The sequence below is a fragment of the Mesorhizobium sp. M1403 genome, from assembly GCF_040317695.1.
In the GTDB taxonomy this organism is placed as follows: Bacteria; Pseudomonadota; Alphaproteobacteria; order Rhizobiales; family Rhizobiaceae; genus Mesorhizobium.
This window is the reverse complement of sequence record NZ_JAMYKY010000005.1, coordinates 57,672-285,341: the sequence shown is the minus strand read 5'-3', so window position 1 is coordinate 285,341 and position 227,670 is coordinate 57,672. Positions and strand designations below refer to the sequence as shown.

General features: G+C 63.4%; 204 protein-coding genes, 1 tRNA gene, 1 other RNA gene and 2 pseudogenes (2 of these 208 running past the window's edge). 89 read left to right on the top strand and 119 right to left on the bottom strand.

Annotated features, from left to right (window positions below):
* Both nusA and rimP read right to left on the bottom strand, forming a co-directional pair.
* Positions 1 to 977: the 5' portion of a transcription termination factor NusA gene (nusA, locus tag NKH01_RS12650; RefSeq protein ID WP_023719563.1), read on the bottom strand. The gene continues 619 nt to the left of window position 1, outside the view; only the first 977 of its 1,596 coding nucleotides appear in the window; the start codon lies at positions 975 to 977; its stop codon lies beyond the left edge, outside the window.
* A 46-nt stretch (positions 978 to 1,023) separates the two neighbouring features.
* The gene (gene rimP / locus NKH01_RS12645) at positions 1,024 to 1,656 is read right to left on the bottom strand and encodes a ribosome maturation factor RimP (RefSeq protein WP_023719564.1); all 633 of its coding nucleotides are present in this window, start codon (positions 1,654 to 1,656) and stop codon (positions 1,024 to 1,026) included.
* A 283-nt stretch (positions 1,657 to 1,939) separates the two neighbouring features.
* On the opposite strand from rimP, the gene NKH01_RS12640 reads away from it, so the two are divergent.
* Positions 1,940 to 2,104 (top strand): hypothetical protein, encoded by a 165-nt coding sequence (locus NKH01_RS12640; protein ID WP_023719565.1) that lies wholly within the window; start codon positions 1,940 to 1,942, stop codon positions 2,102 to 2,104.
* Positions 2,105 to 2,150: 46 nt separating this feature from the next.
* On the opposite strand, the gene trmB is transcribed toward NKH01_RS12640, so the two are convergent.
* From trmB to NKH01_RS12550, 18 genes are all read right to left on the bottom strand, one after another.
* Positions 2,151 to 2,852 carry a tRNA (guanine(46)-N(7))-methyltransferase TrmB gene (trmB, locus tag NKH01_RS12635; protein WP_352493771.1) on the bottom strand — a complete coding sequence of 234 codons (702 nt, stop codon included), beginning with the start codon at positions 2,850 to 2,852 and terminating at the stop codon, positions 2,151 to 2,153.
* 11 nt (positions 2,853 to 2,863) lie between these two features.
* The gene (gene metK / locus NKH01_RS12630) at positions 2,864 to 4,153 is read right to left on the bottom strand and encodes a methionine adenosyltransferase (protein ID WP_352908610.1); all 1,290 of its coding nucleotides are present in this window, start codon (positions 4,151 to 4,153) and stop codon (positions 2,864 to 2,866) included.
* Positions 4,154 to 4,453: 300 nt separating this feature from the next.
* On the bottom strand, positions 4,454 to 4,873 hold the full coding sequence (locus tag NKH01_RS12625; RefSeq protein WP_352493770.1) for a helix-turn-helix domain-containing protein: 420 nt from the start codon (positions 4,871 to 4,873) through the stop codon (positions 4,454 to 4,456).
* A gap of 137 nt (positions 4,874 to 5,010) precedes the next feature.
* Complete coding sequence (lnt, locus tag NKH01_RS12620) at positions 5,011 to 6,597, bottom strand: apolipoprotein N-acyltransferase (RefSeq protein WP_352483239.1); 1,587 nt, start codon at positions 6,595 to 6,597, stop codon at positions 5,011 to 5,013.
* A 93-nt stretch (positions 6,598 to 6,690) separates the two neighbouring features.
* On the bottom strand, positions 6,691 to 7,161 hold the full coding sequence (locus tag NKH01_RS12615) for a VOC family protein (protein WP_352846975.1): 471 nt from the start codon (positions 7,159 to 7,161) through the stop codon (positions 6,691 to 6,693).
* Positions 7,162 to 7,178: 17 nt separating this feature from the next.
* Entirely contained in the window at positions 7,179 to 8,252 is a 1,074-nt protein-coding gene (locus NKH01_RS12610; protein WP_352483241.1) for a hemolysin family protein, read from the bottom strand.
* A 28-nt stretch (positions 8,253 to 8,280) separates the two neighbouring features.
* Entirely contained in the window at positions 8,281 to 8,778 is a 498-nt protein-coding gene (gene ybeY / locus NKH01_RS12605; protein ID WP_353020354.1) for an rRNA maturation RNase YbeY, read from the bottom strand.
* A 17-nt stretch (positions 8,779 to 8,795) separates the two neighbouring features.
* Positions 8,796 to 9,788: a PhoH family protein gene (locus tag NKH01_RS12600; protein WP_023719573.1), complete on the bottom strand. Its 993-nt coding sequence runs from the start codon at positions 9,786 to 9,788 to the stop codon at positions 8,796 to 8,798.
* Positions 9,789 to 9,871: 83 nt separating this feature from the next.
* The gene (gene miaB / locus NKH01_RS12595) at positions 9,872 to 11,281 is read right to left on the bottom strand and encodes a tRNA (N6-isopentenyl adenosine(37)-C2)-methylthiotransferase MiaB (protein WP_352549156.1); all 1,410 of its coding nucleotides are present in this window, start codon (positions 11,279 to 11,281) and stop codon (positions 9,872 to 9,874) included.
* A gap of 63 nt (positions 11,282 to 11,344) precedes the next feature.
* Positions 11,345 to 12,145, bottom strand: coding sequence for a lyso-ornithine lipid O-acyltransferase (olsA, locus tag NKH01_RS12590; RefSeq protein WP_353020353.1), 801 nt, complete (start codon positions 12,143 to 12,145; stop codon positions 11,345 to 11,347).
* Positions 12,146 to 12,166: 21 nt separating this feature from the next.
* Positions 12,167 to 12,661, bottom strand: a complete 495-nt coding sequence (gene rimI, locus NKH01_RS12585) for a ribosomal protein S18-alanine N-acetyltransferase (protein ID WP_353020352.1) — start codon at positions 12,659 to 12,661, stop codon at positions 12,167 to 12,169.
* On the bottom strand, positions 12,661 to 13,338 hold the full coding sequence (tsaB, locus tag NKH01_RS12580) for a tRNA (adenosine(37)-N6)-threonylcarbamoyltransferase complex dimerization subunit type 1 TsaB (RefSeq protein WP_023719577.1): 678 nt from the start codon (positions 13,336 to 13,338) through the stop codon (positions 12,661 to 12,663). The genes rimI and tsaB overlap by 1 nt, the downstream gene beginning before the upstream one ends.
* A 160-nt stretch (positions 13,339 to 13,498) precedes the next feature.
* Positions 13,499 to 14,605 carry a DUF1513 domain-containing protein gene (locus tag NKH01_RS12575; RefSeq protein WP_023719578.1) on the bottom strand — a complete coding sequence of 369 codons (1,107 nt, stop codon included), beginning with the start codon at positions 14,603 to 14,605 and terminating at the stop codon, positions 13,499 to 13,501.
* Between the two features lie 2 nt (positions 14,606 to 14,607).
* Positions 14,608 to 15,684 carry an imelysin family protein gene (locus NKH01_RS12570; RefSeq protein ID WP_353020351.1) on the bottom strand — a complete coding sequence of 359 codons (1,077 nt, stop codon included), beginning with the start codon at positions 15,682 to 15,684 and terminating at the stop codon, positions 14,608 to 14,610.
* Positions 15,684 to 17,207, bottom strand: coding sequence for a di-heme oxidoreductase family protein (locus tag NKH01_RS12565; RefSeq protein ID WP_502912618.1), 1,524 nt, complete (start codon positions 17,205 to 17,207; stop codon positions 15,684 to 15,686). Before NKH01_RS12565 ends, NKH01_RS12570 begins: the two co-directional genes overlap by 1 nt.
* A gap of 96 nt (positions 17,208 to 17,303) precedes the next feature.
* A complete protein-coding gene (gene bfr, locus NKH01_RS12560; protein WP_023719581.1) occupies positions 17,304 to 17,789 on the bottom strand; it encodes a bacterioferritin in 486 nt (161 codons plus the stop codon).
* A complete protein-coding gene (locus NKH01_RS12555; RefSeq protein ID WP_254816251.1) occupies positions 17,755 to 18,066 on the bottom strand; it encodes a (2Fe-2S)-binding protein in 312 nt (103 codons plus the stop codon). The genes bfr and NKH01_RS12555 overlap by 35 nt, the downstream gene beginning before the upstream one ends.
* Positions 18,067 to 18,121: 55 nt before the next feature.
* Complete coding sequence (locus NKH01_RS12550; RefSeq protein ID WP_502912617.1) at positions 18,122 to 19,414, bottom strand: imelysin family protein; 1,293 nt, start codon at positions 19,412 to 19,414, stop codon at positions 18,122 to 18,124.
* Positions 19,415 to 19,837: 423 nt separating this feature from the next.
* Between NKH01_RS12550 and NKH01_RS12545 the strand changes: the two genes are divergently transcribed.
* Positions 19,838 to 21,091, top strand: coding sequence for an NAD(P)/FAD-dependent oxidoreductase (locus tag NKH01_RS12545; RefSeq protein ID WP_353020349.1), 1,254 nt, complete (start codon positions 19,838 to 19,840; stop codon positions 21,089 to 21,091).
* Between the two features lies 1 nt (position 21,092).
* Here the strand turns inward: NKH01_RS12545 and NKH01_RS12540 are convergent, their stop codons facing one another.
* From NKH01_RS12540 to ffs, 12 genes are all read right to left on the bottom strand, one after another.
* Positions 21,093 to 22,370 carry a 4-aminobutyrate--2-oxoglutarate transaminase gene (locus NKH01_RS12540; RefSeq protein WP_353020348.1) on the bottom strand — a complete coding sequence of 426 codons (1,278 nt, stop codon included), beginning with the start codon at positions 22,368 to 22,370 and terminating at the stop codon, positions 21,093 to 21,095.
* Between the two features lie 143 nt (positions 22,371 to 22,513).
* Positions 22,514 to 23,263, bottom strand: coding sequence for an ABC transporter ATP-binding protein (locus NKH01_RS12535; RefSeq protein WP_353020347.1), 750 nt, complete (start codon positions 23,261 to 23,263; stop codon positions 22,514 to 22,516).
* The gene (locus NKH01_RS12530; RefSeq protein ID WP_353020345.1) at positions 23,260 to 24,093 is read right to left on the bottom strand and encodes an ABC transporter ATP-binding protein; all 834 of its coding nucleotides are present in this window, start codon (positions 24,091 to 24,093) and stop codon (positions 23,260 to 23,262) included. The genes NKH01_RS12535 and NKH01_RS12530 overlap by 4 nt, the downstream gene beginning before the upstream one ends.
* A complete protein-coding gene (gene nikC, locus NKH01_RS12525; protein WP_353020344.1) occupies positions 24,090 to 25,010 on the bottom strand; it encodes a nickel transporter permease in 921 nt (306 codons plus the stop codon). Before nikC ends, NKH01_RS12530 begins: the two co-directional genes overlap by 4 nt.
* Before the next feature lie 13 nt (positions 25,011 to 25,023).
* The gene (locus tag NKH01_RS12520) at positions 25,024 to 26,091 is read right to left on the bottom strand and encodes an ABC transporter permease (protein WP_352857429.1); all 1,068 of its coding nucleotides are present in this window, start codon (positions 26,089 to 26,091) and stop codon (positions 25,024 to 25,026) included.
* An 18-nt stretch (positions 26,092 to 26,109) separates the two neighbouring features.
* Positions 26,110 to 27,753, bottom strand: a complete 1,644-nt coding sequence (locus NKH01_RS12515; protein WP_353020343.1) for an ABC transporter substrate-binding protein — start codon at positions 27,751 to 27,753, stop codon at positions 26,110 to 26,112.
* Positions 27,754 to 27,954: 201 nt separating this feature from the next.
* Positions 27,955 to 29,232, bottom strand: a complete 1,278-nt coding sequence (locus NKH01_RS12510) for a lytic murein transglycosylase (protein ID WP_353020341.1) — start codon at positions 29,230 to 29,232, stop codon at positions 27,955 to 27,957.
* Positions 29,233 to 29,429: 197 nt separating this feature from the next.
* Entirely contained in the window at positions 29,430 to 30,035 is a 606-nt protein-coding gene (recR, locus tag NKH01_RS12505) for a recombination mediator RecR (RefSeq protein ID WP_352493754.1), read from the bottom strand.
* Between the two features lie 281 nt (positions 30,036 to 30,316).
* Positions 30,317 to 31,270 (bottom strand): cell wall hydrolase, encoded by a 954-nt coding sequence (locus NKH01_RS12500; protein ID WP_023719592.1) that lies wholly within the window; start codon positions 31,268 to 31,270, stop codon positions 30,317 to 30,319.
* A 185-nt stretch (positions 31,271 to 31,455) separates the two neighbouring features.
* A complete protein-coding gene (locus NKH01_RS12495; protein WP_023719593.1) occupies positions 31,456 to 31,779 on the bottom strand; it encodes a YbaB/EbfC family nucleoid-associated protein in 324 nt (107 codons plus the stop codon).
* 32 nt (positions 31,780 to 31,811) lie between these two features.
* A complete protein-coding gene (locus NKH01_RS12490; protein WP_352918010.1) occupies positions 31,812 to 33,638 on the bottom strand; it encodes a DNA polymerase III subunit gamma/tau in 1,827 nt (608 codons plus the stop codon).
* A 104-nt stretch (positions 33,639 to 33,742) separates the two neighbouring features.
* Positions 33,743 to 33,839: signal recognition particle sRNA small type (ffs, locus tag NKH01_RS12485), an RNA gene on the bottom strand.
* Positions 33,840 to 34,196: 357 nt separating this feature from the next.
* Here ffs and NKH01_RS12480 point away from each other — a divergent pair.
* The 3 genes from NKH01_RS12480 to NKH01_RS12470 are packed head-to-tail and all read left to right on the top strand — an operon-like array spanning position 34,197 to position 35,924.
* Positions 34,197 to 34,616 (top strand): HIT family protein, encoded by a 420-nt coding sequence (locus tag NKH01_RS12480; protein ID WP_023676868.1) that lies wholly within the window; start codon positions 34,197 to 34,199, stop codon positions 34,614 to 34,616.
* Between the two features lie 38 nt (positions 34,617 to 34,654).
* Complete coding sequence (gene nudC / locus NKH01_RS12475; protein ID WP_023717835.1) at positions 34,655 to 35,596, top strand: NAD(+) diphosphatase; 942 nt, start codon at positions 34,655 to 34,657, stop codon at positions 35,594 to 35,596.
* Between the two features lie 25 nt (positions 35,597 to 35,621).
* Positions 35,622 to 35,924 (top strand): Dabb family protein, encoded by a 303-nt coding sequence (locus tag NKH01_RS12470; RefSeq protein ID WP_352483257.1) that lies wholly within the window; start codon positions 35,622 to 35,624, stop codon positions 35,922 to 35,924.
* A 25-nt stretch (positions 35,925 to 35,949) separates the two neighbouring features.
* Here the strand turns inward: NKH01_RS12470 and NKH01_RS12465 are convergent, their stop codons facing one another.
* The 9 genes from NKH01_RS12465 to NKH01_RS12425 form a co-directional block, all read right to left on the bottom strand.
* Positions 35,950 to 36,891: a 2-hydroxyacid dehydrogenase gene (locus NKH01_RS12465; protein ID WP_353020339.1), complete on the bottom strand. Its 942-nt coding sequence runs from the start codon at positions 36,889 to 36,891 to the stop codon at positions 35,950 to 35,952.
* A 95-nt stretch (positions 36,892 to 36,986) separates the two neighbouring features.
* Positions 36,987 to 38,615 carry an ABC transporter ATP-binding protein gene (locus NKH01_RS12460; protein ID WP_353020338.1) on the bottom strand — a complete coding sequence of 543 codons (1,629 nt, stop codon included), beginning with the start codon at positions 38,613 to 38,615 and terminating at the stop codon, positions 36,987 to 36,989.
* Entirely contained in the window at positions 38,612 to 38,866 is a 255-nt protein-coding gene (locus NKH01_RS12455; RefSeq protein WP_353020337.1) for a hypothetical protein, read from the bottom strand. The genes NKH01_RS12460 and NKH01_RS12455 overlap by 4 nt, the downstream gene beginning before the upstream one ends.
* Complete coding sequence (locus NKH01_RS12450; protein WP_353020336.1) at positions 38,866 to 39,099, bottom strand: hypothetical protein; 234 nt, start codon at positions 39,097 to 39,099, stop codon at positions 38,866 to 38,868. Before NKH01_RS12450 ends, NKH01_RS12455 begins: the two co-directional genes overlap by 1 nt.
* Before the next feature lie 120 nt (positions 39,100 to 39,219).
* Complete coding sequence (locus NKH01_RS12445) at positions 39,220 to 40,359, bottom strand: ABC transporter permease (RefSeq protein WP_352847003.1); 1,140 nt, start codon at positions 40,357 to 40,359, stop codon at positions 39,220 to 39,222.
* Entirely contained in the window at positions 40,359 to 41,453 is a 1,095-nt protein-coding gene (locus tag NKH01_RS12440) for a microcin C ABC transporter permease YejB (RefSeq protein WP_352483261.1), read from the bottom strand. The genes NKH01_RS12445 and NKH01_RS12440 overlap by 1 nt, the downstream gene beginning before the upstream one ends.
* Positions 41,454 to 41,483: 30 nt before the next feature.
* On the bottom strand, positions 41,484 to 43,352 hold the full coding sequence (locus NKH01_RS12435; protein WP_353020335.1) for an extracellular solute-binding protein: 1,869 nt from the start codon (positions 43,350 to 43,352) through the stop codon (positions 41,484 to 41,486).
* The gene (locus tag NKH01_RS12430; RefSeq protein ID WP_352483263.1) at positions 43,352 to 45,235 is read right to left on the bottom strand and encodes an extracellular solute-binding protein; all 1,884 of its coding nucleotides are present in this window, start codon (positions 45,233 to 45,235) and stop codon (positions 43,352 to 43,354) included. Before NKH01_RS12430 ends, NKH01_RS12435 begins: the two co-directional genes overlap by 1 nt.
* Positions 45,236 to 45,407: 172 nt before the next feature.
* A complete protein-coding gene (locus NKH01_RS12425; protein ID WP_352483264.1) occupies positions 45,408 to 46,061 on the bottom strand; it encodes a c-type cytochrome in 654 nt (217 codons plus the stop codon).
* 192 nt (positions 46,062 to 46,253) lie between these two features.
* Here NKH01_RS12425 and NKH01_RS12420 point away from each other — a divergent pair, with 192 nt between their 5' ends.
* Positions 46,254 to 46,982 (top strand): 3-deoxy-manno-octulosonate cytidylyltransferase, encoded by a 729-nt coding sequence (locus tag NKH01_RS12420; protein WP_352493745.1) that lies wholly within the window; start codon positions 46,254 to 46,256, stop codon positions 46,980 to 46,982.
* A gap of 33 nt (positions 46,983 to 47,015) precedes the next feature.
* Positions 47,016 to 47,879, top strand: a complete 864-nt coding sequence (locus tag NKH01_RS12415; protein WP_352548789.1) for a prephenate dehydratase — start codon at positions 47,016 to 47,018, stop codon at positions 47,877 to 47,879.
* Positions 47,880 to 47,886: 7 nt separating this feature from the next.
* On the opposite strand, the gene NKH01_RS12410 is transcribed toward NKH01_RS12415, so the two are convergent.
* Positions 47,887 to 48,243 (bottom strand): hypothetical protein, encoded by a 357-nt coding sequence (locus NKH01_RS12410; RefSeq protein ID WP_353020333.1) that lies wholly within the window; start codon positions 48,241 to 48,243, stop codon positions 47,887 to 47,889.
* Between the two features lie 55 nt (positions 48,244 to 48,298).
* Positions 48,299 to 49,243 carry a methyltransferase domain-containing protein gene (locus NKH01_RS12405; RefSeq protein ID WP_353020332.1) on the bottom strand — a complete coding sequence of 315 codons (945 nt, stop codon included), beginning with the start codon at positions 49,241 to 49,243 and terminating at the stop codon, positions 48,299 to 48,301.
* 108 nt (positions 49,244 to 49,351) lie between these two features.
* On the opposite strand from NKH01_RS12405, the gene NKH01_RS12400 reads away from it, so the two are divergent.
* Positions 49,352 to 50,362, top strand: coding sequence for a ligase-associated DNA damage response exonuclease (locus NKH01_RS12400; protein ID WP_352857398.1), 1,011 nt, complete (start codon positions 49,352 to 49,354; stop codon positions 50,360 to 50,362).
* 226 nt (positions 50,363 to 50,588) lie between these two features.
* Positions 50,589 to 52,190, top strand: coding sequence for a cisplatin damage response ATP-dependent DNA ligase (locus NKH01_RS12395; protein WP_352548794.1), 1,602 nt, complete (start codon positions 50,589 to 50,591; stop codon positions 52,188 to 52,190).
* Position 52,191: 1 nt separating this feature from the next.
* On the opposite strand, the gene NKH01_RS12390 is transcribed toward NKH01_RS12395, so the two are convergent.
* Positions 52,192 to 53,349, bottom strand: a complete 1,158-nt coding sequence (locus tag NKH01_RS12390; RefSeq protein ID WP_353020331.1) for a hypothetical protein — start codon at positions 53,347 to 53,349, stop codon at positions 52,192 to 52,194.
* Between the two features lie 383 nt (positions 53,350 to 53,732).
* On the opposite strand from NKH01_RS12390, the gene NKH01_RS12385 reads away from it, so the two are divergent.
* Positions 53,733 to 53,808, top strand: a tRNA-Thr gene (locus NKH01_RS12385).
* A gap of 35 nt (positions 53,809 to 53,843) precedes the next feature.
* Here NKH01_RS12385 and NKH01_RS12380 read toward each other — a convergent pair.
* The 7 genes from NKH01_RS12380 to NKH01_RS12350 all read right to left on the bottom strand — a co-directional run bounded on the left by NKH01_RS12380 (position 53,844) and on the right by NKH01_RS12350 (position 64,915).
* On the bottom strand, positions 53,844 to 54,470 hold the full coding sequence (locus NKH01_RS12380) for a LysE family translocator (RefSeq protein WP_352815788.1): 627 nt from the start codon (positions 54,468 to 54,470) through the stop codon (positions 53,844 to 53,846).
* Positions 54,471 to 54,771: 301 nt separating this feature from the next.
* On the bottom strand, positions 54,772 to 57,456 hold the full coding sequence (locus NKH01_RS12375) for an ATP-binding protein (RefSeq protein WP_353020330.1): 2,685 nt from the start codon (positions 57,454 to 57,456) through the stop codon (positions 54,772 to 54,774).
* A gap of 527 nt (positions 57,457 to 57,983) precedes the next feature.
* Positions 57,984 to 59,573 carry an indolepyruvate oxidoreductase subunit beta family protein gene (locus NKH01_RS12370; RefSeq protein WP_353020328.1) on the bottom strand — a complete coding sequence of 530 codons (1,590 nt, stop codon included), beginning with the start codon at positions 59,571 to 59,573 and terminating at the stop codon, positions 57,984 to 57,986.
* On the bottom strand, positions 59,566 to 61,719 hold the full coding sequence (locus NKH01_RS12365) for a thiamine pyrophosphate-dependent enzyme (protein ID WP_353020327.1): 2,154 nt from the start codon (positions 61,717 to 61,719) through the stop codon (positions 59,566 to 59,568). The genes NKH01_RS12370 and NKH01_RS12365 overlap by 8 nt, the downstream gene beginning before the upstream one ends.
* Before the next feature lie 45 nt (positions 61,720 to 61,764).
* A complete protein-coding gene (locus tag NKH01_RS12360) occupies positions 61,765 to 62,241 on the bottom strand; it encodes a MarR family winged helix-turn-helix transcriptional regulator (protein WP_023717860.1) in 477 nt (158 codons plus the stop codon).
* Positions 62,241 to 63,812, bottom strand: a complete 1,572-nt coding sequence (locus tag NKH01_RS12355) for a phytoene desaturase family protein (RefSeq protein WP_352917996.1) — start codon at positions 63,810 to 63,812, stop codon at positions 62,241 to 62,243. Before NKH01_RS12355 ends, NKH01_RS12360 begins: the two co-directional genes overlap by 1 nt.
* Before the next feature lie 311 nt (positions 63,813 to 64,123).
* On the bottom strand, positions 64,124 to 64,915 hold the full coding sequence (locus tag NKH01_RS12350; protein ID WP_352815801.1) for a cyclase family protein: 792 nt from the start codon (positions 64,913 to 64,915) through the stop codon (positions 64,124 to 64,126).
* Positions 64,916 to 65,037: 122 nt separating this feature from the next.
* On the opposite strand from NKH01_RS12350, the gene NKH01_RS12345 reads away from it, so the two are divergent.
* The 16 genes from NKH01_RS12345 to NKH01_RS12270 all read left to right on the top strand — a co-directional run bounded on the left by NKH01_RS12345 (position 65,038) and on the right by NKH01_RS12270 (position 81,963).
* Positions 65,038 to 66,612 (top strand): phytoene desaturase family protein, encoded by a 1,575-nt coding sequence (locus tag NKH01_RS12345; protein ID WP_353020325.1) that lies wholly within the window; start codon positions 65,038 to 65,040, stop codon positions 66,610 to 66,612.
* A 108-nt stretch (positions 66,613 to 66,720) separates the two neighbouring features.
* The gene (locus tag NKH01_RS12340; protein WP_352590795.1) at positions 66,721 to 68,247 is read left to right on the top strand and encodes an ABC transporter substrate-binding protein; all 1,527 of its coding nucleotides are present in this window, start codon (positions 66,721 to 66,723) and stop codon (positions 68,245 to 68,247) included.
* 70 nt (positions 68,248 to 68,317) lie between these two features.
* Positions 68,318 to 69,325, top strand: a complete 1,008-nt coding sequence (locus NKH01_RS12335) for an ABC transporter permease (protein ID WP_023717865.1) — start codon at positions 68,318 to 68,320, stop codon at positions 69,323 to 69,325.
* A complete protein-coding gene (locus NKH01_RS12330; RefSeq protein ID WP_352895777.1) occupies positions 69,318 to 70,166 on the top strand; it encodes an ABC transporter permease in 849 nt (282 codons plus the stop codon). The genes NKH01_RS12335 and NKH01_RS12330 overlap by 8 nt, the downstream gene beginning before the upstream one ends.
* Positions 70,163 to 71,053 (top strand): ABC transporter ATP-binding protein, encoded by an 891-nt coding sequence (locus NKH01_RS12325; RefSeq protein WP_352590791.1) that lies wholly within the window; start codon positions 70,163 to 70,165, stop codon positions 71,051 to 71,053. Before NKH01_RS12330 ends, NKH01_RS12325 begins: the two co-directional genes overlap by 4 nt.
* Complete coding sequence (locus NKH01_RS12320) at positions 71,046 to 71,876, top strand: ATP-binding cassette domain-containing protein (RefSeq protein ID WP_352847044.1); 831 nt, start codon at positions 71,046 to 71,048, stop codon at positions 71,874 to 71,876. Before NKH01_RS12325 ends, NKH01_RS12320 begins: the two co-directional genes overlap by 8 nt.
* Positions 71,877 to 71,956: 80 nt before the next feature.
* Positions 71,957 to 72,556, top strand: coding sequence for a VOC family protein (locus NKH01_RS12315; RefSeq protein WP_353020323.1), 600 nt, complete (start codon positions 71,957 to 71,959; stop codon positions 72,554 to 72,556).
* A 142-nt stretch (positions 72,557 to 72,698) separates the two neighbouring features.
* The gene (locus NKH01_RS12310) at positions 72,699 to 74,993 is read left to right on the top strand and encodes a bifunctional salicylyl-CoA 5-hydroxylase/oxidoreductase (protein WP_353020321.1); all 2,295 of its coding nucleotides are present in this window, start codon (positions 72,699 to 72,701) and stop codon (positions 74,991 to 74,993) included.
* Positions 74,990 to 75,763, top strand: a complete 774-nt coding sequence (locus NKH01_RS12305) for an SDR family NAD(P)-dependent oxidoreductase (RefSeq protein WP_023717869.1) — start codon at positions 74,990 to 74,992, stop codon at positions 75,761 to 75,763. The genes NKH01_RS12310 and NKH01_RS12305 overlap by 4 nt, the downstream gene beginning before the upstream one ends.
* Entirely contained in the window at positions 75,757 to 76,236 is a 480-nt protein-coding gene (locus NKH01_RS12300; protein WP_023717870.1) for a MarR family winged helix-turn-helix transcriptional regulator, read from the top strand. Before NKH01_RS12305 ends, NKH01_RS12300 begins: the two co-directional genes overlap by 7 nt.
* Positions 76,224 to 77,036, top strand: coding sequence for an enoyl-CoA hydratase family protein (locus NKH01_RS12295; RefSeq protein WP_023717871.1), 813 nt, complete (start codon positions 76,224 to 76,226; stop codon positions 77,034 to 77,036). The genes NKH01_RS12300 and NKH01_RS12295 overlap by 13 nt, the downstream gene beginning before the upstream one ends.
* A gap of 231 nt (positions 77,037 to 77,267) precedes the next feature.
* A complete protein-coding gene (locus tag NKH01_RS12290; protein ID WP_353020320.1) occupies positions 77,268 to 78,416 on the top strand; it encodes an acyl-CoA dehydrogenase family protein in 1,149 nt (382 codons plus the stop codon).
* 75 nt (positions 78,417 to 78,491) lie between these two features.
* Positions 78,492 to 78,887 carry a RidA family protein gene (locus tag NKH01_RS12285; RefSeq protein WP_352483286.1) on the top strand — a complete coding sequence of 132 codons (396 nt, stop codon included), beginning with the start codon at positions 78,492 to 78,494 and terminating at the stop codon, positions 78,885 to 78,887.
* A gap of 177 nt (positions 78,888 to 79,064) precedes the next feature.
* The gene (locus NKH01_RS12280) at positions 79,065 to 79,856 is read left to right on the top strand and encodes an ABC transporter substrate-binding protein (RefSeq protein WP_023717874.1); all 792 of its coding nucleotides are present in this window, start codon (positions 79,065 to 79,067) and stop codon (positions 79,854 to 79,856) included.
* A gap of 109 nt (positions 79,857 to 79,965) precedes the next feature.
* Complete coding sequence (locus NKH01_RS12275) at positions 79,966 to 80,640, top strand: amino acid ABC transporter permease (protein WP_023717875.1); 675 nt, start codon at positions 79,966 to 79,968, stop codon at positions 80,638 to 80,640.
* Positions 80,641 to 80,670: 30 nt separating this feature from the next.
* The gene (locus NKH01_RS12270; RefSeq protein ID WP_023717876.1) at positions 80,671 to 81,963 is read left to right on the top strand and encodes a cysteine desulfurase-like protein; all 1,293 of its coding nucleotides are present in this window, start codon (positions 80,671 to 80,673) and stop codon (positions 81,961 to 81,963) included.
* On the opposite strand, the gene NKH01_RS12265 is transcribed toward NKH01_RS12270, so the two are convergent.
* Positions 81,894 to 82,766 (bottom strand): NAD(P)H-dependent oxidoreductase, encoded by an 873-nt coding sequence (locus NKH01_RS12265; RefSeq protein WP_352716797.1) that lies wholly within the window; start codon positions 82,764 to 82,766, stop codon positions 81,894 to 81,896. The two genes, NKH01_RS12270 and NKH01_RS12265, sit on opposite strands and share 70 nt — an antisense overlap.
* Before the next feature lie 93 nt (positions 82,767 to 82,859).
* Between NKH01_RS12265 and NKH01_RS12260 the strand changes: the two genes are divergently transcribed.
* A complete protein-coding gene (locus NKH01_RS12260) occupies positions 82,860 to 83,780 on the top strand; it encodes a LysR family transcriptional regulator (protein ID WP_023717878.1) in 921 nt (306 codons plus the stop codon).
* Between the two features lie 22 nt (positions 83,781 to 83,802).
* On the opposite strand, the gene NKH01_RS12255 is transcribed toward NKH01_RS12260, so the two are convergent.
* Genes NKH01_RS12255 through NKH01_RS12235 form a run of 5 tightly spaced genes read right to left on the bottom strand, consistent with a single transcriptional unit; the run spans position 83,803 to position 89,087 of the window.
* Positions 83,803 to 84,633: a dipeptide ABC transporter ATP-binding protein gene (locus NKH01_RS12255; protein WP_352483289.1), complete on the bottom strand. Its 831-nt coding sequence runs from the start codon at positions 84,631 to 84,633 to the stop codon at positions 83,803 to 83,805.
* Entirely contained in the window at positions 84,630 to 85,505 is an 876-nt protein-coding gene (locus NKH01_RS12250) for an ABC transporter ATP-binding protein (protein ID WP_352493740.1), read from the bottom strand. The genes NKH01_RS12255 and NKH01_RS12250 overlap by 4 nt, the downstream gene beginning before the upstream one ends.
* A gap of 4 nt (positions 85,506 to 85,509) precedes the next feature.
* Positions 85,510 to 86,427, bottom strand: a complete 918-nt coding sequence (locus tag NKH01_RS12245) for an ABC transporter permease subunit (RefSeq protein WP_023717881.1) — start codon at positions 86,425 to 86,427, stop codon at positions 85,510 to 85,512.
* Between the two features lies 1 nt (position 86,428).
* Positions 86,429 to 87,436: an ABC transporter permease subunit gene (locus NKH01_RS12240; protein WP_352483291.1), complete on the bottom strand. Its 1,008-nt coding sequence runs from the start codon at positions 87,434 to 87,436 to the stop codon at positions 86,429 to 86,431.
* Between the two features lie 58 nt (positions 87,437 to 87,494).
* Positions 87,495 to 89,087 (bottom strand): ABC transporter substrate-binding protein, encoded by a 1,593-nt coding sequence (locus tag NKH01_RS12235; RefSeq protein ID WP_023717882.1) that lies wholly within the window; start codon positions 89,085 to 89,087, stop codon positions 87,495 to 87,497.
* A 478-nt stretch (positions 89,088 to 89,565) separates the two neighbouring features.
* Between NKH01_RS12235 and NKH01_RS12230 the strand changes: the two genes are divergently transcribed.
* Complete coding sequence (locus NKH01_RS12230; RefSeq protein WP_353020319.1) at positions 89,566 to 91,527, top strand: long-chain fatty acid--CoA ligase; 1,962 nt, start codon at positions 89,566 to 89,568, stop codon at positions 91,525 to 91,527.
* Positions 91,528 to 91,612: 85 nt separating this feature from the next.
* Positions 91,613 to 92,269, top strand: coding sequence for a class I SAM-dependent methyltransferase (locus NKH01_RS12225; protein ID WP_353020318.1), 657 nt, complete (start codon positions 91,613 to 91,615; stop codon positions 92,267 to 92,269).
* Here NKH01_RS12225 and NKH01_RS12220 read toward each other — a convergent pair.
* From NKH01_RS12220 to NKH01_RS12210, 3 genes are all read right to left on the bottom strand, one after another.
* Positions 92,253 to 92,975 carry an HAD family hydrolase gene (locus tag NKH01_RS12220; RefSeq protein ID WP_023717885.1) on the bottom strand — a complete coding sequence of 241 codons (723 nt, stop codon included), beginning with the start codon at positions 92,973 to 92,975 and terminating at the stop codon, positions 92,253 to 92,255. The two genes, NKH01_RS12225 and NKH01_RS12220, sit on opposite strands and share 17 nt — an antisense overlap.
* A gap of 5 nt (positions 92,976 to 92,980) precedes the next feature.
* Positions 92,981 to 94,624: a glucose-6-phosphate isomerase gene (gene pgi / locus NKH01_RS12215; RefSeq protein ID WP_352640528.1), complete on the bottom strand. Its 1,644-nt coding sequence runs from the start codon at positions 94,622 to 94,624 to the stop codon at positions 92,981 to 92,983.
* A gap of 94 nt (positions 94,625 to 94,718) precedes the next feature.
* Complete coding sequence (locus tag NKH01_RS12210; protein ID WP_353020316.1) at positions 94,719 to 94,865, bottom strand: hypothetical protein; 147 nt, start codon at positions 94,863 to 94,865, stop codon at positions 94,719 to 94,721.
* A 15-nt stretch (positions 94,866 to 94,880) separates the two neighbouring features.
* On the opposite strand from NKH01_RS12210, the gene pdxR reads away from it, so the two are divergent.
* Complete coding sequence (gene pdxR, locus NKH01_RS12205; protein ID WP_353020315.1) at positions 94,881 to 96,374, top strand: MocR-like pyridoxine biosynthesis transcription factor PdxR; 1,494 nt, start codon at positions 94,881 to 94,883, stop codon at positions 96,372 to 96,374.
* A gap of 194 nt (positions 96,375 to 96,568) precedes the next feature.
* The gene (locus tag NKH01_RS12200) at positions 96,569 to 98,158 is read left to right on the top strand and encodes a trimethylamine methyltransferase family protein (RefSeq protein ID WP_023717889.1); all 1,590 of its coding nucleotides are present in this window, start codon (positions 96,569 to 96,571) and stop codon (positions 98,156 to 98,158) included.
* A 3-nt stretch (positions 98,159 to 98,161) separates the two neighbouring features.
* Here the strand turns inward: NKH01_RS12200 and chrA are convergent, their stop codons facing one another.
* The 4 genes from chrA to NKH01_RS12180 form a co-directional block, all read right to left on the bottom strand.
* Positions 98,162 to 99,550 (bottom strand): chromate efflux transporter, encoded by a 1,389-nt coding sequence (gene chrA, locus NKH01_RS12195; protein WP_352483297.1) that lies wholly within the window; start codon positions 99,548 to 99,550, stop codon positions 98,162 to 98,164.
* Entirely contained in the window at positions 99,547 to 100,386 is an 840-nt protein-coding gene (locus tag NKH01_RS12190) for a chromate resistance protein ChrB domain-containing protein (protein WP_023717891.1), read from the bottom strand. The genes chrA and NKH01_RS12190 overlap by 4 nt, the downstream gene beginning before the upstream one ends.
* 264 nt (positions 100,387 to 100,650) lie before the next feature.
* Positions 100,651 to 102,456, bottom strand: a complete 1,806-nt coding sequence (locus NKH01_RS12185) for an IlvD/Edd family dehydratase (RefSeq protein ID WP_353020314.1) — start codon at positions 102,454 to 102,456, stop codon at positions 100,651 to 100,653.
* 235 nt (positions 102,457 to 102,691) lie between these two features.
* Entirely contained in the window at positions 102,692 to 103,864 is a 1,173-nt protein-coding gene (locus tag NKH01_RS12180; protein WP_245278539.1) for an Mrp/NBP35 family ATP-binding protein, read from the bottom strand.
* 195 nt (positions 103,865 to 104,059) lie between these two features.
* Between NKH01_RS12180 and NKH01_RS12175 the strand changes: the two genes are divergently transcribed.
* Complete coding sequence (locus NKH01_RS12175) at positions 104,060 to 104,437, top strand: VOC family protein (protein WP_352493735.1); 378 nt, start codon at positions 104,060 to 104,062, stop codon at positions 104,435 to 104,437.
* A 43-nt stretch (positions 104,438 to 104,480) separates the two neighbouring features.
* Here NKH01_RS12175 and NKH01_RS12170 read toward each other — a convergent pair whose 3' ends face one another.
* Together NKH01_RS12170 and NKH01_RS12165 are read right to left on the bottom strand one after the other, a co-directional pair.
* Positions 104,481 to 105,485 carry an inorganic phosphate transporter gene (locus NKH01_RS12170; RefSeq protein WP_352493734.1) on the bottom strand — a complete coding sequence of 335 codons (1,005 nt, stop codon included), beginning with the start codon at positions 105,483 to 105,485 and terminating at the stop codon, positions 104,481 to 104,483.
* A complete protein-coding gene (locus NKH01_RS12165) occupies positions 105,485 to 106,126 on the bottom strand; it encodes a DUF47 domain-containing protein (RefSeq protein ID WP_023717896.1) in 642 nt (213 codons plus the stop codon). The genes NKH01_RS12170 and NKH01_RS12165 overlap by 1 nt, the downstream gene beginning before the upstream one ends.
* Positions 106,127 to 106,320: 194 nt before the next feature.
* On the opposite strand from NKH01_RS12165, the gene NKH01_RS12160 reads away from it, so the two are divergent.
* The 6 genes from NKH01_RS12160 (at position 106,321) to NKH01_RS12135 (ending at position 113,620) form a co-directional block, all read left to right on the top strand.
* Positions 106,321 to 107,220, top strand: a complete 900-nt coding sequence (locus NKH01_RS12160) for a LysR family transcriptional regulator (RefSeq protein WP_353020313.1) — start codon at positions 106,321 to 106,323, stop codon at positions 107,218 to 107,220.
* A gap of 133 nt (positions 107,221 to 107,353) precedes the next feature.
* A complete protein-coding gene (locus NKH01_RS12155) occupies positions 107,354 to 107,833 on the top strand; it encodes a formate dehydrogenase subunit gamma (RefSeq protein WP_353020312.1) in 480 nt (159 codons plus the stop codon).
* Positions 107,830 to 109,386: a formate dehydrogenase beta subunit gene (locus NKH01_RS12150; RefSeq protein WP_352815822.1), complete on the top strand. Its 1,557-nt coding sequence runs from the start codon at positions 107,830 to 107,832 to the stop codon at positions 109,384 to 109,386. Before NKH01_RS12155 ends, NKH01_RS12150 begins: the two co-directional genes overlap by 4 nt.
* Positions 109,387 to 109,398: 12 nt before the next feature.
* Positions 109,399 to 112,311 carry a formate dehydrogenase subunit alpha gene (gene fdhF, locus NKH01_RS12145; RefSeq protein ID WP_352483303.1) on the top strand — a complete coding sequence of 971 codons (2,913 nt, stop codon included), beginning with the start codon at positions 109,399 to 109,401 and terminating at the stop codon, positions 112,309 to 112,311.
* A gap of 183 nt (positions 112,312 to 112,494) precedes the next feature.
* Entirely contained in the window at positions 112,495 to 113,322 is an 828-nt protein-coding gene (gene fdhD / locus NKH01_RS12140; protein ID WP_023717901.1) for a formate dehydrogenase accessory sulfurtransferase FdhD, read from the top strand.
* A complete protein-coding gene (locus NKH01_RS12135) occupies positions 113,312 to 113,620 on the top strand; it encodes a formate dehydrogenase subunit delta (RefSeq protein ID WP_352483304.1) in 309 nt (102 codons plus the stop codon). Before fdhD ends, NKH01_RS12135 begins: the two co-directional genes overlap by 11 nt.
* A 61-nt stretch (positions 113,621 to 113,681) precedes the next feature.
* Here NKH01_RS12135 and NKH01_RS12130 read toward each other — a convergent pair whose 3' ends face one another.
* The 3 genes from NKH01_RS12130 to NKH01_RS12120 all read right to left on the bottom strand — a co-directional run bounded on the left by NKH01_RS12130 (position 113,682) and on the right by NKH01_RS12120 (position 114,852).
* Positions 113,682 to 113,906 (bottom strand): hypothetical protein, encoded by a 225-nt coding sequence (locus tag NKH01_RS12130; protein ID WP_353020311.1) that lies wholly within the window; start codon positions 113,904 to 113,906, stop codon positions 113,682 to 113,684.
* Between the two features lie 71 nt (positions 113,907 to 113,977).
* Positions 113,978 to 114,478 (bottom strand): MmcB family DNA repair protein, encoded by a 501-nt coding sequence (locus NKH01_RS12125; RefSeq protein ID WP_352493730.1) that lies wholly within the window; start codon positions 114,476 to 114,478, stop codon positions 113,978 to 113,980.
* Between the two features lie 74 nt (positions 114,479 to 114,552).
* Entirely contained in the window at positions 114,553 to 114,852 is a 300-nt protein-coding gene (locus NKH01_RS12120) for a DUF1330 domain-containing protein (protein WP_023717905.1), read from the bottom strand.
* Positions 114,853 to 115,005: 153 nt separating this feature from the next.
* Here NKH01_RS12120 and NKH01_RS12115 point away from each other — a divergent pair, with 153 nt between their 5' ends.
* From NKH01_RS12115 to NKH01_RS12105, 3 genes are all read left to right on the top strand, one after another.
* A complete protein-coding gene (locus NKH01_RS12115; protein WP_023717906.1) occupies positions 115,006 to 115,332 on the top strand; it encodes a GYD domain-containing protein in 327 nt (108 codons plus the stop codon).
* 160 nt (positions 115,333 to 115,492) lie between these two features.
* Positions 115,493 to 115,621 carry a hypothetical protein gene (locus tag NKH01_RS12110; RefSeq protein ID WP_352483307.1) on the top strand — a complete coding sequence of 43 codons (129 nt, stop codon included), beginning with the start codon at positions 115,493 to 115,495 and terminating at the stop codon, positions 115,619 to 115,621.
* Positions 115,622 to 115,747 (top strand): hypothetical protein, encoded by a 126-nt coding sequence (locus NKH01_RS12105; RefSeq protein WP_352467528.1) that lies wholly within the window; start codon positions 115,622 to 115,624, stop codon positions 115,745 to 115,747.
* Positions 115,748 to 115,802: 55 nt separating this feature from the next.
* On the opposite strand, the pseudogene NKH01_RS12100 reads toward NKH01_RS12105, so the two are convergent.
* Positions 115,803 to 115,886 (bottom strand): annotated as a pseudogene (locus tag NKH01_RS12100) (MerR family DNA-binding transcriptional regulator); the annotation flags it as partial.
* Between the two features lie 223 nt (positions 115,887 to 116,109).
* Between NKH01_RS12100 and NKH01_RS12095 the strand changes: the two are divergent.
* Positions 116,110 to 116,727, top strand: coding sequence for a L,D-transpeptidase (locus tag NKH01_RS12095; RefSeq protein WP_023717909.1), 618 nt, complete (start codon positions 116,110 to 116,112; stop codon positions 116,725 to 116,727).
* 168 nt (positions 116,728 to 116,895) lie between these two features.
* Here NKH01_RS12095 and NKH01_RS12090 read toward each other — a convergent pair whose 3' ends face one another.
* The 5 genes from NKH01_RS12090 to NKH01_RS12070 all read right to left on the bottom strand — a co-directional run bounded on the left by NKH01_RS12090 (position 116,896) and on the right by NKH01_RS12070 (position 124,247).
* Positions 116,896 to 117,465: a NifU family protein gene (locus NKH01_RS12090; RefSeq protein WP_023717910.1), complete on the bottom strand. Its 570-nt coding sequence runs from the start codon at positions 117,463 to 117,465 to the stop codon at positions 116,896 to 116,898.
* Positions 117,466 to 117,743: 278 nt separating this feature from the next.
* A complete protein-coding gene (locus NKH01_RS12085; RefSeq protein WP_023717912.1) occupies positions 117,744 to 118,235 on the bottom strand; it encodes a universal stress protein in 492 nt (163 codons plus the stop codon).
* A 192-nt stretch (positions 118,236 to 118,427) separates the two neighbouring features.
* Positions 118,428 to 119,510 (bottom strand): tryptophan--tRNA ligase, encoded by a 1,083-nt coding sequence (trpS, locus tag NKH01_RS12080; protein ID WP_352483309.1) that lies wholly within the window; start codon positions 119,508 to 119,510, stop codon positions 118,428 to 118,430.
* A gap of 293 nt (positions 119,511 to 119,803) precedes the next feature.
* Positions 119,804 to 121,402: a murein biosynthesis integral membrane protein MurJ gene (murJ, locus tag NKH01_RS12075; protein ID WP_352483310.1), complete on the bottom strand. Its 1,599-nt coding sequence runs from the start codon at positions 121,400 to 121,402 to the stop codon at positions 119,804 to 119,806.
* Positions 121,403 to 121,448: 46 nt separating this feature from the next.
* A complete protein-coding gene (locus NKH01_RS12070; RefSeq protein WP_353020308.1) occupies positions 121,449 to 124,247 on the bottom strand; it encodes a [protein-PII] uridylyltransferase in 2,799 nt (932 codons plus the stop codon).
* 227 nt (positions 124,248 to 124,474) lie between these two features.
* Here NKH01_RS12070 and NKH01_RS12065 point away from each other — a divergent pair, with 227 nt between their 5' ends.
* The 3 genes from NKH01_RS12065 (at position 124,475) to NKH01_RS12055 (ending at position 128,364) form a co-directional block, all read left to right on the top strand.
* On the top strand, positions 124,475 to 126,979 hold the full coding sequence (locus NKH01_RS12065) for a heavy metal translocating P-type ATPase (protein WP_353020307.1): 2,505 nt from the start codon (positions 124,475 to 124,477) through the stop codon (positions 126,977 to 126,979).
* A gap of 43 nt (positions 126,980 to 127,022) precedes the next feature.
* Positions 127,023 to 127,409: a CopM family metallochaperone gene (gene copM / locus NKH01_RS12060; protein WP_353020306.1), complete on the top strand. Its 387-nt coding sequence runs from the start codon at positions 127,023 to 127,025 to the stop codon at positions 127,407 to 127,409.
* Between the two features lie 109 nt (positions 127,410 to 127,518).
* A complete protein-coding gene (locus tag NKH01_RS12055; RefSeq protein ID WP_353020304.1) occupies positions 127,519 to 128,364 on the top strand; it encodes an aldo/keto reductase in 846 nt (281 codons plus the stop codon).
* Positions 128,365 to 128,588: 224 nt separating this feature from the next.
* Here the strand turns inward: NKH01_RS12055 and mutS are convergent, their stop codons facing one another.
* Positions 128,589 to 131,300 carry a DNA mismatch repair protein MutS gene (mutS, locus tag NKH01_RS12050; protein ID WP_353020303.1) on the bottom strand — a complete coding sequence of 904 codons (2,712 nt, stop codon included), beginning with the start codon at positions 131,298 to 131,300 and terminating at the stop codon, positions 128,589 to 128,591.
* Positions 131,301 to 131,440: 140 nt separating this feature from the next.
* On the opposite strand from mutS, the gene NKH01_RS12045 reads away from it, so the two are divergent.
* Complete coding sequence (locus NKH01_RS12045; RefSeq protein WP_023717919.1) at positions 131,441 to 133,720, top strand: NADP-dependent malic enzyme; 2,280 nt, start codon at positions 131,441 to 131,443, stop codon at positions 133,718 to 133,720.
* 183 nt (positions 133,721 to 133,903) lie between these two features.
* Here NKH01_RS12045 and NKH01_RS12040 read toward each other — a convergent pair whose 3' ends face one another.
* Positions 133,904 to 134,896 (bottom strand): adenosine kinase, encoded by a 993-nt coding sequence (locus NKH01_RS12040; RefSeq protein ID WP_353020301.1) that lies wholly within the window; start codon positions 134,894 to 134,896, stop codon positions 133,904 to 133,906.
* A 218-nt stretch (positions 134,897 to 135,114) separates the two neighbouring features.
* On the opposite strand from NKH01_RS12040, the gene NKH01_RS12035 reads away from it, so the two are divergent.
* Both NKH01_RS12035 and NKH01_RS12030 read left to right on the top strand, forming a co-directional pair.
* A complete protein-coding gene (locus NKH01_RS12035; protein WP_502912616.1) occupies positions 135,115 to 136,005 on the top strand; it encodes a DMT family transporter in 891 nt (296 codons plus the stop codon).
* A 79-nt stretch (positions 136,006 to 136,084) separates the two neighbouring features.
* Positions 136,085 to 136,780 carry a sulfate transporter family protein gene (locus tag NKH01_RS12030; protein WP_352908645.1) on the top strand — a complete coding sequence of 232 codons (696 nt, stop codon included), beginning with the start codon at positions 136,085 to 136,087 and terminating at the stop codon, positions 136,778 to 136,780.
* Here the strand turns inward: NKH01_RS12030 and NKH01_RS12025 are convergent.
* The 4 genes from NKH01_RS12025 to NKH01_RS12010 all read right to left on the bottom strand — a co-directional run bounded on the left by NKH01_RS12025 (position 136,777) and on the right by NKH01_RS12010 (position 140,011).
* On the bottom strand, positions 136,777 to 137,775 hold the full coding sequence (locus NKH01_RS12025; protein WP_353020298.1) for a proline racemase family protein: 999 nt from the start codon (positions 137,773 to 137,775) through the stop codon (positions 136,777 to 136,779). The two genes, NKH01_RS12030 and NKH01_RS12025, sit on opposite strands and share 4 nt — an antisense overlap.
* A 14-nt stretch (positions 137,776 to 137,789) precedes the next feature.
* Positions 137,790 to 138,593 (bottom strand): isocitrate lyase/PEP mutase family protein, encoded by an 804-nt coding sequence (locus NKH01_RS12020; protein ID WP_353020297.1) that lies wholly within the window; start codon positions 138,591 to 138,593, stop codon positions 137,790 to 137,792.
* A gap of 77 nt (positions 138,594 to 138,670) precedes the next feature.
* Positions 138,671 to 139,525, bottom strand: coding sequence for a hypothetical protein (locus NKH01_RS12015; protein ID WP_353020296.1), 855 nt, complete (start codon positions 139,523 to 139,525; stop codon positions 138,671 to 138,673).
* A gap of 75 nt (positions 139,526 to 139,600) precedes the next feature.
* Complete coding sequence (locus NKH01_RS12010) at positions 139,601 to 140,011, bottom strand: SRPBCC family protein (RefSeq protein WP_352484931.1); 411 nt, start codon at positions 140,009 to 140,011, stop codon at positions 139,601 to 139,603.
* A gap of 81 nt (positions 140,012 to 140,092) precedes the next feature.
* Between NKH01_RS12010 and NKH01_RS12005 the strand changes: the two genes are divergently transcribed.
* On the top strand, positions 140,093 to 140,677 hold the full coding sequence (locus tag NKH01_RS12005) for a TetR/AcrR family transcriptional regulator (protein ID WP_353020295.1): 585 nt from the start codon (positions 140,093 to 140,095) through the stop codon (positions 140,675 to 140,677).
* Positions 140,678 to 140,708: 31 nt separating this feature from the next.
* On the opposite strand, the gene NKH01_RS12000 is transcribed toward NKH01_RS12005, so the two are convergent.
* The 3 genes from NKH01_RS12000 to NKH01_RS11990 form a co-directional block, all read right to left on the bottom strand.
* Positions 140,709 to 141,365: an HAD family hydrolase gene (locus NKH01_RS12000; RefSeq protein WP_352484934.1), complete on the bottom strand. Its 657-nt coding sequence runs from the start codon at positions 141,363 to 141,365 to the stop codon at positions 140,709 to 140,711.
* A 13-nt stretch (positions 141,366 to 141,378) separates the two neighbouring features.
* Complete coding sequence (gene dut / locus NKH01_RS11995; protein WP_023717930.1) at positions 141,379 to 141,864, bottom strand: dUTP diphosphatase; 486 nt, start codon at positions 141,862 to 141,864, stop codon at positions 141,379 to 141,381.
* Positions 141,865 to 141,948: 84 nt separating this feature from the next.
* Positions 141,949 to 142,419, bottom strand: a complete 471-nt coding sequence (locus NKH01_RS11990; protein WP_023717931.1) for an Lrp/AsnC family transcriptional regulator — start codon at positions 142,417 to 142,419, stop codon at positions 141,949 to 141,951.
* Positions 142,420 to 142,534: 115 nt separating this feature from the next.
* On the opposite strand from NKH01_RS11990, the gene NKH01_RS11985 reads away from it, so the two are divergent.
* The 3 genes from NKH01_RS11985 (at position 142,535) to NKH01_RS11975 (ending at position 145,086) form a co-directional block, all read left to right on the top strand.
* Entirely contained in the window at positions 142,535 to 142,750 is a 216-nt protein-coding gene (locus tag NKH01_RS11985; protein WP_023717932.1) for a DUF6356 family protein, read from the top strand.
* Positions 142,751 to 142,755: 5 nt separating this feature from the next.
* On the top strand, positions 142,756 to 143,556 hold the full coding sequence (locus NKH01_RS11980) for a class II glutamine amidotransferase (protein WP_352484936.1): 801 nt from the start codon (positions 142,756 to 142,758) through the stop codon (positions 143,554 to 143,556).
* A 156-nt stretch (positions 143,557 to 143,712) separates the two neighbouring features.
* Entirely contained in the window at positions 143,713 to 145,086 is a 1,374-nt protein-coding gene (locus NKH01_RS11975) for an amidase (protein ID WP_353020294.1), read from the top strand.
* Here NKH01_RS11975 and NKH01_RS11970 read toward each other — a convergent pair.
* Complete coding sequence (locus NKH01_RS11970; RefSeq protein WP_353020293.1) at positions 145,080 to 146,156, bottom strand: NAD(P)/FAD-dependent oxidoreductase; 1,077 nt, start codon at positions 146,154 to 146,156, stop codon at positions 145,080 to 145,082. The genes NKH01_RS11975 and NKH01_RS11970 overlap by 7 nt on opposite strands.
* Positions 146,157 to 146,273: 117 nt before the next feature.
* Here NKH01_RS11970 and NKH01_RS11965 point away from each other — a divergent pair, with 117 nt between their 5' ends.
* The 3 genes from NKH01_RS11965 (at position 146,274) to NKH01_RS11955 (ending at position 149,483) form a co-directional block, all read left to right on the top strand.
* The gene (locus NKH01_RS11965; RefSeq protein ID WP_353020292.1) at positions 146,274 to 146,864 is read left to right on the top strand and encodes a TetR/AcrR family transcriptional regulator; all 591 of its coding nucleotides are present in this window, start codon (positions 146,274 to 146,276) and stop codon (positions 146,862 to 146,864) included.
* A 4-nt stretch (positions 146,865 to 146,868) separates the two neighbouring features.
* Entirely contained in the window at positions 146,869 to 147,795 is a 927-nt protein-coding gene (locus NKH01_RS11960; protein ID WP_353020291.1) for a haloalkane dehalogenase, read from the top strand.
* A gap of 95 nt (positions 147,796 to 147,890) precedes the next feature.
* Positions 147,891 to 149,483 (top strand): peptide chain release factor 3, encoded by a 1,593-nt coding sequence (locus tag NKH01_RS11955; RefSeq protein WP_352484942.1) that lies wholly within the window; start codon positions 147,891 to 147,893, stop codon positions 149,481 to 149,483.
* Positions 149,484 to 149,665: 182 nt separating this feature from the next.
* Here NKH01_RS11955 and NKH01_RS11950 read toward each other — a convergent pair whose 3' ends face one another.
* Positions 149,666 to 150,139: a VOC family protein gene (locus NKH01_RS11950; protein ID WP_023717939.1), complete on the bottom strand. Its 474-nt coding sequence runs from the start codon at positions 150,137 to 150,139 to the stop codon at positions 149,666 to 149,668.
* A gap of 282 nt (positions 150,140 to 150,421) precedes the next feature.
* Between NKH01_RS11950 and ilvD the strand changes: the two genes are divergently transcribed.
* From ilvD to NKH01_RS11935, 3 genes are all read left to right on the top strand, one after another.
* The gene (gene ilvD, locus NKH01_RS11945; RefSeq protein WP_352483996.1) at positions 150,422 to 152,266 is read left to right on the top strand and encodes a dihydroxy-acid dehydratase; all 1,845 of its coding nucleotides are present in this window, start codon (positions 150,422 to 150,424) and stop codon (positions 152,264 to 152,266) included.
* Between the two features lie 28 nt (positions 152,267 to 152,294).
* Positions 152,295 to 153,569: an amidohydrolase family protein gene (locus NKH01_RS11940; protein ID WP_352495764.1), complete on the top strand. Its 1,275-nt coding sequence runs from the start codon at positions 152,295 to 152,297 to the stop codon at positions 153,567 to 153,569.
* Positions 153,570 to 153,683: 114 nt separating this feature from the next.
* Positions 153,684 to 154,604, top strand: a complete 921-nt coding sequence (locus NKH01_RS11935) for a DMT family transporter (RefSeq protein ID WP_353020290.1) — start codon at positions 153,684 to 153,686, stop codon at positions 154,602 to 154,604.
* On the opposite strand, the gene NKH01_RS11930 is transcribed toward NKH01_RS11935, so the two are convergent.
* Complete coding sequence (locus NKH01_RS11930; protein WP_353020289.1) at positions 154,601 to 155,503, bottom strand: phosphotransferase; 903 nt, start codon at positions 155,501 to 155,503, stop codon at positions 154,601 to 154,603. The genes NKH01_RS11935 and NKH01_RS11930 overlap by 4 nt on opposite strands.
* 104 nt (positions 155,504 to 155,607) lie before the next feature.
* On the opposite strand from NKH01_RS11930, the gene NKH01_RS11925 reads away from it, so the two are divergent.
* Positions 155,608 to 156,240 (top strand): class I SAM-dependent DNA methyltransferase, encoded by a 633-nt coding sequence (locus NKH01_RS11925; protein WP_023717942.1) that lies wholly within the window; start codon positions 155,608 to 155,610, stop codon positions 156,238 to 156,240.
* Positions 156,241 to 156,258: 18 nt separating this feature from the next.
* Here the strand turns inward: NKH01_RS11925 and NKH01_RS11920 are convergent, their stop codons facing one another.
* On the bottom strand, positions 156,259 to 158,712 hold the full coding sequence (locus tag NKH01_RS11920) for a GcvT family protein (protein WP_353020288.1): 2,454 nt from the start codon (positions 158,710 to 158,712) through the stop codon (positions 156,259 to 156,261).
* The gene (locus NKH01_RS11915; protein WP_352495768.1) at positions 158,709 to 159,593 is read right to left on the bottom strand and encodes a phosphotransferase; all 885 of its coding nucleotides are present in this window, start codon (positions 159,591 to 159,593) and stop codon (positions 158,709 to 158,711) included. Before NKH01_RS11915 ends, NKH01_RS11920 begins: the two co-directional genes overlap by 4 nt.
* 435 nt (positions 159,594 to 160,028) lie before the next feature.
* On the opposite strand from NKH01_RS11915, the gene NKH01_RS11910 reads away from it, so the two are divergent.
* From NKH01_RS11910 to NKH01_RS11880, 7 genes are all read left to right on the top strand, one after another.
* Positions 160,029 to 160,805 (top strand): DeoR/GlpR family DNA-binding transcription regulator, encoded by a 777-nt coding sequence (locus tag NKH01_RS11910; protein ID WP_353020382.1) that lies wholly within the window; start codon positions 160,029 to 160,031, stop codon positions 160,803 to 160,805.
* Between the two features lie 66 nt (positions 160,806 to 160,871).
* On the top strand, positions 160,872 to 161,798 hold the full coding sequence (locus NKH01_RS11905; RefSeq protein ID WP_023717947.1) for a LysR family transcriptional regulator: 927 nt from the start codon (positions 160,872 to 160,874) through the stop codon (positions 161,796 to 161,798).
* Positions 161,799 to 161,996: 198 nt separating this feature from the next.
* On the top strand, positions 161,997 to 163,151 hold the full coding sequence (locus NKH01_RS11900) for an ABC transporter substrate-binding protein (RefSeq protein ID WP_023717948.1): 1,155 nt from the start codon (positions 161,997 to 161,999) through the stop codon (positions 163,149 to 163,151).
* Between the two features lie 182 nt (positions 163,152 to 163,333).
* Positions 163,334 to 164,332, top strand: coding sequence for an ABC transporter ATP-binding protein (locus NKH01_RS11895; RefSeq protein WP_352495758.1), 999 nt, complete (start codon positions 163,334 to 163,336; stop codon positions 164,330 to 164,332).
* A 14-nt stretch (positions 164,333 to 164,346) separates the two neighbouring features.
* On the top strand, positions 164,347 to 165,297 hold the full coding sequence (locus NKH01_RS11890; protein ID WP_023717950.1) for an ABC transporter permease: 951 nt from the start codon (positions 164,347 to 164,349) through the stop codon (positions 165,295 to 165,297).
* Positions 165,287 to 166,102, top strand: coding sequence for an ABC transporter permease (locus tag NKH01_RS11885; protein ID WP_023717951.1), 816 nt, complete (start codon positions 165,287 to 165,289; stop codon positions 166,100 to 166,102). The genes NKH01_RS11890 and NKH01_RS11885 overlap by 11 nt, the downstream gene beginning before the upstream one ends.
* Positions 166,103 to 166,127: 25 nt before the next feature.
* The gene (locus NKH01_RS11880; RefSeq protein ID WP_352495756.1) at positions 166,128 to 167,555 is read left to right on the top strand and encodes a gamma-aminobutyraldehyde dehydrogenase; all 1,428 of its coding nucleotides are present in this window, start codon (positions 166,128 to 166,130) and stop codon (positions 167,553 to 167,555) included.
* A 49-nt stretch (positions 167,556 to 167,604) separates the two neighbouring features.
* On the opposite strand, the gene nhaA is transcribed toward NKH01_RS11880, so the two are convergent.
* The 5 genes from nhaA to NKH01_RS11855 all read right to left on the bottom strand — a co-directional run bounded on the left by nhaA (position 167,605) and on the right by NKH01_RS11855 (position 174,482).
* A complete protein-coding gene (nhaA, locus tag NKH01_RS11875; RefSeq protein WP_353020287.1) occupies positions 167,605 to 168,798 on the bottom strand; it encodes a Na+/H+ antiporter NhaA in 1,194 nt (397 codons plus the stop codon).
* A 91-nt stretch (positions 168,799 to 168,889) separates the two neighbouring features.
* The gene (locus tag NKH01_RS11870; protein WP_023676342.1) at positions 168,890 to 169,453 is read right to left on the bottom strand and encodes an ActR/PrrA/RegA family redox response regulator transcription factor; all 564 of its coding nucleotides are present in this window, start codon (positions 169,451 to 169,453) and stop codon (positions 168,890 to 168,892) included.
* A 63-nt stretch (positions 169,454 to 169,516) separates the two neighbouring features.
* On the bottom strand, positions 169,517 to 170,842 hold the full coding sequence (locus tag NKH01_RS11865) for an ActS/PrrB/RegB family redox-sensitive histidine kinase (protein WP_353020286.1): 1,326 nt from the start codon (positions 170,840 to 170,842) through the stop codon (positions 169,517 to 169,519).
* 91 nt (positions 170,843 to 170,933) lie between these two features.
* Positions 170,934 to 173,516 (bottom strand): ATP-dependent helicase HrpB, encoded by a 2,583-nt coding sequence (gene hrpB, locus NKH01_RS11860; protein WP_353020285.1) that lies wholly within the window; start codon positions 173,514 to 173,516, stop codon positions 170,934 to 170,936.
* Positions 173,517 to 173,591: 75 nt separating this feature from the next.
* Entirely contained in the window at positions 173,592 to 174,482 is an 891-nt protein-coding gene (locus NKH01_RS11855; protein ID WP_352483984.1) for a DMT family transporter, read from the bottom strand.
* A 27-nt stretch (positions 174,483 to 174,509) separates the two neighbouring features.
* On the opposite strand from NKH01_RS11855, the gene NKH01_RS11850 reads away from it, so the two are divergent.
* From NKH01_RS11850 to dhaK, 14 genes are all read left to right on the top strand, one after another.
* Entirely contained in the window at positions 174,510 to 175,199 is a 690-nt protein-coding gene (locus NKH01_RS11850) for a PIG-L deacetylase family protein (RefSeq protein WP_352917975.1), read from the top strand.
* Positions 175,200 to 175,409: 210 nt separating this feature from the next.
* Positions 175,410 to 176,741 carry an ABC transporter substrate-binding protein gene (locus tag NKH01_RS11845; RefSeq protein ID WP_353020284.1) on the top strand — a complete coding sequence of 444 codons (1,332 nt, stop codon included), beginning with the start codon at positions 175,410 to 175,412 and terminating at the stop codon, positions 176,739 to 176,741.
* A gap of 122 nt (positions 176,742 to 176,863) precedes the next feature.
* A complete protein-coding gene (locus NKH01_RS11840; RefSeq protein WP_352640735.1) occupies positions 176,864 to 177,811 on the top strand; it encodes a carbohydrate ABC transporter permease in 948 nt (315 codons plus the stop codon).
* A complete protein-coding gene (locus NKH01_RS11835; RefSeq protein ID WP_023717959.1) occupies positions 177,808 to 178,758 on the top strand; it encodes a carbohydrate ABC transporter permease in 951 nt (316 codons plus the stop codon). The genes NKH01_RS11840 and NKH01_RS11835 overlap by 4 nt, the downstream gene beginning before the upstream one ends.
* The gene (locus NKH01_RS11830; RefSeq protein WP_353020282.1) at positions 178,755 to 178,955 is read left to right on the top strand and encodes a hypothetical protein; all 201 of its coding nucleotides are present in this window, start codon (positions 178,755 to 178,757) and stop codon (positions 178,953 to 178,955) included. The genes NKH01_RS11835 and NKH01_RS11830 overlap by 4 nt, the downstream gene beginning before the upstream one ends.
* Before the next feature lie 3 nt (positions 178,956 to 178,958).
* Positions 178,959 to 180,071, top strand: a complete 1,113-nt coding sequence (locus NKH01_RS11825) for an ABC transporter ATP-binding protein (protein WP_023717961.1) — start codon at positions 178,959 to 178,961, stop codon at positions 180,069 to 180,071.
* Positions 180,064 to 181,077: an ABC transporter ATP-binding protein gene (locus NKH01_RS11820; protein ID WP_353020281.1), complete on the top strand. Its 1,014-nt coding sequence runs from the start codon at positions 180,064 to 180,066 to the stop codon at positions 181,075 to 181,077. The genes NKH01_RS11825 and NKH01_RS11820 overlap by 8 nt, the downstream gene beginning before the upstream one ends.
* 67 nt (positions 181,078 to 181,144) lie before the next feature.
* The gene (locus NKH01_RS11815) at positions 181,145 to 182,788 is read left to right on the top strand and encodes a dihydroxyacetone kinase subunit DhaK (protein ID WP_353020280.1); all 1,644 of its coding nucleotides are present in this window, start codon (positions 181,145 to 181,147) and stop codon (positions 182,786 to 182,788) included.
* Between the two features lie 81 nt (positions 182,789 to 182,869).
* The gene (dhaL, locus tag NKH01_RS11810; RefSeq protein WP_353020278.1) at positions 182,870 to 183,472 is read left to right on the top strand and encodes a dihydroxyacetone kinase subunit DhaL; all 603 of its coding nucleotides are present in this window, start codon (positions 182,870 to 182,872) and stop codon (positions 183,470 to 183,472) included.
* Positions 183,469 to 183,858, top strand: a complete 390-nt coding sequence (dhaM, locus tag NKH01_RS11805) for a dihydroxyacetone kinase phosphoryl donor subunit DhaM (RefSeq protein WP_006325214.1) — start codon at positions 183,469 to 183,471, stop codon at positions 183,856 to 183,858. Before dhaL ends, dhaM begins: the two co-directional genes overlap by 4 nt.
* Before the next feature lie 22 nt (positions 183,859 to 183,880).
* The gene (locus tag NKH01_RS11800; protein ID WP_353020277.1) at positions 183,881 to 184,183 is read left to right on the top strand and encodes an HPr family phosphocarrier protein; all 303 of its coding nucleotides are present in this window, start codon (positions 183,881 to 183,883) and stop codon (positions 184,181 to 184,183) included.
* On the top strand, positions 184,167 to 185,768 hold the full coding sequence (gene ptsP / locus NKH01_RS11795) for a phosphoenolpyruvate--protein phosphotransferase (protein ID WP_353020276.1): 1,602 nt from the start codon (positions 184,167 to 184,169) through the stop codon (positions 185,766 to 185,768). The genes NKH01_RS11800 and ptsP overlap by 17 nt, the downstream gene beginning before the upstream one ends.
* A gap of 9 nt (positions 185,769 to 185,777) precedes the next feature.
* On the top strand, positions 185,778 to 186,200 hold the full coding sequence (locus NKH01_RS11790) for a hypothetical protein (RefSeq protein WP_292659375.1): 423 nt from the start codon (positions 185,778 to 185,780) through the stop codon (positions 186,198 to 186,200).
* A gap of 26 nt (positions 186,201 to 186,226) precedes the next feature.
* Positions 186,227 to 187,213 (top strand): dihydroxyacetone kinase subunit DhaK, encoded by a 987-nt coding sequence (gene dhaK / locus NKH01_RS11785; protein WP_352495748.1) that lies wholly within the window; start codon positions 186,227 to 186,229, stop codon positions 187,211 to 187,213.
* A 282-nt stretch (positions 187,214 to 187,495) separates the two neighbouring features.
* On the opposite strand, the gene NKH01_RS11780 is transcribed toward dhaK, so the two are convergent.
* Positions 187,496 to 188,293 carry a DUF2259 domain-containing protein gene (locus tag NKH01_RS11780; RefSeq protein WP_353020275.1) on the bottom strand — a complete coding sequence of 266 codons (798 nt, stop codon included), beginning with the start codon at positions 188,291 to 188,293 and terminating at the stop codon, positions 187,496 to 187,498.
* A 171-nt stretch (positions 188,294 to 188,464) separates the two neighbouring features.
* Here NKH01_RS11780 and NKH01_RS11775 point away from each other — a divergent pair, with 171 nt between their 5' ends.
* Complete coding sequence (locus NKH01_RS11775; protein ID WP_353020273.1) at positions 188,465 to 190,372, top strand: propionyl-CoA synthetase; 1,908 nt, start codon at positions 188,465 to 188,467, stop codon at positions 190,370 to 190,372.
* A gap of 128 nt (positions 190,373 to 190,500) precedes the next feature.
* On the top strand, positions 190,501 to 191,265 hold the full coding sequence (locus NKH01_RS11770; RefSeq protein WP_352495745.1) for a metallophosphoesterase family protein: 765 nt from the start codon (positions 190,501 to 190,503) through the stop codon (positions 191,263 to 191,265).
* Between the two features lie 103 nt (positions 191,266 to 191,368).
* Here NKH01_RS11770 and NKH01_RS11765 read toward each other — a convergent pair whose 3' ends face one another.
* The gene (locus tag NKH01_RS11765; protein ID WP_023717974.1) at positions 191,369 to 191,536 is read right to left on the bottom strand and encodes a Thivi_2564 family membrane protein; all 168 of its coding nucleotides are present in this window, start codon (positions 191,534 to 191,536) and stop codon (positions 191,369 to 191,371) included.
* A 209-nt stretch (positions 191,537 to 191,745) separates the two neighbouring features.
* Between NKH01_RS11765 and NKH01_RS11760 the strand changes: the two genes are divergently transcribed.
* Positions 191,746 to 192,198 carry a BA14K family protein gene (locus NKH01_RS11760; protein ID WP_353020271.1) on the top strand — a complete coding sequence of 151 codons (453 nt, stop codon included), beginning with the start codon at positions 191,746 to 191,748 and terminating at the stop codon, positions 192,196 to 192,198.
* Positions 192,199 to 192,308: 110 nt separating this feature from the next.
* Here NKH01_RS11760 and NKH01_RS11755 read toward each other — a convergent pair whose 3' ends face one another.
* Together NKH01_RS11755 and NKH01_RS11750 are read right to left on the bottom strand one after the other, a co-directional pair.
* On the bottom strand, positions 192,309 to 192,497 hold the full coding sequence (locus NKH01_RS11755) for a hypothetical protein (protein ID WP_352495744.1): 189 nt from the start codon (positions 192,495 to 192,497) through the stop codon (positions 192,309 to 192,311).
* Between the two features lie 164 nt (positions 192,498 to 192,661).
* Entirely contained in the window at positions 192,662 to 193,732 is a 1,071-nt protein-coding gene (locus NKH01_RS11750; RefSeq protein WP_352640702.1) for a sensor histidine kinase, read from the bottom strand.
* 166 nt (positions 193,733 to 193,898) lie between these two features.
* On the opposite strand from NKH01_RS11750, the gene NKH01_RS11745 reads away from it, so the two are divergent.
* Entirely contained in the window at positions 193,899 to 195,179 is a 1,281-nt protein-coding gene (locus NKH01_RS11745; RefSeq protein WP_353020270.1) for a glucoamylase family protein, read from the top strand.
* Between the two features lie 65 nt (positions 195,180 to 195,244).
* Here the strand turns inward: NKH01_RS11745 and NKH01_RS11740 are convergent, their stop codons facing one another.
* The 6 genes from NKH01_RS11740 to NKH01_RS11715 all read right to left on the bottom strand — a co-directional run bounded on the left by NKH01_RS11740 (position 195,245) and on the right by NKH01_RS11715 (position 202,856).
* Positions 195,245 to 197,665 (bottom strand): polysaccharide biosynthesis tyrosine autokinase, encoded by a 2,421-nt coding sequence (locus NKH01_RS11740; RefSeq protein WP_353020269.1) that lies wholly within the window; start codon positions 197,663 to 197,665, stop codon positions 195,245 to 195,247.
* 149 nt (positions 197,666 to 197,814) lie between these two features.
* Positions 197,815 to 198,711, bottom strand: a complete 897-nt coding sequence (galU, locus tag NKH01_RS11735) for a UTP--glucose-1-phosphate uridylyltransferase GalU (RefSeq protein WP_352817040.1) — start codon at positions 198,709 to 198,711, stop codon at positions 197,815 to 197,817.
* A gap of 76 nt (positions 198,712 to 198,787) precedes the next feature.
* Positions 198,788 to 199,738: a glycosyltransferase family 2 protein gene (locus NKH01_RS11730; protein WP_353020267.1), complete on the bottom strand. Its 951-nt coding sequence runs from the start codon at positions 199,736 to 199,738 to the stop codon at positions 198,788 to 198,790.
* Positions 199,728 to 200,678: a glycosyltransferase family 2 protein gene (locus NKH01_RS11725; RefSeq protein WP_353020266.1), complete on the bottom strand. Its 951-nt coding sequence runs from the start codon at positions 200,676 to 200,678 to the stop codon at positions 199,728 to 199,730. The genes NKH01_RS11730 and NKH01_RS11725 overlap by 11 nt, the downstream gene beginning before the upstream one ends.
* Positions 200,679 to 200,682: 4 nt before the next feature.
* A complete protein-coding gene (locus NKH01_RS11720; RefSeq protein WP_353020265.1) occupies positions 200,683 to 201,672 on the bottom strand; it encodes a glycosyltransferase family 2 protein in 990 nt (329 codons plus the stop codon).
* A gap of 11 nt (positions 201,673 to 201,683) precedes the next feature.
* Positions 201,684 to 202,856, bottom strand: coding sequence for a glycosyltransferase family protein (locus NKH01_RS11715; RefSeq protein WP_353020264.1), 1,173 nt, complete (start codon positions 202,854 to 202,856; stop codon positions 201,684 to 201,686).
* Positions 202,857 to 203,148: 292 nt separating this feature from the next.
* Between NKH01_RS11715 and NKH01_RS11710 the strand changes: the two are divergent.
* Positions 203,149 to 204,201, top strand: a pseudogene (locus tag NKH01_RS11710) (polysaccharide pyruvyl transferase family protein); the annotation flags it as partial.
* Between the two features lie 222 nt (positions 204,202 to 204,423).
* On the opposite strand, the gene NKH01_RS11705 reads toward NKH01_RS11710, so the two are convergent.
* The 8 genes from NKH01_RS11705 to NKH01_RS11670 all read right to left on the bottom strand — a co-directional run bounded on the left by NKH01_RS11705 (position 204,424) and on the right by NKH01_RS11670 (position 213,122).
* A complete protein-coding gene (locus tag NKH01_RS11705; protein WP_023717984.1) occupies positions 204,424 to 205,887 on the bottom strand; it encodes a lipopolysaccharide biosynthesis protein in 1,464 nt (487 codons plus the stop codon).
* A complete protein-coding gene (locus NKH01_RS11700; RefSeq protein ID WP_352860130.1) occupies positions 205,884 to 207,170 on the bottom strand; it encodes a glycosyltransferase in 1,287 nt (428 codons plus the stop codon). Before NKH01_RS11700 ends, NKH01_RS11705 begins: the two co-directional genes overlap by 4 nt.
* A 70-nt stretch (positions 207,171 to 207,240) precedes the next feature.
* Positions 207,241 to 208,320, bottom strand: a complete 1,080-nt coding sequence (locus NKH01_RS11695; protein WP_023717986.1) for a glycosyltransferase — start codon at positions 208,318 to 208,320, stop codon at positions 207,241 to 207,243.
* A gap of 31 nt (positions 208,321 to 208,351) precedes the next feature.
* The gene (locus NKH01_RS11690) at positions 208,352 to 209,683 is read right to left on the bottom strand and encodes a UDP-glucose dehydrogenase family protein (protein ID WP_023717987.1); all 1,332 of its coding nucleotides are present in this window, start codon (positions 209,681 to 209,683) and stop codon (positions 208,352 to 208,354) included.
* 85 nt (positions 209,684 to 209,768) lie between these two features.
* A complete protein-coding gene (gene exoK / locus NKH01_RS11685; protein WP_352483971.1) occupies positions 209,769 to 210,635 on the bottom strand; it encodes an endo-1,3-1,4-beta-glycanase ExoK in 867 nt (288 codons plus the stop codon).
* A gap of 136 nt (positions 210,636 to 210,771) precedes the next feature.
* A complete protein-coding gene (locus tag NKH01_RS11680) occupies positions 210,772 to 211,173 on the bottom strand; it encodes a hypothetical protein (RefSeq protein WP_023717989.1) in 402 nt (133 codons plus the stop codon).
* Positions 211,174 to 211,429: 256 nt separating this feature from the next.
* On the bottom strand, positions 211,430 to 212,452 hold the full coding sequence (locus tag NKH01_RS11675) for a glycosyltransferase family 2 protein (protein WP_352591597.1): 1,023 nt from the start codon (positions 212,450 to 212,452) through the stop codon (positions 211,430 to 211,432).
* 397 nt (positions 212,453 to 212,849) lie between these two features.
* The gene (locus NKH01_RS11670) at positions 212,850 to 213,122 is read right to left on the bottom strand and encodes an exopolysaccharide production repressor protein (protein WP_353020263.1); all 273 of its coding nucleotides are present in this window, start codon (positions 213,120 to 213,122) and stop codon (positions 212,850 to 212,852) included.
* Between the two features lie 605 nt (positions 213,123 to 213,727).
* On the opposite strand from NKH01_RS11670, the gene NKH01_RS11665 reads away from it, so the two are divergent.
* Both NKH01_RS11665 and NKH01_RS11660 read left to right on the top strand, forming a co-directional pair.
* Complete coding sequence (locus NKH01_RS11665) at positions 213,728 to 214,405, top strand: sugar transferase (protein WP_023717993.1); 678 nt, start codon at positions 213,728 to 213,730, stop codon at positions 214,403 to 214,405.
* Between the two features lie 178 nt (positions 214,406 to 214,583).
* A complete protein-coding gene (locus tag NKH01_RS11660; protein ID WP_084642532.1) occupies positions 214,584 to 215,807 on the top strand; it encodes a polysaccharide biosynthesis/export family protein in 1,224 nt (407 codons plus the stop codon).
* 124 nt (positions 215,808 to 215,931) lie between these two features.
* Here the strand turns inward: NKH01_RS11660 and NKH01_RS11655 are convergent, their stop codons facing one another.
* On the bottom strand, positions 215,932 to 217,203 hold the full coding sequence (locus NKH01_RS11655) for an O-antigen ligase family protein (protein ID WP_352847830.1): 1,272 nt from the start codon (positions 217,201 to 217,203) through the stop codon (positions 215,932 to 215,934).
* A 330-nt stretch (positions 217,204 to 217,533) separates the two neighbouring features.
* On the opposite strand from NKH01_RS11655, the gene NKH01_RS11650 reads away from it, so the two are divergent.
* Positions 217,534 to 218,286: an SDR family NAD(P)-dependent oxidoreductase gene (locus NKH01_RS11650; protein ID WP_352847828.1), complete on the top strand. Its 753-nt coding sequence runs from the start codon at positions 217,534 to 217,536 to the stop codon at positions 218,284 to 218,286.
* A 40-nt stretch (positions 218,287 to 218,326) separates the two neighbouring features.
* On the opposite strand, the gene NKH01_RS11645 is transcribed toward NKH01_RS11650, so the two are convergent.
* Together NKH01_RS11645 and NKH01_RS11640 are read right to left on the bottom strand one after the other, a co-directional pair.
* Positions 218,327 to 218,908 carry a DUF1349 domain-containing protein gene (locus NKH01_RS11645; protein ID WP_352847826.1) on the bottom strand — a complete coding sequence of 194 codons (582 nt, stop codon included), beginning with the start codon at positions 218,906 to 218,908 and terminating at the stop codon, positions 218,327 to 218,329.
* 46 nt (positions 218,909 to 218,954) lie between these two features.
* Positions 218,955 to 220,391, bottom strand: a complete 1,437-nt coding sequence (locus NKH01_RS11640) for an aldehyde dehydrogenase family protein (protein ID WP_353020380.1) — start codon at positions 220,389 to 220,391, stop codon at positions 218,955 to 218,957.
* Between the two features lie 177 nt (positions 220,392 to 220,568).
* On the opposite strand from NKH01_RS11640, the gene NKH01_RS11635 reads away from it, so the two are divergent.
* Complete coding sequence (locus tag NKH01_RS11635) at positions 220,569 to 221,600, top strand: hydroxyacid dehydrogenase (protein WP_353020261.1); 1,032 nt, start codon at positions 220,569 to 220,571, stop codon at positions 221,598 to 221,600.
* Positions 221,601 to 221,627: 27 nt separating this feature from the next.
* Here the strand turns inward: NKH01_RS11635 and NKH01_RS11630 are convergent, their stop codons facing one another.
* From NKH01_RS11630 to nirB, 4 genes are all read right to left on the bottom strand, one after another.
* Entirely contained in the window at positions 221,628 to 222,113 is a 486-nt protein-coding gene (locus NKH01_RS11630) for a hypothetical protein (RefSeq protein ID WP_353020260.1), read from the bottom strand.
* A 104-nt stretch (positions 222,114 to 222,217) separates the two neighbouring features.
* Entirely contained in the window at positions 222,218 to 225,049 is a 2,832-nt protein-coding gene (locus NKH01_RS11625) for a nitrate reductase (RefSeq protein ID WP_353020259.1), read from the bottom strand.
* Between the two features lie 3 nt (positions 225,050 to 225,052).
* Positions 225,053 to 225,382, bottom strand: coding sequence for a nitrite reductase small subunit NirD (nirD, locus tag NKH01_RS11620; RefSeq protein ID WP_352483963.1), 330 nt, complete (start codon positions 225,380 to 225,382; stop codon positions 225,053 to 225,055).
* Between the two features lie 66 nt (positions 225,383 to 225,448).
* On the bottom strand, positions 225,449 to 227,670 hold the 3' portion of the coding sequence (gene nirB / locus NKH01_RS11615; protein ID WP_023718002.1) for a nitrite reductase large subunit NirB. It continues 229 nt past the right edge of the window; 2,222 of the gene's 2,451 nt are visible here — the last part of the coding sequence; its start codon lies beyond the right edge, outside the window; it ends in the stop codon at positions 225,449 to 225,451.

Genomic DNA, 227,670 nt, shown 5'->3' with positions numbered 1-227,670 from the left:
CCGCGGCGACCGATGGCCAGCGACAGCTGGTCGTCGGGGACGACGACCTCGATGCGCTCGGCATCCTCGTCGAGCACGACCTTGGCGACTTCCGCCGGCTGCAATGCATTGACGATGAAGGACGCGGCCGAGGGCGACCACGGAATGATGTCGATCTTCTCGCCCTGCAATTCGCCGACGACCGCCTGGACGCGGCTGCCGCGCATGCCGACGCAGGCACCGACCGGATCGATGGAGCTGTCACGGGAGATGACAGCGATCTTGGCGCGCGAACCCGGATCGCGGGCGACCGACTTGATCTCGATGATACCGTCGTAGATTTCCGGCACTTCCATGGTGAACAGTTTCGCCATGAACTGCGGATGGGTGCGCGACAGGAATATCTGCGGGCCGCGTTGTTCGCGGCGCACGTCATAGACGTAGGCGCGGACGCGATCGCCATATTTATAGTTTTCGCGCGGGATCAGCTCGTCCCGGCGGATAATCGCCTCGCCGCGGCCGAGATCGACGATGACGTTGCCGTATTCGACACGCTTGACGGTGCCGTTGACGATCTCGCCGATACGGTCCTTGTACTCGTCATATTGCCGGTCGCGCTCGGCCTCGCGCACCTTCTGCACGATGACCTGCTTGGCCGACTGGGCGGCGATGCGGCCGAAATCCATCGGCGGCAGCTGTTCGGCGATGAAATCGCCGAGCTGGGCGTCCGGATTGCGCTCGCGCGCCGAGGAAATGGCAATCTGCGTCGCGTAGTCGTCGACCTTCTCGACCACTTCCATCAGCCGCTGCAGCTTCATCTCGCCGGTATTCGGATTGATATCGGCCCGGATATTGGTTTCCTGGCCGTAGCGCGAGCGCGCGGCCTTCTGGATCGCATCGGCCATAGCGGCGATGACGATCGACTTGTCGATCGACTTTTCACGCGCGACCGCATCGGCGATCTGCAGCAGTTCAAGCCTGTTGGCGCTTACAACCATCTTCTTTCTCCCGAGCTTGTTGCCGACCTTACGGCCGGCAGCCCAATCACATTTCCTGTTCGGTTTCGTCTTCCGCACCCTCTGGTGCGTCTTCGGGTTCGCCGCGGCGTTTTCTGGCTTCCTTGCGCGCCCGGTTATCCTTCGACAGCGCATCGCGGATAAGATCATCGGTCAGAACCAGCCGCGCTTCGGCAATCGCATCGTAGGGAACACGCACCGTCGGCTCCTCGCCGTAAGCGGCCTTGTCGCGCTCGATCAGCACACCGTCCGCGTCGCTTTCGGCGATCTTGCCCTTGAAGCGCTTGCGGTCGGCGACGAGAACCGACGTTTCCATCTTCACCAGATGGCCGGTCCAGGCTGCAAAGTCCGATTTGCGGACCAGCGGCCTGTCGATGCCCGGCGACGACACTTCGAGATGATAAGCCTTCTCGATCGGATCATCGACATCGAGCGCCGGCGATACTGCCCGGCTGACCTCTTCACAATCCTCGACAGTCATCGTGCCGTCCTCGCGCTCGGCCATGATCTGCAGCGTCAGCCCGTTCTGGCCCGACAGATGCACACGTACCAAGCGGAAACCGATGGCGCGCAGTACCGGCTGAACGATCAGCGCGATGCGCGCATCGATGCCGCTTTCGCGGATGATGCGGTCGTCGCCTTCGCTTGCCGTCACTGTCATTCGGTCCCTGTCGTTCGATTCCTGCTTGGCCGGCAGGTAATAAAAAAGAGCGGGACCGGGTGGACCCACTCTTCGTCATACTGACCAAGAATTTGAAGCTGATATAGACGATCGTGGCCGTCGTTTCAAGCCCGTCGTGCATGACGGCAAGGCTCCGAGTCCGCAGCGCTGCGCCAAATGCATGGCGCCCATGCAGTAATCCTCCTTTGAGCACCGGCAACGCACGACTATCTATGTTGCATTGCACAATTGGAGCGCTCACTACGCTCGGAAGGATCCGATCATGAACAATCGTGGATTTTTTTCAGCCATAGGCGACTTTTTTAGCGTGTTTGGCAGCGCCGTAGCAGCGTCGCGTGCTGTGGAAAACGGTCGCAAGCCGCGTGCGAATGATCTGCGCAATCTGGGCATGGAGCCGGCAGCCTTCGATAAAATCCGCCGCTTCTAAGCCAAGTGAACAGGAGAGCCTTCGGCCGCTCAGCTCGGACTTCCTGCTATTTCCGCACAAAGGTGAGATAGGCGGGCCGTCGGCCCTCGCGAATGGCCTTGGCCTCATAGCGCGTCCCCGGCCAGCCATCATAGGGCCGACGCCAGTCGGCTGCTTCGTTTGCCTGCCACGTGAAGGCGCCATGCGCCCGGCAATGCAGCAGCGTCCAGTTCACATAGCTGTCGATGTCTGACGCAAAGTGGAACTTTCCGCCGTGCTTCAAGACGCGCGCGAAGCGGTCGAGATTGACCGGGCTGACGAAGCGCCGCTTCCAGTGCTTCTTCTTCGGCCACGGATCCGGGTAGAGAAGGTCGATGCCGTCAAGCGAAGCCTGCGGCAGCCAGTCAAGCAGGCGTGTGGCGTCGTCGTCATAGACGCGCAGATTAGCAAGCGGCCGCTCCCGGACCGCCATCATCATCTTGGCCATGCCGTTGACGAAAGGCTCGACGCCGATAAAGCCGGTCGCCTGGCTGGCCGTGGCACGGTGCAGAAGATGTTCGCCGCCGCCAAAACCGATTTCGAGCTGGACAGCGGAAACTTCGGCTTCGAAAAGGCTGCGCAGATCGGCTGGCGGTTCAACCGTCAGATCGAGCCTGTAGGCGGCGAAGCCGCTCTCCAGCGCCGCCGCCTGCTGCGGTCGGATGGTCTTGCCGCGCCGGCGACCGAAAAACGCCTCGGTCGCACGGCTTGGCCGGTCCTTCGGGTCCATAGGCGCCGTTGTTAGGCGGCGACTGCTTCGGCGACCGGTTCGGCGAGAGCGTCCTTGAGCGCCTTGGCGAGATCGGTCTTCTCCCAGGAGAAGGATCCGTCGCGGCCGGCCTTGCGGCCAAAATGGCCGTAGGACGACGTCTTGGCATAGATCGGCTTGTTGAGATCGAGGTGGCGGCGGATGCCGGACGGCGATAGGTCCATCACAGTGCGCAGTGCACGCTCGAGCTTTGCCTCGTCGACCTTGCCGGTGCCGTGGAGGTCGACGTAGATCGACAGCGGCTGGGCGACACCGATCGCATAGGAAAGCTGGATAGTGCAGCGATCGGCAAGCTTCGCGGCAACCACGTTCTTGGCGAGATAGCGCGCCGCATAGGCGGCCGAGCGGTCGACCTTGGTGGTGTCCTTGCCGGAGAAGGCGCCGCCGCCATGGGGCGCAGCCCCACCATAGGTGTCGACGATGATCTTGCGGCCGGTCAGGCCGGCGTCGCCGTCAGGTCCGCCGATGACGAACTTGCCAGTCGGGTTGATGTACCAATTGCAATTGTCGGCGATCTTCAGGTCGCCTAGTGCTTCGCGGATATAGGGCTCGACGACGTTGCGCACCTTCTTCGAATCCCACGTCTCATCGAGATGTTGGGTCGACAGCACGATCTGCGTCACTTCCGCCGCTTTGCCGTCGACATAGCGGACTGTCACCTGGCTCTTGGCATCCGGCCCGAGCCTGCCGGCATCACCGCTGCCCTCATGGCGCGCAGCGGCCAGCAATTCGAGGATCTTGTGGCTGTAATAGATCGGCGCCGGCATCAGGTCCGGCGTTTCGCGGCAGGCATAGCCAAACATGATGCCCTGATCGCCGGCTCCTTCCTCGCCTTGCCGGTCGGAAGCGTTGTCGACGCCTTGGCCGATATCCGGCGATTGGCCGTGCAGCAGGACCTCGATCTTGGCCGTCTTCCAGTGGAAGCCGGCCTGCTCGTAGCCGATTTCGCGGATTGCCTTGCGTGCGACCGACTTGAACTTGGCCGGGTTGACAATCGGATGGCCGGCCGCATCCTTCAGGATGTTGCCCTCCTTGTCCTTCTTGAGCAGCGTCTCGGGGACGCGCACTTCACCGGCGATGACAACGCGATTGGTCGTCGCGAGCGTCTCGCAGGCGACGCGGACTTTCCACGGGTCCATGCCGGTCTTTCTGGCCTCGCGGTAGACGAGATCGACAATCTCGTCGGAGATACGATCGCAGACCTTGTCGGGATGGCCCTCGGCAACGGATTCCGAGGTGAAGAAATAATTGTGCCGCGTCACGGGTGTCCCCTCTTGAAAAAATATCGGCAGGCCGCCGATTTTGGCGCGCCAGTTGTTAACGGTGCCGGGCGCCGCTCGTCAAGTCGTGCAGCCGTTCTAGCATGAATTTTGACGTTATTATCTTTGCGTCCAGAAGACGGCGGCAGGGCGCACTACCCTCATCTCTTGCACTCACAGGCTGAAGAGAACGGTTTCGTGGAAGCATGTCGAGCAAAATCGATCCGCGCGTCGGCGCATCTGCGGAATGCACATCCCACGGTGCACTCGGCCACGAGAAATTGCATGCCCGGCTACGGCCAGTCAATCGACCTCGTCGGCGGAGAGCGACTTCACAAGCTCGATGATCTTGCGACGCACTTTCACGTCGGCGATCTTGACGAAGGCGCGGTTCAGCTGGAGGCCTTCCGGGCTGCCGCAGAATTCGACGGCGGAGGTCATCGACGCATCCTCGGCAAATCCACGGTTGCCCACGGCCTCCTGACCGGGCGCATCCTCGAAAAAGAAGGCGACGGGAACGCCGAGTATCGAGGCGATTGCCTGCAAACGACTGGCGCCGACGCGATTGGTGCCTTTTTCGTACTTTTGGATCTGCTGGAACGTTATGCCGAGGTTTTCGCCCAGTTTTTCCTGACTCATTCCCAGCATATTGCGGCGAAGCCGGATGCGGCTTCCGACGTGGATGTCGATCGGATTCGGCTTTTTCTTGTTTTCTTCTGTCATTTTTTCCTCGCCGAATTTTTCCGGCTTTTTCTATTTTGCTGCCCAAACGACGCCGCGGCCCGTGCCCCAACAGAACGACCTTATCGACTTCGAGAATTTTCAGGCGCTTACAGTATGAGTTTCTAATGTGTCGGCTGTCAATTCGCCCGTAGCCTTTGCCTTACGTTCAAAATGCATGCCGCAACGGCAAGCAAAAACATGATCAGCATTCCGTTAATGCGTCGTTGGCCGGAGGAAACGATGGCTTGGTTGGAGATCGGCACACGCACATCGATGGCGCCGCGTGCGTCGATAGCCAGCGCGTCGACGATGCGACCGCGCGGGTCGACAACGGCCGAAATGCCGTTATTGGCCGCGCGCAACAGGGGCACCCCATTCTCCACCGCCCGGATCTGCGCCTGCCTGAAGTGCTGGTACGGCCCTGGCGTGTCGCCGAACCAGGCGTCATTGGTGACGTTCACAATAAGCTCGGCTGACGTAGCGTCAACCGCGACCAGATCGGGAAAGATGACCTCATAGCAAATAAACGGCAGCGCCCGGATGCCGCCGGGCAGCGTGATCGGGTGCCGCTCATTGCCGGCCGCGAAGGTCATTGGGCCGGCGACAAGCTGCTCAAGCCCGAAGCGGCCGAGCAGATCGGCGAAAGGCAGGTATTCACCAAACGGTACCAGATGAACCTTGTCGACGGCATCGACGATTTCGCCCCTTTCGTCGATCGCCACGACCGAGTTGTAGTAACGGCTTCCGGTCGCCGAGCCGCCTTCCTCGCGAACGACGCCGGCGACCAGCATCTGGCCATCGCCGAGCATCTCTCCGATGGCAGGCAAGGCATCCGGACGTTCGGTGAACAGAAACGGCACGGAGGTCTCCGGCCACAGGATCAATTGCGGCCTGTCATGGCCGGGTTCCGGCGCTTTGGCCGAAAGCCCCATCATGGTGGCGAAGATGCGGTCACGCACCGAGGCATCCCATTTTTCCGTGAGGTCGACGGCAGGCTGCACGATACGGACGTCGAGGCTGCGGGCGGCCGGCTTTTCGGGGGCGGCGAGCCTGATATAGCCGAAGCCGGCATGGGCAACGACCAGAACGACAAGCAATGCCACGCCGAGGCGAAGATGCCGGCGCGCCGCAAGCAGGGCCGGCAGTGCAAAGACGAAGACTGCAAGCGCATTCATGCCGATCATGCCGGTCACCGACACGCTCTGCATCAGCAAAGGCACCGGCATCGCCGCATAGCCAACGGCATTCCAGGGAAAGCCGGTGAACAGGAAGCCGCGCAACCATTCCGCCAGCGCAAAGCCGAAGGCGAGCGCGGCGATGCGGCCGATGTCATTGCTCCACAACAGCCGGGCAACCACGGCGGCGAAGCCATAGAAGAAGGCCAGCGCGAGGGGGATGCCAACCACCGCGAACGGCAAGGCCCAGGCGAAGCTGTCGGCCTCGACCAGAAGCGCCGAGCCAACCCACCACAGACCGGCAAGAAAGTAGCCGAAACCGAACCACCAGCCGATGGCGAAAGCCGGCAGCAAGCGTCGCAGAAAACCGTCCGAGGCTTCGCCGGTCGCGCCATCGAGAAGCCACACCAGCAGCGGGAACGAAACGAAACAGACGGCGAAGAAATCGTAAGGCGCCTGAGCGAGAACCGCCAGCGCGCCGGCAAGAAACGCCACCAGCGCGCGCCGCCAGCCCCAAAGCAGAATTATCCGGCCGGCCTGGCGCTCCATCTATGCTTCCGAGTCGTGCGAATCAGGAAGCAAGATTTATCAGGCCGCGGCCTTGGCTCCAAACCGGATAAGAGCGAACAAGTCCGCTCATAGCTATCGATGCCAGCCTTCGATCTTCAGTCCGCCCAGCCGCTCAGCCTCTTCGCGTGGGACGGAGCGGACAGTCTGGGAAAAGGTCCAGACATGGCCTTCAGGATCGCGCGCCCTGTACTGCCGTTCACCGTAGAACTGGTCGGCAGGCTCCTCGACGATCTCGGCTCCCGCCGCCCTTGCACGATCACAGTGGGCATCTATCCCGTCCTTGAGGCGCGCATAGACCGACTGCGTGTTCTTGCCTGCAACTGAAGCCGGGCTGGCTATATGGTCGGCCCATTCGGAATCGATGATGATATAGCCGTCGCCGAACCGCATCTCGGAATGGACGAGCCTGCCATCGGTATCGCTGACCACCATGCTCGGCTCGAAGCCGAAAGCCTTTTCAAGCCATGTCAATGCGGCCCGCGGATCCTGGTAGAAGACGCCGGAGCCCAGTGTCGAGTGCTTGAACGGGTCCTCAATCGGCATCGGGCGAGCCGCGTCCTTCAAGCCTGCTCGGTGCGGGCGGCGCGGCGGCGGCGCTCGCCCTTCAGGGTTTCGACTATGCGCACGCGCTTGACGCGGCGTGGGTCGGCGTCGAGCACATGGAACTCGAAGCCGGGTATGGCCTGCACCACTTCGCCGCGCGCCGGCACCCGGCCAAGCGTGTTGAAGATCATGCCGCCGATCGTGTCGACATATTCGCCGTGCTCGCCGGCGGCGAAATCCTCGCCGATCATCTTGGCGACATCGTCGATCTCGGCCTTGCCGTCGACGATGAAGACGCCTTCGCCGGCCTGGGTGATCATCGGCTCGTCGTCGTCGTGCTCGTCCTCGATGTCGCCGACCACCATCTCGACGATATCCTCGAGCGAGACGAGACCGTCGGTGCCGCCATATTCGTCGATGACCAGCGCCATCTGGGTCCGTGTCGTCTGCATCCGCCCCATCAGGTCGGAGGCGAGCATCGACGGCGGCACGAACAGCACCGGTCGGATCAGGTTGAGATCGCCGATGGTGCGCGCCAGATCGACCTGGGCGAGATCGAGAACCGTTGCGACCGCGGTTTTCCTGGTCGTCCTGCCCTTTCGGACGCGGGCGACCTTGGTGATGTGCGCCAGCACGTCGCGGATATGGACCATGCCGCGCGGGTCGTCGAGCGTCTCCGAATAGACCGGCATGCGGGAATGGCCGGACTGTTCGAAGAGCCCCAGAAGATCACCCAGCTTCGTGGTGATCTCGACCGCCTCGATGTCGGCGCGCGGCACCATGACGTCCTCGACGCGCACTTCGCGCAGACGCAGGATATTGTTGAGCATGGCGCGTTCGCCGGGCGAGAAGGATTCCGCATCGCTCGCCGTTTCGGCAAGCGCACCGGCAATCTCCTCGCGCAGGCTGGTGCCGTTGCGGTGCCTGAAAAGCCCGAGCACGCGATCGAACAGGGAAGGACCGGCAGGCGATGCCTCGCTGGCGAAGCTGCCGGTCGTGGTACTCGGACTCGAGCCCTCTTCCGTCGTTTCGGAAGGCTTGATCGCACTGCCGGCATCGGGGCGGGCGGCAGTCTCTGGTTTGTCGTTCATCATCGTCCGGTCAATTGATCTTTTGTAATTACGTGTAGGGATCGTGAATGGCAAGCCTCGCAAGTGCTGCGCGCTCTGTCGCTTCCATCAGTTCCGCTTCGGCGTCGGTTTCGTGATCGTAGCCCAGCAAATGCAGCAGGCCATGGATAACGAGATGGGAGATATGGTCCTCGACCGGCTTGTCTTCCAGTGCCGCCTCGCGCGCGACCGTCTCGGCGGCCAGCACGATGTCGCCGAGCATCGGCGGCAGCGGCCCGCCCCGGGCAAACGGAAAAGCCGGAAAAGACAGGACGTTGGTCGGCTTGTCCTTGCCGCGCCAGCCGGCATTGAGCGTGCGGATATGGGCATCGTCGGAAAAGAGGATGCTGAGCTCGGAACGCCCGTCCGCACCGGTTTCGGCAAAGGCGGCCGAGACGGCATGGTCGACCAGCCGCGTCAGCGTCGTCTCGGCGGGCCAATCTCCGGCCTCGATCGCGATATCGATCTCGACGGGAAGCGGCCCCCCCGCCTTTTGCTCCTCAGCCATGCGGCCGCATAATCATATCAGCCTTCGACACCCAAGCCCCTGGCCAGCTTGCCGTCGCGGTCGTAGGCCTTGACGATCTCGGCGACCAGCGGATGCCTGACGACGTCGCCTTCGTTGAAGCGGACCGTCACCATGCCGGTGACGCCGTCGAGGATTCTCAGCGCCTCGACCAGGCCGGACTTGGTGTTTGGCGGCAGATCGATCTGGGTCGGATCGCCGGTGACGATCATGCGCGAGTTCTCGCCGAGCCGGGTCAGGAACATCTTCATCTGCATGGGCGTGGTGTTCTGCGCCTCGTCGAGGATGACGGCAGCGTGCGCCAGCGTACGGCCGCGCATGAACGCCAGCGGCGCGATCTCGATGACCTCGGCGGCAATCGCCCGCTCGACCTTGTCGGCCGGCATCATGTCGTAGAGCGCGTCATAGAGCGGCCGCAGATAAGGATCGACCTTCTCCTTCATGTCACCCGGCAGAAAGCCAAGCCGTTCGCCGGCCTCGACCGCGGGGCGCGACAGCACGATGCGTTCGACCATGCCGCGTTCGAGCAGCATTGCCGCATGCGCCACCGCCAGATAGGTCTTTCCGGTGCCGGCCGGGCCGATGCCGAAGACGAGTTCCGACCGCTCCAGCGCGCGCATATAGGCGTCCTGGTTCAGCGAGCGGGCATAGATCGTCTTCTTGCGCGTCGATATCTGGGCGGCAGACACCTTGCCCTTGCGCTCCAGTGTCGGCAGCGTCAGTTGGTCGTCGGCGGCGATCGCCATGCGCACAGCGCCGTCGACATCGGACTGGCCGATATCGGTGCCTTTCTGCAGAATTCCGTAAAGATTGTCCAAGGCGCGGCGTGCCTGCTCGGCCGCCGAGGAAGAGCCTTTGATGGTCAATTGATTGCCGCGCGAGCGGATGTCGACGCCGAGCTTCTGCTCGAGTCTGGCCAGATTCTCGTCGAATTGGCCGTAAAGGGCGCTGGCAAGCTTGTTGTTGTCGAAAGTCAGTACGATGTGCGCCATATCCGAGGCCCCCGAGGGTAGGTTCTGGGGCAGGTTCTTCACTTCAGCAGCGCTCAACCGTCTCTCCTCATCTGCCGAGACCTTCAGGCCAATTCGGCGAACAGGCTGTTGTAGCCCGTCTTCGTGATTCGTACCTGGATAATGTCACCGATTTCGCCGGCCATTTCATCAACAATAACCGGCTGCAGCCAGGGCGAGCGGCCAACCTTCTGACCGGCCTGGCGGCCCGGCTTTTCGATCAGCGTGTCGATGGTCCTGCCGATCAGGCTTGCGCCGAAATCCTGCTGCTGTTTCAGCAGTAGCGCCTGCAGCCGCTGCAGGCGCTCGTCCTTGACGGCCTCCGGCACGTGATCACTCATCTCGGCGCCCGGCGTGCCGGGGCGCAGCGAATATTTGAACGAAAAGGCCGAGGCATAGTTGACGTCTTGGACCAACTGCATGGTCGCCTCGAAATCGGCTTCCGTCTCGCCGGGAAAGCCGACGATAAAATCGCCCGACAGCGCAATGTCGTTCCGTGCGGCACGGATGCGGTCGATCAACGTCAGATAGTCCTTGGCCATATGTCTGCGGTTCATCGCCTTGAGTATGCGGTCGGAGCCGGATTGCACCGGTAAATGTAGATAGGGCATCAGCGTAGGCAAATCACGATGGGCGGCGATCAATTCATCGTCCATGTCGCGCGGATGACTGGTTGTGTAGCGCAGACGCGCCAGGCCCGGAATCTCGGCCAGCCTGAACAGCAGCCGGCCAAGGCCCCATTCTGCGCCGTTTTCACCTCTTCCATGCCAGGCATTGACGTTCTGGCCGAGCAGCGTCACCTCGCGCACGCCGGCATCCGCCAGGCGCTCGGCCTCGGCGACGATCTGTGCCACCGGCCGCGAGACTTCCGAGCCGCGTGTGTAGGGCACGACACAGAAGGTGCAGAACTTGTCGCAGCCTTCCTGAACGGTCAAGAACGCCGTCACGCCGCGCCTGATCAGTTCGGCGCGCTTCGGCTGCGGCAGATGCTCGAACTTGTCCTCGACGGCATAGTCGGTCTCGACGATCTTTTCGCCGCTCCGCGCCCTCGCCAGCACACCGGGCAGCCGGTGGTAGGTCTGCGGGCCGATGACCAGATCGACGGCCGGCGAGCGGCGGATGATCTCGGCACCCTCGGCCTGCGCCACGCAGCCGGCGACGCCGACCAGCATTTCGCGCCCGGCCTTAGCACGTTCCGCCTTCAACTCACGGATGCGCCCAAGTTCCGAATAGACTTTTTCCGCCGCTTTCTCGCGGATGTGGCAGGTGTTGAGCAGCACCAGATCGGCCTCGCCGATAGCGTCTGTCGCGGCATAGCCGTCGGCCGCCAGCGCATCGGTCATGCGCTGCGAATCGTAGACGTTCATCTGGCAGCCATAGGTCTTGACGAAGACCTTTCTGGTCGCGGCAGGCAGAACGACTAGGTTTTCGGCGGCAGCGCCGATGTCGTCGCGTTCTATCGTGTTCAATTCCATTTCGCGGCTTCTAGCGCCTTTCCCTGACAAAAAACAGACGAATCTGGCCGGAACCTGCGCGGCTTACCGGCTTGGGCGCGGTTCGGCGAGAGCCGCCTGTACCATCTCGCGCACCTGGCGTTCCATCTGCTTTGCCGTTTCCTTGCGGCTGGAGCCCTTGGAGAAAGCAATCGCCTCGCCAAAATGCACCTCGACGTCGAGGGCGCCCTCGGCCATCAGCACCTTCAGATGCGGCATCAGCTCTTCATCGCCGATCCAGGCGGCAACCGGCCGATGCCGGCGGCCGAGCGGCACGCCATGCAGGCGCGTATAGACGATCGCCACCGGCTGGATGAAGACCTGTTCGGCCGCCCCTTCCGCAATCGCCATTGTAGCGGCGCCGAACAGCGTACTCTTGAACGGCAGGATCGTGTTGCCGTCGCCGGTCGAGCCTTCGGCAAACAGCACCATGGCGTCGCCCTTGGCCATGCGGCCGGCGATCTCGCTCGCCTGGTCGCCCGACGAACGTTTGCGCTCACGTTCGATGAAGACAGTGCGCTGCAGCTTCGACAGCATGCCGATCAACGGCCAGCCGGCCATGTCGGCCCTGGCGATGAACGTCACGTCGACCATCGACCCCAGTACCATGATGTCGGTCCAGGAGATGTGGTTGGCGGCAATCAGCAATGGGCGCTGGCCGGACAGCGCCCCCTTGACATGGATGCGCAGCCCCAGCGCCCTGACGATCATCCTGTGCCAGATCTTCAGGATGAAGGTCTCGCGCCAGAGCCCGGTCCTCATCGACAGGACCTGCAGCGGCACAAGCACCAATGAGCCGACGACAACCAGCCCCAGCGCCAGGAAAATCCTGATTTTTCCGATCATCCGCACCACCCCGGCGTTTGGCTAGCGAAGATCGCGGCGCATGACAAGCGCGCCGGTCGGGCCGTGTTCCGGCGATTTGTAATAGTTGGCGCGCTTGCCGACCTCGCGGAAGCCAAGCCGCCGATAGAGCGCGATCGCAGCGACGTTGGTCTCGTCGACCTCGAGGAAAAGTGCCTCGGCGCGCTGTGCGTGCAATTCGCGCAGCACCGCATCCATCAATTGCCAGCCGAGCCCCCGGCGCCGATGCGAGCGTGCCACCGCGACCGTCAGGACCTCCCCCTCGCCGGCCGCCAGCCGCGCCAGCACGAAGCCGACCGGCGGCTTGGCGCCCTGTCCGGTCTCGCGCGCGGCATAGCCGAACACGGTGTCCTGCTCGAGCAGTGCGGCGAATTCGTCGTCGGTCCACGGCCGCGCGAAATCCTCGCGATGCAGCACCGACATGGCCGCGCTGTCGGTAATTGTCAGCGGCTCGAGCGCATAGTCCCTGCGGCGCGGCTGGAGGAACGGAATGCGCATCAGTTTTTTTGCCTCGATAAAACAAAGCCGGCCTGCGGCTTGGCGTCGGCGCCGCGCAGATAGAGCGGTTTCGGCTTTTCGCCCTCGCCCTTGGCTGCGGCCCGATGGGCATAGACGGCGATGTCGGCGGTGGCCGCCGTCCCGCCGAGATCGAAGCTGCGCCCGGCCGCCGCGGCAATTTGGGTTGCCGCCGTGCCCGCCAGAACCGGAGAGATGTCGGTCGCCATGGCTGCGGCTTGCGAGAGCGTGGTCACAGCCGGACCATAGATCAGAACCGACCTCTCATCGTAAAGCGCCGCATGGATCTCCTCGCGGCCTGCATCGAGCGCGGCGAGCACGGCGCGGCGGGGAAATATCGCTGCGGCCTCTGCGGCCAACGCCTCCAGAGTCGTCACGCCGATCGCGGGGATTTTCAGCGCCAGCGCAAGGCCGCGCGCCGCCGAGACGCCGACGCGCAGACCGGTGAAGGAGCCCGGACCGGTCGCAACGGCAATGGCGCCGAGGCCGGTAAAGTCCGTTCCGGCCGCCTTCAACGCCCCTTCGATGACACCCATCAGATGCTCGGCATGACCCTTGCCGAGATCGAGCACCGAACGGCCGAGTTCTTTCCCGGCCGCCGCGTCGTAGACGCAGGCGGCGCAGAGATTGGCGGCACAGTCGATGGCAAGCAACTTCATGAAGCGCCCGGTTGAGACAGTTTCGAAAGCAGCCTCCCTCTGCCCGCCAGGGCTGATCCCCGCAAGGGGAATATCCACAAATCTTCAGGCGACTTGCTTGGAGTGTGGGTCCAAGAAGGTAAGTTTCGACGAACGCAACTGCCACAAACCGTTGCCAGGATTAGCCGATCTGCTCGATACGCAGCACGTGATTGTCCCAGACATAGTCCGGCTCGGAACGGATCGTGCCACCGCCCTCGACAATTTCGCCGGCGCCCGTCGTCGCCATGAAGCTTTTCCCATCGGGCGCCACGCCACAGACCTCGACCAGCGCCTTGGTAGCGACGATGCGGCTGCTGGCGGTGTCGATCACGGCAAGCGAATTCCCCTCAGGCGAAGACACGGCGATGGTGCCAGCGGCAGGGTTGGCGGCGACCGAGCCGATATAGTTCCTGAAGCCGGAGAGCACGTCTTGCGACATGTCGAGCAATTGCAAGTCCTTGCCGCGCGGCGCGCGGCCGACCAGCGGGGGACGATCGGTACCCGGCCCCCTGTATTGACAGCCGAACCAGACGGTGCCGGACCGGTCGGCATCCATATGGCGGATCGACAGTTGGTGCAGCGCCGGCGGCAATTCGTGCTTTTCGGTGAGATCGCCGGTAAGGCGGTCGACCAGAACATAGGACGGCTTCATCGTTGCGATATTGAGCTCTGCGCGGCCATAATCCGGATGCGTCTCGATCCCGCCATTAGCCACAGCAATCGTCCTGCCATTGGAAAGCAGCAAAAGCTCGTGTGGGCCCATGCCGTAGGTCGGGAACTCGCCGATGCGCTTGAATTTCGCATGCGCGTCATAGACGCCGACCACGCCGGCGGCATTGTCGAAATCGTTCTCGGTGGCGTAGAGCAGCGTGCCGTCGGCCGAGAACACGCCATGGCCGAAGAAATGTCGGCCGGCAACGCTGGCAATGGTCTGCGGTTCATCGCGGCCGGTATGGTCGAAGACGACAGCAAAGGTGCCCGGCTGCCTGGCAAACACCACCGACCGCTTCGACACCGGGTCGAAAGTAACGTCGTGGCCCCGATCGGGCAGATCGATCGTGTGCAACAACTTGCCGGCCTCGGACAGGACGGCCGCGCCATAGCTGCCGTCGCGCTTGACGAAAGCGGTGGCGAAGACCGCGTCGGCGTCGAGTGTCTTTGCCCAGGCCGACGGCGCCATCGCCGCTACGAAACCAGCGCCTGCGGCCCTCAGGAAATCGCGCCGATCGATCAGCGGCGTCCTCATGATCAGTCGCCGTCCAGTGACGAGAACCCGGCGGTCAGGCCAAATTCGGCGGTCAGCCTGGTTCCGATCAGGGTCGTCAGGCTGGATGTCACCAGCGAGAAATAATCGAGCTTGCGGCGCAGCGCCGGATCGGCAAGTGCCTTGTCGATCGGACCCCTGATCGCCTTGGCCGCCTCGATCCCGTTGGTGAGCTGGATGTGAACCGATTCCGCCATCCAGCGCGCATCGGGCGGCAGCGCGTCGCCAAGCTGCGAGGCCTGGAACAGCGCGTCCATGCCCGCCAGGTTCCCGGTCAGCGAGCGGGCGGTGTTTTGCGAGCGCCAATAGATCGCCTGTTTCGGTTTGTCGGCCTCCGGCTTGGCGCCCAGGAAGCCTTTCAGGCGCACGTCGCGCACCATTTCCAGCTCGTTGATGAAGACGCCGACCAGTTCGGTCACCGCTTCGGTGCCGCCGTGATAGAGCGCGTTCTGCGGACCCGGATTGGCCCAGAGCGCGGCAAAACCGTCGGGCTTGGTCCAGGCATCGCTGACCTCGCCGGCGATTGCCTCGATATTGCCGGCAATGGCCGCACCGTAGGCACAGCGATAGGCGGCGTCCCTGCCGGCCAATTGATCGGCGCCGTCACCATGGAGCACGAATTCCAGTGCGCCGAGCCCTTGCATGGCGACGCTCTTTGTCGCCAGCTGGGCCGGATCGGCGGCTGTCGGATCCTTGCCGGCAAGTGCTGCCTGCACCTGCTTCAGGCCGATGCTCTTGCGGTCCGGCCAAAACAGCATGCGCTCAAGCCGGTTGTTTTCGGAGATCGGCCCGAAACGGATGATTTCCACCACCGACCAGGCATCCACGACACCCGAGAATTCGGCGCGTGCCGCATCGAGATTGTCTTGCGAGGGCGCCTGGCAAAGCGCGTGCATGATCTTCGCCAAGCTGTCCGCATGGTCATGCAGCCTGGCATAGGCCGGGCGGACGAAGCCGTCGGTCGCCCGCTGGATCACATCCGAAGCCTTCACCGCCGCGGATGCTGGCAGCGCACCGGTGAGGACCAGCAGAGCGAGCGCAAGCGCAAGACGCTTCGGCATCAGAGCGACTCCAGAAATTTGATCAGCGCATCGCGATCGGCCGCATCAGCGGCGGCAAAGCGGTCACGCGCCTTCTGGCCCTCGCCGCCATGCCACAGGATCGCCTCGGCCAGGCTGCGCGCGCGCCCGTCATGCAGGAAGAAGGTGTTGCCGCTGACGGTCTGGGTGAGCCCGATGCCCCACAGCGGCGGCGTGCGCCATTCGCTTCCCGTGGCCTCGCCCACCGCCTGCCCGTCGGCAAGGCCTGGTCCCATGTCGTGCAGCAGGAAATCGGAATACGGCCAGATCAGCTGGAAGGCCTGCGCCTTATTCGGGGTGCCGCGACGGGTGACGAATTTCGGCGTATGGCAGGAGATGCAGCCCATATCGTAGAACAGTTTTTTGCCGGCGAGCACGTCCGGTCTGTCGAGACCGCGCCGGGCCGGCACGGCAAGGTTTTGCGAATAGAAGGTAACGAGGTCCATGACCGGCGGCGGCGCTTCGACCGGACCGAGGCGCTCCTGCACACCGTTAGGCAGGGCAAGGCAGGTCTTTTCTGCGGCGGTGCAATCGCCCCAGTGCTTCGGCACCTCGGGCGTCGAAATGCCGATATCACCGGCAAAAGCATCCGCCGATTGCTGGCGGATCGATGCCGCCTGCGCCTTCCAGCCGAAACGGCCGAGCGTCAGTTCACCGCTGCTGCCGTCACGTATTATGTTGGGCCTGCCGGAAATCCCGTCACCATCGCGGTCGGCCGCATCGGCACGCGCAAGGATGTCGGCAGGAGCGATCTGCTCGACCAGGCCGAGGCCGATCATCGGCGGCGTCATGCGCGGCGACAGCGTGGTGTGCGGGTCGAGCGGCCCGTAGGCGAGGCCCTCGACCGAATAGCTCGGCTTGCGCAGCGACACCGTGCTGCCATCCGCCAATTTCACCTTCTCGTCCTGATAGTCGACATGCATCCTGCCCTCGCCCTGCAGGCCGGGTACCGCCAATTCCTGCAATTGCGTGCCATAGACCGGGTCGGGGAAGTTGAGCACCTTGTGATCGGCGAGCGCGGCTTCCTCCTCCTCGGTACTGGCTTGCCTTGCCAGGCGCAGGAACATCGAGGTGGTGCCACTGTCGCCTTCGGGCGGATGGCCGCGGCCGTCCTTCAGATGACAGTTCTGGCAGGCGCGCTCATTGAACAGCGGACCGAGCCCATCCGAGGCCTGTGTCGAGGATGGCGAGGACACCCAGTTCTTGCGGAAGATGGCGTTGCCGAGCTTGAAGGTGCCCTCTTCCTCGAAGCTGATGTTGGCAGAGGATTGCGAGAAGGCGTCCTTGTTGACGTCCTTCTTCGAGGTGCCGGCGCCGCCCTGCATTAGCTCGAATTGCTCGGGCTTGGAGAAATCGCTGGTCGGCCTGGTAATGGCGATGACGCGCGCCAGATCCTTCGGCGTCAGATCGGTGCGGCTGGTAGCAAGCCCCGCCGGTTGCGGCGCTCCGGCCAGCGCCGAGGCTGTGAGCGTCGCCACCACGGCAAGAAAAGCGCCGCGAACCATTCCGTATCGCGGTTTCTTCTGAGGCGGCAGGCCGCAATGCTTGGCCGGCCGCAAGCGGCGCATGAAATCTAGGGGGCGCCGCATTCCTGCATGTCCTTATTCCGCCTCGTCGGCCGATGCCGCGTTGAGCTGGCCGTATTTTTCCTCGCCGATCGAGGCCAGCAGATCGAGTTGCGTCTCGAGGAAGTCGATGTGACCTTCCTCGTCAGTCAGCAATTCCTCGAACAGCTTCATCGTCACGTAGTCGCCTGCCTCGTTGCAGATCTCGCGCGACCGCTTGTAGGCAGTGCGCGCGTCATATTCGCCGGCAAGATCGGATTCGAGCACTTCCTTGACATTCTGCCCGATGCGCAGCGGCGCCACGGACTGCAGGTTCGGATGGCCCTCGAGGAAAATGATGCGCGCCACGAGCCGGTCGGCATGGTGCATTTCCTCGATCGATTCGGCGCGTTCCTTCTTCGCCAGCTTGGCGTATCCCCAGTCTTCCAGCAGCCGGAAATGCACCCAGTACTGATTGACCGCTCCAAGTTCCAGAAACAGAGCCTCGTTAAGCCGCTCTATGATCTGCTGTTCGCCTTTCATGGGTTCTGCTCCCGTATTGGACGCGCAGGCCTCTGACGCGATCCAGGTGTGAAACAATGTCCACGCCGCTCGCCGCCGAGCGGGTGTGGTAATTTTCGGTGACCCGAATGATCGTTTCGACCACATTTGGGAAGCAGCCGCAACAGCGACCGCGCTTGTGCATGGCATGATAGACCTTCGCCGGCACGATAAGCTGCCAAGGGTCCTCATCCAGCAGTCCGACGATCGTCTGCTCTATCTCCTTTTCGGTGATGATGTTGCAATGGCAGATCAGCATTTGGCGCTCTGGCTGACGGCGCTCATTGCGCCGCGTGGCTGGTGGTTTCGATAGTTTACTGGAACACCTTGTCCGGTGAATCGAGGCTGTCCGATCCCTCGAAGGCTATGGCATTGAGCTTCAGGGTACCGACGGCGCGTTCGATCGACTTGGTCTGATCGACCAGCGCGTCGATCGCCGCCTGCACGGTGGCATTGCCTTCCGTGTTGCCCTCTCCGATCTGCTGGTCATAGGCCTCGCCGGCAAGCGCCCGCGCCTTGATGGCCTCCATCTTGGCGACGGTGACATCCAGTTTGTCCGACAATTCCTTGTCGATCGCCGGATCGGCCGCCTTGACCATGTCGACCACAGACGGCCCCTCGACGACAGTGCCGTCAAGCCGCGTGTAGCTGCCGTGATAGGCGGCGCGGATGCCGACGGCGTCATTGAGATGGGAGTTGTAGGTGTTGTCGGAGAAACAATCGTGCTCCTCTTCTGGATCGTGCAGCAAGAGGCCGAGCTTCATCCGCTCGCCGGCGAGCTCGCCATAGGACAGCGAGCCCATGCCGGTGAAGATGGTCGAAATGGCGGCGTTCGGCTCGCCATCGACAAGGTTCTTGCGGGCGGCGCCGCCTTCCTTCCAGTCGTTGACCATGTCCTTGAGATCGGAAACCAGAAGGTCGCTCGCCGATTTCAGGTACTGCCCGCGACGGTCGCAATTGCCGCCGGTGCAATTGGCAAGATCGTAATCGGTGTAGGGCCGCTCGCCGGCGCCAGGACCGGTGCCGTGCAGGTCCTGGCCCCATAGCAGGAATTCGATGGCGTGATAGCCGGTCGCCACATTGGCCTCGATGCCGCCGGCTTCCTGCAGGGTGCCGGAGAGGAACTCCGGCGTCAGATTGGTAGCGTCGACCTTCTTGCCGTTGATCTCGATCGACTTGTTGGCGATCACATTGGCGGTATAGAGCGCGTTGGCGTCCGACTCGGTGCCGTAGCCCTTGGCGACATAGTCGATCAAGCCCTCGTCGAGCGGCCAGGAGTTCACCTTGCCTTCCCAGTCATCGACGATCGCATTGCCGAAGCGATAGACCTCGGTCTGCTGATAGGGAACGCGCGATGCCTTCCAGGCCTCGCGGGCGGCGTTCAGCGTTTCGGCCGATGGCTTGGCGAGCAGTGCATCGACAGCCTTGTCGAGCGCCTCGGCCGTGATCAGCGAATCCTCGTATTTGGCAAGCGCAATGTCGGAATAGGTCTTGATGACCGCCTTGGCATCGGTTTGCGCCTTGGCCGGCAGCACGAACACCGCCGCCGTGAGCATCGCGGTGGCGCCGATCGCCGCAAGCCTGCCGCCATACCGCGCCGTGATCATCGTTCTCATGACTGTCTCTCCTCGGGAATCAATGAAATGCCGGCGCCGCGGCTGGCAGTTGCCAGCGGGCAAAGAAGGGTCGCGCCATCGCGCGGTTCGCGGAAGAAAGACACCGAAATGCCTCCAATCGAAAGGGTTCAAGGCCCAGACATCAAAGGGATGCGCTGACGCGCGAGCTTCCATAAAACGGCGAAGACGCTGGATGTCAACTGGTGGCGTAGAAAAAATTCAATTGAAACAATAGTTTAGAATTATTCTAAACTAGAACTGTCAACTTTAACACCGATCTATCAGGAATGCCGCCGCATGAAGCGATTGACAGGCGGCCGTTCCGGGTGCGACCCGGATCGGCACTCTTGCGGCGGCACCGGACAATCGCCACCTGGCGGGACGTCCTAGATTTGGATGAGGAATCGGGCTGTTATGAAGAACGGGGTTGTCATTGTCGGTGCGGGTCATGCGGGCGTGCAAGCGGCTGCCAGCCTGCGCGAAGAGGGCTATGACCGGCCGGTGATCCTGATTGGCGACGAAAACGAATTGCCCTACCACAAGCCGCCGCTGTCGAAGACCTTCATCAAGGATCAGCAAGCAAAGCCGCAGCCGTTGCGCGGCGAGGCTTTTTATACCGGCAGCGCCATAGACTACCGGCCAGGCCTCCGGATCGAGCGCATCGATGTAGGCGGCCGCCGGCTGGAGATATCGGGCGGCGGCGTGCTGCCGTTCGAGCGGCTGGTCCTCGCCACCGGCGCGCGGCCGCGCCTGCTGCCGCTGCCGGGTTCGGAGCTTTCCGGCGTTGTGTCGCTGCGCTCGCTCGGCGATGCCCGCCTGATCCGCGAATTGAGCGTGCAAAGCGAGGAGGCCGTCATTCTCGGCGGCGGCTTCATCGGCCTGGAGATTGCCGCGACGCTCACCGCCGCCGGCCGCAAGGTTACGGTGGTCGAGGCGGTCGACCGGCTGCTCGGCCGCGCCGTGGCGCCGGTCATCGCCAGCCATGTGCGCCAGCGGCTGGAAGCGACCGGTGTGCGCATCCTTACCGGCACCACCATCGAACGGCTGGAGGGCGAGAACGGCCGTGTTTCGGCTGCAATCACCTCGTCCGGCGAGAGATTGCCGGCACAGATGGTCGTCATCGGCATTGGCGTCGTGCCGAATGTCGAATTGGCCGAAGCCGCCGGTATTGCCATCGCCAACGGCATCCGCGTCGACCAGCAGATGCGCACGTCGGTGCCGGAAATCCTCGCCATCGGCGACGCCGCCTCCTACCGGCACTGGTTCACCGGCGGCGATGTGCGGCTGGAATCGGTGCAGAACGCCACAGACCAGGCGCGGCTCGCCGCGCGCACCATCATCGGCCATGCCGACAATTACTCGGCGGTGCCGTGGTTCTGGTCCGATATCGGCGACATGAAGCTGCAGATGGTCGGCCTGATTGCGGGCGGCGACAGCCATGTCGTGCTGGGCGACGTGGCCGAAAACAAATTCTCGATCTACCACTACGCCGCAAGCCGGCTGCTCGGCATCGAATCGGTCAACCGGCCCGGCGACCATATGCTTGGCCGCAAGATGCTCGGCGCCGGCTTTTCGCCGTCGCCGCAGATTGTCGCGACCGGGCCCGACGGGCTGAAGGCGGCGCTCGCCGCCTTCCAGCAGGCAGAGCCTGCAAGAGCGGCCGGATAGCTCAGGCGGCGCGAACTTCGCGGATTGAGCTTTCGAGGATGTCGAGCGCTTCGTTCATGACGGCGTCCTGGATGGTGATCGGCGCGAGGAAGCGGATGACGTTGCCGTAGACGCCGCAGGTCAGCAGGATCAGGCCCTTGTCGAGCGCCTTCAGCCGGACCGCATTGGCGAGTTCCGACGACGGCAGCCCCTTCGTCACATCGTTGAACTCGACCGCGTTCATGAAGCCGGGTCCTCGGATATCGACAATCTCAGGCGCTTCGTCGCGGATCGATTGCAGGCGCTGCTTCAGACGGTTGCCCAGCGTGTTGGCGCGGTCGCAGAGCTTCTCCTCATCGATGACGTCGAGCACGGCATGCGCCGCGGCGACGCCGATCGGGCTGCCGCCATAGGTGCCGCCGAGCCCGCCGGGGCTCGGCGCATCCATGATCTCGGCACGCCCGGTGACGGCCGCCAGCGGGAAGCCGCCGGCCAGGCTCTTGGCCATGGTGGTGATGTCGGCCGCCACCTCGTGGTGGTCCATGGCGAACATCTTGCCGGTGCGGGCAAAGCCGGTCTGCACCTCGTCGGCGATCAGCAACATTCCGTGCTGGTCGCAGACCTTGCGCAGTGCGGTCATGAAATCGCGCGGCGCCTCGTAGAAGCCACCCTCGCCCTGCACCGGCTCGACGATGATGGCGGCGACGCGGGCCGGGTCGACATCGGCCTTGAACAGCCGGTCGAGCGCGGCCAGCGAATCGGCGACCGAGACGCCGTGCAGCGCCACCGGGAACGGCGCATGGAAGACATCCGCCGGCATGGCGCCGAAGCCGACTTTGTAGGGCACGACCTTGCCGGTCAGCGCCATGCCCATGAAGGTGCGGCCGTGAAAGCCGCCGGAAAAGGCGATGACCGCCGGCCGGCCGGTGGCGTTGCGGGCGATCTTGATGGCATTCTCGACCGCCTCGGCGCCGGTGGTGACGAAAATCGTCTTCTTGTCGAATTTGCCGGGCAGCATGCCGTTCAGCCGTTCGGCCAGCTTGATATAGCTCTCATAGGGCACGACCTGGTAGCAGGTGTGCGTGAAACGGTCGAGCTGCGCCTTGACCGCTTCGATCACCCTGGGGTGACGGTGGCCGGTGTTGACGACAGCGATACCGGACGAGAAATCGATGTAGCGGCGGCCTTCCACATCCCAGATTTCCGAGTTTTCGGCGCGATCGGCATAGATTTGAGTGGTCATGCCGACGCCGCGCGAAATCGACTGGTTCTTGCGTTCGGAAATGGCTGAATTTGTCATCGTACCCCTCGCCGGGCCGGCGCCCGCTCTCGTTTGATGGCTGTTGAGACTCTTCTGGGCTTATTTCAGGTTTTCCTCAAGTTGGCACCGCCGCCGGGCGATTGGGCCTGCCGGTCCGGCGTCAGCAACCGAACGCCCGTCGCTCATGCCGTTCTGACAAATCCTTCGCTCGCCCTCAGCAGATTGCGCGTGTAATCCTTGCTAACGCGGCGCTCGACGAGGTCGCCGGCGGCGAGGTGCTCGACCGCCTCGCCGTTCTGCATCACCATCAGCCGCTCGCACATATGGGTGATGATGGCGAGGTCGTGGCTGACCATCAGGAAGGTCAGCTTGCGGCGCCGCCGGATCTCCTCCAACAGGTTGAGCACTTCGGCCTGTACGGAAGCGTCGAGCGCCGACGTGGGTTCGTCGAGCAGCAGGATCGAGGGTTCGAGGATCAGGGCGCGGGCAATCGCGACGCGCTGGCGCTGGCCGCCCGACAATTGATGCGAATAGCGGAAGCGAAAGCCGGTCCCCAGGCCGACCTCGTCCAGTGCCCGCTGGATGCGCTTTTCGCCGTCGGCGAAGCCGTGGATGGCGAGCGGCTCCTGCAGCAGGCGGTCGACGGTCTGGCGCGGGTGCAGCGAGCCGTACGGGTCCTGGAACACCATCTGCACCTCGCGATAAAAGGCCTTGTCGCGGCGCGCGCCGAGCGTTTTTCCGTTGACGGCAATGGTGCCTGATGCGGCCGGCGCCAGGCCAGCGATTGCCCTGAGAAGGGTCGACTTGCCGGAGCCGGATTCGCCGACGAGGCCGAACGATTCACCGGATTGCACCTCGAGGCTGACGCCTTTCAGCGCGCGGAAGCGGTCGAACATCACCTCCAGCCTGTCGACGGAAAGGGCTGCCGTCATGCCGCCCACTCCGGCTTGCGGTCGAGCACCGGCAGCGGGTGGCGGTCGGCGCCGATCTTGGGCATGCAGTTGAGCAGGCCGCGCGTATAGGGATGCTGGGCGCGGCCGAGCTCCGAGGCGTTGAGCTGTTCGACCACCTTGCCGGCATACATGACGATGACACGATCGCAGAAGGACGAGACCAGGCGCAGGTCGTGCGAGATGAAGATCAGCCCCATGCCGCGCTCGCTGACCAGCCTGTCGAGGATGCCGAGCACGTCGAGCTGCACGGTGACGTCGAGCGCCGAGGTCGGCTCGTCGGCGATCATCATCTCCGGCCCGGCGATCAGCATCATGGCGATCATGGCGCGCTGGCCCATGCCGCCGGAAACCTCATGCGGATGCAGGTCGAAGACGCGGGCCGGATCGCGGATCTGCACAGCCTCCAGCATGGCAAGCGCGCGCTCGCGGGCTTCGGCCTTGGAGACCTTCTCGTGCGTGCGCAGCGTCTCGACGATCTGGCGGCCGATGCTCATCACCGGGTCGAGCGAATATTTCGGATCCTGCAGGATCATGGCGATACGCTTGCCGCGCAGCGCGCGGCGCTCGCGCGGCGAGGCGGCCAGCAGGTCGATGCCGTCGAAAGCGAGCGTCTTCGCGGTCACCTCGGCCTGCGGCGGGGTGACACCCATGATGGCGCGGCCGGTCTGCGACTTGCCCGAACCGCTCTCGCCGACGATGCCGAGCCGCTCGCGGCCGAGCGAGAAGGAAACGCCGCGCACGGCCTCGATCAGGCCGGTGCGCGTCGGGAAGGTAACGCGCAGGTCGTCGACTTCGAGAAGCGTGCTCATTGGTCACCGCTTCGGGGATCGAGCGCGTCGCGCAAGCCGTCGCCGAGCAGGTTGAAGCCGAGGCTGACGATGAGGATGGCAAAGCCGGGCGCGCCCGCAACCCACCACTGGTCGAGCACGAAGCGGCGGCCGGACGCGATCATCGCGCCCCATTCCGGCAGCGGCGGCTGCGCACCGAGGCCGAGGAAGCCGAGGCCGGCGGCGGTCAGGATGATGCCGGCCATGTCGAGCGTCACCCTGATGATCAGCGAGGAGATGCAGAGCGGCATTATGTGGCGGAGCACGATGCGGAACGGCGAGGCGCCCATCAGTTGCACGGCCTTGATGTAGTCCGAATTGCGCACCGTGAGCGTTTCGGCGCGCGCGATGCGGGCATAGGGCGGCCACGAGGTGATGGCGATGGCGAGCACGGCGTTTTCGATGCCGGGGCCGAGCGCGGCGACGAAGGCCAGCGCCAGGATCAGCTTCGGAAAGGCGAGAAAGATGTCGGTGATGCGCATCAGGATCGCATCGGTCCAGCCGCCGGCGTAACCAGCGACGGTGCCGACCAGCAAGCCGATGGGCGCGGCGATGATGGCAACCAGAACGACGACGTACAGTGTCCAGCGCGAGCCGAAGATGATGCGTGAATAGATATCGCGGCCGAGATCGTCGGTGCCGAACCAATGCGCCGCACTCGGCGCCAGCAGCCGCGAGCCCTTGAGATCGCCGAACGTCGGCGAATAGGGCGCCAGCACATCGGCGAAGGCCGCGACCACCAGCAAGGCAATGATGATGAGCAGGCCGGCAAACGCCAGCCGGTTGGCGGAAAAGCGCCGCCATGCCACATAGGCGCGGCCGAGCCTTGCTTGCACGCGCGACGCCGGCCGCTCGCTGAGCAGCCAGTCGCGGCGGGTTTGAATAGCTTCCGTGCTCATCCTGCCTTGGTCCTCATCCTGCCTTGGTCCTGGGATCAAGCACCCGGTAGAGCAGGTCGGAGAATAGATTGATGGCGATGAAGACCGAGCCGATGATGATGGTGCCGCCGAGCACGGCATTCATGTCGGCGTTCTGCAGCGAGTTGGTGATGTAGAGGCCGATGCCCGGCCACGAAAACACCGTCTCGGTCAGCACCGAGCCTTCGAGCAGCCCGGCATACGACAGAGCGATCACCGTAACCATCGGCACCGCGGCGTTGCGCAGCGCGTGACCCCAGATGATGCGCGTTTCCGACAGGCCCTTGGCTCGTGCCGCGACGATATATTCCTGGGTGAGTTCGTTCAGCATGAAGGAGCGCGTCATGCGGCTGATATAGGCGAGCGAGAAATAACCGAGCAGCGAGGCCGGCAGGATGATGTGGCGGAAGGCATCGGCAAATACGTCCCACTGCCGCTGCCAGAGTGCATCCAGCAGGTAAAAGCCGGTAATCGGCGTGAAGGTGTATTCGTAGACGACATCGAGGCGGCCGGGAAAGGCGACCCATTGCAGCTTGGCGTAGAACAGCACCAGCGCCAGCAACCCCAGCCAGAAGATCGGCACGGAATAGCCGACAAGGCCGATGATCCGCACGACCTGGTCGATGATGCTGCCGCGCCGCACCGCGGCCAGCACGCCAAGCGGCACGCCGATCACCGAACCGATCAATGTTCCCAGCGTCGCCAGTTCGAGCGTCGCGGGAAAGGCGCGGCGGATATCGGTCATCACCGGATTGGTTGTCAGCACCGAGGTGCCGAAATTGCCGTTCAAGGCGTTTTTCACATAGATGTAGAACTGCTCGACCAGCGGCAGGTCGAGGCCCATCTCGCGGCGCGTGCGTTCGACGACATTGGCCGGCGCCCGGTCGCCGAGCACCGCCAGAACGGGGTCGATCGGGATGACACGGCCGATGAAGAAGGTCACCGCGAGCAGACCGAGATAGGTCGTTATCGCGATGACGAGGAACCGGGCGATCGATGAGGCCACGGCAACAGCACGGGCGCCGCCGCGCCCTGCCGTCACTTCGCTTTCAGCCACACTCATACGGCGCGTCCGCCGGCGTCACTCCTTCGAGACGGGGCCGACGAAGTTGGTGTCGAAGCTCGGGCCGAGCGCAAAACCCTTGAGGTTCTTGCGCAGGCCGGCCACTTCCAGCTGCTGGTGGATGATGACGAACGGGCTGGTATCGAGGATCTTCTTCTCGAGATCCTGGTACATTGCGGCGCGCTTGGCCGCGTCCTTCTCGAGCAGGGCGGCTTCGGTCTGCTTGGTCAGGTCCGGGATGTCCCAGGCGTTGCGCCAGGCCAGCGTCTTGGTCTTGCCTTCATCCGAATTGTCCGGGTTGCTGGCAAAGGTCTGCGCATTGGAATTCGGGTCGAAATAGTCCTGGCCCCACTGGCCGATATAGATGTCGTGGTTGCGGGCGCGGTATTTGGTCAGCGTCTGCTTGCCGTCGCCGGGGATGATCTCCAGCTTGATGCCGGCCTGTCCCAGCGTCTGCTGGATCGATTCGGCCATGCCTGTCTCCGGCTGTCTGCTGCGCACGTCCATGGTGACACTGAAGCCGTCGGCGAGGCCGGCCTTGGCAAGCAGTTCCTTGGCCTTGGCGACATCGAATTTGAACGGATTCTCGTCCAACTCGCCGAGCACGCCCTTGGGCAGGAAGGTCTGATGGATCTCGCCGATGCCCTTGAGGATGGTCGAGCTCAATGCATCATAGTCGACAAGATATTTGAAGGCCTGGCGAACCTCGGGCTTGGCGAGGTTCGGATTCTTCTGATTGAGGCTGATGTAAAAGACCGTGCCCTTGGGGGCTGAGGTGGTGGTGAGGTCGGAATTCTTGGCAATCGCGTCGAGGTCGTTCGGCTCGAGATTGCGGGCGACGTCGATATCGCCGGCTTCCAGCGCCAGGCGCTGGCCCGAGCTTTCCTTCATGTTGCGATAGATGACACGGGCAAGCTTGGCCTTCTCGCCGTAGTAATTGTCGTTGCGCTCCATAACAACGGCCTCGTTGGCCCGCCATTCGCGCAACTTGAAGGCGCCGGAGCCGGCATAGCCGGTCTTCAGCCAGGCATTGCCGAAATCATTGTCCCATTTGTAGTCGGCGCTGGGCGTGACCGCGGCGACATGCTCCTTGACCAGCTTGGCGTCGACGACCGAGGCGACAGTCGCCGACAAGCAGTTCAGCACGAAGCTCGGCGCATAGGCCTTGTCGACGGTGAACTGGAACGTCGTATCATCAACAGCCTTGGCCTTCTCGGTGACGTTGCCGCCATCGATGCCGAACTGGCCGATAATAAAGGCCGGGCTCTTGTCGAGCTTGATCGCGCGCTCGAACGAATAGGCGACGTCCGCCGCCGTGATCGGATTGCCGGAAGCGAATTTGAGGCCGGGCTTGAGCTTGAATGTGTAGGTCAGGCCATCGTCGGAGACGCTCCAGCTTTCCGCGAGATCGCCCTTGACCTTGGAGGTGTCGCTGAGGTCGAGGCGCACCAGAAGATCGTAGGTGTTGCCGGTGATTTCGGCGGTCGACAATTCGAATGCCTCGCCCGGATCCATGGAGATGATGTCGTCGATGGCGAAACCTTCGACCAGCGTGTCGGCGGGCGTGACCGCGAAGGCAGGCGCAGCGGCCAGAAGCAGCGCGGACATGGCCGCGCCCGCGAGCAAGAAGCGGGAGCGTAGAGCAAACTTTTCCATCATCATTTTAACTGTTCCCTGTTTTTGTTGACCTGAGTTCCCGGCTCAGGGTTGTGGCATTTTCTTGCCGCGTCGAACGGTGATCCCCGGACCATTGTCTTGGCAATTTTTGTGCAGTTCCGGCTCACCATATCCGGCGGTTTCGAGCGCGGCAACGAGCATTTGCAGAACGGTCGATTGGGCCAGACCGGCGGTGCGAAAACCCGGCTATTTCAGCGCGGTAACCAGGTCGGCGTCGGGAAAGCAGGTAGCGGAACGGCCGTTTCTGGCCTGCCATTTGCCGATCGAGCGGCGCGTCTTGAAGCCGGGCAGGCCGTCGGCGCTGCCGACATCATAACCCTTTGCCTCCAGCGCCCGCTGCAGGGCGGCGATGTCGGAGCGGTAGAGCCCGCCGACCGCGCCCCAATTGCCCGAGAAATTGCTGTCGCCATGGGCGATGCGATCGGCGCCATGGCCGATGAACAGGGCATAGAGATCGCTGGTGTTGTACTGCTTCAGCACGTAGAAATTGGGGGTCACGATGAAGGCCGGGCCGCTGCGCCCGGCCGGCATCAAAAGAAAACCTTCTGCCTTCAGTTCACTCGCCGGGAATGGTTTACCCGACACACGCCTGATACCCATATCAGCCCATTGCGAAATCTTCTTGCCCTGGTCGGGACCTTCGAGCGAGCACGAGACGCTGTCCGGTATCGTCACCTCGAAGCCCCAGCCGCGGCCCCTGACCCAGCCATAATGCACGAGATAATTGGCGATCGACGCCAGTATGTCGGGCCTCGAATTCCAGATGTCGGTGCGGCCGTCGCCATCGAAATCGACGGCATGCTTCAGAAACGACGTCGGCATGAACTGCGGCTGACCGAGCGCACCGGCCCAGGACGATTTTATCGCGCCGACCGGGGCAAGCCCGCGCTCGACGATCTCGAGCGCCGCCAGCAGCTCGGTGCGGAAGAATTCTTTCTTCGTCGACATGAACGCCTTGGTGCCCAGCACCTCGAAGGCGTCGTAGGGCAGCTTTGCCGCACCGAAGCCGCTCTCACGGCCCCAGATCGCCAGCAGCACTTCGCCGGGCACGCCATAGCGCTTCTCGATCGCCGCAAGGGTCCTAGCGTTGGCCGCCTCGCGGGTGCGGCCGCCGGCGGTGACCGCGCGAACTATCTTTTCGGCGAAATAGGCGCCCGGCGAACCGAACTCGGCCTGATGCTGCTTCCGCGGCGTCGTCGCCTCCTCGCCCGGCAGCACCAGGTCGGGCAGCTTGAGGTTCGGCTTGACGCCGTCGAAGGCGGCATCGAAGGTTTTCCTGGAGATGCCTTTGGCATTGGCTTCGGGCCAGAGGTCGTTGCCAAGCCAGGCGCGGAACTGGTCGTCGATTTTTGCCGCGGAGACGGGGGTGGCGAGGAGGAAGGCGGCAAGTGCGGCGAGAAGAAACGCGACGGCTATTTTGTGAAAGCAGCGATCCGTCCCACCCCCCTCTGTCCTGCCGGACATCTCCCCCGCAAGGGGGGAGATTGGCTGTCGCCTCTGCTTCCGCCAATTTTCGACGTTGAAAGATTGGCGGCGAGATTGACGCTGCCGATCTCCCCCCTTGCGGGGGAGATGTCCGGCAGGACAGAGGGGGGTGTGACAGAGTGCCCGCCTTAAAAAATGCGCAGCAGCCATCATCCGCACTCTCCCCGCCACTCGCCTCAAAACGCCGTCCGCGAGCGCAGTGCGGCGGCCAGCGTGCCTTCGTCGAGATAGTCGAGTTCGCCGCCGACCGGAACACCATGCGCCAGCCGCGTCACCTTGATGTCGAAGCCGGAAAGCTGGTCGGTGAGATAGTGCGCGGTGGTTTGGCCCTCGACCGTGGCGTTGACGGCGAGGATCACTTCCTTGACTTCGCCGCCGGCGACGCGATCGACCAGCGAACGGATGTTGAGCTCATCAGGACCAATGCCGTCGAGCGGCGACAGCGTACCGCCGAGCACATGGTAGCGCACGTTCATGGCGGTCGCCCGCTCCAGCGCCCAAAGGTCGGCCACGTCCTCGACGACGATGAGCGTGGTGGGGTCGCGGCGCGGGTCGGTGCAGATCATGCAGGGATCGGACGTGTCGACATTGCCGCAGGTCGAGCAGATGCGCACCTTGTCGACCGCCTCGCCCATCGCGGCTGCGAGCGGCGCCAGCAGCTGTTCCTTCTTCTTGATGAGGTGGAGCGCGGCGCGGCGTGCCGAACGCGGACCGAGCCCTGGCACCTTGGCCAGCAGTTGGATCAGGCGTTCGATCTCGGGACCGGCGATTCGCTTCGACATCGCACCGGTTTAGGATTTTTCAACGGGTTTTGGAACACCACTGAGGCGCGTGCTGTCCAGCGGGCAGAGAGGCAATCGCCCAGGTTTGCGCCGCCCCTCATTGCCCTGCCGGGCATTTCTCCCCGTATAGCGGCGGGGAGAAAGGGCTGACCGCAACCTCGGTCCCTTTTTTTGCGACGCCGGAAATTGGCGAAATCCTTGGCCACAGCGTCCTTCTCCCGTCACTATACGGGGAGAAGATGGCGGCAGCCAGATGAGCGGCGGCGCCGACGTTGACCGTCTCAGTTTTCTTCCAGCGGCCGGGTCTGGCCGGCGATCATCGCGCCGATGGCGTCGGTGTTCTCGGGCGTCGCCTCGAACGACATTGTCGGCTCTGCCGGCGCTGCCTCGAAGGAGGTGACAGGCCGTGCGCTCGCGGTCCCACCGAAACGGGCCGCATCGGGCTCCTGCATTGGTTCTTGCAGCGCCACCAGCACCGGCTTCTCCTGGGTGGGCTTCTCTGGGGCCGCCCTCTCCGGGGTCGCCATCCCGGCAGTCACCCTTGTCTGCTTTGCCGGCTGCGATGCGGCGGCGGTCACATAGGTCGCCTTGGCGAATGTCGGCTTGGCGTCGCGCGCCGGCTCGGCCGAGGCGACAAGTATGGCCTGAGCGGCAGGCGCTTGCGGCTTGGCCTGGGCCACGGCGACCACCGGTTCGTCCGGCAGCGGCTGCCAGTTGCGGCCGCGCTTTTCATAGAAGGCATTGCCGCCGGCGACCATGGTGTAGTGCATGTTCTTGTAGGGGAAGCGCAGGCCGGCGGTGTGGAAGTACATCGTGTTCTTCAGCTTGGCTTTGCGCTCGCCCTTGAGCACCGCCGCGGCGGCTTCCTCGACATCGGGCATCGCCTTCGAATTCATCGGCCGCGTCATGACGCCCGGCGCGAATTGGCCGCGCTCGCCAACGACCTGGCAGATGGTGTTGCCATGCTTGCCGGACCGCAGCCGGTTCATCACCACCGTGCCGACCGCAATCATGCCGTCACGGCTCGACCGGTTGGACTCGAAGAACATTGCCCGCTCCAGGCACTCCTTTTCCTTCGGCGTGGAATTGTAGGAACGCGAGCTCAGGAAACCCGGCGTAATGGCATCGGTCAGGCTGGACATGCCGTGCGAGGCGGTCTGACTGCAAGCGGCCAAAAACAGCGGCGAGATAACGACGCCGAGCCGCAACGGCGTCTTCCATCGGGTAGAGATCAACAGGCGTCCCCTCATTCTGCTGCCAGCCCGCCCCTGGTTGCGGCAAGAATGAGACACTTTCAGGCAAAAAGATGGCTAAAGCGTTATTAAGTGTGGGGAGTTGCCTAATAGACACAGCCGGCGGAAGAGCAAGCACTGGCTGCTGCACTCTTCGGCCACTGTAACGGCATACCGATTGACTAGCCTTAGAAGGGCAGTTTCATTCCCGGCGGGATCGGCAGTCCCGCGGTCAGCGCCTTGGTCTTTTCCTGCATGGTTTGCTCGACCTTGGTCCTGGCGTCGTTGTGGGCAGCGAGAAGCAGATCCTCGAGAATCTCGACCTCGTCCTCCTTGAACAGCGACGGGTCGATCTTCAGCGACTTCATCTCGAATTTGCCGGTCAGCGTCACGCTGACCAGGCCGCCGCCGGCCTGTCCGGTGGCTTCCAGCGTGGCGATCTCATCCTGCATGGCCTGGAACTTGGCCTGCATTTCCTTTGCCTTGCCCATCAGGCCGAGAAGATCTTTCATCGCACGGTCCTTTGCAGTTGGTGCCGGTTGTTTCAGGTTTCGTCGTCGTCTGCCGGCGGCTCGACCGGCACTTCGCCCTCGGCCGCATCGGCCTCCGGCGCGTCGGGAATGCGCACGTCGATGATCTTGGCGCCGGGAAAGCGCGCCAGGATGGCGGCGACCGTCGGATCGCTCTTGGCATCGAGGAAGGCATTTTCGCGCTTTGTCGATTCCATCTCGGCCAAGGTCTGGCCGCCCTCTTCCTTCGACAGCGACACCAACCAGTTGCGGCCGGTCCAGGCGCGCAGCTTGGCGGTCAAATCGTTGAGCAGCATCTTCGGCGCATCGTCGGTCAGGCTGACGTCGATACGGCCGGGCTCGATACGCACCAGGCGCACGCAACGCTTCACCAGCACCTTGAAGGCCATGTCGCGCTGGGCGTCGGCAAGGGCGACAATGTCGGCTAGCGACTTCACCGGCACCGGCGGCGCCTCGACCACCGGCCCCGGCGGAGCAACGAAATTGGTCGGCACCGGCTCGGGCTCGACCAGGCGCATCGACTGCGCGCCGCCATTGGCCGTCGGCATCCGCGCCTGCGCCACGGCACCGGCACTACCGCTTGCAGGCCCATGGTTTGTGGGGCCAGGGCTTGCCGGCGCGCCATTCGCGCGCGGCGCGGCGCCCGGCAGGGAGACGCCGTTCTCAAGCGATTTCAGCGCCTCGTCGAGCGTCGGCAGGTCGGCGGCATGCGCCAACCGGATCAGCACCATCTCGGCGGCGCTGACCGGGCGGTTGGAAGTCTGCACCTCGGGAATGCCTTTCAAAAGCATCTGCCATGTCCGCGACAGCACCTTGACCGACAGCGTCCTGGCGAAATCGGCGCCGCGCCGGCGCTCGTCCTCCGACAGCGAGGCGTCGTCGACGGCAGCCGGTACGAAGCGCAGACGGGTGACCAGATGGTTGAACTCGGCAAGGTCGGTCAGCACCGCGGCAGGATCGGCGCCGGTATCGTACTGGGCACGGAATTCGGCAAGTGCGGCGGCGACGTCGCCTTTCATGACATGTTCGAACAGGTCGACGATGCGGGCACGGTCGGCCAGGCCCAGCATGGCGCGGACCGCTTCGGCGCTGACCGCGCCGCCGCCATGGGCGATCGCCTGGTCGAGGATGGACTGCGCGTCACGCATCGAGCCTTCGGCCGCGCGCGCGATCATCGCCAGCGCATCGTCTTCGACTTCGATGCCCTCCAGACCCGCTATCCTGGCAAGGTCGGCCTTGATCATTGCCGCATCGATGCGCCTGAGGTCGAAACGCTGGCAGCGCGACAGGACGGTGATCGGCACCTTGCGGATTTCGGTGGTGGCGAAGATGAACTTGACGTGCGGCGGCGGCTCTTCCAGCGTCTTCAGCAGGCCGTTGAAGGCCTGGTTGGAAAGCATGTGCACTTCGTCGATGATGTAGACCTTGTAGCGCGCCGATACCGGGGCGTAGCGCACGCGTTCGATGATGTCCCTGATGTCGTCGATGCCGGTATGCGAGGCGGCGTCCATCTCGATGACGTCGACATGGCGGCCTTCCATGATCGCCTGGCAATGCTCGCCGAGCACGGCAAGGTCGACTGAAGGCTGGTCGACGGTCGATGTTTTATAGTTCAGGGCCCGCGCCAGTATGCGCGCGGTCGTCGTCTTGCCGACGCCGCGCACGCCGGTCAGCATCCAGGCCTGGGCGATGCGGCCGGTGGCAAAGGCATTGGTCAAGGTGCGGACCATCGGCTCCTGGCCGATCAGTTCGGAGAAATTCGACGGTCGGTATTTGCGCGCCAGCACGCGATAGGCGGCAGGCTTGTCCGATTTCCCGGCGTCGTTTCCGGCTTCGCTCATTCGCCCGTTAAGCTCCAAGGGCTGCCACTGGAGGCGGCCGATTCCTGCGCATAGTTTCGCCCGCACGGCTTGGCGCCGTCAATGTCGGGGCAAAAGGCGAAGAGGCGGGAGGCTGGAACAATGACCCGTTCCGGGCTCGTTAGGGCTGCTTCCTTCCGGACCTGACCCGGTTGGCGAGTGGACCGTCCACCACCAACCTCCCGGCCTCCATATCGGCAATCCGGCGATGAAATGCAAGTGCGGATGATAGGGGTCGTGCGCGACGGCGAAAGCTGAAACCAAAAACCCGCCTCGGCGGGCGGGTCGTTGGTGCGAATAATCACCATAGCGACATTAGTAGCATAGCTGCCGGCACAAAGCAAGAACAAAATGTGGCTGCGGTCAAAATTGTCGACCTCGGCGGGGCAGCGCCAACCGTATGCAATGCCCTGGTCCTCGGTTCTTCGCGCACAATCAGCGCCACGACGGCCAATGTTGCTTGCTGCCCCTTGCGGCCCCCCGGTAGCCGCTCTAGCGTCGATAAAGTTCAAAAAACGTCAAAATGCGAGGGAAACGCCGATGCTGCCGGGCCTGAAGGCCGGATTCACGCTTGACGCTCAGCTGGAAGCCGACAGCGAACAGCTGATGTGGCTCGGCCTGTGCGAATTGCGCGTCATGAACGACCGCCGCTGGCCGTGGCTGCTGCTGGTGCCGCAGCGGCCGGGCATCGAGGAAATCCACGACATGACGCCGCTCGACCAGGCGATGCTGACCTTCGAGACCAACATGGTGGCGCTGGCGCTGAAGCGGGTGACCGGCTGCACCAAGATCAACACCGGCGCGCTCGGCAACATCGTGCGGCAGTTGCACGTGCATGTTATCGCGCGCTCGGAAGGCGATCCCGGCTGGCCCGGCCCGGTGTGGGGGCACGGCCTGCGCGAGCCCTACCAGCGCTCCGACCTTCGCAAGTTTGCGGAAAAGATCAAGGCAGCGCTATAAGCCTCTCCCGTGTCCACCTTGAACCTTCCCGAGTCCGCATGAGCTTTAGCCTGTTTGACGCGCCCTTGCGCGAGCCGAGCCAGTTCGTCGGCTTCGCCGGCAACATCATCGACCGGCAATCCGAAAACCGCGCCGACGATTCCGTCGAAAAGGCGCTCGCCGATCCGACGACTCGGCTTTTGCTGATGCATGGCGGCCGGCTCTATCTGAAGCTTGCGCAAGACGCATTCGATCCCTGGTTCGGCGTGGCCGAAAGCCGGCCGCTCGAGGCATCGCTCGAAAACGGCGTCCTGCTCGGTTTTTCCGAAAGTGGCCCGGTGCTGGCGGTGCCGGCCGCGGTCGAGCCCGAGCAGCTTCCCGAGACGATCAAGGCGATCGACTATCGCTCGGTCTATATGCAGGGGCTGATCGACGAAGCGGCGGCCGGCGCGCTGGCGCAAGGGGCGGCGCTGCTCGCCTGGCATGCCAGCCATCGCTTCTGCAGCAAATGCGGCACCGAAGCCGAGATGCGGGCCGGCGGCTACAAGCGGCATTGCCCGGCCTGCGGTACGGAGCACTTTCCGCGCACCGACCCGGTGGCGATCATGCTGACGGCGACGCGCGAAAAATGCCTGCTCGGCCGCGGCCGGCATTTCGGGCCCGGCATGTATTCGGCGCTCGCCGGTTTCATCGAGCCGGGCGAGACGATCGAGGCGGCGGTGCGCCGCGAAACGCTGGAGGAAGCCGGCATCCGGCTCGGCCGCGTCGTCTACCACGCCAGCCAGCCCTGGCCGTTTCCCTATTCGCTGATGATCGGCTGCTTCGGCGAACCGCTCAACGACGACATCCACCCCGACCTCAACGAGCTGGAAGACTGCCGCTGGTTCTTTCGCGACGAGGTGCTGTCGATGCTGGCCAGGGAACATCCGGGCGGCCTGGTGACGCCGCCGAAAGGGGCGATCGCCTATAACCTGATCCGCGCCTGGGCCGACAGCGCGTGACACGAAGACATCGCAGGAGCAAAAAATGATCCGTCACACCGTCGTGTTCACGCTAAAACACCCGCCGCACTCGCTTGAGGAAAAAAGGTTCCTCGCCGATGCCAAGAGGATCCTCACGGCGATAAAGGGCGTCACGCATTTCGAGCAGTTGCGGCAGGTCAGCCCCAAGAACGAGTACCGCTTCGGCTTCTCGATGGAGTTCGCCGATCAGCGGGCTTACTCCGGCTACAACGATCATCCCGACCACGTCGCCTTCGTCCGCGACCGCTGGATCCCCGAGGTCGAGGCGTTTATGGAGATCGACTACGTGCCGCTCGGCTGGGGCTGAGACGGGGAAGCGGCGCTCCAAAAAATCAATACCCCGCGTCGCGGTCCACCACATTTTCCAGCGCTTCGCCGCGCTCGAAGGCGTCCATCTGGCGCAGCATGATCGGCGCCAGGTGGACCGGATCGGAAGTTGCCGCCGCATGCGGCGTCACGAACACTTTAGGATGGTTCCATAGTGGGCTGGTCTTCGGCAGCGGCTCGACCTCGAACACGTCGAGGCTGGCTTCCTTCAGCGTGCCGTCGTCCAGCGCGCGCAAAATGTCGGCGTCCTTCTGCAGCCTGCCGCGCCCGACATTGATCAGCACCGAGCCGCCGAGACCGTTGCGCTTGCGTAGCTCCTTCAGTACGCCGTGGTTGACGATGCCGTGCGTCTGCGGCGTCAGCGGCAGAAGCACCACCAGGATGTCGGTAGCGTTGAGGAACGGGATCAGGCCGGCCTCGCCCGCATAAGTCGAGACACCTTGCATCGGCCGATCGCTGCGCGACCAGCCATTGACCGGAAAGCCGAGCGACAACAGCACCGACGCCGCCGCGCGGCCGAGCGTGCCGAGCCCCATAATGCCGACCGAGATGTCGCTGGCCGGCCGCTGCTGCGGTTCGTGCCAGATCTTCTTCTGCTGCTGGGCGCGGTAGAGCATGCCCTGGCGATGGTGGTCGAGCACCCGCCAGACGACGTATTCGGTCATGTACTGGGTCAGGTTGTCGGCCACCACCTTGACGACCGGAACGTCGGGCAAGGTGGGATCGGCGAAGATGTGGTCGACGCCGGCGCCGATCGAGAAGATGGCGCGCAGATTGGGCAGCGACGACAACAGGTTCGGCCGCTGTTTCCACACCACCGCATAGGTGATCGACGGATCGGCGGCGCCATTCGGCTCGAGCACCACTTCGCGCTCCGCCGACAGCAGTTCGCGCCAGCGCAGCGGATGAATACCGGTGAGGGCAAGCAGGATGCGGCCTTTTTCCATTGCGGATTGTTTTTCCTTTTTACCAACAGCGTTCGCGTCCCGACGTGCAAGGGCGCGGCAGCGTTTTGATTTTGTGCATGATCTCTGGCGAAAATCTACTCGCTAACGATGCCGACCGGCGCCGTTTCGATCTTGAAGGCGGCCGAGATCAACGCCTTTGTATAGTCGGTCCGCGGGTTGCCAAAAATCTGTTCGGAAGGTCCGGCTTCGACGATCCTGCCATTGCGCATGACGATGACTTCATTGGCGAGCGCGCGGATGACCCTCAGATCGTGGCTGATGAAGAGATAGGCGAGGTCGTGCTTGGCCTGCAGGCTGCGCAAGAGGTCGACGACCTGCGCCTGCACGCTCATGTCGAGCGCCGAGGTCGGCTCGTCCAGCATGACGAAGCGCGGGTTGAGCACCATGGCGCGCGCGATGGCGACGCGCTGGCGCTGGCCGCCGGAGAATTCGTGCGGATAGCGGTTGCGCGTCGCCGGATCGAGGCCGACTTCCTGCAGCACGTCGACGACACGCTCGTCGCGCGCATCGGGCGACAGTTTCGGCTCGTGGATCTTCAACCCTTCCTCGATGATCTCGGCGACCGACATGCGCGGGCTGAGCGAGCCGAACGGATCCTGGAAGACGATCTGCAGTTCGCGCCGCAGCGGCCGCATTTCGTTGAAGGATAGCTGATCGATGCCGCGTCCGTTGAACTGGATATTCCCGGTCGACGAGATCATCCTGGCCAGCGCCAGGCCGAGCGTCGTCTTGCCTGAGCCGGATTCGCCGACGACGCCAAGCGTCTGACCGGCCCGCACGGTGACGTCGATGCCGTCGACCGCCTTCACATTGTCGACGGTGCGCCGGAAGAAGCCCTTCTTGATCGGAAACCAGACCTTGACGTCGTTGCCGACTATCACTGGCTTGGCGGCCTGGTTGGCCGCCGGCGGCTTGCCCTTCGGCTCGGCGGCAAGCAGATGCCGCGTGTAGGCGTGCTGCGGATTGGCGAATATCTCCTTGGTCGGGCCGGTCTCGACGATCTTGCCTTTGGTCATCACGCAGACCCGGTCGGCGATCTTCCTGACGATGCCGAGATCGTGGGTGATGAACAGCATCGACATGTTCTTGCGGCTTTTCAGGCCGGCGAGCAGTTCGAGGATCTGCGCCTGGACGGTGACGTCGAGCGCCGTCGTCGGCTCGTCGGCGATCAAAAGTTCAGGCTCGTTGGCCAGCGCCATGGCGATCATGACGCGCTGGCGCTGGCCGCCGGAAAGCTGGTGCGGATAGGCGTCGAGCCGTTTCTCCGGTTCGCGGATGCCGACCTCATGCAGAAGTTCCAGCGTGCGCGCCTTGGCGGTGCGATCGCCCAGGCCCTGGTGCAATTTCAGCACCTCGACGATCTGCTGCTCGATCGTGTGCAGCGGGTTGAGCGAGGTCATCGGCTCCTGGAAGATCATGGTGATCTTGTTGCCGCGCACGCGGCGCAAGTCTCTCTCGTCCGTGGCCAGCAGGTCGGCGCCGAGGAACAGGATCTTTCCCGAGGGGTGGCTGGCGGTCGGATAGGGCAGCAGCTTCAGCACCGACAGCGCGGTGACCGACTTGCCGGAGCCGGATTCGCCGACCAGCGCCACCGTCTCGCCCTTGGCGAGGTCGAAGGAAATATGGTCGACGGCGATCGACTGGTTGCCGCCTTGCGTGAAGGCGACGCTGAGGTCTTGTACGGAAAGGAGAGGGGCGGTCATGGCTCAACTTCCGCGACAACCCTGTCCAAGGCGGAAATTTCCGGTCGTATGATCGAAATTTTGGCTACCATTTGAGGGGGGACGAGACGATTTGGTGCGATAGAATAGGTCTCTTTCAATCTCGTGTCCGCGGTCTGCTTTCTGCCGTCGTGCAGTGAAATGAGCTGAAGCAGTTTTTTTGCAAGCGCATCGTTGTTTTCAAAGGCATAGATGAAAATGTTGGTGTCGACATAAAGCCGGACTGCAGCCATCAATCCTCCCACTCATCGCGGAGGGCACGAACACGCGCGACAGCCTCGTCGAGGCTTGTTCCCGGCGCGTTGGCCTGAGCATTCCGCATGAGTTCAAGCAATTGTTCGCGGCCAAGAGGCCTGTTGGCCTCCTCTTCCACTGTCACTTTGACTGAGGCGCTCGGAGCTATGCCCCTTCGCAGTTCATCCGGGAGCTTCGATGCCGGGTAGTGTTCAAGGATGACCCTATTCATAACCCTTTCCTTCCCCGACGTGCGGATTGACGGACTGAACCGACGCCAACACCGTCATGGGTCCGGGTTCGCTCGATATCGGCCGGAATATAACATGCCGAATGCCAGCCCGCATCGCTCTCATCTGAACGTCTTGCGCGGATCGAAGGCATCGCGCGTCGCCTCGCCGACGAAGACCAGCAGCGACAGCATCAGCGAGATGACGACGAAGCCGGAAATGCCGAGCCAGGGGGCATTGAGGTTGCGCTGTGCCTGCTTCAGCAGCTCGCCGAGCGAGGCGGAGCCGGGCGGCAGGCCGAAGCCGAGATAGTCGAGCGAGGTCAGCGTCGAAATCGAGCCGCTAAGCAGGAAGGGCAAGAAGGTCAGAGTCGCCACCATGGCATTGGGCAGCAGATGCCGGAACATGATGGTGATATTGGACACGCCGAGCGCGCGCGCCGCATTGACATATTCGAAATTGCGGGCGCGCAGGAACTCGGCCCTTACCACGCCGACCAGTGCCACCCAGGAAAACAGCAGCATCAATCCGAGCAGGATGAAGAAGCCGGGCGGCAGGATGGCGGCGACGATCAAGAGCAGATACAGCACCGGGATCGCCGACCAGATCTCGATGAAGCGCTGGAACAGAAGGTCGGTCCAGCCGCCGAAATAGCCCTGCAGAGCGCCGGCCGCCACGCCGATCAGCGCCGAGCCGGCAGTCAGGACCAGGCCGAACAGCACCGAGATCCTGAAGCCGTAGATGACGCGCGCCAGCACGTCGCGGGCCTGGTCATCGGTGCCCAGCCAGTTCCAGTTGCCGACGTTGCAGTTGGGGTCTGCCTCGCCTTTCGGATACTGGTTGCAGCGCGTCTTCTTGTCGTAGAGCCAGGATGGCTTGGTCGGTGCTGCTTCGGGAATAGCGTTGTTGACGGTCTGATAGGAGTAGCGCACCGGCGGCCAGATCATCCAGCCATTGGCGTTGATCTCGTCCTGGATGACCGGGTCGCGATAGTCGGTGACCGCATAGAAGCCGCCGAACTTCTCCTCGGGATAGGCAACCAGGACCGGAAACAGGATCTCGCCCTTGTAGGAGGCGATGATTGGCCTGTCGTTGGCGATCAATTCGGAAACCAGCGACAGCACGAACAGGAACAGGAATATCCACAACGACCAGTAGCCGCGCCGGTTGGACTTGAAGTTCTGCAGGCGGCGCTGGTTGAGCGGCGACAGAAAGGGCCGCGCGATCCGTGCCGGCGCCGTTTCGGCTATGGCCTGCGCCATCAGACGTCTCTCCGCTCGAAATCGATGCGCGGATCGACCCAGGTATAGATCAGATCGGACAGCAGTCCGACGAACAGGCCAAGCAGCGAGAAGATATAGAGATTGGCGAAGACGACCGGATAGTCGCGCTGCACCACCGAGTTGAAGCCGAGCAGGCCGAGGCCGTCGAGCGAAAATATGTTCTCGATCAGCAGCGACCCGGTGAAGAACGCCGAGATGAAGGCGCCGGGAAAACCGGCGATGACGATCAGCATTGCGTTGCGGAAGACGTGGCCGTAGAGCACCTGCCGCTCCGACAGGCCCTTGGCGCGGGCGGTGACCACATATTGTTTGCGGATTTCCTCGAGGAAGGAATTCTTGGTCAAAAGCGTCGTCGTGGCGAAGGCCGACAATACCAGCGCGGTCAGCGGCAAGGTCATATGCCAGAAATAGTCGACGATCCTGGCCGGCCACGACAGCTGGTCCCAATTGTCGGAGGTGAGGCCGCGCAGCGGAAACCAGTCCCAGAACGAGCCGCCGGCAAACAGCACCATCAGCAATATGCCGAACAGGAACCCGGGGATGGCGTAGCCGACGATGACGACGCCGCTGGTCCAGACGTCGAAGGTGGAGCCGTCCTTGACCGCCTTGCGGATGCCGAGCGGGATCGAGATCAGGTAGGACAAAAGCGTGATCCACAGCCCGATCGAGATCGACACTGGCATCTTTTCCAGGATCAAGTCGAGCACCGATATGTCGCGAAAGTAGCTGTCGCCGAAATCGAAGCGGAGATAGTTCCACAGCATCATGCCAAAGCGCTCGAGCGGCGGCTTGTCGAAGCCGAACTGCTTCTCCAGCTTCTTGATGAATTCCGGATCGAGCCCTTGCGCGCCGCGGTATTTCGAGCCGACGTCGCCGGCCACATCGAAATTGGCGCCGCCGGCATCACCGCCGCCGCCACCGAGGCGATCGCTGCCGCCCTGGTTGGTCAGCCTGGCAATGACCTGCTCGACCGGCCCGCCAGGCGCGAACTGGATGACGGCGAAGGACACCGCCATGATGCCGAACAAGGTCGGGATCATCAGCAAGATGCGGCGCAGTATATAGGCGCCCATCAGGTTCCCTGCCTCGCCTGTGCGAAAATCTCAGCCTTTGCCAATCTTTGCCGCCTTGTCTTTGTCGAACCACCACGACGTCTCGACCGGAAAGTCGTAATCCGGCTTTTGAGCGGGAATGCCGAACATGTCCCAGAACGCCGCTCGGTGATTCGCCAGGTCATATGTTGGAATCCAGTCTAGCCGTGCGCGCAAGGCCCGATCGAGCGCCTTGAGTGCGGTGACGAGCTCGATCCGGCTCTGTGCCTTGCCGGCTGCCTCGATCAGCGCGTCGATGGCTTTGCTTTCCGTTCCCGGATAGTTGCGCATCCCCGGCGTCTTCGCCATCTGCGAATCGTAGAGTATCTCGAGGCCGTCGGCGGTGGGCGTCGCCCCGATCGACCATCGGAGAAGGTTGAAATCGAAATCGTAGTTGCTTTGCCGCGCTTCAAATTGCGTCGAATCGACCTGCCGGATCGAAGCATCGATGCCGATCGCCTTCATATTCTCGGACCACGGGGCGAAGATGCGAACGAGGCCCTCGTCCTCGGCCAGCATTTCCACCTGCAGTCGCTCGCCTTTGTCGTTGACGACGAATTTGCCCGCTCGCTTCCAGTTGGCTTCGGCAAGCAATCTCGACGCCTCGCGCAGCAGCTTGCGGTCATGGCCAGAACCGTCGGAGACAGGTTGTATCACCGGTTCGCCGAAGGTCTCCGGCGGCAACTCGGCTCGAAACGGCTCCAGCAGTTTCAATTCCTGGGGCGAGGGCAGGCCCTCGGCCTTGTAATCCGATCGTTCGAAGTTCGATTGCGAGCGATCGTAGGAGCCGAAAAACAGCACCCGTTTGGTCCATTCGAAGTCGAAGCAATAGGCGATTGCGCGTCTCACGCGTATGTCGCGGAATTGCGGCCGGCGCTGGTTCAGCGCGACAGCCTGCATGGATGGCGATTTCTCGCCGGGAAATTCCCGTTTGACGACCCTGCCGTCCTTCAGCGCAGGAAAGTCGTAACCGGTCGCCCATACCCGCGCGGTACCTTCCTCGCGAAAATGCGTGTCGCCTTTCTTGAACGCTTCAAACGCTGCCTGGCGATCAAGATAAAAATCGATACGGATGCGGTCGAAATTATTAAGCCCGCGGTTCACGGCCAGATCGCGGCCCCAATAGTCGGCGACGCGTTCATATTCGACAGTCTGCCCGGCCACCACCCGTCCCACCCTGTATGGTCCGGAGCTAAGCGGTGGGGTTAACGTCGAGGCGTCGAAATCATTGGCCGTGTAGAAGGCTTTGGACACGATCGGCATTACGGCGATGGCGAGGATATTCTGCGCGGACTGTTTGCCGTTGAAGGTAAGGTTGACTGTAAGCGGATCGATTGCGACCGCTTCCGTCATATGCCGCAGCGCTTGGGAAAGGTTCGGATGTCCGCGCACTTTGTAGAGGTTCAATGCGAAGGCAACATCCTCAGCGGTCAGCGGCGAGCCGTCATGGAAGCGAGCTTGTGGCCGCAGGCTGAAGCGGTAGCCATTGCGATCCTGCGACAAGGTAACGGATTCGGCAAGCAGGCCGTAGACCGCATCCGGCTCATCGACCGCCCTTGCCATCAAAGTATCGAAGCAGAGCTCGGTGCGCGGCGGCGAATCCCCCTTCAGCACCAGCGAGTTCAACGTGTTGAAAGTCAGGAAGCTCTGATTGAGGGTGGAGTTCGGCGGGGCGAAATTCATCCGGCCGCCTTTGGGCGCGTCCGGGTTGACATAGTCGAAATGAGTGAAATTCGGAGGATATTTGAGATCGCCGAAGGCCGACAACCCGTGCAGTTTCACGCCGGTCGGGATCGCGGCGAAAGCCCGGCCCGGCAGCCATGAAGCTGCCGCGGCGGCACCACCCAGGGCGAGGAAGCCGCGACGAGGCAGCGCCGCCATCAATTGCCACTCTTGTATTTGGCCGCCAGCGCCTTTTCCTTGACCGGATCGACCCACCAGGAATCCGTGTCCACGCCTAAATAGGCAGGCTGCTTTTCAGGCATGCCGAACTTGTTCCAGTAGGCCAGCCAGACCACGGGCCTGTGCCATTGCGGCACGACATAGTAATTCCACAACAGCACCCGGTCGAGCGCATGGGTGGCAGCAACCAGATCGTCGCGGTCGGTGGCGTAGATAACGCGGTCGACCAGCGCGTCGACAATCGGATCCTTAATGCCCATCAGATTGCGTGAGCCAGGTGCGTCGGCGGCTTTTGAGCTCCAGAAGTCGCGTTGCTCGTTGCCGGGCGAATCCGACTGTGGGAAGATCCCCGTCACCATGTCGAAGTCGAAGCTACGGGTGCGGTTCACATATTGACTGGGGTCAACAATGCGAAGTGCGGCATCAATACCGATCTTTCGCAAATTATCGACGTAGGGATTTGCGATGACTTCGTCTGTCGGGTCCCGTCCCAGGATCTCCAGCTTGAATTGCTGGCCCGTTTGGGCATTGACCATTTTGCCGCCCTTGATGACCCAACCAGCCTTGGCGAACAGGTCGACCGCGGACTTCAGGTATTTACGCTCCGCCTGCGGCGTGTCGTAGACCGGCAGTTTGAATTCCTCGGTGAACACTTCAGGCGGCAGCTTGTCACGATATTGCTCGAGAATCTCCAGCTCCTTGCCTTTCGGCAGGCCGCTGGACGCCAGGTTGGTGCCCTGGAAATAGCTGCTCGTGCGGGTGTTAAGACCGAAGAACAGCGTACGATTCATGCTTTCGAAATCGAGCACGTCGGTCAACGCCTCGCGTATGCGTCGATCCTGAAACTGCGGACGTCGCAGATTAAGCGCGAAACCCTGCATCGGCTCGGGCGACTCGGTCTTGAACTCCCTCTTGATGACGTCGCCTTGCTTGATCGCGGGAAAGTTATACGCCGTCGACCAGCGTCTGGAGCTGTTTTCCGCGTTGATGTCCTCAAGCCCACCCTTGGTGAATGCCTGCCAAGCCGCATTCTCATCGAGGATGTAGGTGTACCGCTTCGTGTCGAAATTCTCTCGGCCGATCTTCACCGGCAACTTGGCGGCCCAATAGTCAGGCACGCGCTGCCATACAATTTCCGAACCTGGCTTGAAGCTGGCGATCTTGTAAGCGGCCGAACCCAGCGGCGGCTCCAGCGTCGGCCGGGTGACGTCGCGCTTCTTGCCGTTGGCGTCAGTGCCATCCCACCAGTGCTTGGGCAGTACGACGAGGTCGCCGAGAATCTTGGGCAGTTCGCGATTGCCCTTCTGGCTGAAATGGAACTCGACCTCACGATCGGAGATTGCGACCGCATCGGTAACGTTCTCGAAATAACGGCTGTATTGCGGGCTGTTGGCCTTTAGCACCTGGAACGACCAGATCACGTCGTCGACGGTGATCGGCTGGCCGTCATGCCACTTCGCCCGCGGATCGAGCCGGTAGGTCGCCGAGGAATAATCGGCCGGATATTTATAGGCTTCAGCGACCAGCGAATGGCTGGTGCTGCCTTCGTCGGTCGCCTGCTCCATTAGCGTGTCGTAGAGCAGACCGCCGCCAAAAGGGACGAAGCCAGCGGCGGCAGAACCCTGGACGATGTAGGGATTGAAGCTGTCAAACGTGCCGGGCGCCACCGAATTCAGCGTGCCGCCCTTGGGTGCATCCGGATTGATGTAATCGTAGTGCTGGAAGTTGTCGCCATATTTGGATTCGCCGATCAGCGACGAGGTCGTGCGCCATTCGTCCGCGAGGGCCGCCTGCAGGCCGCCGGCAAAAGCAGCCAGCATAAGCACCGATTTCAGAAGCGTCCGCGCTCGGCCAACCGTCATGCGTTCTCCTCTTCGCGATATAGCGCCGTCACGATAGCGTCTGGGCCCAATCTAGATCATTTGGCGGCGCTGAAAACCGCAACCGAGCGGCTTTGTCGTCGCATATGCATTTTCCTAACGAAAAAGCCGGGCTGAACCCGGCTTTTTCAAGGATTATGTCATTACAGTTTTGTTATTTTGCGGGTGCAGCCGGAGCGGCTGGCGCCGCGCCTTCTGCCGGCTTGGCAGGGGCTGCACCTTCGGCCGGCTTGGCGGGCGCGTTCTCGGCCGAGGCGCCGGGCGCCGGCAGCGGCTTCGGATTGTCCGACAGCGTGCGCAGATAGGCGATGACGTTGGCGCGGTCCTCATCCTTCGGCAGGCCGGCGAAACCCATCGCCGTGCCCTTCACGAACTTCTTCGGCGAGGTGATGAAGTGGTTGAGGTTGTCGTAGGTCCACTTCTCGCTGCCGCCCTTGGAGAACTCCTTCATGCCGGCAGAATAGGCAAAGCCCTCATGCTCGGCGACCGGACGGTCGATGATGTCCCACAGATCGGGGCCTACCTTGTTGGGGCCGCCCTTTTCGCCGGAATGACAGGCCTGGCATTTCTTGAAGACGGCGGCGCCCGCTTCGGCGTTGGCGGTGGTCAGCAGCTCGGCGATCGGCTTGGCCTCCGCGGCGGGAGCGGCCGGGCCGCCTTCGGCAGGCTCGGTCGCCTCGATGGCAAAGCCGGGCTTTTCCGGCGCCGGCGAGGCAAACAGCGCGTCGGACACGATGCCAACGGAAAAGACAATGAACACCGTGCCGAGGAAAGCGGCGAGCAGCTTGTTGACTTCGTTGGAATCCATACGCCCCAGGCTCCCTTTTCCGGCGGACCGATCCGTCCACTCCGTCCGTCGGTATCGTGAACCACCCTGCGAGGCGGTCAAATCGCGCGGAAACTAGGTCTTTTGCTCCGGCGTTGCAACACCTATAAGGGCGCTGCCAGTGAGACCTTTTGCCACTTTTGTCCTCCTCTTTTTCGAGCCCCTGCCCGCCTCATGTCCACCCTCATCCTGATCCCGGCCCGCATGGCCTCGACCCGCCTGCCGGGCAAGCCGCTGGCCAACATCGCCGGCACTCCGATGATCGTCCACGTCGCCCGCCGTGCTGCCGAGGCCGGGCTCGGCCGGGTCGTCGTCGCCACCGATACGCAAGGCGTTGCGGAGGCGGTGCGCGCGCATGGTTTCGAGGCGGTGATGACGCGGGCGGACCACGAAACCGGCTCCGACCGCATCTTCGAAGCGCTGACCATTCTCGACCCTGGCAACAGCGTCGAGACCATCGTCAATGTGCAGGGCGATCTGCCGACCATCGAGCCCCTTGTTATCGGCGCCGCGCTGAAGCCTTTCGAGAACGCAGCGGTCGACATCGCCACGCTCTGCGTCGAGATCGTCCGCGACGAGGAAAAGACCAATCCGAACGTCGTCAAGCTGGTCGGCTCGCCACTCTCGGCGACGCGGCTCAGGGCGCTCTATTTCACCCGCGCCACCGCCCCCTGGGGCGAAGGCCCGCTCTACCATCATATCGGCCTCTATGCCTATCGCCGCGCCGCACTCGAACGCTTCGTTGCGTTGAGGCCGTCGCCGCTGGAGCGCCGCGAGCGGCTGGAGCAGTTGCGGGCGCTCGAGGCCGGCATGCGCATTGATGCGGAGATCGTGCAGTCGGTGCCGCTTGGCGTCGATACGCCGGACGATCTCGAACGCGCCAGGGCACTCCTTTCCAACTAAGAAATTCTTCCCCCAATTCCCGAGACTCTGCGCATGCCTGAAAAGACCAACAAAATATCCTTCCAGGGCGAGCCGGGCGCCAATTCCGACACCGCCTGCCGCAACATGTTCCCGTCGATGGAGCCGTTGCCGTGCCCGACCTTTGAGGACGCCTTCAACGCCGTCGAGACCGGCAAGGCCGATCTGGCGATGATCCCGATCGAAAACACCATTGCCGGCCGCGTCGCCGACATCCATCACCTCTTGCCGGAATCGAAGCTGCACATCATCGGCGAATATTTCCTGCCGATCCACTTCCAGCTCATGGTGCTGCCCGGCGTCAGGCGCGACGAGATCCGGACCGTGCACAGCCACATCCACGCGCTCGGCCAATGCCGCAAATACATCCGCAAGAACGGCTGGAAGGCGACGGTTGCCGGCGACACGGCGGGCGCCGCCAAGATGGTCGCCGCAATGAAGGACCGCACCATGGCCGCGCTGGCGCCGGCGCTGGCCTCGACGCTCTACGGGCTCGACATCATCGAGGAGAATGTCGAGGACACCGACAGCAACGTCACCCGTTTCGTCGTGCTGACCAAGAACAAGCAATGGGCCGAACGCCCCTCGGCCGACGCCAAGATGATGACGACCTTCATCTTCCGCGTCCGCAACGTGCCTGCCGCGCTCTACAAGGCGATGGGCGGCTTCGCCACCAACGGCATCAACATGACCAAGCTGGAAAGCTACCAGCTCGGCGCGTTTACGGCGACGCTGTTCTACGCCGACATAGAGGGCCATCCCGACGATCCGCTGGTGAAGCTGGCACTCGACGAGTTGCGGTTTTTCTCGCGCGAAATGCGCATCCTCGGCGTCTATCCCGCCAGCGCCTCACGCGAGCAATGGAAGGTGGCGGATTAGGATCCGGTCAGGTCAGGCCGAGCTTGTTCTGCCTGGCCGGCTTGCCGCATTCGCGGCGGCTGATCGACCGGTTCATGGCGTCGATCTTGCCGCTTGCCTGGTCGGCGTCACGTTTGGCTTTTGAGCGCATGTCCGGCGTGAACGGGCCGAAGCCCGTCGCCGGGTTGGAGAAGGACGGCTTGGCGTCCACCGGCAAATGATATTGCTGCGCCAGGCCGTTTCGTTGCGCCAGCAATTGGTCGCAAGGCACCTTGTCATATAGCAGCGAGGACTGGACGTCTTCGTCCTGCCGTTCGGACATCGAATTGCCGACGCAGCCGGCCATCGCCAGGCAAGATGCCAAGACCATCATGTTCCAGCGCATGAACGTGCTCCTTGTCTTTCGCAGCTGCCGCCTCTCATGCACAGCGGCAGAAATCTTAGCCAGATTTTACGCTGCCGGAAAGCAAGCTTGCCACCACGGCCAACCCTTCGACCGGTTCGCGGCGATCCTGCCGGATAATCGTTGCCTGCAGCGACAGGACCGAAAAGCCGTTGGCGTCCAGAACCCGCTCTACATAGCTTTGCGAATGCGCATAGCGGCGCGACGGCTGCAAGGCGAAATCGCCGCTGCCAGATAGGTCGCCGCCGGAGAGCGTCTCGACGGAGAACGCAAACAGACCGCCGCCGGCAAGCATTCCGGCAATCTTGGTCACCACCTTGTCGAGTGCGCCGAGATAGATGAACACATCTGCCGCCGTCACCAGATCGGCTTTCGGGCCTGAATAGCAAAAATCCTGCAGGTCCGTCTTGACGAGCAGATCGTAGACGCCTTTGGCGCGCGCCTGCCTCAGCATGCCGGCCGAGATGTCGTAACCCTCCAGCCGATCGGCGATCGGCCGCAGTCTCTGGCCCATGAGGCCGGTGCCGCAGCCGAGATCGAGCACCAGCGAAAACCGGCCCGGCCGTGCTGCCCGGATGGCTCGGTCGAGACATTCGGGCAGACGATAGCCTAGCCTGTCGACCAGCTCACCCTCGAAGCTTCCGGCATAGTGGTCGTACAGCGTCTCGACAAAGGCGCTGGGCGGCGCCTGGGCGGCCGCTGCCTTGCCGATCAATTGCAGCTTGAGCACCGCGCCGAGCCTGTCCGCCGGGTCCAGCCGCAGTGCCGTCGTCCAGGCCTGCGCGGCGAGATCGGGCGCGCCCGCCGCCTCCTGCATCTCACCGAGGCGGAACCAGCCGGCCGGCCATTGCCGCGCCAGTTCGAGCGCGCCGAGCAGCAATTCCGACGCTGCCGCATGATCGCCGGACGCATGGAGCATTTCGGCATAGTCGGCGCGGCGGTCGGCGGTCGGATCGCCGGACGAAGTCTGGAGCGGTTTCATGGCGATCAGGTTCCGCCGGTGTTTTGCGGCCGGCCTGCGCTCTATGCTGGAGTCAGCAGTGACTTACAACAGGCTTCCCGCGCCGGAATTAGCGCCTATCTTGGGGCCATGCGCGCCAGCGACCTGCTTCATCCCCGGCCGGAAGGGCTGTATTGCCCGCCCGGCGATTTCTTCATCGACCCGGTGCGGCCGGTCAACCGGGCGCTGATCACACATGGCCATTCCGACCATGCCCGCTCCGGCCACCGCTCGGTGATGGCGACGCAGCAGACGCTCGACATCATGGGGCTGCGCTACGGCGAAGATTTTGCCGGAACGACGCAAGCCGCCGTGCTCGGCGAGACGATCACGCTCGACGGCGTCACCGTCAGCTTTCACCCGGCTGGCCATGTGCTGGGCTCGGCGCAGATCAAGGTCGCGCATCAGGGCACATGCATCGTCGCGTCCGGCGACTATAAGCGCCAGAAGGACGCGACCTGCGAGCCGTTCGAGCCACTCAAATGCGACGTCTTCATCACCGAGGCGACGTTCGGCCTGCCGGTGTTCCGCCATCCGCCCGATAGCGAAGAGATCGCCCGGTTGCTGAAATCGACCGAGCAGTTTCCCGAACGCACGCATCTGGTCGGCGCCTATGCGCTTGGCAAGGCGCAGCGCGTCATGCGCCTGCTGCGCGATGCCGGCTACGAAAAGCCGATCTACATCCATGGCGCGCTGGCCAAGCTCAGCGAGTATTTCCAGAGCCAGGACATCGATCTCGGCACACTGGAACCGGCGACCGTCGAGAGCGGCGCGAAAAGCGACTTTGCCGGCGCCATCGTCGTCGGCCCGCCATCCGCGTTCGCCGATCGCTGGGCGCGGCGTTTTCCCGATCCGATGTCGTGCTTCGCCTCAGGCTGGATGCGCATCCGCCAGCGCGCCAAACAGGGCGGCGTCGAGCTGCCGCTGATCATCTCCGATCACTCCGACTGGGACGAGCTGACAGCGACGATCAAGGAGACCGGCGCCGAGGAAATCTGGGTGACGCATGGCCGCGAGGAGGCGCTGGTGCGCTGGTGCGAACTCGAAGGCATCGCCGCCAGGCCGCTGCATCTGGTTGGCTATGAGGACGAGGGCGATTGATGGTGGAAATCGCCGGTATGGCGTTCTGTCGCGCCCCCCTCTGGCCTGCCGGCCATCTCCCCCACGAGGGGGGAGATCGGCAGCTTTGGCGCCGCGCTCGTTCCCTCAACGCTGGAGATTGGCGAAACCAGTGGCGACATCCAATCTCCCCCCTCGTGGGGGAGATGTCCGGCAGGACAGAGGGGGGCGCGAAGGATCGCAAGCTTCCCCCCTTGGCGCTCCTCCCATGAACCGCTTCGCCGAGCTTCTCGACCGGCTGGTGCTGACGCCGTCGCGCAACGGCAAGCTGACGCTTTTGACCGATTATTTCCGCAGCGTCGAGGATCCTGACCGCGGGCTGGCGCTGGCGGCCATCACCGGCGATCTGTCCATCGCCGCGGTCAAGCCGGCGATGCTGCGCACGCTGGTCGTCGAGCGCATGGATCCGGTGCTGTTCGGCTATTCCTACGACTATGTCGGCGACCTGGCCGAGACCGTGTCGCTGGTCTGGCCGCAAGCGCCGGTCGACATTGCGAACCACGAGCCGACGCTGGCCGAAGTGGTGGCGAAGCTGCAGGCGGCGAGCCGTTCGGACGGGCCTCAGGTGCTGGCCCGGCTGCTCGACAGCGCCAGCACTTCGGCGCGCTTTGCCATCATAAAGCTGGTCACCGGCGGCCTGCGCATCGGCGTCTCGGCGCGGCTGGCCAAGCAGGCGCTCGCTGATTTCGGCAGGGTCGAAATCGCCGAAATCGAGGAACTCTGGCACGGCCTGACGCCGCCCTATATCGCGCTGTTCGCCTGGCTGGAGGGTAAAGCGGAAAAACCCAGGAAGACGGCGCTGGCGCTGTTCAGGCCGGTGATGCTGTCGAATGCCGTCGGTGACGGCGACCTCGAAAAGCTCGACCCGGCCGACTACGCGGCCGAATGGAAATGGGACGGCATCCGCGTCCAGGCGGTTTGCGAAGGCGGCATTCGCCGGCTCTATTCGCGCACCGGTGACGATGTCTCCGGCGCCTTTCCCGATCTTGCTGAGGCGATGGATTTTTCCGGCGCCCTCGACGGCGAGCTTTTGGTCGGAGACCCCAGGCAGGCGACGGGCACGTTCTCGGACCTGCAGCAGCGGCTGAACCGCAAGAGCGTGTCACCCAAGATCCAGCAGCAATACCCGGCCTTCATGCGCTGCTACGATGCGCTGCAGATCGGCGACGAGGATGTGCGCGGACTTCCCTTCCGCGAACGGCGCGGCCGGCTCGAGGCCTTTGTGAGGACACTCGATCCGAGCCGCTTCGATCTGTCGCCGCTGGTCGAATTCACCAACTGGCAGGCGCTGGAGGAATTGCGCCGCAAGCCGCTGCATCCGGTCATCGAAGGCGTCATGCTGAAGCGCTGGGATTCGCCTTATGTGGCCGGGCGGCCGAAGGGCCCCTGGTTCAAATGGAAGCGCGATCCGCACACGGTCGACGCCGTACTGATGTATGCCCAGCGCGGCCACGGCAAGCGCTCGAGCTTCTATTCCGATTATACATTCGGCGTCTGGTCCGGGCCGGAAGGATCGGAAGAGCTGGTGCCGGTGGGAAAAGCCTATTTCGGCTTCACCGACGAAGAACTGAGGCAGATCGACAAATATGTCCGCGACAACACGATCGAGCGCTTTGGCCCGGTGCGCTCAGTGCGTGCCGACCGCAGACAAGGCCTCGTACTGGAGGTGGCATTCGAAGGGCTCAACCGCTCGACGCGGCACAAATCGGGCGTCGCCATGCGCTTCCCCCGCATTTCACGATTGCGCTGGGACAAGCCGGCGGCCGAAGCCGACCGCATCGAGACGCTGCAGGCGCTGCTCGACAGTTAACTTAAGGAAGGACTGAAACGCGGATCTCGTAGATGTCGACCGACTTGCCCTGCTTGTCGAAGTCGGAATTGATGGCGATGGTGCCGGCAGCGCCCGGACGCTTGTCGGGAAGGCGCACGTCGAACAGATATTCATTGCGCTCGCGACCGACCGCATAGCGCTTGCGGCCACAGTCGCCGAGTTCGCCGAAATTGCAGTCGACGGAAATCTGCGTCTCCTGCCCCTCCTCGGAGCGTGCGATGATGTCGAATGTGGCATGCTTGCCGGCGATCCTCTCCAGCACGCCTTGCCCGACGTCGAAGCTGATGGCCGAGCCGGATGCGCCCGAGCGGATGCGCAGGAAGGAACCGCTTTCGTCCTGGACAACGTCGGCCTTGGCGTCCGACGGCGCATTGACCTGCGTCGGGTCGCCCGGCGAAAACACGTTGATCCAGTCGCGCGCCTGGTCCTCCTCGCCCTGCTTTGGCGGCGAAGCGGTGTCATCCGGCGTGAAATCGTCGCCGTCGACCGTTGGCGGCACTTCCGGCGGCGCCGTGTCGAGTTCGGTTGCCGATTTGAAGACGCCGGTCTGGTTGGCGAAATAAAGGCCGATGCCGGCGGCTGCGAGCAGCGTCACACCGAGGAAGATCGCGGTCAAAGGCAGGCGCCGCCGCCTCGCCCGCCGGTCGTCGCGGTCGGGCGTCACTTCCGCATCGTCGGTTTCGACGTCGGCTTCGGTCGGAGCCGAGGCCCCCATGTCGATCACCGGCACTTCGGCAACAGGTGCATCGGGCATGATGTCGGGGACGACCGGCAGGACGCGCGACCGAGGCGCATCGGATTCGGGCGGCTGCGCCGGACCGTCAACGACGGGCGACGGCACGGGCTCGGCTTCGGTTTCGGTTTCAGCTGGAGGCTCCACCGCCGGTGCTGTCTCCAAACTGTCGGTCGGCGCGGCGACGTCGGGAACCGCCGGCAGGAATTCCGATTCGATTTCGGTGATCTTGGCCTGGACCGCCTTGCGGCGCTTGATGGCGACCTCCACGGTGACGTTTGGATTGGCCTGCAGGGCACGGTCGAGTGCCGCGAAAGCCGATCGATAGACCCGCTCGCGAAACGCCCGGTCGTCGGCATTGCCTTTCTCGAAGGCATTGCGGATCGCTTTTTCGATCGCGTCCAAGCAAATTCCCTCTGCAATTTCACTCACATTGTCATGATCGTTAGCCGCAGGCGACCAATCAATCAACAAGCGAGCGGCCGCATTCTGCCTTGCCGAGGGGTGCAAAGGTCATTTCGGCGGTTTTCGGTAAAGGAATCAACATTTTTCGCTGATTTTCCGGTCACGGCGGCAACGTGGCGGTCGGGGCGGCCGTGCGAAACGGCGTCGCACGGCCTATGGCGGATCGGCGCGGCTGCTGCCCTTGCGCCCGGCCCAGGACCGATACGATTTGCCAAGCCTCGTCCTTGAATTCGCGGCTGCCATCTTGAATTCAACGCTACCATCTTGAATTAAACGCTGGTTGCGTCTATCACCCAGCCCATCCTGGAAGCTCGGCTTCCCGGGCCGCTTTAGCTCAGTTGGTAGAGCACATCATTCGTAATGATGGGGTCGCGTGTTCGAGTCACGCAAGCGGCACCAAACGACCTATCCCGCGCGCCTCCTTCAACCAGCGCTCAGCCGAGTGGAAAGGCCGACGCCGCCGAGACGAGCGCGAGCATTGCCAGCACGACCCCCGCCGCCCGGCAGATGACCCGATGATGCCGCATCGCGGCAGCGCGCACGACCGGACGCGAAAGGGCGACGGCCAGAAATCCGTACCAGCCTATGTCGATGATGGCGACGATGGCCGCGACCATCAGCATCTCGTTCGAATTCCGGATCGGCAGCATCAGCCCCATGAAGGCGACGGCAAAGAAAGTGGCGGTTTCAGGCGAGAGAATGCTGATGAGAAACCCGCCGGCAAACAATCCGGCCTGCCGTCTCTGAGGCTCGTCGCCCGCGGCCGGCGGCGCCGTTCTGGCGATGCGCAGGGCCATCCAGCCAAGGACCGCCGCACCGGCGATCTTGACCGCCGGCACCGACAGCGACCCGGAAAGATGAACGGCGCCAAACGCCACCAGGACCGCCAGCACGGCGGTTCCGGCGCCGATCCCGGCCACGAGCGGAATCGTCCTGCCAAAGCCGTGCAGGGAGGCAAGGCTGCCGGTCGCGAGCCCGATCGGGCCTGGCGTGATCATGATCACCGTATATGCCGCCAGGAATTGCAGCATGGCCGTCGACGGCAGAAGCGAATTTGACATTGCAGCCCTCCCGTTCGTTGCGTCGATCACAGAGCGGCGAGGAATTCCCGTCGCGCCCCAGCCGCCGGACGCCGGCGGCGGTTCCCCGCACCGCCGCCGTTGCCCGCCTTCTCCCCCGGATCGTGAAGGCGTCGTGGTGTTGGGAGGTCCATCCACGCTGCGAGCAGAAACCTACGCGGAGCCGCGGGCATGCAAATCGGTACCGCCACCCATTTTTAGGCGGTCGATTTCCCAGTTTTCGCGGAAATTTTGCTGCGGGAACTACCCAGAGCCTGTTCCATCCCGACAGAATCGGCTGGAATCATGGTCCCGTCTGGTGCGGTTCCAACGGATGGGTGCCCGTCAGGAGCCACGGCTCGCCGCGCAGCCGCAGGAGGATTTCCATACGGTTTGCGGCGTTGAGCTTGCCGAGCAGCGAGGAGACGTGATGCTCGATCGTGCGGGGCGAGCGCGACAAATGTCGCGCGACTTCCTTGTTGCTGATGCCCTGGGCGATCAGGGCGAGCACCTTCTGCTCGTGCTGTGTCAGGCCGAGCGGATGGCGACGGGCCGCCGCATAGGGTCCGCGCTGCACCTTCGGCAGCAGGCCTGACAGGCCCTGACGCTGCGCGAGCTTGCGCGCCAGCGCTGCGGCCGCGGGCGCGTCGATCTCGTCCAGCATCGCCACGGCGCGAGCGAGCGCCGTTCCGGCATCCGCCCCACGAACCTGCATGAGGGCAAGTGCTGCCTCGTAGGGCAGCGAGAAACGCGTCCACTCCGCCGCGGCGGCCTGCGGGTCGCCGACAAGCTCGGCGGACCAGGGCGACGGTATGGGCGCCGATAGCGCCGGCAGCGATCCGGGCATTCCGCATCGACGCCACCAGACCGACAATTCGCCAAGGTCCCTGGGGCGGAAATTGTCGAGGTTCATGGCCGCCAGCTCGGTAAGCTGCGCGTGGCCGGCGCCGATATCCTCGGCAAGCCAGGCCGCCTCCGTCAGCGCCAGGCGAACCGGGACGATACGCTGCGGCTCGCCGGTCGTCTGCCCCTCCGCAAGGGCCCGCTGCAAAAGGTCGACGCCGTCGGTCTCGCCCAGCCTTACGCGGACCGTGCCAAGCACGGTGAGCGCCGGCAAGTGCATCACCATCGGCAGGCGCTCCACATTCATGACGCCCTGAGCGATGGTTGCGGCCTCGCGAAACCGGCCCTGTTCCATGCAAAGCTGCGCCTGCCGGCCGAGCAGGTATTGCGCCGCCGAATCGAGGTCGTGCCTGGTGCAGAATGCGATGCCTTCGGCCAGCAGCCGCTCCGCCAGCTCGAAGTCCTTGGCCACCACCGCGCATTCCGCAAAGTTCGTATAGGCCCGCGCCGCATGGTCGTGGAGCCCGTGCTCGAGCGCCAGGGCAAGGCTTTCCTCCAGCCGCTCACGGCCGCCGGGACGGTCGGCGAACATGAGCGCGGTGCCGACATTGTTGAGGGCGTGAACGCGCGTCTCGACCTCACCCAGCCGATCGGCCAGGCTGATCGCGCGCTCGCCCCATTCGATCGCCTCGTCGAAACGATAGTGCAGCATGTGGAGCTGCGAGCGTGTGCTGTAGGCCATTGCCACTTCGGGACCCGGCGGCAGGCTTTCCACTTCATGCACGGCCTGGTCCGCATACTCTTCCGCCTGCGGACCTTCGCCGCGCCGCCAGTGCAGCCGCGACAGCCAGCGCAAATTGAGCCCTATCTTGTCGACCCGGTCCAGCTGCCGCCAGATAGCGATGGCGCGATGCCGGGCCTCGATGATGGCGTCATAGACAAGCAGCGCCAGGCCGGCCTCGTAGGCCCAGTCCTCGTGCAACTGCGCGGCCAGTTCCGGCGGGGCTTGGTCGACATATCTGAGTGCGGTCGCCAGATGCGAGGCCGCCTCCCGGTGCGCGCCCAGGCGGGCGGCCTGCCTGGCGGCAAGCGGCGCGAGTTCGAGCACGCGTTCGCCATTGTCGGCGCCGCCGGCGTGATGGACGCGGCGCGAAAGCAGAGCGCTTGCCTGCGACGCCGGAACTTCCGAGAGAGCCGCTTCGACCTTGGAATGAAGCAAACGTTGCAGAGAGGGGGAGAGCCGGTCGAGCGTCGCTTCCCTGGCAAGCTCGTGGCGAAATGTCAGCGCGCCCTGATCGTCCCGCCGCAGCAATCCACGGTCGACGCATCGATCCACGAGCGCTTCGGTTTCGTCCCCGAGAAGGGCCCGGATCAGCCACGGCTCAACGCTGCCCGGCATGATGCTCATGACCTCCAGCACGTCGCGCTCTCCAGGCGTCAGGCGCGACAGGCGGGACCACACCGCATCGCGTATGGAATCGGGCACGCGCGCCGATTCGGTCTCGCTGCTGGACAGGAGCTCGGTAACGAAGAAGGGATTGCCCTCAGTAATGCGGTAAAGCCCGTCGGCGGAACGGCCGGCCTGTTCGGCCAGCATCGTAACCGCCTGGGGAGACAGCGGTTTAAGCGTCACGCGGCGTACGGAGGCGGCGGGAAGATCGCCGAGCACGTGGGTCAGCGGGTGATCGGCGTTCAAGTCCTCTCTGCGCATGCTGAGCACCAGCATGGTGCGGAGCAGGGAGACGCGGCGACCGAGATATCTTACGAGGTCGAGCGTCGCATTATCCGCCCAATGCATGTCCTCGAAGATGAGCACGGTCGTGCCCTTGGCGCGCTGCAGCGCGTTCAGCAATGCCGGGAAAAGCCGCTCCGGGGCTGCGGTCTCCTCAAGCAGCGCTGCCACGCGCGGGTCGAGCAAGTGCGCCATGTCCTGGAGAGGGCCCAATGGACGCGGCGTGAAGAGCGCCTCGCACCAGCCCCACAGCACCCGGCAGTCCCGGTCGGCGTTTTCCGCGAATTCGCGCAGCAGAGAGGTCTTGCCTAGGCCCGCCTCGCCATGCACCAGCACGGTCCCGCCATGTCCGGCAGCAGCTCTCTCGGCCGCGGCCAACAAAGCTCCAAGTGGATCCTCTCGCTCAAGCAGCATCAAACCCGCGCCTCCAGAACATTGAAGGTACAACAGTAGGCAATGAGTGCAACACGCTCATTTCACATGACCTCACATGACCGCGGCGATTTGGCAAATCACCCCTCGGAAGCGGGCGTTATTTGTCCCGGAGCCGATATGTTTGCTGCCGCCCTAGGCATGAGGACTACAAAACAGGCAGACAACCAAGGCGGCGGCAAGACCTAGCGAAGCGGGCTGGATAGCCTCACTTCCGTGATGATAGCGTGAAAGAAGCGCGTTCCATCGATCCAGCCCAAAGCCTATCTCATCGTCGGCCGTTCCGGCCTGACGTTCAACAGAGGGAGAAAATCACGAAGAGGAAGACGATGTCCTAAGCGACCTGAGCTATGTCGCCGAAAATTTCGATGATGTGGCAAAGGAAACGATCGTCCTGGTGCTGGAGGCTGCGATCGCCGAGATCATTGGCCTCAGAATTGCCCTGCAGACTGCCGCGTCGAAGGCGACATGGACGCAGACTGAGTTGCAGCCGGGGTTGAACGAGCGCCTCAGCTCGGCGAGGTGTCGCCCAGCGACGCCACGGTTTTCAGCGCGCCGTCGAGCATGTCGCCCTTTTCGTCCTTCAGCGCCGCTTCGCGCAGGCGTCTGATCCAGTCGGCGGCGTCCGGGCGGCCCTTGAGCAGGTCGAGCGCCGACAGCACCCGGTCGAATTTCGACTGCGCGCGGGCATGGGTATCGCTGTAGCCTTTGATCAGCCGGCGGCAGTTGAGGATCTCCGTGCCAAGCGCGTAGTCCTGGCCGACTTGGCCGAGCGCCAGCGCATACCAGCGCTCGAGATGCGCGGTCTCGATCTTGTGGCGCAGCAGGCGGCGGCGCCAGCGGCGCAGGCCGCCGATGAACCACAATGCGGCAAAGCCGGCAAAACTGTCGGTGCGGATGTGGCGGCCGCGATTGATGCGGCGGTCGAGGAAGGCGGCGAGCTTCGGCCGGCTTTCGATGTAGCTGCCGAGCCCGGCCGGCAGCGTGCCGCAGAATTCCTCAATGCGCGGATGGAAATATTCGGTCACCTGCAGGACCGAGCCGTCCTTGACGCCGACCTCGCGGCGTACGCGTCGGTCGCGGCTCGAGCGCGTCTTGAGGTCGGCGACGCGGATCATGTCGTCGTAGCACATCGCATTGGCCAGATGCTTGGCGGCGGCGATCGACAGCGCGTAGTCATGTTCGGCATTGTCCAGGACGACGGCCCGGTCTAGCCGGTCGAGATACTCGCCGCCATAGGCGATGTCCTGATAGTCGACAACCTTTTTCAGACCGCGCATCGCCATGTCGCGGACAGGAGCCGGCAAAGCATCGACCCGGGCGGCCAGGTGCTGCCAGCCTCGCAAGAGACTTTGCGGGCCGCTGACTTTTGTCGCCGCGCCCGAGCCAGTTTCAGCGGCTGCCGGCTGTGCCGTCTTATCGCCCGAAGGCGCACTCGCGATGCCGCGCGCCCGATCGTAGGAGGCGCCGAAGGCGGCGAGGCTGGCCTTCACACCGCGGCCGCCGGCACTGACCGCCTGCTCGTAGCTCTCGCGTGTGAACGGCAAGGCATCGGAGCCGGCCAGCGCGCCGAGCAGGCTGGCCGAGATCATCGAGCCGTTGTCGGCGGCGATCTTCTCCATGTCGAAGGCGATGAAGCGCTTGGCCGCGGCTTCCGCCGTGGCATGCACCTTGGCGGACGAGGCGCGGCCGTCGCCAGGCTCGATCTTTTCCGAGACAGCTGCGATGCGGTGCGACGAGGCGATCAGTGTCGTGCGCTCCGGCGTGACGAAGCCGCGGATGATGGCGCGGCCGGCCTCCATCAGTTCGGCGGCGATCAATATATCGACGTCGCCCTGCGACGGCGACAGCGCGAAGACCGGCAGCCGGCCGCTGTCGCGGCACATCTCGACGTAATAGATGGTGGCGCCGGTGCGCTGGGCGACGCCGGCGACCGAGGTCGATTGCGCGACATAGCCGTTGCGCTCGGCAACGTCGGTGATCCAGTCGGCCAGCACGCCGCCGCCCTGGCCGCCGACCGCCAGCACGGCAAGCTTGATGACGCGCTCGTCGTCCGGCGCGCCGGCCTTGGAACGGGCTGATGGGACAGCGTCAAGCATCGGCGAATGTCAGGCGCCGGCTTTCACGGCGCCGCTGCAAGAGGCCGATCATGGCGCGGCGCGCCGCTTCCAGGAAACGGTCCCGGCGGCTCGGATTGTGCACCACGTCGGCGCGGTAAAAGGACGGGCAGAGCACCGCCGCGTCGGCAACCTCGCCGCAATTGCCACAGCCGACGCAGCTCTCGTCGATATGCGCCACCGGATCGTCGCGCAGCGGGTCGTCCAGCGACTTCACCGATAGCGACGGGCAGCCGGAAAGCCGCATACAGGCGTGATCGCCAGTGCAGATATCCTCGTCGACGCCGAATTTCGGCTTGACCGTCCGCTTACCGCCCTTGATCGCCTTGTCGACCAGAGGCTTTTCGCGGCGCTGCCGGTTGAGCATGCATTCGGACGAGGCGACGATGACTTTTGGGCCCTTTTCGTCCGTCGTCAGCGCTTCGCGCAGCGCGTCTTGCATCTTGGTTACGTCGTAGGTGCGGTCGATGTGGCGCAGCCATTTGACGCCCATCCCCTTCACCGCCTCGGTGATCGGATGCTTGGTCGACTTCGTCTTGTTGCCGGCGCGGGACGACAGGATGTCCTGCCCTCCGGTCGCGGCCGAATAGAAATTGTCGACGATGACGATGACGCCGTCATTCTTGTTGAACACCGCATTGCCGATCGATGAGGTCAGGCCGTTGTGCCAGAAGCCGCCATCGCCGACGAAGGAGATCGAGCGGCGCCTGGCATCGGGCGCATTGAACGCCGAGGCGGAAGCCGGCCCCAATCCGTAGCCCATGGTGGTGGCGCCCAGCTCGAAAGGCGGCATGATCGAGAACAGGTGGCAGCCTATGTCGGAGGCGATGTGGTGCTTGCCCAGTTCCTGCTCGACCAGCTTGGTGGCGGCGAAGATCGGCCGTTCCGGGCAGCCGACGCAGAAGCCGGGCGGACGGCCCGGGACGACATTGATCAGGTCGGCCGTATCGAGCCCGTCGCCGATCTTGTTCGGGGCGCGGACCTCGCTTGGCAGCAGATGCGGGATGGTGGCGCGCAGGAACGATCCGATGCCGTCGAGCATCACCTGGCCGGTGTATTCGCCGGCCATAGGCAGATGTTCCTTGCCGACGAGCTTGGTGCCGCGCCCGGCCTTGTGCAGCATCGCGGCAAAGGCTTGCTCGATGTAATTGGGCTGGCCTTCCTCGACGACGAGGACGGCGTCCTTGCCTTCGCAGAAGGACAGAAACTCGTCATCGACCAGCGGGTAGACGGCGTTCAGCACATAGAGCGGCACGTCGGTGTCGCCATAGGTGTCGGCGAGGCCGAGCCGCTGCAGCGCCCGGATGACGGAATTGTACATGCCGCCCTGCATGACGATGCCGACCGCGCCGTGCTCCGGGCCGAAGAACTCGTTGATCTTGTTGTCGCGGATGAAATCCACCGCCGCCGGCCAGCGTTTCTGCACCTTTTCCTTCTCGTGCAGGAAGGACGCGGGCGGCAGCACGATGCGGCCGGTGTCGCGGCGCGGCGCCTCGAGCGCATCGGCGACCGTCATCGCCGGGCGCTTGTTATCCTTGGCGATGAAATGGCCGTGCACATGGCAGCAGCGGATGCGCACCTGCAGCATGACCGGCGTGTTGGAAACCTCGGACAGCTCGAAGCCGTCCTCTACCGCCTTGACGATCGACGGCAGGTTCGGTCGCGGGTCGAGCAGCCAGACCTGGCTTTTCATGGCGAAGGCGTGGCTGCGCTCCTGCATGATCGACGATCCTTCGCCGTAATCCTCGCCGACGATGATCAGTGCGCCGCCGGTGACGCCGCCGGACGCCAGGTTGGCCAGCGCGTCGGACGCGACATTGGTGCCGACCGTCGACTTGAAGGTCGCCGCGCCGCGGATCGGATAGTGCACCGATGCCGCCAGCATGGCGGTCGCGGTGGCTTCCGAGGCGCTTGCCTCGAAATGCACGCCAAGCTCGCCCAGGATATCCTGCGCGTCGGCCAGCACGTCCATCAAATGGCTGATCGGCGCGCCCTGATAGCCGCCGACATAACCGACGCCGCATTGCAGCAGCGCCTTGGTGATGGCCAGAATGCCCTCGCCGGAAAACTCCTCGCCGGCGCCGAGTCTGAGCTTTTCGACTTCCTTGGCAAAAGACCGTTCGGCCATTTTGGGCTCCTTCCGTTGCCGCCAGGAATCTGGCGGCGCGTAAGATCAGATGTCGTGCTTGCGAATGTTCTTCAGCATCTTTTGCAGCGTCGCGATCAGCGCCGCGTATTCGGCATCGTCGATGTCGTCGAACATCGTCTCGAAAGCGTCGTGCATGGCCGGCCAGGCGCGCGCGAATTCGGCGCGGCCATCGTCGGTCAGGAACACATGGCGGATACGGCTGTCGGTAACCCCCTGCTCGCGCCGCACAAACCCTTGTCCCTCCAGCGTGTCGAGCGTACGGCTCAAGGTCGACTGCTCGATGACGGTATAGACCGACAGATCGTTGACGGTGACGCCATCGGTGACCGACAGGACGGCCAGCGTCCTCACCTGCGGAATGGTCAGGCCCTGCTTGCGGAAATTATCTCGCAAGGTGGCATTGTAGCGGCCCATGATGCGGTTCATCAGATAGGGCGCGAATTGCTGCAGGCCGATCTGGCCCAGTGTCGAGATGCGCTGGCGCACAACCTTCTGTTCCATCACAGCCTCCCCGCCAGGAGGAAGCCGGAGCCGCCACCCAAGCCAGCACCCGGATGGGTCGAGGCGCCGATATGGTAGAGGCCCTTGACGCCGGTATCGTGATTGCGGCTCGTCTTGAACGGCCGCCACAGGAACGACTGGTCGATAGCCGAGGAGCCGCCATAGGGATCGCCGCCGACCAAGTTGATGTTCATCGCTCCCAAATCGGCCGGCGAATAGGCGCGGCGTGCGATGACGCTGTCCTTGAATCCTTCGATATGACTGGCGAGGATCGCTTCGGCGCGGTCGGCATAGGCTTCGCGCAGCGCCTCGGTCCAGCGGCCGTCCGCTGGTGTCTGCAGTTTGCCGGCGGCATCGCCCTTGATATGCCGTGGCGCCTCGGGCAATTGCAGCCACAGGATCGCCTTGCCGTCCGGACAGCGCGACGGGTCGAGCGCATGCGGCTGGCCAACGCAGATGGTCGGCACCTCCGGCAACATACCGCGCACGGCCTCGTTGCAGGCCTTCGACACGCCGTCGAGCCCGGGTGTCAGATGCAGCAGCGCGACCTTGTCCAGGCCCTCGCCGCGCCATGCCGGCGGCTTGTCCAAGGCATAGTGGATCTGGAAATTGCCCTTGCCGTAGAGGTATTTTTGCGCTGCTTCGGCGTCGTCCTTTGCAGCATCCCTGCCGAGCAGCCGGTCGTAAAGCTGGGTCGGCGTGACCGAGCAGATCACGCTCTTCTTGGCGGTCACGATCTCGCCGGAAGCCAGCCGCACGCCGGTTGCACGGCCTCCGCTCTGGACGATGGCCGCGACGTCGGCGCCGGTGCGGATTTCGCCGCCACGTTCCCTGATCAGGGCTTCGAAGGCGGACAGCAGGTTCCTGGCACCGCCCTTGACGATCGGCGCGCCGGCCGCCTCAAGCGCGAAGGCGATGACCTTGGCGATCTGTCCCGAAAACGCATCTTCAGGCCCGAGGCCGGCATGCAGCACCCAGGGCGCCCACAGCGCGCGCATGGTTTCCGACTGGTAGGTGCTTTCCAGCCAGCCGCGCGCCGGCACCAGCGCGTCGCCGACAAAGGCGGCAAGGCCACGCGGGCCGCGCCGCCATGCCTCGCCCGCCAGCAGCTTTGCCGTCGGGTAAGACCACAGGCTGCCGCCGAGCAGCCCGAACAGGAGGCCGGCATTGCGCTCGATCTCGCCGACATCGCTGCCGTGCCGGTCGCCGTCGCCCGCGGCAAGCGCATTGGCCGCCGCGACATTGGCGGCGCGATCGGTGCGCAGGATGGCATGGCTGCCATCCGGACGCAGCACGCCGCTGGGCGTGACGGTGTTGCAAAACTCCAGGCCGTGCCGCGCCAGATCCTTGCCCAGCGCCGCATAGGCCGGCGAGGTGATGAACAGAACGAAGGTCGTCGCCATCACGTCGTGGATGAAGCCGGGCGCGGTGATTTCTTCTGTGCGCATGCAGCCGCCGATGCGGTCGTTGCGCTCGAGCACCAGCACCTTCGCCCCCTTGCCGCCAAGCATCGCGGCGCAGACCAGCGCGTTGATGCCGCTGCCGACGATGATGTGATCAGGAGCGCTCATCGATGCGTGCTCCCGGTGAGCGGAAGGTGGAATTCATTTGCGCGGGTTGGCGTTCCTTCGCGCCCCCCTCTGTCCTGCCGGACATCTCCCCCACTTGGGGGGAGATCGGCTGTCACCGCGGCCTTCGCCACTCTCCAACGTCGCAGGAATGAGCGGGGCGCCGAAACTGCCAATCTCCCCCCAAGTGGGGGAGATGTCCGGCAGGACAGAGGGGGGCGCCGTAGAGCCCCAGCTTTGCAAGGCTGCCGCTCCCAATTCGTCACTACAACGCTGCCTGCGCACATGATCTTCTCCCGAAGACCGCAGCTACCCTATTGCCTTGGCACCAACGCCAACGCGCGGATCGGGCTGCCGGTGCCGTGCTCGATTTTGAGTGGTGCGGCGATCAGGATCGCGCCTTTCGGCGGCAGCCGGTCGAGGTTGCACAGGCTGGCGAGGCCGTAGCGATTGGCCTTGTGCATCAGGCTGTGCGCCGGGAATGGCGGCTCCATGCCGCCGGCCTTGCCGGCATCGGTGCCGATCGTCTCGCTGCCCCAGCCCTTGATGTCCTTGCCGATCAGATACTGGATGGCTTCCGCGGTCGGGCCGGGCGTGTGAGGACCGGTCTCATTGGCGTTGAGGAACTCGGCTTCCGAGCCGTTGCGCTTATACCAGTCGGTGCGCATCACCACCCACTCGCCCGCGTTGATAACGCCATGTTCGGCTTCCCATGCCTTGATGTGATCGACGGCGAGCAGGAAATCGTGATCGGCGGCCGCTTCCTTCGAACAGTCGATGACATTGACGGGTCCGACAAAATTCTGCGCCGGAATGGTGTCGGTGGCGCCGTCCGGATAATCCTTACCGGTGATCCAGTGATTGGGCGCATCAAAATGCGTGCCTGAATGCTCGCCGAGTTTGAGCCAGTTCCACGCCCACCAAGGTCCGTTCTTGTCATAGGCGGAGATGGCGTGGATCTCGATCTTCGGCGTGTCTACCGCCAGTTCCGGCGGCAGCTTGATCAGCGGTGTGTCCGGCCCGAGCGGCGCCGTCAGGTCGACCACCTGGATGGCGCCTGAAAGAAGCTGGCCGGCGACTTCGCCGAGGAGTTGTTGCGTATCCATGGTCTGTGTTCCCTCTTCTTGGATGGCTCTGAAGGCTCGTTGCGGCCCTTAATATCCTACTAGACGAAAACATATGCATCTGCAATTATCTTTAAGCATAAAGGAAATGGGTTGGGTGGGATGTGAGCGAGTTCGACGCCATATTTGTCGGGGCAGGCCACAACAGTCTGGCATGCGCCGCGCATCTGGCGCTCAAAGGCTGGAAAACTGCCGTTTTCGAGCGCGATGCAACGATTGGCGGCGCCGTCCAGACGCGTGAATTCACGCTGCCGGGTTTCCGGCACGATTTCGGCGCGATGAATCTGAGCCTTTTTGCCGGCTCGGCCTTTCACAAGAAATATGCAAATGAATTGAAAACCCACGGGCTGGAATTCGTGCCGGTGGCCGACTGTTTTGCCAGTGCGTTCCCCGACGGCCGCTGGTTCGGTGTCAGCAGCGATCTGGAAACGACCGCTGCACGAATGGCCGCCTTCTCCGCAATCGACGTCGCCACATGGCGCCGCTTGGTTGCGGCATTCCCGGCCGAGGCCGAGCATCTGTTCCGGCTGCTGGGCTCGCCGATGAGCGGTCGAGCGCTCGCCGGCACTGCCTGGAACCTGTGGCGCAAGAAGGGTTTTGCCGGCGCGCTCGATACCGGGCGGCTGCTGCTTTCCTCACCCCGCGCGTGGCTCGAGGAGACTTTCCAGTCGCCGCATGTCAGGGCGACGCTCGCCACCTGGGGCATGCATCTCGACTTCGCCCCCGACATCGCCGGCGGCGCGGTGTTTCCTTACCTCGAATCCATGGCCAACCAGTGCTTCGGCATGGTGCTCGGCAAGGGCGGCGCCGACACCATCATCCGCGCTTTGTCGGGCATGCTCACGGCGGCCGGCGGCAAGATCGTCACTGGGGCTGACGTCGCCGAAATCACGGTGTCCGCCGGCAAGGCGACCGGCGTGCGGCTCGCTTCCGGCGAGATCCACACCGCCACCAGGGCCGTCATCGCCAGTGTCGCGCCCAAGGCGCTGACTGGGAAGCTGTTGCCTGACGGTTCGCGCGACGCCGTTTTCGACACGGCCATGAAAAACTTTCGCCATGCGCCGGGGACGATGATGATCCATCTGGCGCTCGACGATCTGCCGGACTGGCGCGCCGGCGCCGAGCTTCGGCAGTTCGCCTATGTGCATCTGTCGCCGTCGCTTGATGCCATGTCGCGAACCTATCAGCAGGCGATGTCCGGCATGCTGCCGGATGAACCGGTGCTGGTCGTCGGTCAGCCGACCGCGGTCGATCCCTCGCGTGCGCCGGACGGCAAGCATGTGCTGTGGGTGCAGGTGCGCATGCTGCCGGCCGAGATTGTGAGCGATGCGGCGGGCACGATCGCGGCGGCTCACTGGGACGAGGCTAGGGAGCACTACGCCGAGCGCGTCCTCGACATTATCGAGCGCTATGCGCCCGGCCTTCGCCGGAAGATCCTCGGCCGCGCCGTGTTCTCGCCCATCGACCTCGAACGCGAGAACCCCAACCTTGTCGGCGGCGACCAGATCTGCGGCAGCCATCATCTGGCGCAGAATTTCCTGTTCCGGCCGGCGCGCGGCTACGCCGGCTGGAACACGCCGGTCGGCAATCTGCATCTGACCGGGGCGGCAACATGGCCGGGCGCCGGCACTGGTGCGGGCTCGGGCTTCATGCTCGCACAACAACTTGGCGGGAGGTAAAGCCGTAATTTTCAACTAGGGTGAAGGAGGACAAGGCGCGGTTGCCCAAGGAGCCTGAACCCACCGATTGACAACGACACCGCGCATAAAAGCAACAGGGGAACGACCATGACAATCAACAGACGAGAATTGCTCGGATATGGCGCGGCCGCGCTTGGCGCTACGGCGCTCGGCCTGCCGCAAATCGCCAAGGCTGCCGGCGAACTGACCATCGCCTACAATGTCAACCTGCCGTCCTGGGACCCGACCACCGGGCCTTCGGCAGTCAACCCGACCATCCAGGGCCTTTACCAATCGGTGTTCGACCAGTTCATCCCGCAGAAGCCGGACCTTTCCTTCGCGCCCGGCCTGCTCACCGAATGGGGCTGGAACGAAGATCGCAGCAAGATCACGATGACGGTGCGCGAGGGCGTCACCTGGCATGACGGCTCGCCATTTACGGCCGAAGACGTGGTCTGGTCGCTGCAGCGGGCGGGCGATGAAAAGACCGGCAACCCGATCCAGTTCGTCTGGAAGAACGTCAACAATTTCAAGATCGACGGCAACAAGATCACCGGCGATGTCGTGCAATTCGACCCAGTGTATTTCAAATGGATGTCGTTCCTGACCGGCTACATCATGCCGAAGGCCTATTACGAAAAGGTCGGCGCCGAAGGCTTCGAGAAAGCTCCGATCGGCACCGGGCCCTATATGGTCGACAAATTCGAGCGCAACGCCTTCCTGCGTCTCAAGGCCAACCCGAACTACTGGGGCGGCAAGCCGGCCTTCGAAAACGTGACCATCAAGTTCGTCACCGATGCGGCGAGCCGCGTCGCCGAGATCGAGTCCGGTTCCTCGCAGGTTACGCTCGAAATCCCCTATGAGGAATATGACCGCCTGATCGCCAAGGACGGGCTTGCCGGCTCGTGCAAGAACGTTTCCGACATCGGCATGATCTTTTTCAACGACATCGACGTGATGCTGGACAAGAATATCCGCCAGGCGGCGGTGATGGCGGTCGACAAGAAGCTGCTGGTCGACCGGCTGCTGCGCGGCTACGGACAGCCCATCGATACGCTGGAGACGCCGGAATACGCTGCCTACGATCCGTCGATCAAGGTCGAGCACAATCCGGAAAAGGCCAAGGAATTGCTGGCCGCATCCGGCTATTCGCCGGAAAAGCCGGTCAAGTTCACGATCCAGACGACCAAGGGCTTCAAGCCCAAGGATTACGAGATGATCCAGGCGATCGTCGGCATGTGGCGCAAGGTCGGCATCGAGGCGACGATCGAGGTCTACGAAATCGCCAAGCACTACGAGCTGCGCGCCGCCGACAAGCTGGCGCCGGCAGCCTTCTACAATTGGGGCAACGCCATCGGCGACCCCACCACTTCGACCGGCTTTGCCATGTATGGCCCGAGCCCGCATTCGGTGTGGGACAGCCAGGACTTGATCGACATGATCAACCCGCTATGGGGCGAGAAGGACGAGGCCAAGCGCATCGCCGGCTGGAAGGCCGTCGACAAATACATCGCCGAGCAGGCCTATGTGCTGCCGCTGATCCAGTATGCGCAGCCGATCGTGCATGCCAAGGGCGTCAATGTCGTGCAGCATGTGTCGGGCGCGCTGTTGCCGGCGCTGATGAGCCCGGCCTGAGATCGGCCCGGGACTAACGCGCGCCGTCTGCAACGACGGCGCGCCTTTTCCGCCAGGCATACAGGCGACCATGCTGCTGCAAAGATTCCTGATCCGTCTTCTGACGATGGCGATCACGCTGTTCGGCGTGGCCGTCGTCGTCTTTATCGTCATCCGCGTCGCCCCCGGCGATCCGATCGCGATGATGCTGCCGCCCGGCGCCACCGATGCCGACATCGCGCGGCTGCGCGCGCTGTACGGGCTGGACAAGACGATCGTCCAGCAATTCTTCATCTGGCTGTCCGGCGTAGTCAGAGGCGATTTCGGCACGTCGATCTCACTGCGGCAGGATGTGCTGGGGCTGGTCTTCAATCGCCTCCCGGCGACGCTGGAGCTCGCCTCCGTCGCGCTTGTGATGGCGGTGGCGATCGGCGGCACGATGGCGATCCTCGGCGCGCGCGAGCGCGGCACCGCGGTCGAGGCCGGCATCGACATTGCCAGTGGTGCGGCGCTCTCAATTCCCGATTTCCTGTGGGGTCTGGTGCTGATCTTGTTGTTCGGCGTGCTGGTGCCGGTGTTCGACATTTCCGGCCGGGTGTCGCCGCAACTCGACCTGCCCTTCGCCACGCAATTCTATCTGTTCGAAAGCATCGTGCGACTGCGCTTCGACCTGACCAGGGACCTGCTGGCACACATGCTGATGCCGGCGATCGCGCTGGCGCTGCCGCTGGCCGCGATCATCTCGCAGCTGCTGAAACAGTCGCTGAAGGAAGTGCTCGACCTCGACTATGTCGTGCTGGCGCGGGTAAAGGGCTTTTCGGAAACGCAGGTCATCCTGCGCGAGGCGTTGAAGAACGCGGCGCTGCCGACGCTCACTCTGGTCGGCGTGCAGTTTACCTTCCTGATCGGCGGCACGGTCATCGTCGAACGGCTGTTTTCCTATGAAGGTCTCGGCAATATGGCGATCGATGCCGTCATCAATCGCGACCTGCCGCTGATCCAGGGCATCGTGCTGGTCTTCGCGCTGTTGTTCGTGCTGATCAACCTTGCCGTCGACATGATGTACGCGTTGCTCAATCCGAGGCTGCGCCATGGATGAGGCCCGCATTTCAAGACATGGCTCGCGCGCCCGCTTGTGGCTGGCCGGCGGCTGGCTGCTGATTGGGCTGCTGGCCGCAATTTTTGCGCCGCTGGTCGCACCGCAGGACCCGCTGGCGCAGGATCTGATGCTGGAGCGGCTGCCGCCGTTCTGGCTGAGTGGTGCCGAGCCCGGCTACTGGCTCGGCACCGACAGCCTCGGCCGCGATCTCCTGTCACGGCTGATCTTCGGTGCCCGCATCGCCTTCATCGTCGCCTTCGCGGCAGCCCTTGCCGCCTGCCTGGTCGGCTCGACGCTCGGCCTGATCGCCGGCTATTTCGGCGGCTGGGCCGACCGCATCATCTCGCGTATCGTCGATGTCTGGATGGCGTTTCCGCCGGTGCTGTTTGCCATCCTTCTGGTCGCCGTGCTCGGCACCGGCTTGAGCTCGGTCATCATCGCCATCGCCGTCATCGACTGGACGCGCTTCTGCCGGGTGATCCGCGCCGAGACCATGGGTCAGTCGCGCATGGACTATGTCGAGAACGCCCGCATCGCCGGCTATGGCCGCATCGGCATCATGCTGCGCGAGGTGCTGCCCAATGTGGTGCCGTCGATTGTGGCGCTGCTGTCGCTGGAGATGGGCATTGCCGTCATCGTCGAGGCGATCCTGTCTTTCGTCAATCTGTCGATCTCGACAGACGACCCGACCTGGGGCGGCATCATCGCCGAGGGCCGCCTGTCGATCCATCAGGCCTGGTGGGTGCTGGTGTTCCCGCTGGTCACGCTGATCCTGACGGTGCTGTCGTTCAGCCAGTTCGGCGAGGGCCTCAGGGCGCGTTTCGATCCGGTGCTGCGATGAACGCGCCTGCGAAACCCTGCCTGGACATACGCAACCTTAGCGCGGTGCTGCCTAATGGCTTGCGCGTGCTGCGCTCGGTGTCGCTCGCCGTCGAGCCCGGAGAAGTCCGCGCGCTGGTCGGCGAGAGCGGCGCCGGCAAGACAATGATCGGCAAGGCCGTGCTCGGCGTGCTGCCACCGAGCGTGCGCATCGTCGAAGGCGATATGCTGCTCGAAGGCGAGGATCTGGGCCGGCTGGCACCCAAGGCAAGGCGCACCCTGATCGGAGCGCGCACGGCGCTGATCCCGCAAGACCCGCTGACGGCGCTCAATCCGTCACGGCGCATCGGCCCGCAAATGACCGACCGGCTGGTGCGCATCCTCGGCTGGAGCGGTGAGAAGGCCGATGCACGCATCCGCCAATTGCTGGACGAGGTGCAGATCCGCGACCCCGAGCGCGTGCTCAAATGCTATCCGCACGAGCTGTCCGGCGGCATGCGGCAGCGCGTGCTAATCGCCGCGGCGTTTGCAGCCGAACCAAGGCTGATCGTCGCCGACGAGCCGACGACCGCGCTCGACGTGACCGTGCAGAAACAGATCTTGCGGCTGATCGCGCAATTACAGCGCGAGCACGGCACGGCGATCCTGTTCGTTACTCACGATCTCGGTGTGGTTGCCAAGATCAGCCAGAAAGTTTCGGTGCTCTATGCTGGCAAGGTGGTGGAAGAGGCCGATACCGCAGCGCTGTTCGCCGCACCCCAGCACCCTTATACGCTGGCGCTGATGGCGGCGACACCGCGTTACACCGATCCGTTCGCCTCGCTGAAGCCGGTCGACGACAAGGTACTGGCCGGGCTGGCCGCGGAGATCGCCGCCGCCGACCAGGCATGGAGGCGACCGCATGGTTGAGCCGCTGTTTTCCGTGCGCGGGTTGAAGGTTGCGTTGCCCGATATGACGCGCAAACCGCTGATCGGCCGGGCGCCGCTGGCCGAGATCCTGAAAGGCCTGGATTTCGACCTGCCAAGGGGATCGGTGACCGGCATCGTCGGCGAATCCGGCTCCGGCAAATCGACGCTCGGCCGCGCGCTGGTGCGCCTGCTGGAGCCCAGTGCCGGCAACGTCATGTTCGACGGCCGCGACATCACACATCTGCCTGAGGCCGAGCTCCGGCCGCTGCGCCGCAATCTGCAGATGATCTTCCAGGATCCGATGTCGTCGCTCAACCCGCGCCGCACCATCTTCAGCATCATTGCAGCACCCCTCAAACAGAACGGGCTTGGCGACAATCTCAAGGCACGCGTCGCGGAGGCGCTGCAGCGCGTCGGCCTGCCGCAGAGCTTTGCCGGCCGCTACCGTCACGAATTGTCGGGCGGCCAGCGCCAGCGCGTCGGCATTGCCCGCGCACTGGCGCTGTCGCCGAAATTCGTGCTGGCCGACGAAATCGTCTCCGGCCTCGACGTCTCGACCCAGGCGCAGATCCTGACGTTGCTGGAAAAACTCGCCGCCGAAATGGGCCTGACCGTTGCCTTTATCAGCCACGATCTGTCGGTGATCCGGAGGCTCTGCCGGCAAGTGATCGTCATGCGCGAAGGCGCGATCGTCGAAGCCAGCGCGACGGATACTTTGTTCGAGCACCCGCGGCAGGCCTACACGCGCGACCTCCTCGCCGCCATTCCGCTGCCCGAGATCGATGACGCCTGGCTGCTTCCCGCCCCAAAGGCGCCGGCATGAAGCACAATCCTATTCGCACGCCGAAGAGCGGGCCTCGGGCGTGCGCCCGGCAAAATGTCCCGCTATGGAGGATGACTGATATGAAGAATGCGATCCGATATGCGACGCTTGCAGCCACCGTGCTGGGAAGCATCGGCACCACTTGCGCCAGTTCCATACCCGGCATGCGTGGCCACGACCACACCGGCGTCACCGTCCCCGACATGCAGCAGGCGGTCGATTTCTTCACCGAAGTGGTTGGCTGCAAGAAGGCGATGTCGTTCGGCCCGTTCGCCGACGACAAGGGCACATTCATGCAGGATCTGCTGGGCGTCTATCCCAAGGCGGTGATCGAGGAGATCACCCTGGTCCGCTGCGGACACGGGTCGAACATCGAGCTGTTCAAATACACCGCGCCGGACCAGAAGGACCTGACGCCTCGCAACAGCGACATAGGCGGCTTCCATATCGCCTTCTATGTCGACGACATCGCCGCCGCAAAAGCCTATCTTGACGGCAAGGGCGTCAAGACGCGAATGGGACCGCTGCCGGTTACCGAAGGCCCCGCCGCCGGCCAGGCCATCCTTTACTTCCAGGCCCCTTGGGGCTTGCAGTTGGAAGCGATCAGCTATCCCAATGGCATGGCCTATGAAAAGGATGCAGAAACGGTGCTGTGGAGCCCGAAGAACCCGGAAAAATAGCCCGGGAGTCCCTGGCCTGCCGAGCCGACTGCCGGCAAGGCGAGTTATCCGGGGCGGATTGTTTCAATCTTGAAACTTCAAGCTTGAATTAATTTTCCTCAGGCGTAAACTCGACAAACAGAAGCGAAGAGGAGATCGCACGATGAAAGTTGCGGTTCTCGGCGGCGGACCAGCCGGCCTCTACTTTGCCATCTCGATGAAGCTCCGGGATGCGGCGCATGAGGTGACGGTGTTCGAGCGCAACCGTGCCGACGATACGTTCGGCTGGGGCGTCGTGCTGTCGGCCGAAACGCTGGAGAACCTGACCAGGAACGACCCGGTCAGCGCCGTCTGGATCCGCAAGCATTTTGCCTATTGGGACGATATCGCCGTTATCCATGACGGCGTGCGCACGGTCTCGACCGGTCACGGCTTTTGCGGCATCGGCCGCAAGCGGCTGCTCACGCTGCTGCAGCGGCGGGCGCGCGAACTCGGCGTCAAGCTGGTCTTCGAGACCGACATCGCCGATCCCAAGCCATATATGGAGACGCACGATCTGGTCGTCGCCGCCGATGGGCTGAACTCGAAAGCGCGGGGCGCCTTCGTCGACGTGTTCAAGCCCGATATCGATGTCCGCAAATGCAAGTTTGTCTGGCTCGGCACCCGTCAGAAATTCGATGACGCCTTCACCTTCATCTTCGAGAAAACCGAACATGGCTGGGTCTGGGCGCATGGCTACCAGTTCGACAGCGATACCGCGACCTTCATCGTCGAATGCAGCGAGCAGACCTGGCAACGCTTCGGCTTCGGCGCGATGTCTCAGCAGGAATCGATTGCTGTCTGCGAGCGCATCTTTGCCCGCCATCTCGGCGGCCACGCGCTGATGACCAATGCCAATCATATCCGCGGCTCGGCCTGGATCAATTTCCCGCGCGTCTTGTGCGAACGCTGGTCCTACAAGAACCTGGCGCTGATGGGCGACGCGGCGGCGAGCGCGCATTTCTCGATCGGGTCCGGCACCAAGCTGGCGCTGGAAAGCGCGGTGGCGCTGGCCGACTATGTCGAGTCCGAGCCGGACCTCGAGGCAGCCTTCCGCAAATATGAGGACGCCCGCCGCACCGAAGTGCTGAAGCTGCAGTCGGCGGCACGCAATTCGCTCGAATGGTTCGAGGAGGTCGAGCGCTATCTCGGCCTCGATCCGGTGCAGTTCAATTATTCGCTGCTGACGCGTTCGCAGCGCATCAGTCACGAGAATTTGCGGCTGCGCGATGCCGAATGGCTGGCCGGCGCCGAGGAATGGTTCCAACGTCAGGCCGGTGCTGGCGGCAACAGTCTGCGTCGCGCGCCGATGTTTGCGCCGTTCCGGCTGCGCGACATGGCGCTGCAGAACCGTATCGTCGTCTCGCCGATGGCGCAGTACAAGGCGGTCGACGGCTGTCCGACCGACTGGCATTTCGCCCACTATGCCGAACGGGCCAAGGGCGGCGCCGCTCTCCTCTACATCGAGATGACCTGCGTCAGCCCGGAAGGCCGCATCACGCCAGGCTGCCCCGGTTTCTATGCGCCCGAGCATGAGGTCGCCTGGAAGCGGCTGGTCGAGTTCGTTCATGCCGAAACCGAAGCCAAAATCTGTGCGCAGATCGGCCATTCCGGCGCCAAGGGATCGACCCGGCTCGGCTGGCAGGGAACCGACGTGCCGCTGACCTCGGGCAATTGGCCCGTCATGGCGGCATCTTCCGTGCCGTGGTCGCCGCAGAACCAGGTGCCGAAGGCGATGGACCGCGCCGACATGGATACGGTGCGCGAGCAGTTCGTCGCTTCGGCCGAGATGGCGGCGCGCTGCGGCTTCGACATGCTCGAAATCCACGCCGCGCACGGTTATCTCCTGTCCTCCTTCATCACACCCTTGACCAACCGGCGCACCGACTCCTATGGCGGCTCGTTGGAAAACCGCATGCGCTATCCCTTGGAAATCTTTCATGCGGTGCGCGCCGTATGGCCGGCTGAAAAGCCGATCTCGATGCGCATCTCCGCCAATGACTGGCTCGGCATCGAGGGCGTGACGCCGGCCGATTCGGTCGAGATCGCGCGGCAGCTGCATGAAGCCGGAGTCGACATCTGCGACGTGTCGGCCGGCCAGACTTCGGCCGTGGCAAGACCGGTCTATGGCCGCATGTTCCAGACGCCATTTTCCGACCGCATCCGCAACGAAGTCGGCATGGCGACCATGGCGGTCGGCAATATCTACGAGCCGGACCATGTCAACTCGATCCTGATGGCCGGCCGCGCCGACCTCGTCGCACTGGCAAGGCCGCATCTTGCCGATCCCTATTGGACGCTGCATGCGGCGGTCACGCTTGGCGATCGCGGCGTCAAATGGCCGGATCCCTATCTGCCCGGCCGCGACCAACTCTACCGGCTGGCCGAGCGCGAAGCGGCGGCGGGGTTGAAAGTATGAGTTCCGCCGCAGCGATTTCAGGGCGACATGCGCTGGTCACCGGCGGCGGCTCCGGCGTCGGCCGGGCGATCGCGCTGGCGCTGGCCGGCGCAGGCATCGATGTGACCATCTGTGGCCGGCGCGTGGAGCCGCTTGCCGAGGTCGCCGCTCAGAACAAGCGCATCTTCGCCATTGCCGCCGACGTCACCGACGAGGCATCGATGGCGTCGCTCTACGAGGACGCGGAAGCGGCACGCGGACCGTTAGACGTCGTCGTTGCCAATGCCGGCATGTCCGGCAGCGCCTCGGCGCAGCGGACCTCGCTGGCAGACTGGCAGCGCACGCTCGACGTCAACTTGACCGGTGTGTTCCTGACGGTGAAGCCGGCGCTGGCCGGCATGGCCGCGCGCAAGACGGGCCGTATCATCTTCATCGCTTCCACCGCCGGACTGAAAGGCTATCCCTATGTTGCAGCTTATGTCGCAGCCAAGCATGGCGTCGTCGGTCTGATGCGGGCACTCGCCGTCGAGACCGCGAAGTCCGGCGTGACCGTAAATGCGGTGTGCCCGGGTTTCGTCGAAACCGAAATGCTGGAAGGCGCCGTTCGGCGCATCGTCGAAACGACCGGCCGCTCGGCCGAGCAGGCGCGGACAAGCCTTGCCGAGACCAACCCGCAAGGCCGCTTCATCCAGCCAGAGGAAATTGCAGCCGCCGTGCTCTATCTGTGTAGCGACGCCGCCGGGTCGATCACCGGACAAACGATTTCGATCTCCGGAGGTGAGACATGGTAGCCGGTCCCCTGCCCGCCCCGTCCGGACCCGGCAAGGACCGCCTGCGGCTGTGGATACGCTTGCTGCGCGCCTCGCGCACCATCGAGGCCGAGCTGCGCGAACGCTTGCGGCAAGAATTCAACACAACGCTGCCACGCTTCGACGTGATGGCCGCGCTCTACAGGGCGCCCGAGGGCATGCTGATGAGCGACCTGTCGCGCTTCCTGCTAGTGTCCAACGGCAATGTCACGGGCATCATCGACCGGCTGGTCTCGGAAGGGCTGGTGATGCGAGCCCGACGCAATGGCGACCGCCGCACCTCGATGGTACGGCTGACGGAAGAGGGATCGAAGACTTTCGGCGTGATCGCCGCCGCGCATGAAAAATGGGTCGGCGAATTGCTGGGCAATGTGAGCGAGGACGAGGCGCGCCGGCTGACCGGCATGCTGACCTCCTTCCGCAGCAATTGGGAGGGACGGGAATGGCAAAGATAGCCGGCCGCAAGCCGAAGCATTTCCTCTGGCAGGTCGAAGGCAAAATCGCAAAGATCCGGCTTGACCGGCCGGAGCGCAAGAACCCGCTGACCTTCGACAGCTATGCCGAATTGCGCGACACTTTTCGCGATCTCGTCTATGCCGACGACGTCGATGCGGTGGTGTTCCTTCCCAATGGCGGCAATTTCTGCTCGGGCGGCGATGTCCACGAAATCATCGGCCCACTGGTCAAGATGGACATGAAGGCGCTGCTCGCCTTCACTCGCATGACCGGCGATTTCGTCAAGGCGATGCTGAATTGCGGCAAGCCGATTATTGCGGCGGTCGACGGCGTGGCGGTCGGCGCCGGCGCGATTATCGCCATGGCCTCCGACATCCGCATCGCCACGCCACAGGCAAAAACGGCTTTCCTGTTCAGCCGCGTCGGCCTTGCCGGCTGCGACATGGGCGCCTGCGCGATCCTGCCGCGCATCATTGGCCAGGGTCGCGCCGCCGAACTGCTCTATACCGGCCGCACGATGAGCGCCGAGGAAGGCGAGCGCTGGGGCTTCTACAATCGGCTGGTCGATGCCGCAACGCTCGAGGCCGACGCGCTCGACATGGCCGCGCGCATCGTTTCCGGCCCAACCTTCGCCCATGGCATGACCAAGACGCAGCTGAACCAGGAGTGGTCGATGGGCCTCGACCAGGCTATCGAAGCGGAAGCGCAGGCGCAGGCGATCTGCATGCAGACCCGCGATTTCGAACGGGCCTACAAGGCTTTCGTCGCCAAGGAGAAGCCGGTGTTCGAGGGGGATTGAGGATGATCGCTTCCATGGGCACGCTGGCAAGACAGCACCCCCCTCTGGCCTGCCGGCCATCTCCCCCTCAAGGGGGGAGATTGGATGTCAGGCCCGCTTTCGCCAATCTCCAACATCGCCGGGAGAGCAGTGGCAGCGAAGCCGCCAATCTCCCCCCTAGAGGGGGAGATGTCCGGCAGGACAGAGGGGGGCGCCGTGGAGCGCCAGGGCCGGAGAACTGTGGAGGCAGAAATGCCTGACCGTTCCTTCCTCACCTGGCCGTTTTTCGAGGACCATCACCGCGAGTTGGCAGAGCGGCTGGAGGCATGGTGCGCCAAGAACCTGCCGGTCGCGCATGACGATGTCGACGCAGCCTGCCGCGAGCTGGTGGCCAAGCTCGGCCGGGATGGCTGGCTGAAACCGACAGCGCTCGACACCGAAAACCCTGCAGCACTCGACGTGCGCACATTGTGCCTCACGCGCGAAACGCTGGCCCGGCATGACGGGCTGGCCGATTTCGCCTTCGCCATGCAAGGGCTCGGCACCGGCGCGCTCAGCCTGTTCGGCACGCCAGACCAGCAGCACTGGCTGGGGAAGACACGGGCCGGCAAGGCGATTTCGGCTTTCGCACTGTCGGAGGCGCGTTCGGGCTCGGACGTTGCCAATATGGAAATGACGGCCACGCGTGACGGCGATAGCTATATCCTATCCGGCGAAAAAACCTGGATCTCCAACGGCGGTATCGCTGACTTTTATGTTGTCTTTGTCCGTACTGGCGAAGCGCCCGGTGCCAAGGGGCTTTCGGCGTTCATCGTGCCGGCCGAGACAAAGGGCCTGACCATCGCCGAGCGGCTGGAGGTGATCGCGCCGCACCCGCTCGCCCGGCTGTCTTTCGACAATGCCCGCGTTCCAGCCTCGGCGCTGATCGGCAAACCCGGTGATGGTTTTCGCATCGCCTTGTCGGTGCTCGACGTGTTCCGTTCGACGGTCGGGGCAGCTGCGCTCGGCTTTGCCCGGCGCGCGCTGGACGAAAGCATCAAAAGAGTGGCCGAGCGCAGGCTGTTCGGTGCAGCGATGGCCGAGCTGCAGATGGTGCAGGGCCACATCGCCGAGATGGCGCTGGATGTCGATGCCGCCGCCTTGTTGGTCTACCGCGCCGCCTGGACCAAGGACATGGGGACCGCCCGTGTCACCCGCGAAGCGGCGATGGCCAAGCTGTTCGCCACCGACAAGGCGCAGGAGGTGATCGACAGGGCTGTGCAGCTGCATGGCGGCGACGGCGTCCGCAGGGGCCATATCGTCGAAAGACTGTATCGCGAGATCCGGGCACTGCGCATCTACGAGGGAGCGTCGGACGTGCAGAAGGTGGTGATTGCACGGCAAGTGATGGGAGCGGCCTGAGACCGGAGTTTGTGTGGAAGAATTGATTGTCTTTGAGTTTTGAGCGACCGGATTTGAGCATTGGGAGGCTTTGATATGCACACCATCCTGCAGCCGGAAGGCTGGGCGAAACCCGTCGGCTACGCCAATGGCGTCGCCGCGCGTGGGCAGCTTGTCTTCGTCGGCGGGCAGGTCGGCTGGAACGGGCAGGGCCGCTTCGAGACCGACGATCTTGTCGGCCAGGTGAAGCAGACGCTGGCCAATATTGTCGCCGTGCTCGCCGAGGCCGGCGCCAAGCCGCAGCATATCACCTCGATGACCTGGTACTTTACCGACAAGGCGGAATATTTGGCCAATCTCAAGGGGATCGGCGAGGTCTATCGCGAGGTGATCGGCCGGCATTTTCCGGCGATGGCCGCCATGCAGGTGATGGCGTTGGTCGAGGATCGCGCCAAGGTTGAGATCCAGGCCACGGCGGTTATTCCGGACTGATGGCAACACGCGGCAATTTTTTAAGCTTAAAACTTTCGCCTTGAAAAGCGCGGTACTTTGGATAGCATCCGATGTCTTACGACTGCCGTGCCGGGAGGGCTTTCCGGCAGTCCGGTTACTTGGCGTATCAAAACCGTGCGGGGCCAACCCGTCCGATCACAACCAGAGGGAACGAAAATGAACTTCACCCGTCGCAACCTGCTTCTTGTTGCTGCCGCCATCGGCATCGCCGGCGGCCCGGCCTATGCCGAAGGCACGCTGAATGTCGGCGCCTATCCGACCAATCCGCCTTTTGAATACAAGAACGAGAGCGGTACATTCGAGGGTTTCGAAGTCGACATCATCAACGAAGCGGCAAAGCGTATCGGCATGACCACTGACATCGCCGACCTCGGTTTCCAGGCGCTGTTCGCCGCCACCACCTCGAAGCGCATCGACGTCGCCATTTCGTCGATCACCATCACGCCGGAGCGGCTGAAGTCGCAGTCGTTCACGCAACCCTACTATGATTCCGACATGGGCATCGCCGCGAAGGCCGACAGCCCAATCAAGGCCGAGGCCGACCTCAAGGGCAAGATCGTCGGCGTGCTGTCCGGCTCGACCGGCGAAACCTGGGTCAAGGCGCACCAGGAAGCGGACGGGTTCAGTGACGTCAAGGGCTACGACACGCAGCAGAATTTGCTGCTCGATCTCAGCTCCGGCCGCGTCGATGCGGCGGTCAGCGATATTCCGGGCCTGGAATATTCTTTCACCAGGATGAAGGATCTCGCCGTAAAAGAGCGCATCAAGACCGGCGAGCAGTACGGCCTGATGATGACCAAGGACCACCCGTTGCTCGGCAAGCTGAACGACGCGCTGACCGCGATGAAGACGGATGGCACGCTGGCCGCGATCCACAAGAAGTGGTTCGGCAGCGACGCACCGGCCGATTCCTCGACCGTCAAGGAAATGCCTATGCCGAAGGCCTGAGCGGCAGTTCGCGCTTAAATGTCGTGCCGGCTTTCGATGCCGGCACGATTTCGGATTTCGGGCTCGGGCTCGAGCGTCGCGGGACGCCAAACGTTTCGGGAATGCTGCGATGTCGCTGCTGGACACCTTCTTCAACGCCGACGTCATGATCTCCAGCCTGCCGGCACTGCTGCGCGGCTTCCTGAACACGCTGCTGCTCGGAATCATGAGCATCGGCATCGGTATTCCCGTCGGCCTCGCGATCAGCCTGGTGCGGCTCTATGCGCCAAAGCCGCTTCGGCTGCTGGCTGTCGGCTACATCGACATTTTCCGGGCGATGCCGGTGCTGGTCGTGCTGATCCTGATCTACTATGCGCTGCCGTTTCTCGGCATACGCCTGTCGTCTTGGACTTCCGCGGTGATGGCGTTCGCCATCATCATGGCGGCCTATTCGGCCGAGGTGTTCCGCTCCGGCATAGAAAGCATTCCGCGCGGCCAGTTCGAGGCGGCGCAGGCGCTCGGCCTGCCGTTCTTGCTGACCTTGCGCAAGGTAGTGCTGCCGCAGGCGATCCGCGTCGTCATTCCACCGATGACCAGCAACTGCGTTTCGATGTTCAAGGACACCTCGCTCGCCTCCACCGTGGCGCTGCCCGAACTGCTGAAGGAAGCGACCAACGCGCAATCGCTCTATGCCAACCCCTCACCGCTGATTGGCGCCGCGCTGGTCTATCTCATCTTTCTCTGGCCGATGGTCCGTCTCGTCAGCCTCCTTGAACGCCGATTTCAAACCGAAAAGACCCGCTGAATCTGTCAGCGCACTTCGCAGGAGACGACCTTGAACCAGCATCAGATTTCGAAAACGGGCGATGCCGCAGCTTTCCCGGTCGAGACGATCCGCGCCATGTTTCCCGCCTTGCAGCAGGCCGGCGACTTCATCTTCATGGACAATGCCGCCGGCGCGCAGATCCCGCAAAGTGTGCTCGACGCGGTCACCAACCATTTGGTCGCGCATAATGTGCAGCGCGGCGGCCGCTACGGCCGCAGCGTCACCGTCGATCAAGCCGTCGCCGGCGCGCGCGAAAGCGTGGCCTTGCTGATCAACGCCACCAACCCGGCGGAGATCTGTTTCGGCATGAACGCCACTTCGTTCATCCGCCTGGTCAGCCTCGGCATCGGCCAGATGCTTTCTGAGCGACCAAACGGGGAGCGTGACGAGATCGTCATCACCGACATGGATCACGATGCCAATATCGCGACGTGGCTGGCGCTGGCACCCGCCGGCGCCAAGTTCAAATGGTGGCGGATGCGCGAGGACGGCAATCTGCATGTCGACGATTTGCGCCCGCTGGTCTCCGAGCGCACCCGCCTCGTGGCCTGCACGGTGACGGCGCATTCGATCGGCTCGATCGTCGACGTTGCTTCAGTGGCTGGGATCGCGCATGCGGCAGGCGCCGAAGTGTTCCTCGACTGCGTGCATTACGGCCCGCACGGGCTGATCGATGTGCAGGCATGGGACTGCGACTATCTGGTCTGCTCCGGCTACAAGAATTTCTCGCCGCATATGGGCTTCCTGTGGGGCCGCTTCGAAACGCTGAAGCGTCTGCCGACCTTCCGCGAGGACTTCATTCCCGACGAGCCGCCCTATAAGATCGAGGCCGGCACCTTCATCTACGAGAACGTCTCCGGCATGGATGCCGCGGTGCGCTATCTCGAATCGATCGGCCGCAATTTCGCTCCAGCCAATAACCGATCGCGCCGCGACAACATCGTCGCCGGTATGAATGCCATTCGCGATTACGAGCAGGTGCTGGCGCGCGAAATGCTGGCGGTGCTCAAAGATTGCGGCGCGACGATCTACGGCGTGGCCGAAGAGGCACGCCTCCGCGAGCGCGTGCCGACCTTCTGCTTCAACATCGGCACGCTGTCGCCGCAGAGGATCGTCGAGGAGATGGCCGAGATGCAGATCGGCATTCGCGACGGCCACATGTATGCGCCGCGCCTGATGAAGCGGCTCAACCTCAGCATGGACAGCGGCGCCGTCCGCGCCTCGCTGGTGCATTACAATACGATCGAGGAAGTCCGGCGCTTCGGCGAGGCGCTTCGCACCATCATTGCCCGGCTGTCCTGATCGGGCTGGCCGGCGGCGCCGGCGCGATCCTCGTGAAGGGCGAAGGCGGTCGCACCCGGGTTCTCCAAGCCGGGGCGCAACTGCATGCTTGGGATCAGGTAATCGCCGCCATTCTGCTGCCGATAAGGAATGGGCTGGATTGTCTCGAGCGTCCGCATCCTTTCGCGCAGTCGCTCCGCGACAGGCTCGAAATCGGCCTCCCCGAAACGGTCCACCCTGTAGACCACGAACGGCGGAAGCACGTCGTAGCCCGGATAGTATAGAATCCCGTGGTTGATCGGGAACAGCAGGTCGTCGATCGGGCCGTTGACGCCGCGGGCGGAATAATGCTCCTCCCAGCCGCCGGTGGTAACGATTAGCATCGCGCGCTTGCCGGCGAGCGTTCCCTCGCCAAAGCGGTCACCCCACCTCTTATCGCTGTGCTCGCCGACGCCATAGGCGAAGCCGTAGGCATACACCCGATCGACCCAGCCCTTGAGGATCGCCGGCATGGCGTACCACCACAGGGGAAACTGGAGGATCAGGGTGTCGGCCCATAGCAGCTTGTCGATCTCCGCTTTGACGTCATCGGTCAGAGTGCCGCTCGCAAAAGCTTTTTTGGAGGCGCCGGCCGGCAGGAAGCGTGCTTCGGGCGGCCACGACGGAAAGTCGGCACGGTCCACCTCGGATTTCCAGCCATCGGCATAGAGGTCAGACACCCGCACCTCGTGGCCTTGGGTCTCGAGCTCCCTGATGGCGACGTCACGCAGTGCGCCGTTGAGCGAATTCGGTTCAGGATGAGCAAAAACAAGCAGGACTTTCATGGGTCTACTCCGAAGAAGGACGATAGACACCAAAGGTAGCCAGCCATCGGCTAATCCACTATATGTAGGAAATGTATAAGATAATGCCAAATAATGGATAAATCGGACGTCACCCTCGAGCGCATGCGCACCTTCGTTCGCGTCGCCGAGCGCGGCAGCCTCTCGGCGGTGGCGCGCGAGCTCGGAGTTGGTCAGTCGACGGTCACGCGGCATCTGCGGGAGCTCGAGGAGGCCGTCGGCGTGCCCTTGCTCAGCAGGACCACCCGGCGTGTCACGATGACCGATGAAGGCAGCCGTTACTATGCCGACAGCGTCCAGATCCTGCGCCTCGTTGAGCAGGCCGGCGATGAGGCGCGAGGCACGCGCGGCGCATCGGCTGGCACGATCCGGATATCCTGCACGGCGGCGCTCGGCGTCTTGCACGTCAGCCGGCTGATCTTCGCCTTTCAGGACCGTTATCCCGACATCGGCATCGATCTCAGCCTAACCGACGAGCGCATCGACCTTGTGCGGGAGGGCGTCGACATCGCGCTTCGCCTCGGTCCGCTCACCGACAGCTCGATGAAGCTGCGGGCGCTCGGTCAGTCCCGGCGTCTGCTGGTGGCGGCGCCGGCCTATCTGGCGGCCCGGGGCAGACCGGCTGTCCCGCAGGATCTGCCTGGCCATGAAGGCATTCGGATGTCGAACATCGCGGGAAGCGACACGCTCGCCCTGCAGGGGCCGGGCGGCGAGCGCTTTGCGGTGCCCTTTGGCGGCCGATTTCGGGTCGACCATGGGCTTGCTGCGCGCAAAGCCCTTGTCGCCGGACGCGGTATCGCACCCGCCCACCACTGGCTTGTCGACGATCTTCTGGCGGCCGGCCGGCTGGAAATTATCCTGCCGGGCTATTTTCCGCCTCCCGTCCCGCTGAGCATGCTGATCGTTCCGGAGCGTGCGGGCATTGCCCGGGTGCGGCTGCTGGTCGACTTTCTCGCCGAGCAGATCTCCGGCATTCCGGGGATCGAGAAGCGGTAGCCGGCCGGCAAACCTCGCCGGATCAGGCGGCCTTCTTTTTCGCCAATCTTGCCTTGATGCTGGCGACGTCGGCACGCGGCGTCGCCGCGAACAGCGTCCTGGTATAGCTGTGCTTGGGGTCGGCGAAGACCTCGTCGCGCGAGCCGTATTCGACCGCTTCGCCGAAATACATCACCATCACATCGTCGGCGATATAGCGCACCACCGACAGGTCGTGGCTGATGAAAACATAGGTCAGTTGAAACTCATCCTGCAGGTCGGCGAGCAGGTTCAGAACCTGCGCCTGCACCGAAAGATCAAGTGCCGAGACCGGCTCGTCCAGCACCAGGAGGCTGGGGTTGAGCATCAGCGCGCGGGCAATGGCGATGCGCTGGCGCTGGCCGCCCGAAAACATATGCGGGTAGCGATTGTAGTGCTCGGGGCCGAGACCGACCTTTTTCAGCATCTTCATGGCGAGATCGCGCCGCTCGCCGGCCGTGCTGTCGGTGTTGATGAGCAGCGGTTCGCCAAGCACGTCGCCGATCTTCTGGCGTGGATTGAGCGAACCATAGGGGTTCTGGAAGACAATCTGCACCTTGCGGCGCATTTCCTTCGACAGGCCGTCCCTCGCGATGTCTACCTTCTTGCCGTCGATGAAAAGCTCGCCGGAGGTCGCCGGGTCGATCAGGGTGATGATGCGGGCGAGCGTTGACTTGCCGCAGCCGCTCTCGCCGACGATGGCCAGCGTCTTGCCCTTGTCGACGCTGAACGAAACACCCTTGACCGCGTGAACCGTACGGGAGGGGCGGAAAAGCCCGCCGCCGACATGATAGTCGCGCACGATGTTCTTGCCTTCGACTACCGTCACGCTCATGTGGCGGTTCCTCCCGCGGATCGGGCTGCGACTACAGATGGGGCCGGCTCGAACAGCATGTCGGAAACAGTAGGCAACCGGTCGCCGACGGCGTTTTCCGGCAGCGCCGACAGAAGCGCGCGCGTGTAATTGCTCTTGGGGGATTCGAACAGCGACAGCACGTCGGCCTCTTCCATCTTGCGGCCCTTGTATTGGACGATGACACGGTCGGCGGTCTCGGCAACCACCCCCATATTGTGGGTGATCATGATCAGGCCCATGCCGTATTTGGCCTGCAGGCCGACCAGCAGATCGAGGATCTGCTTCTGGATGGTGACGTCGAGGGCCGTGGTTGGCTCGTCGGCGATCAAAAGCTTGGGATTGCAGGCGATGGCGATGGCGATCATGACGCGCTGGCACTGGCCGCCCGACATCTGGTGCGGGAAGGAGCCCAGCCGTTCCTCAGGGTCGGCGATGCCGACCAACTTCATCAGTTCGATGGCGCGTGCCCGGCGCTGGGCGCGGTCCATGCCCATGTGAAAGCGCAGCACCTCCTCAATCTGGAAGCCGACGGTAAAGCACGGGTTGAGGCTGGCGACCGGCTCCTGGAAGATCATCGAGATGTCCTTGCCGACAATCTTGCGCCGCTCGGACGGGCCGAGCTTAAGCAGGTCGATGCCGTCGAAGGCCATGCGGTCCGCCCTCACCGTCGCCGTGTTGGGCAAAAGCCCCATCACTGCCAGCATTGCCACTGATTTTCCGGAACCGGATTCGCCGACGATCGCCAACACCTCGCGCGGTTCGACCGACAGGTCGATGCCTTGTACCGCCATGAATGGTCCAGCGGCGGTGTCGAAGGAAACGGTCAGGTTCTTGATCTCGAGAAGAGGCATTGGATTATGACCTCTTCAGCTTGGGATCGAAGGCATCGCGCAGACCATCGCCGATCAGATTGATGGCAAGCACAGTGATCAGAATGGCAAGGCCGGGGAAGGTCACTACCCAAGGCGCGCGCAGGATGAACTCGCGCGCCGAGGCGAGCATCGTGCCCCATTCCGGCGTCGGCGGCTGCGCACCGACACCGAGGAAGCCGAGCGCCGCAGCCTCGAGAATGGCGTTGGAGAAGGACAGGGTGGCCTGCACGATCAGCGGTGCCAGGCAGTTCGGCAAGATCGTCCTCACCATCAAGCGAAGATGACCGGCACCAGCCACCTTGGCGGAGATGACATATTCGCGGTTCTTTTCGGCCATCACGGCGGCGCGGGTGAGACGCGCAAAATGCGGCTGCAGCACCAGCGCGATCGCCAGCATGGCGTTGAACAGCCCGGGGCCGAGGATCGCCACCAGCACCAGCGCCAGAAGCAGCGACGGGAAGGCCAGGATAATATCCATGATGCGCATGATCAGCGTGTCGACCCAGCCGCGGAAATAGCCGGCGAGCACGCCAAGCACGATGCCGCTGGTGAGCGAGAAGACGACCACCACCAGGCCGATGAACAGCGAGAAACGCGCCCCGAAAATCAACCGCGAAAGCATGTCGCGGCCGACCGCATCGGTGCCGAGCAGGAACATCGATTTGCCGCCTTGCTGCCAGGCAGGGGGCGCCAGCAGCGCATCGCGAAACTGCTCGTCGGGCGAATGCGGCGCGACGAACGGCGCAAAGACCGCCACCAGCACCAACGCCGAAAACACGACAAGGCCGATGACCGCGCCGGTGTTCATCGAGAAGTAGTGCCAGAACTCGGCGAAGGCGCGTTGCCTGCCGCCTGTCGGGATGGAGGCAGCGGTGGCTTCGGCGGCGGATTCGTCGGTCATCTCACTGCACCCGGATGCGCGGATTGATGACGGCGTAGAGCACGTCGACGATCAGGTTCACCGCCATGACGATCAGCGCGATGATCAGCAATCCGCTCTGAACGACGACATAGTCGCGCTTGCCGATGGCGTCGATCATCCATTTGCCGATGCCGGGCCAGGAAAAAATGGTTTCGGTAAGAATGGCGCCCGCCATCAACGTGCCGACCTGCAGTCCGATGGTGGTGACCACCGGAATCAGCGCGTTGCGAAAAGCGTGCAGCCCGATGACACGGCGCGGCGCCAGGCCCTTGGCGCGCGCGGTGCGGACATAGTCCTCGCCCAGCACCTCGAGCATCGCCGAGCGAGTCTGGCGCGCTATGACGGCAAGCGGGATCGTCGCCAGCACGATGGACGGCAGGATCAAATGGCTGACGGCGGATTTGAAAGCGCCGCTCCTGCCGGAGATCAGGCTGTCGATGAGCATGAACCCGGTCGTCGGCCTGAAGAAATACTGCAGGCCGATGCGGCCGGAAACCGGCGTCCAGCCGAGATAACCGGAGAAGAAGATGATGAGCAGCAACCCCCACCAGAAGATCGGCATCGAATAGCCGGTCAGCGCGACACCCATCGTCGCCTGGTCGAACCACGAGCCGCGCTTGACCGCCGCGAAGATACCGGCAGGAATGCCGAGCAGGACGGCGATGATCAACGCCACCGTCGCCAGTTCCAGCGTGGCTGGAAACAGCGCCTGGAATTCGCCGAGCACTGGCCGCTTGGTGGCAATCGATATGCCGAAATCGCCGGTCAGGACCCTGCCGATATATTCCAGGTACTGGATGACATAAGACCGGTTGTAGCCAAACTGCTCGATGAGCTGGGCGTAGCGTTCGGGGCTGACGCCGCGCTCGCCGGCCAGGGCCAGAATGGGATCGCCGGGCAGAAGCCGGACGAAAGCGAACGCCGCCAGCGATATGCCGAACACGGTCGGGATGATCAAAGCGAGCTTGTGGAGGAGATAACGGAGCATCTTGCTTCATAGAACGGCGGCGCAGGAAGTCCAGCGCCGCCGTTCAATTTCTCAGGACTTATTCGGTGACGTCGACGCCGTCAAACCGATGAATGCCGAGCGGGTCCATAACGAAGCCCGACACCTTCTTGTTCATCGGCATGAAGACCTTGGAGTGGGCGATGGTCAGCCACGGAGCCTCACGCTTGAACACCACCTGAGCTTCCTCGTAGATCTTGGTGCGCTCGGCGACGTCCGTCGTCGCCTTGCCTTTTTTCAGCAGGGCTTCGAATTCCTGGTTGCACCAGATCGCATAATTGGACTGGCCGATGGCATCGCAACCGAGCAGGAAAAAGAAGTTGTCCGGATCGCCATTGTCACCGGTCCAGCCCAGTTGGAAGGCGCCGTCGCGATCCTTAGCTTTGCCGCGCTGGCGATACTCCGTCCATTCGTAGCTGACGATCTCCGCCTTGACGCCGACGGCGGCATAGTCGGCCTGGATCAACTCGGCGACGCGCTGGGCGTTCGGGTTGTAGGGGCGGCTGACCGGCATAGCCCAGATCTTCATCGACAGATCCTTGACGCCTGCATCGGCCAGCATCTTCTTGGCCGCCTCCGGATCGTAGGGATCGTCCTTGATGTCCTTGTTATAGGACCACATGGTCGGCGGGATCGGGTTGATGGCCGGCGCGCCGGCGCCCTGATAGACCGCGTCGATGATCGCCTTCTTGTTTACCGCCATGTTGAGGGCCTTGCGGACCTCGACTTTGTCGAAGGGCGGCAGCGTCGTGTTGTAGGCGAGATAGCCGATGTTCAGGCCTTCCTGCTCGTCGACTTTGAGGTTCGCGTCACCCTGCAGCCCGGCAATGTCGGCCGGCGCCGGGTATGACATGATATCGCACTCGCCTGCCTTCAGCTTCTGCGCGCGCACGGCCGGATCGGGCGTGATGGCGAAGATCAGATCGTCGATCTTCTGGCGGCCGCCAAAGTAGCCGTCCCATGCCGCATAGCGTACGACCGCATCGACCTGATAGTCGACAAATTGGAACGGACCAGTGCCGACCGGCTTCTGGGTGAACTGCTGCCTGGTGCCGGCCTTGTCGAGCTGGTCGGCATATTCCTTGGAAACGATCGAAGCGAAATCCATGCCGAGGTCCGGCAGGAAGGCGACTTCAGGCTTGTTCAGCACGAACTTCACCGTCAGATCGTCGACCTTGACGATTTCCTTCAGGAGATCGGGGAAGCCCATGCCGGTGAAATACTCCCAGCCGGTGCCTTCCAGGTAGCTGTACCAGGGGCTTTCTTTCTTCCACTGGCGTTCGAAGGAAAAGATCACGTCGTCGGCGTTGAGGTCGCGCGTGGGCGTGAAATAATCCGTCGTCTGGAATTTCACACCCGGGCGAAGCTTGAAGGTGTATTCGAGACCGTCGTCGGAAACCGTCCAGCTCTCCGCCAGGCCGGGCGAGATGGTGGTCTTGCCATGCTCGAACTCGACCAGGCGCGAATAGATGGTGCGCGACGAAGCGTCGAAGTCGTTGCCGCCGCTCCATGGCGACGGGTCGAAGCCGGCCGGCGATGCCTCCGAGCAATAGACCAGTTGTTTTGCATTGGCCATGCCGCCGAGGACGCTTGCAGCCAGCAACGCGGCTGCAAAAGTCAGTTTCTTTTTCATTGAGCACTCCCTGATGTTCTTCCAAGCCCCTCTATCAGGCTCGCGAAGGCCGCATATAAGCACCGTTTTTCTGGCTTTGGAACTGCTTGTTTGCCTAACCCACGGGAAGCAGAAAAAAATTCCGGCATGCGGCGAATTGTGGAAAAAACGAGCCAAATCCGCAGATCACGACATTATTAGCGACTTCAATTTTTTGTTGATCGGCGATGCCGCCAATTCGGGGAATCGAGCCGTTCGGTTCAAGAGATGCGCGTCCGAAAACCGGTCGCGGCCGAGAGCTTTGATGGCAAGTCTTGCCGCACTGCCAGGTGGGCGAGGCTTGCACGGCCGCTGCTAGTGGCAATACATAGATAGATGGACAGCGTGGTGGATTCCCCAGGCTCCGGACATTGCGGCAAGCGTGGGATACCTTTGTTTGTCAGGGGCGGCGGTGGCACTCAAGCGTGCCGAACAATAAGAATGATTGAGGGAGCGACAGGTGGCGAAACCGGCAAAGACAACAACCGCGGCGAAAGCAAAGGCCGAGGCAATATCGAAAGCGGTCAAGCCAAAAGCGGCCGCCGCCAAGCCGAAGACTACCGCGAAGGCAAGTGCGACGCCGGCGACGAAGATCACGGCTGGAAAGACTGCCAAGCCGGCAGCCGGCAAGGCGGCGCCTGCCGCAAAGTACCCCACCGTCAAGCCGGCGGCGAAGGCAGTGCCAGCGCCCAAACAGGCGGCAGCTTCAGCCAGAAGATTGCCGAAGGCGATCACCTCGCTGACCGCCGGCCTGCCTGAAAAACCGTGGCTCCAGAGTTACCCAAAGATCGTGCCGGCCGAGATCGGCGCCCTGCCCTCCAGCTCGATCGGTGACTTTCTCGTCGCCGCCTGCAAGCAGTTTGCGAACCGGCCGGCCTTCGTCTGCATGGGCAAATCGATCACCTATGCCGATCTCGAGCGACAGTCGGCTGCGTTTGGCGCCTATCTGCAATCAAAGGGGTTGCAGAAGGGTGCACGTGTCGCGCTGATGATGCCGAACGTGCTGCAATATCCGGTGGCGATGATGGCGGTGCTTCGCGCCGGCTATGTCGTGGTGAACATCAATCCGCTCTACACGCCGCGCGAGCTTGAGCACCAGCTCAAGGATTCCGGCGCTCAAGCCATTGTCATCCTCGAAAATTTCGCCTGCACCTTGCAGGCGGTGATCGCCAGGACCGCGGTCAAGCATGTCGTGGTCGCCACGATGGGCGACATGCTCGGCGGGCTCAAGGGAACGATCGTCAACTTCGTCGTGCGCCGCGTCAAGAAGATGGTGCCGGCATGGTCGCTGCCCGGCCATGTCAAATTCAACGCCGCATTGAAGGCCGGCGCCGGCGTGACCTTCAAATCCGCCGAGGTCGTGGCCGGCGACATCGCCTTCCTGCAATATACGGGCGGTACGACCGGCATCTCCAAGGGCGCGATGCTTTTGCACAGCAATGTCTTGGCGAACGTCGCGCAGAACGCGCTCTGGGTCGAAGACGCCTACACGGTCAAGCCGAAACCGGCGCATATGAACTTCCTCTGCGCGCTGCCCCTCTATCATATCTTTGCGCTCACAGTGAACGCGATGATGGGAATGCAGCAGGGCGCGCAGAACGTGCTCATCCCCAATCCCCGCGACATTCCCGGCTTCGTCAAGGAGCTGCAGAAATACCCGATCCACATCTTTCCTGGCCTCAACACGCTGTTCAATGCGCTGCTCAATAATGAGGATTTTCGCAGGCTCGACTTCAAGCCGCTGATCCTGACGCTGGGTGGCGGCATGGCAGTGCAGAAGGGCATCGCAGAGCGCTGGAAGGCGCTGACCGGCTGCCCGATCAGCGAGGCCTACGGACTCTCCGAAACCTCGCCGGGGGCGACCGCCAACAAATTCAGCGACGGAGTCTACACCGGCACGATCGGGCTGCCGCTGCCCTCGACCGAGATCGCCATCCGCGACGACGATGGCAACAATTTGCCGCTCGGCGAGGTCGGCGAAATCTGCATCCGCGGACCGCAGGTGATGGCCGGCTACTGGAACCGGCCGGACGAGACCGCCAAGGTGATGACCGAGGACGGCTTCTTCAAATCGGGCGACATGGGCTTCATGGACGAGCGCGGCTACACCAAGATCGTCGACCGCAAGAAGGACATGATCCTGGTTTCCGGCTTCAACGTCTACCCGAACGAACTCGAGGAGGTGGTGGCGCAGCATCCGGGCGTACTCGAGGTGGCGGCGATCGGCGTGCCGGACGAGCATTCGGGTGAAGTGCCAAAGCTGTTCGTCGTCAAAAAGGACCCGGCACTGACCGCCGAGATGCTGACGGCTTATTGCCGCGAGAACCTGACCGGCTACAAGCGCCCCAGATATATCGAGTTCCGCACCGAACTGCCGAAGACACCGGTCGGCAAGATCCTGCGACGAGCGTTGCGGGGCTAGGCGCAGCTTGAGCGATTGCATCGTCGGCACTAACGCCGTGGATATAGGTTCGCGGCCAGACCCGGCAGAGTTCATCCGGGCGCACATGCGGATCGCCCCCGTGCCCGCGCTTCCCGAAATCCGGCTTTACACCGCCCATCCGGGAAGCGGCCTCAGGCGGCTTCTCGAATGGAACCAACATGGGACCGAAGAAGACGAACCTGAACCGGAGCCACCGTACTGGGCCTATGTCTGGGCCGGCGGCGCGGTGCTTGCCCGCTACATAATCGACCGGCCGGAGACCGTGGCCGGGCGTCGCGTGCTCGACCTCGGCGCCGGTTCGGGCCTCGTCGGCATCGCTGCGGCGAAAGCCGGAGCCAGCACGGTCGTCGCGGCCGAGATCGATCGTAATGGTGTGGTTGCGCTCAGCCTCAATGCGACTGCGAACGGCGTCGCTATCATGATCGTTGGCGACGACATCACCGGCGGTCCGCCGCCACCGGTGGACATCGTGGTGGTCGGCGACCTGTTTTACGCCCGCGATCTTGCCGGCCGGGTCGTTCCCTTCCTCGACCGCTGCCTTGCTGCCGGCATCGCCGTGCTGATCGGCGATCCGGGCCGCGCCTATCTGCCGCGCTCGCGGCTTCGCCTGCTGGCCGAATACGAGGTGCCGGATGTCGGCGAGGACAGGAATGCGGCGATGAAACCGAGCGGCGTGTTCTCGTTCGGACCAGATAACTACGAGTCTAGACCGTCTCGCTGACCCGGGCCGCAAGAAAATCGGGCAGATCGGCCACCGAATCCAGGATGACGTCGGCGATCTGTGACAGCGATTCACGTGTGCCGGTGCCGGACAGCACGCCGATCGCCAGGCCGCAGCCGCCGGCGCGCGCCATCTCCAGATCGTGACGATTGTCGCCGACCATTGCGATCGTCGCCGGCCTGAGCCCTGTCAGATCCGAAAAGGCAAGGATCGTATCCGGCGCCGGTTTTGGATTGGCCACCGCGTCGTAACCATAGGCGGCTTCGAAAAGCTGCGCGACGCCCAGCGTGACCAAGGTCTTTTCCGCGCCGCTGGTCGAGTCGTTGGTGGCGACGCCAAGCCGGTAGGATTTTCTGTGAAGCAGCCCAAGCGTCTCGACCACACCCGGCAGCGCCACGGCCATCGCCGATCCTTGCGCCGAGGTGATGGCATTGAAGCGGGCGACGGCAAGCATCTGGTCCTCGTCGGACAGCCGCGGAAACCACAGTTCGACGACGTCCATGTTGGTCCCGGAGGCAAAGATAGAATCCGGCTTGAAGCGCCTGGTGGCGAAGTCGAAGCCCGCCGCCGCAAGCAGCCTGTCTGCCTTCCAGCGATCGCCTTCGGCCGCATCCATCGCCATGAAGTCGGCGATGCCCAGCCATGTCGCGTTGAAATCCACGAGCGTGCCGTCCTTGTCGAACAATATTCCCTTGATGTCCGCCAAGCTTTTCACTCCGGGCCGCGCAAGCGGTGAATGTATTCCACCAGTCCGGCAGTCGAGGCATCCCGCTTTGCGGCATTCTCCTTGCCTTCAACGACGGGCAGCAGCCCGGTCGCCAGTTCCTTGCCGAGCTCGACGCCCCACTGGTCGAAGGAGTTGATGTTGAACAGCGTGCCTTCGACGAAGACGCGATGTTCGTAAAGCGCAATCAGCCGTCCGAATGTATGTGGGTCGAGCTTCCTGTAGAGGATCGTCACCGAGGGGCGGTCGCCGGAGAAGACGCGGTGCGGAGCAATCCTGTCGACATCGGCGGGCTTCATGCCTTTCGCCAGCATCTGCGCGCGGGCTTCCTCCAGCGTGCGGCCCTTCATGAAGGCTTCCGACTGCGCCAGGCAATTGGCAAGCAGAAGGTCGTGGTGATGCTTCAGTTCCGGCTCGTGGCCGACGGCAGCGGCGAGGAATTCGACCGGAATGAAATCGGTGCCCTGATGCAGAAGCTGGAAGAAGGCGTGCTGGCCGTTGGTGCCGGGCTCGCCCCAGACCAGCGGGCCGGTCGGCGTCGTTACAGCGCCGCCATCCAGGGTGACGCTCTTGCCGTTCGATTCCATGTCGAGCTGCTGCAGATAGGCCGGCAGCCTGGACAGACGCTGATCGTAGGGGATGACGGCGCGAGCCGGATATTTGCAGATCACGCGATGCCACCAGCCGATCAGCCCCATCAGCGCCGGCAGGTTCTTCGCCAGCGGCGCGGTGCGGAAATGCTCGTCCATCTCATGGGCGCCGTCGAGAAAGGCGCGAAAATCCTTCGGGCCTATGGCGATCATCACCGGCAGGCCGATCGCACCCCAGACGGAATAGCGGCCGCCGACCCAGTCCCAGAAGCCGAAGACGCGGTCGGCTGCGATGCCGAATTTGGCGACCAGGTCGAGCGCCGTCGAGACGGCGGCGAAATGCTTGCCGACCGCTTCCTTGCCGAGCGCCTTCTCGACCCATCTGCGTGCCGTCTCGGCATTGGTCATCGTCTCAACCGTGGTGAAGGTCTTGGAGGCGATGATGAACAGGGTGGTTTCGGCGGAAAGACCCTTCAACGTGTCGTGGATATGGGCACCGTCGATATTGGACACGTAATGGGCGCGCGGCCCGTCATGATAGGGCGCCAGCGCCAAGGTCGCCATGGCCGGGCCGAGATCGGAGCCGCCGATGCCGATGTTGACGATGTCGGTGATCTTCTTGCCGGTCGCGCCGGCCGCCTTACCGGAACGCACCGCGTCGGCGAAGGCGCCCATCGCGTCGAGTACGCCGAGGACTTCCGCCTTCACGTCCTGGCCGTCGAGCACGATGCCTTTGCCGGTAAGGTTACGCAGCGCGGTATGCAGCACGGCGCGGCCTTCGGTGACGTTGATCTTCTTGCCAGCAAACATCGCGTCGCGCCGGCCTTCGAGGTCGGCGGCCTCAGCTAGGTTCTCCAGCAACTCCATCGTCCGCGCATCGACCGCGCATTTCGACCAGTCGAGCAGCAGGTCGCCGTCGCTGGCGGAGAATTTCTCGAAGCGCTGCGGATCGGCAGCGAAAGCCTCGCGCATCGAGCCCGATTTGGCCGCACGATGATCGCGCAACAAGTCGAGCTGCTTTTGAAAGGACGATTGATCCACTGCTTCGCTCCGGTCTCTTGAGATGCATCTTATCAGGCCGGATGTTTCCGGCGCGTGTCGTCGCGGCAAACTATCGGGTCGAATTCCATCCGTTTCAATGCGCAGCGATGCCGCAGCGCAGCGTGGGCCGGCGCAAAGGATCACTGGCATAAATCCCAGCGATCAGAAAAATTGATTGGCGCAACACCTTGTGCCACCGGTACATTCGACTGGTCCAGCCAAGTGAAAAAAAGCTGGCCATCGAGGAACATCTCCCATGCCACAGAGAAACGACACGGCCATATGGTCCGGCCTGTTCCGGATTTCGGCGGAATCCGGTCAGACCCTGCAGGCGCAGATCCGTCAGGCGATCGTCGCCGCCATCCTCGACCGGCAGATCGCGGCTTCCATGCCGCTTCCGTCCTGCCGGATTCTCGCCGAAAAACTCGGCGTAGCGCGTGGCACCGTGGTGCTGGCCTTCCAGCAGCTGGTCGACCAGGGCTTCCTGGTGGCGCGCGAGCGCCGCGGCCACTTCGTCAATCCCGAAGTGCTGGCGACGCCGGCCAAACCGCACCAGAAGGCGCCCGACCAAGCCAACGAGATCGACTGGAAGGCCCGCCGGCAGATCGCGGCGAGCGACATGCCACCGCCGGCCAAGCACGACAACTGGATCAAATCGTCCTACCCCTTCGTCTATGGCCAGTTCGACCCGGCGCTGTTCCCGACCGCCGAATGGCGCGAGTGCAACCGCATGGCGCTGGCGGTGCTCGAAATCCGCAACTGGGCGTCCGACATGGTCGACCGCGACGATCCGCTCCTGATCGAGCAGATCCAGGCACGGCTGCTGCCGCGACGCGGCATCTTCGCCAATCCGGACGAGATCATCGTGACGCTGGGGGCGCAGAACGCGCTTTACATGCTGGCGACGCTGTTGATGACGAAAGGCTCCAAGGTGGCGATGGAGGATCCGGGCTATCCCGATGCACGTTCGATCTTCCGGCTGGCCGGCGCCGAGATCCAGCCGGTTCCGGTCGACCACTCCGGCATCGTAACCTCGGCCATTCCCAATGATTCTGGCTTCGTCTTCGTCACGCCCAGCCACCATTGCCCGACCATGGTGCCGCTGTCGGCGGAGCGGCGGCAGGATCTTTTGGCGCGCGCCAACCGCTACAACCAGATCATCATCGAGGACGGATATGACAGCCAGCTCCTGGACGAGGCGCCGCAGCAGGCGCTGAAGAGCCTCGATCGGTCCGGCCGCGTCGTCTACGTCGGCTCGATGTCGAAGACGCTGGCTCCCGGCCTCAGGCTCGGCTACATCGTCGCCTCGGCCGGGCTGATCTCCGAGCTTCGGGCGCTGCGCCGCTTCATGCTGCGCCACCCGCCGGCAAACAACCAGCGCGCCGTCGCATTGTTCCTGTCGCTCGGCCATCACGAGGCGCTGGTGCGGCGGCTGTCGAGCGCCTTCGACGAGAGGCGCAAGCGTCTGGTCCATGCGATTTCCGCCTTCCTGCCGGAGTGGCGCTCGACCGATTCGGCCGGCGGCACGTCGCTCTGGCTCGAGGGACCGCGCGGCACCGACTCGCGTGGGCTGGCGGAGGCCGCGGCCTCGCGCAGCGTCATCATCGAGCCTGGCGACCGCTTCTTCGACCGCACCGAAAAGCCATCGCGTTTCATGCGCTTGGGCATTTCCTCGATCGCGTTGCAGCACATCGAACCCGGCATCCGCGAACTGGCGACGGCAGCTGGACGCAGGCCGGCAGCGGCCTGATCTCCCTTCCCCGACCGGAGCCTGGCGCATGTAGCGCGACTCCGGTTCTTTAGCTCCTTGGCATATGCGACGGGACCGGCTGGCACATAGGCTGTGCCAATGCCGGCGGCATAGTCGGAGTACATAGGGGACGAAGCAGGCAGATGGTGGACCAACCGCCGCGCCCGCTTCGCAGCTAAAGTTGGAGTGCCTTCATGCCGGTGGCCCATGAGAAGCAGGACGTGTCCGCAGACCAGCGTTCGCGACGATCCGGCGGGCGCGAGGCGCGCCGCGCCATGCGAGCAGCACCGCTTGCCGACGACGTCAAGCCGGTGCGTGCCGGCCTCGAAGGCGGAAGCTACAGCCCGCTCAGCGGCAATGATTGCGAACGTATCCACGAGGCCGTGCTTACCCTTCTGGAGACAGTCGGTTTCGCCAACGCCATCCCCTCCTGCATTGAGGCACTGACCAAGGCCGGCGCAACGCTTGGCGAGGACGGCCGCCTGCGCTTTCCTCGCGCTCTGGTGCTCGACACGATCAAGAAAGCGGCGCGGCATTTCACCCTGCACGGCCAGGATCCGAAGCACGACATGGTGATCCAGGGCAAGCGTGTGCATTACGGCACGGCTGGTGCTGCGGTGCATCTTGTCGATGTCGAAAAGCGTGAGTATCGCGAGTCGCTGCTGCAGGACATTTACGATGCGGCGCGCCTGGTCGAGGGGCTCGACAACATCCATTTCTTCCAGCGGCCGATGGTGCCACGCGACATCCCCGACCCGCTCGACATGGATTTCAACACGCTCTACGCCTGCGTCATGGGCACGTCGAAGCATGTCGGCACCTCGTTTACCGTGCGTGAGAACGTCAAGCCGGCGCTCGACATGCTCTATGCCATCGCCGGCGGCGAAGAGAATTTTCGCGCGCGGCCTTTCGTCTCCAATTCGAACTGTTTCGTCGTGCCGCCGATGAAGTTTGCCGAGGACGCCTGCGGCGTGCTCGAAGCCTGTGTCGAGGGCGGCATTCCGATCCTGCTGCTGTCGGCAGGCCAGGCAGGTGCGACGGCACCGGCGGCGATTGCCGGTGCCGTGGTGCAGGCGGTCGCCGAAGTGCTGGTCGGCCTAATCTATGTCAACGCCATCAAGCCGGGCCACCCGGCAATCTTCGGCACCTGGCCGTTCGTCTCGGACCTCCGGACCGGCGCCATGTCGGGCGGTTCGGCCGAGCAGGCGGTGCTGACCGCGGCCTGCGCGCAGATGGCGCAATTTTACGACCTGCCGGGCGGTTCGGCCGCCGGCATGACGGATTCGAAACTGCCTGACATTCAGTCCGGGTACGAAAAGGGCATAACCGACGTGATGGCCGGTCTTGCCGGCCTCAACCTGGTTTACGAATCGGCCGGCATGCACGCCTCGCTGCTCGGCTTTTGCCTTGAGAGCCTGATCATCGACAACGACATGCTCGGCCACTGCCTGCGCTGCGTGCGCGGCATCGAGGTGACGGACGAGTCGCTGTCCATCGACACCATCGCCGATGTCTGCCTGAAGGGCCCGGGCCATTATCTCGGCAACGAGCAGACGCTGCGGCTGATGCAGACCGAATATTTCTATCCGGCCGTCGGCGACCGCTTTTCGCCGAAGGAATGGAATGAGAAAGGCAGGCCCGACATCTTGCAGCGGGCGATCATCGAGAAGAAACGCGTGCTTGCCGAACGCTTCCCGCGCCATGTGCCGAAGCCCGTCGACGACAAATTGCGCGCCCGTTTCGGCGATATGATCAAGCTGCCGCGCGGCAGAATGGGCGGCTGAGCGTTAGCCGCTCGCCGCCAGCAACAAGACGCCGGCCAGCGCCGATCCGGCAAGCGTCGGCAGCATGCCGATTTTCAGCTTCAGAATGGCGATCATCGAGGCACAGGAAAGCAGCGCCGCGCGCCAGTCTATCGATGAAAGCACCGGCACGTCCATTCCAAGCCCGACATTGCGCACTTCGCCGAAGATGACGTGCAAGCCGAACCATAGAGCGAGATTCATGATGACGCCGACGACGGCGGCGGTGATTGCGCCGAGCGCCGCCGACAGCGCCTTGTTGCCGCGCAGCGCTTCGATGTAAGGCGCGCCAAGGAATATCCACAGGAAACATGGGGTAAACGTCGCCCACAGCGTGAACAGCCCGCCAAACAGTCCGGCAAGCAGCGGCGCCAGCGAGCCCGACTGGCGGAAGGCGGCGACGAAGCCGACGAACTGCAAGACCAGGATGAGCGGGCCCGGCGTGGTTTCGGCAAGTCCGAGGCCGTCGACCATTTCACCGGGTGCCAGCCAGCCGAAGTACTCGACCGCTGCCTGCGCCACATAGGCAAGGGCCGCGTAGGCGCCGCCGAAGGTAACGACCGCCATGACACTGAAGAAGCCACCGATTTGCGTCCAGACGCTGGCCGAGCCGGTGACAGCCCAGACCAGCAGAACAGGCCCGAGCCAGATCGGCAGCCAGATCGCCAAGATGCGCGGCGCGTGCCATCGCGTCGGCCTGACGTGGGTCAGTTCACCGCGCTCGAACATCAGATCGACCGCGCCCTTGATGTCGGGAACATCGCCCTTGCCATGCGAAGCGCCGGAAAAAAATGCCGGCGCACTACGGTTGCCGATCCAGCCTGCCAGGCCGGCAAGCAGGACGATCAGCGGAAACGGCACGTTCAACGCGTAGATGGCGATGAAGGCGGCGAGTGCGATCGACACCATGACGGGGTTTTTCAGCGCGCGTCTGCCGATCCGGATCACCGCCTCGATGACAATGGCGAGCACGGTCGCCTTGACCCCGAAAAACAGCGCCGCGACGAGTGGTACATCGCCATAGAGCGCATAGAGGCTGCTCAGGACGAGCATGACAAGCGCGCCCGGCACGACGAAGAGAATGCCGGCAACAAGGCCGCCGACCGTTTTGTGCAGCAACCAGCCGATATAGATGGCAAGTTGCTGGGCCTCGGGGCCAGGCAGCAGCATGCAGTAGTTCAACGCATGCAGGAAACGCTGTTCGCCGATCCAGCGCCGTTCCTCGACCAATTCCTTGTGCATGAGTGCGATCTGCCCGGCCGGGCCGCCAAAGCTGAGCACGCCGATTTTCGCCCAGACTTTCACGGCCTGCCGGAAGCTCGGCACAACCGGCTCTTGGATCTCCGGCGGCTCTTTCGAAAGGACGGCGCTCACGAAGGCTTGCCCGCGCCGAGATTGCCCGTGCCGGCGGCTGGCCAGTTATGCGTCTCCTCGGTGGCATCGCGGCACCAACGGAAGAACGCATCGTAGAGCAGCATGCCGGCCTCGAGCTGTTCCAGGTCGTCGCGAAACATCCGCGACAGGCCAAGCGAGGCGGCCAGGAACCCGGCCGCCTGTGGGACAAGATCGAGGCTCGCAGTATCGGCAGCGCGTATGATCGTGGCGAGGCGATCGAGCGCTTCGGATTTTAGTCCGAACTCCTCGATCATGGTATCGAAGGTGCAGCGTTCGCCGCGGTGGCTCCAGAACACGTTCTCGATGTCGAAAGGCACGGCCTGAAAGCGATCGGCGACGGCCGCCACTTCGGCCGGCTCGACGAAGAGAAAGACCGCGTGAGGATTGATGAAGCGTCGGATCAGCCAGGGGCACGCGATGCGATCGACCTTCGGGCGCGTACGCGTCACCCAAACGGTGCGGCCCTTGGCATCGGCGGGCGGTATCTTGCCGGTGTGAACCAAAAGCCCCTTGGCATCGCGCCATGCCTCAAACCCGCCTTCGAGCGATTCGGCGGCAATGCCCTCGTGCCGCAGCCATGCGGCCACGCCTTGCGAGAGCTTTTTTCCCTGTTGGCAGACGACCGTCACTTGCTGGCCAGTGAATTCGCCAGCCCAGGTGGCGACAGCCTTGAAGTCACGCCGGGTTGAGCCCGGCAACAGGCGCGGATCGGCGTTGTAGTCATCATCGGTGCGGACATCGATGATTGCGGGCGCACCCGGCAGCCCAATCAGACGAGACAGCTGCGATACAGTGATAGCGGTTGTTGACGGCATGGCGTCCACCTCCTTGAAAGAGAAGCTTGGACGCGAACGTTGGGCTGACGCCTCACGGGGTCGTCGCGATGCACCCCTTACGATGATCGTGGATTTGTCACGCCCGCTTGTCAAGCATTCCCGTTCTCGCGGGAGCAATCGCTTTTGACAAATGACCGCGTCCAACTCTGTGGCGGGCATTTCTCCCCGTTAGCGGGCTGTTAACGGGGAGAAATGAGGTGACCGTAACGCTGGCGACCTGACGGCTCGTGCGACGGACCCTGGTCAGTGATTGTCCCTCGGCACGCCGCTTGTATGAGCCACATCCTGGTACTTCACCGCCGGCTTCAGCACCATGCCTTCGGAAAACTGGTCGACCATGCCGCGCTGGATTTCCTGCCACGGCGTCTGGTGCTTCGGATAGTGATAGCCGCCATTGTTCTGCAGCTCGGCGCGGCGCCGCGTGATCTCGTCGTCGCTGACGAGGATGTCGGCGGTACCCTTGCGCAGGTCGATGCGGACGCGATCGCCGGTCTTCAGCAGCGCCAGGCCGCCGCCGATGGCGGCTTCCGGCGAGGCGTTGAGGATCGACGGCGAGCCCGACGTGCCTGACTGACGACCGTCGCCGATACAGGCCAGCGCGTGGATGCCCTTTTTGATCAGATAGGCAGGCGGCTGCATGTTGACGACTTCGGCGCCGCCGGGATAGCCGATCGGGCCGGCGCCGCGCATGAACAGGATGGTGTGCTCGTCTATGCCCTGTGCCGGGTCGTCGATGCGGGCGTGATAATCCTCGGGGCCGTCGAAGACCATGGCGTTGCCCTCGAACGCTTCCGGGTCCTTCGGGTTCGACAGATAGCGTTCGCGGAATTCGGGCGAGATGCCACTGGTCTTCATGATCGCCGAATCGAACAGATTGCCCTTGAGGTTGATGAAGCCGGCATTGGCTTTCAGCGGCTCGGCAACCGTGCGGATGACGTCGAGGTTCTCGTTGACGGCGGCGGTGCAATTGTCGCCGATGGTCTTGCCGTTAGCGGTCATGGCTTCCGGATAGGGCAGCATGCCGCCCTTCATCAGTTCGGCGATCACAGCCGGCACGCCGCCGGCATGGTGATAGTCCTCGCCGAGATATTCGCCGGTCGGCTGCAGATTGACGATGAGCGGAATGTTGAGGCCAACCTTCTGCCAATCGTTGTTGTCGAGCGGCACGCCGAGGTGGCGGGCGATGGCGTTGAGGTGGATCGGCGCATTGGTCGAGCCGCCGATCGCCGAGTTGACGACGATGGCGTTCTCGAAGGCCTTGCGGGTCATGATGTCGGAGGGCTTCAGATCCTCATGCACCATGTCGACGATGCGCTTTCCAGTCTCATAGGCGATCTGGCCGCGTTCGCGATAGGGGGCGGGGATTGCGGCCGAGCCCGGCAATTGCATGCCGAGCGCCTCGGCCAACGAATTCATCGTGGTAGCGGTGCCCATCGTGTTGCAATAGCCGGTCGACGGCGCCGAGGAGGCGACGATGTCCATGAACTCGTCATAGCCGATCTCGCCGGCCGACAGGCGCTGGCGCGATTCCCAGACGATGGTGCCGGAGCCGGTGCGCTTGCCCTTGTGCCAGCCGTTGAGCATCGGGCCGACCGAAAGCGCGATAGCCGGAATGTTGACGGTAGCCGCGGCCATCAGCATGGCCGGCGTCGTCTTGTCGCAGCCGATGGTGAGCACCACGCCGTCGAGCGGATAGCCGTAGAGCACCTCGACCAGGCTGAGATAGGCAAGGTTGCGGTCGAGCGCAGCTGTCGGCCGCTTGCCGGTTTCCTGGATCGGGTGGCAAGGAAACTCGAAAGGAATGCCGCCCATCGAGACGATGCCCTCGCGCACGCGCTTGGCCAGTTCGATGTGATGGCGGTTGCAGGGCGACAGGTCCGAGCCGGTCTGGGCGATGCCGATCAGCGGCTTGCCGGACATCAGTTCGGCCCGCGTCAGCCCGTAATTCAGGTAGCGCTCCAGATAAAGTGCTGTCATGCCCGGATTGTCGGGATTGTCGAACCACTCTTGCGAGCGAAATTTTTTCTTGCTGGTGGGGGCGCCTGCCATCGTGGTCTCCGTATTTGTATGACAAATCGATATGACAACGCGCGGGAGCAGGCAAGGGCACGCGCCATCCGAATCCGCACTTTGGTGCGATAGACACACATCTGCCTCCGCGCCAGAGGGGATCGTGGTTTGTCAGCCCGCTATCCCGGAAAAGTTCGAGCATGTCGTCGCGGACCCCACCCGACCCTTGCGGCCACCTCCCCTCAAGGGGCCGACTTGGGGAGGGACATCCGCATCACTCAAACACGATGCTCGGCACTGCAGCCTCGGCCGCGCCGCGCTCTTCATTGACGCGGTGCCAGACCTTGGCGGCGATGTCGCGATAGATTTTCGCCTCGGCGCTATCGGGCTTGGAGACCACCACCGGCGTGCCGGCATCGGAGCTTTCGCGGATGCCCATCTCGAGCGGCACTTCGCCAAGGAAGGTGACGCCGAGGCGCTCTGCCTCACGGCGCGCGCCGCCATGGCCGAAGATGTCGTAGCGTTTCCCCGTATCGGGGGCGAGAAAATAGCTCATGTTTTCGACGATGCCCAAAAGCGGCACGTCGACCTTTCTGAACATGTTGAGGCCTTTGCGCGCATCGATCAGGGCCAGGTCCTGTGGCGTCGAGACGATGACGGCGCCGGCCAGCGGCACCTGTTGGGCCATGGTCAGCTGGGCGTCGCCGGTGCCGGGCGGCATGTCGACGACGAGCACGTCGAGCGGTCCCCATTCGACCTCGCGCAGCATTTGCGTCAATGCCGACATCACCATCGGCCCGCGCCAGATCATCGGCGTCTCCTCATCGACGAGGAAGCCCATCGACATGACCTTGAGGCCATAGTTCTGCATCGGCTTCAGGATCTTGCCATCGACGGTCTGCGGCCGGCCATGAATGTTGAGCAGGCGTGGCATCGACGGGCCATAAATATCGGCATCGAGCACGCCGACCCGCAACCCGTTGGCGGCAAGGCCAAGAGCGATATTGACGGCGGTGGTCGACTTGCCGACGCCGCCCTTGCCGGAAGCAACAGCGATGATGGCGTCGATGCCTGGTACGCCGCGCTTGCCCTGGCTGTGCGATGCCGGCGCCTGCGGCGCTGGACGAGCAGGTGCGGCCGGCGGAGCGGGCCTCTGAGCCGGTCTTTGCGGAACCGGCGCCTCCATGCCGCCGCCCTTCTTTTCCGCCGTCAGCGCGACCACGGCGCCGGCGACACCGGGGATCGCCTTGACGACACGCTCGGCGGCCGCACGCAGCGGCTCCATCTCCTGGGCACGCGCAGCGGGAACGGTGATCGAGAAGAACACCTTGGCATCGGCAATGAAAATCTCGGAAACCATGCCGAGGTCGACGATATTGCCGGTGAAATCCGGCCCGTTGACCGTCTTCAGGCGTTCGATGACGATTTCCTTGGTGACGGACATCAGATCTTCCTTATGCAAGCTCGCGCCTGAGATAGTGCAGTTTCCGGAGAGAACCAAGTCGTGGAGCAACAGCCGGCCTGGTGTGCCCCGGAAAACGGACCGACGCAGTCGGATTTGCCTGATCGACGGTCGCCAACCATCCGCTACGACCTATCTGAGGGAGCAGCATGAGCACGACATCAAGGGAAGGAGACGATCATGCTCGCAAACAGCAACGCAACGGCCAATCTCGCAGTGAAGGACTTGGCCAAGGCCAGGGCTTTCTACGAAGGGACGCTCGGCCTGAAAGAGGTGCACAATGAAGGTGGCGAACTGATCGTCTATAAAAGCGGCGATACCAGCATCAACGTGTACCGTTCGAATTTCGCTGGGACCAACAAGGCGACGGCTGTGACCTGGACGGTCGGCGACGAGCTCGGCAAAATCGTTGAGGCGTTGAAATCGAAGGGCGTGGCCTTCGAGCATTACGACATGCCCGGCCTGACGCTGGAGGGTGACGTTCATGTCGGTCAGGGCATGAAGGTCGCATGGTTCAAGGATCCGGACGGCAACATCCTGAACCTTGTGGACAGGTAGATACGGCGTTCACGCACCGCCGCCGCGCAGTGCTGCGGTGCTCTCACCTTGCCAGGCCGACCGCGAGGTAGGTGAGGGCCGCAATCACCGCGGTTGCCGGCAGGGTGATAATCCAGGCAACCACGATGTTGCCGGCAATGCCCCAGCGAACGGCTGAGACGCGGCGTGCGGCGCCGACGCCAATGATGGCGCCGGTGATCGTGTGTGTGGTCGATACCGGAATACCGAGCCAGGTGGCGGCGAACAGGGTGATCGCACCGCCGGTCTCGGCGCAGAAACCCTGCATCGGGTTCAGCCGGGTGATCTTCGATCCCATTGTGTGGACGATGCGCCAGCCGCCGAGCAACGTGCCCAGCGCCAGCGCCGACTGACAGGTGATGACGACCCACAGCGGCACGTAAAAATTCGCGCCGAGCATGCCTTGCGAATAAAGCAGCACGGCGATGATGCCCATGGTCTTCTGCGCGTCGTTGCCGCCATGGCCGAGCGAATAGAGCGAGGCGGAAAAGAACTGCATGACGCGGAAGGTGCTGTCGACGGCGAACGGCGTCTGCCGCACGAACAGCCAGGAGACCGCGAGGATCAAGACGAGCGCCAGCAGAAAGCCTGCCGCCGGCGACAGCACGATGGCCGCCGTCGTCTTGCCCAATCCGGCCCAGACGATGGCGCCGGTGCCGGCCTTGGCAACGCCGGCGCCGACCAAACCGCCGATCAGCGCGTGCGAGCTGCTGGACGGGATACCGACGAGCCAGGTGACGATATTCCAGACGATGGCGCCGACAAGTGCTGCGAAGATCACTGCCGGCGTGACGATGCTGGCGTCGATGATGCCGGTTCCCAGCGTCTCCGCCACGTGAAGACCGAAGAACATGAAGGCGATGAAATTGAAGAAAGCCGCCCAGAACACCGCATAATGCGGCCTCAGCACGCGGGTGGAGACGATTGTCGCGATGGAGTTGGCGGCATCGTGCAGGCCGTTGAGGAAATCGAAGAACAGTGCGACGGCGACAAGGCCGACCAGCACCGGAAAGGCTATCGCGGCTTCCACTATACGTTCTCGATGACGATGCCGCTGATTTCGTTGGCGACGTCCTCGAAGCGGTCGACCACCTTTTCCAGCTGGCCGTAGATCTCGCTGCCGATCAGATAGGCCATCGGATCGCTGCGGCCGTGCCGCTTGAACAGGTCCTTCAGGCCCTGTTCGTGCAGGTCGTCGGCCCGGCCTTCGGCGCGCATGACCTCCTCGGCGATGGCGTTGAGGCGCACCGTATGCGCCCCGACCTTGCCGAGCAGTGGGATCGCCTCGGCCACCAACTTGGCGGCCTCGACGATGACGGCCCCCATTTCCTGCATCAGCGGGTCGAATTCCTTCTTTTCGAACAACCTTACCGTCTTGACGGTCTTGTGCATCATGTCGATGGCATCATCCATCGACTGGATCAGGTCCTTGATGTCGCCGCGATCGAAGGGCGTGATGAAGGAGCGGCGCACGGCCAGCAGAACTTCCGCGGTGATCTGATCGGCTTCGTCCTCGAGATCGATGATCGTCTGACACCAGCGGTCGATGTCGTTGCCCTGCAAAAGCTGCTGCAGTGCCTCAGCGCCGCCGACCACAGTGCGGGAATGCCGCTCGAACAGGTCGAAGAAGCGATCTTCGCGCGGCAAAAGCTTGCGGAACCAGCCCAGCATGTTTCGGTCTCCCGTCGTGTCCAGTCCACGACCCCATCCCATCCACATAGCGCCGCGTTCCATCGCGGGAAACAGTAAGCCGGCTGAAAGATGTGGATGCGGGCGATTTGCACAGGCGGCTTGCGGCCGAAGGCGATTTCCCCGACCTTGCGCGCTAAGATCGGACATAGCGTCCGTGACAGGCTCCCGACGGCATGATCGACAAGCTGGAATTCTTCATAGCACTCGCCAGGGAAGAACATTTCGGCCGCGCGGCGGAGGTGTGCGGCGTCACCCAACCGACGCTTTCGGCCGGCATCAAGCAGCTGGAGGGCCAGCTCGGCGTGATGCTGGTGCTGCGCGGCTCGCGCTTCCAGGGGCTGACGCCGGAAGGCAAGCAGGTGCTGGTGTGGGCGCGCCGCATCGTCGGCGATAGCAGGACCATGCGCGAGGAGATGCGGGCGGCACGCCACGGCCTGTCAGGACGCATCCGCATCGCCGCGATCCCGACGGCCCTCGCCATGGTGGCGCGATTGACGACGCCGTTTCGGGCAAAGCATCCCGGCGTCACCTTCTCGGTGCTGTCGCGGACATCGATCGAGGTGCTGTCGCTGCTCGGCAATTTCGACATCGACGCCGGCATCACCTATCTCGACAACGAGCCGCTCGGACGCGTCACCAGCGTGCCGCTCTACGACGAGCGCTACCAGTTGATCACCGCTGTCGGGAACCCCTATTTCGACCGCGACAAAGTGACATGGGCGGAACTCTCCCAGCTGCCGCTCTGCCTGCTGACGCCGGACATGCAGAACCGCCGCATCATCGACCAGCATCTGGCCGAAGCCGGCGTGCAGGTGCGGCCGACACTGGAATCCAACTCGATGATCGTGCTGTTCTCGCATATCCGCACCGGCAAATGGTCGTCCATCATGCCGCTTAACCTTGCGGAAACGTTCGGCTTTTCCGAGCCGATCCGGGCTATCCCGATCGTCGAGCCGGATGCCAGCCACACCGTCGGGCTGGTGGCGGCGCCGCGCGAACCGCACACGCCGCTGGTCTCGGCGCTGTTGGACGAGGCAATGGCGCTGGCGGACGATTTCCGCGCCCACCGCTAGGCTAGACAATGCTGGTGACGGCGAACGATAGAAAATTTCTATCGAGCAACGGATCGGCTTTATTGATTTAGCGGGTTTCCTCTGATTTCCTAAGCACTTAGCGGAAGACAGCCACGACCAGGGAGGGCGCTGCATGACGATGCAGCCTGCAAGTACCGAGATCGCATCGCGCACGTCGGCGATCATCCACGAGCTGAAAGGCCTCGAAGGCTCGCTGTTGCCGATCCTGCACGGCATACAGGAAGAGTTCGGCTATGTGCCGCAGGACGCGCTGCCGGTGATTGCCGAGGCGCTGAACATCTCCAGGGCCGAGGTGCATGGCGTCGTCACCTTCTATCACGATTATCGCAGCCAGCCCGCCGGCCGCCATGTGCTGAAGCTCTGCCAGGCGGAAGCCTGCCAGTCGATGGGCTCGGATGCGATTGCCGCCAAGCTCAAATCAATGCTGGGCATCGGTTTCCACGAGACAACCCGCGACGGTTCGGTGACGCTGGAGCCGGTCTATTGCCTTGGCCTTTGCGCCTGCTCGCCATCGGCGATGCTGGACGGCGAGGTGTTCGGGCGGCTCGACGACGAAAAGCTCAATGAGATCGTTGCCGAGGTGCGCTCATGATCCCGCGCATCTATATTCCTGGCGATTCCGGCGCGCTGGCGCTGGGTGCGGAAAGGGTCGCCAAGGCGGTTCGGGCGGAGTTGGCCGAGCGCGGCATCGAGGCCAAGATCGTGCGCAACGGCTCGCGCGGCGCCTATTTCCTCGAGCCGATGGTCGAAGTGGCGACAGCCACTGGCCGCGTCGCCTATGGGCCGGTGAAGCCATCCGACGTCAAAAGCCTGTTCGACTGCGGCTTCCTCACCGGCGGCCACCACAAGCGCTGGCTTGGCGCGCCGGACAAGATCCCGTTCCTGGCCAGGCAGACGCGGCTGACCTTTGCGCGCTGCGGCGTCACCGATCCGCTGTCGCTCGATCACTACAAGGCGCATGGCGGGCTGAACGGCCTGCAGAATGCAGTGGCGACGACACCGGCCGACATCGTCAAGCAGGTGACCGAATCCGGGCTGCGCGGTCGTGGCGGCGCCGGCTTCCCGACCGGCATCAAATGGAAGACGGTCCTCGATACGTCGGCCGACCGCAAATACATCGTCTGCAATGCCGATGAAGGCGATTCCGGTACGTTCGCCGACCGCATGATCATGGAAGGCGACCCCTTCGTGCTGATCGAAGGCATGGCGATCGCCGGCATCGCCACCGGCGCGACCAAGGGCTTCATCTATATCCGCTCGGAATATCCGCATGCGGTGGCGGTGATGCAGAAGGCCGTCGAGATCGCCCGCAGGGCCGGCGTGCTCGGCGTCAATGTGCTCGGGTCACCCAATTCATTCGACATGGAAGTGCGCGTCGGCGCCGGCGCCTATGTCTGCGGCGAGGAGACCGCCCTGCTCGACAGCCTCGAAGGCAAGCGCGGGCAGGTGCGGGCCAAACCGCCGCTGCCAGCGCATAAGGGCCTGTTCGGCAAGCCGACGGTAATCAACAATGTCATCTCGCTGGCCTCGGTGCCGGTGATCATGGACAAGGGCGCCGCCTTCTACAAGGATTTCGGCATGGGCCGTTCGCGCGGCACCATCCCGATCCAGATTGCCGGCAACGTCAAATATCCTGGTCTCTACGAGGCGGCGTTCGGCATGACGCTGGGTGAGATCGTCGACGATATCGGCGGCGGCGCGGCGACCGGGCGTCCGGTCAAGGCGGTGCAGGTGGGTGGCCCGCTCGGCGCCTATTTCCCGCGCGCCCTGTTCGACACGCCGTTCGACTACGAAGCATTTGCCGCCAAGGACGGGCTGATCGGCCATGCCGGCATCGTCGTTTTCGACGACAGTGCCGACATGCTGAAGCAGGCACGCTTCGCCATGGAATTCTGCGCCATCGAGAGCTGCGGTAAGTGCACGCCCTGTCGCATCGGCTCGACGCGCGGCGTCGAGGTGCTGGACCGGCTCGCTGAGAACATCGAACCGGAAAAGCAGATCGCGCTGGTCACCGACCTTTGCAACACGATGAAGTTCGGCTCGCTTTGCGCTCTCGGCGGCTTCACCCCATATCCGGTGATGAGTGCACTCAACCATTTCCCGGACGACTTTCGGCCGACGCCGGTCGCCGAAGCAGCGGAATAGGAGCGGACAGGCATGAACGCGGCATTCGACATCAAATCGCTGGTCCAGGAAATCGACTACGGCACACCCGCCTCCGAAGCGGAACAGCAGGTGACGCTGACCGTCGATGGCAAGCCGGTGACGGTGCCGGCGGGTACCTCGATCATGCGCGCTTCGATGGAAGCGGGCGTTGAAATCCCGAAACTCTGCGCCACCGACATGCTGGACTCGTTCGGCTCCTGCCGGGTCTGCCTCGTCGAGATCGACGGGCGCGGCGGCACGCCGGCCTCGTGCACGACGCCGGTTGGCGAAGGCATGGTCGTGCATACCCAGAGCGACCGGCTGAACGCCATTCGTCGCGGCGTGATGGAGCTCTATGTCTCTGACCATCCGGCTGCGTGGGGCGAGACGGCCGGCACCGGCGCCAGCGAGTTCGACAAGGTCGTCAGGACGGTCGGCCTGACCGAGAACCGCTATGGCGTGGACGGCCGCAACCACGTCGAGCAAGAAAACGGCGTGGCGCCCGGCCATGGCTCGCTGACCATCGACTACATCGCCCGCGATGAATCGAACCCCTATTTCACCTATGATCCGGCGCAATGCATCGTCTGCTCGCGCTGCGTGCGCGCCTGCGAAGAGGTGCAAGGCACGTTCGCGCTGACCATCGAGGGCCGCGGCTTCGAATCCAGGGTCTCGGCCGGCATGCACGAGGCGTTCGTCGATTCCGAATGCGTGTCGTGCGGGGCCTGCGTGCAGGCCTGCCCGACCGATGCGCTGAGGGAGAAAACCGTGCTGGCGAAAGGCCTGCCCGAGCGCTCGACCGTCACCACCTGCGCCTATTGCGGCGTCGGCTGCTCATTCAAGGCCGAGGTCAAGGGCGACGAGGTCATTCGCATGATGCCCTACAAGGCAGGCAAGGCCAACCACGGCCACTCCTGCGTCAAGGGCCGCTTCGCCTATGGCTATGCGACACACAAGGACCGTATCCTGAAGCCGATGATCCGCGAGCGGGTCAGCGATCCGTGGCGCGAAGTGTCGTGGGAAGAGGCGCTCACCCATACGGCGAATGAATTCCGCCGCATCCAGTACCAGTACGGCCGCACGTCGATCGGCGGCATCACCTCGTCGCGCTGCACCAACGAGGAGACCTACCTCGTCCAGAAGCTGGTCCGGCAGGGCTTCCGCAACAACAATGTCGATACCTGCGCCCGCGTCTGCCATTCGCCGACCGGCTATGGCCTGGGCCAGACCTTCGGTACCTCCGCCGGCACGCAGGATTTCGATTCGATCGAGCAGACGGACGTCATCCTGCTGATCGGCGCCAATCCGACCGATGCGCATCCGGTGTTCGCCTCGCGCATGAAAAAGCGCATGCGCCAGGGCGCCAAGCTGATCGTGCTCGATCCGCGCCGCACCGATATCGTGCGCTCGGCCCATGTCGAAGCGCAGTTCCATCTGCCGCTGAAGCCGGGCACCAACGTCGCCATGCTGACCGCACTTGCCCATGTCATCGTCACCGAAGGCCTGTTCGACGAGGCGTTCATCCGCGAGCGCTGCGACTGGGACGAGTTCCAGGACTGGGCATCGTTCGTGGCACTGCCGGAAAACAGCCCGGAGGTCGTCGGTCAGCTCGCCAATGTCGATCCCGACGACATACGCGGCGCGGCGCGGCTCTATGCGCGCGGCGGCAACGGCGCGATCTATTACGGCCTCGGCGTGACCGAGCACAGCCAGGGCTCGACCACCGTCATCGCCATTGCCAACCTCGCCATGGCGACCGGCAATATCGGCCGGCCGGGCGTCGGCGTGAATCCGCTGCGCGGCCAGAACAATGTGCAGGGCTCCTGCGACATGGGTTCGTTCCCGCACGAACTTCCCGGCTACCGCCACATTTCGGGCGACGCGGTGCGCGCCATCTATGAGAGCCTGTGGGGCGTCAAGCTCGACGACGAGCCCGGCCTGCGCATCCCCAATATGCTGGACGCGGCCGTCGACGGCTCGTTCAAGGGGCTCTATGTACAGGGCGAGGACATCCTGCAGTCGGACCCCGACACCAAGCATGTCGCCGCGGGTCTCGCCGCGATGGAATGTGTCGTTGTGCACGACCTCTTCCTCAACGAGACGGCCAACTACGCGCATGTGTTCCTGCCCGGCTCGACCTTCCTCGAGAAGGACGGCACCTTCACCAATGCCGAGCGCCGCATCAACATGGTGCGCAAGGTGATGGAGCCGAAATGCGGCTATGCCGACTGGGAGACGACGCAGGAGCTCGCCAAGGCGCTCGGCCTCGGCTGGAACTACACGCATCCCTCCGAGATCATGGACGAGATCGCCAAGACGACGCCGAGCTTCTCCGGCGTTTCCTTCGACCTTCTCGACCGGGTGGGCTCGGTGCAGTGGCCCTGCAACGAGAAGTCGCCGGAAGGCACGCCGATCATGCATATTGGCGGCTTCGTGCGCGGCAAGGGCAAGTTCATCCGCACCGAATATGTCGCGACCGACGAGAGGACCGGGCCGCGCTTCCCGCTGCTGCTGACCACCGGCCGCATCCTGTCGCAGTATAATGTCGGCGCGCAGACCAGGCGCACCGACAACGTCGTGTGGCACAGCGAGGATCGGCTGGAGATCCATCCGCATGATGCCGAAAATCGCGGCCTGCGCGATGGCGACTGGGTGCGGCTGACCAGCCGCTCGGGCGAGACGACGCTGCGCGCGCTGATCACCGACCGGGTGTCGCCGGGCGTCGTCTATACGACCTTCCACCATCCCGACACCCAGGCCAACGTCATCACCACCGACTTCTCCGACTGGGCGACCAACTGCCCGGAATACAAGGTGACCGCGGTGCAGGTGGGTGCATCCAACGGCCCGTCGGAATGGCAGCGCGACTATGACGAGCAGGCAAAGCAAAGCCGCCGCATCGCCTCGCTGCAAGCAGCGGAGTAGCGTTTTGGCGTCGTGCCGGAGCACCCCCCTCTGGCCTACCGGCCATCTCCCCCTCAAGGGGGGAGATTGGATGTCATCTCGGCTTTCGCCAATCACCAGCGTCGAAGGGTGCCTTACGTCTGAACTGCCAATCTCCCCCCTTGAGGGGGAGATGGCCGGTAGGCCAGAGGGGGGTGCCGCGTGATGCCCAAACGTCGTGCTGTCACCCAGATCAGCCGCCTCGCGCGCCGCGCCGGCGGCACCGCGGCCGCCAACCGCATGGTGCCGGAAGAGACGCCGGTAGCATTCTCCTTTGCCGGCACCACGCATGCGGTGATGATGGCAAGCCCGGCCGATTTCGAGGATTTCGCGCTCGGCTTCTCGCTGACCGAAGGCATCATTGCCTCGCCAGACGAAATCGAAGCCATCGAGGTCGAGGATCACGGCGCCGGCATCGATATCCAGATCCGGCTGAAGGACCAGGCCAACACCCGTTTCGAGGCGCGTCGCAGACGGCTCGCCGGCCCGGTCGGCTGCGGGCTGTGCGGCATCGAATCGATCGAGGAAGCGATGCGCTCGGTCGATCCGGTCGGTGCGTCGAAACTTACACTTCAGGCCGATGACATCGTCCGCTCGGTCAAGCTTTTGTCGAAGGTGCAGCCGCTGCACGCCGAGACCGGCGCGGTCCACGCCGCCGGTTTTTACCTCCCCGGCAAGGGCATCGTCATGGCGCGCGAGGATGTCGGCCGTCACAATGCGCTGGACAAGCTGGCCGGCGCGCTGGCCAAAGCCGGTATCGACGGCAGGTCGGGGGCCGTCGTCGTGACGTCGCGCGTTTCGGTCGAGATGGTGCAGAAGACCGCGGCGATCGGTGCTGCCTTCATCATCGCCGTCTCGGCGCCGACGGCACTTGCCATCCGCACCGCAGACGACGCCGGCATGACGCTGGTGGCGCTGGTGCGCGGCGATGATTTCGATATTTTCACCCATCCTGACCGCGTGGTTTCCGGAGTTGCCAAGCATGTCGCATGACGAAGGCCACCTCATGAGCACCAGCGAAAAGCTGGTTCGCATGGCCAACCAGATCGCTGCCTTTTTCCACTCCAAGCCGCGCGAGCAAGGCATTGCCGGCGTCGCCGAGCACATCAACAAGTTCTGGGAGCCGAGGATGCGCCGGCAATTGTTCGAGATGCTCGACAGCGGCGGCGAAGGCTTCAACGAGCTTGTCGTCGCGGCCGCCCCACACATCAAGCGGCCGGGCGCGCCGGAGGGCGCAGGTTTTAGCGTCGGCGGAGCGAGCACCGAGACTACGGCTGCGTCACAGAAGTAGGCGCCGCGGGCCTACATTCACACCCTCTAAGGTTTCATCTGCCGCAAGTCTCGCGGCTCTGCTATGATCGGCGATAACAAATCGTCGGGTCGGGCGGACAAACCTCGTGAGGCCGATCGAAACTCGATACGCGCTCAGCGGCGACGTGCGGATCGCCTATCAGGTGGTCGGCCAGGGATCGCTCGATCTCGTCTTCGTGCCGGGTTTCATTTCCAATCTCGACCTGCACTGGGAAGACGAAGGCTACAGCCGGCTGTTGGCGTTCCTTGCGGAACACCGCAGTCATACATCGTCTCTTATGCAAGGTGGCGGCAGCCGGGGCAGCGCAAGCCTCCATGACTACGGAGAGGGAAACCCCTACTCGCTCTCACCCTCCAGCGCCGGCACCGACACACCGGCAAGCTCCGCCGCCAGCAGCCGCGCGGCACCGGCGCGCGCGATCCGCAGCATCAGCGCCTTGCGCGTCGCCGCCGCCATGCGGTGCTCGGGCGCATCGCGCAGGACCTCGGCGCCATAGCCATCGGAGAGAATGAAGCCGCACTCTTCCGGAAAGATCTCCGCGGGCACGCCGGGATGGGTGGCGAAGAAGAAGCGGTCGGAATGCAGCCGGTAGTCCGGCCATTTGCGGTCGACCCTGAAATCCTCGATCGAGGATTTGATCTCGATGATCCAGATATCGCCCTGGCGGGTCAGCGCTACGAGATCGGCGCGGCGCCCGGTGGCCAGCGACAGTTCGGGCAAGACATGCGCGCCCATCTGCTTGAGCAGCCGCTGCACGCCACGCCTGACCAGCATGGCACGCTCCGACTGGCGACCGTCGAGAAGGGGGTTGAGGGGTAGAGGTGAGATGATAGGCATGGCCGCACCATGTCAGATTTTGTTCACGGTTTGAACCCGGTTTTTTGGGGCTATTATCTGGTTGACAACCCCCTCTAACTAACCGGCATCATGCCCTCCAGAGCAATGATCCTCGTCTTTGCACAGCGTTCGCGGATGGCTTTGAGGCGGCCGTATTCCGGAGAGTCGTACCATGCGAGGAGCGAGGCCATGTCGGGAAATTCGACGATGACAAGGCGATGAGGCTCCCAATCGCCTTCCAGCACTTTGGTGGCTCCGCCACGAGCGATGTACCTTCCCCCGTAGCGGGCTTCGGTTGCAGGCACGTCCCGGCGGTATTCCTCGAAAACGGCGGCGTCGGTTATGTCGACATCGGCAATGAGATATGCGGCCATTGACCTTACTCCCCTTGGGAAAGGCAATTGAAACAGGTCTATTAGCGGTCCCGCAACTAAGCCAGCGGTACTACGCCTCGGAAACGACTCGCGTTCTCCCGGATTGGGGCGCTTAACTGTCTTGGTGGGGGCAGCTCTGGGAGGAGACGAACCATGCCGATGTATCTCACGCGATTCAGCTACAGGCCCGAAACCTGGGCGCGCTTGATGGATAATCCCGAGGACAGACGCGAGGCTGCCCGTTCCTACATCGAGTCGGTCGGCGGAAAGCTGCACGGGTTCTGGTATGCCTTCGGAGAGTACGATGGCTGGAACCTATGGGAGGCGCCGGACAACGTGTCCATGGCCTCTGTCATGCTCGCCATCGGTGCGGGAGGCGCGCTCAGCTCGTACGAGACCACCGTCCTGTTAAGTGTCGAAGAGACGATGGACGCGCTTGGGAAAGCGAAGTCGATCCGGTATCGCCCACCGGGATCATGACGGCCGCCCGTGCTTTGCGGAGTGTCGAGGCTGGTAACGCTTGCTCTCGGACGGCGCACGTTCCTAAACTTTTGCGCAAAAGAGTCCGCTGCACCCTCTTGGCAGCGCCGGCAGCTTGCGCTTTCAATGTCGGCCACGGGATTTTTACGAGGAGCATTAGATGACGGACGATGACGGACGTAAATCGGCGACACCGGAGGAAATCCGCTCGGCCGTTAGAGGATGGGCGGTGCTTGGGGCAATCATCGTTGCCGTGTTTGGTGCCGCATACGTCATGATCGATAGTTGAATGGCCGACGATCCTGGTCGCCCCGATGGACTGCCTGAAAAGATCGGCACGGTCCTTGGTGCATTGGTGGTGATCGGCACGTTCGGGCTTCTGGCCTGGACCGTGCTTCGCGGCGTTCTTTATTGAACCCGGCCTATTGAACCAGGCTTGTCAGGATTATCTCCTGCAGCGGCCGCGTCTCAGGCCGGATCAGGCCGATCTCCTCGTAGTAACGGATGGTCTTGGCCGGCAGGCCAGAGCGCCGGGCAGCGTCACCGACATTCATGGTGATTTCCCCGTCTCGGGGTTCTTGTTCTTGGCCCATTGATTTTGCAGCATAATCCTGCGGGGGCTGTTGCCGAAATGCCATAGTCGCAGGTTTACCAGCACGCAAGCCCAAGGATATAGGCATCGCCCGCTTGGCAAGCAAAGCAAATGCCAGCATGAATGAAGATGAAAAAAGCGGCCGACTCGAGCCGCTGTTGTTTGGGCAGGCATCGGACCTTTTCATGCGCATGAAGTCACTTGCAATCGTCGCGGCCCTGGCGCTGTCGACGGCTGTCGCCGGTTGCAGCACCATCGGCTCGCAGATCTTCACCAACAACTATGGCGCGGTGACCGATGCCGGCTATCATCTGCCGCGCATCCCGATCGAAAAGGTGCCGTTCAAATACCGCCGGCAGATCGTCGACTACGACACCAGGGAAAAGCCGGGCACCATCATCGTCGATACGCAGAACAAGTTCCTCTATTTCGTCATGGGCGACGGCGAAGCGATGCGCTACGGCATCGGCGTCGGCCGTGAAGGTTTCGAATGGCACGGCACCGCCCGTATCGCACTAAAGCGCGAATGGCCGACCTGGACGCCGCCTTCGCAGATGATCAGGCGACAGCCGGAGCTGGCCAAGTTTGCCGGCGGCATGGAGCCGGGGTTGAAGAACCCGCTCGGCGCGCGCGCCATGTACCTGTTCAACAAGGGCGGCGATATGGGCTACCGCCTGCATGGCAGCCCGGAATGGAATTCCATCGGCAAGGCGATGTCGTCGGGCTGCATCCGGCTGATGAACCAGGACATTATCGACCTCTACGACCGCACCTCGGTCGGCGCCAAGGTCATTGTGCTGTAAGACCATGATCCCGAAAAGCGGGACCCGGTTTTCGGACAAGATCATGGTCAAACAAGAAGAGCTTTATACGCGGACCGTCTAGGCAACAACACAGACGTCGCAAACAGAAAACCGGGCACTTTGGCCCGGTTTTTTGTTGTCTATCGACGTTGACGATGGAACGGCGCGTCAGGAGACCTGTTCGACGTGCTGCACTTCCGGCACAAAGTGCCGGAGCAGGTTCTGGATGCCGTGCTTCAGCGTCGCCGTCGACGACGGGCAGCCGGCGCAGGCGCCTTTCATGTGCAGGAACACGGTGCCGTTCTCGAAGCCGCGGAAGGTGATGTCGCCGCCGTCCTGGGCCACCGCCGGGCGCACCCGCGTGTCGAGCAGCTCCTTGATGGTGACGACCAGCTCCTCGTCGGCCTTGTCGTAGAATTCGCCGGTCTGGCTGGTCTCGGCGGCCGGGCCGGCCTTGGCCATCACCGGGGCACCGGACATGAAGTGCTCCATGATGGCGCCGAGGATAGCCGGCTTCAGATGCTGCCAGTCGGGGCCGTCCTTGGTCACGGTGATGAAATCATAGCCGAAGAAGACGCCGGTGACGCCGGGGATCTCGAACAGCCGGCCGGCCAGCGGCGAAGCCGTCGCGGCACTGTCGGCATCGCGGAAATCGGCGGTGCCTTCTTGCAGCACTTCCTTGCCGGGCAGGAATTTCAGCGTTGTCGGGTTTGGCGTCGACTCGGTCTGGATGAACATGGCCATCTCCGTGCCCGTTTCGGGCAGCTAGTTTGGAATAATTCTAATTAGGCTTTATCCGCCCGACATTCAAGCGAAAGGCATCGCGGGGAACGGCTGGCTGGTGGAATGTTTTGCTAGCTCGCTGAAACAATTGGAGATGTGTTGAGATTCAGGTCAGGCCGAGCCGAAAATGATGGTTTCCGAGAACCGGAGCGGAGCGTACTTTTGGTACGTGAGCACCGGAAGCGCAGGAAGCCGCCATTTGTAGGCCGGCCTCACCTGAATATCGGCACATCTCAGGCGAGGCTGTCGATCTCCTCGTCCGACAGGTTCTGCGGCACCACAGTCACTGGAATCGGAAAGGCGGCGCCCTTGCCGGCAACCGCGCCGACCAGCGGCCCAGGCCCTTCCTTGCCAGCGCCTGCCGCCAGCACCAGGATGGCGATGTCCTGGTCTTCCTCGATCAGCTTGTGGATCTCTTCCGTCGGCTTGCCTTCGCGCACCACCAGTTCCGGCTCGATGCCGAGCTTCTGGCGCACCTTGTTGGCGTAACTGTCGAGCGCGGCGCGCGCCGTGGCGGTCGCCTCCTCGCGCATGATCTTCTCGACGCCCAGCCAGTGCTGGAAATCATCCGGCTCGATGACATAGAGCAGCACCAACACGCCGCCCGTGCTTTGCGCCCGCTTCGAGGCGTAGGCGACGGCGCGCTCGCATTCCGGCGTGTCGTCGATGATCGCCAGGAACTTGCGGCGATGACCGGCTTCGCGGCTGAGGCGTTTGGAGACCATATTCACCCTGCTCGATGGTTTCGGCCGCAATCTGCCACCGCCACAGCCCGCCCGCAAGCGACCGGCGGCTGTGGCGATATTGGTGCAGCTTAAAGCGCGTCGCGTTCGACCAGCCTCATGCGACGCGCTTCAGGTTCTTGTTTTATGCATGTCGTTATCGCAAAACCGCTGCACACTTTTGCGCGACATAAATTAGCCTTGCAGCAGGCCGATAATGTCGCGCACGGTCTTCATCGTCGCTTCGGCCAATGTGCCGGCACGCTCGCCGCCATCCCGCAGCACCGCGTCGACATAGGCGCGGTCGCCGGAGATGCGGCGCATCTCGCCGGCGATCGGCGCCAGCTTTTCCACCGCGAGATCGGCCAGCGCCGGCTTGAACACCGAAAACTGCTGGCCGCCGAATTCCTTCAGCACCGCCTCTTTCGATATTTCGGCGAGGCCGGCATAGATGCCGACGAGGTTTTCCGCTTCCGGCCGGCCGGCAAGCCCGTCCAGTTCGCCGGGCAAAGCCTCCGGGTCCGTCTTGGCCTTGCGGATCTTCTTCGAGATGGCGTCGGCATCGTCAGTCAGGTTGATGCGCGACAGGTCCGACGGGTCGGACTTCGACATCTTTTTCGAACCGTCGCGCAGCGACATGATGCGCGCCGCCGGGCCGCCGATGACCGGCTCGGTCAGCGGGAAATAGCCGTTCACCGTCTCTTCGCCGACCTGCATCTCGACGCCGACGCCAAGCGCCGCGATGCGGTCCGAAAAGTCGTTGTTGAATTTCTGCGCAATATCGCGGGTCAGCTCCAGATGCTGCTTCTGGTCGTCGCCGACCGGCACATGGGTGGCGCGGTAGACGAGGATATCGGCGGCCATCAGGGAGGGATAGGCGAGCAGGCCGAGCGAGGCGTTCTCGCGGTCCTTGCCGGCCTTGTCCTTGAACTGCGTCATGCGGTTCATCCAGCCGATGCGCGCCACGCAGTTGAAGATCCAGGCAAGCTCGGCGTGCTGCATCACCCGCGACTGGTTGAAGACGATGTGCTTGGTCGGATCGATGCCGGAGGCGAGAAACGCCGCGGTGATCGAACGCGTCTGGTCCTGAAGATCCTCATAGACGAGCTGCGCGGTCAGCGAATGCAGGTCGACGACGCAATAGATGCAGTCGGAGGTGTCCTGCAGGGCGACGAATTTCTTGATGGCGCCGAGATAATTGCCGAGGTGCAGATTGCCGGTTGGCTGGACACCGGAAAAGACGAGTGGCTTGAAGGCGAGCTGGTTGAGGTCGGGCATGGTGTTTCCCTGGCTTGTGGAGGGCCGTTTCGCGCGCGGCGAAAGTCTTGCGACGGCGCGCTTATGGACGAGAGCGAGAAGACGATCAAGAGGGGTGTTGGCTAGGCCGCGCAGGGCTTTGACCGTGGCCGAGCAAGACGCCACAGAAGGCTGTTTGAAGGGGATGGCGCCGACCAGAATCAAAAACCCGCCTTGCGGCGGGGTCGTCGGTGCGAATCAGCACCATACGCAAATCAGTAGCATAGCTGCCGGCACAAAGCAAGAACAAAATTGGCGCTGACGAATTTTCCGCCTCACGAATCCGGAGATTGCTCGTTGACCGGCTGGGAGCCCTTCCGCCCGATATTGCGTCGGATCATGCCGAAATCGGCACCCCCGGTGGCAAACGCAGTGACGAAGTAAAGCAGCGCCCCGCCAGCGACCAGCGCAAGCAGCGTTACCGCCTTGATCACCAGCGGCGAGCCGGAGGCGAGACTTGCGGCGAACCAGTGTTCGGCAAAATAGAGGGCCGCGGCCATCACCGCTGCCGACAGCACCAGCCGCGGAATGCGTTTCATCAGCGGCACGTCGCGGCCCCAATGGCCGCGCCGGATCAGCACGGCCAGCAGCATCGCCGCATTGACCCAGCCGGCGACGGCGGAGGCAACCGCGATGCCGGGCGCGCCCATGGTCGGAAACAGCGTCAGCGCCGTCGTAATGTTAACCGCCACCGAGATGGCGGCGAAAATCATCGGCGTGCGCGTGTCCTCGCGGGCGAAATAGCCTGGGGTGAAGGCCTTGATCAGCACGAAGGCCGGCAGACCGAGGCCGAAGATCGCCAGGATTGCCGCGACCGTCGGCGTCGAATTGTTGGCGGCGAAGGCGCCGCGCTCATAGACCAGCCGCACGATCGGCTCGGACATGACCAGCAGGGCGGCCGCCGCCGGCAAGGTCATGAACAGGGTGAACTCGACCGAGCGGTTCTGCAGATTGGCCGCCTCGACCAGATTGCCTGACTTCAGCGCCCGCGACAGTTCCGGCAAAAGCACGATGGCGACGGCGACGCCGACGACGCCCAGCGGCAGCTGGTAAACGCGGTCGGCATAGGCCAGCGACGACACCGCGCTGTCCTGCGCCGACGCGATCGCCGTGCCAATCAGCTGGTTGATCTGGGTGATGCCGCCGGTGATCGCCGCCGGCAGTGCCAGGATCAGCAGCCGCTTGACGCTGGGCGTCATCTTCGGCCGGCGGAAGCCGATCGAAATGCCGGCATGGCGCACCGCCGCCCAGACGATCGCCAGCTGCACCAAGCCGGCCGCCAGTACGCCCCAGGCCAGCCCGAAACCGACGGTGCGGGCGTCCGAACCCTTGTACCAGGCATAGGCAAGCACGGCGATGAGGATGATGTTGAGGAACACCGGCGCCACCGCGGCGGCGAAATAGCGGCGCAGCGAATTCAGCATGCCGGCCATCATGGCGCCGAGCGACATGCAGATCAGGTAAGGGAACATGACGGTCGCCAGTGCCACCGTCATCTCGAATTTTCCGGGCGTGTCGGCAAAGCCCGGCGCCACCAGGTAGCGCACGATCAGCGGCATCGCCAGTTCCATGGCGATGGTCAGCGCCAGAAGCGCGGTGAACAAGACGCCGAACACCTCTTCGGAAAAACGCTTGGCGCCGTCGGTGCCGTGCGTCTCGATCTCTTTGGCGAACAGCGGCACGAAGGCGGCGTTGAAGGCGCCTTCGGCGAACAGCCGGCGAAAGGTGTTGGGAAACTGGAAGGCGGCGTTGAAGGCGTCGGCGATCGGCCCGGTGCCGAGTGCGGCAGCCATCAGCATCTCGCGGCCAAAGCCGAGGGCGCGGCTCATCAGCGTGCCGGAAGCGACCGTGGCGAATTTCTTGACAAGGCTCATGCGCTTGAAGACTGCCTGTGGGATTGGGGCAAATGGAAGGTAACAGTCACTCGGCGGCCGTTTTGGTCTTGCCGCGCTCGGACGCCGTGCCCTCGAGCACCGCGATCAGCCTGTTGCGGATGGTCGCCGTACGCGACGGGCTGTCGATCTTCTGGCCGGTGAGATCGGTGACGTAGAACGTGTCGATGACCTTTTCGCCGAAGGTGGTGATGTGGGCCGAGGCGATGTCGAGCGACAGGTCCGACAACATGCCGGTGATCTCCGACAGAAGGCCCGGCCTGTCCAGTCCTTCGACCTCGATCACCGAGAACCGGTTCGACAGGGTGTTGCGGATCTCGGCGCGTGGCGGGATGCGGAAGACCTTGGCGCCGCGCCGTGGCTTGGTGCGCTTCTCGATCATTTCGGGCAGCCAGCTCTTGCCCGACAGCACGTCCTCGATCAGCCGGCCGACGCGCTCGGCACGGCGACGCTCGTCCTCGTCGCGGTCGAACTCCCTCGAGATCAGGATGGTGTCGAGCGCGCGGCCGTCCGAAGTGGTGAATATCTGCGCGTCGACGATGTTGCCGCCGGCCGCAGCACAGGCGCCGGCAATCACCGAGAGCAGGCGCGGATGGTCCTGCGCCAGCACCGTGATCTCGGTCACCGCCTCGAACTGGTGGGTCTTGACCATGGTGGCGAGCTTCTTGCCGGCGTGATCGGCCTCGCGGATGAATTCGGCATGGCGCAGCTGGTCGGGAAGATCGACCGCCAGCAGATAGTTCTCGTAGTGCTGGCCGACATAACGCTTGCGGGCCTTTTCCGGCCAGTCGGCAAGCGCCTCGGCCAGTTGCTCGCGCGCCGCCGCCGTCCGCTTGGCGCGCGACACCTCCGAAAACCCGCCGGTCAACAAAAGCTCGGTCTCGTAGTAGAGCGTGCGCAGCAACTGGCCTTTCCAGCCGTTCCAGACACCAGGCCCGACGCCTCTGATATCGCAGACGGTAAGCACTAAAAGCATTTTCAGCCGTTCGACCGACTGCACGATGGCGGCAAAATCCTCGATCGTCTTGCGGTCGTTGAGATCGCGGGTCTGCGCCGTCATCGACATGACGAGGTGGTTCTCGACCAGCCAGGCGACCGTTTCGGTGTCGGCCGGCGAGAGCCCCATATGCGGGCAGATGCGCCGGGCGATCCTGGCGCCGGCTTGCGAATGGTCCTCCGGCCTGCCCTTGGCGATGTCGTGCAGCAGCACGGCGACGTAGAGCGCCTCGCGGCTCTTCTTCAGCCCCGGCATCAGCGCGTGGGAAAGCGGATGCACTTTTTCGCCGTCGCCGCGCTCGATCTCGGCCAGCACGCCGATGCAGCGGATCAAATGCTCGTCCACGGTGTAGTGGTGATACATCGAGAACTGCATCATGGCGACGATCTTGCCGAAGTCCGGGATCAGCTTGGCAAGCAGTCCGGCCTCGTTCATTCGCCGCAGATTGAGCTCGGCGTTGCGGTCCGAGGTCAAGATGTCGAGGAACAGCCGGTTGGCCTCCTCGTCGCGCCTGAGCGCCTTGCCGACGAGGCCGAGAGAGCGGGTCAAAAGCTTCAGCGCATCGGGGTGGAATTCCAGGCCGTGCTTGTCGGCAAACCAGAACAGCCTGAGCAGGTTGACCGGATCGCGCTCGAACACCTCGTCGTCGGCAATGTTGATGCGGTGGTTGTCGACGATGAAATCGGCCGTGCCGGCGAGCTTGCGCTTGCGCCGCGAGAAGGTGAGGAAGATGCGGTTGAAGCCCGGCACATGCTTGGCCTGCTCCTCTTCCAGCGCGGCGCAGAAAATGCGGGTCAGGTCGCCGACATCCTTGGCGACGAGGAAGTAGTGCTTCATGAAGCGCTCGACCGCCGACAGGCCGGGATGGGTGGTGTAGCCGAGCCGCTCAGTGATGTCGCGCTGGATGTCGAAATGCAGCCGCTCCTCCGCCTTGCCGGTGAGGAAATGCATGTGGCAGCGCACCGCCCACAGGAAGTCCTCGGCCTTCTGGAATTCCCTGTATTCGGCGTCGGTGAAGACGCCCTTGTCGACCAGTTCCTCGCCGGTGCGCACCCGGTAGAAATATTTGGCGATCCAGAACAGCGTCTGCAGGTCGCGCAGGCCGCCCTTGCCGTCCTTGACGTTGGGTTCGACCAGGTAGCGGCTCTCGCCGGCCTTGGCGTGGCGCTCGTCGCGTTCGGCGAGCTTGGCCTGGACATATTCGGGGCCGGTGGTGCGCACCACCTCGTGGTCGAAGCGCTGCAGAAGCTCGTCATAGAGCTTTTGCTCGCCCCACAGGAAGCGCGCCTCCAGGATCGAGGTGCGGATGGTGATGTCGGTGCGCGACAGCCTGAGGCACTCGTCGATGTTGCGCGTCGCGTGGCCGACCTTCAGCCCGAGGTCCCACAGCATGTAGAGCATATATTCGACGATCTGCTCGCCCCACGGCGTCTGCTTGTAGGGCAGCAGGAACAGGAGATCGATGTCGGACCCCGGCGCCAGCGTGCCGCGGCCATAGCCGCCGACGGCGACGACCGCCATGCGCTCGGCCGACGATGGGTTTTTCACGCGGTAGACATGGGTGGCAGCGAAATCGTAGAGCGCACGGATGATCTCATCCATCAGATGCGACAGCCGGGCGGCGCAGGCGGTGCCGCTGCCGTCGTCCATCAGCATGCGTTCGGCGACAGTGCGCCCGTCGGCGAGCCGGCTTTTGAGCAGCTTGAGGACGCCGCCGCGCGCGGCCTTGCCGGAGCCGTCGCCTGCCGTGGCCGCGGTCAGTTCGGTCATCTCGCGGCGCAAGGCTTCGCCGTCGATCAGTTCCTCGAGCTTCAGGGATATTCTTGCCATAAATGCCTTTCGGCCTCGCCGTTTCGGCGGCGTCTATAGCGCGTTTTCGCGGCGCTGGGTATGGGGCGGACGGACGCGTTCTCGCCAGCGGTGGAACAGGACGATCGTCTCATGCCCGCAGCCGGTTGGGTTTGGGCTTGGCCACCAAAAATCGAAATGAGCCCTTGACCTTCCAGTTACTGGAAGCACTACCTCCGCCGCAACATCGAAACACAGAGGCTTTCGGCATGACGCATTCCGACCACGATCATCACAGCCATGGCAGCTGCTGCTCGGCAAAGAGCGCCTCCCCTGCCGCGGACGCCGTCGTCCGCGATCCGGTCTGCGGCATGACCGTCGATGCGGCCGCCGGCAAGCCGACCGCCGAGCATGGCGGCCATCGCTATCATTTCTGCAGCGAAAGCTGCCGTTCGAAATTCGTCGCCGAACCTGAAAAATATCTGACCGCCACCGATCCCGTCTGCGGCATGAGCGTCGATCGCGCCACGGCCAAGCACTTTTTGCGCCACGAGGGCCAAGGCTTCTATTTCTGCTCCGCCGGCTGCAAGGCGAAGTTCGAGGCCGAGCCGGCAAAATATCTCGGCGACAAGCCGGCGCCGCAGGCGATGCCCAAGGGCACGCAATACACCTGCCCGATGCATCCTGAAATCATCCGCGACAAGCCCGGCTCCTGCCCGATCTGCGGCATGGCGCTGGAGCCGATGGGCGTGCCGACCGGCGACGAGGGGCCTAACCCCGAACTGGTCGATTTCACCAGGCGCTTCTGGGTGAGCGCGGTGCTGTCCGTGCCGTTGCTGGTCATCGCCATGGCACCGATGCTCGGCCTGACATTCCAGGCCTTCATCGACGACCGCGCGAAGGTCTGGCTGGAGCTGGCGCTGGCGAGCCCCGTGGTGCTGTGGGCGGCATTCCCGTTCTTCCACCGCGGCTGGGATTCGATCCTCAATCGCAGCCCCAATATGTGGACGCTGATTTCGCTCGGCGTCGGTGCCGCCTATCTCTACAGTGTCGTCGCCACACTGTTTCCGGGCCTCTTTCCGCACCAGTTCCGCGGCCATGATGGCACCGTGCCGGTCTATTTCGAGGCGGCGGCAGTGATCGTTGCGCTGGTGTTCCTCGGCCAGGTGCTGGAATTGCGTGCCCGTGAGAAAACCGGCTCGGCGATCCGCGCGCTGCTCGACCTGGCGCCGAAGACGGCGCGGCTGATCGGCGCGGACGGTTCCGAAAACGACGTGCCGCTCGAAACGGTCAAAGCCGGCCACCGCTTGCGCATCCGCCCCGGCGACGCCGTGCCGGTCGACGGCATTGTGCTCGAAGGACGCTCCTCCATCGACGAATCGATGATCACGGGCGAGCCGCTGCCGGTCGAAAAGACCGAAGGCGACAACCTCACCGGCGGCACGCTCAACAAGAATGGCTCACTGGTCATGCGCGCCGAAAAGATCGGCGCCGAGACGACACTGGCGCGGATCGTCGAGCTTGTCGCCAAGGCGCAGCGTTCACGCGCGCCGATCCAGGGGTTGGCCGACCGCGTCTCGTTCTACTTCGTCCCGGCCGTCGTGCTGGTCGCGATCATTGCGTTTATCGCCTGGGCGATCGTCGGACCGGAACCCAGCCTGGTGTTTGCCATCGTCGCGGCGGTCTCGGTACTGATTATCGCCTGTCCATGTGCGCTGGGCCTTGCGACCCCAATGTCGATCATGACCGCTACCGGGCGCGGCGCGCATGCCGGCGTGCTGATCAAGGAAGCGGCGGCGCTCGAGCGCTTTGCCTCGGTCGACACGCTGATCGTCGACAAGACGGGAACGCTGACCGAAGGCCGGCCGCGACTGACCGACGTCGTTGCCGTCGAAGGCATGGCGCAAGACGAGTTGCTGGCGCTCGCCGCCGGGCTGGAAAAAGGCTCGGAGCATCCGCTGGCCGAGGCGATCGTTGACGGCGCCCGCGGACGCGGGGTGAAGGTCCCCGACGCGAGCGGTTTCGAGGCTGGCACCGGCAAGGGTGTTTCCGGCACGGTTTCGGGACAGAAGGTGGCGCTTGGCAATGCCGCGATGATGGCCGATCTCGGCATCGATACGGCATCGGTCCTGGCCAGTGCCGAGGCGCTGCAGTCCGACGGCAAGACCGCGATGTTCGTCGCTGTCGCAGGCAAGCTCGCCGGCCTCGTCGCCGTCGCCGACCCGATCAAGGCGACCACCGCCGAGGCGATCAAGGCGCTGCATGACAGCGGGCTGAAGATCGTCATGGCGACCGGCGACAATGAGCGCACCGCCAAGGCCATCGCCGCCAAGCTCGGCATCGACGCGGTGCATGCCGGGCTTTTGCCCGAACAGAAGAACGCGCTGGTCGAGGAGTTGCGCGCCGGCGGTGCCGGCGTCGCCATGGCCGGCGATGGCGTCAACGATGCGCCGGCACTTGCCGCCGCCGATGTCGGCATCGCCATGGGCACCGGCGCCGATGTTGCGGTCGAAAGTGCGGGGATTACGCTGGTCAAGGGCGATCTCAACGGTATCGTCAGGGCCAGGACGCTGGCCCGCGCGACGATCCGCAACATCCGCCAGAACCTGTTTTTCGCTTTTCTCTACAATGTGCTTGGCGTGCCGGTGGCTGCCGGCGTGCTTTATCCGCTCACCGGCACGCTGTTGTCGCCGATGATTGCGGCGGCGGCGATGAGCCTGTCTTCGGTTTCGGTCATCGCCAACGCATTGCGGCTCAGGACATTGAAACTCTGAGTAAAACTTCCAGATACACCCTGTTCAAAAAAGGAGACGATGAATGACCTTGGCCAAGAAGATCGTGCTGCTGATGATGGCGGCGGGAATGCTGCTTGCTGTTTTCCTCGAAAGCGTTCCTGCACAAGCCGAGGAGATGAAGCACGACATGGGCGCCATGGGCGCGCAGAGCCCCTCGACCGAGGGCTACAAGGCGGCGATGGACAAGATGCATACCGACATGATGGCGATCGAATATTCCGGCAATGCCGATGTCGATTTCGCCCGCGGCATGATCCCGCATCACCAGGCTGCCATCGACATGGCCAAGGTCGAGCTCGCCAATGGCAAGGATCCGGAAATCCGCAAGCTGGCCGAAGCGGTGATCGCGGCGCAGGAAGCCGAGATCAAGCAGATGCAGGACTGGCTCGCCGCCCATCCGGTGAAGTAGGCGTCACGCTGTCGAGGAATCCAGGCGAGAGGCTTCACCTGGATTTCTGCTTCACCTGGATTTCGCTTGGCGGCTATGGTGCTATCCGGGCCTCGGACTGGAGCATGCCATGCCATCGACGATACGAACGACCACCCTGCCCTGCGGCGAAGCCGTGCCGGTGCTCGGCCAGGGCACCTGGAAGATGGGCGAAGACGGCCGCCGCCGTGGCGACGAGGCCAATGCCCTGAAGCTCGGGCTGGATCTCGGCATGACGCTGATCGACACCGCCGAAATGTATGCCAGCGGCGGTGCCGAGGAGGTGGTGGCGGAGGCCATCGCTGGTCGCCGCGACGAGGTTTTCCTGGTGTCCAAAGTGCTGCCGTCCAATGCCTCGCGCGCCGGCGTGAAACGGGCCTGCGAGAACAGCCTGAGGCATCTCGCCACCGACCGCATCGATCTTTATTTGCTGCATTGGCCGGGCAGCGTGCCCTTGACGGAAACGGTCGAGGCATTCGAAGCGTTGAAGGCAGCCGGCAAGATCCGCCATTGGGGCGTCAGCAATTTCGATACCGGCGAGATGGAAGAGCTGGTCCGATTGCCGGCCGGCGGCAACGTCCAGACCAATCAGGTGCTCTACAATCTGTCGCAGCGCGGCGTCGAGTTCGACCTCGCCCCGTGGAGCCGGCAACGCGGTATGCCGCTGATGGCCTATTCGCCGGTCGATCAGGGGGTATTGGCGCGCAATGCCAGGTTAGATGCCATCGCCGCTCGCCACGGTGCGACGCCGGCGCAGATCGCGCTTGCCTGGGTGATGGCGCAGGACGGGGTGATCGCGATTCCCAAAGCTAGCCGCCCGGAGCATATCCGGCAGAATGTCGCGGCGTTGGACATCGAGCTCACGAGCGAAGATTTCGCCGAAATTGACCGCGCCTTCCCACCGCCGAGGCGGAAGTCGGGCCTGGCGATGATTTGAGGGGGGTGGGGCGGAAGGCAAGCCAAAGCAGCGTTCCGTCACACCCCCCTCTGTCCTGCCGGACATCTCCCCCTCAAGGGGGGAGATTGGATCTCGCATCGGCTTTCGCCAACTTCGAACGTCGAAGGAAAAAGCGCTGTCAGCGAAACTGCCAATCTCCCCCCTTGAGGGGGAGATGTCCGGCAGGACAGAGGGGGGCGCCGTAGAGCGCTATCGGACGAGCACTACTTCCCCACCATCCCCTTCAGCCGGTACAGCGCTTCCAGCGCCTCGCGTGGCGTCATCTCGTCGGGATTGATCTCCGCTAGCGCTTCACCCAGCCCATCACTCCTGGCCGGCTTCGACGCTTCCCGCTTCGCCGCCACGGAAAACAGCGGCAGGTCGTCGACCAGGCGGTTGGCCTTGCCCGAGACCTCTCCGGCTTCAAGCTGGTGCAGCACTTCTTTGGCCCGGCCGACGACGGCTTCCGGCAGGCCGGCCAGCCGCGCTACCTGGACGCCGTAGGAACGGTCGGCGGCACCCTTGCCGACCTCGTGCAGGAAGACCACGTCGCCCTCCCATTCCTTGACCCGCATGGTGACGTTGGAGAGCCGCGGCAGTTTTCCGGCCAACGCCGTCATCTCGTGGAAATGCGTGGCGAAGATCGCCCGGCAGCGGTTTTTCTCGTGCAAATATTCGACCGCCGCCCAGGCGATCGAGAGGCCGTCGAAGGTGGCGGTGCCGCGGCCGATCTCGTCGAGGATGACCAGTGCGCGTTCGCCGGCCTGGTTGAGGATCGCCGCTGTCTCGACCATCTCGACCATGAAGGTCGAGCGGCCGCGCGCCAGATCGTCGGAGGCGCCGACCCGCGAAAACAGCCGGTCGACGACGCCGATATGGGCTGATGCCGCCGGCACGAAGGAGCCGGTCTGGGCAAGGATGGCGATCAGCGCGTTTTGCCTGAGAAAGGTCGACTTGCCGCCCATATTGGGGCCGGTCAGCAGCCAGATCGCGCCGGCCTTGGCATCGCCTTGCGGCGACAGATCGCAGTCATTGGCGACGAACGGGCCTTCGCCGGAACGCCGCAGCGCCTGTTCGACCACCGGATGGCGTCCACCCGAAATCTCGAAGGCAAGACTCGCATCGACCAGCGGCCGGCACCAGGCCTCGCTTTCGGAAAGCAAGGCAAGTGCGGCCGAAACGTCGAGCACGGCAAGCGCTTCGGCGCCGGTGCGGATCGTGTCGGCCTGGCGGACGACTTCCGCCGTCAGCGTCTCGAAAGCGGCAAGCTCGATCGCCAGCGCCCGGTCGGCGGCATTGGCGATCTTCGATTCCAGCTCGGCGAGTTCCGTGGTGGTAAAGCGCATGGCGTTGGCCATGGTCTGGCGGTGGATGAAGCGCGCCTTGGCGCCGTCGCTGCCGGTCATCAGCGCATGGTGGTTGGCGGTGACTTCGATGTAGTATCCCAGCACATTGTTGTGCCTGATCTTCAGCGAGCGGATGCCGGTCTCGTCGATCAGCGAACGCTCCAGCCCGGCGATCACTTTTCGCGACTCGTCGCGCAGCGCCCGCATTTCGTCGAGCTCGGCGTGGTAGCCGCCACGGACAAAGCCGCCGTCGCGCTTCAGCAGCGGCAGCTCGTCGCTGAGCGCCTGCGTCAGATGCGCCGCCAGCGCGCCGGGCAGTGCCTTGATGGCCGCTAGCGCCGCCGCCAGTTCGGCGGGCAAGGCGGTTTGCCCGAACAGTCCGGCGATGGCGCCGGCCGCTTCGAAACCGGCGCGCAGCGCGCCGAGATCGCGCGGACCGCCGCGGTTGAGCGCCAGCCTGGACAGCGCGCGCGGCATGTCGGCGACGCTCTTCAGGCTGGCCCGCACCGCCTGGCAGAGGCGCGTCTCGGAGCGGAAGAACGACACCGAATCCAGCCTTGCAGCGATTGCCGCCGGGTCGGTCAGCGGCGCCATCAGCCGGTCAGCGAGCAGCCTTGCGCCGCCACCGGTCACCGTGCGGTCGATCGCCTTGAACAGCGACCCCTCGCGGCTGCCGGACAGCGTGCGCAGCAGCTCCAGATTGGCGCGCGTCGCCGGGTCGATGAACAGTGTCGATCCCTGCTCCTCGCGCTCCGGCCGCGACAGCGGCGGCCGCTCCGCTTTCTGCGTCTTCTCGACATACGCGATGACGCCTGAGATCGCCGACAGCTCGGCACGCGAAAACGAGCCGAAACTGTCAGGCGTCGCCACCTCGAAGAAGCGGGCGATGCGGCCGGCGGCCGAAGCCGAATTGAACAGCGACGGCGGCTGCGGGCTGGCGACGCGGCCGAGCACGTCGAACACCGGTTTCAGCTCCGGGTCGTAAAACACCGGTTCGGCGACGATCAGCTCGCGCGGATCGACACGGAAGACGTCGGCGAGCAGCCGGTCGGCGGTGGTTTCAGCGACGCGGAAGACACCGGTCGAGATCTCGATCCAGGCCAACGCGAAGGAATGCTCGGCGCCGCCCTTGACCCGTCCCAGCGCCATCAGAAAACTCGATTCCGACGGCGCCAGCAGTTTGTCCTCGGTGATGGTGCCTGGCGTCACCAGCCGCACAACATCGCGGCGCACCACCGATTTGCCGCCGCGCTTCCTGGCCTCGGCTGGATCCTCGATCTGCTCGCAGACGGCGACGCGGAACCCCTGGCCGATCAGCTTCTGCAAATAATCGTCGGCGGCGTGCACCGCCACGCCGCACATCGGGATGTCGAGCCCCTGGTGCTTGCCGCGCTTGGTCAGCACGATGCCGAGCGCCCGGCTTGCCTTCTCGGCATCGTCGAAGAACAGCTCGTAGAAATCGCCCATGCGGTAGAACAGCAGCGAATCCGGGTTCGCCGCCTTGATCTCGATGTACTGCTCCATCATCGGCGTCGCCGGCGCGAAGGCCGGCGTGGCGTTGTCGCTTCGAATGGGCGTCTCGTCGTTCAAAAAGCTGCTTCCAAAAGTTTCCAAGCCATGCTTGGCGGTTTACAGCGGCGAAGTGTAGCCTTAATCCCGAACCTTCCACAAAAGAAAGCATGCGCACCCATCTCAAGCGGTGCCGTACGGGCGAGGAAACCAAGAGTACCATGGCCAAGAAAACCGAAAGCAACGGGCCCTCAGTCAGCGCCCAGGAGGCGCTGGAATTCCACGCCATGGGCCGTCCGGGCAAGCTGGAGATCGTCGCCACAAAACCGATGGCGACGCAGCGCGATCTCAGCCTCGCCTATTCGCCGGGCGTCGCGGTGCCGGTTCTCGCCATCGCCGAGGACCCGAGCCGCGCCTTCGACTACACGGTTCGCGGCAACATGGTCGCCGTCATCTCCAACGGCACCGCTATCCTCGGCCTCGGCAATCTCGGCGCGCTGGCCTCGAAGCCGGTGATGGAAGGCAAGGCGGTGCTGTTCAAGCGCTTCGCCGATGTCGATTCCATCGACCTCGAGGTCGACACCGAGGATGCCGACGAATTCATCAACTGCGTGCGCTTTCTCGGCCCCTCCTTCGGCGGCATCAACCTCGAGGACATCAAGGCACCGGAATGCTTCATCATCGAGCAGCGGCTGCGCGAATTGATGGACATACCGGTGTTCCATGACGACCAGCACGGCACCGCCATCATCTCGGCCGCCGGGCTGATTAACGCGCTGGAAATCACCGGCCGCGACATGAAGACCACGAAAATGGTCTGCAATGGCGCCGGTGCTGCCGGCATCGCCTGCATCGAATTGATGAAGGCGATGGGCTTTGCGCCTGAGAATATCATCCTTTGCGACACCAAAGGCGTCGTCTTCCAGGGCCGCACCGAAGGCATGAACCAGTGGAAATCGGCGCATGCCGTCAAAACCGGCGCGCGCTCGCTGGCCGAGGCGCTGGACGGCGCCGACGTGTTCCTCGGCCTCTCGGCCAAGGGCACGCTGACCACCAGGATGGTGCAGTCGATGGCCAAGAACCCGATCATCTTCGCCATGGCCAATCCCGACCCCGAGATCACGCCGGAGGAGGTAGCCGAGATCCGCACCGACGCCATCATGGCGACGGGACGGTCCGACTATCCCAACCAGGTCAACAACGTGCTTGGCTTCCCCTACATTTTCCGCGGCGCGCTCGATGTGCGGGCGACCACCATCAACGACGACATGAAGATCGCCGCCGCCCGGGCGCTGGCGGAGCTGGCGCGCCAGGACGTGCCCGACGACGTCGCCGCCGCCTATCAGGGCAACCGGCCGAAATTCGGCCCCAACTACATCATCCCGGTGCCGTTCGACCCGCGGCTGATCTCGGCGATCCCGATCGCGGTCGCCAAGGCGGCGATGGACTCCGGCGTCGCGCGCAAGCCGATCCTCGATCTCGACCGCTACGCGCAGGAGCTTTCCGCCCGCCGCGACCCGATCGCCTCGACGCTGCAGCGCATCTACGACCGCGTGCGCCGCCAGCCCAAGCGCATCGTCTTTGCCGAGGGCGAGGAGGAGCAGGTGATGCGCGCCGCCGTCTCTTATGTGAACCAGCGGCTCGGCACCGCCATCCTGCTCGGCCGCGACGACATCATCAAGGAAAACGCCCGGAATGCCGGCATCGACCTCGGCAAGCAAGGCATCGAGATCATCAATGCGCGGCTGTCGCGGCGCAACTCCGTCTACACCGATTATCTCTACGAGCGCATGCAGCGCAAAGGCTTCCTGTTCCGCGACTGCCAGCGGCTGATCAACAACGACCGCAACCATTTCGCCGCCTGCATGGTGGCGCTGGGCGATGCCGACGGCATCGTCACCGGCGTTACCCGCAACTATTCGACGGCGCTCGACGACATCCGCCGCGTCATCGACGCAAGGCCCGGCCATTGCGTCATCGGCGTGTCGATCGTGCTCGCGCGGGGTCGCACCGTGCTTGTCGCCGACACCGCCGTGCACGACATGCCGAATGCCGAACAGATCGCCGACATCGCCGAGGAGGCCGCCGGCTTCGCCCGCCGCATGGGCTACGAGCCGAGGCTCGCCATGCTCGCCTATTCCACCTTCGGCCATCCGCAAGGCGAGCGCTCCGAGCGCGTCCAGGAAGCGGTGCGCATCCTCGACAAGCGCCGCGTCGATTTTGAGTATGACGGCGAGATGGCCGCCGACGTGGCGCTCAACGCCCGCGCCATGGCGCAGTATCCGTTCATCAGGCTGACCGGTCCGGCCAATGTGCTGATCATGCCGGCTTTCCACTCGGCCTCGATCTCGACCAAGATGCTGCAGGAGCTCGGCGGCTCGACCGTCATCGGCCCGCTGCTGGTCGGCCTGAACAAGCCGGTCCAGATTGTTTCGCTCAACGCCAAGGACTCAGATATCGTGAATATGGCGGCGATCGCGGCGTATAGCGCGGGGGCTTGAGGAGCGGGCAGCAGCAGCGCCTCTCCCTTCGCCCCTTGTGGGAGCAGGTGGCCGAGCGAAGCGAGGTCGGATGAGGGGTGTTCCAGCTTGGCGCCGGCAGCACTCCGTCCAACACCCTCAACCGTCTCGGCGCTGCGCGCCGATCCACCTTCTCCCGCAAGGGGAGAAGGAAGAGGCGCGCCCCTACAGCAACCCCGCCTGCTCGGCCTCTCGGCGCAGATTCTGGCGTGGCCTTGGGCCGATCTGCTGGATGACCAGCCCGGCGGCCAGCGAGCCGAGATCACCGCACTGCTTCAGGCCGCGGCCTTGCGTGTAGCCGTAGAGGAAGCCGGCGGCGTAGAGGTCGCCGGCGCCTGTCGTGTCGACCAGCTCGCGGATCCCGGTCGCCTCGATCGTGACGGTCTCGTCGCGGCGCACGATGACCGAGCCCTTTTCCGAACGGGTGACAATGGCGATCTTGCAGTCCCTGCGGATCTGCGCCAGCGCCTCGTCGAAGGACGCGGTCTGGTAGAGCGACTTGATCTCGTGGCTGTTGGCAAAGACGATATCCACGGTGCCCGAGCGCATCAGGTCGAGGAATTCGTCGCGGTAGCGGTCGACGCAGAACGAGTCCGACAATGTCATCGACACTTCGCGCCCGGCGGCATGGGCGAACTTCGCCGTCTGCCGGAACGCTTCCTTGGCGCGCGGCGGGTCCCACAGATAGCCCTCGAAATAGGTGACGGCGGCGCCCGACGCCTTGTCGGCCTCAACATCCTCCGGGCCGAGCTCGACGCAGGCGCCGAGATAGGTGTTCATCGAGCGCTCGCCGTCCGGCGTGACGAAGATCATCGAGCGCGCCGTCGGCGGTTCGCCATCGAGCGGCCTGGTGTCGAAGGCGACGCCCTGGGCATGCATGTCATGCGCGTAGATTTTGCCGAGCGCGTCGTTGGAGACCTTGCCGAAGAAAGCGGCGCGACCGCCGAAGGAGGCGACGCCCGCCGCCGTGTTGCCGGCGCTGCCGCCCGAGGCTTCGATGGCCGGGCCCATGCGGCTGTAGAGCAGTTCGGCGCGCCGCGTGTCGATCAAATTCATCGCGCCCTTGATGATGCCGTTGGTCTCCAGGAACGCCTCGTCGCACTGGGCGATGATGTCGACGATGGCATTTCCGATACAAAGCACGTCATAGTCCGGCATCAATTCATGTCTCCGCCAAAAACCCACCGGCTTTCTGCCATGCCGGGCGCGGGCGGGTCTAGCGGTTTGATGCGGCTTTGCCTAGTCGACAATGCGGCGATCCGACGAATGTCAGCATAGCCACCATCGTTGGATGGCGGCCGAAGCATTTCTCGCGTGCCTGGCTTACAAGCATGGCTGAGATGAGCGATGCCCAGAGGTGCCCGCCGGCCATGTCAATGAAAACCGACACGAGGATCGAGCTGGTGCTGCTCGTCGTGTTGGCGGTGCTCTGGGGTGCATCCTACAGCTTCATCAAGATCGGCGTTGCGACGATCCCGCCGGTGACGCTGATCGCCGCGCGAACCCTGATCGCGGGTGGCATCCTGCTTGCCCTGATCCGCTGGCGCGGGCTGACCTTGCCGGGTGATGCCACAAGCTGGCGCCGGTTTGCATTCCAGGCATGCCTCAACAGCGTCGTGCCGTTCACGCTGATCGCTTGGGCCGAGCGCTCGCTGGATGCCGGGCTGGCCACGATCCTGAATGCGACCTCGCCGATCTTTACCTTCTTGCTGACCGCCCTCATCACCCGCCACGAACCGTCGACCATGCGCAAGCTGTTTGGCGTCGCGGCGGGAATAGCCGGAATATGCCTCGTTGTCGGCGCCCCGGCGCTTGGCGGCCTCGGACAGCAATTGTTACCGCAACTTGCCGTGATCGCGGCGACGATCTGCTATGCCGGCGCGGCCGTTTTCGGCCGCGGCTTCAGGGGGCTCGACCCGATGGTGCCGGCCGCCGGTTCGATGCTCTGCGGCGCCGCGATGCTGATCCCCTTGGGCCTTGCGTTCGACCAGCCATGGACCTTGGCGCCGTCGACAGCTTCGATCCTTGCGCTGCTCGGGCTTTCGGTGTTTTCAACCGCGCTGGCCTTTTGCATCTATTTCCGTCTCCTCCACACGCTGGGCTCCGTCGGCACCACCTCGCAAGCCTATCTGCGGGTGCCGATCGGCGTTGCTATCGGAGCCGTGTTCCTTGGCGAAAGCCTTGGTCCGAGCGCGTGGTGGGGAATGGCCCTGGTCGTCGTCGGCGTGGCGGCGATGACCATTCCCCAGGCGAAGGTCGCGCGCTAGGGCGCTTGCGGCCTGCGCTGTCGCCGCCTATTCCGGAGATCTCAGCCACGAGCACGTTTGACATGGAATTGGAAACGCCGTGATCCTCGACGCCGCCCGCGCCGCCTTGAGCCGGCTGTTCTCGCCCGAATTCCGTTCCGTGTTCGTGAAGACGCTGGGGCTGACCTTGCTGACGCTGGCGGCACTTTGGTTCGGGATCAAGGGCCTGTTCGACTGGCTGGCCTGGCCATGGATCGATGCATGGCTGCCCAGCCTGCCCTCCTGGGCCGGATGGCTGGGCGCCGTCGTCGCCGGCATCGGCCTTGCGCTGGGCTTGGCGCTGCTCATCGCGCCGGTGACGGCGATCATCGCTGGCCTGTTCCTCGACGACGTCGCCGAAGTCGTCGAGCGCACCGACTATCCCAACGATCCGCCCGGCCGCGTCGTGCCGGCGCTGCGCTCGCTGGTGCTGGCGATCAGGTTCTTCGGCGTCGTCATCCTCGGCAACATCGTCGCCCTGCTGCTTCTGCTGGTGCCAGGCATCAATATCGCCGCTTTCTTCGTCGTCAACGGTTATCTGCTCGGGCGCGAGTTCTTCGAGTTCGCCGCCATGCGTTTTCGCCCGGAGGCCGAGGCCAAGGCGCTGCGCAGGAAGCACGCGGTCACCGTGTTCCTGGCCGGGCTGGTTGTCGCCGCCTTCCTCGCCGTGCCGCTGCTCAACCTTCTGACGCCGCTGTTCGCCGCCGCCATGATGGTGCACCTGCACAAGGCGATCTCGGCGCGGGATGATGCTTAGCGCAGCAGAAAGCCGCGCCCCAGTTCGTCGTCGTCCTCGACAATGAATTCGGCCCGCCCTGAGTAGTAAGCGCGGCCGCCGACGCGGGCGATGATGGCGTCATGCGGCCCGGCTTTGGCCGTGCGTACGACCGCGCCGGAAAAGCGCGAGCCGGCGATGCTCTCGAACAGCCGTGTCCGGCCAATCTCGATCTGGCCCTTGGCGTGCATGGCCGCCAGCCGCGCGGTGACGCCCGAGCCGGTCGGCGAACGGTCAACCTCGGCCTCGGCGAAAACGCAGATGTTTTTGGTCGGCGTGTCGGAGAACGCATCCTGTCCGTCGGTCAGGATGGTGCCGTAGAGAAAGGCGAGATCGGCATGGTCGGGATGCGACAGCGGAAATTCGGCCTTGAGCTTATTGGTCAGCGCCGTCGCTGCATCGACGAAATCGCGCACCCGGTTCCTGCCGAATTCCAGCCCGAACTGGCGGCAGTCGGCCAGCGCATAGAAGGCGCCGCCATAGGCGATGTCGAAGCCGACTGCGCCGTAGCCCGGCAGCTCGATCCGCTGGTCGCGGGCAAACAGAAACGCCGGCACGCTTTCGAATGACACCGCACCGGCCTTGCCATCCCTTACCTCGACCGCAGCCGAAATCAGCCCGCATGGCGCCTCGATATTGACCGTCGTCATCGGCTCGCGTGGCGCCACCAGCCGCTCGTCGACGGCATAGCGGCCGAGCGCGACGATGGCGTGGCCGCACATCGTCGAATAGCCTTCATTGTGCATGAACAGCACCGCGAGGTCGGCGCCCGGCAGGTCAGGCTCCACCAGCAGCGCGCCATACATGTCGTAATGGCCGCGCGGCTCGAACATCAGGATCTTTCTGAGATGATCGAGATGGTCGCGCACATAGGCACGCCTTTCGAGAATCGTGCCCTTGGGAATGTCGGGGTAGCCGCCGGTGACGATCCGCAGTGGCTCGCCGCCGGTGTGCATGTCGACGACGGTGAGCGTCATTCGCCGGGGCCTACCTAGGCTGAAGATTTGGCAAACAGCGCCTGCAGCTTGCCGAACGGCATGGCGGCGCGGGTGAAGCCGAACGTGCCGTCCTGCTGGATCTCGCGCGCCGCGGTCTCCAGCATGCCGAAGGCGAAATTGGTGAGCCATGGGCCGAGCGAGACGCGCTTTACCCCCGCCATGGCTAGGTCGGCGATGGTGAAGCCAGGCCTGGCCATGACGTTGACCGGCCTGGTCAGCGCCGAGCAGACGGTCCGCACCGTCTCGATGTCGCTCAGCCCTGATGCATAGAGCACGTCGGCGCCGGCTTTCTCGAACGCCTGCAGCCGCTTGATCGTATCGTCGAGGTCGGGCTTGCCCCACAGGAAATTCTCGGCCCGCGCGGTGAAGACGAAATCGCGTTTCAGCGCCCGTGCCGCTTCCGCCGCCGCCGCGACGCGCTCGACCGCATGCGAAAAATCATAGATCGGCTTGTCGGGCTCGCCGGTATGGTCCTCGATCGAGCAGCCGGCGAGGCCAGCCGCCTCGGCGGCGAAGATCGTCTCGCCCGCACTTGTCGCGCTGTCGCCCTTGCCCTTTTCGAGATCCGCCGAAACCGGCAGCCCGGTCGCCGCCGACACTTCACGGCAATGGTGGATCATCGCCTCGAACGTCACCGCGCCATCGGGCAGGCCGCGCGAAAAGGCAAAACCGGCGCTGGTCGTCGCCAGCGCCTTGAAGCCGAACGAGGCCAAAAGCTTGGTCGTGCCGACGTCCCAGGAATTGGCCATGACGAAGATCGAGGCATGCAGGTCGCGAAAAATCTTGCCCTTATCCATGGATGCTCCCCTCCAGTGCAGAATGTGAGGCAAATTCTAGCCCGGCGGAACGCGCCGGGCAAACAAATGCGGTTGGCTCAGAAGCGTTTGGCGTTCTCTTCTGCCAATCGGTCCAGCGCGTCGGAATCCTTGACGTAGTGCGAAGCGTTTTTGTCCCAATGATAGGTGACGGAAATGTTGCGCGAAGACGCCGCTGGCGGCTGCTGGCCGTCGCAGCTTTCTTCGCCCGGTACCGTCGCGTCGGTCACCGTAACCTTGATGGCTGCATAGGGCTGGCCGTCAGCAATCGCCTGGAACGCCGCATTCTGCGTCCTTCGGTTGGTGCAGAGGTTTTCGTCGAACGTATAGATCATGTCGATCAGCTCGAACCTGTCGCTGCGGACCATGATCAGCGGCGTGATCCCATAGCCCTGACTCGAATTGAAATGCGTGCTCATGCTGATGATGGCGTCGTCACTAGGCCCGATCGGCAGCTTGCCCGGATCGCGAAGATAGGTGATGCGGTCGACAGCGACATTGACCGCGTCGAGCAGGGCCGGCTTGCCGGTGATGTCGTAGAGTGCCAGCACCGCATAGCCCTCGGCACTGTCAGGCGAGTCGCCGAGGTCGAACAGCATGGTCAGCCGCTCCTTGCCGCCGGCCTTGATGCCGAGCACGCCGGCGTTGGAAAGACCCGACGTCGCCGGCGGCGAGCCGTCGTAGTCCGGACCAGCGATGTGGCGCATCTCGATCGGCATCGAACCCCGGAAAAAGCCGTCCTTGTCCGCGGCCAGATCGGGAATGACCATCCTGGCGAGATCGAGATAGGTGACATCGCCGTGGCCGGGGACGGCGCTGCCGAGCTCCGGGAAGCTGACGGCCTCCGCTCTGCCCGTCCAAAGACAAGGCAGCAGCAGGCAGGCAAAGATGAAACGAAGCAGGGAGAAGGTCATGCGCGCGCTCGTTATGTCGGGCGCGCGCAAGCTAGAGCATTTTGCGGCCAAGGGGAAACACCTGGCGTTGCCTCACTATGTTGGCTTGGCTTGGCTCGCCAGGGTCTGCTGGAAAACCGGCACCAGGTGATCCATGGCGGCTGCGAGCCACGCGCCGAGTTCGTCGGGCAGAGTGTCGTGGATCCAGACCAGGCGGCTCCGGCCCTCGCCCTCGGCAAAGACCTGCATGGAAGTGTTATCGTGGGTGACCTCGTCGCCGAGCCATCCCCACACGATCCGCCGGCTCTGCTCGTCGCGAGCGATGAGCCGCTCTCGCACAATCTTGCCGTCGGCGAACATAAGGGCCCGCACGTCGCCCTCCTCCACCCGGCAGTCGACGAAAACGCCTGGGGCTATCCGTTGGGCGCCGCCGGCGAAGTCGCCGACCGTCGCCCATACGCTTTCCGGTGGAGCATCTACGATGATTTCCCTGACTATCGAAGCCATGTTCACTTTTCCTCCGCTGGTGGGTAGACCTGTCTGTCTACATATGGATATATACAGACCTGTCTGCTATATAGTCAAGGCATGTCCGCAGCCCGAATCAACGATCGTCCAGAAAGTCTTGCGCGCCGTCGTATCCTCGATACGGCGACCGCGCTGTTTTCTCTGGAGGGGGTGCGCGCAGTCGGCATCGACCGCATCATCGCCGAGGCCGGCGTTGCCAAGGCGACGTTCTATCATCACTTCGCGGCCAAGGACGATCTCGTCCGCGCCTACATCGAGGAGCTCAGCAAGGGGGGACGGGCGGCGATCGCGAAGCTTGACCGGCGGCCGCCTCGCCAGATGATCCTTGCCATATTCGATCTCATCGCCGACGCGGCGGATCAGCCGGGCTACCGCGGCTGCCCCTTCCAGAACGCCGCTGCCGAATACCCCGATCCCAGCAGCCCGGTTCGCCAGGCGATCGATAAGCATCGTCACTGGAAGTGGGGCATCCTAAGGGATCTGCTGATCGCGGACGCAAATCGCGATCCGGACCGCACTGCGGACGCGCTAACGGTGGCGGCCGACGGCCTCCTTGTCGTCAGTCATCTCGACAGGCCGGCCAATCTGCGCAGTCTCATACGCGACACGGTCGACCGAGTACTTGGAGCGTCACGCCCGGTCTGAGATCGAGCGCGTACAGCCTGCGCAAAGGCGATTAGTGGATCGGCACCAGCCCGGCCAGTTCACGCATGTCGTCGAACAGGATGCCGCCGGCTTCGCTCAGTCCGTCGCGGTCGGAAAGCGGGTCGCCGTGATAGGAATAGACGCGCATGCCGGCGGCGATGCCGGCTGCCGTCCCGGCGACGCTGTCCTCGATGACGATGCAATCGGCGGGCGCGAAGCCCATCGTCGCTGCCGCATGCAGGAAGAGGTCGGGGAACGGCTTGCCACGCGAGACCATGGTCGAGCTGAACAGCGCATGCTCAAACAGCGGCAGCAGCCCGGTCTGACCGAGTGTGATGTGCATTTTCGATACCCGTGCCGACGAGGCGACGCAGGTGGCGATGCCGGCGGCGTGCACGGTTTCGATGAACTCGCGAACGTAGGGGATGGCCTCGACGCCATGCGCGAACAGGTCCGGCAGGCCGGCGTTCCAGCGCTCGACAAAATCGGCGCCGAGGCTGACGCCGGTCGCCTCGACTTCCTTCTGCACCGAGACCATGCTGCGGCCGGAGAAATTCTTGCGGCAATATTCGAAGCTGGCCGGAAAGCCTGCCGCGCTCAGCCACTCGGCGAGGCGCCGGTTGGCCAAGTTCTCGGTGTCGACCAGAACCCCGTCGCAATCGAAGATGACGAGCTTGGGGATCTTCATTTCGCCGCGCTCATCAGGCCGTGCCGGTCGATCCGAAGCCACCGGAGCCGCGCGTTGTGCCGCCGGCCAATGTGCGCTCCTCGACGGTCGCCTGCGTCACCGGGGCGAAGACGATCTGGGCAATCCGCATGCCGCGCGTCACCGCGAAATCCTCGTCGCCGAGATTGATCAGCAGCACCTTGACCTCGCCGCGATAGTCGCTGTCGATGGTGCCGGGCGTGTTGAGGCAGGTGAGCCCGTGCTTGAAGGCGAGGCCCGAACGCGGCCGGACCTGGCCTTCGACGCCTTCGGGAATTTCCAGGACCAGGCCGGTCGGCACCAGCGCGCGCTTTCCCGGCAGGATCAAGAGCGGCCTGTCGTCCGGGACGGCGGCGCGCAGGTCCATGCCGGCGGCGCCCGAGCTCTCATAGGCGGGAAGCGGCAATCCCTCGCCATGCGGCAGCCTGACGAAGCCGACAGCCGGACCGATGACGGAGGTGGGATAAAGTGCTGCGCGCATAAGGCCGATCCTATCGTCGCGAACGCCGGTCCAGTCAACTCGGCGACAATGCTATCAACGGCTTTCTTTCAGCGCAGTTCCGCCTCAGCGCAGTTCCATCGGAACGATCGTGGTCTCCTTGATCTCTTCCATGACGAACGAGGCCGAAACGTCCGACAACGCCACCTTGGCGATCAACCGCTGGTAGAGCCGGTCATAGGCTTTGACGTCGGCGACACGGGCGCGCAAGACATAGTCGAGATCGCCGGACATGCGGTAGGCGCCGGTGATCTCGGCAAAGCCGGTCACCGCCGCCCGGAATTTTTGCAGCCAGTCGGGATCGTGATTCGAGGTGCGGATCAGGATGAACACGGAAAGGCCGAGCCCGAGCTTGTCGGCGTCGACCAGCGCCACGCGGCCGGTGATGACGCCGTCTTCCTCCAGCCGCTTGACCCGGCGCCAGCAGGCATTGCGCGACAGCGATATTCTTGCCGAGAGCTGGTCGACGGACAGCGTGCCGTCGCGCTGCAGCTCGGCCAGCAATCTCCGGTCTATTTCGTCGATTTCCGGCGTCATGTGGGATGTTTGTCCCAAAATTCAGCCTTTCACAAGGACAATTTGGGACCGATAAACCGAACACCCATGCCAGGATATTCATCGTCGGCTCTTCATGCTGGCAGGAGGGACCGACATGACCGCACGGCTCGCAAGACTTTTCACCTCTCACCCGGCTGCGGTCGGCGAGAGTTATTTCGGCCATATGGCTTTCGCCGCATGGTTCTCGTCGCGATTGTTCATGGCGGCTTTTGCCGCGCTCATTCATGCTTTCTTGCCGTTTCTGTTCGAGACCACGGCAAGCGGCATCATCCGTGAGCTCTACGAGCGGACGCATAACAGGGGACGTTAGGCGCTATGTGCCGGTGGGCCGCCTATCTCGGCGAAGCCGTCTTTCTCGAAGACATCGTCACGGCGCCCTGCCACTCGCTGATCGCCCAGAGCCACTGCGCCCAGGAAGCCAAATCGCCGACCAATGGCGATGGTTTTGGCTTGGCCTGGTATGGCGACCGACCGGAGCCCGGCCTCTATCGCGACATCCTGCCGGCCTGGTCGGACCCCAATCTGAAAAGCCTGTGCCGGCAGATCAAGTCAGGCCTGTTCCTCGCCCATATCCGGGCTTCGACCGGTGGCGCCACCAGCCGCATGAACTGTCATCCGTTCATTTCGGGCCGCTGGTCGTTCATGCACAATGGCCAGATCGGCGGCTTCGAAAAGATCCGTCGCGCGCTGGAGAATTCGCTCTCCGACGCCGCCTTCGACCAGCGTGAGGGCGCCACGGATTCGGAACTGTTCTTTCTGATGATGACCGAAGAGGACCTGGCAGGTGATCCGCAGGGCGCCGTATCGCGCGCCACCAGCCGCGTCATCGACGCCTCGCGCCGCGGCGGCTTCGAGCCGGCGCTGAAATTGACGGCGGCTTTTTCCGACGGACAATCGCTTTACGCGGTGCGCTATACGAGCGACGGCCACGCGCCGACGCTCTACACGTCCGCCTTCCGCAATGGCGGAGGCCGTTGCGTCGTGTCGGAACCCTTCGACCGCGACGGCAGCGACTGGCAGGCGATTCCGCCCTCGAGCTTCGTCACCATCGGCAGAGACGGCATGAGCATTCGTCCGTTTGTGCCCGCCGCGGCAAAGCTGGCGCTGGCCGTGTAGATTCCTCGCTACGCGTCGCAGGACAGCGCCGATTGCAGCAGGCAGCGCAATTCCGATCAAGCACCGCCTGTCCTCGAATGCTGAACTCGGCTTGAAGACGCGCCGTTGCCCGCCATTTGGTGAGGCTGGCGCCGCTGGCAAGCCGGAGTATTGGTCATGGACCTCGCCTTTTCCTCCGCCACAGAATTGGTTGCCGCCATTCGTGACCGCAAGATTTCCGCTGTGGAAGCGCTGGACGCGCATCTGGCGCAGATCGACAGGCACAATGAGGCGGTCAACGCCGTCGTAACCCTCGATCGGGAAGGTGCGCGGCAGCGCGCCGGCAAGGCCGACGAAGCGCAGGCGCGCGGCGAAGCCCTTGGGCCGCTGCACGGCGTGCCGTTCACACTGAAGGACACGCACGAAACCGCGGGCATGAGAACCACTGTCGGCTTCCCGGCCTTCGCCGACTATGCCGCGAGGGCAGACAGTCCAGTCGTTGCACGGCTGAAGGCGGCAGGCGGCATATTGGTGGGCAAGACGAACGTGGCGACAATGCTTAGTAACTGGCAGTCGAGCAATCCGCTGTTCGGCCGTACCGGCAATCCTTGGGACCTCCAGCGCACCGCCGGCGGCTCCAGTGGCGGTGCGGCGGCGGCGCTCAGCGCTGGAATGACGCCGTTCGAGGTCGGCACCGACATGCAGGATTCGATCCGGCTGCCCGCTGCCTTTTGCGGCGTCTACGGCCTCAAGCCGACCGAGCACCGCGTCTCGCTCGCCGGCGCCTTCCCCGATCCAGGCGGCGCGCCGCGCAGCGTCCGGCGGATCTCCTGCCTCGGACCGATGGCGCGCAGCGTCGAAGACCTGGTACTGATCTACCGCCTCATTGCCGGGCCGGATGGAAGCGACACCGACCTTGCGCCGGTACCGGTCGAAAGCATGCCGGAGTTGGATCTCAGGAATTTGCGCATCGCCATCGCGCCGTCCTTTCCGGGCTTTCCGGTGGCCGGCGAGATCAGCGCGGTGGTCGAAAGTCTGGCAAAAGAGCTTCAGGCCGCGGGCGCCATCGTCGAGGAAGCCAAATTGCCGGAGCTCGACCTGCACGACGACCTGGAGCAGGGCGGCGTCCTGATCGGCATGATGCTGGAGGCGGCGCAGCCCGAACCACCGGAGAAGCCGACGCCGGTCTCGCGCTGGTTCGAGGCGCTCGCCCGCCGCGACCGCTCCATCCTGGCGTGGGATCGGTTCTTCGACGGTTGCGACGCCTTGCTGTGCCCGGTCGCAATGGTCACCGCCTTCCCGCATTGCGAGCCGGGAACGCCGATCGAGGTCGACGATAGCGAGCAAAGCTACTGGATGCTGCCGGCCTATGGCGCGGTGTTCAACTACAGCGGCCATCCCGCACTGTCGCTGCCCCGCGGACAGGACAGCAATGGCCTGCCCATCGGACTACAGCTTGTTGGCAAACGCTGGTCGGAGTCGCGCCTGCTCGGGATCGCCAGGGCAATCGAGCCGCTGGCCGGCGGCTTTCGCCGCCCGCCCGGTTATTGAGTAAACCGCGCCAGCCCGTAGGGATCAAGCAGCGGATCGCGATCGCCGTCGAGGATCTCGCGGGCGGCGAACAGGCCGACGGCCGGTGCCAGCGTGATGCCGGAATGCATGACGGCGACGTAGACGCCGCCCCCGCCTTCGGCGCGGCCGATGATCGGAAAGCCGTCGACCGGCGTCGGCCGGTAGCCAATGGTGTGGAAATCGAGTTCCAGCCCATCTGCGCCGCGCAGCATGGCCTTCATCGCCGCAAACAGGTCGCGGGCGGTCGCCGCGGCATCCATGCCGGGATCGGCGCCGCCGAAATCCGAGCCGGCGATGATGCGGCCTTCCGCGGTCTGGCGCATATGCAGTCGGTCGCCGATCACCAGGCCGTTGAGCAGCTTTTGGTAGGGGCGCGAATGCACGATCAGGCCGGGCGGTGTCCCGATCGGCAGTTCTATCCCGGCTGTTGCCGCTAGTGCCGGAGAGCCGGCTCCGGCCGCGATCACCACCTCGTCGGCAACAATCCGCCCGGCGGATGTGTCGACACCGGAGACCTGGCCGTTGGCCCGCACAAGCGCGGTCGCGGTAACTCCTGTCAGCAGCCGCGCGCCGCGCCGTTCGGCGTCGGCCAGCAGTGCTTGCGTGGCGGCGACCGGCTCGGCGACACCTTCCTCGGCGACATAAAGGGCGAAATCGGGAAGTTCGGTCAGATTGGGCTCGATGCGCGCAGCTCCGGCACGGTCGATACGCTCGATGCCGTAGCCCCAGGCGGAGTGCTCGGCCGCATAGGCCTCAAGTTCGGGACGTGGCAGGTCCCAGCACAGGCCGCCGCACCATTGCAACGGGATGCCGGGCACCTCGTTCGCCAGTCGCGTCCATTCGGCCATCGACCGAATGCGCAGCCGGAAATAGGGCGCCGGATTGCCCCAGCTGGCATTGATCCAGGCAAAGGAATTCGGCGTCGCGACGCCGCCGGCGCCGCTGCCGGCAATGACCGTCACCTTTGCTCCGGCCTTGGTCAGGTGCCAAGCGATGGAGGCGCCCATGATGCCGGCGCCGGTGACAATCACTTCTTTCGCCTCTGTCATGCTTCACTCCTCGTTCCAACCCCACCACCGCGATGCCATTGCCCGTGGGTTCTGCCAAGAGCGCGCGGTATCAAATATGCTTCTTGACTTTAATACGTACGTACGTATTGTATCGATATGGCCAGACATTCACTTCGCGAAAAACTTCTCGACGCCGGTTTCAAAACCATCTGGAATTCCGGCTATTCGTCCGCCGGCGTACGCGACATCGTCGCCGCGGCCGATGCCCGCCCGGGGTCCTTCACCAATCATTTTGCCTCCAAGGAGGCGTTCACCGGCGAGGTGCTGGACCGCTATTTCGCCTATGTGAGCGGCTTGGTGGAGCAGGCCCTCGGCCGGGACGGCACGCCCCCGGTCGGGCGCTTGCGCCGCTATCTCGAAATCATCACGTCGAAGCTGGAGGCGCATGATTGGGCACGGGGCTGCATGATTGGCAATCTCAGCCTCGAGACGGCGGCTCACAGTGAGGCGCTGAGGCTGCAACTCGTCGCCATTTTCGAACGCTGGCGTAAGCCCTTTGCCGAATGCATCGCCGAAGGCCAGGCGGCCGGCGATATCACCGACGCGTTCGATGCCGAGGATCTCGCCGATTTCCTTTTGAGTTCCTGGCAAGGCGCGATGCTGCGCATGAAGGTGGAGCGCAGTCCCGAGCCGCTCGAGCGTTTCAAGAATATCGTCTTCAAAACAGTCTTCGCAAAAAGGAGCTGATCCGATGAACCCGAAACTCGAAAAGCAGCAATCCCGCACAATGTTGCCGCGCTCGCAAGTCGCGGTACTCGATTCCACCATCTCCTATGTCGAGGCAGGCACGGCTGGCCCGACGGTAATCTTCCTGCACGGCAACCCGACGTCATCCTACGTCTGGCGCGACATCATCCCGCATGTGGCGCCGTTCGGCCGCTGCATCGCACCCGACCTGATCGGCTATGGCCAGTCCGGCAAGCCGGACATCGACTATCGCTTCTTCGACCACGTCCGGTATCTCGATGCTTTCCTTGAGGCGCTTGGCGTCGCCGACATGGTGGTCGTCGCGCAGGACTGGGGCACCGCACTCGCCTTCCATCTCGCGGCCCGGCGGCCGCAGCGGATCCTCGGACTCGCCTTCATGGAATTCATCCGCCCCTTCGAGAGCTGGGACGATTTCCACCAGCGTCCGCAGGCGCGCGAATTGTTCAAGGCAATGCGCACGCCTGGCGTCGGTGAGAAGCTTGTCTTGGAAGACAACGTCTTCGTCGAAAGGGTGCTGCCGGCCGCTGTGCTGCGCACGATGAGCGATGAGGAAATGGCCGCCTACCGGGCGCCGTTCCCGACACCGCAATCGCGCAAGCCGATCCTGCGGCTGCCGCGCGAACTCCCGATCGAAGGCCAGCCTGCCGATGTCGCTGCCATCAATGAGCACGACCATCGGGCGCTCCGGGCTTCCTCCTACCCGAAGCTGCTTTTCTCAGGCGATCCCGGCGCCCTCGTCTCGCCGCAGGCGGCCCGGGAATTCGCGGCTGGCCTGAAGAACTGCCGGTTGATCGATCTCGGACCCGGCGCGCATTATCTGCAGGAGGACCATGCCGACAAGATCGGCGCCACAATTGCCGAGTGGATTCCCGAGGTGGCCTTCGAGAGCCATGCCGCCGAACCGGCCTGACGTCGGGACGTGAACCGGCGGCTGCGGCAGCCGGAGAGGTCGACAGCACTGCACTCCGCTGCTAGAAGCCCGGCCTCACACGGAAATCCTGAAAAATGTCCGAAATGATTACAGAAGCGGTATCGCGCCGCCGCACTTTCGCGATCATCGCGCACCCCGACGCCGGCAAGACCACGCTCACCGAAAAGTTGCTTTTGTTCGGCGGCGCGATCCAGCTTGCCGGCGAGGTCAAGGCCAAGAAGGACCGTATCCAGACCCGCTCCGACTGGATGAAGATCGAGCGCGAGCGCGGCATTTCGGTGGTCACCTCGGTGATGACCTTCGAATATGAGGACACTGTCTTCAACCTGCTCGACACGCCAGGCCACGAGGATTTCGCCGACGACACCTATCGCACGCTGTCGGCGGTCGACAGTGCGGTCATGGTCATCGACGCCGCCAAGGGCATCGAGCCGCGCACGCTGAAACTGTTCGAGGTCTGTCGGCTGCGCGACATCCCGATCATCACCTTCGTCAACAAGATGGACCGCGAAAGCCGCGACCCGTTCGATATCCTCGACGAGATCGAGCAGAAGTTGGCGCTGGACACAGCACCGATCACCTGGCCGATCGGCCGCGGCAAGACCTTTTCCGGCACCTACCATCTGGCGCTGAACGCGGTGCGCAAGGGCGACGCCGAAAAGGAGCGCACGCCGGTCCACGGCCCCGATTCCAACCGCGTTGCCGGCCTGCTGCCGGAGAACGAGCGCGAGGCTTTCATCGAAGAGCTGGAGCTGGCGCGCGAAGCCTGCCGCCCGCTCGACCTCGATGCCTTCCGCGAGGGCCATCTGACGCCGGTCTATTTCGGCTCGGCGCTGCGCAATTACGGCGTGCGCGACCTGATCGAGGCGCTCGGCGCCTATGGGCCGCCGCCGCGTGCGCAGGAGGCCGACAGCCGCAAGGTCGAGGCGACCGAGGACAAGATGACGTCCTTCGTCTTCAAGATCCAGGCCAATATGGACCCCAACCACCGCGACCGCATCGCCTTCGTCCGGGTCTGCTCCGGCAAGCTCGAGCGCGGCATGAAGGCCAAGCTGGTGCGCACGGGAAAGCCGATGAGCCTGTCGGCGCCGCAATTCTTCTTCGCCCGCACCCGCGTCACCGCCGACGAGGCGTTCGCCGGCGATGTCGTCGGCATCCCCAACCACGGCACGCTGCGCATCGGCGACACGCTGACCGAGGGCGAGGAGATCCTGTTTCGCGGCGTGCCGAATTTCGCGCCTGAAATCCTGCGCCGCGTTCGCCTCGGCGATGCCATGAAAGCCAAGAAGCTCAAGGAGGCGCTGCATCAGATGGCCGAGGAAGGCGTCGTGCAATTGTTCTCGCCGGAGGACGGCTCACCGGCCATCGTCGGCGTCGTCGGCGCCCTGCAGCTCGACGTGCTAAAGGAGCGGCTGAACTTCGAATACACGCTGCCGGTCGATTTCGAGATGTCGCGCTTTTCCGTCTGCCGCTGGATATCGGCCGACGACAGGGCCGAACTCCAGCGCTTCATCGAAGCGCATCGCGGCGACATCGCCCGCGACCTCGACAATGATCCAGTGTTCCTCGCCCAGCACGCCTTCTCGCTAAACTACGAAGCCGAACGCTGGAAGGCGATCCGCTTCGCGGCGGTGAAGGATTACCAGGTCCGCGACAGAGCGGCTTGATGCGGCGCTTTCCTTCTCCCCTTGCGGGAGAAGGTGTCGCCGAAGGCGACGGATGAGGGGTGTTCCAGGAAACACCAACGTCTCATTCCGTCCAACACCCCTCAACCGTCTCGGCGCCTTGCGCCGATCCACCTTCTCCCCTTACAGGGCCTTACAGGGGGAGAAGGGAAGATCGCGTTCGTTCACGCCTTGGCCGCCTCTTCGATCTTGGCGACGTCGATCTTGGTCATCTGCATCATCGCCTGCATCACGCGGCCGGCCTTTTCCCTGTCGGGGTCCAACAGCAGTTTGGGCAGCTGCTCGGGAACGACCTGCCAGGAGAGGCCGAATTTGTCCTTCAGCCAGCTGCACTGGCTGGGCTCGCCACCGCCCGCGATGAGCCTGTCCCAGAAATAGTCGACCTCTTCCTGCGTCTTGCAGTCGATGGAGAGCGAGACCGCCTCGGTGAACTTGAATTGCGGGCCGCCGTTGAGGGCCTGGAACGGAACGCCGTCGAGCTCGAATGAGACCATCAGCACCTTGCCCTCACGATCGCCGCTGCCCTTGGGCCAGCGCATCACGCTCAGCACCTTCGAATTCTTGAAGATGGAAACGTAGTGGTTCATGGCCTCCTCGGCCTGGTCGTCGAACCACAGGCAGGTGGTGATCTTTTGCATTCTCTTGCTCCTCGGGCTGGTTTGTTTGCTTTCGAAACGGCCGGCTGGTGATTGATGCCCCGCTCCTGCCGTCTGCCCAAGGACGCTCGAGCAAAACACGATCCGACAGCACCTCTGACTTTTTTGCGGTCTGGACCGGCTGCGTCTTTGGCTGGCCGTTCGTTCCGCTACCTGGCGCAGCGCAAAATTGTGGCCAGACCAGAGCGTGGCGTCTATAAGGCCTGCGGCTCAATTCCGGTTTTCCGCACCTTTGGGTGCGACGCAGACAGCAAGGACAGTTCAATGCCCGCCTACCGTTCCCGCACCACCACCCATGGCCGCAACATGGCCGGCGCCCGCGGCCTGTGGCGCGCCACCGGGATGAAGGATTCGGATTTCGGCAAGCCGATCATCGCCGTGGTCAATTCCTTCACCCAGTTCGTGCCGGGCCACGTCCATCTCAAGGACCTCGGCCAGCTGGTTGCCCGCGAGATCGAGAAGGCCGGCGGCGTTGCCAAAGAATTCAACACCATCGCCGTCGACGACGGCATCGCCATGGGCCATGACGGCATGCTGTATTCGCTGCCGTCGCGCGAATTGATCGCCGATTCCGTCGAATACATGGTCAACGCGCATTGCGCAGACGCCATGGTCTGCATCTCGAATTGCGACAAGATCACGCCGGGCATGCTGATGGCGTCGCTGCGCCTCAACATCCCGACTGTCTTCGTCTCCGGCGGACCGATGGAGGCCGGCAAGGTGGTGCTCGCCGGCAAGAGCCAGGCGCTCGACCTGGTCGACGCCATGGTCGCCGCCGCCGACGACAAGATCTCCGACGAGGACGTCAAGATCATCGAGCGCTCGGCCTGCCCGACCTGCGGCTCGTGCTCGGGCATGTTCACCGCCAATTCGATGAACTGCCTGACCGAGGCGCTCGGCCTCTCGCTACCCGGCAACGGCTCGACGTTGGCGACGCACGCCGACCGCAAGCGCCTGTTCGTCGAGGCCGGCCATCTGATCGTGGATCTCGCCCAGCGCTATTACGAGCAGGACGACGACACCGCGCTGCCGCGCAGCATCGCCTCGAAGGGCGCCTTCGAGAACGCCATGACGCTCGACATCGCCATGGGCGGTTCGACCAACACCGTGCTGCACATCCTTGCCGCAGCACATGAGGGCGAGGTCGACTTCACCATGGAGGACATCGACCGGCTGTCGCGGCGGGTACCGGTGCTTTGCAAGGTGGCTCCGGCCAAGGCCGACGTCCACATGGAGGATGTCCACCGCGCCGGCGGCATCATGGCGATCCTCGGCCAGCTGGATAGCGCCGGGCTGATCAACCGCGACCTGCCGACGGTGCACACCGCGAGCCTCGGCGAAGCGCTCGACCACTGGGATATCTCGCGCACCACCAGCCAGAATGTCCGCGATTTCTTCCTGGCGGCACCCGGCGGCGTGCCGACGCAAGTCGCGTTCAGCCAGGACCGCCGCTGGGATGATCTCGATCTCGACCGCGAGAAAGGTGTCATCCGCTCGGCCGAACATCCTTTCTCAAGGGATGGTGGCCTCGCCGTGCTGAAAGGCAATCTCGCATTCGACGGCTGCATCGTGAAGACTGCCGGCGTCGATGAATCGATCCTAAAATTCACCGGTCCGGCAAGAGTGTTCGAAAGCCAGGACGCCAGCGTCAAGGCGATCCTGTCGAACGAGGTCAAGGCCGGCGATGTCGTCGTCATCCGCTATGAAGGGCCGCGCGGCGGCCCCGGCATGCAGGAAATGCTCTATCCGACCAGCTATCTTAAATCGAAGGGTCTCGGCAAAGCCTGCGCACTGATCACCGACGGGCGTTTTTCCGGCGGCACCTCCGGCCTGTCGATCGGCCACGTCTCGCCGGAAGCGGCGGAAGGCGGGCTGATCGGGCTGGTCAGGGAAGGCGACACGATCGAGATCGACATCCCCAACCGCACCATCCGGCTGGCTGTCGACGACGCGGAACTCATCGCCCGTCGCGCGGCGATGGAGGCGAAGGGAACAGCCGCTTGGAAGCCCGAGGAAAAGCGCAAGCGCAAGGTAACGACGGCCTTGCGCGCCTATGCAGCAATGGCAACCAGTGCTGCCAAGGGTGCGGTGCGGTACGTGCCGGAATAGGCATCATTCTTCAACGAGGTGGCGATAAATGGATTTCGACCTTGTGGTGCGCGGCGGGACGCTGCCCGACGGCAGGATCGCCGATATCGGCATCGTCGGCGAGACGATCGCGGCGATCGAGCCCGAGCTCAACATCAGCGCCGGCACGGCGATCGATGCCCATGGCAATCTGGTCTCGCCGCCTTTCGTCGATCCGCATTTCCATATGGACGCCACGCTTTCGCTCGGCATTCCCCGCATCAATGTCTCGGGCACGTTGCTCGAAGGCATTTCTCTGTGGGGCGAGCTGAAGCCGCTTCTAACCCACGAGGCGGTGCGCGACCGTGCGCTTGCCTATTGCGACTGGGCGGTGTCGATGGGCCTGCTCGCCATCCGCACCCATGTCGATGTCTGCGACGATCGCCTGCTGGCGGTGGAAGCGCTGCTCGACGTGAAGAAGACGGTTGCGCCGTATATCGACCTGCAATTGGTCGCCTTCCCGCAGGACGGGTTTTACCGCTCGCCGACGGCGCGCGACAACACCACCCGTGCGCTCGACATGGGCGTCGATGTCGTCGGCGGCATCCCGCATTTCGAGCGCACCATGGCCGACGGTACGCGCTCCGTCACCGAGCTCTGCGAGATCGCGGCCGAGCGCGGCCTGATGGTCGACCTGCATTGCGACGAGACCGACGATCCGCTGTCGCGCCACGTCGAGCAGCTTGCCTATGAGACGCAGCGGCTTGGATTGCAGGGCAGAGTGGCCGGCTCGCACCTCACCTCGATGCATTCGATGGATAATTACTACGTCTCGAAGCTGTTGCCGCTGATCGCCGAGGCCGGCGTTTCGGCGATCCCCAATCCGCTGATCAACATCATGCTGCAGGGCCGCCACGACACCTTTCCCAAGCGCCGCGGCTTGACGCGGGTCAAGGAAATGCTGGCGCACGGGATCCGCGTCGGCTGGGGCCAGGATTGCGTGCTCGACCCCTGGTATTCGCTGGGCACCGCAGACATGCTCGACGTCGCCTTCATGGGCCTGCATGTCGCGCAGATGTCGAGCCCAGCCGAGATGGCGCGCTGTTTCGACATGGTCACCAACGTCAATGCCGCCATCATGGGTCTCGACCACCTTGGCCTGGCCGTCGGCAAGCGCGCCAGCCTGGTCGTTCTCGATGCCGGCAACCCGCTCGAGGCGCTGCGCCTGCGCCCCGAGCGGCTCTGCGTCATTGCCAAAGGCAAGGTGGTGGCCGAGCGGAGCCGGCAGGACACGCGGCTTTCGATCGCCGGAAGGCCCGGCACCGTGAATCGGCGCCACGCTTAGACCAGCCGATTTCCGGCGCTGGTCTTACCGAATTCTCGATTTTCGCCTCGTCACGGCCGCTGCTAGCGACTACGACGCGGGTCACCGTAGCCACGGCGAGGAACCGGTAACGGAATGGCGCAGCCCGCAGCCCAGAACTCGACGATCAGGAACGTGCTGCTGGCCGGCATCCTGCTGATGCTCGCCGGCGACTTCCTGTTTGCCTTGAACGACGCGATGGGCAAGTGGCTGGTCGCCAGTTTTTCCGTCGGCCAGGTCGTGCTGATCCGCTCGATCGGCGCCTTTTTCATACTCGGGCCGATGATTGCACATCAGGGTGCGGCCAAGCTGTTTCGCATGGAGCGGCCGGAGCTGCAGCTGCTGCGCGTGGTGATGACGACGCTCGACACGGCGCTGTTCTACGCGGCGGTCGTCTATCTGCCGCTCGCCGACGTGATGAGCTTCTACATGGCCGGGCCGATCTATGTCGCGGCGCTGTCGCACTTCTTGCTTGGCGAAAGGGTCGGCTGGCGCCGCTGGGCGGCTATCCTGGTCGGTTTCTGCGGCGTGCTGATCATGCTGAAGCCGTCTTCGGCCGCGTTCTCGCTGTCGTCGATGTTCGCGCTCGCCGGCAGCATTTCCTTTGCCTTCGCCATCATCCTCAACCGGCGACTGCGCGGCACCAGCGACACCTCGCTGGTCACCTGGCAAACCATCGGCACGCTGCTGGTCGGCGCTGCGTTGACCATCGGCAGTTGGAAGACGCCGTCCTCGCTCGATTTCGGCGCCATGCTACTTCTCGGCATTGTCTCCTGCGGCGCGCATCTGATGATCACTAGGGCATTGAAGCTTGCGCCTGCCTCGACCTTGGCGCCGCTGCATTACAGCCTGCTGTTGTGGGCAGTGGTCTTCGGCTCGGCCTTCTTCGGCGATGTGCCTGGGCCACGCATCCTGGTCGGCTCGGCCATTGTCGTGCTGGCCGGCCTGTTCATCTTCCACCGCCAGAAGGTGGTCGACACGGTGCCGCCCGAAAACGTGCCGAGGGGTGTGAACTAACCCTGGCGCACCGCCGCGAGATGCCGTGAAAATTCCGGCGTCTCCATCAGTGCCTTGCAGCGCGCGAAGCGGCCGTCGGCGTAGGCGCGGAAATCGTCGACCGGATTTTTGTTGGCAAGCTGGATCAAGCCCCACAGCGTCCACAACAGGTCGCACATCGCCTTGTAGATGACGATGCGGGCGCGCTCCGCCGGTCTCGGCTCGCCGCCGAAATAGGCCAGCATCATCTCCTCGTCCTGCGCGGCGTCGAATTGCCCTTCGACGCTGAGGTCGCCGAGATCCCAGAGCGGATCGTTCATCCCGGAATATTCCCAGTCGACGATCCACATCCTGTCGCCCGTATCGAGAAAGTTTTCGCAGAGCGGGTCGCAGTGGCAGGCGACGATCGGCAGAGGATGAGCCGCAAGTGCCGAGCGCACGGTTTCCGCCTCGCGGACCACATCGTGATAGCCGGCAGGCAGTGCGACATCCTTGCTCGACAGCACCTGCAGATAGTCGTCGATCATCGCAAATAGCTCGAAGCGAAAGGGGAACACCGCGCCGGATGTGTGCAGTTTGCGAAAGGCCTTGCCGGCGCGTGCCGGGCTGCCCGGTCGGGTCTTGAATTTTTCCGGCGACATCGTCTCGGCGCCGGCGATGAAGCGGGTCACCAGCACGCCGGTCTCGGCATCGACATGCAGCACTTCCGGGCTGACGCCGGCCTTCGCCGCTTCCCGCGCCGCCACTGCCTCGTTGGCGCGGTTGATGTATTCCTCGGTACCCTTGCCGGGGATACGCAGGCAGAAATCCTTACCCCTGAAGACGAGGTTGGTCAGGCCGCCGAGCCGTTCCAGCGGGCCGTCATAACCGGCCAGCATCGGAATGGCCGCAAGTGCGGCGCGTGCCTGGTCGTCCGCCATGGCTTTCGCTCCTTTTCCAGTCTTTATTGTCGCGACGACGGTTCCACAGTTTTCGCCGTTTGGCTATGATCGCGTCGCAGATCGATACCAGGCGACGGAAAGCGATGACGGACAGCAAACAGCAGAGCGCGCTCGCCGCAGCCTATGCGGCGAAGCGACCGGAAGACGTCGCGGCGCTCTACGACAGCTGGGCCGGCACCTATGACGCCGACATGTCGGCGGCCGGCTATCGCCATCCGACCATCTGCCTTGCCTTGCTGGCCCGCCATCTGCCGCGCGGCGCCGCTCCTCTCCTCGATGCTGGCGCAGGCACCGGGCTCATCGGCGAATGGCTTGCTATCACCGGTTATCCGCAGGTCGAGGCGCTCGACATTTCGGAAGGCATGCTGGCGCAAGCCGCGCGCAAAGGCGTCTATTCGGCCCTTCATTGCCTGGCGCTTGGCGCGCCGCTGCCTTTCGTGGACGATGCCTATGCCGGGATCATCTCAGCCGGCGTCTTCACGTCCGGCCATGTCGGGGCCGAGGGTCTGGACGAGCTGATCCGCATCTGCCGGCCGGGCGGGGTGATCGTGCTGACGGTGAAGAACACGCTGTGGGATGCGGGTTTTGCCGCGCGGATCGCCGAGCTCGAGGCGCAAGGCACCGTCACCCGCGCCGAGGAGACGCCGCCCTATGTCTCGATGCCAGGCGAGGCCGATACGGTGCCCAGCCGGGGGCTGGTGCTCATCGTGAACTGAGGCTGAAACCGGAAGGCTCTAGGCCTTCACCTTTGCTCCCGCCGGATCGTAAAGCGGCTCGAGGTGGATTTTAGCCGGCGTCCGTTCCATCGCCACCACCAGCTCGTAATCGCCGGAGGTGAGGAAATCATCGCCGACGCCATCGGCATTGCGCACATAGCCGTAGCCGATGTTCTTGCCGACGGTGTAGCCATAGCCGCCGCTGGTGAGATAACCGACGGCCTCGCCATTGCGCAGGATGGTCTCACGCCCGAGCAGCACGATATCCGGATCATCGACTGTGAAGCCGGCAAAACGTTTCCTGAGCGCCGCGCCGTCGAGCTTTTCAAGCGCCCGCCGGCCGAGGAAATCGGTGTTCTTCCTGAGCTTCACCGCCCAGCCGAGGCCGGCCTCCTGCGGCGTGTCGTTGGGCGTGATATCGGCGCCCCAGGCGCGGTAACCTTTTTCCAGCCGCAGCGATTCCAGCGCCCGATAGCCGACCGGGCGAATGTCGTGGACAGCGCCCGCCGTCATCAGTGCGTCGAAAACCTCGCCCGTCGCCGCGATCGGCGCATGCAGCTCCCAGCCGAGCTCGCCGACATAGGTGACGCGCAGTGCCCGAATGACGTGGCCGGCAATGGCGATCTCGCGAACATGGCCGAACGGAAAGGCGGCGTTCGAGACGTCGGCATCGGTCACCGCTGACAGCACGTCGCGGGCGCGCGGCCCCATCAGCGACAATGTGCCGAACTCCTCGGTGACGTCGGTCAGCGTCACGTCGAACTCGCTGCCGATATGATCGGCAATCCAGGAGAAATCATGCGTGCGGAAACCGGTGCCGGTGACGATGTAGAATTTCTCCTCATCGAGCCTCGCCACGGTCAAATCGGCCTCGATGCCGCCGCGCGTGTTGAGGAGCTGCGTGTAGGTCAGCCGGCCGACCGGCTTGGCAACGTCGTTGGCGCAGATCCAGTCCAGCGCCTTCAGCGCGTCGGCGCCGGTCATTTCGTATTTGGCGAAAGACGACTGGTCGAAAATGCCGATCTTTTCGCGCACGTGGCGGTGCTCGTCGCCGACGGGTGAAAACCAGTTCTGCCGGCCCATCGAATAGACGTCCTTCGGCTCGATGCCTTCCGGCGCGAACCAGTTCGGCCGCTCCCAGCCGAGTTTCGAGCCGAACACGGCGCGATGTTTTTGCAGCCGCTCGTATAAAGGCGAGACGATGCACGGCCGGCCGGTGACATATTCCTCGTGCGGGAAGCCGATCGTGTAGTGCTTGCCATAGGCTTCCAGCGTGCGGTCGCCGACCCATTGCCGGTCGCGGTTCAGGTCGGAGAAGCGGCGGATGTCGACCACCCACAGATCGAGCGGCGCCTCGCCGTCGACGACCCATTGCGCCAGCACCCAACCGGCGCCGCCGCCGGACGCAATGCCGAAGGCATTGAAGCCGGCGCCGACGAACATATTGGTGCATTCCGGCGCCACACCGAGGATGAAATTGCCGTCCGGCGTAAAGCTCTCCGGACCGTTGATCATCTGCTTGACGCCGACATTGGCGAGCGCCGGGACACGCTCGATCGCCTGGCTCATATGCTGCTCGAAATGATCGTAATCGTCGTCGAACAGCCGGAACTCCCAATCGTCCGGCACATCGCCGCCGGGTAGACCGGTCGTCCAGGCCTGCGGGTTCGGCTCGTAACCGCCCATCACCAACCCGCCGACCTCCTCCTTGAAATAGGTGCGGCGGTCGGGGTCGCGAATTGTCGGCGCGTCGGTCGCCAACCCCTCGATCCTATCGGTGATGATGTACTGGTGCTTCACTGGCTGCAGCGGCACGTTGACGCCGGCCAGCGCACCCACCTGCCGCGCCCATTGCCCGGCGCAGTTCACAACCTTGTCGCAGGCGATGTCGCCCCTGTTCGTCCTAACCTTGACGATCCGGCCGTTGGTCATTTCGAAGCCGGTGACCCGCACCTCCTCGAACAATTTTGCGCCGTGCATACGCGCGCCTTTGGCCAGCGACTGGGTGATGTCGGAAGGGCTTGCCTGCCCGTCGCTCGGCAGCCAGGAAGCGCCGACGAGGTCGCCGGTTTCCAGCAGCGGCCACATTTCCTTGACCTCGGTCGGCGACAGCAGATGCATGTCCATGCCGAAACTCTTTGCCGTCGTTGCCAGCCGCTTATACTCGGTCCAGCGGTCGGCATTGGTGGCTAGCCGCAGGCAGCCGGTCATCTTCCAGCCGGTGGCAAGGCCGGTTTCGGCTTCCAGCCCTTTGTAGAGATCGACCGAATATTTGAGCACGCGCGTGATCGACGCCGACGAGCGCAGCTGGCCGACCAGCCCAGCAGCATGCCAGGTCGAGCCCGAGGTCAGTTTGCCCTGTTCGAGCAGCACGATTTCGGCCTTGTGGTCGCGCGCCAGATGATAGGCCGTCGAACAGCCGATGATGCCACCGCCGATGACGACGATGCCGGCCTGGGCGGGCAAGGTCATGTCCGCGTCCCGTATTTTGTCCTGTAGTTTTCCAGGGCGTCTTCGAGCCGCGCCAGGTTTTCGTCGGTATAGGCGGCGTAGTCGACACCGGGGGCGTCGAGGTAAAGCTCGGAAACCATGCCCCACATCGCCTCGCGCAGCAGCGACGCGCATTGCATGGCGGCGTGCGAGCGCCGTATCGCTTCGTCCGGCTCCTTCATGAAGTAGGCGGTCAGGAAGGCGAAGGATTCCTCGTCGCTCATGCCGGCATTGGAAGCCGCGCCGGCAAGGTCGAACATCGCGGTGTTGAAGCCGGCATATTCGAAATCGATGAGCCATAGCCTGTGACCGTCATCGATTATGTTAGCCGGCAGAAGATCGTTGTGGCCGAAGACGATCGGCAGCAGTTTTTGCGCGCGCTCGAGCTCGTCCGCCAGCGTCAGCAGGCGTGGCAATTCGCCCAGCTTGCGGCTGCCGCCTTCCTCCAGCGTGCGCGCATAGTCGCGAATGACGTGGAATACCCAGAACATGAAGCCGGCGCCGGAGACATGACCGGGCATCTCCCGGTGGAAACCGCGCAGCAACGCGGCGACGCGGCCGAGATCGGCGCGCACGTCTTGCGCGACATAGGCCTTGGCGCCGAGATACTCCGTCACCATGACGCCGGGTCCGGTGTAGCGGACCGCCGGAGCGAAGCCTGCCGCGTGTGCTGCCCGCGCGGTCATCATCTCGCGCTCGCGAAAGACATGGTGGAACGGATAGTCCTGGCCGAGGCGAACGACATGCCGCCCGGCCGCGTCCTTGACCAGATAATTGGCATTGCTCAGGCCGCCCGGCAGCGGCGCAATGTCGATGCTGCCGGTCCAGCAAGGCAGCGCACGGATGCGGTCTTCGACAGTCACGATCTCGTCCAACATTGGGTCAATTTTCCACGCATGTCATGGCTGGCCAGCGATGACAATCGGACGGAGGAATGGAGGCAACACGAAGATCTCGTCGGTGCAGATCTCGGGATCGGTATCCCGCACCGCACCGACGAGCCCCTTTGTGCCGGGTTCTTCGACGCCGGCATCCGCCCCCGCGGATCCTAGATTTCGGTTCCCTCGCACCCGAGGATTTCCCAGGCGTTCAGGCAGGCGATTTTTCGTGCGGCTCAGCCGTCGGCCTCCGTTCCGGGCCTGTCACAGCGATAATGTCGCGCCAGGCTGGAGACGTTGTCAACGCGAAATTGTGGTGTTTTCTGCTTTTTTGCCCGAATTTTGCGAAATATCTTGGAGTAAGTGGCATTTATGCCGTAGAAACGGTCAATGGTGCAACAATTCGACCGGTTGGAACCGATGGGCCACTCGAAGCGGCATGGCGAAATCCTGCGCCTCCTCAAGGAGGAAGGCACCGTCACCATTGCCAGCCTGGCTGACCGGCTGGGCGTCTCGCTGGAGACGGTACGCCGCGATGTCAAGCCACTGACCAGCGATGGTTCCATCCTCAAGATGCATGGCGCCGTCGGCCTGCCGTCGATTGCCGGCGAAGCGCCGTTCGAGCGGCGCATGCGTGAGAACGCCGATGCCAAGCGGGCAATTGCCCGCATGGTCGCTGCCACTATCCGCGACGGCGAGTCGATCATGCTCGACACCGGCACGACCACGAGCTTCCTGGCCCGCGAGCTGCTCGGCCACCGGCGGCTGACGGTCGTCACCAATTCCTCCGACATCGCCCGCACGCTGGCCACCGTCAACGGCAACAAGGTCTATATGGCCGGCGGCGAGCTGCGCAGCGATTCCGGTGCTGCTTTCGGCGTCTCAGCCATCGAATTCGTCAGCCGCTTCTCCGTCAGCCACGCGGTGATTTCGACCGGCGCGGTCGATGCCATCACGGGTGTCATGGACTATGACCTCGAAGAGGCTGAGTTCGCCCGCATGGTGCTGTCGCGCGGCCAGCGTTCGCTTGTCGTCACCGACCACAGCAAATTCGGCCGGCAGGGTCTGGTTCAGGTCTGCGGCTTCGACGGCTTTTCCGAACTCGCGACCGACCGTCCGCCGCTGCATGACATCGCCGCCGCCCTTGCCCAGGCCGGCGCGCGGCTCAGCATTGCGGATGGCGGAAGCGAGGACTGAGCTCTATCGGGAGAACGGCACCAGCACCCACTTCCCAGCGCCGCCTCTGCCGTGTTTAGTCCGGCCATGGCTTTCACCATCCGCCAATTGCAGTTCTTCATCGCCGTCGCCGAGCAAGGCACGGTGTCGGGCGCCGCCCAGAATCTGTCGATCTCGCAATCCTCGGTCACCGAGGCGATCAAGGAGCTGGAGCACGATCTCGGCGTCGAGCTGTTCGAGCGCCACCCGCGCGGGCTGAACATCACCCACAAGGGCCACCAGTTCCTGCGCCATGCGAGGAAGATCCTTGCCGACGTTTCCGATGCGCGCCGCGCCTTCTTCGGCGAACAGATCGCGGCAAGCGGGCGGCTGCAACTTGGCGTCACCTCGCTGGTCGCCGGCTATGTGCTGTCGGATCTTCTTGCCCGCTACCGCCGCGCCTATCCGGGTGTCGAGGTCTCGGCGATCGAGGACAATGGCGACTATCTCGAGCACCTGTTGATCGGCGGCAAGCTCGACATTGCGGTCATGGTCACCTCGAACCTGCGCGACCGCACCGCGCTGCAGTCCGAAATCCTCGAAGTCTCGGCCTACCGGCTGTGGCTGCCGCTCGGCCATCCGTTGGCCGGTGCCGACATCATCGGCATCGGCGATATCGCCTCGGAACCGCTGATCATGCTGACCGTCGACGAGATCGAGGAGAATACCGGAAAGCTGCTGACGGCGATCGGCGCCAAACCGCACGTCGCATTCCGCACCCGCTCGGTCGAAGCGGTGCGCAGTCTCGTCGCCACCGGCGCCGGCGTGGCGCTGCTGCCGGACCTCGTCTACCGGCCATGGTCGCTGGAAGGCGACCGCATCGAATCGCGCGATATTTCGGGATCGTTGCCGGTCGTCCAGGTCGGCATGGTCTGGCGGCGCGGCTCCGGCCTGCCGCAGGCGGCGCGCGACTTCATCGGACTTGCCCAGTCGCAGCGCATGGTGCGCCAACGGCCCGAGAAGATCGGCCGGTGATGTATCGGAAAAACCGATATCGGCTTTCTGATAAATGAATTTGCGAAACCGGAAATTTCGCAGCACTTTTGAGCCAGGGAACAAAGCTGCCGCAGGAGCACGGCCCCTTAGAGCCGCGCATCCAACGTTTGAACGGGCGCATGACCTTTTCCGAAAACCGAAACCGGTTTCGAGGTCATGCAAAATGGGAGATCGACGATGAATTCATTGCTGAAATCATGCACTGCCTTGACGGTCGCGCTGACCTTCTCCGGCCAGGCCATCGCCCAGGTCAAGGAGCTGGGCAAGGGTGAAGGCGAGGTCAATATCGTCGCCTGGCCGGGCTATATCGAGCGCGGCGAAACCGACAAGGGCTATGATTGGGTCACCTCGTTCGAGAAGGAAACCGGCTGCAAGGTCAACGTCAAGACCGCCAACACCTCCGACGAGATGGTTTCGTTGATGAACGAAGGCGGTTTCGACCTTGTCACTGCCTCGGGCGACGCCTCGCTGCGCCTGGTTGCGGGCAAGCGCGTCCAGCCGATCAACACCGACCTCATCCCGAGCTGGAAGACGGTCGACGACCGGCTGAAGGATGCGCCCTGGTTCACCGTCGGCGGTGTCCATTACGGCGTGCCGTACCAATGGGGGCCGAATGTGCTGATGTACAACACCGAAGTGTTCAAGGAGGCGCCGAAGAGCTGGAACATCGTGTTCGAGGAAATGAAGCTACCCGACGGCAAGTCGAACAAGGGCCGCGTCCAGGCCTATGACGGGCCGATCCACATTGCTGATGCCGCCAACTACCTGATGGCCCACAAGCCGGAGCTCGGCATCAAGGATCCGTACGAACTGACTGAGGACCAGTACAAGGCTGCGCTCGACCTGCTGCGCGTCCAGCGTACGCTGGTCGGACGCTACTGGCATGACGCTGCCATCCAGGTCGACGATTTCCAGAACGAAGGCGTCGTCGCCTCCGGTTCATGGCCCTATCAGGTCAACACGCTGATCGCGGCCAAGAAGCCGGTCGCCTCGACCATTCCCGAGGAGGGCGTCACCGGCTGGGCCGACACCACCATGATGGAGGCCGATGCGGCCCACCCGAACTGCGCCTACATGTGGATTGAGCATTCGCTGTCGCCGAAAGTGCAGGGCGACGTCTCCGCCTGGTTCGGCTCGCTGCCGGTGGTGCCCGCCGCCTGCAAGGGCAACGAACTGCTCGGCGAAGAGGGCTGCAAGACCAACGGCTACGACAATTTCGACAAGATCAAGTTCTGGAAGACGCCGGTCTCGAAATGCGCCACCCAGAACGACCAGTGCGTGCCCTATTACCGCTGGGTGTCGGACTATATCGGCGTCATCGGCGGACGGTGAGTTCGTCTCACCTACGAAGCTCGGCGCTGCCCCTCACCCTTACCCTCTCCCCGTGAAGAACGGGGGGTCGCCAGCGTTGGAGCGCCTCCCTTCTCCCCGTCCACTACGGGAGAAGGTGCCGGCAGGCGGATGAGGGGCAGCGCTACCCTGAATTTGATGAGCCTGACAGATCAGGACAACCCATGACCTCCGCCGTTTCTTTCCAAAAAGTCTCCCGCCATTTCGGCAGCGTGCGTGCCGTCGACGCGGTCGATCTCGACATCGTGCCGGGCGAGTTCTTCGCCATGCTCGGGCCTTCCGGCTCGGGCAAGACGACGTGCCTGCGCCTCATCGCCGGGTTCGAGCAGCCGACGGCGGGCTCGATCTCGATCTTCGGCGAACGCGCCGAGGGCGTGCCGCCCTATCGCCGCAACGTCAACACCGTGTTCCAGGATTATGCGCTGTTCCCGCATCTCAACGTGCTCGACAACGTCGCCTATGGGCTGATGGTCAAGGGCGTCGGCAGACCGGAGCGGCAAAAAGCGGCGGAAGAAGCGCTGGCGCTGGTGCGGCTTCCCGGCTACGGCGCGCGTCGCCCTGGCCAGCTTTCCGGCGGCCAGCGCCAGCGCGTCGCGCTCGCCCGTGCGCTGGTCAACCAGCCCAAGGTGCTGTTGCTCGACGAGCCGCTCGGCGCGCTCGACCTCAAGCTTCGCGAGAACATGCAGGAGGAGTTGAAATCGCTGCAGAAGGCGCTCGGCATCACCTTCGTGTTCGTCACCCATGACCAGGGCGAGGCGCTGTCGATGGCCGATCGCGTCGCCGTCTTCAACGACGGCAAGATCATGCAGATCGGCACGCCGGAAGACATCTACCAGCGCCCCAAGACCCGCTTCGTCGCCGATTTCGTCGGCTCGTCCAACGTACTGCCGCCGGATTTCGTCCAGCGCTATGCCGGCCAGCATCGCTGGGGCAGCCTGCGCCCTGAATCCATTCGCATCGGCCGGGCGGCCAAGGGCGACGGCGTTGCGGCTCGCCTGGTGTCGACCAACTATCTCGGCGCGACGATAAGACTGGCGCTCGATGCCGAAGGCTTGCGGCTGCATGCCATCGTGCCGGCGGGTGCTGCCTTGCCCCGGGAAGGCGAGGCGGTGGTGCTCACCTTCAACCGCGAGCATTTGCATCTGATGGACGAGCTGGGATGAGCCTGGACGCCGCCATGCCGCGGGCCACGACCCCCGCCATCCTGCCGGGAAGCGGCGGCCTGCGCGGCGCGCTCTCCGACCTCTTCTGGCGCCGGCCCCAACTCCTGCTTCTGCTCATGCTGCTGCCGCCGGTTCTTTGGCTCGGCATCGTCTATATCGGCTCGCTGTTCGCGCTGCTTTTGCAGAGCTTCTTCTCGATCGACGAGTTCTCCGGCCTCATCAACCGCGAGTTCACGCTGAAGACTTATGGCGACCTGCTGCAGGCCGCCAATCTCGACATCATCCTGCGCACGGTGACGATGGCGGCGCTGGTGACGTTTGCGTCGGCGGTCATTGCCTTTCCCATCGCCTATTACGCGGCGCGCTATGCGCGCGGCCGTTGGAAGGCGTTGTTTTATCTCGGCGTCATGCTGCCGCTGTGGTCGAGCTACCTGGTCAAGATCTATGCCTGGAAGCTGATCCTCGCCAAGGAAGGCATCCTGACGTGGCTGCTGGCCAAATTGCATCTTCTGTGGCTGCTTGATGCCTGGCTGTCGCTGCCGATCGTCGGCGGCAACTCGCTGTCGGTATCGTCCACCGGCACCTTCATCGTCTTTGTCTATGTCTGGCTGCCGTTCATGATCCTGCCGGTGCAGGCGGCCCTCGAGCGCGTGCCGGGCAATCTGGTCGAGGCTTCTTCCGATCTCGGCGCGTCACCCGGCCAGACCTTCCGCAACGTGCTGTTCCCGCTGGCATTGCCGGGTATCGTCGCCGGTTCGATCTTCACCTTCTCGCTGACGCTCGGCGACTACATCATTCCGCAGATCATCGGCACCTCGCGGCTGTTCATCGGCCAGGCCGTCTATTCGCAGCAGGGCACCGCCGGCAACATCCCGCTCGCCGCCGCCTTCACTGTGGTGCCGATCGTCATCATGGGCTTCTATCTCTGGGGCGCCAAGCGCATGGGGGCCTTCGATGCGCTCTGACCGCGGCCAATCCGCGCCGATCGGCCTGAAGCTCGCTGCCACCGGGGGCCTGCTTTTCCTGCATTTGCCGATTCTGCTGATCTTCGTCTATGCCTTCACCACCGAGGAGAAGAGCTTCGTCTGGCCGCCGCCGGGCCTGACCACGCAATGGTTCGCCATCACCTGGAACCGCCCCGACGTCTGGCAGGCGCTGTCGCTGTCTGTACGGGTCGCGGCGATCTCGACCGCCATCGCGCTGGTCCTCGGCACGCTGTGCGCCGCCGCCGTGTCCCGCACAAAATTCTTCGGCCGCGAAACCATCTCGCTGCTGGTGATCCTGCCGATCGCGCTGCCCGGCATCATCACCGGCATCGCGCTGCGCTCGGCGTTCGCGCTGGCCGAAATCCCGTTCTCGTTCTGGACGATCGTGCTCGGCCACGCCACCTTCTGCGTGGTCGTCGTCTACAACAATGCGGTCGCCCGTTTCCGCCGCACGTCCGGCTCGATGATCGAGGCGTCGATGGACCTCGGCGCCGACGGTTTCCAGACCTTTCGGCATGTCGTGCTGCCCAACATCGCAACCGCGCTGCTGGCCGGCGGCATGCTGGCCTTTGCGCTGTCCTTCGACGAGGTCATCGTCACCACCTTCACCGCCGGCCAGCAGCAAACGGTGCCGATCTGGATGCTCGAAGAGTTGATCCGTCCGCGCCAGCGTCCGGTCACCAATGTCGTGGCGATGGTCGTGGTGCTGGTGACGCTGCTTCCCATCCTCGCTGCCTATTACCTGACCCGCGACGGCGACCAGATCGCCGGTTCGGGCAAATGATCTCGTTCATAAGGGAGAGACTTCCATGGACACGCAGATGCTGATCGGCTCGAAATTCGAAAAAGGCACCGAGACCGAGGAACCGATCCTCAACCCGAAGACCGGGGCGACCATCGTCAACCTGCCCGAGGCCAGCCCGGCGCAGATCGAGGCAGCAGTGCTTGCCGCGGAAAAAGCGTTCGTCACCTGGTCCCGCACAACACCGGCGCAGCGCGCCGGCTATCTCCTGAAGATCGCCGATCGCATCGAGGCCGCGGCAAAGGATTTCGCGACGCTCGAGGCGCTGAACTGCGGCAAGCCGATCAATGCCGTGCTCAATGACGAGATCCCGGCGATCGTCGACTGCTACCGCTTCTTTGCCGGTGCGGTCCGCTCGATGCCCGGCCAGGTCGCCGGCGAATACATTCCCGGCCACACCTCGATGGTCCGCCGCGACGCCATCGGCGTTGTCGCGTCGATCGCGCCGTGGAACTATCCGCTGATGATGATGGCCTGGAAGCTGGCGCCGGCGATTGCCGGCGGCAACACCGTCGTCTTCAAGCCGTCGGAACAGACGCCGCTGACCGCGCTGAAGCTGGCGAAAATCCTTGCCGATATCCTGCCGGAAGGCGTCGTCAACGTCGTGCTCGGCCGCGGCGACAGTGTCGGCAACACGCTGATCAACCACCCGAAGGTCAACATGATCTCGATCACCGGTGACGTCGCCACCGGCAAGAAGGTGCTGCAGGCCGCCGCCAAATCGGTCAAGCGCACACATCTCGAGCTCGGCGGCAAGGCGCCGGTCATCGTCTTCGATGACGCCGATCTCGGTGCGGTGGTCAACGGCCTGCGCGCCTTCGGCTATTACAATGCCGGCCAGGACTGCACCGCCGCCTGCCGCATCTACGCCGGCAAGAAGATCTACGACAAGCTTGTCGCCGACCTCTCCGCTGCGGTCTCGACCATCAAGTATGATCGCCCCGACGATACCGAGAACGAGATCGGCCCGCTGATTTCGCGTCGCCAGCGTGATCGCGTCTCGAGCTTCGTCGAGCGCGCCTCTGAGCTCAAGCACATCGAGATTACCACGGGCGGCAAGCCGGGCGAGGGCTCCGGCTTCTTCTACCAGCCGACCGTCGTCGCCGGCGCGCTGCAGGAAGACGAGATCGTGCGCCGCGAAGTGTTCGGCCCGGTGGTCTCGGTCACCCGTTTTTCCGAAGTCGACGAGGCGGTGAACTGGGCCAATGACTCTGACTATGGCCTGGCGTCATCGGTGTGGACCAAGGACGTTTCGCGCGCCATGGCGACGGCCGCCCGCCTGCAATATGGCTGCACCTGGATTAACACCCACTTCATGCTGACAAACGAGATGCCGCATGGCGGGTTGAAACAATCCGGCTACGGCAAGGACATGTCGCTCTATGCGCTGGAGGATTACACAGCCGTCCGCCACGTCATGATTGCGCACGGGTAGGGTCCAGATGCGGGAGAAGGTGGCCTGAAGGCCGGAAGTGGCGGCGCGACTATTCTTCCGCCTCGTCCGTCCCGTCCGCCGCCGGCGCCACCAGCAGCACGGTGGCGCCGAGGAGCGCGGCGATGAAGGAGCCGGCGAGGATGCCGACCTTGACCGCGTCCTGCAGAGCGACGTCGCTGGCGAAGGCGAGCAGGCCGATGAACAGGCTCATGGTGAAGCCGATGCCGCAGAGCAGCGAAATGCCGATCATGTGCAGCCAGCCGGCATTGACCGGCAGATCGGCGAAGCCGAGCCGGATGGCAAGCGCAGAAGACCCGAACACGCCGACCAGCTTGCCGGCGACGAGGCCGGCGGCGACGCCGAGCGTCAGCGGCTCGGCCAGGGCGGCAGCGCTGAGACCGCCGAGCGAGACGCCGGCGTTGGCAAAGCCGAAAATCGGGATGACGAAAAAGGCGACGACTTTGTGCAGGCCGTGTTCGAGCCGGTGCAGCGGCGAATGGTCGAGATCGTGGCCGCTGCCCGGCGATATCTTCAATGGAATGGTGAGGGCCAGCGCGACGCCGGCAAGCGTCGCATGGACGCCCGATTTGAGCACCAAAACCCACAGAACGATGCCGAGCAAGACGTACGGCAGCAACGTCAGCACCCGCAAGCGGTTGAGCACCACCAGCAGCGCGATGACGGCGAAGGCGGCGCCGAGATAGGCGAGCGACAGCCCGCTGGTATAAAACACCGCGATGATGAGCACGGCGCCGAGATCGTCGATGATGGCGAGCGCGGTGAGGAATATCTTCAGCGAGCCCGGCACGCGGCCGCCAAGCAGCGACAGCACGCCGAGCGCAAAGGCGATATCGGTGGCGGTCGGGATCGCCCAGCCGGACAGAGCGGCTTCATTGTTGCGGTTGATGGCGACGTAGACCAGTGCCGGCACCGCCATGCCGCCGGCGGCGGCGATGCCGGGCAGCACGCGGCGCGGCCAGGTCGAGAGCTGGCCGTCGAGCATCTCGCGCTTGATCTCGAGGCCGACCAGCAGGAAGAACACCGCCATCAGGCCGTCATTGATCCAGTGCGAGACGCTGAGCGGTCCGAGATAGGCGTGGAGGGCGGAGAAATAAGCCTCGCCCAGCGGCGAATTGGCGACGATCAGGGCCAGGGCCGCCGCAGCCATCAGGATGAGGCCGCCGGCCGCCTCGCTGTCGAGGAATTCGCGCAGCATGGAGACCAGCCGCTTTTCGTCCTGCATGTCGCCTCCGTCGTATCAGCGGCAAGGTCCGACACCGCCAAGCGATGATGCGCAAACAGCGCTGGCCGGGCAAGCCTGCAGTCAGAGCCTTTTAGCGCGGCGCGCGCTTGGCGAGGATACGCTGCAGCGTGCGGCGATGCATGTTCAGCCGGCGCGCGGTTTCCGAGACGTTGCGGTCGCACATTTCATAGACGCGCTGGATGTGCTCCCAGCGCACCCGGTCGGCCGACATCGGATTTTCGGGCGGTGCTGCGCGTTCGCCCGCCGTGCGGGTCAGGGCTGCAAAGATGTCGTCGGCGTCGGCCGGCTTCGACAGATAGTCGATAGCGCCGAGCTTCACCGCCGTCACCGCGGTGGCGATGTTGCCGTAGCCAGTGAGGATGATGGCGCGGGCATCGTCGCGCTTCTCGCGGATCGCGGCGACGACGTCGAGGCCGTTGCCGTCGGCCAGCCGCATGTCGACCACCGCATAGGCCGGCGGATTGGCGCGCGCCTTGGCAACCGCTTCCTCGACGCTCTCTGCCGTCTCGACGACAAAACCCCTGGTTTCCATGGCGCGGGCAAGCCGCGTCAGGAACGGCTTGTCGTCGTCGACGATCAGCAGCGAGGTGTCCTCGCCTTCGACCATTGCGCCAATCGTTTCGTCAGTACTCATCGTGCTGAAAATCCTGCTGCCTGATTTTTACGCAAATATAGTTTCGCAACGCTATTGTCCAATTTAGGCCGTGTCGAACATGATGGCCGAAGCCTGCTCGGGATTGAGGAAGACGCTGCGCGGCCACGATATCTGCACGATAGCGCCCTCGCCGGGCTCGCTCGAATTGCGGAAATCGAGCGTCGCGCCGGAGCGTTCGAGCAAGGTCTTGGCGATGAATAGGCCGAGGCCGAGGCCGCCGCCGGCTTCGGTGCCTTGTCGCGTTGACATATAGGGTTCGCCGATGCGGTCGATGATCTCGGGCGGAAAGCCCGGCCCGTCGTCGATGATCGTGAAGCTGACAACGGCCTCGTTCCAGCTCCAGCGCACGGTGACATTCTTGCGGGCGAAGTCGACGGCGTTCTCGACCAGATTGCCGAGGCCGTAGATGACGCCGGGATTGCGCCGGCCCACCGGTTCCGGGCCGATGCGCTCGCCCGGCCGAAGCTTGATCGAAATGCCGAAATCGCGGTGCGGCGCCGTCACCTCCTCGACCAGCGAGGTCAGCGGCAGGCGCGAGAGGTGCACCTCGCTCTCGGAGGAAAGGCTGGTCAGGCGCTTCAGGATTTCGCGGCAGCGCTCGCTCTGCGAACGCAGCAGCTTCACGTCCTCGCCATATTTCGGATCTTGGCCAAGCGCCTTCTCCATCTCCTTGGCGACAAGCGCGATCGTGGCGAGCGGCGTGCCGAGCTCGTGCGCGGCGGCGGCGGCGAGGCCGTCGAGCGCCGAGAGATGCTGCTCTCGCTGCAGCACCAGTTCGGTGGCGGCAAGCGCGTTGGCAAGCAGCCGCGCCTCCTCGGCCACCCGGAAGGCATAGATCGCGGTAAAGGCGATGGAGCAGAACACCGCCATCCACATGCCGGCGACATAGATGAACGGCATCGCCAATGGCGCGCCCTCATGCCAGGGCAGCGGCAGGTGGTAAAAGACCAGCAGCGTCGCCGCCACGATCACCAGCGCGCCGAGCATGGCGGTCAGCCGCAGCGGCAGCGACGTCGCCGAGACGACGACGGGCACGGTCATCAGCAGCGAAAACGGATTGGTGAGACCGCCGGTCATGTAGAGCAGGCCGGCAAGCTGCAGGCTGTCGAAGGTCAGGATGGCAAAGGCCGAGGGCGGGGTAAGCCGATGCGCCGCCGGATAGCGGAAGGTCAGCAAAAGGTTCATCCAGGCCGAACAAGCGATCAGCGCAAAACACATGCTGACCGGCAGCGGAAATTTCAGCCCGTAAGCGACGACAAGCACGGTCAGGCTCTGGCCGACGATGGCAAGCCAGCGCAACCTGATCAGCGTGTTGAGGCGCAGCCGCTGGCTTTGCTGGAAGTCGGGTGCGTGCAGGATGTTTATCATGGCCAATGATTATAGAGGGGAAACAGCCGGAGGTCTTTTCCGAAAAAGCGCCGAAGCTGGCCTTCCGTTCGGGATAACAGTCCGGGAATCATTAGGTACCGCGCGGTTTGGCGCGGCTCGTGGCGGCGGCGAGAAGCGGGTTCTCCGGCCAGACATGCCTGGGATAGCGGCCGCGCATGTCTGTCCGCACATCGGCCCAGGAGCCGCGCCAGAACCCGGGCAGGTCGCGCGTCGTCTGGATCGGCCGGTGCGCCGGTGACAACAATTCGAGCGTCAGCGGCACAGTGCCGTTGGCGATCGCGGGATGCCGGTCGAGGCCGAACAGCTCCTGCACGCGGATTGCCAGTACCGGCCATTCGCCTTCATAGCGGATCGGCAGCCGACTGCCCGACGGCGCGTCGAAATGGGTCGGCGCCAATGTGTCGATCTTGCGCTGCAATTCGTGCGGTACCAGCGTCATCAGGCCTTGCGAAAGCACGCTGGGATCGATCGCGGCAAAGGATGCGGCACCGGAAAGGAACGGCAGCAGCCAGTCGTCGAGGCGCTCGACGAGCGCCGCATCGGAGACATCGGGCCATGGCGCACCGAGGCCGCGATGCAGCCAGCCGAGCCGCTGCCGCAACGTCTCCGCTTCCCTGCTCCACGGCAGCAGCGACAGGCCGTGTTCGCGCAAGGCGTCGAGAATGGCGCTGTCTGCGTCGGCACCGGTCGGCGCCGGCAGCATGCGTTCGGACAACGTGATGGCGCCGAGCCGAACCGTTTCGCGCACCCGCACCGCGCGCCTATCGCGGTCGAAGCTCACCTCGCGGCGAGTCTCGATCTTTTCCGCCAGCGCGGTGCGGATGTCGGCCTCGTCGAGCGCCGCCGCCGCGGTGATGCGGGCGTTCTGCGCCTTACCCTGCAGATCGGCGACGACGAGCCAGGTCTCGCCGGCCAGCGGGTCGGAGGCGTCGAGCATGGCGCCGGAGCCGTTGGCAAGCACGAAGCGGCCACGCTCGCCGCGCGCTTTAGCGACCCGGTCCGGCCAGGCATGGATGAGGAGGGCGCCGGCGGTGCTGCCCTCTCCCTTGAGGGGAGGGTCGATCCGCGTAGCGGACCGGGGTGGGGTCGGTTCGCGCACGCCATCGGCGACCCCGCCGCGTCTCCCTCGTCTCGCTGCGCTCGGCTCGCTCGCCGACCCTCCCGTCGAGGGGGAGGGTGAAGCCTGCTTTGCCAACCTCTCGGCCAGCTGCCGGGCAGCGGTGGCACGCGGCGATCTTTCGGCATGAAAGCGCATCAGCCGCCGTTCGAGATCGGCACCATCGCCGCCAAGGCCGCGCTCGGTGAGCAGCATGGCCAGCATCGCCGCCTCGAGCGCCTGGCCGGTCCTTGCCGCCTCGGCGACCATGTGGGCGAGCCGGACCGGCAGAGCCAGCTTGCGCATCGCGGCACCGGCCTCCGTCAAGCGCCCTGCCGCATCGACGGCATCGAGCGCGCGCAGCAGCGCCCTTGCCTCGTTGAGCGCCGGAGCCGGCGGGGGGTCGAGGAAGGACAGGCTCGTCGGATCGGCAACGCCGAACGCCGCGCAATCGAGCAACAGGCCGGAGAGATCGGCTTCGAGGATTTCCGGTGGCGTGAAGGCCGGCAGTGCCGCTGTCTGCTCGGCCCGCCACAGCCGGATAGCGACGCCCGGCTGTGTGCGCCCGGCCCGGCCGGCGCGCTGGTCGGCGGAAGCGCGGGAAGCACGCACCGTCTCCAGCCGCGTCAGGCCGCTGGCCGGCTCATAGCGCGGCAGCCGCGACAGGCCGGAATCGATGACGACGCGCACGCCGTCGATGGTGATGGAGGTTTCGGCGATCGACGTCGCCAGCACGACCTTGCGACGGCCGGGCGGCGCCGGCTTGATCGCTGCGTCCTGCGTCCTGTTGTCGAGCATGCCGTAGAGCGGCACGATGTCGGTGTCGGCGCCGACCTTGCCCGCCAGCCGCTCGGCGGTGCGCTCGATCTCGCGCTGGCCGGGCAGGAAGACAAGCACGCTACCCTCCTCCCCGGCAAGCGCCGAGCGGATCACCCTGGCCATGGCATCCTCGATGGTGACGCCGGCCGGCCGCTCGTCATAGCGGATGTCGACCGGAAAGGCGCGGCCTGCGCTCTCGATCACCGGCGCGCCGGAAAGCAATTTTGCGACACGCGCGCCATCGAGCGTCGCTGACATGACCAGCAATCTGAGGTCGGGCCTCAGCGCACCCTGCACGTCGAGCGCCAGCGCCAGCCCGAAATCACCGTCGAGCGAACGTTCGTGGAACTCGTCGAACAACACCGCCGAGACACCAGGCAGCTCGGGATCGTCGAGGATCATGCGGGACAACACGCCTTCGGTGACGACGACGATCCTGGTCTTCGCGGAAGTCCGGTTTTCCATGCGCATGGCATAGCCGACGGTTTCACCGGGCTCTTCGCCAAGCAGTTCGGCCATGCGGCGGGCGGCAGCGCGGGCGGCGAGGCGGCGCGGCTCGAGCAGGATGATCTTTCCGGCGCCGAGCCATTGCGCATCGAGCAGCGTCAGCGGAACCAGCGTCGTCTTGCCGGCGCCGGGCGGAGCCACCAGCACGGCGCTGTTACCATGGCTCAGCGCTTCATTGAGCGCCGGCAAGACCGCGGAGACCGGCAGGTCCGGCAAAGGTTTTGTCGTCATTGTCCTATGATGTGCAGCCAGTTGGCAGCGATCGCATATCAGCGGTGGCGGTCGCCGCGCAAGCTTGGTACCAGCTCAAAGTCGGGTCCGCGCAAACGGGTTCCAGCGCACCGTGCCGAGCCGCACCTCCTCGCGCACCATCGTCAGCAGACCGGAACCGCCGACCACGGCAAGCCCGACCAGCGACAGAAAATCCGGATATTCCCTGAAGAACAGCGCGCCTAGAACCACCGCCCAGACGATCTGCGAATAATGCGTTGGCGCGATGCGGTTGGCCGGTGCGTATTTGACCGCCAACAGATGCAGCAGCTGGCCGCCGGCGGTGAAGGCGCCGGCCAGCACCAGCCAAGCCCATTGCCTGCCATCCGGCAGCGAGAACGAGGTGGCCGCCGCACCGACGCCGTTGAAGAGCAGGCCGTAGCCGATCAGCACGCCGAGCATCGTCGTGCGCTTTTCCTGCGCGGCAAGCGAACGCATCAGGATGACATTGGTGGCGGCCAGGAAGGCGATGATGAACGCCGCCAGATGACCAAGATGCAACTCGCGAAACCCCGGCCTGACGACCAGCATGACCCCGGCAAAGCCCGCGACCACCGCCAGCCACCGCCATGGGCCGACCTTCTCCTTGAGGACCAGCGTGGCCAGGATGGTGACGAACAGCGGCGCCAGGAAGATCAGCGCATAAACTTCTGCCAGCGGGATGGTGGTGAAGGCGTAGACGCTGAGCACGCCGGAGGCGATGCCGGCCCAGGCGCGGGCCTGCACCGCCCAGGGCCGGGTCGTGCGCCAGAAATCGCGCCAGCGTTCGCCTGGCGGCCTGGCAAAGAGCAGAAAGCAGCCGGCAAACAATGTCGAGAAGAAGCCGATCTCGAAGACGTTGAACTGCCCACCCAGGCTTTTGACAACCGCGTCGCTGCACGAATAGCTTGCATAGGCGATGAGAGCGAGCAGAATTCCGTTGGGCACGTTTTTCCAGTTCCGGGAGAGATGAGAGTGAAGATATTGGCGCTTGGCGCGCATCCGGACGACATCGAGATCTTCATGTTCGGTACGATGGCCGCCTATGCCGCGCAAGGCGCAGAACTCTTTTTTGCCATAGCCACGGATGGCGCCAGGGGCGGCTATGGCGATCCGGCCGCGCTTGTCCGCACGCGCCGCAAAGAGGCGACAGTGGCGGTCGGTCTGCTTGGCGTGACGCCGCGCTTCCTCGACTTTCCCGATGGCGCGCTGGTGGCGGACGCCGCCCTGATCGGGGCGCTGAGAGCACTGATCGGCGAGATAGGGCCGGATCTGGCGATTACCCATGCGCCGAACGACTATCATGGCGACCACCGCGCGCTGTCGGACGGCGTGCGCATCGCCGCGTCATTCTCGGTGCCGGTACTGCATGCCGACACGCTCGGCGGCACCGGGTTTTCGCCGACGCATTACGTCGATACCTCCAGGCATTTCGATCTCAAGGCGGAGGCGATCCGGGCGCATCAGTCGCAGGATCCCGAGCGTTTCGTCAATGCGGCGCGCACGCTGAACGCCTTTCGCGCCGGCCAGTGCAACGGCCCAGCCGGAGCGTTCGCGGAGGCCTTCCGCTTCGAGCCGGTCTTCCCCTTCGCCGACATCCGCGCCCTGCTGCCGCCGCCCCCAGCGATCCGTCCGGTGACGGTCAGCAACAAGACGGTGACCTAGGCGGGCGCCGCAACTCCGACATTGCTCCCCGATTCGACATGCTGCGGTGCAGCAACGAATTCGCTTGCCTTGTTTAGTAAAAATTGCATCACTAAACAAATTACTAAACATCCGACGTGTTGCCGCGCCGTTGTGTTTAGGCCCCGGAGGAGGGGTTTAGCGGGCTCTTGAAACCGTCATCCGGACGCGTTTCGCAAATGGGAGGAAGGCATGAAATCGACCTTGAAACTGGCGTTGGGACTGGCATCGACACTCCTCGCGTCGACAGCCGTTTCGAACGTCGCGCAGGCAGAAGATCTGACGCTTTGCTGGGCAGCCTGGGACCCGGCTAACGCGCTCGTGGAATTGTCCAAGGACTTCACCAAGGAAACCGGCATCGGCATGAAATTCGAATTCGTGCCGTGGACCAACTATGCCGACCGCTTTCTCAACGAGCTGAATTCGCACGGCAAGCTGTGCGACATGATCATCGGCGACAGCCAGTGGATCGGCGGCGCCGCCGAGAACGGCCATTACGTCAAGCTGAACGACTTCTTCGACAAGGAGAAGATCAGCATGGACGATTTCGTGCCGGCGACTGTCGTCGGCTACTCGGAATGGCCGAAGAACTCGCCGAATTACTGGGCGCTGCCGGCTATGGGCGACGTCGTCGGCTGGACCTATCGCAAGGACTGGTTCTCCAAGCCGGAACTGCAGAAGGAATTCAAGGAGAAATACGGTTGGGATCTCGGCCCGCCGACAACCTTCGACCAGCTGAGGCAGATCGCCGAATTCTTCCAGAAGCGCGAGATCGACGGCAAGACCGTCTATGGCGCGTCGATCTACACCGAGCGCGGCTCGGAAGGTATCACCATGGGTGCCATGGACGTACTCTACAGCTTCGGCTTCCAGTATGAAAATCCGAAAAAGCCCTACGAGATGGAAGGTTTCGTCAACTCCGATAAATCGGTGAAGGGCTTGGAGTTCTACAAGGCGCTCTATGATTGCTGCACCCCCCCCGGCGCCTCGAACAGCTACATGGGCGAAGGCGTCGACGCCTTCAAATCCGGCCAGGTGGCGATGCACATGAACTTCGCCTTCACCTGGCCAGGCCTGCAGAAGGACGAAAATGTCGGCGGCGACAAGATCGGCTATTTCGTCAATCCCAAGGGTCCCGACGGCGACCAGTTCGCCCAGCTCGGCGGCCAGGGCATCTCGGTGGTCTCCTATTCCGACAAGCAGGAAGCCGCGCTCAAATACATCAAATGGTTCGCCAACAAGGACGTGCAGTCCAAATGGTGGTCGCTCGGCGGCTATTCCTGCCTCAACGCGGTCGTCAAGGACCCGGGCTTCCCGGCCAGCCAGCCTTATGCGCAGACCTTCCTCGACTCTATGGCCATCGTGAAGGATTTCTGGGCCGAGCCGAGCTACGCACCGCTGCTGCAGGCATCGCAGAAGCGCTTCCACGACTATGTCGTTGCCGGGCAAGGCTCGGCCAAGGACGCGCTCGACGGCCTCGTCAAGGACTGGACCGAGGTCTTCGAGGACGATGGCAAGATGTAATCGGATGTAACCGGCTCCTCCCGAGCCCATGACCGAACCGTCCCGTGCCGCCCTTGGCACGGGACACAGTTCAGATAAATTCCATTGTCGAGACGATCCAAGTGACCGAAGCAGGACTGACCATGCTCAATCGGACGGCGGACAGCGTTGCCCGGGCTACGCCTGTGCCGTTGGCCCGCAAGGTCCGGGGCATCAGCGACAAGGGCCTCGCCTGGCTGTTCATCTCGCCGACGATCCTGTTGCTTCTCGCCATCAATATCTTCCCGCTGTTCTGGGCGATCTACCTGTCCTTCACCAACTTTCGCGCCAATCGCCCCAACGAGGTGGTGAAGAACCTTGGGCTGGCCAACTACAAGCGCATCCTCGCGGACCAGGACATCTGGATCGCCATGCAGACGACGGCGCATTTCGTGTTCTGGACCATCCTGCTGCAGACGCTGATCGGCTTCACGCTGGCCTGGCTGATCGACCGTAAGTTTCGTGGCCACGCCTTCTGGACGACCATCATCCTGGTGCCGATGATGCTGTCGCCGGCGGTGGTCGGTAATTTCTGGCGCTTCCTCTACGAGCCACAGATCGGGCTGTTCGCCTACGCCGTTTCGTTCGTCACCGGCATTCCGGCAACCGAGATCAGCATGCTGTCCAACGTCTCGCTGGCGCCATGGTCGATCATCATCGTCGATACCTGGATGTGGACTCCCTACGTGATGCTGATCTGCCTCGCCGGCCTGCGCTCGATCCCCGAATACATCTACGAAGCGGCCGAGGTCGACCGCGCCTCCAACTGGCGGCAGTTCTGGTCGATCACGCTGCCGATGGCGCTGCCCTTCATCATGCTGGCGGTGTTGTTTCGCGGAATCGAGAACTTCAAGATGTTCGACATGGTCAATTTGCTCACCGGCGGCGGGCCGGGATCGACCACCGAAGTGGCCTCGATCACGCTGAAGCGGCAGGCCTTCGAAAGCTGGCGGACGGGCTATTCCTCGGCCTTCGCCATCATCCTGTTCGTCGCGGTGTTCGGCCTGGCGAACATCTACGTCAAGGCGCTCAACAAGGTGAAGCAGAGATGAGCCTGACGTCAGCCCATTCGGTCGTCGCACCCTCGGCCACGTCGAAGCGCGTCGCCGGCACGATTATCGTGGCCTACGCGCTGATCTCGATCGTACCGCTGCTGTGGATCTTCGCGACAAGCTTCAAGACGCCGCCGGATTCGATTGCCTATCCGCCGAAGATCCTGTTCCAGCCCAGCGTTGAGGGCTACTGTAACCTGTTCACGACGCGGACAAGGCAGACGCCGGAATACATCAACTCGCTGGGGCCGGCGACGGGCCTTTGCGACGAGACGGTGCGCAAGCGCAACATGGTGATCGCCGGCCCGTCGAACTTCATGCCGCGCTTCGTCAATTCGCTGATCATCGCCTTCGGCTCAACCTTTTGCGCAGTGTTCCTCGGCACGCTGTCGGCCTACGGTTTTTCGCGCTTCAAAGTGCCGCTCGCCGACGACCTTTTGTTCTTCATCCTGTCGACGCGGATGATGCCGCCGATCGCGGTCGCGATTCCCATCTACCTGATGTATCGCGAGCTTGGCCTGTCGGACACGGCTCTCGGCATGATCCTGCTCTATACGGCGGTTAACGTGTCGTTGGCAGTGTGGCTGCTGAAAGGCTTCATCGACGAGATCCCGCGCGAATATGAAGAAGCGGCGATGATCGACGGCTACACCAGGCTGCAGGCGTTCTGGCGCACGGTACTGCCGCAGGCGACCACCGGTATTGCCGCAACCGCCATTTTCTGTCTGATCTTTGCCTGGAACGAATATGCCTTCGCTGCGCTACTGACCTCGGGCACGGCGCAGACCGCGCCGCCCTTCATCCCGACCATCATCGGCGAAGGCGGCCAGGACTGGCCGGCGGTCGCGGCCGGCACAACGATCTTCCTGGTGCCGATCCTGGTCTTCACTATCCTGCTTCGCAAGCAATTGCTGCGCGGCATCACCTTTGGCGCGGTGCGCAAATGAACCTGACCGCAAAACGCAAATCGCGCTGGCCCGTTTGGGCCAGGCGCGGGCTGATGGAGAACGTCGCCACCGTGATCATCGCCATCGGCTTCCTGATGCTGTTCCAGCCCTTCGCACTGGCGCTCTACACCTATTCCTTCATCACCATGCTTGCCGGCACGGCGATGTTCATCATCGTCTCGAAATTTCCGGAGTAGACGATGGCCGAGATCAGGATCGAACATCTGAGGAAGGCTTTCGGCGATTTCGTCGCCGTGCAGGATTCCAACTTCGTCGTCGAGGACGGCGAGTTCTTCGTCATGCTGGGGCCGTCGGGCTGCGGCAAGACGACGACGCTTCGCATGATCGCCGGGCTCGAACTGCCGACCGGCGGCAAGATCCTGCTTGGCGGCGAGGACGTCACCATGCGGCGTGCCCGCGAGCGCGACATCGCCTTCGTCTTCCAGCTGTTCGCGCTCTATCCGCACATGAATGTGAGAAAGAACATCGGCTTTCCACTTCTGGCGCAAGGCATGCCAGGCGCTGAAATCCGGAGCCGAGTGGAAGAGACGGCGAAGCTCTTGCGGATCGACCATCTGCTCAACAAATCCGTCTCCGGGCTTGCCGGCGGCGACCGCCAGCGCGTGGCGCTCGGCCGCGCCATCGTGCGGCGGCCAAAGTGTTTCCTGATGGACGAGCCGCTCGGCACGCTCGACACCGAATTCCGCGACCTGATGGTCCATGAGCTGCGCGAATTGCACAACCGCATCCACGCCACCACCGTCTATGTCACGCACGACCAGATGGAAGCGATGTCGATGGCCGACAAGATCGCGGTGATGAACCATGGCGTCATCGAGCAGTTCGGCACGCCGCGTGAGATCTACGACCGGCCGGCGACGATGTTTGTCGCCGACTTCATCGGCTCGCCGCCGATGAATTTCCTCGGCTTCGGCGGCGGCCTTTCAAAGGGCGCCAGGGAAATTGTTGTGCAAGGCGCGAAGGTGGCCGTGCCGGAAGTGCGCGAGGATGTTGCGCCGGCCGAGATGGCGCTTGGCATCCGACCGGAGCACATCCGCTTCGACGACGCCTCGAAGCTGCGCGGCGCCATTTACGGCACCGAGTATCTCGGTACCACGCAGATCGTGGCGGTGGAGACGGCAGACGGCATCATCAAGGCCAGGGTGCCGGCCGAAATCCGGCTCAATCCGGGCGATCATGTCGGCCTGGCGCTGAGCAGCGCGCGGCTGTCGCTGTTCGCAAAAGGATCCGGCCGTGCGGTGCGCACCGAAATCCATGAGTCGGCCTCCCAGGGGAGAGCGCATCATGGCTGACGTTCACATCAAAGGCGTGACCAAGGTTTTTGGCGAGCATGTCGCCGTCGACAATCTCGACCTGCATATCGCCGACGGGGAATTCGTCGTGCTGCTCGGGCCGACTGGCGCCGGCAAGACGACGACGCTCAGGCTGATCGCTGGGCTGGAGCGGCCCGAAGCGGGCTCGATCCATATTGCCGGCCACGACACGACGACGCTGTCGCCGACCGAGCGCGACACCGCTTTCGTGTTCCAGCAATATTCGCTCTATCCGCATCTGTCGGTCTACGACAACCTCGCCTTTCCGCTACGCTCGCCGGCGCGCAAAATGCCGGAGGATCAGATCCGCCGCCGCGTCGAGGACGTGGCCAAGATGGTGCGCATCCACCACAAGCTGAATAATCGCTCGACCAAACTGTCGGGCGGCGAGATGCAGCGCGTCGCCATCGGCCGCGCTCTGGTGCGCAAACCGTCGATCTACCTGATGGACGAGCCGCTGTCGTCGCTCGACGCCAAGCTGCGCGCCGATCTCAGGCTCGAGCTGAAGCGCATCCAGGCCGAACTCGGCGCTACAATGCTCTACGTCACACACGACCAGATCGAAGCGATGACCATGGCCGACCGCATCGGCATCCTCGCCGACGGCGTGCTGGTGCAGATCGGTTCGCCGCGCACGATCTATTCTGAGCCGGCAAACCTTCACGTCGCGGCAAGGCTAGGCCAACCGGCCATCAATTTGTTGCCGGTCGGACTGCTGCCGGATGGCGGCGCGCCGGCGGGAACCAAGACGATCGGAGCGCGCACCGAACATCTTTCGATCGAGAAGGCGGCGAACGGCCATGCCGACGGCGTCGTCGATTGGGTCGAGCATCTCGGCGACCAGAACCATCTGCACGTGACGGTGGGGACCAAGAAGCTGGTGACGCTGACCGACCCCGACACCGACCTGGCGCAGGGCGACAAGATCATGATCCGCTATCGCTCGCCGCTGTATTTCGGCGCCGATGGGCGACGGCTGATGTGAGCGCTGCGCGAGTGTTTTCCTGGCACCTTTCAACCGGCAATTTCGGGCACCGGACTGGACCAATTCGATGAAGCATTTTTTCAATCGCAGGGATACGATCGTAACTGAGGCACTGGACGGCTTTCTCGGCACGACCGGCGCCGGCGATCTCGCTCGCCTCGACGGCTATCCCGAAATCAAGGTCGTCCTCCGTGCGGACTGGGATAAGAGCAAGGTCAGCATCATCTCCGGCGGCGGGGCCGGGCACGAACCCGCGCATGCCGGCTTCGTCGGCGTGGGCATGCTGACGGCGGCAGTATCAGGCGAGATCTTTGCTTCGCCGAGCGTGGAAGCAGTATTGGCCGCCATCCGCGCGGTAACCGGTCCCGCCGGGTGCCTGCTGATCGTCAAGAACTACACCGGTGATCGCCTCAACTTCGGCTTGGCAGCCGAGAAGGCGCGCGCCGAAGGCTTCCGCGTCGAGATGGTGATTGTCGCCGACGACATTGCCCTGCCTGATATTGCGCAGCCGCGTGGCGTTGCCGGCACCCTGTTCGTGCACAAGATCGCCGGCCATCTGTCGGAAACCGGCAACGATCTGGCGGCGGTTGCCGCGGCGGCGCGCGCCGCGGCAGCGGACATCGTATCACTCGGCATATCGCTGTCATCCTGCTCGATCCCCGGTCAGAGCCATGACGAAAGATTTGGCGCCGACGACGCCGAACTCGGCCTCGGCATTCATGGCGAACCGGGCGTTGAGCGGATTGCGGTGCAAAGTGCCGAAAGGCTGGTCGCGATCATGTCGGAGCGCCTTGCCGCACGGCTCGATCCCGCCAGCGACTACGCCTTGCTGATCAACAATCTCGGTTCGGTGCCACTGCTGGAGATGTTGCTCGTCGCCAATGCGGTGTTGACTTCACCGCTGGCACGAAAGGTGACGCTGACGATCGGGCCCGGGCAGCTTATGACGGCGCTCAACATGAACGGCTTTTCTCTGTCGCTGATCCGGCTCGATGCGCCGCGCGAAGCAGCGTTGCGGGCACCGGTCGGCCCTCACGCCTGGCTGCCGGCAAGAGCCGTTCGCCCGGTGAACGTCGTGCCGGTGGCCAAAACCGCCGGCCGGAGCAACGCGTCGAAAGCCAGCCAGGATGCACGCAGTGAACGGCTGGTGGTAGCGATCTGCGAACGGCTGATCTCGCTTGAAGGCGCGTTGAACGGACTGGATGCCAAGGTGGGAGACGGCGACACCGGATCAACTGTGGCGGCCGGCGCGCGGAGCGTGTTTAGCCGCCTTGAGACACTGCCGCTCGCCGACCCTGCCGCAACGCTCGCCACCGTGGGCGACATCCTGAGCGCCAGCATGGGCGGCTCCAGTGGCGTACTGCTGTCGATCTTCTTTACAGCCGCCGCGCAGGCGTTGGCGTCTGGCGCAACTTTTCCCAAGGCACTTCTCGCCGGCCTCGATCGGATGTCCTTCTATGGCGGAGCGAGGATCGGCGATCGCACGATGATCGATGCCCTGGAACCCGCCTTGAGGGCGCTGGATAGCGGCAGTCTGGAAGATGCGGCGGTCGCGGCGCAACGCGGCGCCGAGGCCACCGCTGCCATGCGCAGGGCCAAGGCTGGCCGGTCCGCCTATATTGGCAGCCAGCTCGACGGCGTGGTCGACCCCGGCGCCTTTGCCGTCGCCGAGGTCTTCAGTGCCCTCGCTGCGTTGCTCGAACCCGCTTGACTGGGGAAAAGAATGCTTCGATTGCCGGATATGCAATTTTCTCGTACTCCCGGCAGCGCAGGGGCCAGGAGCATGGGTGATATGGCGGCAGCGGATCTTTCCAGGCTGATCGAGGCGGCGGCAAACACCATCGCCGCCCATGCCGAAGAGCTGACCAGGCTCGACCAGGCGATCGGCGACGGCGACCATGGGCTCAACATGAAACGCGGCTTCGAGGCAGTGCGGGCCGAGGCCGGCGCGTTCGCGGCAAAGCCGTTGCCCGAGGCGCTGAAGGCGATCGGCACCAAACTGGTGATGACTGTCGGCGGAGCCTCCGGACCCCTGTTCGGCACGCTGTTCATGGCGCTCGGCAAGGAGATTTCCGCCGCGCCGGATCGCGCCAATCTGGCTGCGGCCTTCGGCAAGGCGATCGAAGCGGTAGCCGCCAGAGGCAAGTCGCAGGCCGGACAAAAGACCATGCTGGACGTGCTGCAGCCGGTGCATGAAGCGCTGGTGCAGGGAAAGACAGCAGGGGAAATCGTCGACATCGCCGACAATGCAGCCGACGCGACCGTGCCGATGAAGGCGTTGCGTGGGCGCGCCTCCTTCCTTGGCGACCGTTCGATCGGTCATATGGATGCCGGCGCACGCTCGACCGCGCTTCTGGTGCGGGCCGTAGCCGAGATAATCGAGAGGCGCGCATGAGCAATGTCGGCATCGTCATCGTATCGCATTCGCCGCTGGTCGCCGAAGGCACCGCCGATATGGTGCGGCAGATGGTCGGCGACGAAGTGCCGCTTGCATGGTGCGGCGGAAACGGCCATGGCGGGCTGGGAACCAATGTCGAGGCGATCATGGGCGCCATCGACAAGGCCTGGTCGGAGGCGGGTGTCGCCATCCTCGTCGATCTCGGCGGCGCCGAGACCAATAGCGAGATGGCGGTCGAGATGATCGGCGAACCACGCGCCCAGAAGATCATCGTCTGCAATGCGCCGATCGTCGAAGGTGCGGTGATGGCGGCGACCGAGGCTTCCGGCGGCGCCTCGCTCAGGGAAGTGGTGGCGACGGCGCACGAATTGTCGCCGTCGTGAACGAACGGGAATTTTGACAAGCATGTCCGCAGCAGCCGAAGCCAGCGTCCTGATCACCCATGAGGTGGGACTGCATGCACGTCCTTCGGTGAAGTTCACCAAGCTTGCCAAGACGTTTTCGGCCGATGTCGAAGTGGCGGTCGCAGCCAACGGGCCGTGGTACGACGCCAAGAGCATCGTCAAGGTGATGGCGGCGAAGGCGCCTAAAGGCACTGTGCTGCATATCCGAGCCAGAGGCGACGGCGCCGGCGAGGCGGTCGGCGCGCTGGTCGAGCTGGTGCGGCGCGATTTCGACGAAGGCAAGGACCATGCCCGAACCGCTTAGGCTGCAGGGCATTTCGGCATCGGCCGGCTATGCCGAGGGGCCGCTGTTCGACCTCGACCAGGCTGCTATGCGTTATGTCCGCAAGGCGAGTGCCGCGGACGAGAAGGCGGCGCTTGAGGCCGCCATCTCCATTGCCGCAGGCTGGCTCGCGACATTGATCGAAACCAGCGACAGCGAGGCGTCCGATATCCTCGAATTCCAGCTCGCCATGCTGGAGGACGATGCGCTGACCGCCCCGGCCCTTTCGCACATCGCCGAGGGCATGGCCGCTGATGTGGCTTGGCGGCAGGCACTCGACGCCGAAATCGCCGGCTACGAAACATCCGAGCAGGACTATTTCCGTGCCCGCGCCGCCGACATGCGCGATATACGCGACCAGGTGCTGCGCGCACTGACCGGGGGCGGCGACATTGCCGCGCCGGCGGGCGCGATCCTCTACGGCGAGGATATCGCACCGACGCGCTTCCTCGAAACCGACTGGAGTGCGGGCGGCGGCATTGCGCTGAAAGCCGGAAGTGCCGCAAGCCATGTCGCCATGCTGGCGCGCTCGCGCGGCGTGCCAATGATAGTAGCGCTGGGGCCGGCCGAACTCGGTGCTTCGCCGGCTCACCTTGCCGAAATCGCGCTGCTCGATGCCGAACATGGCGGCATCGTATTGGCGCCTTCGAAAGCGGAGATCGCCATATTCCGGCGATCGTCGTCGTCGTTCGCGGCGCATCGCGGCAAAGCGGCAGCCTATCTGACAAGGCCTGCGGCAACGAAGACCGGCATAGCGGTCCGGGTGCAGGTGAATATCGCCGATCCGTCCGATGTCGACAGCATCGATGCTGCGACGTGCGACGGCGTCGGGCTGATGCGGACCGAATTCCTGTTCGGCAAGACGCTGCCGGACGAGGAGACGCAATATCGCGCCTACCGCAAAGTGCTGGAATGGGCAGGCGACAGGCCGGTGACGATCCGAACCGTCGATGCTGGCGGCGATAAGCCTGTGCCGGGCCTGACCGTCGAGGAATGTAATCCATTCCTTGGCCTGCGCGGGATCAGGCTGTCGCTGGCGCGTCCGGAGGTCTTTCGCATACAGATCCGCGCCTTGCTACGTGCCGCCATGCACGGCAATCTGAAGGTGATGTTCCCGATGATCGCCGTCCCGGAAGAATATGAACGCGCGACGGCGCTGTTCGCGGAAGAGCAGGCTGACCTTTTCGCGCGCGGCATCGCGCACAAAATGCCGCCGCTTGGCATCATGGTCGAGGTGCCGTCGGTGGCCATCGTACCGGAGGTATTCGCCGAGGCCGCTTTCTTCTCGATCGGTTCAAATGATTTGACCCAATATGTGATGGCCGCCGCTCGCGACAACATTTCTGTCGCACATCTGAATTCCGTCAGGCACCCGGCCGTGCTCCGGCTGATCGCCTCCGTTGCCGCCTTCGGCCGCCAGCATAATATCCCGGTCAGCCTGTGTGGCGATGCCGGCGGCGACCCCGCCTCGATCCCGGCGCTGCTCGAAACCGGCCTGCGTGACCTCTCCGTCGCTCCCGCCCAACTCGCGATGGCCAAGGCGGCCATCGCGGACGTTTCGATCTAGGGCCCCGGCATGGCAGACAAGGCGTCGCAATCCGGCCCCGAAGAGGCTATCCGCGCCTACAAGACGATCCTGTCGCAGGTGATCGACCAGCGCCCATCCGGCATGCGCCAGCGCCTCGCCGACGCGCTCGGCAAGCACCGCAGCTTCGTCACGCAGATTTCCAGCCCGGCCTATTCGACGCCGATACCATCGAAGCATTTGCCGGCTATCTTCTCCGTCTGCCATTTCAGCCCGGCCGAACGTGATCATTTCCTTGAAGCATATCATCGGGCGCATCCGGGAAAGATGTCGCTGGCCGCAGGCATGCGCAAGACACGCCATGTCTCGCTGATCGTTCCCGATTTCGGCGACGATAAGCAGAATGCGGCGCTCGACCGGGCGGTCAATGATTTCATCCAGAAGATCACCAGCATCGCCGGCAAGGGCAGCTGACGCTGGGCTATTTCGGGAGGACAGCCATGAAGAAATTTCTGAATTCGGTCGACACGGTGCTGACCGAGAGCCTCGACGGCTTCGTTGCCGCGCATGCCGACATTCTGGCGCTTGGCGAGGAACACAAATTTGTCCGCCGCAAGCTGCTCAAATCGGGCAAGGTGGCGCTGATCTCCGGTGGCGGCTCGGGTCACGAGCCGCTGCATGGCGGGTTCGTCGGGCACGGCATGCTGGATGCCGCCTGCCCTGGCCAGGTGTTCACCTCGCCGACGCCGGACCAGATGATGGCGGCCGTGGAAGCCGTCAATACGGGCGCCGGCTGCCTGTTCATCGTCAAGAACTACGAGGGCGACGTGATGAATTTCGACATGGCCGCTGAAATGACAGAAGGCGTCATGCAAATCGTGACCAATGACGATGTCGCGGTCGAAAACTCGTCCTACACCACCGGCCGGCGCGGCGTCGCCGGCACGCTGGTGGTCGAGAAGATCGTCGGCGCGGCGGCCGAGCAAGGCATGGCACTGGAGCCGTTGAAGGCGCTCGGCGAGCGCGTCAACGGAGCGACGCGCTCGATGGGCGTGGCGCTGACCAGCTGCACCGTGCCGGCGGCGGGCAAGCCGACCTTCGACATCGGCGACGGCGAGATGGAGTTCGGCGTCGGCATCCATGGCGAGCCCGGAAGGCGGCGCGACACGTTGAAGAGCGCCGACGCTATCGTCGAGGAGATCTGTACCGCGATCCTCGGCGATCTGGGCGACAGCGCCAAAGGCCGGGCGCTGCTCTTCGTCAACGGCTTTGGCGGCACGCCGCTGATGGAGCTTTATCTGATGTACAACAGCGCCCGCAAAACCTTCGAGAAGCACGGCGTGACGGTGACCCGGTCGCTGGTTGGCTCCTATGTGACTTCGCTCGACATGGCCGGCTGCTCGATCACGCTGAGCATGTTCGACGACGAGGCGGCGGCGTTTTGGGATGCGCCTGTGCACACCGCCGCGCTGCGCTGGGGCATGTAGCGGCGGAGAATGCCTCAGAGATAGTCGGTGATAAGACCGACAGCAGCAGCGTGGTGCATCGCCAGACTGTTGTCCTCCTCACCCTAGGTAAGATAAGGGACTCAGCGGGTTTGGGGAGTTGGGGCATGCGTTACAATTGGGATCGGGCGCCGACAGGTTTCGAGCGTCATGGGAAAATGCTGGCAGCCGCCTTGCTGATCGCCGGCGGGGTTGGCCTTATGCTCACTGCGCTGCCGCTTTAGGAATCAACTCGAGTAGCAGACTACTTCTCAGCGGGTTATCTCAACGCGCCCGCCCTGTCACGGCGATGGAACGGCGGTCACGCCCTTCAAATCCCTGGCTGAAACGCTGCACGAGTACGACAAGCACGCCTGCTTTGCGGTCGGGGGTGAATGCGTAAGATTCCGACAGGCTGTAGGAAGTCGGGCAATTCCTCGAACCCGGCACCGCCTTGTCCTCATGCAGCAGCTTGATCGGCTTGCCGTCCTGACCCTGCAGCGTCAGGCGAAAGCCGAGCGCCTTGCCGGTCGTTTCGCCTTGCTGCGTCCCGTCGAAACTCGGTGAACAATCCGCCGTACTGTCGGCAAGGATCTGCTCGAGCTGGATGGTCGAGATGCCAAGCTCGTCATAGTTCGGCGAAAGCCATTTTTGCGAGACTTGCTCGAGGCGCGCAATGTCGTTGTAGGCGACCATGTCGTCGGGAAAGGTGAATTTGTCGAAGCCCGTCCGCTCGCCGCGCAGTGCGATGGCATATTTGGCCAGCAACGGCGCTGCCAGCTCGGCGGCCTGTGCCCTCGCCTGCGCAAGTGTCAGCGTCGAATCCTCCGTCTCGTCAACGATGAGGATCGGCTTGCCGCCGACGAACTCATCGGTGCGGGTGTCGATGATTTCGATCTCCGACCAGCCCGAATCCGAAGCACCGGCATCGAGCGTGCCGTACTGCTCGAAGGCGAAATAGTTGCCGTCGGGCGAAAAGCCGATGATGCGCCGTGCCGCCGCATCACCGGCCTGAGCAGCTGAAGCGAGTGCGAACGCCAGCGTCGCAACGACGGCAAATCCAAGCTCGTATCGCAGTTTCATCGCGCCCTGCCCCTATGTCGAAAATTCGGCCGATATCAGCCCCGCAGACCACGACGACCCTGGATTTGCGGCCGAATTGGAACGACGGCAAACGAAAAGCACAAATACATGGTTACAGAAAGCAGCATACGCTATTTCAAGGACAGCAAACATTCCTGGGGAGGAAGCTGGATGGCGTCACGCTACCACGAGGTCTATGACGGCTGGAAACGCGACCCGGAAAAATTCTGGGCCGATGCCGCCGGCGCAATCGACTGGTTCTCGCCCTTCGAGACCGTGTTCGATGCCAATGCCGGCGTCTATGGCCGGTGGTTCAATGGTGCCTCGTGCAACACCTGCTTCAATGCCGTCGATCGTCATGTGGCGGACGGCCGCGCCGACCAAATAGCGCTTGTTCATGACAGCGCGATTTCGGGCACAATCAAGAAATTCACCTATGCCGAGTTGAAGCGCGAGGTGGTCGCACTAACCTCGGTACTCAAGAATCGCGGCATCCAAAAAGGCGATCGCGTCATCATCTACATGCCGATGGTGCCGGAAGCAGCCTTCGCCATGCTTGCCTGCGCGCGGATCGGCGCCGTGCATTCAGTGGTCTTCGGCGGTTTTGCCTCACATGAGCTCGCCACGCGCATCGACGATGCCAAGCCGAAGCTGATCATCTCGGCGTCCTGCGGCCTGGAGCCCGGGCGTGTCGTTGCCTATAAGCCGCTGCTCGACAAGGCGATCGAGATGTCGCGGCACAAGCCCGAAGCCTGCCTCATCCTGCAGCGCGACCAATTGCGCTGCGAGCTCAGGGAAAACTACGACATCGACTATGCCGACGCTGTGGCGCGGGAGCGAGCCGCGGGTGCCAATGTCGACTGCGTTCCGGTGCTTGCCACCGATCCGCTCTACATCATCTACACGTCCGGCACGACCGGCCAGCCAAAGGGCATCGTGCGCGACAATGGCGGCCACATGGTCGCGTTGAAATGGTCGATGGAAAACGAGTTCGGTGTGAAACCCGGCGAAGTGTTCTGGGCGGCTTCGGACGTCGGCTGGGTGGTCGGCCATTCCTACATCGTCTACGGCCCGCTACTGCATGGCTGCACGACGGTGCTGTTCGAAGGCAAGCCGGTCGGCACGCCCGATGCCGGCACCTATTGGCGTGTGATCGCTGAGCATGGCGTCGTCGCGTTGTTCACCGCGCCAACCGCCTTCCGCGCCATCAAGGGACAGGACCCGAGGGGCGAGTTCGTCCCGAAACACGATCTGTCCCGGTTCCGCACGCTGTTCCTTGCCGGCGAGCGCGCCGATGCGGAAACCATCAAATGGGCCGAGCAGAAATTGAACGTGCCGGTGATCGACCACTGGTGGCAGACCGAGACCGGTTCGCCGATGACCATCAATCCCGCCGGACTGGGCCTGCTGCCTGTCAAATACGGCTCGCCCGGCATGCCGATGCCCGGCTACGACATTCGCGTGCTCGACGATGCCGGGCATGCGGTCAAGCGCGGCACACTGGGCAACGTTGTGGTCAAACTGCCATTACCGCCCGGCTGTCTGCCGACGCTGTGGAATGCCGACGAGCGGTTTCGCCAAGCCTATCTCGAGGAGTTCCCCGGCTTCTACAAAACGGCGGATGCCGGCATGATGGACGAGGACGGCTATCTCTATGTCATGGCCCGCACCGACGACATCATCAACGTCGCCGGCCACCGGCTGTCGACCGGCGCCATGGAGGAGGTGTTGGCCGCGCATCCCGACGTTGCCGAATGCGCCGTCGTCGGCATCGCCGATGCGATGAAAGGCCAGGTTCCGCTCGGCTTCGTCGTGCTGAATGCCGGCGTCGACCGCGACGCGGGCATCATCGAAAACGAGGTGGTCGCGCTGGTGCGCGAACGGATCGGCCCGGTCGCCGCCTTCAAGACGGTGGTGACGATCAAGCGCCTGCCGAAGACGCGCTCCGGCAAGATCCTGCGCGGCACCATGCAGAAGATCGCCGACAAGGAGGCATGGGCCATGCCGGCAACGATCGACGACCCGGCCATCCTCGACGAGATCACTGCTGCGCTGAACGGCCGTGGCATCGGCGTGTAGGAGGCCGAAGCCGAGTTGCGTCCGAAGCTCCGGTATGGAACGACCGGCGCCAGACATGGTATCCAGGCGCTGCGTCTTCATGTTGTTTCGGAATCGAGACGCCCCCACAGCCATGCGAGACGCCATTCGTGACCCTGTTCCAACGATCGAGAAAGCCCCCGACGGCGGCGCGCCAGCGGCTCGAGATGGATCTGCAGGACACGGTCGTCTATGCGATCGGCGACGTGCATGGCTGCTATAAGGAGCTTCGCTCCCTGGAGCAGAACATCCTGGTCGATTCTGCGTCTTTCGAAATGCGCAAGCTCATCATCATGCTCGGCGACTACGTCGATCGTGGCCCCCAGTCGGCGCGCGTGCTCGATCATCTGCTGGCGCCGCCACTCCAAGGCTTCCAGCGCATCTGCCTTGCCGGCAACCACGAAGTCGTGATGCTGAACTACCTCGACGGGATCATTTCGAGAGAGTCGTGGCTGGCGATAGGTGGCCTGCAAACGCTGTTTTCCTACGGCGTTGATCCGTCGCGCATGGCCGATCTCTACGGTTCAAGCGAGGAGGTCGACCGGCGCATTCGGGAGATCATTCCAGCCGGCCATGTCAGCTTCATGCGTGCGCTGCCGGTCATGGTCTATTCGGCCAAATTCGTGTTCGTACACGCCGGCATCAGGCCCGGCATCGAGCTGGCCGCGCAAGACGAGGACGACCTGCTCAACATCCGCTCGGAGTTCTTCGAAGCCGCGCATCTTCTCGAACGTTATGTCGTGCACGGGCATACGCCGGTCGACATTCCGAAGCTCGAGGGACGCCGGCTTGGCATAGACACCGGCGCCTTCCAAACCGGCCAGCTGGCCGCCCTCAGGATCGTCGACAACCGCGCGAGGCTGATATTTTCCTAGAGCGGGAAGGTCTCAAGCCGCCTGCTCATGAGTGGGTGTAAAGCGCTGGGTTTGTCTTGCTCGCTCGGACGCCAGCAGCGTCGCATATCCCAACCGTGATGGCTTAAAACACTGCGAGGTACTTCAGCAGCGAAATGATGCCAATAATGATCACGACAATCTGGGCAATCTGACGAGTGCGACCATCAAGCGGCAGCCGATTGACCAGATACAGCACCAGAATGATGACAAGGAAAGTGATCAGAATGCTGATCAACGGAGTGCCGGCCATTGTCCCTCACTGTATGAAACGTAGAAAAAAGCCAGCACACCGCGTCGTGTGAAGATTGCCCATGCTTGTTCGAGCCGTAGCACCTGACAAGTGATTCGAACAGCCTGGCTGGCGGTGTCGAAGGCTGTCTGGCACGCCACGGAACCTTAACCTCTTTAAATCGTTTTAAATCCGAGAAGGGATATCAACCATTCCTTCACAGGAGATTTATGAACAAGATATTATCCGGTTTGCTCGCGGCCACGTTGTCAGTTTCATTCGTGACGGCAGCCGGATCAGCCGACGCAGCTCAAATGCTTCTGCCGCAGGCACCTTCTGTTTCGTCCGATGTGGCGACGGTCGACTACAAGCCGTGGATGAAGCGGAAATTCAACCGCAATCGCAATTTTTCGCGCAACGATGGCGTGAACTGGAACGGTCATCGCGGCTATCGTGAATACCATCGCGGTTATCGCCGTCATGGTGACTACTGGTTTCCTCTGGCGGCCTTCGCTGCCGGCGCGGTGATCAGCGGCGTGATCATTAACAACAACCAGAACCCGGTCGATCGCGGCGATTCGCATGTACAGTGGTGCTACGACCGATACCGGAGCTATCGAGCTTCAGACGATACATTCCAGCCTAGCTATGGCCCTCGGCAGCAGTGTAATTCGCCGTACTGAAACGTAAGGTTTTTGACCGCATCAACAACCTCGCATCGCGCGGGGTTTTTCGTAGCGGCGCCAAGGCGGCGATGGAAAAGCGAAAGTAGCGTGGATCTCGGCTTGAGTGTCTATTCCAGACGGAATTCGACAGCGTGCGCTTCAGCCTCGGCAATGAGGCCGCCGTCGACGGCGGCTTCGAACGCTTTGGCAAAATACTGATCATCGGAAGTCTGGTGATCCTGGCCCGAAAGATCGATCGGATACGCGCCGATCACCCGGCCCGTAATTTTCTCGATTACTGTCACGGTCCGCTGCATTGGTTTCTTCTTCAATTAAACGGAACCTATAGCACAGAGAATAGGAACATCAGCGGCAGCCGCTCGCGAGCGGCTTCGCAACGTTCGAGCTACACCACCTGAGGGGACACGACCTTCAAGGCGATATTCGGAACAGCCGCTTGAAACGCATGCCAAGCACCAAACTATGCTGCTTTCGGCATCCGCGACGTGAACGTCGCTCTGGTAATGGCAATCGTCGTGCCAGTATTGCCCGTGACCGTGTCAATGCGTGCTTCAAGCTGTTTGACAAGCGCCTCCACGATCGCTGTCCCCAGTCCCGCACCTGGAATATCGCGAACGGGTTTGCCCCACCCGTTGTCCGATACGGTCAACTTCCAATCCTCAGCATCGGTCTCATAGGTCACCAAGATCAGCGCATCGACCTTTTCTGTCGAGAATGCATACTTGATGGCGTTGAGAACGAGCTCGGTCACGATCAGGCCAAGGCTGACCGCCTTCTGGGAGTCTATCCTTCCATTTTCCGCCATAACGTTTACAGCAATAGCCTGTGCTTCCCCGATCATCGAAGCGGCCAAACTGCTGCAAAGCTTCGACAGATAAGAACCAACCTCGATTTCGTCGGCACCGGTTGAGGCATGGAGATGCCGCTGCACTTCTGCTACCGACAGCACGCGTTGATGGGCATCCTTCAGGTGCTGCCGCGTTTCATCTGAGGTGACGGACCGAGCCTTCAGCAGCAAAATGCTGGCGATGATCTGCAAGCTGTTGGCGACCCGGTGCTCCATTTCGCGCAGCAGCACATCCTTCTGCCGCAGCAGGTCTTCGGTGCGGCCGAGAAGTTCTTCCTTTTCCCTTTCTATGGCGCGGCGCGCCGTGATGTCATTGAAGGCGAGCAGGATGGTCGCGGCTGAACTGTGGTCGTAAAGGACCTTCCGCGCGTTGAGCAGCATCGTGCGCCGGCCGATATCGGGGAAATCATGCTCGACCTCGAAGCCGTCCATGGCGGTCTTCTCGGGAATGATCGTCTCCAAGAGCAGGTGAAGCGCTGGAATGTCCCACTGGCCGTCGCCCAGCGCGTAGAGCAGCGAGCCGTGCGTCTGCTCGGGGTCGACCCTGAAGGTCTGATAGAAGGAGTGGTTGGCCGCCAGCACGCGAAAGTTCTCATCGAGAACGAGGAAGGGTTCGACCATCGTATTGACGATGGCCTGCGCCAGCGTCTGCGCGTCTTCGATATTCGCAATGGGATGGAACATAGGCTTCGAGGCCAATCCAGGGGCTGTTTCCCCTTGATTTTCTTTCTACCGGGTCGCCAAGCACCTGTCGCGAATTGAATCGGCCTGACACGAGTGAGCGGCCGGTCCGTGCGCACAATTGTTTTAGGAATGGCCTTAGGACACCCGAGGCACTAACACCGGCTCGATGATTCCAGCACTCGACCTCCCGGAAAATACTCTCGAGCTCGACGATGATGCGCTGTTGGATGTCGTGCAGCGGCAGACGGTGCGCTATTTCTGGGAAGGCGCGCATCCCGTCAGCGGTCTTGCCCGCGACCGGCAAAAGACCACAGGTGATCCTGCCAACGATCTGGTGACGATCGGGGGGGCCGGTTTTGGCATTGCAGCCATCATCGTTGCGGTCGAGCGGGGATGGATCGACCGCACCGTGGCTTTGCTGCGATTGCACGGCATGCTCGATTTCTTGGAGAACTCCCCGCGCTACCACGGCGTTTTTCCGCATTTTATCAACGGGCGAACTGGTGCGACGATCCCGTTTCGTCGCAAGGACAACGGCGCTGATCTCGTCGAAACCACCTTCCTGTTTCAGGGTCTGATTTGCGCCCGTGAGTATTTCGCCGGGATGACAACTGGCGAAGTGCGCCTGCGCCAGCGCGTGGACGCGCTGTTGCTACAGGCCGAATGGAACTGGTTTACACGCGGCGCTCGGCAACTCATGTGGCATTGGAGCCCTAATTTTGGCTGGGCGATGGACAGCCCGATCAGGGGTTGGAACGAATGCCTGCTCACTTTCGTGCTGGCGGCGGGATCGGCGCGCCACCCTATTGATCCGGGAATCTATCACGAGGGTTTTGCTGTAGGACCTGGCTTTCGAAACGGGCGCGACCATGACGGGATCGTGCTGCCGTTGGGAATGAATTCTGGTGGCCCGCTCTTCTTTTCGCACTATTCTTTCTGCGGGCTCGATCCCCGGGGCCTAAGTGACCGCTACGCCGATTACTGGCAACAGAACGTCAGTCATACGCAGATCAATTATCGGCATTGCGTTCGCAATCCCCATAGCCATTTGGGATATGGACCGGACTGCTGGGGTCTGACCGCGAGCCATGGGCCGCGAGGATACGTCGCGCATGCACCCGACAGGGACTTTGGCGTGATCACTCCGTCTGCTGCCCTGTCGAGCTTTCCCTATGCCCCGGCGGAGGCGATGCGCGCACTGCGTGGCTTCCTGGGCAAGCCTCGAAAACGCATATGGGGCCGCTTCGGCTTTGTTGACGCGTTTTGCGAAAGCCGCAACTGGTACTCCCGAACCTATCTGGCGATCAATCAGGGGCCGATCATCGCGATGATCGAGAACCATCGTACAGGGCTGTTGTGGCGGCTTTTCATGAGGGCGCCGGAAGTGCGCAGAGGCTTGGAGAGGCTTAGCTTCATCAGCAAGCATCTCAGAATGTCAACACCCTAATAGATCTTTGCGACGCCGGGTGATTCCGCTTCGGTGCAAAAATGCTCGAAACGCGCGGACCGCACTCAGGCAGCCGCCTTTGTGCGCGCTTCCGATTTTTCCAGATAATAGCTCGAATATTTGTCGAAGAATTTTTCCGAGCCGCCGATCGCGCCATACTTGGCGAGTTTCTTCAGCTCGACCTTGTTCAGGACCGCGCCAATGATCTTCTTCGCGATATAGGGTTCCGAGCTCAGCATCGATTGCACCATCGCACGCGGCGTGCGTCCCCACTCGGTGACCAGCACGAAGCCGTCGACAAGCGGAGCGAAGGCCTTGGCGTCGACGACGGGCCCGAGCGGCGGCAGATCGACGATGATGTATTCGAAGGTTTCCTTGGCGTTGTCGATGAAACGTCGCATGCCGGCTGAAGACAGAAGCTCGCTGGTATGCGAAAACTGGCCACGCAGGACGGCCGGGATGATCGCCAGTTTGGTCTGCCGGTCGATCTTGCCGACCGACTGCCAGGTCTGCCCGCTCACCACCGCTTCCATCAAACCCTGCTCGGCCTCCATGCCGAGGCTGCGGCTGAGGCCGGGATTGCGCAAGTCGCCGTCGATCAGCAGCGTTTTCGATCCGTTGGCGGCAAGCAGCCCGGCAAGATTGGCCGCCACCGTCGACTTGCCTTCGCCGGGAAGCACCGAGACCACGCCGATGACCCGGCTGCCCTGGCCTTCTATCACGACGTCGAAGGCGATCTTTGCGTTGCGCAGCGTCTCGGAGAACATCGATGCCGGTGCATCGACGGTTACCCGCATGCGCGCACGTTTTTCGGCTGCCGACAATGTTTTGGAGGGCTGGGATTTGGACGACTTGGCGCTCTTGGATTCAACGACTTTGACGTCAGGCTGACCGCCATTGCGCTGGTCATCCTTGCCAGCCTTGCCGATGACCGGGAGATAGCCGAGGAATTTGAGGCCGACACGGTCGCGCACATCTTCGCCGGTCCTGAAGAAGCGTTCTCTGAATTCATTCAGGCCACCAACCCCGGCCCCCATCATTATGCCAAGCGCCAGCGAGAGCCCCAGCACGATGGCCGTGCGCGGGGTTGCGGCCGACTGTGGCATCGTCGCGTCCGAGATGACCCGGATCTTGCCGACTGGGAAGGATTGCTGTTGGGCAGCCTCCTCATAGCGGTTCAGGAATGTCTGGTAGAGCGTCGACAGCGCCGTGGCCTTTTGGTCCAGCTCACGCAGCTTGACCTGCGACTGGTTGTCGATGGAGCTCTTGCCAGCCGCCAAGGCGACATTTGCGCGGAGCGCGGTTTCGCGCGCCAGAGCGACCTCGTATTCGTTGCGGTAGCTTTCGGTCAGTTGCTTCAGCTCGCCGAAAATCTGCGCCGATATGTCGGCCTTCTCCTTGGCGAGCGCGACGGCCTGCGGATGTTGCGGGCCGAAATTGGCTTCGACGTCCTGCTGCCGCTTGGCGACGGTGAGATAGCGGTTCTTCAGCGTCGTGATGACGGAGCTGCTCGGCTGGTCGTTCGATATCGCGGCGTCCTTGAACGCATTGTCCGAGCCGCTTTCGACGATCGACTTGTACTGCTGATAGCGGGCGCCAGCACGTGCGGTATCGGCCTGCGCGACGATCAGCTGAGTGTTGAGATCGGACAATTGCTTGTCGCTGATCAGCTGGCCGTCATTGACGGCCAATCCATGTTCGGCCCTGAACTTTTCGACCGCGAGTGCGGCCGCCTGGGAGCTCTCACGAAGCTCGGTCAGCCGGCCTTGCAGCCAGACAGCCGCCCGCTCGGTCGCGTCGAAGCTGGCATCAAGCTGATCGGCGAGATAGGCGTCGGCATAGGCCTTGGTGATGGCGGTCGCAAGCGCCGGATCCGTCGCCTGAAAGGAGATGCTGATGACAAAGCTTCGGCCGATCCGCTCGGCATCGAGTTGGTTCTGCAGTTTGAAGATTGCGTAGTCGCGGGGCGACGACGATGCGGTGATCGCGTCACGCGTCGCGGCATCAAGCTGAGTGACATCGGTTGTGCTCGCGGCGCGCTTGGGGCGGACAGACTGGATGATACCGCGTACAAAGCTTGCGACCTTAGACAGGGCCGATGTCGGAGGGTTCATGAAAGCATCGTTCTGATCGAGCTTCAGCTTGTCGACGACCACCCCCGCCAGCCTGGCCGACTGTAGAATTTCGATCTGGCTCAGAACGGCGGAGTCGGTCTGCATGCTGACCGACGCCGCCGAAATATCGTCGACGACCTTGTTCAATCCTTCGTCGATCAGCACGCTGCTCGTCGCCACATAGGTAGGAGGCGTGGTCTGCAAATAGAGCACGCCGAGAAAGAGACCGATGATGGCGCAGGCGGCAACCACTTTCGCCTGCCGCGCGGCCATGCCAAGCAGACGCTCGATGTCGATGAAGTCTTCGGCGTTTGCCGCACTCGAAGTCGGCAATGGCGTCCTCTTGTCGACAGGAAAATTGGCATAGTTCATCTTCGGTCCAATTCTAGTTTGCAGGCGCTACCGCCTCGAAGATCGGCACATAGGGTGCAAACCCTGCGCCGGACAGTGCGCGTTACGCGCGGCGCAACGGCCTGTCCTGCGTCATCAGCCGCACCCACAATGCCTCGAAAAAATGGACATTATGCGGCTTCTTCCCGACGCTGATGCGACCGGACGAATTCCTGCAGCATCTCGAAGATCGGACCCTTCATGTCCTCACGCGCCAGCGCGAAAGCGACATTGGCCTGGATGAAGCCCTCCTTCGAACCGCAGTCGAACATGCGGCCGTTGAAAGGCTGGGCGAAGAAGGCCTGCGTCTGTGCGAGACGCACCATTGCGTCGGTCAGTTGGATCTCGTTGCCGGCGCCGCGTTGCTGGCTGCCCAGCAGCGAGAATATCTCGGGCTGCAGGATGTAGCGGCCGTTGATGTAGAAGTTCGACGGCGCGTTGGCCGGTGCCGGCTTTTCGACCATGGCCGTCACCTCGAAGCCGGTGCCGACATCCGCGCCGCGCCCGACAATGCCGTATTTGCTGGTCTCGGTCGGATCGCAACGCTCGACGGCGATAACGTTTGCGCCAGTCTGCGCATAAAGATCGGCGACTTCGGCAAGACACCCTCGCCCGCCAAAGGACACCATATCCGGCAACAGCAACGCGAAAGGTTCGTCGCCGATGACCTCTCGCGCGCACCAGACGGCGTGGCCGAGGCCTTGCGGCGACTGCTGACGGATGAAGCTCGTCGCGCCGGCGACGGGAAGCAGGCTCTCGAGCGATTCGAGCTGCGCCTTCTTGCCGCTCTGCTCCAGGGTTCCGATCAGTTCAGGATGCAGATCGAAATAGTCCTCGATCACCGCCTTGTTGCGGCCGGTGACGAAGACTATGTGCTCGATGCCGGCCTCGAATGCCTCGTCCACCGCATATTGCACCACAGGCTTGTCGACCACCGGCAGCATTTCCTTCGGCATGGATTTGGTCGCCGGCAGGAACCGCGTTCCAAGCCCCGCCACCGGTATGACTGCCTTCCTGACTTTTTTCATTGCATGTTCCTTCTGAGGAGATCGATTTCAACCCTGTCGCAGGCGGCGAAATTTGTCTTCATTCGCCTGCAGCCCTTTACCTCCCCGCCACCACGGCAAACTGTGCCGCTACCCTTCGCAGCCGGACGGCGATCGGCATGCTCATATGCCGAACCGCCGCCGGATCGCTGAGCGCCGTCCATATCGCCTTGAGCGGGGACCGCGCCTTGATGTGCTGAACCAGCGACAGGAATGATGCCGCCCGCCGCAGGCTGCGAGCGCGCCTGGCGAACGCCGCCGCGGCCGCAGCATCCATGGAATGGGTCGCGGCGAAGGTGGCATCGGCCCGGCGCATCGCCTCGACGTGATGAAGTTCGAGCACCCGGGAGATGGAACCGGTGCGAATGTGGTAAATATAGCCCGTGGTCGGCTCGACCACGCATTTGCCGCCTTTGGCCAGCGCACTGGCCAGGAGGATATAGTCTTCGCCAATGATCAGGCTTTCATCGTAACGAAGCCCGTTCTCGTTCAGGAACCGGCGCTGGAAGATCGGCTTGACGTAGCCGAGATTGAACCTCGATTCGAAGAGGACATTGCCGCCGATGAAATCCGCCAGCGAGATTTCACCGAGGCCTCCCAGATAGTCGGCCGGGAACATCGTCTCTTCGGCAACGCCATCTTCGCGAACGACCTGCAGATTATCGACCGCGATCTCGGCGCCGGCTTTCTCCGCGCGTTCGATCATGGTGCAGATTCGCCCGGGATAGACCGCGTCGTCCGAATCGAGAACCGCGACCCACCTGCCGCGGGCAAGCTCAAGGCCGGCGTTCCTGGCGCCGCCGGGGCCACGATTTTGCTCAAGCGCGACAACGCGTACGATATCTTCGGGGTAGGATCTCGCCAGGTCGAGCGTCCGGTCGCGCGACTTGTCGTCGACGACGATGACCTCGACGCTGACATTGCGCTGGGCGACGGCGCTGGCAATCGCCCGATCGATGGTCGCCTCGGCATTGTAGGCGGCAATCACGAAGCTCACGTCAGGCTGCACGCTTGCCCCCTTGCTGCGGCGAAGGCAGGCCGTATTGGCGGATTTCACGAACCCCGACGAGGCCGCTGACGACGCCGACATGCATAATGCCGCGAAGGACGCTGCGGTTCCGTCGGACGGGGTCGATGGCGACCGGAATTGCCGACAGGAAACTATAGCCGGCCTTTGCCGCGGCAATGCCGACCTGCTTGAGCCGGGAAAGGCCGCGCGCGTTGCGCCCCAGGAGGTGACCATGCGTCTGCCCGACGCGGAACCGGCGGCGGCCGAGCCAGTCGAATGCCGCCCTGGCAGGCGGCACCACTTCATCGACCCAAGCCTCTGGCGAAAAGGCGATACTGCCGCCGGCCTTGACCATCTGGTCGAAGAATTCCGTATCTTCGCCGCCGGTCTGGCCACGTGCCAGGCTGAAGCGCCGGCCGCGCAGGCTCTCAGCGCCAATTCTGAGCAGGACGTTGCAGGTGTAGCCGGTGCGGATCTCGCCGCGCACCCAGACCGGCGAGGTCGAGTGGAAATCGCCTTTGCGCATCCAGTCGGGCGCATCCGGCAGGTAACGGGCTTGCACCGGCCCGAGCACGGCCGCAGCACCAGTTGCTTCCACCGCCGCCACCAGTTCGGCAAGCCAGCCAGCGGTGGCCGTCTCGTCGTCGTCGATAAAGGCGACGAAATCCGCCGCACTGGCATCGAGGCAAGCGTTGCGCGCGATCGAAATGTTGCGGGCCGGGGCGTGCCGGTAGGTCACCGGCAGCTTCAACTCCCCCGCTAGCTTGGCGACCAGCGGCTCGGCCGTCGGCGTATCGTCGTTGTCCGCGATGATGACACCGACATCGAATCCCGCGGGCATATCCATGGCTGCTACGGAGCGGAGCGTGTCGACAAGCTCCGGCCGGCGAAATGTGCAGACGCAAATATCGATGCTTCGATTTTTCTTGACCGGGTCCATCACGCTACCCCCGCTGCGGTCGCGGTGCTAGCAGCTGCAGCCAGAAGCCGACCGACCAGCCGAAATGCATGACCATTGCCGAGACCCCGGCAAGCGCAATGTCGGGTTTGCGCTGACTGACCGCGGTCCAGAAGCCGTAGCCAAGGCAGACCGAGACCCATAGCAAAAGCGGCACGGCCGCCAGCCAGTGGACGAAGGAAAAGGCGGCGAGAAGAACCACGGGAAACACCAGAAGCGGCACCATCTGCCGGATCTTCGGGATCATGCGGTGCTTGAGAACGTTCTTCGCCCGGCCGCGGCCATAGCCGAGATACTGAAAATAGAGGCCCTTCAGCGAGGAGCGCGGGTAGTAGACCATTTGTGTCTTACCGGTCATCCAGATCCGGTAACCGGCCTGACGGAGCCGATAGTCGAGTTCGGCATCCTCATTGTGGCTGAACGTCTCGTCATAGCCGCCGACCGCGGTGAAGGCCGATATCCGGATCAGCGCATGGTGGCCATGATCGACCCATTCCCCCGCCGAAAGGTGCCGATGCTTGGAGCCGCCGGTGCCGAGCCTGGAATTCTGGGCCGCGGCCGCCGCCTTCTGCACCATGCCGCTGCCACTGGTCAGCATCGAGACGACGACCGAATGCGCCCCGGTGGCCTGCGCTTCTTCGACCAGCCGGTCGCAATAGTCGGCGGGATAGCCGCCATGCGCGTCGATGCGAATGAGATAGTCGACGCCCTCCCCGAACCTGGCAACGGCGAGATTGATCGCCGCGCTCTGCAAGCGCTTTTCATTGTGGAGCAGGACCACCCGCTGATCTTTTGCGGCGATATCCGCGACGATCGTCCTGGTGCCGTCCGTACTGCCGCCATCGGCAACGATGATCACGGCGCCCAGCCTCTTGGCCGCAGGGCGGAGCTCTCGAAGCAACGCGCCGATATGGGGCGCTTCGTTCAGGCACGGAACCACGATCATGCAGGATGGGAGCGTTTCGGTTTGCGTCATCGGCCGTCCTTCTATGCCAATGCTTCGGCAGCATATGGACCGGGCGCCGCGGCAAGGCCGCGGAGTTTTTCGACGAGCGCCCGGCAATCGGCGCGGTCGTAGCTCCAGGTGCGCGGATTGCGGGCGAGAACACGTGCCCTCAATGTCTCGAACCGATGCTGCTCCATGGTGCCGAGGGCAGCTTCGAGCGCCTCGGGCGTGGCTTCTGGCAAAAGAACGCCGATGCCTTGCCGATCGAGGAACCGGCCGGTCTCGGTGTTGCCCATCGAGATCGGCACGGCTCCGAAGCGGCAGCCCTCATAGAGACGGTTGGGCAGCAGCCATTCGGAATTCAGGCCCTGCTCAAAAAAGTCGATGGCCCAGGAAAAGTGAACCTCGCGGTAGATCGCCGCCATATCCTCCGGATTGCGATAGGGTCCGCCAAACGAGAGCCAGGGTTCCGATTCAACAAAACCGTGGAAATCGGGAAATTCGGACAACGCCGGGCGGCCTCTGAGGACGATTTCGAAGCGGCCGTCGAGGCGGCGCGAAAATTCGGCCAGAAGCTCCAGGGAGCGGCGGCAGCGGAGCGCCCCGAACCAGCCGATTCGCCAAGGCGGCGCAACAGGATTCTCCTCCGTCATGCGGTCATCCAGGGAAGCCGCGGCTGTCTCGAAATACTTGTTTTCGAGCAGTTCGACCGGCGCGGCAATCTGTCCGAACGGCTTGAAATAATTGGCGATGAAGGCCGGAGAGCTGGTCACCAGAAGCTTCACATCCCTGGCCAGGAAGCGTTCTGCGCCGCGCATCGCCCAGCCCAGCGGATCGTCGCGAAGCAGCAGACGATGGATGTCGAGGCACTCGTAGACAATCGGCACCGTTGCCTGGAAAGCCGACCTGGCCCGCCGGGCAAGCGCCAGCATTTCCAAATTGCGCGCGATAATGAGGTCGGGCCGTTGCATTGAACCCAGCTTGGAGCCGGTCGAGACCACCGCCTTCATGATCGCCGCCAGACGCTGGGCGAATCGGCCATCACGCGTCGGGCCGAGATCGATCGGCTGCAAGCCCTCGACATCAGCAACCGCGCTTGCCGTTCGACGAAAGCCCGCCAGCGTAACCTGGGCGCCGCCTGCCTTGAGCATTATGATCCGCCGGCGCACTGCCGGGTCGGAGACGTCGTGTACCAAGTACAAGACATGCAGCATGAAAACTCGACCGCTGTTGGCCCGCCCGCGACAATGCTAGTACAGCTCTTGCTGCATCGCAACATTTTTGGTTGCAGCGTAGCAAAGATCCACATTTTTTGTTGCACTGCAAAATCGATGGGTTAATCTCGCTCTGCTTGGGCCGCATGGACCGCGCGTTGGCCCTGCCATTGGGCTGCGCGCCAATAATCACGACGCGAGGACCATCCTTGGCGTGCAGCATTTTCGGCCAACCCGCACCTCGGCATCCGTCGACCGAACCGCGGGACTACTCACGAAATGAGGTCATTCAATGAAGATCACGGTTGAAAACACCGTCTGCCTGAATACCGGAGACGCAGCGATTCTCCTGGCGATTCGCCATGTTTTCAAGACGATCGTGCAGGACGATATCCAGTTCTACGTCTTCGACAGCCAGCCGGAGGTGGCGGCGAGGCTCTACACGAAGAAGGAGTATCCAGATCTCGAATTCCACAAGCTGCTGTCGGAATCGCTGTTCCGCTACAAATACGGCAGTGGGCTGAAGAACCTGTTCAAGCCGATCTACAATCGGCTCGTACTCAATGCCCTGCGGCGGTTCGGCATCCGCGGCGTTCTCGGGCGTTTGTTCAGCTCAAGCAATCGCCGTGGTCTCGAGATCTACAAAGACGCCGACCTCGTGGTCACGACAGGCGGAACCTATCTCGTCGAGACCTACAATCTGGAACGGCGCCTCAATCAATTCCGGATCGACGCGATTCTGGGCAAGGACCCGGTCTTCTTCACGCAATCGCTCGGCCCGTTCAACAAAAGTTACAATCGCCAGGAGTTGAGCCCGATCTTCGACCGGAGCCCGCTCATCCTGCTGCGCGATGAACGTTCGAGAGACCACATTGTGGACATGGTGAAAGACCCCGGCAAATGCCACGTCGTGGCCGACGCCGTCTTTGCGCTGGCCGATACCGACAGGATCGGAAGTTTTCTGGCCTCCGGCCAGTCGGCGACTGTCACCGGCCGCGTCGCCATTTCCGTCCGTCACTGGAACTATGTCAGCGACGGCGAGGGCGGCATGCGCCGCTACATCGACTCGATCCGCGAGATTGCGACCATCCTGGTCAGGGACCACGCCAAGCAGGTGACCTTCGTCTCTACCTGCCAGGGCGTGCCGGAATACGCCCATGACGATTCCAAGACGGCGCGGGCGATCGTTGCCGAACTCGATCCGGAGATCGCCAAGCATGTGAGCGTGGACGCTTCGTTCCACACGCCGGAGCAACTGATGGCCCTGGTGAAAGGCTTCGACTTCGTCGTCGCGACGCGCATGCACATGATGATCATGTCGCTCTGCGTCGGCACGCCGGTGCTGCCGATCGCCTATGAATTCAAGACCAAGGAACTCGCCAAGCGGATCGGCGTCGCCGACCTGCTGCTCGACATCGACACGGTGACGCCCGAGGAAGCGAGCGAGAAGCTCGGCAGACTTACCGCCAATCTCGACCTCTATCGCAGGACGAGCCTTCAGGCAGTGCTTGAGGAGCATGCGTCGGCGATGTCGGCAGGTGAGCTTTTGAGGCCGGTTATTGCCTGCCTAGCGGGCGTTGCGCATGGCGCTGGAAAGCGTGGTGAACAACGCACTGCGCGACTGGCGAAGGGCAAGCATGAGGATCAGGCCGATCGAATAATTGAGGGCAACCGCCAGGACCACCGCGAGCAGGTCTGACTGGCCGGTCAGCGATACGGGCAACTCCCGGTAGACGGACCAGGCAAGCAGCGACGACATGATGAAAAGCCCCTGCATGATCAGGAAGTCGGCTGCGGTCACCGGACCGACCCGATGGACAAGAACGGCAAGCACCGGGACGCGCAGCATATAGCCGCTGATCGCGTAGGCCGCGGCGACACCGACGGCGCCCCAGTGCAGGCCGATGATGAAGGCGGCGACCGTCGTCAGCGACGAGTAGATGCCCCAGTGGAACATGGTCTTGGTCTTGCCCTGGCAGATGAAGATCCATCCGGTGGTGCTTGAGACGGACTGGATCAGGCTGGCGATGCCCAGCCAGGCGAAGATCGGCGCCACCGCTGTCCAGCGCTCGCCGAAGAGAAGCCCGACGACCTGGTCCGACGTCAGCGTCAGCGCCGCGATGCCGGGCATGGTGATGGCCGCCAGCATCCAATTGGTCCGCACATAGATGTCGCGAAACCGCGCCTTGTCCTCATGGATGCGGCTCAGCAGCGGCACCATCACGCGTGTCAGCGGCTGGTTGATGTTCTGCAGCGGAAACAGCAGGAGCTTATAGGCGCGGTCATAGTAGCCGAGTTCGATCGCGCCCGAATATTTTCCGATCAGGATGTTGTCGAGATTGCGCGAGAAGAAGTTGGCCAGATTGAAGCCGGTCAGATTGGCGCCGAAGGACAATATGTCGGTATCGACCTTCAGGTCCGGCCGCGACGGCGTCCAGCGCGCCACCTGCCATGCCGCGGCCAGCGCGACAACAGCCGAAACCGCCGGGCCGATGACCAGCGACCAGTAGCCCAGTCCCGCATAGGCGGCGATTGCGGTAGTCGCAAGTCCGGCAGCGGCGGTTATCACATCGTTCAGCGCGAGCTGGCCAAAGCGCAAATGACGGTTCATCAGCGCCAGCGGCACCGCGGCGAGGCTGCCAAGAAGCAGCGGCAAGGCAGAGCCGATGGTGATCCCGACCATGCGTTGATCGCCGTAGAAGGCGGCGATGGCGGGCGCCAGGCATGCCACCACCACGGCACTGCCCAGCCCAACCAGCGCACTGATCCAGAATACCTGGTTGAGCTGTTCGGTGCTGATGTCCTTGCGCTGGACCACAGCCTGCTGCAGGCCTAGGTTTTGAAGCAATCCGACAAAGGCCACGATCGGCCCGACGGAAGCCACGAGACCAAAATCCTCGGGGACCAGCAGACGCGCAAGCACGATGACCGAGAGAAACTGGATCGCCATCTTGAAGCCTTGCGCGCCGATCGTCACCACGCCGCCGCGCAGAGCGACGCGACCGAACTGGGGGGGCGGGTTGGCGTTCATGCCGGGCGCCTGGCTTCGGCGAGTTGAGCAACGATCTGCGCAAAACGTTCGTTGAGCAGGTCCGCGTTGAAATCCTGCTCGATCTTGCGGCGCGCCGCACGTGCGATGCGCTCGCATTTGTCCGGGTTCTCGGCCACCCAGACAAGCTTGCGGGCCAACGCCGCAACGTCTCGCTCCGGTGCGAGGAAGCCTGTCTCCTGATCCTCGATCAACTCGGGGATGCCCGAGTGATAGGTGCTGACAACAATCAGCCCGGCGGCCATAGCTTCCATCAGCGCCACCGGAATACCCTCGAGATCGCCGTCCTGTGCAGCAACGCTGGGCAGCAGGAATACGTGGGCATCGCGCAGGCGCTGCTTGACCTCGGCGTGCGGGCGCGGCCCGAGGAAAGTCACCCGGTCGGCAACGCCGAGATTTGCGGCGAGCTTCTTCAACTCTTCCAGCAATTCGCCGCCGCCAATCACCGTATAGACCCAGTCGCGCCGCGGAAGGCCGGCGAGGGCGCGCAGGGCGAATTCGATGCCCTTCTTTTCGGTCAGCCGGCAGACCGAGATGAAGGACAGCGTGTCCCGGTCCCAGGAACGCCAATGATAGCTGATCTCGCCCGGCCGCACGCCCATATGGTGAACCATGACTTGCGCGGCAGGCGCGCCGACGCCGATCAGGGCGTCGCGGAAAAACGCGTTCACCGGCAGCTGGAGAACGCCCTTTTCGAAAACAACCTTGTAGCGCGTGAGCGTGTCGTCATGCAGCGGTTCGCCGACATCGCGGCCGTGGAATATGGTTACCAAAGGAGCGGAAATCCGGCCTCGTTTCATGGCGCGGGCAACGCGCATGCCGTTATTGCCGAAATGCGCGACGATCACATCGGCGTTCTGCAATTTGCGCGCAAAGGCGATGTCGATAACGGTCGAGAGCTTATCCCAGAACCTGCCCGACCATCTCCTGAGCGTCGGGCGAAAGCGCCCCAGTCCGCCCCACCAGCAGACGACCTTGCCAGGCAGCGCCTGCCAGCGGCGATCGTCGATGTTGCTGTCCTTGCCGAACGACGTCTCGTTGCAGACGACGCCGACTTGCATGCCGCGCTCGAGGCACCCTTCTATCTGGTCGAGGACGAAGGTCTCCGACAAAGAGGGGAACTTATCAACTACGAAGCAAATCTTCATCGAATGGACGATCTTTCGAGGCCGGTCGGCGATCTGCTCGCGCGGATGAGGGCTGAAGCCCGTCGCCGCCGTGCGAGGCGCCCCAAGCGTCTGGTGTTGTGCGTGCCGTTGTCCCAAAGCAGCTCCCACCCCGGTCAGGCGCGAGAGCCGGCTTTTGGGCAACGTGTATGGTTTTGGACGAAATGCATCAGGCGGCATGCTCCAGCGCGCCTTGCCTGGCGTTGTCGAGAACGCCGAGGAAGGTCGCGAACTGAATGTCTGGATTCATTTGCGGCCGCTCCGAAAACAGCTGCGCCGCCGCCGACAGCCTGTCGTACTCGGCCTTGTCGCTCCATAGCCGCCTGACCGCGGCGACCCAGTCGTCGAGCGGTGCGTCATAGTCAAGTACAACGCCGCCGGCGCCGATCGCTTCCGGCAGGCCGCCGCGGCGGGACCCGACGACCGGAATGCCGCTGCAATGGGCCTCGGATGCCACGCGCCCCCAGGCCTCTTCCCATTTGCTGGGCGCCAGCAGGATCTTGGTGCGGCCATAGACCGTCTTCATGTCGCTGGTACGGCTTTCCAGCCTGACGTTGCGCAGCGGCGCGATGGTCCGTTCGATCTGCGCCCGGTGGTCGTCGTCGAGCTTCCAGCTTTCGACGAACAGAAACGGGATTTCGGGGCATTGGCCGGCGATGCGCACGGCGAGTTCGAACCCTTTTTCATTGTAAGGGTTGATCAGCGTGACGAATTCGCCGGTCGTCGGGGTGCTGTAGAGCCCGGGATTGATGGTCGGCGGAATCACGGTCGAGTCGATGCCGAACCTTTCCTTATAGGTGCGCGCGGTGAATTCGGAGTTGGCGATATAAAGCGCCGAATGCAATTCGCGCAGGTCGCCGGCCAGCTCGTGGAATTCGACGTTCCGCAGATAGACCACCAGCGGCACGCCGAGCGCCTGCAGCGCCTTTCCGATCGGCACCGATTTGTGGCACTGCACGACGGCGACATCGGGATCGAGCCGTTCGACCGCGAAGCGCGCCGCCTCCCAGGGAAACCATGCCCGCACGACCGGATAGCCGGGATAGCTGTCGATGACCGCACGCTGGCGAAGCAGCTTCATCTTGGCGCGCGCCTTGAAGCCGAACATGCCATCACCGAACAGTGCCGCCAGGACCGAGGCGTCATGACCGTGCTCGCGCAGCTGCTCGACCAGATGGTGCGTGCTCGACTGAACGCCACCGCTGAACTGCGGCGTGTAGCCGTTGCCGCCTGCAAACAGAACTTTCATGGACCTGGCTCCTTGCTGGACCGCCCTATCGTCACGCCGCCATTCTGCCGATGCTGTGGTATTCGATGCCGTGGCGGGCGATGACCTTGGGGTCGTAGAGGTTGCGTCCGTCGAAGATGACGGGCGTGGTCAGCGCGTCCTTCAATGCATCGAAGGACGGCGCACTGAAGCTCTTCCACTCGGTCACGATCAAGAGCGCGTCGGCACCTCGCACAGCGGCCTCCTTGGTGCCGCACAGCTGCAGGTCGTCGCGCAACCCGTAGATCGCCTGGCATTCCTGCATCGCCTCGGGATCGTAGGCCTGCACATTGGCACCGGCGGCCCAGAGCGCCTCCATCAGCGTGCGGGCCGGGGCTTCGCGCATGTCGTCGGTATTGGGCTTGAAGGCCAGGCCCCACAGCGCAAAGGTCTTGCCCTTGAGATTGCCCTTGAAATAGCGGTCCACCTTCTCGAACAGGACCGACTTCTGCTGGTTGTTGCGCTCCTCGACGGCACGCAGCAGCTTGGCGTCGAACTTGATGGCTTCGGCGGTCTTGATCAGGGCGCGCACATCCTTCGGGAAGCACGAGCCGCCATAGCCGAGGCCCGGATAGATGAAGTGGTAGCCGATCCGCGGGTCGCTGCCGATGCCCTTGCGGACCTCCTCGATGTCGGCGCCCAGTTGCTCGGCCAAATTGGCCATTTCGTTCATGAAGCTGATCTTGGTCGCCAGCATGCAATTGGCCGCGTATTTGGTAAACTCGGCACTGCGCACGTCCATCACGATCATCTTTTCGTGGTTGCGGTTGAACGGCGCGTAGAGCTCGCGCATCACCGCCTCGGTGTCCTCGTTGCTGGTGCCGACGATGATGCGGTCGGGCTTCATGCAGTCGCTCACAGCGGACCCTTCCTTGAGGAATTCCGGATTGGAGGCGACGTCGAAAGCCAGATCCTCGCGCCCGCGCGCCCTCAGCGTCTCGGCAATCCTGGCCTTTATCCTTTCGCAGGTACCGACCGGCACGGTCGACTTGCCGACGACGATCTTGGGCGCGTCCATCTCACGACCGATGGCCTCGGCGACGGCCAGCACATATTTGAGGTCGGCCGAACCATCCTCGCCCGGAGGCGTGCCGACGGCGATCATCTGGATCTGGCCATGCTTGATCGCCGCGGCGGCGTCGGTGGTGAACTTGATGCGGCCGGCCGCATGGTTCTCCTTGACCATGTTTTCGAGCCCAGGCTCGAAGATCGGGACATGACCCTGGTTGAGCCGCTCGACCTTTTTTGCATCGATGTCGACGCAGACCACCTGATGGCCGACTTCGGCAAGCACCGCCGCCTGTACAAGACCGACATAGCCGATTCCAAAGACAGTCAAATTCATTCGGTTTCATTCCTGTTCAAGGCTTCGGGGCCTGTTCGAGCTTCGGGCTCGGACCACCTTCGGCCCGGCGGGTTCAGATGCGCTTCTAGTTCGTTTTGCATGCCAGCGATTCCGGGAATTGGCAGGGCTGGCCGAGTGCGGTGAATGCAACGCGGTCCACTTGCATGGCGAGCTTGCGGCCCGGATCCGAGAACGGCCCCATCCAGCCCTTCATCGTATCGCTGCCCCACAGGCTGAAATAGATTCTTTGCGAATGGGTGGGCAGCTTCGCCGGATCGGTGATCTCGTGGACAAGCTTGCCGTTGACGTACCAGCGCAGCCGGTCCTTTTCCCAGACGAAGGCGTAGTCGTTGAAGGCCTTGTCGGTGCCCCCGGCGACGTCGACCAGCTTCTCGTTCTTGCCCTTGCCGGCTATGTAGGCGTTGACCTGGACCTTGGACGTGTCCTTGGTCAGCACCTCGAAGTCGATTTCATCATGCGGCTGCTTGTCGGCATCGCCGACGAAGCTGAAGAATGCCGCGTTGACGCCGGAGCCCGTGTCGGTCTTCATCCGCGCCTCGTAGGTGCCGTAGCCGAAGCGCTGCTTGGTCTGGATCTCGGCGCAGGCGAATTCGCGATCCTTCAGCTTGCGCTTCTCGAAACCGAGCGTCAGCATGCCGTCGGAAAGGCCGATCAGGCTTTTGGACCAGGTGCAGTTCTGATGCTTGCCGTTCGTCCAGCCGTCGGAAATGTACCAGCGCGCGCGACTGAGGCTGGTGAAATCATCGACAAAGGACGGCGCGGTTGGGAGATCCTGGGCGCGGACGGGCACCAGGCCCGCAACCAGGCTGCCGAGAACGATCAGCAGAAACGCGCCGTCTGAACGGAGCCGCCGCAGCTTGCCTGGGATCGGGCGCGTGAACGGGGTGCCGCCGGTTGCCGGGGTGGACGTGCTTTTAGGATCTGCGTTCATATCAAACTCACCTTTGTGCTGTGCGCCCCCAAAGCGATCGTTCGAACCGTGACGAAACAAGCTAATCTTGACCTCTGTCGCTCCTAGGCTCCGTGTAGCGTGCCCAAAACCATTGCGCCGACTCCGGGATATTCGCTCAACCTGTGCCGGGACCGGCGGGTTTCACAAAATCGGTCCTTATGTCTGGGCCGTTCTGCCGATCCTCCTCGAAGATTTCATCCAGCGAATGACGGAGATCCTTCATCATCTGCTTCTGGCGCGAGAGCGCAGCGATGCGCCGCTCGCAATTCAGGATCGACCTAGTCAGTTCGCCAACTTCGGAAGACCTGCGGGAGGAGACCGCCCCGTTTTCCATGGCCTCGACCAGGAAGGCGGCATTGGTGGCCGTTGTCCTGTAGCGGTTCTCAAGTCCGTTCTTCTCCGCCTCGACCTCGGCCGCGATCTGGTCCAGCAGCTTCGCCAAGCGATCGAGTCGCGCGGTGTCGGTCTGCGTGTCGCGCGCCGGATCTCTCGATCGGAAGCGAAAGATCGAGGCCATGCAGTCAGCGCCCCATCATCGTCGAGACGATGACCGGCCTTGGCGCCCGTCCACGTTCAAAAGACATTTCTCGCATCGTCCAGCTCCTCTGACAGGGGATGTCTCGGGCCAGTTCGGTTGGCCGTCCAAAATTGCTGCACCGCAACATAGATTGCCATTCCCCGCGCGCATAGGCAACCACCTAGATCGTAAACTCATAAATCGCGTCGAAATGGTGCGAGCCGACCGAGGTAAGGCGATCGCCACGTTGACGAGCCTAGCTTTCGCCGGCTGTGCTGGTTCCGGCCATGAGGAAGCGCAGCGGCGGCACATGCTGACGCTTCGCGGCGAAGCCAGCGCGGCGAAACAGCGCATCCAGCTTGTCGGAGGCAACGCCGCGGACGACGGCCGTGAGGTTGGACGAGCCGGCCAAGGCATAGGCCACAGCCGGCGCCAGCCCGCGCTCAGTCTTCACGTCTAAGAACTTCCGCAACCGGTATTTGTCGCGAATGTGCCGCTCGTGCCTTCTCAGCGCAGCCTTCGATGCCTCCGGCAAACTGTCGATCGCAAGCAGTGCCAGGTCGGCATCGGCCAGATGCTTCAGATCCTGGGTGTTGTGCCGTCCGCTCAGCGAATCGGCGCGCACGATCGCGCCGTAGCCACAGGATTTGATGACCTTGAAGCGCGCGCCATGCGCAACCGCGCGCGCATAGAGTTCATAGTCTTCGCCAAGGCGCAGCTTCTCGTCGTAGCGCAGCCCATGCCGATCGAGGAAGGCGCGGCTGATCACGGGTTTGAGGAAGCCCAGTTCCCCTCGTTGCACACGGCGCCTGGAGATGTTGGCGTCGATGAAACCCTCGAAATCGAGGAATTCCGGCTCGGGCGAAAACGGTGGAGCGACGATTTTCGAGACATCGGTTGCCGCGTCATCCCTGACAAGCATGATGTTGTCTGCCGCGAAATCCCAATCGGTGCTGGCGAACAGTCTGTGAAACCTGCCTTCGAAAAAGAAATCATCAGCGTCCAGGATGCTGATGAACGGCGACCTGGAACCGGCTATCGCGGCGTTGCGGGCAAAGGAGGGGCCGCGATTGACGTCGAAGCGGATGACGGAAAGGCGGCCCGTGCCGTCGTCGGCTGCATGGGCGACTTTCGCAGTATCGTCGGTGGACGCGTCGTCGACGACGACGACTTCCGCAACCTCCGGCTCGCGCAATGCCGATGCAATGGCGGCCGGGATTGTCCGCGCCGCGTTACGGGCAGCGATGATCACGCAGACTTGGGATGATGTCATGGACATGCCTCTCGATTGCAGAAATCGTTGCGGATTTCCTCGCCCTCCCCGCTCAATGCCTCACCGCCCGTCTGACATGCATCGGCCCAAATGCCTATGCTGCAAGTGCGAAGCAAGCATCGCCAAAATCATCGGCGCCGTCCAGTTTTTCATTTGGCTGGGTGTCATGACGCGGCTGGGCAGGCGGCGAGCCGCAATCGGGATAGCTCCCGAAAGGCGCCGCTTGGCAGAGCCGCTCCTGCACGCCCCGGATCAAGCCACTGGCGCGCTCAGTTGGCCAACAGTCACTGCCGAGTAGGTCGTGGCGATGGAGAGCGGCCGCTTGGTGGAGGCCGGGAGCATCGAGGAATTGAAGAAACGGGATGCCGACTTGCGGCGTGTTGCTGGACGCCAACGCCCGAAATCAGTGAAGGCCTCTCCTGGCGCTTAATTTCTCGCCTTCGGCCGCTTCGTTCGAGCTCAGCTTTCGGTCTGCGTCGCGAATTTTGTCGGCCGAGGTCGGGGCATTTCTTGCGACCATGGCAAAGACCAGCAGAAAATAACCGAGTTGGATGACTATGGCGCAGCCGATGACGCGAAAAAGCGTCGTGCCGAGCGAGGCGCCGCCCAAATAGGACCAGACGACCACGATCGCCAGCGCAAAACACATTCCGATAATGAACTTTGGCAGTGACATACCCGATAGCCCATCAACCGGCTCGGGAAAAAATGTCGACAAGCCCACCCCGAGCACCTCCCTTAAACTCTGCGAGCTTATTTAGGTTGCCCGCTTCTGGCCGGTTGCTTCCGGCCTTGCCCAATCTGTCCATACTCCGACAGAAACAATTTGCAACTCTATTGAGGCGAGCAATAGGCGGCAAGGGCAGCTACGGAATAATTTTAAGCGAATCCTCAGGATCGACTCTGCCATGGTGCAATGCACACGTCGGCATCACCACTGATTGACGGATATCGACTCACTCCAGTAAGATTTACAATATTGACCAGTATCTTATCATAACATCAGTCGATATTTTCAACTTCTAAATGACGGCAAAGCTCCACAACCGGGTATAAAGAGCGATTCGCCTAAAATCAGCCCCAAAATTGGACTAGATTTTCCAAAATTGCCCATAATCTGTCGCCTTTGCGACATAAAGGCAAAATTTTGTGCAGGACGAGTTCATTATTTAGTCAGTTCATGACGCGACTATTACAGCCGGCTGGGAAATTGTGTGTTGCGCTGCAACATTTTTTTGGTATCGTGCGCTAAACCATCCGTTCAACGTATGGAGTTTACGCATGAGGGACGTAGCCAAGCCGGCCGACGCGGATTTTTCGCAGGCCGGCGTCGATTTTCCGCCGCCGATCGGCGGTCTGCTCAAACGCAGCTTCGATATTGCCGGTTCGCTGATCGGCCTGGTCGCTCTCAGCCCGCTGTTCGTGATGATAGCGCTGCTTGTCAGGTTTTCCGATGGCGGGCCGATTTTCTATGGTCATAGCCGGATCGGCCGCGGAGGACGGATTTTTCCGTGCCTCAAGTTCCGCACTATGGTTCCAGACGGCGAGCGGGTGCTTGCTGCCTATCTCGCCGCGAATCCGGAGGCCAACGCCGAATGGATAGCGACCCGCAAGTTGAAGAACGACCCGCGGATCACGCGCGTCGGAGCGGTGCTGAGGAAGCTCAGCCTCGATGAGTTGCCGCAGATCATCAACATCCTGCAGGGGGATATGAGCCTGGTTGGGCCTCGTCCCGTTGTGCGCGATGAGTTGGAGATCTATGGCAATTCGGCCGTCTATTACCTGAAATCGCGCCCGGGCCTAACCGGGCTCTGGCAGGTTAGCGGACGCAACGATGTTTCCTACGACAGCCGCGTCGCGTTCGATCGCCACTATGTCGAGAACTGGTCGATGTTCGAAGACATTCGCATCATCATCAAGACCGTACCTGCGGTCTGGATGTCGCGAGGCTGCTACTGACGGCCGCTTGCTGGCCGTACATCGAGGAGCGACTGTCCAGAATTCGAGCCCGGAACTCAGGCATCGGGACTCAGGCATCGGGCGGGCAAACCAGATCGGAAACGCTCAGTTGAAAGCAGATATATTCGACTTTTTTTACACCGGCATTCTCTCCAGACGCATGCGGCGAGTACGACTTTTGACGACTTGCCTCACGCTGGCGACCGGCCTGTCGCTGGCCCTGCCGCAGTTTGCCTTCGCCGACGACTATCGGCTTGGAGCACAAGACAAGCTAACCATCCGCGTGGCGGAATGGCAGACCGTCGAAGGCACGTTCCGTGACTGGTCGGCCATCAATGGAGAATACACGGTCGGGCCGGCAGGAACCTTGTCGGTGCCGTTCGTCGGCGAGATGCCCGCATCCGGCAAGACGACCTCGGAGATCGCGGCATCGCTCGGCGAGGCGCTACAGCGTAAGCTCGCCCTGGCTGACAAGCCCGAGGCTTCCGTCGAAATGGCGCAGTACCGGCCGTTCTATATTTCTGGCGAGGTGCAATCGCCCGGACAGTATCCTTGCGTGCCTGGGCTGACGGTGCTGAAAGCGATGAGCATTGCCGGCGGAACGCGGCGGAACTCGGAGAGCGGGCAGCGCTACGACCGCGACCTGATCAATGCCAAGGGCAATTTCGACGTACTTCAAGACCAACAGGTCAGGCTGATCGTCAAGCGCGCCCGCATCGAAGCGGAACTGGCGAACAAACCGTCATTCGAAGTGCCGAAAGAAGTGGCCGACGATCCGAAGCTGCCCAGCATCGTTGCCGATGAGACGGCGATCCTGGCGGCCGACCAGAAGAAACTCAACCTACGCTTGCAGGCGCTCGACGACTTGAAGGCGCTGCTGCAGAGCGAGATCGATTCGCTGCAGAAAAAGATCGTCAACCAGCAGAAGCAGGTCGATCTGGCGAAGGAGCAGCTCAACGGTATCGGCTCGCTGGCGCAAAAAGGCCTGGTCGTCAACACCCGGGTTTTGAATTCCCAGCAAACCATCGCCGACCTCGAAGGCCAGATACTGGATTACGAAACGGCGATTCTCACGGCCAAACAGTCGATCAGCAAGGCCACTCAGGACGCTATCGATCTGGAGAACACCCAGAACTCCACCCTCGCGACCGACCGGCAACAGACGGAAGCCGACCTCAACGAAGCGACGCTGAAGCTGAATATGGAAAAAGGCTTGATGACCGAAGCCCTGTCGGGCAACCCCATGCCGCAATTCTATGGCAACAACGAACCAGCCGCCATGTCGTTTTCCCTAGTGCGGGTGGTCGACGGCAAGACCAGCGAAATCACCGCCGACGAAGACACGCCGGTACTGCCCGGGGACGTGATCAAGGTCAAACCGGCGCCCCTGGCCATCCAGTAGCTTCTTTCCACCGGAGCGAAGCACCCACCTCGCAGGCGGCGGCCTGCGGGGTTTTGGGCTTCGTAGTTTATGGATCAGAAAACAAGGCGGCCTTTGGGCGACGAACAGCCCGGATCGGCCCGCTTTAGCCTCGCACGGCGTCCGGTTCCTCGAGATGGTTCACGGCGCTCCGCCGGGAACGGGCGACGGACGGCACCTTCACCAGCTTGAAGTAGCTGTAATACAGCAGGAACGATCCCATGATGTAGGGATTGAGGGTCTCGACCTCGACGAAGGAGCGGATGAACAAAAGCACCATGACGCCAGCGAGAATCACAGACTCGGCTTGCCATGTCCTGAATATCAGCGCCGAGACGTGCCCCCAGAGCGTGCGCAGGATGATCAGCGACAGCAGTGTCGCACCGACGAAGCCGAGTTCCACCAAGGTCTCGATGTAGGTGTTGTGGAAGTGGAAGCCGCTTCGCGCGGCGATGTAGAATTCATTCCACAGCCGCTCGGCCTCGGAGAAGCCCTGCACCCAATACGCCGCGTAGCCGACGCCGAGGATGGGCGATTGCTGCGCGGCATTCCAGCCCTGCTGCCAGAGGTAGGTCCGTCCGGTGAGCGTCGAATCCTTGCCGAAGAGGCCAAGGACAAAGTCCATTAGCCCGAGATTCAGCGCAATCACGGTGCAGGCGACCAGCCCGCCTGCACCGATCACGAAAATAACCCGGCGATGGCGGAGCGAAAGCAGCTTGCCCATGGAAAGCAGCGCGACCAGGGCGAGAACCGCCGGGGTCGATGCCATCGAAGTGGCCGAATGCGACACGACCAGCAGATAGCCCGACAGAAGGACGATTGGTACAATCAACAAAAAACCTATGCGGCCGCGCCTGAGAAAGGCCAGGTAGACAACGCAGAAATAGATGCCAAGCGATGCGACAAAGCCGATCTGGTTCTTGGAGCTGAAAGCGCCGACGAAATTGTATGTCCCGTCGAGAACGTCGTAGGAATAACTCGCGACCTTGAGCGAGTAGAGCAGGACGACGAAAATCCCTATTAGGGCGCCTATGGTCAAGGTCCGGACGCTGACCGTGCGCGCGGCAATGTAGGCGCATGCGATATGGGAACAATATTGCACGGCCGTCCTTGCCGTGGTGCCGGGAGCTGCCGACCAGAACACCGAGAAGCAGACATAGGCTGCAAACGCCAGCGGAAGCCAGGCGCTGGAAGCGTGCCTTAGTATTTTCCGGTAGTCGACCAGGATGAGCGGCAGCCAGACTGCATAATAGGCCAGGATCATGGCCTGGCCGAAAATGGTCGAGTAGGAGAACGCCCAGATCGAGACGGCAACGGCAAAGCTGCCATAGACCGTGTTCTTGTCCGGATCGATCAACAGAGATTTTGGAATCTTCATCTCGGTATCGGTTTTCCGCCCTTGCAGCTCAATGCCGATTTCATGGGCCGCTCATGGGTCGATTCATTGGATCGATGGGAGCCTCGCCTGCAGGCGCTCGCATTGTGCAGTGCAATATAGCGCATCCGGCGCCGCATGTCACCCGGATGACAAACTGGGCGAAGTCGTTCCTGCAGTTCTCCCATGCCGGACGAGACGATTTGGCCAGGAGGCAGTGCCGTTCAATTGCCTGGTGCTGGCCCATCACGAAGCTGTTCGGAGGCTGCAAGTCCGCGCTTGAACTTGTGCGCCGTTGACTTCACATTCGCCGCCGATTGGGAGGAAGACCACATGCCGATGAGTTTCGCGGGACGATTTGCCGGACGGTCTGTTGTTGTCACCGGCGGCGCCTCAGGCATCGGCCTTGCCGTCGCGCAAAGGATCACTGAGGAAGGCGGGCGTGTTTCGGTCTGGGATCGCGATGCCGCCCAGATCGAGCAGGCCAAGGCCATTGTTCCAGGCCTGCACAGCGTCACCTTAGACGTCGCCGACCCCATAGCGGTCGAAGCCGCCGCCCGAGAGACGATAGAAGCGATTGGCGCAGTCGATGTCCTTGTCACCAGCGCTGCCATCACCGGACCGAACATGACGACCTGGGAGTATTCCGTAGAGGATTGGCGCCGGGTCATCGACATCAACATCAACGGCGTCTTCTTCTGCAACAAAGCGCTGGTCCCGCATATGCTCGAACGCAATTACGGCAGGATCGTCAACATCGCCTCGATTGCCGGCAAGGAAGGTAACCCGAACGCCTCGGCCTACAGCACCTCCAAGGCCGCGGTGATCGGCATGACCAAGTCGCTCGGCAAGGAATTGGCCAAGACCAAGGTGACGGTGAACTGCGTCACGCCGGCGGCCGTGCGCACCGCGATCTTCCAACAGATGAGCCAGCAGCACATCGACTTCATGCTCTCTAAAATACCAATGGCACGGTTCGGCGAGGTCGAGGAGGTAGCGGCGCTGATTTGCTGGATCGCGTCCGAGGAATGCTCGTTCACGACGGCTGCCGTCTTCGACGTCTCCGGCGGCCGGGCGACCTACTGAGGCCGGACGGACGGCAACCGCTCGACCGGATCGCGGCGCCTCAGTCGTGGAGCTGCCGCGAGATCGGCGGGCCGATCAAAAAATCGCTGAATATGACCTCGAAGCCCTCGCGCTGCGGCGAGCAGCACATCATGCCGACATCAACCGTTTTCGAGGGTGGGAAATAGGCAAGCCGCACCGGCTTCCAATGCTTGTCGGACGCGTCCAGATACTGGACACGGATCGTCTCGGCATGACGCGTCAAGCGGATCCTGACGCCGTCCGGGTCGGCCGGAATATTGGCCAGCGACCAGTCGGAGGCATCGTTGGTGACGACGACGGAAAAATACATCAGCCCGTCGGTGTATTCGATGCCGGCCTTGATCCAATGGGTCTCGCTCAGGCGGACCATAAGCCCGGCTTGGTCGTAAAGCACTTCATAGCGCCCCTTGACGGTGACTTCGGCGCTGAAATCGCCCTCGACCTCACGATAGAGGAAATGGCCATTGTCGCGCCAGAAGCCGTAGAACGTCTCGCGCCAGAAGTCTGTCTCCTTGCCGGTCCGCACATGCACCGTATTGTCGCCGAACTCGTAGTGCGGCGGCGGATTGAGCCAGGTCAGGTCCGTATTTTCAGATGCCATCGATTTGCTCGCCTGCCTGGCTGGTCCCGGATGAGTGCCGCCGTGATCAGCCAGCGAAGGTATAGGCGGTCTTCACGGTGGTGTAGAACTCCGCGGCGTAACGGCCCTGCTCGCGCGGGCCATAGCTCGATCCCTTGCGCCCGCCGAAAGGCACGTGGAAGTCGACGCCCGCCGTCGGCAGGTTGACCATGACCATGCCGGCTTCCGAATTGCGCTTGAAATGCGTGGCATGCTTGAGGCTCGAGGTGCAGATGCCGGACGTCAGCCCGAACGGTGTGTCGTTGGCCACCGCCAGCGCCTCATCATAATTCTTGACGCGGATGACGTTGGCGACCGGTCCGAAAATCTCCTCACGGGAAATGCGCATGGCGTTGGTGGTTTCGGTGAACAGCGCCGGTTGCAAATAGAAGCCGCGGCTTTCGCGATCGAGCCGCTCACCGCCGAAAGCGAGATCGGCACCTTCCCGACGTCCGATGGCGATATAGTCCTCGTCCTGTTTGAGCTGGCTCTGGTCGACCACCGGCCCGATCTGGGTCTTGGCATCGAGAGCGTCGCCGATGACCAGCTTGCCCAGGCGATCTTTCATCGCCTCGACGAAGCGGTCATGGATGCCGTCCGTCACCACCAGGCGGGACGACGCCGTGCAGCGCTGGCCGGTCGAGAAGTAGGCGCCGTTGACCGCGCAGTCGACGGCGACGGCAAGGTCGGCATCATCGAGCACGACAAGCGGGTTCTTGCCGCCCATTTCGAGCTGGAACTTGCGCATGTGCTCGACGCTGGCGGCGGCCACGCGCTTGCCGGTGCCGACCGAGCCGGTGAAGGTGATGGCGTTGAGATCAGGGCTGTCGAGCATGGCCTGGCCGACCACCGAACCTTTGCCCATCACCAGGTTGAGCACGCCGTTGGGCAGTCCGGCGCGGTGCAGGATGTCGACAATTGTCCAGGCGCTCTCCGGAACGAGTTCCGCCGGCTTGAAGACGATAGTGTTGCCGTAGGCCAGCGCCGGAGCGATTTTCCAGGCCGGAATGGCGATCGGGAAATTCCACGGCGTGATGATGCCGACGACGCCGACCGCTTCGCGGGTGATCTCGACGCCGACGCCGGACCGCACGCTTGGCACCAGCTCGCCCGACAGGCGTAGCGTCTCGCCGGCGAAGAAGTCGAATATCTGGGCAGCCCGCACAGTCTCGCCAATGCCCTCGACCAGCGTCTTGCCTTCCTCGCGCGCCAAGGCCCGGCCGATTTCATCTTTCCGCGCGGTGATCTCGTCCGACGCCTTCCTCAGCACCGCGTGGCGTGCCAGCAGGCCCGATCGGGACCATGCCGGAAATGCCGCCTTCGCCGCCGCGATGGCCTGCCGGGCGTGCTCGGCGCCTCCCGATGCATATTCGCCGACCACGTCGTCGAGATTGGACGGGTTGATATTGCGGGAGCCGGCATCGCCCACCCACTCGCCATCGATGAGGTTCTTTCGAAACGGGATCATGTCGCTGTCTTCCTTGTCGTCCTTCGATCGCCGTCTATCTGGACCACCGACCGCCACACCGCAAGGCCGAAAGGCGGGCAAACTTCTCCTCCTCGACAGGCATGTGATAGGGGTCGGGCTGGAAAAGATGATTCCAATATGGTGCGTTGTGGATCGCACGGGAGGAAAAGTATCATGTCCGACAACGCGTTGCCGCTGGTGATCAGCGCACCCCAACCCCGCACGCTCGACCTGATCTTCACGCCGGCTGCGCTGACGAAATTTCGGTCGAAATACCGCATCGTCGAAACATCGCCCGAAGGTGTCGCGGCGCTGCCGGCCGATATCCTTGGCGAGGCGCGCTACATCGTCGGCCAGCCGCCGATCGCGCCAGAGACACTGGAAAAAATGAAGGCGCTGCGCTGCATCTTCAATGTCGAGAGCAACCTCATCAACAACATGCCATATGAGACGCTGTTTTCGCGCGGCATCCATGTCGTCACCACTGGGCTGGTCTTTGCCGAACCGGTGGCCGAGCTCGGCGTTGCCATGGCGCTCAACCTTGCCCGCGACATCGTCGATGCCGACCTCGCTTTTCGTCAAGGCAAGGAATTGTGGGGCGGCGACGGCAACCGGACGGCGCGGCTTCTTTCCGGCGCGGATGTCGGCATCATCGGCTTCGGCGATCTCGGCCGCGCGCTCAACCGGCTTTTGACGGGTTTTCGCACGCGGACAAAAGTCTTCGACCCGTGGCTGCCGCCGTCGATCCTGATCGAGAACGGCGTTGAGCCGGCCTCGCTCGACGAAGTCCTGTCGAGCAGCGATTTCGTCTTCGTCGTCACTTCGGTGACCAGCGAAAACCAGGGTTTCCTCGGCGCCGAAGCCTTTGCCAGGATGCGCGAGGGAGCCGCCTTCATCCTACTCAGCCGGGCTGGCGTGGTCGATTTTCCGGCACTGATGGATGCTGTCCGCAGCGGCCACATCGTCGCCGCCAGTGATGTTTTTCCTGAGGAGCCGCTGGCCCAAGATCACCCGGTCCGCACATTGCCGGGGTTCTTGCGCTCCGCCCACCGGGCCGGCGCACTCGACATCGCTTTCAAGCGGATGGGCGACATGGTGCTGGAAGACATGGACCTGGTCGACCGCGGCCTGCCGCCGATGCGTTCGAAGCGGGCCGAGCGTGAGACCGTTTCGCGAATGCGCTCAAAGCCGGTCGACAAGAATTAAGCCGTCTGTCCCGACGGTCGCACATGCTCAGATCGTGAAGGACCAAAACAGGCAGGCCAGCGTCGCTGCGGCGAAGACGACGAAGAACAGGCTTCTCAATAAGATGTTGCGCCGCAGCTCGTTGATGAAGAGATGGCATCCGACGACGGCTGCGACAAACAGGAACCGCCAGTTCAGCAGTGCCGAGAGCACATCGTGCTGACCGAAAGCAAATCTGGCGGCGAGACATCCAACGATGACCGCGAACAACACGATGACCGTCCAGAAGATTGCATCGGCGGCATGCGTAAGGACGATGCCGGCGAGCCTGATCGGCAGAACCATCATCAGCAGTGCGCTGAGGAAGTAGACCGCCGCGAGCGGAATGAATGCCCCTGCATCGGCGACGTCACTCAAGCGCTTGGCGCCGATCGCGCCATAGGGATAGCCATGCCTGGCCACCGCCAGGCTGAGCGCCATCAGCAAAGCCGTCAGCACGGCCGCAAGCGCGAATGAGGTCAGGGCTTTACTCATGGGGCTCCCGTTCCGAACGAATCGAAGTCAGAACGGTGGTAGCCTATGGTTTGTAAATTGCTAGTAAGCATCATGCAGCGGCGCGGCAGAGTTCCTCGGCGCATTCACTCTGCAGCTTGCAGACGCCGCCCGTCGATAATGGTCTTGATCTCGGCGCGGCAGGAGCCGCAATTGGTGCCGGCGTGAAGGGCGGCGCCGATTGCCGCGACGCTGGTGCAGCCGCCGCGCACCGCTTCCGCGATCTGGTTGGCACCGACCCCGAAACAGGCGCAGACGATGGCGCCGCGGTCGACGCTCTTGCCGCCAGGCCTGCCGGCGACGATCGCCAGCCGCGCCTGCCGATCGGCATGGTCGGCACCCAGTTGTTCGGCCGCCCAGCCGCGCGACACCGCTACCGGGGTAGGCGCAAGATAGAGCGCGCCGACCAGCCGACCGCCCGCGAAACGGGCGAAGCGATGGTGCCCGCCGGCGATGTCGTGATAGGCGAGCGCCTCGCCTTCCGGGCCGAACAACGCGGCGGCAAACCCGGTCCAGTCGCGGCTGTCCTGCAGCGCAATTTCAAGGCGCCAGCCGGCGGGGCAGCGGGCGAGGCTCCAATAATCGGCGTCGATGGATGCGGGCCGTTCCGCAAGCACCGCGAAGCCGAAGGCCGTGGCGGCGAACCGCTCGATTCGGGCGGCAACGTTCTTTGAAGCCGGCTGGCCTGAAATCGCATCAGTCGTCGGCGCGACCAGGGCATCGACGCGCGCGCGCGCGGAAAACTGATCGGTCCAGTGCATCGGCACGAACACAGAGCCTTGGCGTTGGCGCCCTGTCACCAGCGCGCGGACCACGACCTCGCCATAAGCTGTCGAGACGCGCACAATATCGGCATCGCCGATGCCGTAGTGCTGCGCATCCGCCGGGTGAATTTCGACGAAAGGCTCGGCCATGTGCTGCGACAGGCGCGGGCTCTTGCCGGTTCGCGTCATGGTGTGCCAGTGGTCGCGCACGCGCCCGGTGTTGAGCACCAACGGGTAGTCCAGGCTGGTGCGGGTTTGGGCGGTTGGGCGGATGGCAATAAAGCGTGCCTTGCCGTCGGGTGTGTAGAAATTGCCGTTGGCAAAGAAGCGGGTGCTTTTGTCCTCCGGCTGGCGCCACGCACCCCCCTCTGGCCTGCCGGCCATCTCCCCCCCAGGGGGGGAGATTGGCAGTTTTGCCGGCACCGCCTTTTCAGCAATGGTAACGATTGGCGAAACCGGTGGCGACATCCAATCTCCCCCCTTGAGGGGGAGATGGCCGGCAGGCCAGAGGGGGGTGCCTTGGCTCGGCGCTGGCCATTGGAATGGCGCCAATTTCTCAAAGGTCCCTGAATCAATCGCGCCATACGCGCCTATATCAAAATCGCGCGCGCCGTCATTCTCGAAACCCGACAACGCCGCATGCTCGGCGAAGATGTCGGCCGCCGACACATGCGAAAAAGCTTCGGCAAACCCCATCCGCCTGGCGACTTCAGCGATGATCCACCAATCTGGCCTTGCCTCGCCGGGCGTGGCCAAAAAAGCCCGCTGGCGCGAGATGCGGCGCTCCGAATTGGTGACGGTGCCGTCCTTCTCGCCCCATGCCGCCGCCGGCAGCCGGACCTGAGCATGGCGGACCGTGTCGGTCTCGCCCAGCACGTCCGAGACAACGACAAACGGGCAAGCCTTGATCGCCGCCTCGATGGTATCGGCGTCCGGCATCGAATCGACCGGATTGGTCGCCATGATCCACAGCGCCTTGATGCGTCCGTCGGCCACCGCTTGGAACATCTCGACCGCTTTCAGGCCGGGCTTTTCGACGACGGTCGGCGCGTTCCAGAAGCGCTGCACGCGGTTGCGGTGCTCGGGGTTTTCGATCTCCATGTGGGCGGCCAGCATGTTGGCCATGCCGCCGACCTCGCGGCCGCCCATAGCATTGGGCTGGCCGGTCACCGAAAACGGCCCGGCGCCGGGCTTGCCGATGCGGCCGGTGGCGAGATGGCAGTTGATGATGGCGTTGACCTTGTCGGTGCCCGAAGACGACTGGTTTACGCCCTGGCTGTAGACGGTCACCGTCTTCGCCGTCGCGGCAAACAGGCTGTAGAAGCGGGACAGTTCGTCCTCACTGAGACCCGTGGCAGCCGCGATGCCGGCAAGGTCGAGCGCCGAGGCAGCGAAAAGCGCTTGCCCGAATCCGGTCGTGTGCGCCGTGATATAGGTACGGTCCAGCGCGTTATGCTGGCCGAGATAGGCGAGCAGCCCTGTGAACAAAGCGACGTCGCCATCGGGCGCGATCGCCAGATGCATGTCAGCGATATCCGATGTCATGGTGCGGCGTGGGTCGATCAGCACCACCTTCATCTCGGGCCGCTTTTCCCGGGCAGCGGCAATGCGCTGATAGAGCACCGGATGGCACCAGGCGAGATTGGAGCCGACGAGCACGATCAGGTCGGCAAGTTCCAGATCCTCGTAATTTCCCGGAACCGTGTCCGAGCCAAAGGCGCGGCGGTGGCCGGCGACCGACGAGGCCATGCACAGGCGCGAATTGGTGTCGATATTGGCCGAGCCGACAAACCCCTTCATCAGCTTGTTGGCGACGTAGTAGTCCTCGGTCAGCAACTGGCCGGAAACATAAAAGGCGACCGAATCGGGGCCGTGTTCGGCAATGGTTTGCGAGAAGGTCGAAGCGACTAGATTGAGCGCTTGGTCCCAGTCGGTACGGCGACCGTGGATTTCCGGATGAAGCAGCCTGCCGTCGAGATCGATGGTCTCGGCCAGTGCGGAGCCTTTGGAGCAGAGGCGGCCGAAATTCGCCGGGTGGTCCGGGTCGCCACGAACGGTTATTTCACCGTCCGCGGCGACCTTCGCCAGCACGCCGCAACCCACCCCGCAGTAGGGGCAGGTGGTCCTCACCTCGCGCGCTTCATCAATCTGCATGGTTCACGCCGCGCGGCTGGCCAGCGCTTCCAGCGCAATGAACAGCCGCTCGCCGTCGATCCGCACCGGAATGGTGCGCACCACGCCCTCGTCGGCGCCGAGCGCCTTGCCTGTCTCGAGCGAGATCACCCAATTGTGCAAAGGACAGGTCACCGCCGTGCCATGGACGATGCCCTGGCTGAGTGGCCCACCCTTGTGCGGGCAATGGTCGTCGATGGCGAAGACTTGATCGTCGGCCGTGCGAAAGACGGCGATCTTTCCTTCGGGTGTGGCGACGCAGCGCGCACCGCGACGCGGAATGTCCGAGAGCGTGCCGATGGATACCCAATTCATGTGGCTATTCCTCTTTTGCGCGTGTTCTTGTCCGGAAACCGCATTCCACTTTTCGGGAACACGCGCCTACTCCGCCGCCTGCGCAAAGCCGACCGAAGCCATCGGCCGGAATTCATGCTTGTCCTTGCCGGAAGCACGTTCCGACCACGGGTCGACCTGGGCGAATTTCTGCGAGAAGACGAAGCGCGCGAAATAGGCCTTGCGCTTCTCGCCATCGTCCATGATCTGGCGCTTGATCTCGGCGATGCCGACGCGCTTGGCCCATTTGTAGATACGCTCGAGATAGCGGCCCTGCTCGCGATACATCTGCGTCAACGCCACGATATGCTCCAGCGCCTCGTCCTCGGTCTTGACCAGGCCGAGCACTTCGGTGCCCTTGATGTCGAGCCCGGCGGCGCCGGCGAAATGGATCTCGTAGCCGCTATCGACGCAGATCACGCCGACATCCTTGCAGGTCGCCTCGGCACAGTTTCGCGGACAGCCCGATACCGCCATCTTGACCTTGGCAGGGGTCCACGAGCCCCACATGAATTTTTCGATACGGATGCCCAAACCGGTCGAATCCTGCGTGCCGAAGCGGCACCAGTCGGAACCGACGCAGGTCTTTACGGTGCGCAGCCCCTTGGCATAGGCGTGGCCGGAGACGAAGCCAGCCTGGCCGAGATCGGCCCACACCGCCGGCAGGTCTTCCTTGCGGATGCCGAGCATGTCGATGCGCTGGCCGCCGGTGACCTTGACCATCGGGATCTCGAACTTGTCGACGACGTCGGCGATGGCGCGCAATTCGGCGGCGTTGGTGACGCCGCCCCACATGCGCGGCACCACCGAATAGGTGCCGTCCTTCTGGATGTTGGCGTGAACGCGCTCGTTGATGAAGCGCGACTGGTAGTCGTCGGCGTATTCGTCGGGCCAGTCGCAGACGAGATAATAGTTTAGCGCCGGCCGGCATTTGGCGCAGCCGCAGGAGGTCTTCCATTCCAACTCCTGCATGACGGCGGGAATGGTCTTCAGGCCCTTGGCCTTGATCAGCCGGCGGACCTCGTCATGACCAAGCGCGGTGCAACTGCACATCGGCTGGACCGCCGCGGGGTTGTATTTGTCGCCGATGGTCAGCACCATCAACTTCTCGACCAGTCCGGTGCACGAGCCGCAGGAGGCAGACGCCTTGGTGTGCGCGCGCACGTCGTCGAGCGAGGTCAGGCCCTTGGCCGTGATCGCGCCGGTGATCTTTCCCTTGCATACGCCGTTGCAACCGCAGATTTCCGCATCATCCGGCAAGGCTGCAACGGCCGCCATAGGGTCCAGGGGGGCGCCTCCCTGGTAGGACTGGCCGAAGATGAGCGTATCGCGCATCTCGGATATATCGGTCTGCTTCTTCTTGAGGTCGTTGAACCAGGCGCCGTCGGCCGTCTCGCCGTAGAGCACTGTGCCGATGATGCGGTCGTCCTTGAGCACCAGGCGCTTGTAGACGCCGGCCGCCGCATCGCGCAGCACGATCTCCTGGCGGTCATCGCCCTCGGCGAAGTCGCCGAGCGAGAACAGTTCGATGCCGGTGACCTTGAGCTTGGTCGGCGTGTCCATGTGGACGAAAGCCGCTGCCTCATTGCCGGCCAGATGGCTGGCGGCGACGCGCGCCATCTCGTAGAGCGGCGCGACCAGCCCGTAGACCTGGCCGTTGACCTCGGCGCATTCGCCGATTGCATAGATGTCGGGATCGTTGCTGCGCATGCCGGCGTCGACGACAATGCCGCGATTGACGGCAATGCCGGCTTCCTTCGCCAGGACCGCGTTCGGCCTGATGCCCACGGCCATGACGACGAGCGTTGCGGGAATGACAGTGCCGTCGGCAAGCTCCACCCGCTCGACCTTGCCGTTGCCGGTGATCGCCTGGGTGTTGGCCTTGGTGATGACCTTGATGCCGCGCTGCTCGACGGCGCGCTGCAGGAGATATCCGGCGGCCGGATCGAGCTGACGCTCCATCAGCGTCGGCATGACATGCAGCACGGTGACGTCCATGCCTTGCGCATTCAAGCCCGCTGCTGCCTCGAGCCCGAGCAGGCCGCCGCCAATGACCACAGCCTTGGCCCGCGACTGGGCGGCAAGCATCATGGCCCGGACGTCGTCCAGATCGCGATACGTGAGCACGCCCGGCAGGTCATGGCCCGGCACCGGAATGATAAACGGCACCGAGCCGGTGGCGATGACGAGTTTGTCATAGGGCTCGGTCACGCCATGATCGGAGGTGACGGTCTTTGCCTGCCGGTCGATGGCGACGATCTTGTGGCCCT

What these genes read in the sequence shown, in the direction of transcription:
- rimP (WP_023719564.1), bottom strand. Translation starts at nt 1,656, where the DNA reads ATGACAGTGACGGCAAGCGAAGGCGACGACCGCATCATCCGCGAAAGC.
- NKH01_RS12640 (WP_023719565.1), top strand. Translation starts at nt 1,940, where the DNA reads ATGAACAATCGTGGATTTTTTTCAGCCATAGGCGACTTTTTTAGCGTG.
- trmB (WP_352493771.1), bottom strand. Translation starts at nt 2,852, where the DNA reads ATGGACCCGAAGGACCGGCCAAGCCGTGCGACCGAGGCGTTTTTCGGT.
- NKH01_RS12625 (WP_352493770.1), bottom strand. Translation starts at nt 4,873, where the DNA reads ATGACAGAAGAAAACAAGAAAAAGCCGAATCCGATCGACATCCACGTC.
- lnt (WP_352483239.1), bottom strand. Translation starts at nt 6,597, where the DNA reads ATGGAGCGCCAGGCCGGCCGGATAATTCTGCTTTGGGGCTGGCGGCGC.
- NKH01_RS12615 (WP_352846975.1), bottom strand. Translation starts at nt 7,161, where the DNA reads ATGCCGATTGAGGACCCGTTCAAGCACTCGACACTGGGCTCCGGCGTC.
- NKH01_RS12610 (WP_352483241.1), bottom strand. Translation starts at nt 8,252, where the DNA reads ATGAACGACAAACCAGAGACTGCCGCCCGCCCCGATGCCGGCAGTGCG.
- ybeY (WP_353020354.1), bottom strand. Translation starts at nt 8,778, where the DNA reads ATGGCTGAGGAGCAAAAGGCGGGGGGGCCGCTTCCCGTCGAGATCGAT.
- NKH01_RS12600 (WP_023719573.1), bottom strand. Translation starts at nt 9,788, where the DNA reads ATGGCGCACATCGTACTGACTTTCGACAACAACAAGCTTGCCAGCGCC.
- miaB (WP_352549156.1), bottom strand. Translation starts at nt 11,281, where the DNA reads ATGGAATTGAACACGATAGAACGCGACGACATCGGCGCTGCCGCCGAA.
- olsA (WP_353020353.1), bottom strand. Translation starts at nt 12,145, where the DNA reads ATGATCGGAAAAATCAGGATTTTCCTGGCGCTGGGGCTGGTTGTCGTC.
- rimI (WP_353020352.1), bottom strand. Translation starts at nt 12,661, where the DNA reads ATGCGCATTCCGTTCCTCCAGCCGCGCCGCAGGGACTATGCGCTCGAG.
- tsaB (WP_023719577.1), bottom strand. Translation starts at nt 13,338, where the DNA reads ATGAAGTTGCTTGCCATCGACTGTGCCGCCAATCTCTGCGCCGCCTGC.
- NKH01_RS12575 (WP_023719578.1), bottom strand. Translation starts at nt 14,605, where the DNA reads ATGAGGACGCCGCTGATCGATCGGCGCGATTTCCTGAGGGCCGCAGGC.
- NKH01_RS12570 (WP_353020351.1), bottom strand. Translation starts at nt 15,684, where the DNA reads ATGCCGAAGCGTCTTGCGCTTGCGCTCGCTCTGCTGGTCCTCACCGGT.
- NKH01_RS12565 (WP_502912618.1), bottom strand. Translation starts at nt 17,207, where the DNA reads ATGGTTCGCGGCGCTTTTCTTGCCGTGGTGGCGACGCTCACAGCCTCG.
- bfr (WP_023719581.1), bottom strand. Translation starts at nt 17,789, where the DNA reads ATGAAAGGCGAACAGCAGATCATAGAGCGGCTTAACGAGGCTCTGTTT.
- NKH01_RS12555 (WP_254816251.1), bottom strand. Translation starts at nt 18,066, where the DNA reads ATGCTGATCTGCCATTGCAACATCATCACCGAAAAGGAGATAGAGCAG.
- NKH01_RS12550 (WP_502912617.1), bottom strand. Translation starts at nt 19,414, where the DNA reads ATGATCACGGCGCGGTATGGCGGCAGGCTTGCGGCGATCGGCGCCACC.
- NKH01_RS12545 (WP_353020349.1), top strand. Translation starts at nt 19,838, where the DNA reads ATGAAGAACGGGGTTGTCATTGTCGGTGCGGGTCATGCGGGCGTGCAA.
- NKH01_RS12540 (WP_353020348.1), bottom strand. Translation starts at nt 22,370, where the DNA reads ATGACAAATTCAGCCATTTCCGAACGCAAGAACCAGTCGATTTCGCGC.
- NKH01_RS12535 (WP_353020347.1), bottom strand. Translation starts at nt 23,263, where the DNA reads ATGACGGCAGCCCTTTCCGTCGACAGGCTGGAGGTGATGTTCGACCGC.
- NKH01_RS12530 (WP_353020345.1), bottom strand. Translation starts at nt 24,093, where the DNA reads ATGAGCACGCTTCTCGAAGTCGACGACCTGCGCGTTACCTTCCCGACG.
- nikC (WP_353020344.1), bottom strand. Translation starts at nt 25,010, where the DNA reads ATGAGCACGGAAGCTATTCAAACCCGCCGCGACTGGCTGCTCAGCGAG.
- NKH01_RS12520 (WP_352857429.1), bottom strand. Translation starts at nt 26,091, where the DNA reads ATGAGTGTGGCTGAAAGCGAAGTGACGGCAGGGCGCGGCGGCGCCCGT.
- NKH01_RS12515 (WP_353020343.1), bottom strand. Translation starts at nt 27,753, where the DNA reads ATGATGATGGAAAAGTTTGCTCTACGCTCCCGCTTCTTGCTCGCGGGC.
- NKH01_RS12510 (WP_353020341.1), bottom strand. Translation starts at nt 29,232, where the DNA reads ATGTCCGGCAGGACAGAGGGGGGTGGGACGGATCGCTGCTTTCACAAA.
- recR (WP_352493754.1), bottom strand. Translation starts at nt 30,035, where the DNA reads ATGTCGAAGCGAATCGCCGGTCCCGAGATCGAACGCCTGATCCAACTG.
- NKH01_RS12495 (WP_023719593.1), bottom strand. Translation starts at nt 31,779, where the DNA reads ATGAAAGATCTTCTCGGCCTGATGGGCAAGGCAAAGGAAATGCAGGCC.
- NKH01_RS12490 (WP_352918010.1), bottom strand. Translation starts at nt 33,638, where the DNA reads ATGAGCGAAGCCGGAAACGACGCCGGGAAATCGGACAAGCCTGCCGCC.
- NKH01_RS12480 (WP_023676868.1), top strand. Translation starts at nt 34,197, where the DNA reads ATGCTGCCGGGCCTGAAGGCCGGATTCACGCTTGACGCTCAGCTGGAA.
- nudC (WP_023717835.1), top strand. Translation starts at nt 34,655, where the DNA reads ATGAGCTTTAGCCTGTTTGACGCGCCCTTGCGCGAGCCGAGCCAGTTC.
- NKH01_RS12470 (WP_352483257.1), top strand. Translation starts at nt 35,622, where the DNA reads ATGATCCGTCACACCGTCGTGTTCACGCTAAAACACCCGCCGCACTCG.
- NKH01_RS12465 (WP_353020339.1), bottom strand. Translation starts at nt 36,891, where the DNA reads ATGGAAAAAGGCCGCATCCTGCTTGCCCTCACCGGTATTCATCCGCTG.
- NKH01_RS12460 (WP_353020338.1), bottom strand. Translation starts at nt 38,615, where the DNA reads ATGACCGCCCCTCTCCTTTCCGTACAAGACCTCAGCGTCGCCTTCACG.
- NKH01_RS12455 (WP_353020337.1), bottom strand. Translation starts at nt 38,866, where the DNA reads ATGGCTGCAGTCCGGCTTTATGTCGACACCAACATTTTCATCTATGCC.
- NKH01_RS12450 (WP_353020336.1), bottom strand. Translation starts at nt 39,099, where the DNA reads ATGAATAGGGTCATCCTTGAACACTACCCGGCATCGAAGCTCCCGGAT.
- NKH01_RS12445 (WP_352847003.1), bottom strand. Translation starts at nt 40,359, where the DNA reads ATGGCGCAGGCCATAGCCGAAACGGCGCCGGCACGGATCGCGCGGCCC.
- NKH01_RS12440 (WP_352483261.1), bottom strand. Translation starts at nt 41,453, where the DNA reads ATGGGCGCCTATATACTGCGCCGCATCTTGCTGATGATCCCGACCTTG.
- NKH01_RS12435 (WP_353020335.1), bottom strand. Translation starts at nt 43,352, where the DNA reads ATGGCGGCGCTGCCTCGTCGCGGCTTCCTCGCCCTGGGTGGTGCCGCC.
- NKH01_RS12430 (WP_352483263.1), bottom strand. Translation starts at nt 45,235, where the DNA reads ATGACGGTTGGCCGAGCGCGGACGCTTCTGAAATCGGTGCTTATGCTG.
- NKH01_RS12425 (WP_352483264.1), bottom strand. Translation starts at nt 46,061, where the DNA reads ATGGATTCCAACGAAGTCAACAAGCTGCTCGCCGCTTTCCTCGGCACG.
- NKH01_RS12420 (WP_352493745.1), top strand. Translation starts at nt 46,254, where the DNA reads ATGTCCACCCTCATCCTGATCCCGGCCCGCATGGCCTCGACCCGCCTG.
- NKH01_RS12415 (WP_352548789.1), top strand. Translation starts at nt 47,016, where the DNA reads ATGCCTGAAAAGACCAACAAAATATCCTTCCAGGGCGAGCCGGGCGCC.
- NKH01_RS12410 (WP_353020333.1), bottom strand. Translation starts at nt 48,243, where the DNA reads ATGCGCTGGAACATGATGGTCTTGGCATCTTGCCTGGCGATGGCCGGC.
- NKH01_RS12405 (WP_353020332.1), bottom strand. Translation starts at nt 49,243, where the DNA reads ATGAAACCGCTCCAGACTTCGTCCGGCGATCCGACCGCCGACCGCCGC.
- NKH01_RS12400 (WP_352857398.1), top strand. Translation starts at nt 49,352, where the DNA reads ATGCGCGCCAGCGACCTGCTTCATCCCCGGCCGGAAGGGCTGTATTGC.
- NKH01_RS12395 (WP_352548794.1), top strand. Translation starts at nt 50,589, where the DNA reads ATGAACCGCTTCGCCGAGCTTCTCGACCGGCTGGTGCTGACGCCGTCG.
- NKH01_RS12380 (WP_352815788.1), bottom strand. Translation starts at nt 54,470, where the DNA reads ATGTCAAATTCGCTTCTGCCGTCGACGGCCATGCTGCAATTCCTGGCG.
- NKH01_RS12375 (WP_353020330.1), bottom strand. Translation starts at nt 57,456, where the DNA reads ATGCTGCTTGAGCGAGAGGATCCACTTGGAGCTTTGTTGGCCGCGGCC.
- NKH01_RS12370 (WP_353020328.1), bottom strand. Translation starts at nt 59,573, where the DNA reads ATGCTTGACGCTGTCCCATCAGCCCGTTCCAAGGCCGGCGCGCCGGAC.
- NKH01_RS12365 (WP_353020327.1), bottom strand. Translation starts at nt 61,719, where the DNA reads ATGGCCGAACGGTCTTTTGCCAAGGAAGTCGAAAAGCTCAGACTCGGC.
- NKH01_RS12360 (WP_023717860.1), bottom strand. Translation starts at nt 62,241, where the DNA reads ATGGAACAGAAGGTTGTGCGCCAGCGCATCTCGACACTGGGCCAGATC.
- NKH01_RS12355 (WP_352917996.1), bottom strand. Translation starts at nt 63,812, where the DNA reads ATGAGCGCTCCTGATCACATCATCGTCGGCAGCGGCATCAACGCGCTG.
- NKH01_RS12350 (WP_352815801.1), bottom strand. Translation starts at nt 64,915, where the DNA reads ATGGATACGCAACAACTCCTCGGCGAAGTCGCCGGCCAGCTTCTTTCA.
- NKH01_RS12340 (WP_352590795.1), top strand. Translation starts at nt 66,721, where the DNA reads ATGACAATCAACAGACGAGAATTGCTCGGATATGGCGCGGCCGCGCTT.
- NKH01_RS12335 (WP_023717865.1), top strand. Translation starts at nt 68,318, where the DNA reads ATGCTGCTGCAAAGATTCCTGATCCGTCTTCTGACGATGGCGATCACG.
- NKH01_RS12330 (WP_352895777.1), top strand. Translation starts at nt 69,318, where the DNA reads ATGGATGAGGCCCGCATTTCAAGACATGGCTCGCGCGCCCGCTTGTGG.
- NKH01_RS12325 (WP_352590791.1), top strand. Translation starts at nt 70,163, where the DNA reads ATGAACGCGCCTGCGAAACCCTGCCTGGACATACGCAACCTTAGCGCG.
- NKH01_RS12320 (WP_352847044.1), top strand. Translation starts at nt 71,046, where the DNA reads ATGGTTGAGCCGCTGTTTTCCGTGCGCGGGTTGAAGGTTGCGTTGCCC.
- NKH01_RS12315 (WP_353020323.1), top strand. Translation starts at nt 71,957, where the DNA reads ATGAAGAATGCGATCCGATATGCGACGCTTGCAGCCACCGTGCTGGGA.
- NKH01_RS12310 (WP_353020321.1), top strand. Translation starts at nt 72,699, where the DNA reads ATGAAAGTTGCGGTTCTCGGCGGCGGACCAGCCGGCCTCTACTTTGCC.
- NKH01_RS12305 (WP_023717869.1), top strand. Translation starts at nt 74,990, where the DNA reads ATGAGTTCCGCCGCAGCGATTTCAGGGCGACATGCGCTGGTCACCGGC.
- NKH01_RS12300 (WP_023717870.1), top strand. Translation starts at nt 75,757, where the DNA reads ATGGTAGCCGGTCCCCTGCCCGCCCCGTCCGGACCCGGCAAGGACCGC.
- NKH01_RS12295 (WP_023717871.1), top strand. Translation starts at nt 76,224, where the DNA reads ATGGCAAAGATAGCCGGCCGCAAGCCGAAGCATTTCCTCTGGCAGGTC.
- NKH01_RS12290 (WP_353020320.1), top strand. Translation starts at nt 77,268, where the DNA reads ATGCCTGACCGTTCCTTCCTCACCTGGCCGTTTTTCGAGGACCATCAC.
- NKH01_RS12285 (WP_352483286.1), top strand. Translation starts at nt 78,492, where the DNA reads ATGCACACCATCCTGCAGCCGGAAGGCTGGGCGAAACCCGTCGGCTAC.
- NKH01_RS12280 (WP_023717874.1), top strand. Translation starts at nt 79,065, where the DNA reads ATGAACTTCACCCGTCGCAACCTGCTTCTTGTTGCTGCCGCCATCGGC.
- NKH01_RS12275 (WP_023717875.1), top strand. Translation starts at nt 79,966, where the DNA reads ATGTCGCTGCTGGACACCTTCTTCAACGCCGACGTCATGATCTCCAGC.
- NKH01_RS12265 (WP_352716797.1), bottom strand. Translation starts at nt 82,766, where the DNA reads ATGAAAGTCCTGCTTGTTTTTGCTCATCCTGAACCGAATTCGCTCAAC.
- NKH01_RS12260 (WP_023717878.1), top strand. Translation starts at nt 82,860, where the DNA reads ATGGATAAATCGGACGTCACCCTCGAGCGCATGCGCACCTTCGTTCGC.
- NKH01_RS12255 (WP_352483289.1), bottom strand. Translation starts at nt 84,633, where the DNA reads ATGAGCGTGACGGTAGTCGAAGGCAAGAACATCGTGCGCGACTATCAT.
- NKH01_RS12250 (WP_352493740.1), bottom strand. Translation starts at nt 85,505, where the DNA reads ATGCCTCTTCTCGAGATCAAGAACCTGACCGTTTCCTTCGACACCGCC.
- NKH01_RS12245 (WP_023717881.1), bottom strand. Translation starts at nt 86,427, where the DNA reads ATGACCGACGAATCCGCCGCCGAAGCCACCGCTGCCTCCATCCCGACA.
- NKH01_RS12240 (WP_352483291.1), bottom strand. Translation starts at nt 87,436, where the DNA reads ATGCTCCGTTATCTCCTCCACAAGCTCGCTTTGATCATCCCGACCGTG.
- NKH01_RS12235 (WP_023717882.1), bottom strand. Translation starts at nt 89,087, where the DNA reads ATGAAAAAGAAACTGACTTTTGCAGCCGCGTTGCTGGCTGCAAGCGTC.
- NKH01_RS12225 (WP_353020318.1), top strand. Translation starts at nt 91,613, where the DNA reads ATGCGGATCGCCCCCGTGCCCGCGCTTCCCGAAATCCGGCTTTACACC.
- NKH01_RS12210 (WP_353020316.1), bottom strand. Translation starts at nt 94,865, where the DNA reads ATGGCCAGCTTTTTTTCACTTGGCTGGACCAGTCGAATGTACCGGTGG.
- pdxR (WP_353020315.1), top strand. Translation starts at nt 94,881, where the DNA reads ATGCCACAGAGAAACGACACGGCCATATGGTCCGGCCTGTTCCGGATT.
- NKH01_RS12200 (WP_023717889.1), top strand. Translation starts at nt 96,569, where the DNA reads ATGCCGGTGGCCCATGAGAAGCAGGACGTGTCCGCAGACCAGCGTTCG.
- NKH01_RS12190 (WP_023717891.1), bottom strand. Translation starts at nt 100,386, where the DNA reads ATGCCGTCAACAACCGCTATCACTGTATCGCAGCTGTCTCGTCTGATT.
- NKH01_RS12185 (WP_353020314.1), bottom strand. Translation starts at nt 102,456, where the DNA reads ATGGCAGGCGCCCCCACCAGCAAGAAAAAATTTCGCTCGCAAGAGTGG.
- NKH01_RS12175 (WP_352493735.1), top strand. Translation starts at nt 104,060, where the DNA reads ATGCTCGCAAACAGCAACGCAACGGCCAATCTCGCAGTGAAGGACTTG.
- NKH01_RS12165 (WP_023717896.1), bottom strand. Translation starts at nt 106,126, where the DNA reads ATGCTGGGCTGGTTCCGCAAGCTTTTGCCGCGCGAAGATCGCTTCTTC.
- NKH01_RS12160 (WP_353020313.1), top strand. Translation starts at nt 106,321, where the DNA reads ATGATCGACAAGCTGGAATTCTTCATAGCACTCGCCAGGGAAGAACAT.
- NKH01_RS12155 (WP_353020312.1), top strand. Translation starts at nt 107,354, where the DNA reads ATGACGATGCAGCCTGCAAGTACCGAGATCGCATCGCGCACGTCGGCG.
- NKH01_RS12150 (WP_352815822.1), top strand. Translation starts at nt 107,830, where the DNA reads ATGATCCCGCGCATCTATATTCCTGGCGATTCCGGCGCGCTGGCGCTG.
- fdhF (WP_352483303.1), top strand. Translation starts at nt 109,399, where the DNA reads ATGAACGCGGCATTCGACATCAAATCGCTGGTCCAGGAAATCGACTAC.
- fdhD (WP_023717901.1), top strand. Translation starts at nt 112,495, where the DNA reads ATGCCCAAACGTCGTGCTGTCACCCAGATCAGCCGCCTCGCGCGCCGC.
- NKH01_RS12135 (WP_352483304.1), top strand. Translation starts at nt 113,312, where the DNA reads ATGTCGCATGACGAAGGCCACCTCATGAGCACCAGCGAAAAGCTGGTT.
- NKH01_RS12130 (WP_353020311.1), bottom strand. Translation starts at nt 113,906, where the DNA reads ATGACTGCGGTGTTCCGCAAGGAACGCCAACAGCCGGCTGTAGCCTTC.
- NKH01_RS12125 (WP_352493730.1), bottom strand. Translation starts at nt 114,478, where the DNA reads ATGCCTATCATCTCACCTCTACCCCTCAACCCCCTTCTCGACGGTCGC.
- NKH01_RS12120 (WP_023717905.1), bottom strand. Translation starts at nt 114,852, where the DNA reads ATGGCCGCATATCTCATTGCCGATGTCGACATAACCGACGCCGCCGTT.
- NKH01_RS12115 (WP_023717906.1), top strand. Translation starts at nt 115,006, where the DNA reads ATGCCGATGTATCTCACGCGATTCAGCTACAGGCCCGAAACCTGGGCG.
- NKH01_RS12110 (WP_352483307.1), top strand. Translation starts at nt 115,493, where the DNA reads ATGACGGACGATGACGGACGTAAATCGGCGACACCGGAGGAAATCCGC.
- NKH01_RS12105 (WP_352467528.1), top strand. Translation starts at nt 115,622, where the DNA reads ATGGCCGACGATCCTGGTCGCCCCGATGGACTGCCTGAAAAGATCGGC.
- NKH01_RS12095 (WP_023717909.1), top strand. Translation starts at nt 116,110, where the DNA reads ATGCGCATGAAGTCACTTGCAATCGTCGCGGCCCTGGCGCTGTCGACG.
- NKH01_RS12090 (WP_023717910.1), bottom strand. Translation starts at nt 117,465, where the DNA reads ATGTTCATCCAGACCGAGTCGACGCCAAACCCGACAACGCTGAAATTC.
- NKH01_RS12085 (WP_023717912.1), bottom strand. Translation starts at nt 118,235, where the DNA reads ATGGTCTCCAAACGCCTCAGCCGCGAAGCCGGTCATCGCCGCAAGTTC.
- trpS (WP_352483309.1), bottom strand. Translation starts at nt 119,510, where the DNA reads ATGCCCGACCTCAACCAGCTCGCCTTCAAGCCACTCGTCTTTTCCGGT.
- murJ (WP_352483310.1), bottom strand. Translation starts at nt 121,402, where the DNA reads ATGAGCCTTGTCAAGAAATTCGCCACGGTCGCTTCCGGCACGCTGATG.
- NKH01_RS12070 (WP_353020308.1), bottom strand. Translation starts at nt 124,247, where the DNA reads ATGGCAAGAATATCCCTGAAGCTCGAGGAACTGATCGACGGCGAAGCC.
- NKH01_RS12065 (WP_353020307.1), top strand. Translation starts at nt 124,475, where the DNA reads ATGACGCATTCCGACCACGATCATCACAGCCATGGCAGCTGCTGCTCG.
- copM (WP_353020306.1), top strand. Translation starts at nt 127,023, where the DNA reads ATGACCTTGGCCAAGAAGATCGTGCTGCTGATGATGGCGGCGGGAATG.
- NKH01_RS12055 (WP_353020304.1), top strand. Translation starts at nt 127,519, where the DNA reads ATGCCATCGACGATACGAACGACCACCCTGCCCTGCGGCGAAGCCGTG.
- NKH01_RS12045 (WP_023717919.1), top strand. Translation starts at nt 131,441, where the DNA reads ATGGCCAAGAAAACCGAAAGCAACGGGCCCTCAGTCAGCGCCCAGGAG.
- NKH01_RS12040 (WP_353020301.1), bottom strand. Translation starts at nt 134,896, where the DNA reads ATGCCGGACTATGACGTGCTTTGTATCGGAAATGCCATCGTCGACATC.
- NKH01_RS12035 (WP_502912616.1), top strand. Translation starts at nt 135,115, where the DNA reads ATGAAAACCGACACGAGGATCGAGCTGGTGCTGCTCGTCGTGTTGGCG.
- NKH01_RS12025 (WP_353020298.1), bottom strand. Translation starts at nt 137,775, where the DNA reads ATGACGCTCACCGTCGTCGACATGCACACCGGCGGCGAGCCACTGCGG.
- NKH01_RS12020 (WP_353020297.1), bottom strand. Translation starts at nt 138,593, where the DNA reads ATGGATAAGGGCAAGATTTTTCGCGACCTGCATGCCTCGATCTTCGTC.
- NKH01_RS12015 (WP_353020296.1), bottom strand. Translation starts at nt 139,525, where the DNA reads ATGACCTTCTCCCTGCTTCGTTTCATCTTTGCCTGCCTGCTGCTGCCT.
- NKH01_RS12010 (WP_352484931.1), bottom strand. Translation starts at nt 140,011, where the DNA reads ATGGCTTCGATAGTCAGGGAAATCATCGTAGATGCTCCACCGGAAAGC.
- NKH01_RS12005 (WP_353020295.1), top strand. Translation starts at nt 140,093, where the DNA reads ATGTCCGCAGCCCGAATCAACGATCGTCCAGAAAGTCTTGCGCGCCGT.
- NKH01_RS12000 (WP_352484934.1), bottom strand. Translation starts at nt 141,365, where the DNA reads ATGAAGATCCCCAAGCTCGTCATCTTCGATTGCGACGGGGTTCTGGTC.
- dut (WP_023717930.1), bottom strand. Translation starts at nt 141,864, where the DNA reads ATGCGCGCAGCACTTTATCCCACCTCCGTCATCGGTCCGGCTGTCGGC.
- NKH01_RS11990 (WP_023717931.1), bottom strand. Translation starts at nt 142,419, where the DNA reads ATGACGCCGGAAATCGACGAAATAGACCGGAGATTGCTGGCCGAGCTG.
- NKH01_RS11985 (WP_023717932.1), top strand. Translation starts at nt 142,535, where the DNA reads ATGACCGCACGGCTCGCAAGACTTTTCACCTCTCACCCGGCTGCGGTC.
- NKH01_RS11980 (WP_352484936.1), top strand. Translation starts at nt 142,756, where the DNA reads ATGTGCCGGTGGGCCGCCTATCTCGGCGAAGCCGTCTTTCTCGAAGAC.
- NKH01_RS11975 (WP_353020294.1), top strand. Translation starts at nt 143,713, where the DNA reads ATGGACCTCGCCTTTTCCTCCGCCACAGAATTGGTTGCCGCCATTCGT.
- NKH01_RS11970 (WP_353020293.1), bottom strand. Translation starts at nt 146,156, where the DNA reads ATGACAGAGGCGAAAGAAGTGATTGTCACCGGCGCCGGCATCATGGGC.
- NKH01_RS11965 (WP_353020292.1), top strand. Translation starts at nt 146,274, where the DNA reads ATGGCCAGACATTCACTTCGCGAAAAACTTCTCGACGCCGGTTTCAAA.
- NKH01_RS11960 (WP_353020291.1), top strand. Translation starts at nt 146,869, where the DNA reads ATGAACCCGAAACTCGAAAAGCAGCAATCCCGCACAATGTTGCCGCGC.
- NKH01_RS11955 (WP_352484942.1), top strand. Translation starts at nt 147,891, where the DNA reads ATGTCCGAAATGATTACAGAAGCGGTATCGCGCCGCCGCACTTTCGCG.
- NKH01_RS11950 (WP_023717939.1), bottom strand. Translation starts at nt 150,139, where the DNA reads ATGCAAAAGATCACCACCTGCCTGTGGTTCGACGACCAGGCCGAGGAG.
- ilvD (WP_352483996.1), top strand. Translation starts at nt 150,422, where the DNA reads ATGCCCGCCTACCGTTCCCGCACCACCACCCATGGCCGCAACATGGCC.
- NKH01_RS11940 (WP_352495764.1), top strand. Translation starts at nt 152,295, where the DNA reads ATGGATTTCGACCTTGTGGTGCGCGGCGGGACGCTGCCCGACGGCAGG.
- NKH01_RS11935 (WP_353020290.1), top strand. Translation starts at nt 153,684, where the DNA reads ATGGCGCAGCCCGCAGCCCAGAACTCGACGATCAGGAACGTGCTGCTG.
- NKH01_RS11930 (WP_353020289.1), bottom strand. Translation starts at nt 155,503, where the DNA reads ATGGCGGACGACCAGGCACGCGCCGCACTTGCGGCCATTCCGATGCTG.
- NKH01_RS11925 (WP_023717942.1), top strand. Translation starts at nt 155,608, where the DNA reads ATGACGGACAGCAAACAGCAGAGCGCGCTCGCCGCAGCCTATGCGGCG.
- NKH01_RS11920 (WP_353020288.1), bottom strand. Translation starts at nt 158,712, where the DNA reads ATGACCTTGCCCGCCCAGGCCGGCATCGTCGTCATCGGCGGTGGCATC.
- NKH01_RS11910 (WP_353020382.1), top strand. Translation starts at nt 160,029, where the DNA reads ATGGGCCACTCGAAGCGGCATGGCGAAATCCTGCGCCTCCTCAAGGAG.
- NKH01_RS11905 (WP_023717947.1), top strand. Translation starts at nt 160,872, where the DNA reads ATGGCTTTCACCATCCGCCAATTGCAGTTCTTCATCGCCGTCGCCGAG.
- NKH01_RS11900 (WP_023717948.1), top strand. Translation starts at nt 161,997, where the DNA reads ATGAATTCATTGCTGAAATCATGCACTGCCTTGACGGTCGCGCTGACC.
- NKH01_RS11895 (WP_352495758.1), top strand. Translation starts at nt 163,334, where the DNA reads ATGACCTCCGCCGTTTCTTTCCAAAAAGTCTCCCGCCATTTCGGCAGC.
- NKH01_RS11890 (WP_023717950.1), top strand. Translation starts at nt 164,347, where the DNA reads ATGCCGCGGGCCACGACCCCCGCCATCCTGCCGGGAAGCGGCGGCCTG.
- NKH01_RS11885 (WP_023717951.1), top strand. Translation starts at nt 165,287, where the DNA reads ATGCGCTCTGACCGCGGCCAATCCGCGCCGATCGGCCTGAAGCTCGCT.
- NKH01_RS11880 (WP_352495756.1), top strand. Translation starts at nt 166,128, where the DNA reads ATGGACACGCAGATGCTGATCGGCTCGAAATTCGAAAAAGGCACCGAG.
- nhaA (WP_353020287.1), bottom strand. Translation starts at nt 168,798, where the DNA reads ATGCAGGACGAAAAGCGGCTGGTCTCCATGCTGCGCGAATTCCTCGAC.
- NKH01_RS11870 (WP_023676342.1), bottom strand. Translation starts at nt 169,453, where the DNA reads ATGAGTACTGACGAAACGATTGGCGCAATGGTCGAAGGCGAGGACACC.
- NKH01_RS11865 (WP_353020286.1), bottom strand. Translation starts at nt 170,842, where the DNA reads ATGATAAACATCCTGCACGCACCCGACTTCCAGCAAAGCCAGCGGCTG.
- hrpB (WP_353020285.1), bottom strand. Translation starts at nt 173,516, where the DNA reads ATGACGACAAAACCTTTGCCGGACCTGCCGGTCTCCGCGGTCTTGCCG.
- NKH01_RS11845 (WP_353020284.1), top strand. Translation starts at nt 175,410, where the DNA reads ATGAAATCGACCTTGAAACTGGCGTTGGGACTGGCATCGACACTCCTC.
- NKH01_RS11840 (WP_352640735.1), top strand. Translation starts at nt 176,864, where the DNA reads ATGCTCAATCGGACGGCGGACAGCGTTGCCCGGGCTACGCCTGTGCCG.
- NKH01_RS11835 (WP_023717959.1), top strand. Translation starts at nt 177,808, where the DNA reads ATGAGCCTGACGTCAGCCCATTCGGTCGTCGCACCCTCGGCCACGTCG.
- NKH01_RS11830 (WP_353020282.1), top strand. Translation starts at nt 178,755, where the DNA reads ATGAACCTGACCGCAAAACGCAAATCGCGCTGGCCCGTTTGGGCCAGG.
- NKH01_RS11825 (WP_023717961.1), top strand. Translation starts at nt 178,959, where the DNA reads ATGGCCGAGATCAGGATCGAACATCTGAGGAAGGCTTTCGGCGATTTC.
- NKH01_RS11820 (WP_353020281.1), top strand. Translation starts at nt 180,064, where the DNA reads ATGGCTGACGTTCACATCAAAGGCGTGACCAAGGTTTTTGGCGAGCAT.
- NKH01_RS11815 (WP_353020280.1), top strand. Translation starts at nt 181,145, where the DNA reads ATGAAGCATTTTTTCAATCGCAGGGATACGATCGTAACTGAGGCACTG.
- dhaL (WP_353020278.1), top strand. Translation starts at nt 182,870, where the DNA reads ATGGCGGCAGCGGATCTTTCCAGGCTGATCGAGGCGGCGGCAAACACC.
- dhaM (WP_006325214.1), top strand. Translation starts at nt 183,469, where the DNA reads ATGAGCAATGTCGGCATCGTCATCGTATCGCATTCGCCGCTGGTCGCC.
- NKH01_RS11800 (WP_353020277.1), top strand. Translation starts at nt 183,881, where the DNA reads ATGTCCGCAGCAGCCGAAGCCAGCGTCCTGATCACCCATGAGGTGGGA.
- ptsP (WP_353020276.1), top strand. Translation starts at nt 184,167, where the DNA reads ATGCCCGAACCGCTTAGGCTGCAGGGCATTTCGGCATCGGCCGGCTAT.
- NKH01_RS11790 (WP_292659375.1), top strand. Translation starts at nt 185,778, where the DNA reads ATGGCAGACAAGGCGTCGCAATCCGGCCCCGAAGAGGCTATCCGCGCC.
- dhaK (WP_352495748.1), top strand. Translation starts at nt 186,227, where the DNA reads ATGAAGAAATTTCTGAATTCGGTCGACACGGTGCTGACCGAGAGCCTC.
- NKH01_RS11780 (WP_353020275.1), bottom strand. Translation starts at nt 188,293, where the DNA reads ATGAAACTGCGATACGAGCTTGGATTTGCCGTCGTTGCGACGCTGGCG.
- NKH01_RS11775 (WP_353020273.1), top strand. Translation starts at nt 188,465, where the DNA reads ATGGCGTCACGCTACCACGAGGTCTATGACGGCTGGAAACGCGACCCG.
- NKH01_RS11765 (WP_023717974.1), bottom strand. Translation starts at nt 191,536, where the DNA reads ATGGCCGGCACTCCGTTGATCAGCATTCTGATCACTTTCCTTGTCATC.
- NKH01_RS11760 (WP_353020271.1), top strand. Translation starts at nt 191,746, where the DNA reads ATGAACAAGATATTATCCGGTTTGCTCGCGGCCACGTTGTCAGTTTCA.
- NKH01_RS11755 (WP_352495744.1), bottom strand. Translation starts at nt 192,497, where the DNA reads ATGCAGCGGACCGTGACAGTAATCGAGAAAATTACGGGCCGGGTGATC.
- NKH01_RS11750 (WP_352640702.1), bottom strand. Translation starts at nt 193,732, where the DNA reads ATGTTCCATCCCATTGCGAATATCGAAGACGCGCAGACGCTGGCGCAG.
- NKH01_RS11745 (WP_353020270.1), top strand. Translation starts at nt 193,899, where the DNA reads ATGATTCCAGCACTCGACCTCCCGGAAAATACTCTCGAGCTCGACGAT.
- NKH01_RS11740 (WP_353020269.1), bottom strand. Translation starts at nt 197,665, where the DNA reads ATGAACTATGCCAATTTTCCTGTCGACAAGAGGACGCCATTGCCGACT.
- galU (WP_352817040.1), bottom strand. Translation starts at nt 198,711, where the DNA reads ATGAAAAAAGTCAGGAAGGCAGTCATACCGGTGGCGGGGCTTGGAACG.
- NKH01_RS11725 (WP_353020266.1), bottom strand. Translation starts at nt 200,678, where the DNA reads ATGGACCCGGTCAAGAAAAATCGAAGCATCGATATTTGCGTCTGCACA.
- NKH01_RS11720 (WP_353020265.1), bottom strand. Translation starts at nt 201,672, where the DNA reads ATGACGCAAACCGAAACGCTCCCATCCTGCATGATCGTGGTTCCGTGC.
- NKH01_RS11715 (WP_353020264.1), bottom strand. Translation starts at nt 202,856, where the DNA reads ATGCTGCATGTCTTGTACTTGGTACACGACGTCTCCGACCCGGCAGTG.
- NKH01_RS11705 (WP_023717984.1), bottom strand. Translation starts at nt 205,887, where the DNA reads ATGAACGCCAACCCGCCCCCCCAGTTCGGTCGCGTCGCTCTGCGCGGC.
- NKH01_RS11695 (WP_023717986.1), bottom strand. Translation starts at nt 208,320, where the DNA reads ATGAAAGTTCTGTTTGCAGGCGGCAACGGCTACACGCCGCAGTTCAGC.
- NKH01_RS11690 (WP_023717987.1), bottom strand. Translation starts at nt 209,683, where the DNA reads ATGAATTTGACTGTCTTTGGAATCGGCTATGTCGGTCTTGTACAGGCG.
- exoK (WP_352483971.1), bottom strand. Translation starts at nt 210,635, where the DNA reads ATGAACGCAGATCCTAAAAGCACGTCCACCCCGGCAACCGGCGGCACC.
- NKH01_RS11680 (WP_023717989.1), bottom strand. Translation starts at nt 211,173, where the DNA reads ATGGCCTCGATCTTTCGCTTCCGATCGAGAGATCCGGCGCGCGACACG.
- NKH01_RS11675 (WP_352591597.1), bottom strand. Translation starts at nt 212,452, where the DNA reads ATGTCCATGACATCATCCCAAGTCTGCGTGATCATCGCTGCCCGTAAC.
- NKH01_RS11670 (WP_353020263.1), bottom strand. Translation starts at nt 213,122, where the DNA reads ATGTCACTGCCAAAGTTCATTATCGGAATGTGTTTTGCGCTGGCGATC.
- NKH01_RS11665 (WP_023717993.1), top strand. Translation starts at nt 213,728, where the DNA reads ATGAGGGACGTAGCCAAGCCGGCCGACGCGGATTTTTCGCAGGCCGGC.
- NKH01_RS11655 (WP_352847830.1), bottom strand. Translation starts at nt 217,203, where the DNA reads ATGAAGATTCCAAAATCTCTGTTGATCGATCCGGACAAGAACACGGTC.
- NKH01_RS11650 (WP_352847828.1), top strand. Translation starts at nt 217,534, where the DNA reads ATGCCGATGAGTTTCGCGGGACGATTTGCCGGACGGTCTGTTGTTGTC.
- NKH01_RS11645 (WP_352847826.1), bottom strand. Translation starts at nt 218,908, where the DNA reads ATGGCATCTGAAAATACGGACCTGACCTGGCTCAATCCGCCGCCGCAC.
- NKH01_RS11635 (WP_353020261.1), top strand. Translation starts at nt 220,569, where the DNA reads ATGTCCGACAACGCGTTGCCGCTGGTGATCAGCGCACCCCAACCCCGC.
- NKH01_RS11630 (WP_353020260.1), bottom strand. Translation starts at nt 222,113, where the DNA reads ATGAGTAAAGCCCTGACCTCATTCGCGCTTGCGGCCGTGCTGACGGCT.
- NKH01_RS11625 (WP_353020259.1), bottom strand. Translation starts at nt 225,049, where the DNA reads ATGCAGATTGATGAAGCGCGCGAGGTGAGGACCACCTGCCCCTACTGC.
- nirD (WP_352483963.1), bottom strand. Translation starts at nt 225,382, where the DNA reads ATGAATTGGGTATCCATCGGCACGCTCTCGGACATTCCGCGTCGCGGT.